The sequence below is a fragment of the Trinickia violacea genome (genome assembly GCF_005280735.1).
Taxonomy (GTDB): domain Bacteria; phylum Pseudomonadota; class Gammaproteobacteria; order Burkholderiales; family Burkholderiaceae; genus Trinickia_A; species Trinickia_A violacea.
Genome location: NZ_CP040077.1, coordinates 4,057,219 through 4,284,309 on the forward strand (window position 1 = coordinate 4,057,219; position 227,091 = coordinate 4,284,309).

Below are 227,091 nucleotides of genomic sequence, written 5' to 3' on the forward strand. Positions count from 1 at the left end.
TCGGCGACGGCAATTTCCACGTCGCGATGCTGATCGACCCGGCCAAGCCCGAGGAATTCGAGGAAGCCGAGCGGCTGAACCGCCGCATCGTCGAACGCGCGCTGCGCATGGACGGCACCTGCACGGGCGAGCATGGCGTCGGGTTGCACAAGATGGGCTTTCTGATCGACGAGCACGGCGCCGACGCGATCGACGCGATGCGCGCCATCAAGCACGCGCTCGACCCGCGCAACCTGATGAACCCGGGTAAGATTTTTTCTTATACGGCATAGTGTCGGGGCCGGCGGACGCATCTGCGAAAGCCGCCGGCCAACGACACCCTGCGACCTAGCGGGAGGAGATATGAACCACCCAGCAGAGCTGGCGGCCATCGAGCTATCACCCGAAGCGCTCGCCGAGCGCCAGCGCGAAGTCGTGCAGGCGCTGATGGCCGTGCTGCCCGCGCATTGCCTGCTGTATCGCGAAGAAGACACCACGCCCTATGAGTGCGACGGCCTCGCTGCGTACCGGCGGCTGCCGCTCGCGGTCACGCTGCCGGAAACCGAAGCGCAGGTGCAGCGCATCGTGCAGATCTGCCGGCGCCTTGGCGTGCCGATCGTGCCGCGCGGCGCGGGTACCGGGCTCTCGGGCGGCGCGATGCCGATCAAGAACGGCATCGTGCTGTCGCTCGCCCGCTTCAAGAAGATCGTCGAAGTCGATTCCTACGCGCGCACCGCGATCGTCCAGCCGGGCGTGCGCAATCTCGCGATCTCCGAAGCCGCCGCGCCCTACGGCCTGTACTACGCGCCCGATCCGTCTTCGCAAATCGCTTGCACGATCGGCGGCAACGTCGCCGAAAACTCCGGCGGCGTGCACTGCCTGAAGTACGGCCTGACCGTGCACAACGTGCTGCGCGTGCGCGCTGTCACCATGGAAGGCGACATCGTCGAATTCGGTTCGCTCGCGCCCGATTCGCCGGGGCTCGACCTGCTCGCCGTCATGATCGGCAGCGAGGGGATGTTCGCCATCGTCACCGAAGTCACGGTCAAGCTGATTCCGAAGCCGCAGACCGCGCAAGTCGTCATGGCGAGCTTCGACGACGTCGTCAAAGGCGGCGATGCGGTCGCCGGCATCATCGCGTCGGGCATCATCCCCGCCGGGCTCGAAATGATGGACAAGCCCGCGACGCGCGCCGTCGAGGAGTTCGTTGGCGCCGGCTACGATCTCGACGCCGCGGCGATCCTGCTCTGCGAATCGGACGGCACACCCGAGGAAGTGGCCGAGGAAATCGTCCGCATGACGGCCGTGCTGCGCGAGCATGGCGCGACGCGCATCCAGATCTCGCGCTCGGAAGCGGAGCGGCTCAAGTTCTGGTCGGGCCGCAAGAACGCGTTTCCGGCCGCCGGACGCATCTCGCCCGACTACTACTGCATGGACGGCACCGTGCCCCGCCGCAGCATCGGGCCGCTCCTCGCGCGCATCGAGGAGATGGAGCGCAAGTACCGCCTGCGCTGCATGAACGTGTTCCATGCGGGCGACGGCAACATGCATCCGCTCATCCTCTTCAACGGCAACGATCTCGACGAATGGCACCGCGCAGAGGCGTTCGGCTCCGATATCCTCGAGACCTGTGTCGAGCTGGGCGGGACGGTGACGGGCGAGCACGGTGTCGGCATCGAAAAGATCAATTCGATGTGCGTGCAGTTCTCGCCGGAAGAGCGGGACGCGTTCTTTGCCGTCAAGCACGCGTTCGATCCGCTCGGGCTCCTCAATCCCGACAAGGGCATTCCGACCCGCTCGCGCTGCGCCGAGTACGGGAAGATGCACGTGCGCGGCGGGCTGCTGCCGCATGCGGAGTTGCCGCGGTTTTGAGCGGCGCGGCGCCCCATTAGCCGCGCGGCGCGCTATTGCTTGCGGCTTGCGCGGCGCCGGCGGACTTTCCGTCCTCCGGCGCCATCGAGATGCGCCAACGGCCAATCCGCTTGTGGCAAGCCCAAGGCTTACGCCCCCAATAAACCGCCGCGCCACAACACGGATTTACCCGGCCCGGGAGGCTCCGGCTTGCTTGCCCCGAGTCGCCCGGTACAATCGACCCCATATCTGACCTGACTGATTAGAAAACAAGCGGAGTGCCATGGAAGAGGACGACATCGTCGCCGGCTGGTCGGAACGCATCCGCTCGGCCTCGGCCGACGGGCGGCCGCTGCGCATTCGCGGCGGCGGCACGAAAGACTGGTACGGTCAGGCACTCGAGGGCGAGATCCTCGACACCCGCGCGTACCGCGGCATCCTCTCGTACGATCCCGCCGAACTCGTGATCACGGCGCGCTGCGGCACGCCGCTTGCGGAAATCGAAGCGGCGCTCGCCGAACACAACCAGATGCTCGCGTTCGAGCCGCCCCACTTCGGCCGCGCCGCCACCTTCGGCGGCTGCATCGCGGCGGGCATCGCCGGGCCGCGGCGCGTCGCGGCTGGAGCGGCGCGCGACTTCGTGCTCGGCGTCGTGCTGATGAACGGCCAAGGCGAGACGCTGCATTTCGGCGGCCAAGTGGTGAAGAACGTCGCCGGCTATGACGTCTCGCGTCTCATGGCAGGGTCGCTCGGCACGCTCGGGCTGATCCTGGAGCTGTCGGTGAAGGTGTTGCCGCGCCCCGCGTCCGAAGCCACGATCAAATTCGACATGAACGGCACCGATGCCGTGCGCAAGCTCAACGAATGGGGCGGCAGGCCGCTGCCGATCACCGCGAGCGCCTGGCGCAACGGCACGCTCGTCGTGCGGCTCGCCGGCGCGGAAAGCGCGGTGAAGGCGGCGCGCACCTCGCTCGGCGGCGAGGTGGTCGATGCGGTCGAGGCCGAGCGCTTCTGGGAGGGCTTGCGCGAGCAAACCGATCCGTTCTTCTCGGCGATTCCGCCCAAGGCCGCGCTGTGGCGGCTCGGGCTGCCTTCGATCACCGAGCCGCTGCAACTGCCGGGTGCGCAGCTCGTCGAATGGGGCGGCGCGCAGCGCTGGTGGATCACCGATACCGATGCGCAGACCGTGCGCATGAGCGCCAAACAAGCCGGCGGCCACGCGACGATCTTCCGTACCGGCCACGGCTACGACCGCAGCGCGGGCGTCTTCACGCCGCTGCCCGCGCCGTTGATGAAAATCCATCGCGGCCTGAAGGCCGCCTTCGATCCGGCCCGCGTGTTCAATCGCGGCCGTCTCTACTCCGATTTCTGAGCGACGCGATGCAGACCAATCTCGCGGACTTCATCCGAAACACGCCCGACGGCGAAGAGGCCGACGCGATCCTGCGCAAGTGCGTGCACTGCGGTTTCTGCACGGCCACCTGCCCGACTTATCAACTGCTCGGCGACGAGCTCGACGGCCCGCGCGGGCGCATCTATCTGATCAAGCAGATGGTCGAGGGAGCGCCCGTCACGCGCAGCACGCAATTGCATCTGGACCGCTGCCTCACGTGCCGGAGCTGCGAGTCGACGTGCCCGTCGGGCGTGCAATACGGGCGCCTCGTCGAGATCGGCCGCAAGCATGTCGAAGCGCAAGTGCCGCGCCCCGCCAGTCAGCGGATACTTCGGCGGTTCCTCGCGAGCTTCGTGCCGAACAGCGCGCTCTTTTCGCCCGCCATGCGGATCGGGCAGCACGTGCGGCCGCTCCTGCCGCGCAAGCTGCGCGACAAGGTGCCGGCCCGCCAGCGTCAGCTCGAATGGCCGAGCACGACGCACAATCGCAAGATGCTGCTGTTGGCCGGCTGCGTGCAGCCGTCGATGCTCCCCAACATCAACATCGCGACGGCGCGCGTGTTCGACGCGCTCGGCATCGAACTCGTCGTCGCGCCCGACGCCGGCTGCTGCGGCGCGATCCGCCTGCACCTCGGCTACCACGACGAAGCGCTCGACGACATCCGCCGCAATATCGACGCGTGGTGGCCGTATGTCGAAGGCGGCGCCGAAGCGATCGTGATGAATGCCTCGGGCTGCGGCGCGACGGTGAAGGAGTATGGGCACCTGTTGCGGCACGATCCGAACTACGCGGAAAAGGCGGCGCGTATTTCCGAGCTGACGCTCGACGTCGCCGAGATCCTTCCGAACTTCGAAGCCGAACTTGCCGCGCTCACGCGCCGCCGCGCCGTGCACACGGTCGCGTTTCATCCGCCGTGCACGCTGCAGCACGGGCAGCAGATTCGCGGCAAGGTCGAGCACCTGCTGAACTCGCTCGGCATCGAAGTGCGGCTGCCGGCCGACAGTCATCTCTGCTGCGGCTCGGCGGGCACCTATTCGCTCACGCAGCCGGCGCTGTCCTACAAGCTGCGCGACCAGAAGCTCGATAGCTTGTACGCGCTCGAACCGCAGATGATCGTCTCGGCGAACGTCGGCTGCATTTCGCATCTGCAAAGCGGCACGTCGGTGCCGGTCGCGCACTGGATTCAGCTCGTCGAGCATTTGCTGTTCGGCTGAAACTGCAGTCGCATCGGCGCGAAGGCTAGGCCGGCGCTTTGAGGCAGCGTCCGTATAATTCGAGACATCGCCCCATCCGCCGCTTTTCGATCCGTTTTCCCATGTCCGATCTCGCTCACAACCTCGACTCGGTGCATCGGCGCATCGAGCGCGCCGCGCAGTCCGCCGGGCGCGACCCTGCAACGATTGCGCTGCTCGCCGTCTCGAAGACGTTCCCCGCCGACGCTGTCCGCGAAGCGCATGCCGCAGGCCAGCGCGCGTTCGGCGAAAACTACGTGCAAGAGTCGATCGCGAAGATCGAAACGCTCGCCGATTTGCGCGCCGAGCTCGAGTGGCATTTCATCGGCCCGCTGCAATCGAACAAGACCAAGCCCGTGGCCCAGCATTTCGACTGGGTGCATTCGGTCGATCGCCTGAAGATCGCGCAGCGGCTGGCCGAGCAGCGCCCCGACGGCCTGCCGCCGCTCAACGTGTGCCTGCAGGTGAACATCAGCGGCGAGGACACGAAGAGCGGCGTCGCGCCCGCCGAGGTGCCGTCCGTCGCGCGCGAAATTGCCGCGCTGCCGAAGCTGCGTCTGCGCGGCCTGATGTCGATTCCCGAACCGGCGGACGACGCCGAAGCGCAACGCGCGCCGCATCGGGCGCTGCGCGAATTGTTCGAGCGTCTGCGCGCCGAGGGGCTCGAGCTCGACACGCTGTCGATGGGCATGTCCAGCGATCTCGAAGCGGCGGTGCTCGAAGGCGCGACGATCGTGCGCGTCGGCACGGCGATCTTCGGCGCACGGCAGTACGCGCAATGAACACGCGTTGAGCGCGGCCGGCGCATCGCCCGGACTCCTCTATTGACTCCCTTACCTCGCACATCAATCATGAAAATTGCATTCATCGGCGGCGGCAACATGGCTGCGGCCTTGATCGGTGGTCTTATCAAGCGCGGCGTTGCGCCGCTCGACCTGTACGCGATCGACGTCAGCGAAGAAGCGCGCGCGCGAACTGCCCAGCAGTTCGGCGTCAAGACCGGCGCCGCGGCGGACGCCGCACTCGCCGGCTACGATGCGATCGTGCTGGCGGTCAAGCCACAAGTGCTGAAAAGCGTGAGCGAAACGCTCGCGCCGCATCTGTCGACACAACTCGTCATCAGCATCGCTGCCGGCATTCGCGCCGCCGACCTGTCGCGCTGGCTCGGCGGCTATACGCGCATCGTGCGGACGATGCCGAACACGCCGGCACTCGTCGGCATGGGCGTGACGGGGCTCGCGGCATTGGCCGAAGTCGACGCAGCGGGCCGCTCGCTCGCCTCGCACGTGCTTGGCGCGGTCGGCGAAACGGTCTGGTTCGACGACGAATCGAAGATCGATGCCGTCACCGCGATCTCCGGCAGCGGGCCGGCCTACGTGTTCTATTTCATCGAAGCGCTGCAAGAAGCGGCGCGGCAGCTCGGCATGGACGAGGCGCAAGGCCGCGCGCTCGCTGTCGCGACGTTCACCGGCGCGGCGCAATTGGCCGCGCAGTCGGGCGAACCGGCTAGCGTGCTGCGCGAGCGCGTGACGTCGAAAGGCGGCACGACGGCCGCGGCACTGGCGTCATTCGACGCGCAGGGCGTCAAGGATGCGATCGTGCGCGGCGTGCTGGCCGCCGACGCGCGTGCGAAAGAAATGGGAGACGAGCTCGGCAAGCAGTGATTGCCTCAGAGCCCCGCCACGGCGTAATGCGCGGCAATCCCGACGAACAACGCCCCGCCTAGCCAGTTGTTGTGCCGGAACGCCGCGAAGCAAGGCATCCGCTCGCGGCCGCGAATCAGCGTGTAGTGGTAGATCGCGCAGCCGGCCGCCGCCGCCCAGCCCAGCCAATACAGCACGCCGAAGCCGAGCGCGATGCCGATCCACACGTAGATGCCGAGCGTCACCGCGTAGCAGAGCATGATCGCGAGCACGTCGAAGCGGCCGAACGTGAGCGCCGACGTGCGGATACCGATCTTGATGTCGTCGTCGCGATCGACCATCGCGTACTCGGTGTCATACGCCACCGACCAGAACACGTTCGCGAGCAGCATCACCCACGCGAGCATCGGCACGTGGTCCTGCACGGCGGCGAACGCCATCGGAATGCCGAAGCCGAACGCGATGCCGAGATACGCCTGCGGGATCGCGAAGAACCGCTTCGTGAACGGATACGAGCCCGCGACGAACAGCGCCGCCACCGACAGCTCCTTCGTCAGCGTGTTGAGCGGAAGAATCAGCAGGAACGCGACGATCGACAGCCCCACCGCGATCGCCACCGCCTCCCACGCCCGGATCTTGCCCGACGTGATCGGACGATTCTCGGTGCGCTTCACGTGCCGGTCGAAATCGCGGTCGGCGTAATCGTTGATCGCGCAGCCCGCCGAGCGCATCAGCACCGTGCCGAGCGCGAAGATCACCAGGAGCGACAGCGACGGACGCCCGTTCGACGCAATCCACAGCGCGTTGAGCGTGGGCCAGAGCAGGAGCAGGCTGCCGATCGGCTTGTCCATGCGGACAAGGCGCAGATAGAGAGGGAGTCGGGCGAACATGGGCGGGCGAGTGAAAGCAATCCCGATATTTTAGAGCCGAAATGAAAAGGGCCTTCCGAATCCATGCGGAAGGCCCCTCTTGTACTACAGGCTAGCGACGGCGAACGCGCTTGCCGGCGACACCCCTCAAGCCAGCATCGCGCGCAGCATCCACGCGGTCTTTTCATGCGTCTGCATGCGTTGCGTCAGCAAGTCGGCGGTCGGCTCGTCGTTGGCCGCTTCGGTTGCCGGGAAGATTTCGCGCGCCGTGCGCGCCACCGCTTCCTGACCTTCCACGAGCTGGCGGATCATCTCTTCCGCAGCCGGCACACCGTCCGCCTCGGGAATCGACGACAGCTTCGCGAACTCCTTGTAGCTGCCCGGCGCCACGACGCCCAGCGCGCGGATGCGCTCCGCGATCGCGTCGACGGCGAGCGCGAGCTCGTTGTACTGCGTCTCGAACATCAGATGCAGCGTGTTGAACATCGGACCCGTCACGTTCCAATGGAAGTTGTGGGTCTTCAAATAAAGCGTGTACGTATCGGCGAGCAGACGCGAGAGGCCGTCCGCAATTTTCTTGCGATCTTTGTCGCTGATGCCGATGTTGATTTGCGGTGCTGCAGTGCTTTTCTTCGCCATGACGACTCCGTGAGCAGTGTGGTTCTACCGGCTGGAACGATGCGCCCGCAACCAATCAGGCGATCGTTCAAACGCCCGACAGTGTAGCGTAGAACGATGAGGCAACGCGTGCAGCGTGCCACGCCGCGCGCAGGTTCATTGGCCAAGCGCCAACTGCAGCCCATGCGCGACGATCACGGCGAAGCCGCTGCCGACGATCGCGAGCCCGATCGCCTTTTGAGCGAGTGCGATGCCGTTCTTGCGCGTTGCGGGTTGCGCAAACAACGCATCGCCGATATGCAACATCACCTGGGTCATGATCGTTTCTCCTTGAACTTCACCGTTTCCTGAAGGGAACACGCGACGTGATGCGCGTTCCCTTCGTCCTCTGTGCTTACTTCGCCTTCGCCGCCTTCTGCTTCTCAATCGCGGCGATCACGCCTTCCGCGTACGCCGGATCGGCTTGGCGGAAATGCTCGATCTGACGCGCGACGATGTCTTCCGGCACGCCGTCGATGTGACGCGCGATGTTCGCGAACAGACGCTCGCGCTGGCCCGCATCGAACAGCCGGAAGAGCGCGCCCGGCTGGCTGTAGTAGTCGGCGTCCTCGCGGTGGTCGTAGCGGTCGACCACGCCCGCCGCGAGCGGCGGCTCGGCCGCGTTGCGATCCTGCGTGAAGTCGCCGAAACGGTTCGGCTCGTAGTTCACCGTGCCGCCCAGGTTGCCGTCCGTGCGCATCGCGCCGTCACGATGGAACGAGTGATGGAACGGGCACTTCGGCGCATTCACCGGAATCTGGTGATGGTTCACGCCCAAGCGATAGCGATGCGCGTCGCCATACGAGAACAGACGCCCTTGCAGCAGGCGGTCCGGCGAGAAGCCGATGCCCGGCACGACGTTGGCCGGCGTGAACGCCGCCTGCTCGACGTCCGCGAAGTAGTTCTGCGCATTGCGGTTCAGCTCGATCACCCCGACGTCGATCAGCGGGTAATCCTTGTGCGGCCAGATTTTCGTGATGTCGAACGGGTTGTACGGCACCTTCGCCGCATCGGCTTCCGGCATCACCTGAATACGGAATGCCCACTTCGGGAAGTTCTGCTTGTCGATGTTCTCGATCAGGTCGCGCTGCGCGCTTTCACGGTCGCCCGCGATCACTTGGGCGGCTTCGGCGTCGCTGTAGTTCTCGATGCCGTTCAGCGACTTGAAGTGAAACTTCACCCAGAAGCGCTCGTTGTTCGCGCTGATGAACGAATACGTGTGCGAGCCGAAACCGTGCTGCTGGCGATAGTTCTTCGGAATCCCGCGATCGCTCATCAGGATCGTGACCTGGTGCAGCGACTCCGGATGACGCGCCCAGAAGTCCCACGCCGCCACGTTGCTGCGCAGGTTCGTGTACGGGTCGCGTTTCTGCGTGTGAATGAAGTCCGGGAACTTGAGCGGATCGCGGATGAAGAACACCGGCGTGTTGTTGCCGACCACGTCCCAGTTGCCTTCTTCCGTATAGAACTTGATCGAGAAGCCGCGCACGTCGCGCTCGGCGTCGGCGGCGCCGCGCTCGCCCGCGACCGTCGAGAAGCGGATGAAGAGCGGCGTTTCCTTGCCGGCTTGCGAGAACAGTTTCGCCTTCGTATAGCGCGAGATGTCGTGCGTGACTTTGAGCGTGCCGAATGCGCCCGAGCCCTTCGCATGAACACGGCGCTCGGGAATCACTTCACGGTCGAAATGCGCGAGCTTCTCGAGCAGCCACACGTCTTGCAGAGCGATCGGGCCGCGCGGACCCGCGGTGATCGAATTCTGGTTGTCGGCGACGGGTGCGCCTGCTGCAGTGGTGAGAGTACGGTCAGACATCCGGAGCTCCTAATGGGCGGTTTTATGGGGAGGGGGAGAGCAGTGGGCCGGGATGCGCGGCTTACGCCGACAGCGCGCGATCGACCAGATGCGAGAAGGCCACAGTGCGCGCTCCGCGGAACATCGAGGCAGCCTGGCTAGCGGTGCTGGCTTGCTGAGGCGTGGCCGCAGGCTGGGCCGGGTTCGTCGTGAGCGGGACAAAGGGCTGATTCATGACTTCCTCCATGGGTATGGGATGCGAGATCCATGGAGCAAAGTCTACCGACGCCTATTGAACGATGAAATTTGATTAATTATATCTATTCAATAGGCCGAAGCTAAATGCGGCTCGTCGCCGCACTTTCGAGATAGCGGCGGCCGCCTCAGTTGAGGGCGACCGGCATGTCGAGCTTGCTGACCCCCGGCAGTTCGCACGAGGTGATCGCCTCGCTGATCGCCTCGATGGCCGGCATCCGCGTAAAGCTCTTGCGCCAGGCGAGCACGACACGGCGGTCCGGCACCGGCTCTTCGAACGGCACGTAGCTCAGCAGCCCCGCGTCCACGCCCGGCGCATGCGGCTTCACCTCGAGCACCGACATGCGCGGCAGCACGGTAATGCCGACGCCGCTCGCCACCATGTGCCGGATCGTCTCCAGCGACGACCCTTCGAACGTCTTCTGAATCCCGTCGGCGTTCTGCGAAAAGCGCATCAGCTCGGGGCAGACGCCCAGCACGTGATCGCGGAAGCAATGCCCGCTGCCGAGCAGCAGCATCGTCTCCTGCTTCAGATCGCCGGCGTCGATTTTCTTGCGCGACTCCCACGCGTGCCCCGACGGCAGCGCTACGACAAACGGCTCGTCGTACAGCGGACGCACCATCAACCCGGTTTCGGGAAACGGCAGCGCCATGATCGCCACGTCGATCTCGCCCTGCTTGAGCAGCTCGATCAGCTTGAGCGTGTAGTTCTCCTGCAGCATCAGCGGCATCTGCGGGACGTTCTTGATCATCTGCTTGACCAGGGTGGGCAGCAGATAGGGCCCGATCGTGTAGATCACGCCGAGCCGCAGCGGGCCAACGAGCGGGTCCTTGCCCTGCTTGGCGATTTCCTTGATCGCGAGCGTCTGCTCGAGCACGCGCTGCGCCTGCGTGACGATCTGCTCGCCGATCGGGGTCACGCTGACTTCGCTCGTGCCGCGCTCGAAAATTTGCACGTTGAGCTCGTCTTCGAGCTTCTTGATGGCGACCGACAGCGTCGGCTGGCTGACGAAGCACGCCTCGGCCGCGCGCCCGAAGTGGCGCTCCCGGGCCACTGCGACGATGTATTTCAGTTCTGTGAGCGTCATTGAGGGACCAATCAAGGTATTGGAGTCGATAGATTTAAGTTATACACCGATGCGGGCGATTCGCCAACCTTCAAAGGTCCCTATCACGTCGTCCTGTGCCATCCGGCCGAAAAAAGCGCTCGCCGCCGGCGCTACGCCTTCAGGTACTGCTCGCGCGCGCCAAGCCAGCGGGCGAGATGCTGCGTGACGACATCGGGATACTCGGCAAGGAGCCGTGTGGCCGCCTCGCGCGCGGGTTCGATCAGCCAGCCGTCCTGCTGCAGATCGGCGAAGCGCAGCATCGCCTCGCCTGACTGCCGCGAACCCAGGAATTCGCCCGGACCGCGGATTTCGAGGTCGCGGCGCGCGATTTCGAAGCCGTCGGTGGTTTCGCGCATGGTCTGCAGGCGCGCGCGCCCCGCCAGCGAGAGCGGCCCGCTATAGAGCAGCACGCACGCCGAAGCCGTGCTCCCGCGCCCCACCCGGCCGCGCAGCTGGTGCAATTGCGCGAGGCCGAAGCGCTCTGCGTGCTCGATCACCATCAGCGAGGCGTTCGGCACGTCGACGCCGACTTCGATCACTGTCGTCGCGACGAGCAACTGCACGTCGTTGCGCGAGAAGGCGTCCATCACGGCGGCCTTCTCGGCGGGCGCGAGCCGTCCGTGCACGAGGCCGACGCGCAGCTCCGGCAGCGCGGCGGCCAAGGTCTCGAACGTTTCCACGGCGGTCTGGAGCTGCAGCGTCTCGCTTTCCTCGATCAGCGGACAGACCCAATAGACCTGCCGCCCGGTCAGCGCCGCCTCGCGCACGCGGCCGATCACCTCGTCGCGGCGCGCGTCGGAAACGAGCTTCGTCACGATCGGCGTGCGGCCGGGCGGGAGTTCGTCGATCGTCGAGACGTCGAGGTCCGCGTAGTAGGTCATCGCGAGCGTGCGCGGGATCGGCGTCGCTGACATCATCAGCTGATGCGGCTGAAAGCTGGCCGCGCCGTCGGCGGCGTTGTGCGCCTTCGCGCGCAGCGCGAGACGTTGCGCGACGCCGAAGCGGTGCTGTTCGTCGACGATCACGAAGCCGAGCCGCGCGAACTCGACCGCATCCTGGATGATCGCGTGCGTGCCGATCACGAGCTGCGCCGCGCCGGACGCCGCCGCTTCGAGCGCTGCGCGTTTTTCCTTCGCCTTCAAGCTGCCCGCGAGCCACGCGACCGTCACGCCGAGCGGTTCGAGCCAGCCGCGCAGCTTGCGCGCGTGCTGCTCGGCGAGGATTTCGGTCGGCGCCATCAACGCCGCCTGGTAGCCCGCGTCGATGGCCTGCGCGGCGGCGAGCGCCGCGACGACGGTCTTGCCGGCGCCGACGTCGCCTTGCAAGAGGCGCTGCATCGGATGCGGCTGGGTCAAATCGGCCGCGATCTCGGCGCCGACCCGCTGCTGCGCGCGCGTCAAGGCGAACGGCAGCGCACGCGAGAGACGCGCCGTCAGCGATTCGGGGTCGTGCTGCGCGCGCTGCGGCATGACGGGCGCCGAGCGCGTGCGGCGCTCTTCGTGTGCGCGCTTGAGCGAAAGCTGTTGCGCGAGCAGCTCCTCGAACTTGATTCGCGACCACGCCGGATGGGTGCCGTCGATCAGCGCGGTTTCGTCCGCATCGGCGCTCGGGTGGTGCAGCGTGCGGACCGCCTGCATCAGCGGCGGCAGATTCAGCGGGCGGAAATACGCGTCGGCGATCGGCGGCGGCACGAGCTCAGGCAACGTCGTGCGCGAGAGCGCGTTGTCGATCGCCTTGCGCAGATAGGCCTGGGAAACCCCTGCCGTGCTCGGGTACACGGGCGTGAGCGCCTGCGGCAGCGGCGTGTCCGCGTCGACGGGACGCACCGCCGGATGAACCATCTCGATGCCGAAGAACCCGCCGCGCACGTCGCCGCGCACGCGCAGACGCGTGCCCACCGCCATCTGCTTGACCTGCGAGCCGTAGAAATTCAGAAAGCGCAGCGTGAGTTCTTCGTCCGCTTCGTCGCGCAGCTTGACGACGAGCTGGCGGCGCGGACGGTAGGCGATCTCGTTGTCGACGACGACGCCTTCGGTCTGCGCCGTCTCGCCCGGCAGCAGCTCGCCGATCGGCGTGAGCGAAGTTTCGTCCTCGTAGCGCATCGGCAGATGCAGCACGAGGTCGATGTCGCGTTTCAGGCCGAGTTTGGCGAGCTTGTCGGCGGTTTTGGGGAGCTTGGCGGGGGCGTCGTCTTTTTCTTGCTGACTCTGGCCCGCCGCGGCCCGTTTGGAAGCCCCTTTGGAAGCCCCTTTAGCGCTGGCCCGAGCCGGCTTCGCGGCAGCGGCTTGCGCGAGCGGCGCCCCGGTTTCGGCCTCGCTCGCCGCCCCTGCCCGCTCCGCGCGCCGCTTCGGCTTCACGGGCGCGTCGTCGTCGGAGTCGGGCATTCGGCGTTCGGACAAGGGCATGAGTCTCTTCGCAAGTACAATAGCGGCTTTAACAGGGTTGGCGGATCGGCGGGCAAGCCGGCATGTGCATCATCGAGGCGGATGACCCGTTTTTGACGTCCAGGCGCACCGCCTGACAAACCACGCCATCATAGCGGCCGCATCGGCCGCCTGACCACCGTATGGCGCCTTCCCGCAGCAAACCAGTGCAGCAGCATGTTCACCCTTTCCGATTTCGATTTTAATCTGCCGCCCGAGCTGATCGCGCAGACGGCGCTCAAGGAGCGCAGCGCGAGCCGCCTGCTCGAAGTGGACAGCACGGGCGAGCCCGCGCGCCTCGTCGACCGCCAGTTTTCCGAATTGCCCGAGTGCGTCGCAGCGGGCGACCTGCTCGTCTTCAACGATACCAAGGTGCTGAAGGCGCGCTTCCTCGGCCAAAAGGCAAGCGGGGGCCGGATCGAGGTGCTGATCGAGCGCCTGACCGGCGAGCGCACCGCGCTCGCGCAAATCCGCGCGAGCAAGAGTCCGGCTGCGGGCACGATGCTGCGCTTGGCCGATGCGTTCGACGTGACCGTCGGCGAGCGCGTCGATCCGTTCTACACGCTGCACTTTCCCGACGACTGCCTCACGCTGATCGAGCAATACGGGCGGCTGCCGCTGCCGCCCTATATCGAGCACGACCCCGACGCAACGGACGAAACGCGCTACCAGACGGTCTTCGCGCAGAACCCCGGCGCCGTTGCCGCGCCGACCGCGGGCCTGCATTTCGACGATGCGCTGTTCGCCCGGCTCGACGCGCGCGGTGTCGAGCGCGCGACGCTCACGCTGCACGTCGGCGCGGGCACGTTCCAGCCGGTGCGCGTCGAGAACCTCGCCGAGCACAAGATGCACAGCGAGTGGTACCAGCTGCCGCAGACGCTCGTCGACAAGATCGCCGCCACGCGCGCGCGCGGCGGCCGCGTGATCGCGGTCGGCACGACGTCGATGCGCGCGCTCGAAGCCGCGGCGCGCGACGCCGAAGCGCAAGGCCGCGCGCTCGCCGCCACGTCCGCCGAGACCGATATCTTCATCACGCCGGGCTATCGTTTCCGCGTGGTCGACCGGCTCGTGACGAATTTCCATTTGCCGAAGTCGACCTTGCTGATGCTCGTTTCTGCGTTCGCGGGTGTCGAGACGATCCGCAGCGCGTATCGGCACGCGATCGAGGCGCGCTATCGCTTCTTCAGCTATGGCGACGCGATGCTGCTCACGCGGCGGGAAGATCGCGCGTAACATCCGCGCTTGATCGCCGTTTTTCCCCGTTTCAATTGCCGCCAGGCCACGCCTGGCGGCGTTCATCAATGCGCCGAACTGTGTCGATCAGAGTTAGCGCTTCAGCGCTTACTCTGATCCCATGCAGCGCATTTCGGTGGCACAGGAGCCCAAGCATGACCGACGGTCATACTCACGATAGCAACGCGTGCTGCGACGCTCACGCGTCGACCAGCACGCAAGTCCCGCACGAAGCCCCTGAAAACGGCCTCAAATTCGACCTTCTCACGACCGATGGCCAAGCGCGCCGCGGCCGCCTCACGCTGAACCACGGCGTCGTCGAGACGCCGATCTTCATGCCGGTCGGCACCTATGGCACGGTGAAAGCGATCCAGCCGCGCGAGCTCGAAGAAATCCGCGCGCAGATCATCCTCGGCAATACGTTCCACCTCTGGCTGCGCCCCGGCCTCGACACGATCGCCGCGCACGGCGGCCTGCACGGCTTCATGGGCTGGAAGCGGCCGATCCTCACCGATTCGGGCGGCTTCCAGGTCTTCTCGCTCGGCGACCTGCGCAAGATCACCGAAGACGGCGTGACGTTCGCGTCGCCGATCAACGGCGACAAGCTGTTCCTGTCGCCGGAAGTGTCGATGCAGATCCAGAAGGTGCTGAACTCGGACATCGTGATGCAATTCGACGAATGCACGCCGTACGCGGTGAACGGCGTGCCGACGACGCGCGACGAAGCGGGCGATTCGATGCGCATGTCGATGCGCTGGGCGAAGCGCTCGATCGACGAATTCAATCGCCTCGGCAACCCGAACGCGCTCTTCGGCATCGTCCAGGGCGGCATGTTCGAAGACCTGCGCGACGAATCGCTCGCCGGGCTCTCCGAAATCGGCTTCCACGGCCTCGCGGTGGGCGGTCTTTCCGTCGGCGAGCCGAAGGAAGACATGATGCGCATCTTGAACCACATCGGCCCGAAGCTCCCCGCCGACAAGCCGCACTACCTGATGGGCGTCGGCACGCCGGAAGACCTCGTCACGGGCGTGTCGGCCGGCATCGACATGTTCGACTGCGTCATGCCCACTCGCAACGCCCGCAACGGTTGGCTCTTCACGCGCTTCGGCGACATCAAGATCCGCAACGCAACGCATAAGAATTCGCTGCGTCCGCTCGACGAAACCTGCGGCTGTTACACATGCCGCAACTTCACGCGCGGGTATCTGCACCACCTGCACCGCGTCGGCGAAATTCTCGGGGCGCAGTTGAACACGATCCACAACTTGCACTATTACTTGGAATTGATGGGGGAAATCCGCGCAGCGATCGAGACCCATACGTTCGACGCGTTCAAGAAGCGCTTTGCCGAGGAGCGCGCAAGAGGCGTCGACTAGATCTCCCGGCTAGATCTCATGTCGCCGCCCGATTGCGCCCGATTGCGCGGACGAAGCCGAGTGCCACACGCCTGTATCCGCTTCGCCCCTACAATCGGCCTACACCCCGTTTGTGGGGGACGGCCATCCGGCAGTTGGCAAATCGCTCGAAATCCCCCCGGATCACGCGATAAAAGCTTGATCCCAAAGCCGATTTGCCCTACCGTCGCGAGCCGGGGCCGGTACCGGCGGTGGTAGAATACCCGGCTAACCTTTTTGATCGTCATAACGGAGAGACCAACGTGTCGTTCATTTCCAGTGCGTTCGCGCAGGGCGCAGGCGGCGGCGCCGAATCGAGCTTGATGAGCTTCTTGCCCTTGATCCTGATGTTCGCGGTGCTGTACTTCATCATGATCCGCCCGCAAATGAAGCGTCAGAAGGATCATCGCAACATGCTCGCGGCCATGGCGAAGGGCGATGAAGTCGTCACCAACGGCGGCATCGTCGGCAAGGTGACGAAGGTCGGCGAAGCGTACGTCGGCGTCGAGATCGCGGAAGGCACGGAAATCACCGTGCAGAAGGCTTCGGTCACGACGATTCTCCCGAAAGGCACGATCAAGTCGCTGTAAGGCCACTCTCTTGCGTCCGGCCCGGCCTAGCCAGGTCGAATCCCCCTCAGCCCGCGCACAGCGCCGGACGCAACGCTTTCAAGCCAACTTTCCCGTTCGGCCCATCCCATGAATCGTTACCCCCTCTGGAAATATGTCGTGATGGCCGTGGCGCTTGCCATCGGTCTTCTCTACACATTGCCCAATTTCTACGGCGAAGCGCCGGCGGTGCAGGTGCTGAGCGGCAAGGCGACCATCCGCCTCGATTCGTCGACGCTCACCGAAGTGGAAGCGGCGCTTGCCGCCGACAACATCAAGCCTGACGACATCACGTTCGACAACTCGCAGACCAACGCGAACATCCGCGTGCGCGTGAAGGACACCGACACGCAATTGCGCGTGAAGGACCTGCTGCAAAAAGCGCTGAACCCCGATCCGACCGATCCGCAGTTCATCGTCGCACTGAATCTGCAAAGCGCGTCGCCGCGCTGGCTGACCGCGATCCACGCGCTGCCGATGTACCTCGGCCTCGATTTGCGCGGCGGCGTTCACTTCCTGATGCAAGTCGACATGGCGGGCGCGCTGAACAAGCGCCTCGACTCCGACGCGTCGGATGCGCGCACCTTCCTGCGCGACAAGAACATCCGCGACGGCGGCGTCAATCGCGTCGGCCAGTCGGTGGTCATCAATTTCGCCGACCAGAACGTCGCCGATACCGCCCGCCAGCAGCTCTCCACGAACATCAGCGAGCTCCAGTGGGCAACCCAGCCCGCTCCGGGCGGCGGCTTCCAGGTCGTCGGCACGTTCACGCCGGCCGAGCAAAAGGCCGCAGAGGACGCGGCGGTCAAGCAGAACATCACGACGCTGCACAACCGGGTCAACGAACTCGGCGTGTCGGAGCCGGTGATCCAGCAGCAAGGCGCCGACCGCATCGTCGTCGAGCTGCCGGGCGTGCAAGACACCGCGAAGGCGAAGGACATCATCGGCCGCACGGCGACGCTCGAAGCGCGCCTCGCCGACCCGGTCAACACCTACCTCACGAACCCGAACGATCCGGTGCCCCCGGGCGACGAAGCGTTCAAGGAAGCCAACGGCCTGACGGTGCTGCTGCGCAAGCAAGTGATCTTCACCGGCGACAGCATCATCGACGCGTCGGCCGGCTTCGACGAGCACAACCGTCCGTCGGTCAACATCCGCCTCAACTCGGCGGGCGGCCGCGCGGTGCGCTCGGTCTCGCGCGACAACATCGGCAAGCCGATGGCGATGGTGCTGTTCGAAAAGGGCAAGGGCCAGGTGCTGACGGTCGCGACGATCCAGTCGGAGCTCGGCGACCGCTTCCAGATCACGGGCCAGCCGACGGCGCAATCGGCCGCCGACCTCGCGCTGCTGCTGCGCGCCGGTTCGCTCGCCGCGCCGATGGACATCATCGAGGAACGCACGATCGGCCCGAGCCTCGGCGCCGACAACATCCACAAGGGCTTCGATTCGGTCGTCTACGGCTTTGCCGCGATCGCCGTCTTCATGACCGCGTACTACATGCTGTTCGGCCTGGTGTCGGTGATCGGGCTGTCGGTGAACCTGCTGCTGCTGGTCGCGATCCTCTCGCTGATGCAGGCCACGCTGACGCTGCCGGGCATTGCCGCTATCGCGCTCGCGCTCGGCATGGCGATCGACGCGAACGTGCTGATCAACGAGCGCGTGCGCGAAGAACTGCGCAACGGCGCGTCGCCGCAGCTCGCGATCCAGAACGGCTACGCGCACGCCTGGGCGACGATTCTCGACTCGAACGTGACGACGCTGATCGCCGGTCTCGCGCTGCTTGCGTTCGGCTCCGGACCGGTGCGCGGCTTCGCGATCGTGCACTGCATCGGCATTCTGACGTCGATGTTCTCGGCGGTGTTCTTCTCGCGCGGTCTCGTGAACCTCTGGTACGGCGGCAAGAAGAAGCTGAAGACGCTCGCGATCGGCCAGGTGTGGAAGCCGGCCACCGTCGAAGCCGGTGCCTATCTGGGTGCGGACAGCGCAGTCGATAGCGCCACCGACACCGGCCGCGCCGTGAAGGCGGCGAGCAAGCCGTCGGCGGCCCCGGCACGCGCGGGCAAGCCGGCGTTGCGCCGCCGTTCGCAACCGGGCCAACCCAACGTTTCGCCCAAGAAGCCGGATTCGTCCCGCTGAGTTCCGGAGAAGAACATGGAATTTTTCCGCATCCATAAAGACATTCCGTTCATGCAGCGCGCGTTGATCTTCAACGCGATCTCGTTCCTGACGTTCATTGCGGCAGTGTTTTTCCTGCTGCATCGCGGGCTGCATCTTTCGGTGGAGTTCACGGGCGGCACCGTCGTCGAGGTGCAGTATCCGGAGGCCGCGAAGCTCGAGCCGGTGCGCTCGACGCTCGGTACGCTCGGCTACCCGGACGCGCTCGTGCAGAACTTCGGCACGTCGCGCGACGTGCTGATCCGCCTGCCGCTGAAAGCCGGCCTGACGTCCGCGCAGCAAAGCGATCAGGTGATGACGGGGTTGAAGGCGCAGAACGCGCAGGTGCAGCTGCAGCGCGTCGAGTTCGTCGGTCCGCAGGTCGGCAAGGAACTCGTCACCAATGGCCTGCTCGCGCTCGCGTGCGTGGTGATCGGCATCGTCATCTACCTGTCGGTCCGCTTCGAATGGAAGTACGCGGTCGCCGGCATCATCGCGAACTTGCACGACGTCGTGATCATTCTCGGCTTCTTCGCGTACTTCCAGTGGGAGTTCTCGCTGTCGGTGCTGGCGGCCGTGCTCGCGGTGCTCGGCTATTCGGTGAACGAATCGGTCGTGATCTTCGACCGGATTCGCGAGACGTTCCGCCGCGAACGCAAGATGTCGGTGACGGAAGTCATCAACCACGCGATCACGAGCACGATTTCGCGGACCATCATCACGCACGGCAGCACGCAGATGATGGTGCTGTCGATGTTCTTCTTCGGCGGCCCGACGCTGCACTACTTCGCCCTGGCGCTGACGGTCGGCATCTGCTTCGGCATCTACTCGTCGGTGTTCGTGGCGGCGGCGCTGGCGATGTGGCTCGGCGTGAAGCGCGAAGATCTGCTCAAGGAAAAGAAGACCCAGCACGATCCGAACGATCCCAACGCGGGCGCCCAAGTTTGATGCTCGGGCCCTGGCGTCGAATGCGATGCTGAAGGTGCTCGCCGTGGGCCTGAAGTAAGAGCTCTGCATGGGGCCGGAGTCAGTGCTGAAGCACTAACTCCGGTCGACAGCTAAAGCGCTAACTCCGATCGACAAAGAAAAGGCCGGTTCGAATGTGAACCGGCCTTTTTGTTTGTCCGCACTTCGGCGTGACGCTCGCCGCGAATTCCCGGCAAGGACGCCGGAAATAGCACGCCCAGCTTACTGCTTGATGCCTTCGGCCTGAATGTTCAGCTTGGTCACCATGCTGAAACCGTACTTGCTGCCGAAGTCCATGCCCCAATCCGCGCGGTTGAACTCGCCACTCGCTTCGACGCCGCAGTCTTCTTTCTTGAGCATCGGGTGCATGATGCACTTGAACGATTCGATCTTCAGATTCAGCGGCTTGGTCACGCCGTGCATCGTCAGCGAGCCGACCACTTCGGACGGCGTGTCGCCGTCGAACTTGATCGACGTGCCCTTGTAGGTCACCGCCGGGTACTTCGCGACGTCGAAGAACGCATCGGTGCGCAGGTGATCGTCGAGCTTCGTGTTGCCGGTCTGGATCGACGCCGGATCGACGGTCACGTCGACGGTGCCCGTCTTCGCTGCGCGATCGAGCGTCACGGTGCCGCTCGACTTCGTGAACTTGCCGCGCCAGATCGAGACGCCGCCCATGTGGTCGGCCTCGAAGCTCGGGAAGGTATGGTTCGGATCGAGCTGGTAGGTGTCGGCGGCAAACGCACCGAACGACATCGACGAAGCCAGCACTCCAACGGCAATCAACAGGTTCTTTTTCAAATCATTCTCCTAAAGCGCGCCGCCCGCGCGGGCGGCAGTATCAAAACGAAATCAACGTTTGGCGGTGACGAGGTGAAATTTGATCGCGACTTCGTCGGCCACGGTCGACGTATCCTTCCATTCCCCCGTGCCGATATCGAATTGCAGGCGCTTGATCGGCAGCGTGCCGTCGAAAACCTGCGTCGCGCCTTGCTGCGTGACCGTCACCGGCACGGTGAGCGTCTGCGACTTGCCCTTGATCGTCAGCTTGCCGGTCACGTTGAACTGGGTGCCGCCCACCGGCGCGATCGCGCTCGAGACGAACGTGGCGGTCGGATAGGTCTTCGCATCGAACCAATCCTTGCCGGCCACCTGATCGTTGTAGCTCGGGTCGCCGAGATCGTAGCTGCCGGTGTCGACGGTGATCTGCGCGCTGCCCGCCGCCGGCTTGGCCGGATCGAAGCTCACCTGCGCCGAGAACTTCTTGAAGGTGCCTTCCACAGGCACGTTCATCTGCTTGGACGTCGCGGTGATCGTGCTCTTGGCCAGGTCGACCTGGGCGAAGGCACTGCCCGCGGCGACCAGCGATGTCGCGGCGAACGCGGCCAGCAGGTAGCGGGAAAGATGACGAGGCAGCGAGGCTTTCATGGTTATCCTTATTTGAGGAAAGGGATCATGCGGGCGAGCAGCCCGTCGCGATCGAGCCACTGATGCTTGACGGCCCCCGCGACGTGCAGCGCGACGAGCCCGAGCAGGCTGTAGTTGAGCGCGACGTGCACCGCCTTGAGGATGACCTTGAGCTCCGGATTCGGCGCGATGATGCGCGGCAGCGGCACGATGCCGAGATAGACGACCGGGATATTGGCCGCCGAGCTGTACAGATAGCCCGACGCCGGAATCGCGATCATCAGCACGTAGAGCAGCACATGGACGAGGTTCGCGGCCACTTTTTGCCAGTGCGGCATGCGGCGCGGCATCGCGGGCCCAGCATGGGTTGCACGCCACAGGATGCGCAGCACGGCGAGCGCGAACACGGTGCAGCCGATCCACTTGTGCCACGAGAAATATTTGAGCTTGGTGGGCGTGAAGCCGGGGATGCCGGTCATCACCCAGCCGAGCGCAAAGCCGCAGACGATCAAGAGCGCGATCAGCCAGTGCAACGCGATAGCGGTGCGCGTGTAGGACTCGGACTCGGCGAACGTGGGTTGTGTCATGGAAGGCGCAGCGGGTACTTAGGCGGTAAATAAGCGGTAAACGAATCGGCCAGCGCAATTGTTCCGTACGTGCATGGCAGGCTCTACGGGCGCCATCCTAACTCAAGCAAGAAAAACCGACAGATGCGGGCGGCAAGAATTTCCGACCCGATGGGCCGCCCAGGCGATTCGGAATGACAAAGGTAATTCTAGAAAACTGACCCAAAGCAGTCTGACCGACCGCGTCGAAACGTTCCCGCGCCACACCATTTGGTACCATTGGCGCGGGTTCCAGCCAGATAGCATGTGCGTCGCCCGCCGCGCGGCTCAACAAGCGGACACTAGTGCCTATGAAACGAACCGATCTGATTGCATGCCATGAATGCGACGCACTGTTGCACAAACCGCGTTTAAGCAAAAAGATGAGCGCGCGCTGCCCACGGTGCGGCGCGACGCTTTACCGAAGCAGCTCGATCCATCTCGAGCGCATCTGCGCCGTCACCCTCGGCGCGCTGATCACGTTCCTGATCGCCCAGTCGTTTCCCATCGTCGAACTCGAGATCAACGGCATCACGTCGAAGACCACGTTGATCGGCGCGCTGGCCGCGCTGTGGAGCGAAAACATGGAGATCGTCGCGATCGTCGTGTTCTGCTCGACCATCCTCTTCCCGCTGACCGAGCTGCTCGCGCTGCTCTACGTGTTGATCCCGATCCGCGCGGGGTTCGTGCCGCCCGGCTTCAACCGGGTCCTGCGGGCGATTCAATTCGTGCGGCCCTGGGGGATGATCGAAGTGCTCATGCTCGGCATCCTGATTACCGTCGTCAAAATGCTGAGCCTCGCGCGCGTCATCCCCGAAGCCTCGCTCTTCGCGTTCGGCGCGCTCACGCTGATGTTCGCCGTCGTCGTGATGTTCGACCCGCGCACGCTGTGGGACATCGCCGATACGCTCCCCCGTCGCCGCGCACTCGAACAGAGTGCCCGCCACACTAGCTGAAATCGACCATGACCTATATCACCGCGGCCAAGGCCGGTTTTATCGCTTGCCATGCGTGCGGCAATGTCGACGAGCGCGTCACGCCTTCCGCCCACCCCGGCGGCGGCAAGCACGAGCACGCGCCGCCGCAGCGCTGCTCGCGCTGCGGCTCGCCGCTCCACCAGCGCAACTTCGACAGCATCCCGCGCACCTGGGCGTTGCTGATCGCCGCGGCGCTGCTCTATATTCCGGCGAACCTGCTGCCGATCATGCACACGTCGTCGCTCGTCGGCAGCCAGGACGACACGATCATGAGCGGCGTCGTCTTCTTCTGGACCTCGGGCGACTGGCCGCTCGCGATCATCATCTTCATCGCGAGCATCCTCGTGCCGATGCTCAAGCTCGCCGTGCTGACGCTGCTCACCATCACGGCGCAGCGCCGTTCGCCGTGGCGGCCGCTGCAGCGCACGAAGCTCTATCGGCTCGTCGAGAGCATCGGCCGCTGGTCGATGCTCGACGTGTTCGTGATCACGCTCACCGTCGCGCTCGTGCGCTTCAAATCGCTCGCCGTCATCACGGCCGGCTGGGGAGCGCTCGCCTTCGCGGCGGTGGTCGTGCTGACGATGATCGCCTCGATGCAATTCGACCCTCGGCTTATCTGGGACAACGTAGAACATTCAGGACAACACGATGAATAGCCCGCAAGGACCGACTCGCGACCCTCTTTCCGGGCCCGAATCCGGCCATTCCGGCGGCGGCTCCGGCCTGCCGCCCGATATCCCCGATCCGGTCCAAGTCCCAGGAAGCAAGTGGCTGCCGTCGCTCGTCTGGCTGATTCCGCTGATTGCGGCGCTGATCGGCGTGGCGCTCGTCGTCAAGGCGGTCGTGGACCGCGGCCCGACGATCACGATCAGCTTCTCGAGCGCCGAAGGGCTCGAGCCGGGCGGCAAGACGAAGGTCAAGTACAAGGACGTCGACATCGGCTCGGTGAGAACGATCACGCTGTCGAAGGACCGCTCGCGCGTCTTCGTCGAAGTGCAGTTGACCAAGGAGGCCGAGAACTTCGCGGTCAAGGACACGCGCTTCTGGGTCGTGCGTCCGCGCATCGGCACGAGTGGCGTGTCGGGTCTCAACACGCTGCTCTCGGGCGCGTATATCGGCGTCGACGCGGGCAAGTCGACCGAGGGTGAAACCGACTTCACCGGACTCGAAACGCCGCCCGCCGTGACCGGCGATCAGAAGGGCCACCAGTACACCCTGCGCGGCGAATCGCTCGGCTCGATCGACATCGGCTCGCCCGTGTTCTACCGGCGCGTGCAAGTCGGCCAGGTGGTGAGCTTCTCGCTCGACAAGGACGGCACCGGCGTCACCATCGGCGTCTTCGTCAACGCGCCGTACGATCAGTACGTCGGCACCAACTCGCGCTGGTGGCATGCGAGCGGCGTCGACCTGCGCCTCGACTCGAGCGGCCTGAAGCTCAACACGCAATCGCTCGCGACGGTGATCGTCGGCGGCCTCGCGTTCCAGTCACCGCCGGGGCAGGCGGTGGGAGAGCCGGCGCCTGTCAACACCGTGTTCCGGCTGTCGGCCGACGAAAGCTTCGCGATGCGCGAGCCGGACGGTCCGGCGCTCACGGTCATCATGAAGTTCAACCAGTCGCTGCGCGGGCTCTCGCCGGGCGCAACGGTCGATTTCCGCGGCATCGTGCTCGGCGAAGTGACGAGCATCGGGGTCGACTACGATCCGAAGGCGCGCGATTTCACGATGCCCGTGACGATGAACCTGTACCCCGACCGCCTGGGCCGGCGCTTCCGCGAATCGGTTCAAAGCGGCGGCACGGCGGCCGGCAAGGAGCTGCTGAAGGCGCTCGTCGCGCATGGCCTGCGCGGTCAGCTGCGCACCGGCAACTTGCTGACGAGCCAGCTTTATGTCGCGCTCGACATGTTCCCGAAGGCGCCGGCAGCGACGGTGGACTTGGAGCGCACGCCGCTCGAGCTGCCGACCGTGCCGAACACGCTCGACGAGCTGCAGCTGCAAGTCGCGGACATCGCGAAGAAACTCGATCAGGTGCCGTTCGATCAAATCGGCTCCAACCTCAACAGTGCGCTGAAGAACGCGGACAAGCTCTTCAAGCAGCTCGACGCGCAAGTCGTGCCGCAGGCACGCGACACGCTGGCGGCCGCGAAGCAGACGTTCGGCGCCGCCGAGGCCACGCTGCAGCAGGATTCGCCGCTGCAGTCGGATGTTCATCAGGCGCTCACCGAGCTCACGCGCACGCTGCAATCGCTGAATGCGCTGTCCGATTATCTGGAACGGCACCCCGAGTCGCTGCTGCGCGGCAAACCAGGAGATAAACCATGATCGTCGACCGGCTTACCTCTGCCGCACGGGCCTGCGGCCCTGACTCCACGCTGATGGCGGCGCTGCGTCTCGCCGCTTGCGCCGCGGGCGTGGCCGCGCTCGCGGCGTGCTCGTCGCCGCCCAGCCGCTTCTACACGCTCGGTGCGGGCGGCGCACCCACGGGCGCTTCGGCGAGTGCCGCTGCGTCGGCGCCGCAGGCTGCGGGGGTCCCGGCGCCGGCCAATCCCGCGCTGCTGATCGAAGTGCCGCCCGTCGACGTGCCGTCGCAGGTCGCGAGGAACCAATTGGTGGTGCGCACGAACGCGTCGCAAGTCGATTTGCTCGAGCAGGAGCGCTGGGCCTCGCTGCCGGGCGACGAAATCCGCCGCGCGCTGTCGGGCGACCTGACGCGGCGGCTCGGCACCATCGACGTCTCCGGCTCGCCCTACCCCGGTGGCGTGCCGGTCTACCGGATCAGCGTCAACGTGCAGCGCTTCGAATCGTGGCTCGGCTCGCAGGCCGTGCTCGAAGCGGTGTGGAGCGTGCGCGCGGTCGGCACGAACGCGGTGCTCACATGCCGCACGCTCGCCGCCGAGCCGGTCGGCCCCGGCATCGACGCGCTCGTCGACGGTCACCGGCGCGCAGTCGATCAGATGTCGGCCGACATCGCCGCAGGCGTGCGCTCGCTCGCGGCCGCCCGCCCGGCGCGCGCGACGCTCGGCAAGGCGGCCTCGGAGGCCGCGGCTGCTCAGCCCGCAGCCGTGCCATGTCCCGCTGCGACGTCCTCCCCGGGCCCCACGGCAGGGGCCACGGTGCCGGCCGCCGGCTGACGCCACACGGTCAAGTCCAAGTAAAAGGGTCGTGACCGGCGCATCGCGCCGGTCCGCGAACCGATCTTCGTGTTCCTATCCATCGCAGAATGGAATCTCCGCGGCGCTCTCCCCGCCGGATCTCAAAAGCAAGCTTATGTTTCGATCCCTCACCACCCTCATCAAGAAATGGCGAGCCTCGCGCAATGCCAGCCATCAGCTCGACGCGCTGCTCGCCACGGCCGATGCCGATGCGCCCTATGCGGAGCGCAGCGAATGGCTCATCGAACTCGCCCACTGGATTCGCCGGAAAGGCACCGTGCAGGCCGCCTGCAGCGATGCGAACGACGCCGGCGCCGAGCCGCGCGATCCCGAGCGCCCCAAATCCGAGCACACGCGGCTGCGGCATTTCTTCCGCGTGCTCGATCGCAATCCTGAATGGAAGGCGAACGTCGCCGGCGTCCTGAGGACGACGCTGCACGAATGCGACGCCATTTCGCTGCTGTGCGACGCGGGCATGCCGGTTCACTCGGGCTTTTTCGGAGCGATCTTCGACCGCATCCAAGCGTCGCTGATTCCGCCCGCGCCGAATCAACGCGACCTGACCGCGCTCGTCACGTTGATGTTCCCGTCGGTCGACGACGCGCAATGGATCGCATCGCTGCCCCTCGACGTGCTCGCGCAATTGCGCGCGCTGCTCGACTACGGGCTCGCGGAAAACGACAAGGACCAACCGGTCGCGCTCTCCGGCGACCTGCTGACGGCGCTGCACAGCCTGATCTGCCAAATCAGCTCGACGGGCCTGTCGCAAACGGTGCGAAGCCGTCTCGGCGACGAAGAGTCGCGCTTGCCGCTCGAGAAGCTGCCGTTCTACCGGCTGACGCGCGCGATGCTCGCCGTCGAAACGGCCAACACCGCCGTCGAGGAAGGCCGCGAGCAAGAGCGGCAACTGCTGCACGAAGTGAACTATCTGCGCGTGCTGCTCGACGACTGCCGCTCGGCCGTCGACCGCGTGTTCGCGCACCTGTACCGCAACGGTGTGAGCGTCGACATCGTGTTCCAGGTGGAACGCATGCGCATGCGCATCCTGCGCGCCGAGCACCTGCTCGACGCCTGGATGGCCGACGACGACATGCGCGAAGGCGCGCGCCTCGCCGGCGAACTCGTCGAAGCGAACCGGGCGAGCCAGAGCGTGACGCACCTCTTGCACAGCAACTTCGCGCTGCTCGCGCGCAAGGTGGTGGAGACGAGCGCGGACGTCGGCCAGCACTACATCGCGCGCGACCGCCGCGAGTATCTGACGATGATTCGGATGGCGGCGGGCGGCGGCCTCGTGACGGTCGTCACCGTGTGCGTGAAATTCTGGATCTCGGGCGCGCATCTGCAATCGATGATCGAGGGCCTCCTCGCCGGCATCAACTACGCGGCGAGCTTCACGCTGATGCACTTCCTGCACTTCACGCTCGCGACCAAGCAGCCGGCGATGACCGCGCCGACCATCGCGCGCGAACTCGACGACACCAGTACGCCGAACGGCCTCAACGCGTTCGTCGCATCGGTGATCGCGCTGGTTCGCACGCAGTCGGCGGCGATTCTCGGCAACGTGCTGCTCGTCGTGCCGTTTTGCCTGCTGGTGCAGGTGCTGTTCCGTAACGTGCTGCACACGGACCTGATCTCGGCAGAAAAAGCGCACTACACGCTGCACTCGTTTTCGCTCTTGGGGCCGACGCCGTTCTACGCCGCGCTCACCGGCGTGCTGCTGTGGTCGTCGAGCCTGATCGCGGGGTGGGCCGACAACTGGTTCGTGCTGCATCGCGTGGGCGACGCGCTCGCCTACAACCGGCGCTTGCGGATGACGCTCGGCACGGCCGGCGCGGCGCGGCTCGCGAAGTTCTGCCGCTCGAACATATCGGGCGTGGTGGGCAACGTGGGCCTCGGCCTGATGCTCGGTCTCGTGCCCGCGATCCTCACCGCGTTCGCGTTCACGTTCGAAGTGCGCCACGTGACGCTCTCCTCGGGCGCGATCGCCATCGCGGCCGGCGTGCTCGGCACGGACATCTTGCGCACGGGCGAATTCTGGTGGGCTGTGGCGGGTACGGGCAGCATGGCGATCCTGAACGTCGCGGTCAGCTTCGCGCTCGCGTTTCATATGGCGGTGCGCTCGCGAAGCTTGCGCCGCACGGCCGTGCGCTCGCTCGTGCGCGCGGTGCGCAACTCGGTGCTGCGCAATCCGCTGCAGCTGGTGTGGCCGGTGAAATCCGTAGAGGAGCGGGCGGGCGGCGAGTTGAAGACCGATTGAGGTCCGCCGTGCCGCACGCCGCGCGAGGTCGTCCTCGAACGCCGCGCGGCGTGCCGTCTTCTCGGCTCACCTCGCCATCGCAGCGGGCGGAGCGGCGGTCCCGGTGTCCGCCCCCGCGTACAATGGCGTACTTTGCATTGATCGGCGCCGCCCCATGTCCTCCCCTGCTCTCTTCGACTTTTTCCTCCCCTGCCCGCGCGGCCTCGAAGCCGCGCTCGCCGCCGAGCTTGCGGAAATCGCCGCGCGCCACGCCGGCGCGGCGCAGTTCGAAGCAGGCGCGCAAGTGCCGGGCGGCGTGCATTTTCGCGGCGGCTGGAAGGCCGGCATGGCGGCGAACCTGCATTCGCGGATCGCGAGCCGCGTGCTCCTGAAAATCGCCCATCGTCCGTATCGCAACGAGCAGGACATCTATGCACTCGCCGCCGAGCAGCGCTGGGAGCAGTGGTTCTCGGCGAACGAAACGCTGCGCGTCGACATCACCGCGATCAAATCGCCGCTGCGCAGCCTCGAATTCGCGACGCTGCGCGTGAAGGACGCCGTCTGCGACCGGCTGCGCGAAGTCAGCGGCGCGCGCCCGAGCATCGACACCGCGCAGCCCGACGTGCGCATCTTCGCGTTCCTGACGGCGACCGATTGCACGCTCTACCTCGACACCTCGGGCGAGCCGCTCTTCAAACGCGGCTGGCGGCTCGACAAGGGCGCGGCGCCGCTGCGCGAAAACCTCGCGGCAGGCATCCTGCGCCTCACCGGCTGGAGCGCGGGCACGCCGCTCTATGACCCGATGTGCGGCAGCGGCACGTTCCTCGCCGAAGCCGCGCAGGTCGCGCTCAACATCGCCCCGGGCGTCGAGCGCCGCTTCGGTTTCGAAAAGCTCAAGCAGTACGACGTCACTGCGTGGCAAGCGCTCAAGGTCGAAGCGCTGGATGCCAAGCGCGCCGCCCGCGCGTCGCGTGCGGATCTGGGGATCTTCGGCAGCGACATCTCCGGCGACATGCTCGAGAAGGCGCGCGCGAATTTCGAACGCGCCGGCTTGCCGTCGATCGTGCTCAAGCAGGTCGACGCGCGCGGCATGACGCCGCCAGTCGCGGCGCCGGGCATCCTGGTCGCGAATCCGCCCTACGGCGAGCGGATCGAAGTGCGCGGGCGCGGGCCGCGCCGCGAGGTCCGCGAGACCCGGCGCGGCGACGACAACGAAGGCTTCCGCCGCGTGCATACCGATGCTCCCGACAGCGAGTTCTTCCAATCGCTCGGCGACGCGCTCAAGCAGCGCTTCTCGGGCTGGCGCGCGTTCATCCTTACGTCCGATCGCAAGCTGCCGGGCCAGTTGCGGCTGCGCGAATCCGCGAAGACGCCGCTTTTCAACGGCGCACTCGAATGCCGCCTGTTCCGCTTCGACTTGGTAACGGGCAGCGTCAAGCAGCGACCGGCGAGCGATACGCCGGATTGATCGATCGTTCGGCGCGGGCGCCTTCGGGCCCGCGCTTCAACTCTTGCCAAGCTGCTGACAGAACGCTGTCAGCAGGGCAGTCGCAGACTCCACTCACGCGCCATCCGGCGCTTTGTCCGGCTTACCGCCACTTGTCTCGGAGACTGTCATGACTGCTGCCACACTCGCATCCACCCGCGTGCTGTCCTGGTTCGAAATTCCAGCGATGGATTTCGACCGCGCCGTGCGCTTCTACGAAGCCGCGCTCGACGTGCCGCTCCAGCGTGAGGTCTTCGGCGGCGTGCCGATCGCCGTCTTCGCGCATGAGGAAGGGGCCACCGGCGGCGCGATCGTCTTCAACCCGCAGCAGACGAAGCCGGCACCCGACGGCGTGCTCGTGTATCTCGACGCGTCGCCGACCGTCACCGATGCGCTCGCGCGCGTCGAGCGCGCCGGCGGCAAGAAGCACGGCCCGGCCATCGAGCTGCCCAACAACATCGGCTACATCGCGTTTTTCACCGATAGCGAGGGCAACCGCGTCGGCCTGCATTCGCTGAAGCTCGCGTGATGCGCGTGGTCGGCGGCGGGCGGGGGCGCGGCGTTATCATCGCTAGATCGCCGTCGGACTGACCGCCGTCCTCCAAGCCATCGACCCCTGACATGACCCGCCGCGCCGACCGCCTGTTCCAGATCGCCGAGCTGTTGCGCGGCCGGCGTCTCACGACCGCGCAGCAGCTCGCGGAATGGCTGTCTGTGTCGCCGCGCACCGTGTATCGCGACGTGCGCGATCTGCAGCTGTCCGGCGTGCCGATCGAAGGCGAAGCGGGGATCGGCTACCGGCTCTCCCGTTCCGCGAGCCTGCCGCCGCTCACGTTCACCGCCGACGAGTTGGCCGCGCTCGCCGCGGGGGCGCGGATGATCGAAACCTGGGGCGGCGCCGGGCTCGCGGGCGGCGCGCGCAGCGCGCTCGCGAAGATCGCCTCCGCGATGCCCGCCGATAAGCGCGCGACGCTCGAACGCCTCGCGGTGTTCGCGCCGTCGTTTCACATCGATCGGGAGTTTTCGGTGAAAGTGGATGCGCTGCACCGGGCCGTCGATACGAAACACGTGGTGAGCTTCGCGTACCGCGACAAGCTCGGACAGGAAACCGAGCGGCGCGTGTGGCCGCTCAGTCTGATCTATTGGGGCGGGCGCTGGACGATCGGCGCGTGGTGCGAACTGCGCTCGGACTTCCGCAACTTCGACATCGCGCGGATGACGAGCGTCGAGCCGCACGAGCCGTTTCCCGATGTCGAAGGAAGACGGCTCGCGGACTATCTGCGGCGCGTCAATGCTCCGGCGAATTGAAGCGCTGGCATACGGCTGGCGCCATGCAAGCGCGCGCGGTCAAGCCAGCAGCCTACCCATCCTCTTATACACAATTCTCTGCGCAACCGGCAGTGCGTAAAGCCTGCGACGTTTTTGCGGCGATATGAACCTCATTGAATTTGTTCCCATCGCGCTTTGCGGTACATAGCGCCTCTGCGGCCAATTCCTATCCGGACACCGAAACCGATGCGGCGTCCGCACTGTGCGCTCATGTGCCCACACCGTCGAACAATTTCTTCCCGTCTATCTTTGTGCTCCTTCTCAAATATGGGAGAGAAAATTCAGTTCCCACAGGGGCGGCCGCACCGCATTTTTGAAAATTCATAACACGCCCTAGCGCCGGCAGGAATGGTATTTACTGACGTGCAACCACAAAGGGAGCTACAGCAAAGAAATAGCGTGATATACGAATTCCATTCCTAAAAACCACCGCATCCTGAAATTGATCGCCGTCAATATTAACGATAATTTATTTTGCTATATATCGACACCTGTTATACTTCGGCATGCAAATGCACGCACCCATCAAGCATATCAAGTTGGCCAAAAATTGACGCAGTAAACATCAAAATTAAATACAGCATGCTCAAGCAAATTGTAGAAAATTATTCAATTATCACACCACTCTCGACGTCCGATTTAAATCCAAGGGGAGCCTCCGCTTGCCCTCAAAATTTGATTTTTCACATTCTCAACGATAACTCACAAAATGTGGAAATTCTTGACATTGGATTTGGCACCGGAAATCTCGGGAGTTTAATCAAGCACTACGACAAAACGGCGCACTGGCACGTTGATGGCATTGACGGTTTTCAACCAAATTGCAATAACACTCAACTCTTCGATCAAAAAATATATAGAAACGTCTGGCACGGGTTGGCGCAGCAACTCCCGTCCGATCTGTTAAGAAAATATAAGATAATCTGCCTGTTGGATGTAATCGAGCATCTTTCATCAGACACAGCCAAATGGCTGTTGAGAACGCTGCTCACCAGCATGGGGGATGAATCATTTTTATTTATCAGCACCCCATTGTGGTTCTGGCCGCAGAATCACATTCAGCATAACGATCTGGAGGAGCATCTGATAGGTATTCCTGCGACGTCGATGATGGCGCTCATGCCAACAATGTATGCCGTCAACCATCCTCTCGTGGGTGGATTTGTTTTTGGCAAACGAAGTCTCGATTTTATTGAATTTTTCCAGCCGACCTCTGACAAGAATTTTTCATATGAGCGCGGGGTAGCCATCGCCGAGGCAATCAAGTTCCAACACACGCCGGGAACGCTTATCAAGCTGTGATCGCACGATCGCGTCGCGGTTGAGCTGAGCGGCCGATGACGGATTCAATCGCACTGCGCCGTTTGGCCCGCCCGCAAGCCGCATGTGATGCCGCACCGCAAACCCGGATGGTAGGTCGTCACGCCCTCGACGGCCTCCTCACAGCCGCGATCGACCACTACGATCTCAGCCTGGACGTCTCTCGGGATTGACGCCTGCTCCAGCGCTTCGGTCACCGCACGAATTGCCAGGCATCGAGCGTGCTCCTGGCACCAACCCAACCCTTCCCTGTGCGTCGTGGTGATCTCACGGTCAGGCCTTTCAAAACAACGAAACCATACGTAGGCGCGACGCAATAACGCGCGAGCGCACCACCGCTCGCGCCCACGTTCAATCCACCGACTTCACCATGTCCTCAATGACCTTCTTCGCATCGCCGAAGACCATCATCGTCTTGTCCATGTAGAAGAGATCGTTGTCGAGCCCTGCGTAGCCCGCCGCCATCGAGCGTTTATTGACGATCACCGTGCGCGCCTTGTACGCCTCGATGATCGGCATGCCCGCGATCGGCGACTTCGGATCGTTCTTCGCGGCAGGGTTCACCACGTCGTTCGCGCCGAGCACGAGCACCACGTCGACTTGACCGAACTCGCCGTTGATGTCCTCCATTTCATGGACGATCTCGTACGGCACTTCGGCTTCCGCGAGCAGCACGTTCATGTGGCCCGGCATGCGGCCCGCGACCGGGTGAATCGCGTACCTCACGTCGATGCCCTTCTCGACGAGCTTGTCGGTCAACTCCTTCAACGCGTGCTGCGCACGCGCCACGGCCAGCCCGTAGCCGGGCACGATCACCACCGTCTCCGCGTTGCCGAGCATGAACGACGCATCTTCGGCCGAGCCCGACTTCACCGGCCGCTGCTCGGCCGCGCCGCCTGCCGCGGCCGCGCCCGGCTCGGCGCCGAAGCCGCCCAGCAGCACGTTGAAGAACGAGCGGTTCATCGCCTTGCACATGATGTACGACAGAATCGCACCCGACGACCCCACGAGCGACCCCGCAATGATCAGCATCGCGTTGTTCAGCGAGAAGCCGATGCCCGCCGCCGCCCATCCCGAGTACGAGTTGAGCATCGACACCACCACGGGCATGTCCGCCCCGCCGATCGGGATGATGATCAGCACGCCGAGCGCGAACGCGATCAGCGTCATGATGATGAACGGCAGCCACGACTGCGTGAGGAAGAAGATCACGCCGAAGCCGATCATGCCGAGCGCGAGCATCAGGTTGATCAGGTGCTGCCCCGGGTAGACCACCGGCGCACCCTGGAACAAGCGGAACTTGTACTTGCCCGAGAGCTTGCCGAACGCGATCACCGAACCGGAGAACGTGATTGCGCCGACGAACGTGCCGATGAAGAGCTCGATGCGGTTGCCGTAGGGCAGGAAACCCGGCACCGGATTGTCGGGATCGACGAGGCCGAACGCGGCCGGCTCCGACACCACCCCATACGCGATGCACACCGCCGCCAGACCGATCAGCGAGTGCATCGCCGCGACGAGCTCCGGCATCTTCGTCATCTCGACGCGCGCCGCGATAAACGCCCCCACCGCACCGCCCACCACCAGCGCCGCAAACAGCAGGCCGAGCCCGAGGCCCAGATTCGAGCCCAGCACGGCGGCCTGTCTCATGATCAGCGTGACGGTCGTGCCGATCGCGATCGCCATCCCGACCATCCCGAACACATTGCCGGCGCGTGCGCTCTTCGGATTCGACAGCCCCTTGAGCGCCTGGATGAAGCACACCGACGCCACGAGGTACAGCAGCGTAACGACGTTCGTGCTCATTTACGCGCCCTCCTTCGAACCAGCGGGACCCGCGATCTTCTTGGGCTCCTTCTTCTTGAACATCTCGAGCATTCGCCTCGTGACGAGGAACCCGCCGAACACGTTGACCGCCGCGAGCGCGACCGCAACCGTGCCGAAGAACTTGCCGGGGCCGACCGTCAAGCCGGCCGCGAGCATCGCGCCGACGATCACGATCGCCGAGATCGCGTTGGTGACCGCCATCAGCGGTGTGTGCAGCGCGGGCGTCACATTCCAGACGACGTGGTAGCCGACGTACACCGCCAGCACGAAGATGATCAGGTTGATGACCGTGTGATTGATGACTTCCATTGCCGTCCCCTCAAGCCTTGCGCGTGACTTCGCCGTCGCGGGCCAAAAGCGTGGCCGCGACGATGTCGTCTGCGAGATCGATGTTGAGCGCGCCTTCCTTTGTGACGATCAGCTTCAGGAAGTCGAGCAGGTTGCGCGCGTAGAGCGACGAGGCGTCGGCCGCGACCATCGACGCGAGGTTTGTAAAGCCGACGATCGTCACGCCGTGCCTCACCACCACCTGATCGGCCTCGGTGAGCGGGCAGTTGCCGCCGCGCCGGCCTTCGAACTCGGGGCCGCGACCGGCCGCGAGGTCGACGATCACCGAGCCGGGTTTCATCGCCTGCACGGTTTCGACGTTGATCAGCGTCGGCGCGGGGCGCCCCGGAATCAGCGCAGTCGAGATGATGATGTCGGCCTGCTTCGCACGTTCGTGGACCAACGCCGACTGCCGCGCGAGCCAGCTCGGCGGCATCGGCCGCGCATAGCCGCCGACGCCCTCCGCCGCTTCGCGCTCTTCTTGCGTTTCGTAAGGCACGTCGACGAACTTCGCGCCGAGCGATTCGATCTGCTCTTTCACCGCGGGGCGCACGTCGGACGCTTCGATCACCGCGCCCAGGCGCTTGGCCGTCGCGATCGCCTGCAAGCCCGCGACGCCCGCGCCCAGCACCAGCACGCGCGCCGCCTTCACCGTGCCCGCCGCCGTCATCAGCATCGGCAGGAAGCGCGGATAGCGTTCGGCGGCGACGAGCACGGCCTTGTAGCCGGCGATGTTCGCCTGCGACGAGAGCACGTCGAGACTTTGCGCCCGCGTCGTGCGCGGCGCGGCTTCGAGCGAGAACGCGGTCACCCCAGCGGCGGCGAGCTGCGCGGCGTTTTCAGCGTTGAACGGATCGAGCATGCCGACGAGCACGGCGCCGCGCTTCATCAGCGGCAGCTCCTCGACGGTCGGGGATTGGACTTTGAGAACGAGATCGGCATTGAACGCGGCCGCCGCATCGACAAGCTCCGCGCCCGCGTCGGCAAACGCTTCGTCGGTGAAGCTCGCCGCGGCGCCGGCGCCCTTCTGGATCGTGACGCGATGACCTTGGGCGACGTATTTCTTGACCGTCTCGGGCGTCGCGGCGACGCGCGTTTCGTTGGCACGCGTCTCGGCTGGCACTCCGATGTGCATCGTGGATTCCTCCTCTGCCTTCTTGTTGTCAAGCGAAGATGAGCCAGCGAAGCACGCCGGCCCTCATAGCAACGGCTAATACATGCGACGGATTCACCGCGTCACTTTAACCGAAACTGCGCGCGCACCGAAATTTGGTCCAACCCCGATAGACGGCACGCCGGCACCGCCTCCGGCAGCCCGGGCGGGCAAACGGTAAAATGCGCGTCTATGAAACCGGAAACCTGGGCCCCGCATGTGACGGTGGCGGCGATCGTCGAGCGCGACGGGCGTTTTCTCGTGGTCGAGGAGCACACCGCCGACGGCTTGCGCATCAACCAACCGGCCGGTCATTTGGAGGCCGGTGAAACGCTTGTCGACGCTGTCGTGCGCGAAACGCTCGAGGAAACGGCGCATCCGTTCACGCCTCACGCGCTGGTCGGCGTGTACATGACGCACTTCGGAAGGTCGGACAGCTACGGCACCACCTATTTGCGTTTCACGTTCTGCGGAACGAGCGGCGCGGTGCTGACCGATCGTGCGCTCGATGCCGACATCGTGCGCGCGCTGTGGCTGACCGCCGACGAGCTGCGCGCGGCGAGCGAGCGCCACCGCACGCCGCTCGTCATGCAATGCGTCGACGATTACCTCGCGGGCCGGCGTTTCCCGCTCGACTTCGTGCACACGCATTCGGTCGGGCCCAAGCTAGACATTCAGTGAATCCATGAGCAAGCAACGCGTGGTAGTGGGCATGTCGGGCGGCGTCGATTCGTCGGTGACCGCGTGGCTCCTCAAAGAACAGGGGTACGAAGTCGTCGGCCTCTTCATGAAGAACTGGGAAGACGACGACGACAGCGAGTACTGCTCGACACGGCAGGACTGGATCGACGTCGTCTCGGTCGCCGACTTGATCGGCATCGACGTCGAGGCGGTCAACTTCGCCGCCGAATACAAGGACCGCGTGTTCGCGGAGTTCCTGCGCGAGTACTCGGCCGGCCGCACGCCGAACCCGGACGTGCTCTGCAACGCCGAGATCAAGTTCAAGGCGTTTCTCGATCACGCGATGTCGCTTGGCGGCGAGACCATCGCCACCGGCCACTACGCGCGCGTGCGCGAAGTCGACGGCCGTTTCGAGCTCTTGAAGGCGCTCGACCATACCAAGGACCAGTCGTACTTCCTGCACCGCCTGAACCAGGCGCAGCTTTCGAAGACGCTCTTCCCGCTCGGCGAAATCCCGAAGACGAAAGTCCGCGAGATCGCCGCGCAAATCGGCCTCCCGAACGCGAAGAAGAAGGATTCGACCGGAATCTGCTTCATCGGCGAACGGCCGTTCCGCGACTTCCTGAACCGCTACCTGCCGACCCAGCCGGGGCTGATGAAGACGCCGGACGGCAAGACCGTCGGCGAGCACATCGGGCTCGCGTTCTACACGTTCGGCCAGCGCAAGGGGATCGGGCTCGGCGGCAGCAAGACGGGCAGCGGCGAACCGTGGTTCGTCGCGGGCAAGGACATTCCTTCCAACACGCTCTACGTCGTGCAGGGGCACGACCATCCGTGGCTGCTGTCGGAAACGCTGATCGCGGGCAACACGAGCTGGGTCGCGGGCGCCGCACCCGAGCCGGGCAAGCGGTGCGGCGCGAAGACCCGCTACCGGCAGGCCGATGCGGCCTGCACGTTCGCCAAGGCCGACGCGCTTAGCAGCGCCAACGAACTCGAAGGCGACCATTTCGGACTGGCGTTCGATCACGCGCAATGGGCCGTCACGCCCGGCCAATCCGCGGTGCTCTACGACGGCGACGTCTGCCTCGGCGGCGGCATCATCGAGCACGCCGCCACGGCCCAGCCGGCCGCGCGCCGCCCCGACGCGGCGCTTCTCGCAGCACGCTGAGACCTATTGCAGGTAGACTTGGCCCTCGCCCGGTGACGGCGGCACGAGAGCCGCACCGGCGAGACGCCCCACCCGCAACCGAGGCTGCCCGCGTCTGGCATGAAGACGGCCCGGTGCGGCGGTCCGCCCGTTGCGGCGATCCGTTACCGCTTTGGAGCCCTCATGTTCTCTCGACGCTATCTTGCAATGTGGTGCGCCGTGCTGCTTCTCGCGGCCGTCGCCATCCTCGCCGCGCGGCATTCGATCGCGTGGCTGTGGGTCGTGATCCCGCTTGCACTCGTCGCGCTCGGCCTGTTCGACCTCAATCAGGAACGTCACAGCATCCTGCGCAACTACCCGCTTTGGGGTCACTTGCGCTTCATGTTCGAATTCATCCGGCCGGAGATCCGTCAGTACTTCTTGGAAGATGATACCGACGAGAAACCGTTCTCGCGCGCCCAGCGCAGCCTCGTCTACCAGCGCTCGAAGAACGAAACCGACAGCCGCCCGTACGGCACCGAGCGCGACGTCAAAGCGGTCACGCACGAATGGATCAACCATTCGCTCGCGCCGACCCAGCTCGCGAGCCACGACTTCCGCATCACGGTCGGCGCCGATCGCGCGCAGCCGTATTCGATGTCGATCTTCAACATCTCGGCGATGAGCTTCGGCTCGCTGTCCGCGAACGCGATCCGCGCGCTGAACCTCGGCGCCAAGAAGGGCAACTTCGCGCACGACACCGGCGAAGGCTCGATGTCGAAATATCACCGCGAGCATGGCGGCGACATCATCTGGGAGGTCGCTTCGGGCTACTTCGGCTGCCGCAACGACGACGGCACGTTCAACGCCGAAAAGTTCGCGAAGCAGGCGCAAGAGCCGCAAGTGAAGATGATCGAGGTGAAGCTGTCGCAAGGCGCGAAACCCGGCCACGGCGGCGTGCTGCCGGCCGCCAAGATCACGCCGGAGATCGCCGAGACGCGCGGCGTGCCGATGGGCCGAGACTGCATCTCGCCCGCGTCGCACTCCGAGTTCTCGACGCCGCGCGGGCTGCTCGAATTCGTCGACCGTCTGCGCACTCTCTCGGGCGGCAAGCCGACCGGCTTCAAGCTCTGCCTCGGCCATCCGTGGGAGTTCTTCGGCATTGCGAAGGCGATGCTCGAGACCGGGATCACGCCGGACTTCATCGTCGTCGACGGCGCGGAAGGCGGCACGGGCGCGGCGCCGCTCGAATTCACCGATCACGTGGGCGTGCCGCTGCAAGAAGGGCTGCTGCTCGTGCACAACACGCTCGTCGGCATCGGCTTGCGCGACAAGATTCGGCTCGGCGCGAGCGGCAAGATGATCACCGCGTTCGACATCGCAAGAACGCTCGCGATCGGCGCCGACTGGGTGAACGCCGCGCGCGGCTTCATGTTCGCAGTCGGCTGCATCCATGCGCAGACCTGCCACACCGGCCGCTGCCCGACCGGCGTCGCGACGCAAGACCCGGTGCGCCAGCGCGCGATCGTCGTGCCGGACAAGGCCGACCGCGTCTTCAACTTCCACCACAACACACTGCACGCGCTGCAGGAGCTCGTCCAGGCGGCAGGCCTCGAGCATCCCGCCGACTTGCGCGCGCATCACATCGTGCGGCGCGTGTCGTCGCATGAGGTGAAGCTGATGTCGCAGTTGCTGGACTATCTCGAGCCGAACGATCTCTTGAACGGCAACTACCGCTTCAGGCTGTATGAGATATGGTGGCCGCTCGCGCGCAGCGATTCGTTTGCCTTGAAGGATGAGGGCGCGGTAGCCGCCTGAGCGGCGCAACACGTGTTGCATGACGCGTGAGCGTACCGCCCCGCATGAAGCAAAAAAGCGCACCGGGTATGGGTGCGCTTTTTTATTGCCCGATAGGTGCTTCATCCGACGAGGTGTGCGTTCAAGATTGCGCCCCGCGCAGCAGCAACCATCGTTGCAGCGTCGTCAGCAAATAATCGGCGATCCACGCCACGACCCCCAACGCGAGCATCGCAGCCAACACGCCGCTCGCATTGAACTCGCGCAGCGAGGCCGCGATCACGCACCCGATCCCCTGCGTCGCGCCGAGAAACTCGCCCGCGAGCGTTCCGGCGAGCGCCAGCGCGAAGGCCATGCGCAGGCTTTCGACCGTCCCGCGCAGCGCTGCGGAAACGGCCTCGGCGACGGTCGAGCGCCGCGCCGCGGATGCAGAACCATCGCCACGCGTATCGCCGTCAACCGCACACGCGCGCCGATACGCGTCCCCGAACACGATGAAGAACGCCATCACGACAGCCAGCGCGATCTTCGACGTCATCCCCGATCCCAGCGCGATCACGAAAATCGCGCCGAGCACGATCAGCGGCAACGCGTTGGCGACCTTGATGTAAAAACCGAACACCTCGGCAAGCAATGTGTTGCGCACGAGAACGACTGCGCACCCCGCGCCCGCGATCGCGCCCACGACCAGTCCCAGCAGAGCCTCTTCGAACGTGACCAGCAGCTGCGCGAGCAGCGGCCCTTGCGCAGTCCCCTCGCGAAACCAATAGAAGAGCTGCCGCGCGATCGACGAAGGCATCGAATAGAAGAACGGATCGATCCAATTGCGTCGCGCGGCGAATTCCCAACCGATCGCCACCAGCAGCGCGAGCAGGATGCGCAAGCCGATCACCAGCAGGCGCCGCGAGCGTTGCGGCTTGCGCGACGTGAGTTCGGCTCGCCCGGGTCCCGCATCCGCGATGCGAGACGGCGCGCCGTGAGACATCGGTTGGTTCATCGCCGTCCGCCTTGACTGAGCTGATGAGAACACCGTACACGTCGGCCAACACGGGTACCGTGCGGACACGAACAGTGGCTTGCCGGCGCGGCAAATGACTAGCGGGCGATCGAACGATCAGACTTTCGGCGGCTGCGCGGCAATATTTTCCGGGTCCGCGCAGCGTCCCGGCTCAAGCGGGAACGGTATCGATGAACGACTGCCGTTGCGACAGCTTCGCGTAATGCTTGTCGAGATTCGGATGCTTGTCGCGCCAATTCAATTCCGCGAAGCGGAAATCGAGGTAGCCGAGCGCGCACCCGAGCGCGATATCGGCGAGCGAGTAGTGATTGCCGGTACACCAGGCGTTGCCGCCGAGCCCCTGCGACATCGCGACGAGCCCTTCGTCGATCTTGCGCTGCTGGCGCGCGATCCACGATTCGACGCGATGCTCCTCCGGACGCTGCGTACCCTCCACGCGAATCAGAACGCCCGCGTCGAGAATGCCGTCGGCGAGCGCCTCCCAGCAGCGCACTTCGATGCGCTCGCGCCCCGCCTGCGGAATCAGCTTGCCGACCGGCGACAGCGTATCGACGTATTCACAGATCACGCGCGAATCGAACACCGCTTCCCCGTCTTCCATCACCAGGCACGGCACCTTCCCGAGCGGATTGAACTGGTGAATACCCGTGTCCGACGCCCAGACATCCTCGAGCACCAGTTGGTAGTCGATTTTCTTTTCAGCGAGCACGACCCGCGCCTTGCGGGTAAACGGGCTCGCGAGCGAACCGATTAATTTCATCATCTGCTTTTCTCAAAATTGAGAGGAAGAGTATACGTTGCCGACGATCATACCGGCGGTCGTCAGACGCCATCATATCGGCCGTTTCGGGCGTCTGTGGATGGAATGCAACAGCACGGCTCGGAGGGGCCCCCTCTGAGCACAACGCGGCACGACGCCCCCCGGATGACCGGTGCGCGCTCGACTTAAAAGTGTTTATGAATTGAGCGCTACAATCGCACGATGAAACAGCCGACCGAACTCTCCAGCGCCGCCGGCGCCCCGAACGAAGTCCCTGCCGGGGACATCTACCGCGGCCGCCGCGAACGCGTGCTCGCCGCGCTGCGCGCCGCGGGCGACGGACTCGCCATCGTCCCGACCGCGCGCGAGGTGCTGCGCAACCGCGACGCCGACTACCCCTACCGGCACGACAGCTACTTTTATTACCTGACCGGCTTTACCGAACCGGAGGCCGTGCTCGTGCTCGATTCCGGTGCAGAACCGGGCGAGCCGGCGTCGATCCTCTTCTGCCGCGAGAAAGATCCGGCGCGGGAGACCTGGGAGGGCTTCCGTTTTGGTCCCGAAGGCGCGCGCGAAGCGTTCGGCGTCGACGCCGCGTTTCCGATCGACGAGCTCGACACCCAGCTGCCGCGCCTGATCGCCGATGCCCCCGCGCTGCACTACGGATTCGGAATGTCGGCGGAACTGGATGAACAGGTGCGCCGCTGGCTCGACGCGGTGCGCGCCAAGAGCCGCAGCGGCGTGACGTCGCCCGCCGTGCTGCACGACCTGCTGCCGGTGCTCGACGAGATGCGGCTCATCAAGGACGACCACGAGCTCGCGATCATGCGCCGCGCCGCCCGGATTTCCGCCGAGGCGCACCGCCGCGCGATGCAGGCGTGCCGCCCGGGCGTCCGCGAGTACGAACTCGAAGCGGAACTGCTGTACACGTTCCGCCGCCGCGGCGCCCAGGCGCCGGCCTACGGCTCGATCGTCGCCGCCGGCGCCAACGCATGCGTGCTGCACTACCCGGCCGGCAACGCGGTCGCGCAAGACGGCGACCTGATCCTGATCGACGCCGCTTGCGAACTCGACGGCTACGCGTCCGACATCACCCGCACCTTCCCGGCCAACGGCCGTTTCTCGCCGGCGCAGCGCGAGCTGTACGACATCGTGCTCGCCGCCCAGCAAGCCGCCATCGACGCGACCCGCGCCGGCGCGCACTTCGACACGCCGCACCAAGCCGCCGTGCGCGTGCTGTCGCAAGGGCTCCTCGATACCGGCATCATCGGCCGCGAGCACTTCGCGTCCGTCGACGACGTGATCGCCGAGCGCGCCTACGCGCCGTTCTACATGCACCGCACGGGCCACTGGATCGGCATGGACGTGCACGACTGCGGCGACTACCGGGAGCGCCATGCCGCGCCCGACGAGACGGGCGCGCCGCCGTCGCGCATCCTGAAGCCGTCGATGACGCTCACCATCGAGCCCGGCCTCTACGTCCGTGCGAGCGAAAGCGTGCCGGAGCGCTATTGGAACATCGGCATTCGCATCGAAGACGACGCGATCGTCACCCCCGGCGGCTGTGAGCTGATCACGCGCGACGTGCCGGTCAAGGCCGACGAAATCGAAGCGCTGATGCGCGAATCGCAGGCTGCCGCGCCTCGCCAATGAAGCGCGAATGAACTCCGAATCCGTTTCCGTACGATGAAAGACGCCCCCGCCGCTGCCGGCGCGCAACCGGCAACCGCCGCCGCTTCCGAGCGGCCATTCGATTTCGACGTGACGATCGTCGGCGCCGGACCGGTCGGCCTCGCGCTCGCCGCCTGGCTGGCCCGGCGCAGCGCGACGCAAGCGCTGTCGATCGCGCTCATCGACGCGCGAGAACCCGAAAGCGCGACCGGCGACCCGCGCGCGATCGCGGTCTCGCAAGGCAGCCGCATGCTGCTCGAACCCCTCGCGGCGTGGCCCGCGGACGCGACCGCGATCGAACGCATTCACGTATCGCAGCGCGGCCACTTCGGACGCACGCTGATCGAGCACGACGAGCATGAGCTGCCCGCGCTCGGCTACGTCGCGCGCTATGGATCGATCGTCACGACGCTCGCGCGGGCCGTGCGTGGCACGCGCGTCCACTGGTTCACGTCGACGTCGGCCCTGCCGCCGCTTCGCGAACACGACGGCATCATGCTGCCGATCGAAAACGCGCAGGGCGCCCGCAGTCTGCGCACGCGCATTCTCGTGAACGCAGAAGGCGGTCTGTATCAGGACCAGCGCCGCGCCGGGTCGAGCCTCGATCGCGCGGGCGACGCCCCGGCAGGCAGCTCGCGCGACTACAAGCAGACCGCGCTCGTCGGCACCGTCACCGTGTCGGCGCCCCAGCCGCATGTCGCATGGGAACGCTTTACGTCCGAAGGGCCGATCGCGCTGTTGCCGATGGGCGGCCCGCGCAACGCGGACTACTCGCTCGTCTGGTGCTCGGCGCCCGACGAAGCTGCGCGCCGCGCACAGCTGCCGGACGCCGACTTCCTCGCGGAGCTCGGCACGGCGTTCGGCTCGCGCATGGGGCGCTTCGAGGCGATCGCCGGCCGGGCCTCGTTCCCGCTCGGGCTGAACGCGGTCGATACGCTCGTCAAAGGGCGCGTCGCCGCGATCGGCAATGCCGCGCAAACGCTGCATCCCGTCGCGGGCCAGGGGCTGAACCTCGGTTTGCGCGATGCGCACGCGCTCGCCGATGCGCTTTCCGAATTCGGCGCGACGCCGCTTGCGCTCGCGTCGTTCGCCGAGCGCCGCGCGCTTGATCGCCGCCTCACGATCGGCGCCACCGACACGCTCGCCCGCCTCTTCACGATCGACTTCGCCCCGCTCGCGACGCTGCGCGGGCTGGCGCTTTCGGCGCTCGAACTGATGCCCGCGGCGAAAACGGCGCTCGCGCGGCAGATGATGTTCGGCCAGCGGCGCTGACATACGGCGGCGGGCACGCGCGGTTTTTTGGCGCATGTCCGCTCGCCGGGTTCGCGACGGTCGTTGCGCTCGCGCGTTAACGCTAAAATACGCGTTTCCCGTCTCACCTCGCATCGGCGCCCCAAAGGCGCGCGCCCCCATTCAGCCATGCCAACGCTCGGTTCCCACAATCTGCGCAACAACCTGTTCGTCGCCCCGATGGCCGGCGTGACGGATCGGCCGTTCCGCCAATTGTGCAAGCGGCTCGGCGCCGGCTACGCGGTGTCCGAGATGGTCGCGTCGAACGCGCAGCTTTGGAAGAGCGAAAAGACGATGCGCCGCGCGAACCACGCCGGCGAGGTCGAACCCATCGCGGTCCAAATAGCGGGAGCAGACCCGGCGATGATGGCCGAAGCCGCGCGCTACAACGTCGCGAATGGCGCGCAGATCATCGACATCAACATGGGCTGCCCGGCCAAGAAGGTCTGCAACGTCGCGGCCGGTTCGGCCCTTTTGCAAAACGAGCCGCTCGTCGTGCGGATCGTCGAGGCCGTGGTCGCGGCAGTCGGCGTCGGGCCGGACGCCGTGCCCGTCACGCTGAAGATCCGCACCGGCTGGAACCGCGAAAACAAGAATGCCGTCAAGGTGGCGCGGCTCGCCGAAAACGCCGGCATTTCGATGCTGACCGTGCACGGCCGCACGCGCGCCGATCTCTATCACGGCGAAGCCGAGTACGAGACGATCGCCGCCGTGAAGGCCGCGGTGCGCATCCCGGTCGTCGCGAACGGCGACATCTCGTCGCCGCAAAAAGCCAAGGCCGTGCTGGCGGCCACCGGGGCCGACGCGATCATGATCGGCCGCGCGGCGCAAGGGCGTCCGTGGCTGTTCCGTGAAATCGAGCATTTCCTGCAAACCGGCGAACTGCTGCCGCCGCCGCGCATCGACGAAATCCAGCAGGTCATGAACGAGCATCTGGAAGACCACTACGCGTTCTATGGCGAATTTACCGGCGTGCGTACTGCGCGCAAGCACATCGGCTGGTACACTCGCGGCCTTTCGGGCGCCAACGCATTCCGTCACAGGATGAACACGCTCGATACGACACGCGAACAACTGCTCGCCGTCAATGCGTTCTTCGACGAGCAGAAAACGCTCTCCGATCGTCTCGTCTATGTCGACGACGAAACCGGCGAGCCGGACAATACCGACCGATTAGCAGCATGAGCAAGCACAATATCGAACAATGCGTCCGCGACAGCCTGGGCATGTACTTCCAGGACCTCGACGGCTCGAATCCGCACGACGTCTATGAAATGGTGATGTCGTGTGTCGAAAAACCGATGCTCGAGGTGGTGCTCGAGCAAGCGGGCGGCAATCAGTCGCTCGCCGCCGAGTATCTCGGCATCAACCGCAACACGTTGCGCAAGAAGCTGCAGCAGCACGGCCTGCTGTAAATTCGCGCGCCGCTCCTGTCCCTCCTCGGCCTTCTCATCATGATCAAGCAAGCGCTCATCTCCGTTTCCGACAAGTCCGGCATCGTCGAATTCGCCAAATCGCTGTCGGAGCTCGGCGTCAAGATCCTGTCGACCGGCGGCACCGCGAAACTGCTCGCGGACGCGGGCCTTTCCGTTACCGAAGTCGCCGACTACACCGGCTTTCCGGAAATGCTGGACGGGCGCGTGAAAACGCTGCATCCGAAGGTTCACGGCGGCATCCTCGCGCGCCGTGATCTGCCCGAGCACATGGCAGCGCTCGAAAAGCACGACATCCCGACGATCGATCTGCTCGTCGTGAACCTGTATCCGTTCGTCGCAACGGTGTCGAAGGACGAGTGCACGCTGGAAGATGCGATCGAGAACATCGACATCGGCGGCCCGACGATGCTGCGCTCCGCCGCGAAGAACCATCGCGACGTGACGGTGGTGGTCGACCCGGCCGACTACGCGACCGTGCTCGACGAAATGCGCGCGCACGGCAACAAGGTCGGCTACAAGACGAACTTCCGCCTCGCGACGAAGGTGTTTGCGCACACCGCGCAATACGACGGCGCGATCACGAACTACCTGACGAGCCTGACCGAAGAGCTGACGCACAAAGAGCGCAACACCTATCCGGCCACGTTCAACCTCGCATTCGAGAAAGTGCAGGATCTGCGCTACGGCGAGAACCCTCACCAGAGCGCGGCGTTCTACCGCGACATCGCCGTGCCGGCGGGCGCGCTCGCGAACTATCGCCAGTTGCAGGGCAAGGAGCTGTCGTACAACAACATCGCCGACTCGGACGCCGCGTGGGAATGCGTGAAGACCTTCGACGCGCCGGCTTGCGTGATCATCAAGCACGCCAATCCGTGCGGCGTGGCGATCGGCGCAAACGCCGGCGAAGCGTATGCGAAGGCGTTCCAGACCGATCCGACCTCGGCGTTCGGCGGCATCATCGCGTTCAACCGCGAAGTCGACGAGGCCACGGCGCAAGCTGTCGCGAAGCAGTTCGTCGAAGTGCTGATCGCGCCGTCGTTCTCGGAAGCCGCCAAGCAAGTGTTCGCCGCGAAGCAGAACGTGCGTCTGCTCGAAATCGCCTTGGGCGAAGGCCATAACGCGTTCGACTTGAAGCGCGTCGGTGGCGGTCTGCTCGTGCAATCGCTCGATGCCAAGAACGTGCAGCCGCATGAACTGCGCGTCGTCACCAAGCGCCACCCGACGCCGCAAGAAATGGACGACCTGCTGTTCGCATGGCGCGTCGCGAAGTTCGTCAAGTCGAACGCGATCGTATTCTGCGGCAAGGGCATGACGCTCGGCGTTGGCGCAGGCCAGATGAGCCGCGTCGATTCGGCGCGCATCGCGAGCATCAAAGCACAGAACGCGGGCCTCTCGCTGAACAGCTCGGCCGTGGCGTCGGACGCATTTTTCCCGTTCCGCGACGGCCTCGACGTCGTGGTGGCGGCAGGCGCGACCTGCGTGATCCAGCCGGGCGGCTCGATGCGCGACGACGAAGTGATCGCCGCCGCCGACGAGCACAACATCGCGATGGTGGTGACGGGCGTGCGGCACTTCCGCCACTAAGCCCGGCGCGATCCCGGCGCCCACCGAAAAACCCGGCGGCTTTGCGGCAGCCGGGTTTTTTGTTGCCGCGATTTTCAGTGTCTTTTCCGGCGACGCGGTCGCTGCCGCTGCCCGGCGCTCGTCAGCGGCCGCGCTATTCGTTGTAGTATCGCAAGCACTTTCCTCCCCTCGCGCTTCATGAGAATCCTCGGCATCGACCCCGGCTTGCGTGTGACCGGCTTCGGCATCATCGACCAAACCGGCCATCAGCTCACCTATGTGACGAGCGGGGTGATCAAGACCGCCGATGCCGCACTGCCCGAGCGCTTGGGCACGATTTTCGAGGGAATCTCGACGCTGATCCGCGAGCACCGGCCCGATCAGTCGGCCATCGAAAAGGTGTTCGTCAACGTCAATCCGCAGTCCACCTTGCTGCTCGGCCAGGCGCGGGGCGCCGCGATTTGCGGGCTCGTCGCGGGCGGCGTGCCGGTGGCCGAATACACCGCGCTGCAATTGAAGCAGGCGGTGGTGGGCTACGGCCGTGCAACGAAAGAGCAAATGCAGCAGATGGTCGTGCGCTTGCTGAACCTCTCCGGCGTGCCCAGCACCGATGCCGCCGATGCCCTCGGCATGGCGATCTGCCACGCCCACGGCGGCGATACGCTCAACACGCTGGGCGGTATCGCGCCCGCGCTCGCGAAAAAAGGCTTGCGAGTGCGGCGCGGACGGCTCATCGGTTGATTGCTCTAGCGCTGCGCTACACTCGCGCATTCCCCCACCGCTTCCCTCACGATTGAACTCGCCATGATCGGTCGCATTGCCGGCGTCCTGCTGGAAAAAAATCCGCCTCATCTGCTCGTCGATTGCAACGGCGTCGGCTACGAAGTCGACGTGCCGATGAGCACGTTCTACAACCTGCCCTCGGCCGGTGAAAAAGTGGTGCTGCTCACCCAGTTGATCGTGCGCGAGGACGCCCACCTTCTGTACGGTTTCGGCTCCGCGCAGGAGCGCTCGACGTTCCGCGAGCTGCTGAAGATCACCGGTATCGGCGCGCGAATGGCGCTCGCAGTGCTGTCGGGCATGAGCGTGCATGAGCTGTCCCAGGCGGTCACGCTGCAGGACGCGGCTCGCCTGACGCGCGTGCCCGGCATCGGCAAGAAAACGGCGGAACGTCTGCTCCTCGAACTGAAGGGCAAGCTGGGCGCCGACCTGGGCACGATGGCCGCCGCGGCGTCGGCATCCGACCACGCAACCGATATCCTGAACGCACTGCTCGCATTGGGTTACTCCGAAAAAGAGGCGCTGGCGGCCATCAAGAACGTGCCGGCGGGCACCGGAGTGTCCGAAGGCATCAAACTGTCGCTGAAGGCGCTGTCGAAGGCGTAAAGCGCAGCGATTGCGTTGCGGTATCCGCTTGAACCGCAGCGCACGGCAACCGCGCCAACGAACCGAGCTTCGCACGCCACGGCTTTCCGCGCGATTCGGCCGTTCGGCCTAGGGCGTATTCACACCCATCGTCCTAGGCCGTTCGGCCAGCTTTCGGAACAGGCCCTGCGCGGTACAATGCGAGCATGATCGAAACCGACAAACTCGCCGCCGAACGCATCATTTCCGCCACGCCCACGTCGTCGCACGAAGAGGCGTTCGAGCGCGCGTTGCGCCCCCGTCAGCTCGACGAATACGTCGGGCAGGAAAAGGTGCGCGGTCAACTGGAAATTTTCATCGAGGCGGCCAAACGCCGCTCCGAAGCACTCGACCACGTGCTGCTGTTTGGCCCGCCAGGGCTCGGCAAGACCACGCTCGCGCACATCATCGCGCGTGAAATGGGCGTGAATTTGCGGCAAACGTCGGGCCCCGTGCTGGAGCGCGCCGGCGACCTCGCTGCGCTTCTGACGAACCTCGAAGCGAACGACGTCCTCTTCATCGACGAAATCCATCGGCTCTCGCCGGTCGTCGAGGAAATTCTGTATCCGGCGCTCGAGGATTATCAAATCGACATCATGATCGGCGAGGGTCCGGCGGCGCGCAGCGTCAAGCTCGATCTGCAGCCGTTCACGCTGGTCGGTGCGACAACGCGCGCCGGCATGCTGACCAATCCGCTGCGCGACCGCTTCGGCATCGTCGCGCGTCTCGAGTTCTACGACGCCGAGCAGCTGTCGCGCATCGTGCGCCGCTCGGCAACGCTGCTCGGCGCGCAGATCCATCCCGACGGCGCGCTCGAAATCGCGAAACGCTCGCGCGGCACGCCGCGGATTGCAAACCGCCTGCTGCGTCGCGTGCGCGACTATGCCGAGGTCAAGGCCGACGGCAACATCACCGCCAAAGTCGCCGACGCCGCGCTCGCGATGCTGGATGTCGACCCGGTCGGCTTCGATCTGATGGACCGCAAGCTGCTCGAAGCGATCCTGCACAAGTTCGACGGCGGCCCGGTCGGCGTCGACAACCTGGCGGCTGCCATCGGCGAAGAACGCGACACGATCGAAGACGTGCTGGAGCCGTACCTGATTCAGCAAGGCTTCCTGCAGCGCACGCCGCGCGGCCGCGTGGCGACGCTCCTGACTTACCGGCACTTCGGTCTCGCCGCGCCGGATTCGTCGAGCCCGGCGCGTAATCTCTGGGACGCGGGAAACGCCTGACCGGTCCTCGGCACGGAGCGCTTCAACGATGTCCGATCACGCAGGCAGTCCCCACGAAGAACACGCGAGAGGCGGCCCTCGGCTCCTCCAGCGGCTGCGCTCGAAACTCGCGCAAGGCGTCACGCACCTGACGACCGGCAGCGGCCCGAAACTCGACTACGCTTCCCCGCCAGGAGACCCCGGCCTGTTCGGGCCGGAAGCCATCTGCTGGAAAGTCCATGCCGATTTCACGTCGATGATGGTCGGCGGCATCAGCGCCTTGATGCTCCAGGCGCTGCATCCGCTGGCGCTCGCAGGTGTCTGGGATCACTCGTCGTTTCGCACCGATATCCTCGGGCGCCTGCGCCGCACCGCGACCTTCATCTCCGGCACCACCTACGGCAGCCGCAGCGATGCACTGGCGCTGATCGAGCGCGTGAAGCAGATCCACCTCGGCGTCACCGGCACCGCACCGGACGGCAGGCCGTATCGAGCAAACGATCCAGCGCTGTTGACTTGGGTGCATGTCGCCGAGGTATCGAGTTTTCTTGCCGCCCATCTGCGATATGTGAATCCTTCGCTTCCGCTGGCGGCGCAGGATCAGTACTACGCGGAAACAGCCCGCATCGCGCGGATGCTCGGCGCAGTGCAAGTGCCAAGCTCCAAGGTCGAAATCGACGCGTACTTCAGCTCGATGCAATCCGAACTCGAAGCGGGGCCACGCACGCATGAGGTTGTGAGAATTCTAATGAACGCACCGCCGCCTAGCGCCGCAATGCGCCCTGCCGGCAGGCTCATGCTGAACGCCGGTGTGGACCTTCTGCCGGACTGGGCCCAACGGATGCTCGGCTTCGAGCGATTTGCCGGAGCGCGTCGCCTATTAGTGCGGCCAGGCGTGCACGCGATCGCCCCGCTGATGCGCTGGGCGCTCGTGAACGGTGTTTCGAAGCGCGCGCGGCGGCGCGCCGCGGCTCGCTCGTCCTAGCATTCGAGGCCACTGCGCAGCAAACGCGCCAAGGCAAACTCGAAGCAACGAGTAATCAGCGAAACAACTCCGGGTCTTTGACGAACCCGTCGTCATCGCTGCCGCTGGCGAGGTGGTCGATGTCGGCCCAGGCGAGCACCCGCGCGCGGCCGCCATCGAATTCGACGGTGTTGATGCTCGTGTTGAGTAACGCGTAGTTGCGCGGCGCGTCGAGCGGTAGGCCGTTGACCAAGCGATATACGCAGTCGAGCACGCCACCGTGCGCAACGCATGCGATACGCCCTGCCGGATGCCCGGCGACGATCGACTCTACCGCGTGCACGACGCGATGATAGAACGCGCGGGACGACTCGCCGCCCTCGGGGGCGAAACCCGGGTCGCGCGTCTGCCAGACGGCGTACTCATCGGGAAAACGTGCCTCGATCTCCGTGCTGTCGTGACCCTGAAAGACGCCGTATGCGCGCTCGCGCAAGCCGGGCTTCAATTGCAGCGGCAGGCCCAGCGCGGCGGCCGCAGGTTGCGCGGTTTGCTGCGCGCGCTGCAGGTCGCTCGAATAAATCGCATCGAGCTTGGCACCCGATTGCGCCTCGCGCGCGAGGCGCGCCGCGAGTTGCTGTGCTTGCGCGAGGCCGCTTTGCGCAAGCGGAATGTCGATATGGCCTTGAATGCGCTTGATGCGATTCCAGTCGGTCTCGCCGTGTCGGATGAAGAGGACTTGGGTAGGCATGAGGCTAGGGTGAGAGTGAGTAACAGGCCCTAGCCGCGCGTTTGCAACCAGAACGTAACGGGGCCGTCGTTGACGAGCGAGACCTGCATATCGGCGCCGAATTCTCCGGTCTCGACGACCGGATGTTTCGCCCTCGCTGCCGCGACGAAATAGTCGAACAAACGCTTGCCTTCGTCGGGCGGCGCGGCGGGCGTGAAACTGGGCCGCAAGCCGCTGTTGGTGTCGGCGGCGAGCGTGAACTGCGAGACGAGCAGCAGGCCGCCGGCGAGGCCCTCGCCGTCGATGTTCGTCACCGGCAAGTTCATCTTGCCCGCGGCATCGCTGAAGACGCGATAGCCGAGCACTTTGGCGAGGAGCTTCTCCGCGCTTGCGTCAGTGTCGCCGCGCTCGGCGCAGACGAGCGCGAGCAAGCCTGCGTCGATCGCGCCCGTCACGCGCTCGCCGACACGCACTTCGGCATGCTTCACCCGCTGAATCAGCGCGATCATGCGCGGCCCGGGCTACGACGGCGTGACAGAGCGACGGGCAAGACGTGCGCGATCATCGTCAGGCCGACAACGTCACGCGCGCAAAACGGCGCTTACCGACCTGCACGACGTATTCGCCGGCTTCGACCTTGATCCCCTTGTCGGAGACGGTCGTGCCGTCGATCTTCACCCCACCCTGTTCGATGTTGCGCAGCGCTTCGCTCGTCGACGGCACAAGACCCGCTTGCTTGAGCAGCTGCCCGATGGCGAGCGGCGCGCCGGTAAGGGTCACCGAAGGAATATCGTCCGGCACACCACCCTTCGCGCGGTGGTTGAAATCTTCGAGCGCGCGCTCGGCATCGGCTTGCGAATGGAAACGCGCGACGATCTCCTGCGCGAGCAGCACCTTGAAGTCGCGCGGATTACGCCCTTGTTCGGTTTCGCGCTGGAATTGCGTGATCTCGTCGAGCGGACGGAACGACAGCAGCTCGAAGTAGCGCCACATCAGCACGTCCGAGATGCTCATGAGCTTGCCGAACATGTCGGTGGGCTTCTCGCTGATGCCGACGTAGTTGTTCTTCGACTTCGACATCTTCTCGACGCCGTCGAGCCCTTCGAGCAGCGGCATCGTCAAGATGCACTGCTGTTCCTGCCCGTACTGCTTCTGGAGTTCGCGGCCGACCAGCAGGTTGAACTTCTGATCGGTTCCGCCGAGTTCGAGATCGGCATTGAGCGCGACCGAGTCGTAGCCCTGCATCAGCGGGTAGAGGAATTCGTGAATCGAGATCGGCACGCCGCCCTGGAAGCGCTTCGTGAAATCTTCGCGCTCGAGAATACGCGCGACCGTGTAGCGCGACGCGAGCTTGATCATGCCGTCGGCGCCGAGCGGCATCGACCATTCGCTGTTGTAGCGGATCTCGGTCTTCTCGCGATCGAGCACGAGCGCGGCTTGCTCGAAATAGGTCTTCGCGTTCGACTCGATCTGCTCGCGCGTGAGCGGCGGACGCGTCGCGTTGCGGCCCGACGGATCGCCGATCAGCGACGTGAAATCGCCGATCAGGAAGATCACCGTGTGCCCGAGGTCCTGCAGCTGGCGCATCTTGTTCAGCACGACGGTGTGGCCGATGTGAATATCGGGCGCGGTCGGATCGAGCCCGAGCTTGATACGCAGCGGCGTGCTGGTCGCCGCGCTCTTCGCGAGCTTCTGCGCGAACTCCTCTTCGATCAGCAGTTCATCGACGCCGCGCTTGGTAACGTCCAGCGCGTGACGGACCTCGTCGGTGATCGGAAATGGCGAGGCAGGCTTGGCGGAGGTGGACTCGGTGCTCATCTTTGAACAGGTAATCGGGACGTTGCAAAAACCAGGATTGTCCCATATCTGGCGGCTGCCCCCTTCGTCCACGCTTAACGATTGCCGCGCTAACCAGGATAATCTGACGCAAGCCAACGGCAGGCGGCGGCGGCGGACGGCTACGAACCGTCTGCTGCCGCCGCGGCGACAACGATAGACAGGAGCGAAACGTGGCGCACAGCACGGTCAAGAACCCCGCGGACGGCGTGTATTTCGGGCTGATGTCCGGCACCAGCATGGATGGCGTGGACGGCGTCGCGGTCCGATTCGAGGCAGACAAACCGCCAGTCGTGCTGGCGGAAGCGTTCGTCGGCTTCGCCGAGGGGCTGCGCGAGGCGCTCTTCGCGCTCCAGCAACCGGGCGAGAACGAGATCGAACGCGAGGCGCTTGCCGCCTCGGCGCTTGCTGCGCGCTACGCGGTCTGCTGCCACGAGTTGCTGCGCACAGCACGCCTCTCGCCACAGCAAGTGCGCGCGATCGGCGCGCATGGGCAGACAATTCGCCATCGGCCGGAGAAAGGCTACACACGCCAGATCAACAACCCGGCGCTGCTTGCGGAGATGACCCATATCGACGTCGTTGCCGACTTCCGCAGCCGCGACGTCGCCGCGGGTGGTCAGGGCGCACCGCTCGTGCCTGCGTTCCACGCGACGATCTTCGGCGCGGCGGATGAAACGCGGGTCGTCTGCAATCTCGGCGGTATCAGCAACATCACGATCCTCCCGGCCGGCAGCGGCCAGGGTGGCGCAGTCAACGTGCGAGGGTTCGATTGCGGTCCGGCCAATGTGCTGCTCGACGAATGGGCGCATCGGCATTTGGGCACGCCCTTCGACGAAGGCGGGCGGCTGGCGGCAAGCGGAAACGTGAACCAACCGCTCTTGAACGCGCTTCTGGACGAACCTTTCTTTGAAGCCGCACCGCCGAAAAGCACGGGCCGCGACCTGTTCAACGCGCAGTGGCTCGACGCCAAGCTAAGCAGCTTCGAGTCGGTCAGCCCGGCCGACGTGCAAGCCACGCTCGCGGCGCTCACGGCGACGACAGTCGCACGCGAAATCGAACGTCATGCGTCGGACTGTCGGGCGGTCTACGTTTGTGGAGGTGGCGCGCGCAATCCCGAACTGATGAAGGCGCTCGAAACCGCCCTCACGCAAAGCGGTGTCTGCGGCGTACCGGTAAAAACGACGGATGCGCTCGGCGTGCCGCCGCATCATGTGGAAGCGCTCGCGTTCGCGTGGCTCGCGATGCGCTGCGTGGACCGTGCGCCGGGCAACCTGCCGACGGTCACGGGCGCCTCCGGCGACCGCGTGCTCGGTGCGATCTACCCGCGCTAAACCCGCCAGCAACGAAAAAACGGGGCTTGTTGCCCCGTTTTCTTGCCCGGCTTCCGGCTCAAGCCGGCAAGCAGACGTCCCGATCTATCAGACCGAGAACGACGAGCCGCAACCGCAAGTCGTTGTCGCGTTCGGATTCTTGATCACGAACTGCGCGCCGTTGATGTCGTCCTTATAGTCGATCTCGGCGCCAACCAGGTACTGATAGCTCATCGAATCGATCAGCAACTGGACGCCGCCCTTGTTCATCACGGTGTCGTCTTCGTTGATGGCCTCATCGAACGTAAAACCGTACTGAAAGCCGGAGCAGCCGCCACCCTGCACGAACACGCGCAGTTTCAGGTCGGGATTGCCTTCCTCGTCGATCAGTTGCTTGACCTTATCGGCCGCGGCGTCGGTAAAGACGAAGGGACTCGGCATCTCGGTCACGGGGGTGTCGGTGACAGCGTTCATTCGAACTCTCCAAAAAAGCTTCTAGGCGCTATTGTAGGGCTGATCTCGATATCGTGCCGAAGTCCATGAAATCAATAGGTTCTTAGCACTGAGCTGCGCCTCGGGCCGCGTCCGGCCACCCATGAAAAAAGCCGCCAGGCGCATACGCGCTGGCGGCTTTTTCGTACAACCGTCGCACCCGTTGAACCGGTGCAACGCCAAAGCGATTAACGCTTCGAGAACTGCTTACGGCGGCGTGCCTTGTGGAAGCCGACCTTCTTACGCTCGACTTCACGTGCATCACGCGTCACGAAGCCGGCGTTCGACAGTTGCGACTTCAGCGTGGCGTCGTAGTCCATCAGCGCGCGGGTGATGCCGTGGCGAACCGCACCGGCTTGACCCGTTTCACCGCCGCCCGTCACGTTGACTTTGATGTCGAACGTCGTAGCGTGGTTCGTGAGCTCCAGCGGCTGGCGCACGATCATCAGCGACGTTTCGCGCGAGAAGTAGTCGGCGATGGGCTTGCCGTTGACGACGATGTCGCCCTTGCCTGCCTTGATGAAGACACGAGCGACTGCGCTCTTGCGGCGGCCCGTACCGTAGTTCCAATTACCGATCATGTGGGCTCCCCTTAGATCTCGAGCGCCTTCGGCTGTTGAGCCGAGTGCGGATGCGTGGCTTCGGCGTAGACCTTCAGCTTCTTGATCATCGCGTAGCCGAGCGGGCCCTTCGGCAGCATGCCCTTGACCGCCTTCTCGAGCGCGCGGCCCGGGAAGCGTTCTTGCATCTTGCCGAACGTCGTTTCATAGATGCCGCCCGGGTAGCCCGAGTGACGGTAGTACTTCTTATCCAAGGTCTTGTTGCCCGTGACCTTCAGCTTGCCGGCGTTGATAACGATGATGAAATCACCGGTGTCGACGTGCGGGGTGAACTCAGGCTTATGCTTGCCGCGAAGACGGCGTGCCACTTCGCTGGCGACACGGCCGAGAACCTTATCCGTCGCGTCAATCACGTACCATTCGCGCGTCACCTCATGGGCTTTTGCGGAAAACGTCTTCATGATCGATCCAAATAAAAATGCTGTGCCCTGTGTTTTTTTCCTGCTTGAGTTGGCGCATCGAGGCGTCGGTGCAGGCTCTCCCTGTTCTTCTTCCGCGGGCATAGATGCGGAAAAGCCTTGAATTATAAATGAAATTCCGCGCGCGAGTCAAAAATTCCCACGGCGCTCCAAGTTACCCGTGCCGCAGGCGGCAAATCGCGCTCGCCGGCGCAGTGCATCGGGGTTTCGCGTGCCCAAGCGTGGCCGTCGCGCCGATAAGCCGCAGTCTCTTTTGAGACGCCCTTCAAGCGACCTGGGTTAAAGTCGAACCTTTCAAAAAAATTTCAGAAATGCTCCCCGCGCGGCAAGACGGCTTGGCGTCAGGCCCCGCGACGCGGTATTCGTCGTGCCAAGCGAAGGAAATCGACAATGAAGAAATGCCTCACCGCTGCTGTTATGACCCTCGCACTGCTGAGCGCATCGGCCGCGTCCGCCTACAGCCAAAGGTGCACGGTCAAAATCCACGCGCTTCAGGCGCAAATCGACGCCGCCAAGCAAGCAGGCAATACCAACCGGGTCGCCGGGCTGCAACGGGCATTGAAGCAGACCAAGGCCAAATGCACGGACGAGGCCCAGTACACGCGCGCCGAACGCAAGGCGCGCAATGGCCAGAAAGACGTGATCAAAGCGCAGAACGAACTCGATAGCGCAAGGCACCAACTACAGGAGGCGACGGCCGGCGGCGACACCGAGAAGATAGGCAAGGCGCAAGACAAAGTAGCGGAGAAGGAGCACGCGCTGCGCGAGAAGATGGATGACTTGCGCGCCGCGCAGGCGAATCTCGCGGCCATCAAGGGCTGAGTCTTCTCGCCACCGCCACGCGCTGACGCCGATTCGGCCAAAGGCCGGACGCGCATCGGTAAATCAAACTGCATTGAACAGACGAAAAAAAGCCCGAACGCTCGGTTCGGGCTTAATCCACCTAAGGAGGAGGGTGGAGGAGACATGCGGAGATTGCCGAACAACGACAACCAATGAGTCGCATTATACGAACGCACTTTTTGCGACGCAAGAAGATTTATATTGCGAAATATAACTTCATAATGTGAAATAAAGAAAGAGGCACTCAAACTCGAGAAATACTGTTAAAAATCAATAGCGTAGAAGATTTCCCCGCAAGCATGGCACCGCGAAGACTAGAGCAAAACCCCTAACGAGAGCGGGGAATCCCTAAAGAATTCCGGAAGGATGCCGAGCAACATCGACCCTCACCGTCAAGACTATGGCTTTCGCTTAGATCGCGGCGGGCGTCGCGCATGGCAGCGGGCTACAATGCCTGTCTCGAATTACCGATTTGCTGGAGTGCAAGCATGGAATGCAAAGTAAGCTGGATGGGCCAGGACGGCATGTCGTTCGCCGCGGAAACCGGCAGCGGCCATCTCGTCGCGATGGACGGCGCGCCCGAGGGCGGTGGCCGCAATCTCGCGCCGCGGCCGATGGAAATGGTCCTGCTCGGCACCGGCGGCTGCACCGCTTACGACGTCGTGATGATCCTCAAGAAAAGCCGCCAGGACATCTCCGGCTGCTCGGTCACGCTCAAGGCCGAGCGCGCGAGCGAAGACCCGAAGGTCTTCACGAAGATCCACTTTCACTTCACCGTCACGGGCAAGAACCTGAATCCGTCGACTGTCGAGCGCGCGATCAACCTGTCGCACGACAAGTACTGCTCGGCGTCGATCATGATGGCAAAGACGGCCGAACTCACGCATTCGTTCGATATCGTCGCCGACTGAGCACGGCTGCGCGGGGCGTAAAAGCCGGCGTCGCAATCGACGCCGGCTTTTCTATTAGAGCGGCAAAGCAGGCCGATAAGCCGGATTCTGTGCACGCACCGCGCTACGAGAGCGCCGCGCGCGTGGCAGCCATTCCTCTAGGCGCGCCATTGCTGACGCGCTCAAGCTTCCTACCCGCAGACGAGACGGGGGCCCCGTCCTGCATCGCGAAGATGCGCGCCTGCCTACTTGGAATTGCTCCGGGTGGAGGTTACCGTGCCGGACTGCGTCGCCGCAGCCGCGGTGCGCTCTTACCGCACCGTTTCACCCTTACCTGATCCCGGCTAAGCCGGGCCATCGGCGGTTTGCTTTCTGTTGCCCTGTTCCGCGTGTCGCCACGGATGGCCGTTAGCCATCACCCTGCCCTATGGAGTCCGGACTTTCCTCGCCCTCTCCGGCATGAAGCCGGAAAAGCCGCGACTGCCTGGCCTGCTTTGCAAGCCGCGATTTTATCATGCTGGATTGGCGCGCCCCTTCGCCGCAGACCGACGGCGATGCCGGCAGCATCGCCGCTCAGCGCGCGCGGCGGCCTGAGCGGAACACTTGCTTGTCGTCGTAGAACGCGGGGTCGTCGTTGGCAGGCCACCAGCCCGGAATGCCGAGCACGGGCAGCGGCGCGAACATCCGGCTGGCCAGCGGCTCGCGCTCGATCGATGCGCTAGTCGTCTCGTCGAGTAACGCACGTTGCTGCGCGTCGGACCACGAGAAGTATTCATTCGGCACTTCGACGATCCAGGCGTGTCCGGTGCACGCCTTGTATGGCGCGATCAGCTTTTCCAGCAGCGCATGGCCGAACGAGCGAACCTCGCAGCGCTCGCCCCACGCTGAACGATTCTCGACCAGCAATGTGTGCCAATCGAAGTTGCGTAATGCTTCGGCAAGCGACGGATCGGCCGTCGCGAACAGCAGCGCGTTTTCGTCGAACAAAGTGAGGGTGTCGCGCACCCCGCCGCGCGTCGGGCCGATGCCCAGCTCGTCGATCGCCTCCGACTGCCGCGCATTCAGCGCCGCCTTGATGCGCGGAAACGTGAACCACATCAGCGCGTTGAAAAAGTCGTGCAGGTTGCGCCGGGTCGGCACGCAGCCTGTTGCGCCGATATGCGCCTCGTAGGCCGCGCCCGGCGGAAGGTCGTCCTGCGCGATAAAGGCCAGCGGCTTGCCGCGGCCAGTCGTCTGGCCGCTTGCGCAGGCGTCGCGATTGAGTTCGGCGAGATAGGCGGCTTCGCTCTCGAGCGCGGCTCGCTGCCAGCGCGCGCCGCGCTCGGCAAACGGCGCAAACCACGGCCTGGACCAATCGATGCGCTCGAAACTCGAGACGCTCAAACCAGTCGCCAGCCGATTTCCTCGCCGCCGCGCAGCGGCACCACCGGCGCGCCCCCTGCCTCGATCTCGGCGGGCAGCGTCCACGTCTCGCGGCGCAGCGTCACCCGTTCTTCGCTTCGGGGCAGCCCGTAAAAGTCCGCGCCGAAGAAGCTCGCGAAGCCTTCGAGCTTGTCGAGCGCGCCCGCCTCGTCGAACGCTTGCGCGTAAAGTTCGAGCGCATGGAGCGCCGTGTAGCAACCCGCGCAGCCGCACGCGTGCTCTTTCAGGCCCTTCGGGTGCGGCGCGCTGTCGGTGCCGAGGAAGAAGCGCGGATTGCCCGAGGTCGCCGCCTCGACGAGCGCCACACGATGCGTCTCGCGCTTCAGCACAGGCAGGCAGTAGTAATGCGGACGGATGCCGCCCTGGAAAATCGCGTTGCGATTGAAGAGCAGATGGTGCGCCGTAATCGTCGCGCCCAACAGTCCGGGCGCGACACCGGCATCGCGCACGTAGTCGGCGGCGTCCTTCGTCGTGATGTGCTCGAAGACGACCTTGAGCGCCGGGAAGTCTCGGCGCAACGGCGTCATCACGCGGTCAATGAAGACCTTCTCGCGATCGAACAAGTCGATGGCCGGGTCCGTCACCTCGCCATGAATCAAAAGCGGCATGCCGGCTTCCTGCATCGCCTCGAGCGTCTTCGCGCATTTCAGGAGGTTCGTCACGCCGGCGTCCGAATTGGTCGTGGCGCCCGCCGGGTAAAGCTTCACGCCGTGCACGAAGCCGCTTTCGCGCGCGCGCCGAATCTCGTCGGGAGGCGTGTTGTCGGTGAGATAGAGCGTCATCAGCGGCTCGAACTTTGCGCCGGCCGGCAGCGCGGCCAGAATGCGCTCGCGATACGCCTGCGCCTGCTCCGTCGTCGTCACGGGCGGCTTCAGATTCGGCATGATGATCGCGCGGCCGAACTGGCGGGCCGTGTGCGGCAGCACGGCCGCGAGCATCGCGCCGTCGCGCACGTGCAGGTGCCAGTCGTCGGGACGGGCAAAGGTGAGCGTGTCTTGCGCGGCGCCGGCAGACGCGGCGATGGAAGAAGGAATGGAAGCAGTCATGGCGAGGGAATAACGAGAGTGGCAAGCGCAGCGCCCCTAGCGCAACAAGCCTTGCGCGAATAACCCGGCCGGCAACGTGGAAAAACTGCAACGCGCGCGCCGCGACACCGGGAAATTCGCTTTTGGCCGCTTGGGGCTCGGTGATATGCTTTAAAAAACATATTGTAACGGGTTCACCTAGCGACTCAGCTGCGGGTTCGCTCGTTGGCAAGCCCGCCTCACACGCTTCGCTTTATCTGCACCATGTGCCAACTTCTCGGAATGAACTGCGCCGCGCCGACGGATGTCACGTTCTCTTTCACCGGCTTTGCGGCGCGTGGCGGCGTCACCGATCACCATGCCGACGGCTGGGGCATCGCGTTCTTCGAAGATAAAGCCTGCCGCCTCTTCATCGACCATCAATCGTCGGCCACCTCGCCGATCGCCGAGATGGTCAAGCGCTATCCGATCAAGTCGAAGAACACGATCGCGCACATCCGCAAGGCGACGCAAGGGCACATCCTGCTGGAAAACTGCCATCCGTTCATGCGCGAACTGTGGGGGCGTCATTGGATCTTCGCGCACAACGGCGACTTGAAGGACTATTGTCCGGCGATGAACGGCGTGTATCAGCCGGTCGGAACGACCGACAGCGAACTCGCGTTCTGTGCCTTGATGCACGGCTTGCGTGCGGCGTTTCCCGGCTCGCAGCCGCCGCTTCCCGAGTTGTTCGAAGCGCTCGGCACGCTCACGCGCGAGATCACGCAATACGGCGTGTTCAACTTCCTGATGTCGAACGGGCAGGCGCTCTTTGCGCACTGCTCGACGCATCTGCATTACCTCGTGCGGAGCTGGCCGTTTTCGACGGCGCATCTGATCGATGCGGACATGTCGATCGATTTCGCGAAATATACGACGCCGGAAGATCGCGTCGCCGTGATTGCCACGAAGCCGCTCACGGATAACGAAGTCTGGACCGCGTTCCAACCGGGCGATCTGCTGATGTTCCAGGATGGCGACGTCGTCGCGCGAACCCATATCCCGGTGCCGCAATTCGTGCTCGACAAAGCGCGCAATCCCGAGTGCGACGAAACGGCGTCGGCATCGATGCTGCCCGCGACGGCCGAACTCGATATCGAATCGGACGATGCCGCAGCGTGCGAGTCGTGACACCGCATTAGCGCGCCGTTAGAACGAAACGCCTCATGCAAAAGAGCCGCTTCCCAGGAAGCGGCTCTTTGGTTTTGCGGCTAGCGAATCGCTGCCGCGACGGGCAGCTCGCCACACGCCATCAATGCAGGATCTTCGCCAGAAAATCCTTCGCCCGATCCGACTTCGGATTCGCGAAGAAATCCTCCTTGCGGTCGTCTTCGACGATGAGCCCCTTGTCCATGAAGATCACGCGATGCGCGACCTTCTTCGCGAAGCCCATTTCGTGCGTCACGCACATCATCGTCATGCCTTCCTGCGCGAGCTCGACCATCACGTCGAGCACTTCGTTGATCATCTCGGGATCGAGTGCCGACGTAGGTTCGTCGAACAGCATCGCGATCGGGTCCATCGACAGCGCGCGCGCAATCGCCACCCGCTGCTGCTGGCCACCCGAAAGCTGTCCAGGAAACTTCTCGGCATGCGCCTTGAGCCCGACGCGATCGAGCAGCTTGCCCCCCTTCTCGGTGGCCTCGTCCGTCGAGCGGCCGAGCACCTTGATCTGCGCGAGCGTCAAGTTATCGATGATCGACAGATGCGGAAACAGCTCGAAGTGCTGAAACACCATGCCGACCTTCGAGCGCAGCTTCGAGAGATTGGTCTTCTTGTCGCCGACCGACTGGCCGTCGATCCGAATTTCGCCCTGCTGGAACGGCTCGAGACCGTTCACGGTCTTGATGAGCGTCGACTTGCCGGAGCCCGACGGCCCGCACACCACGACCACCTCGCCTTTTTTCACCTCCGTCGTGCAGTCGGTCAACACCTGAAAATGACCGTACCACTTCGACACGTTCTTAATGGAAATCATCTTGCGACCTTTTTCTGAAGACCTTTGACGAGGCCCGACGCGATCACGCAGATCACGAAATAACACGCACCCGCGAACAGTACCATCTCGACGGCGGACCCGTCTCGGTCGCCGATATTCGTTGCCGTGCGGAAGAAATCAGCGAGGCTGATCACATAGACGAGCGAAGTGTCCTGAAACAGCACGATCGCTTGCGTGAGCAAGAGCGGCACCATCGCGCGAAACGCTTGCGGCAGCACGACCAGGCGCATCGCCTGCGCGTAGTTCATGCCGAGCGCGAACGACGCGTTGACCTGCCCGCGCGGCACCGCCTGGATGCCGGCGCGAACGATCTCGGAGTAATACGCGGCCTCGAACAGCGAAAACGCCACCATTGCAGAGGCGAGACGAATGTCGATGTCGGGCGAGAGCCCGAGCACATTCTGCAACACCTGCGGCACGATCAAGAAAAACCACAACAGGACCATCACGAGCGGGATCGAGCGAAACACGGTCACGTAGCCGTGCGCGAACCATTGCAGCGGCTTCACGCCCGAGAGCCGCATGATCGCGAGCACCGTGCCCCACACGATGCCGACAACGATCGCGAGCACGGTGATCTTGAAGGTGACGACGGCGCCGGTCCACAGCGTGGGCAGCGCGCCCGGAATACCGCTCCAGTCGAAATGATGCATCACTTCCCTCCGATGTACCCGGGCAGCCGGGTCCGGCGTTCGAGCCAGCGCATGAGATTCATCACGACGAGGTTGATGAGCACATAGGCGAGCGTCACCGCGATGAACGACTCATAGGTCTGCGCCGTGTAGTCGACAAGCTGCCGCGCCTGTGCGGACAAATCGAGCAAACCGATCGTCGACGCCACCGCCGAGTTCTTGAAGATGTTGAGAAACTCGGACGTGAGCGGCGGCACGATGATCCGGTACGACACGGGCAAGAGCACGTAGCGATACGTCTGCCATTCGGTGAAGCCCATCGCGAGCCCGGCCGCGCGCTGCCCGCGCGGCAACGCCTCGATGCCCGAGCGCACTTGCTCGCAGACGCGCGCCGAAGTGAAAAGGCCGAGACACACGATCGACGCCGAGAAGAACTGCACGCCCGGCGGCAACTGCTTGAGCCAGTTGCCGGCCGACGCGGGCAGCAACTCCGGCACGACGAGATACCAGATGAAGAACTGCACGATCAGCGGAATGTTGCGAAAGATCGCGACATAGACGGTGCCGATCGCCGCCAGCCGCTTGTTCGGCATGGTGCGCAGCACGCCGAAGAACGAGCCGGCGACGAGCGCGATCACCCACGCGACGAGCGACACGCTGACCGTGACCCCAAGCCCGGAGATGAGCCAGCCGAGATAGGTGGTGGGCTCACCGGTGGAGACCGGGCTTAGCAGAACGCCCCAGTTCCAGTGATAAGACATGACGAGACTCCAGCGTTGCGTGGGGCCGGAGTCAGAGGTGAAACACTCACTCGGGCCGATAAAAAAGACGGGAGAGGCGTGACCCTCTGTCCGTCTCATTCAATGCGTAGTGCAGCGGGGTTTAGTCGATCGCCTTGTCGTTCGGGCTCTTGAAGAGCGCCTTCATGTCGTCGCTTTCGGGGAAGTTCAGGTTGAGGCCCTTTGGCGGAATCGGCGATTCGAACCAGCGCTTGTAGATCTTGTCGCCCTCGCCGGACGTCTGGACCTGCGCGATCGCCTCGTCGACGACCTTTTTGAACTCGGGATCGTTCTTGCGCATCATGCAGCCGTACGCTTCATGCGACTGCGGCGTGCCGATGATGGCGTACTGGTCGGGATTCTTCGACTTCGCGCGCTCGCCAGCGAGCAGTGCGTCGTCCATCATGAATGCGGAGGCGCGGCCGGTCTCGAGTGTCAGGAAGGAATCGCCGTGGTCTTTCGCGCTGATGATGTTCATCCCCATGTTCTTGTCCTGGTTCATCTTGCGCAGCAAGCGTTCTGACGTGGTGCCGGCCGTCGTCACGACGGTCTTGCCTTTCAGGTCGGGGAAGTCTTTGATGCCGGAGTCTTTCTTCGTCATCAGGCGGGTGCCAATCACGAAGATCGTGTTCGAGAACGCGGCTTGCTGCTGGCGCTCAGCGTTGTTGGTCGTGGAGCCGCACTCGATGTCGACGGTGCCGTTCTGCACGAGCGGAATCCGGTTTTGCGACGTGACAGGCGTCAGCTTCACTTTCAGGTTCGGCATGTTGAGCTTCTGTTTGACGGCGTCGACCACCTTCATCTGAAACTCGTACGAGTAGCCGGTCACGTTCTGCTTCTCGTCGTAGTAGGAAAACGGAATCGACGATTCGCGGTGGCCGAGCGAGATCACGCCCGTGTCTTTGATTTTCTTCAGCGTGCCCGCGTCTTGCGCCTGTGCGCCGCATGCGATCAGTCCCAACGCAGTCAGCACCCATGCCGCTTGTTTGGTCTTCATTTCCTCAGTCTCCTTGGCCGGAAGCGAGCAAGCGTAGCAAAGTAATGTAATTGAAAGCAAGAAATTTATAAACCGAAAGGCATGGCGCTTTTCGAGAGCGCGCCGCCGCCTCAAAAACGCAAACGGGCGGCATCTTATCGATGCCGCCCGCCTCTCAGGTGCTAGCGCGGTCTTGTGGACCGCGCCGGTAGGTTCCGATCTTTCGATCAGCAGGGGATCAGGGGTACAGGCCGCGCATTTCGCGCGCCATCAGAATCCGCTTACACGCGACGATGAACGCCGCCGTCCGCACGGACACGTTGTTCTCGCTCGCCACTTGCCACACGGCGGCGAACGCTTCGCGCATCACGCGCTCGAGACGTTGGTTGATCTCTTCTTCGGTCCAGAAGAAGCTCGAGAAGTCCTGCACCCATTCGAAGTACGACACCGTCACGCCGCCGGCATTCGCGACCACGTCCGGGATCACGAGCACGCCCTTGTCGCGCAGAATGTCGTCGGCTGCCGTCGTGGTCGGGCCGTTCGCGCCTTCCACGATGATCTTCGTCTTGATCTTCGATGCGTTCTTTTCGGTGATCTGGTTTTCGAGCGCGGCCGGGATCAGGATGTCGGTCTCGATGGTCCAGAACTCGTCGTTCGAAACCGGGTCGGCGCCAGGGAAGCCGCCCACGCCGCCCTTCGCTGCGACGTGATCGAGCAGCGCCACGGTGTCGAGACCCGACGACTTGTAGATCGCGCCGGTGTGGTCCTGAACGGCGATGACCTTCGCGCCTGCTTCCTGGAACAGGCGAGCCGCGATGCCGCCCACGTTGCCGAAGCCTTGCACCGCAATGCGCGCGCCTTCGACCTCGAGGCCGACGCGGCGCGCCGCTTCCGTGCCCACCACGAACACGCCGCGGCCGGTCGCTTCCTTGCGGCCGAGCGAACCGCCGAGCGTGATCGGCTTGCCGGTCACGACGCCCGTGGCCGTCTGGCCTTGGTTCATCGAGTACGTGTCCATCATCCACGCCATGATCTGCTCGTTCGTGTTCACGTCCGGAGCGGGGATGTCGGTGTTCGGTCCGATGATGATGCCGATTTCGCTCGTGTAGCGGCGCGTCACGCGCTCGAGCTCGCCGCGCGACAGCTTGCGCGGATCGACGCGGATACCGCCCTTCGCGCCGCCGTACGGCACGTTCACCGCAGCGTTCTTGACCGACATCCAGGCGGACAGCGCCATCACTTCGGAGAGCGTCACGTCCTGGTGGTAGCGCACGCCGCCCTTGCCCGGGCCGCGCGACACGTTGTGCTGCACGCGATAGCCCTCGAAGTGCGCGACGGTGCCGTTATCGAGTTCGATGGGCACGTCGACGACGAGAATGCGCTTCGGACGCTTCAGCGTTTCGAGCCAGCGCGACAGCGAGCCGAGGTAAGGCGCGACGCGATCGACTTGTTGCAGATAGTTGCCCCAGGGGCCGAGATCGTCGCTATGCAGATACGAGGGAATGGATTGCGCAGCGGACGAGGACTGCAATTGCGAGGACATGAAATCTCCGACGGTCAACAGGTGACCGCAATTGTCGAGAAGGCGATTTCCGAAATCCAATGCCGATTGATCATCCCATTATGCTTTTCTCGCATAACGATGTTTGGGGGCTTCTGGCGTGATATGAGCCGCCGCGAAGCGTTAAGGATGAGCAGGTTCGGGGCCCTCCCTCGCGTCGGGAGCCCCGCGCGGCACGGGATAGACCAGGCTGTGACTTTATGCGGATGGCTGCGCCAGTTCCTGCGTCACGACGTCCCAAAGGCGGCGCACGAGCGCTTGTCTCGGCTCGTCTCCGGATGCCGCGAGCTTGTCGCGGTAGAGGCGGATCTCCATCGTCAGCGTGAACGAATTCGCGCCCGCGCCGCGCGCGGTCCGATCGAGACGGATCAGCTTGCCGCTGGCCACCGCGTCTTCGACCGCGCTATGCGGCAAGAACGCGACGCCGTGACCGGCGAGCGCCATCGCCTTCAACCCTTCGGCCATGTCGGTCTCGTAGACGCGGTTGAGATAGAGCCGCGCCGGCGCGTTGGCAATGATCACTTCCGTCATGCGCCCGAGGTACGCGTTCGGGGTGTAGGAGAGATACGGCACCGGCGCGTCCGGCGTGCCGGGCAGCGTGTAGCGTGCGCGCCCGGGGCGCGACGGCGCCGAGAAAGGGCTGATCGGCTCGGTGCCGAGCGTCAGCATGTCGTAGCGCGCGGGGTCGAGCGCGACCGGGTGGCTCGGATGGTGATAGCCCATCACCAGATCGCAGCCGCCCTCGACCAGCGACAGCACCGCATCGTGCACATTCAGCGCCCGCAGGCGCGCATGCACCTGGCCCATCTGTGCCTCGATGCGCTGCAGCCAGCGCGGGAAATACGTGAGCGAGAGCGTATGCGGCACCGCGAATTCGATCGTCGCGGCCGGCGCGCCGGTGTGTCCGCGCAGCACGGTGCGCGCCTCGCGGAACTGCGAGAGCATCGTGAGCGCCTGCTCGTAGAACACTTGCCCGGCGGGCGTGAGGCGCGTCGGATACACCGAGCGATCGATGAGCTCCGTGCCGAGCCATGCCTCGAGCGCCTGGATGCGCCGCGAAAACGCCGGCTGCGTGACATGGCGCTGTTCCGCCGAGCGGCTGAAGCTGCGCGTCTCCGCAAGCGATACGAAGTCTTCGAGCCATTTCAGTTCCATGCGAGCCTTTGCGTCAAGCGAGCGATGCCGAGAGAAGTCGGCATTTTACCGGCGCCCGCGCGGGGGAAAGCGACCCGCGCCAGTGGTAAAATTCGCGGTTCTCCCCTGTTCTAACCGGCCATCGAGCCGTCCCGCCCTCATCATGTCCGACACCCGCCCCGACACCCTCTTCGCCCTCACCGCCCTGTCGCCGCTCGACGGCCGCTACGCCGCCAAGACCGAGGCGCTGCGCGACTGGCTCTCCGAAGCCGCGTTCATGCGCCATCGCGTGACGGTCGAAGTCCATTGGCTGATCGCGCTGTCGCGCGCCGGCTTCGCCGAAGTGCCGCGCTTCTCGGAAGCGTCCGAGCAGTTCCTGCTGCAGCTGGTCGAGCGCTTCACCGCGCACGACGCCGCGCGCATCAAGGATATCGAGCGCGTCACGAACCATGACGTGAAGGCCGTCGAGTACTGGCTGAAGGAATCGGTGAAGGGCCAGCCGGAGCTGGAGCGTGCGAGCGAGTTCATCCACTTCGCGTGCACGTCGGAAGACATCAACAACACGTCGCACGGCCTGATGCTCGCCGGCGCGCGCGAGCACGTGGTCCTGCCGGCGCTGCGCTCGGTGCACCAGCGCCTCGTCGCGCTCGCGCACGCGCACGCCGAGCAGCCGATGCTCTCGCGCACGCACGGCCAGCCCGCCAGCCCGACGACGCTCGGCAAGGAAATCGCGAACGTCGCTGCGCGTCTCGCGCGCGCGATCGACCGCATCGCCGCCGTGCAACTGCTCGGCAAGATGAACGGCGCGGTCGGCAACTTCAACGCGCATCTGTCTGCGTATCCCGAGTTCGACTGGGAAGCGTTCTCGCGCGAAGTCGTGGAGCAGCGCCTGAAGCTCACGTTCAATCCGTACACGATCCAGATCGAGCCGCACGACTACATGGCCGAGCTCTTCGACGCGATCGCGCGCGCCAACACGATCCTGCTCGACCTCGACCGCGACGTCTGGGGCTACATCTCGCTCGGCTACTTCAAGCAGAAGACCAAGGCCGGCGAAATCGGTTCGTCGACGATGCCGCACAAGGTCAATCCGATCGACTTCGAGAACTCCGAAGGCAACTTCGGTCTCGCGAACGCGACGCTGCGCCACCTCGCCGACAAGCTGCCGGTCTCGCGCTGGCAGCGCGACCTCACGGACTCGACCGTGCTGCGCAACATGGGCGTCGCGTTCGGCTACTCGCTGCTCGCATACGACGCGCTGAACCGCGGCCTCGACAAGCTCGAAGTGAATCCGCAGCGCCTGAACGACGACCTCGACAACTGCTGGGAAGTGCTCGCCGAGCCGGTGCAGACGGTGATGCGCCGCTTCGGCATCGAGAACCCGTACGAGCAGTTGAAGGAGCTGACGCGCGGCAAGGGCATCACGCGCGAAGCGCTGCAGCAGTTCATCGGCGGCCTGGCGATTCCGGCCGATGCGAAGGAGCGGCTGCTTGCGATGACGCCGGCTTCTTACGTCGGCAAGGCCGTCGAGCTGGCGAAGCGGATCGGCTGACGGCTTGAGCAGCCGGTCTAGACTAGTACGCGCTAGACGGCTCACCGACAAAAGGCGCTCCTCGGAGCGCCTTTTGTCGTTCTCGGCCGCGAAAGCCGTTGATTTTCAACGTCGCCTAACGTGGCTGGATTTGCGCCACCACGTTGTCGACGATCTGCTCCGGCGTGGGATCGATACTCACCTCGATCGCCTCGTCCGTCCCCGGCGCCTCGAGCGTATCGAGCTGGCTTTGCAGCAGCGACGCGTCGAAAAAGTGCTCGGTACGCGCGCCGAGCCGCGCCTTGAGCACCTCGAACGTCCCCTTCAGATAGACGAAGCGAACATCGGAATTGCCGCCGCGCAGGACGTCGCGATACGAGCGCTTGAGCGACGAGCACGTGAACACCGCCGTCTCGCCCGCGCGCTGCTTGTCTTCGATCGCGGCGCGAATCGTCTTGAGCCACGGCCAGCGGTCGTCGTCGGTCAAGGGAATGCCGCGGTGCATCTTCTCTTTGTTCGCTTCGCTGTGGAAAGCGTCGCCGTCCGTAAAGCTGCACGACAGACGCTCCGCCAACAGCTCGCCAATCCGCGTCTTGCCCGCCCCCGACACACCCATCACGATATAAATCATTTCCTGCTCCTAAATCCCAATACCCGTTACAGCACCGTCGCGAGCGCGAAGGTCAAGCCTAAACCCAACAGCGAGATGATGGTTTCGCAAAGCGACCAGGTCTTGAAGGTCTGCCCCACCGTCATCCCGAAGTACTCCTTGATCAGCCAGAAGCCGCCGTCGTTCACGTGCGAGAAGATCAGCGAGCCGGAACCCGTCGCGAGCACGAGCAGCTCCGGTTTCACGACGATGCCGCTCGCCGACGCGATAGGCGCGACGACGCCGCAAGCCGTCGTCATCGCGACGGTCGCCGAGCCGGTTGCCAGACGAATCAGCGCGGCCACCAGCCAGCCGAGCAAGAGCGGCGACAAATGGGCGTGCTTCGCCGTCTCGACGATCTGGGTCGAAATACCGCTGTCGCGCAGCACGCCGCCGAAACCGCCGCCCGCGCCGACGATCAGCGTGATGCCCGCGATCGGCGCGAGACATTCGCTGCAGAATTTCTGGATTTGGTCGCGATTGAACCCGCGTCGCACGCCGAACGTCCAGAAGCTCACGAGCACCGCGATCAAGAGCGCGACGTCCGAGTTGCCGACGAAATGCAGCAGATTGTTCGGCAGCGTTTTGGGCGTGAAGACGAGATCGGCCCAGCTGCCGACGAGCATCAGGATCACCGGCAGCAGAATCGTGAACAGCGTGATGCCGAAGCCGGGCAGCTCGCGCCCGCTCGCTTGGGCATGCGTATCGACAAACTGCGCAGCGAGCGGGTTGTTCTCCGGCAGCTTCACGTGCCGATGGATGAGCAACGCGAAGAGCGGACCGGCGACGATGGCCGTCGGCACGCCGACGATAAGGCCGTACGCGATCGTTTTGCCAATGTCGGCGCCGTACGCCTGCACCGCAAGCAGCGCGGCCGGGTGCGGCGGAATCAGCCCGTGGACAACGGACAACCCCGCCACCATCGGCAAGCCGATCAGCAGCAACGACTTGCCGGTGCGCTTGGCGACGTTGAACGCGATCGGAATCAGCAGCACGAAGCCGACTTCGAAAAACACCGGCAGGCCGACGATGATCGCGACGAACATCATCGCCCAGTGAATGTTCTTTTCGCCGAACCAACGGATCAGCGTGGTCGCGATGCGCTCGGCACCGCCCGACTCCGCCATCATCTTGCCGAGCATCGTCCCCAAGCCGACCACGATCGCGATGTGACCGAGCGTGCCGCCCGTGCCGGCTTCGAACGACTTCACGATCTTGTCCATCGGCATGCCGACCGCCAGGCCGAGCAGCAGCGACACGATGATCAGCACCAGGAACGGATAGACCTTGTAGCGGGCGATCAAGAGAATCAGCGCCGCGATGGCGATCACCGTATAGACCAGCAGCATGCTGCCTTGGACAGCTCCCATGAAGCTCCTCCTTTTTGATTATTCGGCCGGGGGCGCGAAACGGCGCGCACAACGATCGCTAGCGTACAACGCGCCGCACCTCGCCACGACGCGGCAAAGCGTTCTTGCCTTGCGAATGCAAGAACGCTGAATTCTACTTTTGATTAATCTTTGAGGATAGAACCGGTTCCATAAGCAAAAACCCTCACCAAACCGGGCAAAAAGCCCGTTTGGGAGGGTTTTGAGATGAAACCTGGCTCGCGGAAACGCTGCGAGGTCAATTGCGATGCGCGGCGAGCTCGGTGGCGGCGTGCGCGAGGCGGGTCACTTCGTCCCAGTTTTGGGCGGCGAGCGCGGACTTCGGCGTGAGCCAAGATCCACCGACGCAGACCACGTTCGGCTGCGCCAGGAAGGTCGGCGCAGATTCCGCGGTAATGCCGCCCGTCGGGCAGAACTTCAGCGTCGGGAACGGCCCGTAGAACGCTTGCAGCATCGGCACGCCGCCCGCCTGCTGCGCGGGGAAGAACTTGACGATCTCGTAGCCGAGCTCCATCGCGACGATGATGTCCGACGGCGTCATCACGCCCGGCAAAAGCGGCAGACCGGCGTCCTGCGCGGCCTGGTGCATCTCCTTGGTGAGCCCCGGCGACACGCCGAACTGCGCGCCGGCCTTCTTGGCGAGCGCGCACTGCGCGGGCTTCGTGATCGTGCCGACGCCGACGACGATATCGGGCGCCAGCTGGCTCGCGCGCTCGATCGCTTGCAGCCCGGCCTCCGTGCGCAGCGTGATTTCGAGCACCTTCACGCCGCCTGCGTGGAGCGCGCGCGACACGTGCTCGCCCTGCTCGGCCGAGTCGAATGCCAGCACCGGAATCACAGGACCCAGACGTACGATTTCGCTAACCGTCTTCATTTGCATGCCTCCTTATGGGTGTGCGTCATTGACGTACATGAGCCGCTTGTTCAGCCGTCTCGCCGACGAGCGGACCGAACACCGAAGCGCCCATTTCCGCCGGCGCCGCGGCCGAACGGAAGACGCCGAACAATTCGCGGCCGAAGCCGACTTCGTTTTCCGCCTGATGCGCGGGCGCGGCCACTTCGCGTGCGGCCCATTCGTTCGCATCGACCTCGACGTCGAGCACGCCCGCTTCGGCGTCGATCACGATCGTGTCGCCCGTGCGGACCTTGCCGAGCGGGCCGGCCAGCAGCGCCTCGGGCGAGACGTGGATCACCGCCGGGACTTTGCCCGACGCGCCGGACATGCGCCCGTCGGTGACGAGCGCAACGTGGAAACCTTGATCCTGCAACACGCCGAGCAGCGGCGTCAGCCGGTGCAGCTCCGGCATGCCGTTCGCACGCGCGCCCTGGAAGCGCACCACGGCGACGAAATCGCGCTTCAGCTCGCCGTTGTCGAACGCCTCCTGCACAGCTTCCTGCGAATCGAAGACGATCGCCGGAGCCGTCACCTTGCGATGATCGGGCGAGACTGCCGAGATCTTGATCACGCCGCGCCCGAGCTTGCCTTGCATCAGGCGCAGGCCGCCGTCCGCCTGGAACGGCTCGCCGATCGGGCGCAACACGTTGGCATCCCCGCTCTCGGCGACGCCCGGCACCCACTTCAATTGGCCGTCGATCAGCTTCGGCTCCTCGGTGTAGTGCGCAAGCCCCTTGCCGGCGACCGTCGTCACGTCGTCGTGCAGCAAGCCGCCTTCCAGCAGATTGCGGATCAGGAATGCCATGCCGCCCGCGGCGTGATAGTGGTTCACGTCGGCCTTGCCGTTCGGGTAAATCTTCGCGAGCAGCGGCACGGCTTGCGAGAGCGCGTCGAAGTCGTCCCAGTCGATCACGACGCCGGCCGCGCGTGCAATCGCGACGAGGTGCAGCGTGTGATTGGTCGAGCCGCCCGTCGCGAGCAGCGCGACGATGCCGTTGACGATCGACTTTTCATCGATGACGTGACCGATCGGCGTGTAGTTGCCGCGCTCGGCGGTGAGATCGAGCACCCGGCGCGCGGCGGCGGCCGTGAGCGCGTCGCGCAGCGGCGTGTGGGGGTGAACGAACGCCGAGCCCGGCAGATGCAGGCCCATCACCTCCATCAGCATCTGGTTGCTGTTCGCGGTGCCGTAGAACGTGCAGGTGCCGTGGCCATGGTAAGCGGCCGATTCCGCCTCGAGCAGCGCATCGCGTCCCACTTTGCCCGTCGCGAACTGCTGGCGGATCTTGGCTTTGTCATCGTTCGACAGGCCGCTCGTCATCGGACCGGCGGGCACGAAGATCGTCGGCAGATGGCCGAACTGCAGCGCGCCGATCAGGAGGCCCGGCACGATCTTGTCGCAGATGCCGAGGCACAGCGCCGCGTCGAACATGTTGTGCGTGAGCGCGACGGCCGTGCTCATCGCGATCACTTCACGCGAAAAGAGCGACAGCTCCATGCCTGCGTTGCCTTGGGTGACGCCGTCGCACATCGCCGGCACGCCGCCCGCGAATTGCGCGACGCCGCCGTTTTCGCGCGCGGCCTGCTTGATGATGTCGGGGTACGTGATGTACGGCGCGTGCGCGGACAGCATTTCGTTGTACGCCGACACGATGCCGATATTCGGCTGGCGGATCTGCTTGATGACGAGCTTGTCGTTGCCTTCGAGGCCCGCGAAACCGTGTGCGAGATTCGCGCACGACAGCGCGCCGCGTGCCGGGAAGCGGCCCTGCGCGGCGTCGATGCGCGCGAGATAGGCCGCGCGCGTCGGCTTGCTGCGTTCGACGATGCGCTTGGTGACGGTGGTCAGCGTGGAATGCGGCGAGGCCATGGACAGACGCTCCTGAGAGTCCGCGCGGCAGCGAGGCGCGCGAGTAGATGGGATCGTGAGGACGGCCGCAAGTTCGACCGGAAGTCAGGAGTTTAGTAGAAAAACTACATGCAATCAATCAGGATGTGAGGGGATTGTGGAACTGCCTTATACCGGCATTGTGGCGCTCGGCTGACCAATGTCGCTGCCTCTTCGCTTGTGCGGCGCACCATAAAAGAATCGGACCGTCATGCGGCTGCGGAAGCGGCCACACCTGAATATGTAGATTTTCTACACAAAAACGACGATACTCTATCGAACGATTTCGCCTCGCCGCGCGCCGCGGCTACGCCCACCATGCTCTCTAGAATCGAATCGATGCGTGCGCAGTTGCGCCCATCCGAACGCAAACTGGCCGACTACGTGATCGACGCCCCTCGCGAGGTGCTCGATCTCGCGATGACCGAGCTCGCGGAACGCGCGGGCGTCAGCCAGCCGACGATCGCGCGCTTTTGCCATGCGCTCGGGTGCAGCGGTTTTCGCGAGTTCAAGATCCGGCTGGCGCAAAGCATCGCGCACGGCGTGCCGTCGGTGTATCGCGACGTGCGCCCCGATGAGCCCGCGCCGGGCGTGATCGCCAAGGTCTTCGACCGGACGATCGGCGCGCTGATCGAAGTGCGCAACAGCCTGTCGACGGACAGCATCGCGGCAGCAATCGACTTGCTCGCGCATGCGTCGCGCATCGAGTTCTACGGCGCGGGTGGGTCTGGAATCGCCGCGCAGGATATCCAGCATAAGTTCTTCCGCCTGGGCATCCCCAGCGTGGCCTACGCCGATCCTCATACTTATTCGATGTCGGCGGCGCTACTGGGCGCGGGTGATGTTGTCGTGACGATCTCCAACACGGGCCGCACGCGCGACATCGTCGACGCCGCGCGCTCGGCGCTCGCGTGCGGCGCGAAGGTCGTCGCGATTACACACAGCAACTCGCCGCTCGCGCAGATCGCGACCGTGAGTCTCTCCGCGAATATCGCCGAAGAGGCGGATGTGTTTTCGCCGATGACATCGCGTATGTCGCATTTGGCGATCGGCGATATTTTGGCGGTGGGGGTGGCACTGCAGCGCGGCCCCGAGCTTGTCGACAAACTGGGGAAGGCCAAGGAGACCATTACGCGCAGGCGGATTGGCGCGGGGACATAGGCGGGTAGCGCCTGACTTTCCCACTCAGAACGGCTTCAGCACCACCAGCGCCACCGCCGCCAGCATGCCCAGCACCGGCAGCTCATTGAAGAAGCGGTACCACTTGTCCGACCGGCGGTTCTCCCCGCGCTCGAACGCAGCCAGCAAATGCCCGCAGTACGCGTGATAGATCACGAGCAGCACGACCACGCCGAGCTTCGCATGGATCCACCCCTGCCCGCGACCGATCCCGACCACGAGCCACAGCCACAGCCCGCACGCGATGGCCGGCACCGCGATGAGCGTCATGAAGCGATACAGCTTGCGCGCCATGACGAGGAGCCGCCGCACCGCGGCCGGCTCCGTTTCCATGGCGAGATTCACGAAAATGCGCGGCAGATAGAACAAGCCCGCAAACCAGGAAGCGATCAGAACAATGTGAAAGGTCTTGATCCAGAGCATCGGACGGCCTGAGTTCGTTTTTCTTATTGACGCGCTTCGCCATGCCCAAGCACGACGTACTTCAGCGAAGTGAGCCCGTCGAGGCCCACGGGCCCGCGCGCGTGCAATTTGTCATTGGAAATGCCGATCTCTGCGCCGAGGCCGTATTCGAAGCCGTCGGCGAAGCGCGTCGAGGCGTTCACCATCACGCTCGCGGAATCGACCTCGCGCAGGAAACGCATCGCGCGGTCGTGGTCTTCGGTGACGATCGCGTCCGTGTGCGCCGAGCCGTAGGTGTTGATGTGCTCGATCGCTTCATCGAGACCGTCGACAACCTTGATCGCGAGCACGGGCGCCAGATATTCGGTGCGCCAGTCCTCTTCGGTTGCATCGACGAGCGAGCCAGGCGCAATCCCCGGGGCGCCGCTCAGCACGTTGCGCGCCCCCGGATCGACACGGAGCTCGACGCCCTTCTCCGCATACATCGCACCAAGCGGCGGCAGCGCCTTTTGCGCGATGTCGCGTGCGACGAGCAGCGTTTCCATCGTGTTGCAGGTGCCGTAGCGATGCGTCTTCGCGTTGTCGCAAACCTTCAGCGCCTTCGCGAGATCCGCGCGATCGTCGACATAGACGTGGCAGATACCGTCCAGATGCTTGATCATCGGCACGCGCCCTTCTTCGATGAGGCGCGCGATCAGGCTCTTGCCGCCGCGCGGCACGATCACGTCGACGTATTCGGTCATCGTGATCAGCTTGCCGACCGCCGCGCGATCGGCCGTCTCGACCACCTGCACCGCGTCTTGCGGCAAGCCAGCCGCTTCGAGCCCTTCGCCGATCAGCTTCGCGAGCGCCGTGTTGCATTCGAGCGCCTCCGAACCGCCGCGCAAAATCGTCGCGTTGCCGGATTTCAGGCACAGCGCGGCTGCATCGATCGTCACGTTCGGGCGCGATTCGTAGATGATCCCGATCACGCCGAGCGGCACGCGCATCTGGCCGACCTGGATGCCGCTCGGGCGGTACTTCAGATTGCTGATCTCACCGATCGGGTCGGGCAACGCCGCCACTTGGCGCAAACCTTCGACCATCGTCTTCAGCGCTTTGTCCGAGAGCGTCAGGCGATCGATAAACGCGGCATCGTGGCCCTTGTCGCGGGCACGCGCGACGTCGCGGGCATTCGCGTCCTTCAGCGCCTGTGCATCGCGCTCGATTCCCCGCGCGATCGCTTCGAGAGCCGCGTTCTTCGTCGCGGTGGTGGCTCGCGCCATCGCACGCGATGCCTGGCGCGCCCGGCGGCCGAGGCCGGTCATGTATTGGTCGATATCCATGGTGATTCTCGTCGTGCCGCGCGAATGCATGAGGGCACGTGCATACAAATTGGCGGAAATACAGAAACAGGCGAGCGGTCAAACGATGCCGTGCAAACCGGCGTCGCACATCGACGCTTCCATCTGAACCCGATTAGCAGTCGATTGTAGCGTGGCGCGACGCGTTCCGCTCAGCGTCGCCGGCCGGTGATTCGTCAGGCGGCGCGTCGTGCCGGCGGTCGCGGCGGCGTGCCCGATGGCGGGCGAGGCGCGGATCGGCCTGGCGCCGCAACCGTCATCGCCAGTTCGAACAGCCCGTCCCATGGGTTTGGCGGCAGCTCGTTGCGACGGTCGGACGCGGAGCCCGACAAGCCCTTGACCTGGCGATCGAGGCGCGCGGCAAGCGACAGCGCCTTCTCCAACGCGGATTCGGTCACGCGCGACAGCGCCGGCCCGACGAGCCGCTCGCGCGGTCCCCACACACGGTTCTCGCGCAGCAGCATGGCCAGCGGCTTGCCCGCCTCGACACCGCGCTTGATGCGCAGCAACGTGCGCAGCTCTTCGACGATCGCCCACAGCACCAGGACCGCCGCCTCGCCTTCGCCTTTCAATCCGTCGAGCATGCGCGCAAGCCGGCCGACATCGCCCGCTAGCATCGCTTCGTTCAGCTTGAAAACGTCATAGCGCGCGACGTTGAGGACCGCGTCCTGCACTTGCTCGAAGCTCAGCACACCTTGCGGATAGAGCAAGCCGAGCTTTTGAATTTCCTGATGCGCGGCGAGCAGGTTGCCTTCGACGCGTTCCGCGATGAATTGCAGCGCACGCCGCCCTTCTTCGCCGGCGGCGACGCGCTGGCCCTGCTGCGCCAGGCGTTGACCCACCCAGTTCGGCAGCTGCGCGCGTTCGACGGGATCGATCTTGAGCGCCACGCCCGCGTCGGCGAGCGCAGTGAACCAAGCGGCTTTCTGCGTCGCCGCATCGAGACGCGGCAGCGTGACGAGCGTCAGCACATCGGGATTGCCGGACGACGCGAGCGTCTTCAGCGCGTCGGCGCCTTCCTTGCCGGGCTTTCCCGACGGGATGCGCAACTCGACGAGTTGCCGGTCGCCGAACAGCGACATCGACTGGCTCGCGCCGAGCAGCGAACTCCAGTCGAAACCGCGCTCGACGGTGAACACCGAGCGATCGGTGAAGCCTGCTGCGCGAGCCGTCGCGCGGATGCGGTCGCACGCCTCCTGGGCGAGCAGATGCTCGTCGCCGTACACGACGTACAGGCCCGCCAGTCCCTTCGCGAGATGCGGTTCGAGAGCGTCAAGTCGCAATTGCATGAGGGCGTGCGATTAGCGATATCGAATAAAAGAACCGATCAAAGCGGCGGCGACGGCAACGGGATGCGCGGCGCAACAGAAGGCACTTGCTGCCCCGGCGCCGGATGCAGCGAGCGCACCAGTGAAAGCCGGCGCGTGAGCTGATCGACGGCATCGTTCTGCATGTCGGCAATCAGCAAATCGACCTCCGCACCCTTTGCCGTTGCGTATTGGTTGCTATACGTCATGGCCCGATTCAACGCAATCATGCTCTGCGGGATCAGAACGGTTCCATCCTTGCCGACAAGCTGGTAGCTCAGCGAATAGCTGATTTCATACTCTTCGACGAGACCCTGCGAGTTCATCGTCAGCGTGCTGACCCCACGCCCTTCCGACATCGTCAAAATCGCATCCGCATTGGCCGTCGACTCGACGACCACCGTATCGCTGCCGCCCTGCACCATGCGCGTCAGGCGCGCCGCGACCGGCGCCGGCGCGCCGGCAATGGCGAGCCGCTTGAACGCGTAGTCCTGCTGTCCGCGCAACTGGAAGCCGCATGCGGACAGCACCATCACGCTGCACGCAAGCGTCAAAAACGATCTGCGAGTCACATGACCTCCTTGGTTCGCAGTGGCGAGGCGCGCGGCGAAACCCGCCGCGCGGCACCCGGCTCATTCTTAGGCCACGATGTTCACGAGGCGGCCCGGCACGATGATGACCTTCTTCGGCGGACGGCCTTCGGCGAACTTCTCGAACATCTCGTGCGCAAGCGCGGCTTGCTCGATCGCCTCGCGCGATGCGTCCTTTGCAACCGTCAGCGCGCCGCGTACCTTGCCGTTCACCTGCAGCACGAGTTCGATCTCGGCTTGCTCGAGCGCTTGCTCGTCGACCTTCGGCCACGCCGCATCGAGCAGACCGCCGAATTCGCCGGCGTAACCGAGCTCGCTCCACAGCTGATGCGTGACGTGCGGCACAACCGGGTACAGCACGCGCAGCAAAATGCCGTACGTCTCGCGCAGCACCGCGCCTTGCGCTTCCTTCGCGCCTTCGAGCGCGTTGAGCATCTTCATCGCCGCCGAAACGACCGTGTTGTACTGCAAGCGCTGATAGTCGAAATCGGCCTGCTTCAGCACGCTATGGATTTCACGACGCACGGCCTTGTCGGCGTCCGATTGGGTCGCCGCGTCGAACGCGCCGCGCTCGCGCAGCACCGCCTGGTTCGCGAAGCCGAACCCCCACACGCGCCGCAGGAAGCGGCTCGCGCCCTCGACGCCCGCGCCCGACCACTCGAGCTGCTGCTCGGGCGGCGCCGCGAACATCGTGAAGAGGCGCGCGGTATCCGCGCCGTGCTGGTCGATCAGCAACTGCGGATCGACGCCGTTGTTCTTCGACTTCGACATCTTCTCGATGCCGCCGAGCACGACCGGCTGGCCGTCCGCGTTCAGCGTCGCGCCGACCGGGCGGCCCTTGTCGTCGTGCGAGACGGTGACGTCGGCCGGGTTGTACCAAATTTTCTTGCCCGACGCGTCTTCTCGGTAGAACGTTTCGTTGAGCACCATGCCCTGCGTGAGCAGGTTCTTCGCCGGCTCGCCGAACTCGACGAGGCCGAGGTCGCGCGACACCTTCGCCCAGAAGCGCGAGTACAGCAGGTGCAGAATCGCGTGCTCGATGCCGCCGATGTATTGGTCCATCGGCATCCAGTAGTCGGTGCGCGCGTCGACCATCGTCGCCGCGTCGGGCGACGCGTAGCGGTAGAAGTACCACGACGAATCGACGAAGGTGTCCATCGTGTCGGTCTCGCGCTTGGCCGGTGCGCCGCACTTGGGACACGTGCAGTTCACGAACGCGGCCGATTTCGCGAGCGGGTTGCCGGTGCCGTCCGGCACGAGGTCTTCCGGCAGCACGACGGGCAGGTCCTGTTCCGGCACCGGCACGTCGCCGCAGGCCGGGCAGTGGATGATCGGGATCGGGGTGCCCCAGTAGCGCTGGCGCGAGATGCCCCAATCGCGCAGGCGCCAGGTGATCTGCTTGTCGCCGAGCTCGAGCGACTTGAGATCGGCGGCGATGGCGTCGACGGCCGCGTCATAGCCCATGCCGTCGTACTTGCCGCTCGCCACGCACACACCGCCGGCCGTCTTGTCGCCGTACCACTCTTGCCACGCGTCGGTCGAGTACTGCTGGCCTTCGAGCGCGATGACCTGCTTGATCGGCAGACCGTATTTCTTCGCGAACGCGAAATCGCGCTCGTCGTGCGCCGGCACACCCATCACCGCGCCTTCGCCATAGGTCATCAGCACGTAGTTGCCGACCCACACCTCGACCGGCTCCTGCGTCAGCGGATGCTTGACGAAAAAGCCCGTCGCCATGCCCTTCTTTTCCATCGTCATGACGTCGGCTTCCGCGACGCCGCCGCGTTTGCATTCGTCGACGAACGCTTGCAGCTCGGGCTTGCCTTTCGCAAGATGCGTGGCGAGCGGATGCTCGGCGGCCACGGCGCAGAACGTGACGCCCATGATCGTGTCCGCACGCGTCGTGAACACGCGCAACAGCTTGTGCTCGCCGTCGAGTTCGTACGGGAAGCCGAAGTTCACGCCGAAGCTCTTGCCGATCCAGTTCTGCTGCATGAGCTTCACGCGCTCGGGCCAGCCGAGGCCGTCGAGGTCGTGCAGCAATTCATCGGCGTATTGCGTGATCCGCATGTAGTACATCGGGATCTCGCGCTTTTCCACGAGTGCGCCCGAGCGCCAGCCGCGGCCGTCGATCACCTGCTCGTTCGCGAGCACGGTCTGATCGACAGGGTCCCAGTTCACGGTGCCCGTTTTCTTGTACGCGATGCCCTTTTCCAGCATCTTCAGGAACAGCCACTGGTTCCACTTGTAGTACTCGGGCTTGCAGGTGGCGATTTCGCGCGACCAGTCGATCGCCAGGCCCATCGACTGCATCTGCCCCTTCATGTACGCGATGTTGTCGTAGGTCCACTTCGCGGGCGGCACGCCGTTGGCCATCGCAGCGTTTTCGGCGGGCATGCCGAACGCGTCCCAGCCCATCGGCATCAGCACGTTGAAGCCGTTCATCCGCAGATAGCGGTACATCACGTCGTTGATCGTGTAGTTCCGCACGTGCCCCATGTGCAGCTTGCCCGACGGATACGGCAGCATCGAGACGCAATAGAACTTCTGCTTACCGGCGATTTCTGCGGACTTGTAGGCATCGGCGGCGCGCCAGTCTTGCTGGGCGGCGGCTTCGACATCGGCGGGTAAGTATCTTTCTTGCATGGTGTGGTTCGGGCTGGCTGTGCGTTCACGCCCTGTTGCGCCCGGCGGTGCGGGCGGCACCGGGCGCGTTGGGTGTGGCTGTTAAATGTCGAAATGCGGTCGAAAATGCGGCTGAAATGCGGGTTCCCTGTCGCCTGACCAGCGCGGGGAAAGGGCTGATTATACCGTTCGCGCGGGATTACCCGAAGCGCCGGCCCGCTACGGATTGGCTGCGTCCGGCGCGCTCGCGCCCGGCGGTTCGGTCACGAAGCCGATGCGCTCGAGCCCCGCCTGCTGCGCCGCGCCCATCACTTGCGCGATGATCTCGTAGCGGGTCGCGCGCGCCGCGCGTAGATGGATCTCGGGCGCCTCGGCCAGCTTGCCCGCCGCGACGAACTTCGCGCGCATGGCATCGAGCGAAATCGGCTGACCGTCCCAGTAGATCTTGCCGGCAGCGTCGATCGACAGCGAAATCGTGTTCGGGGTCTGGCGCGCCGGGGCGGAGGCGACCTTCGGCAAGTCGAGCCGGATCGCGTGCGTGAAAAGCGGCGCCGTGATGATGAAGATGACGAGCAGCACGAGCATCACGTCGATGAGCGGCGTCATGTTGATGTCCGCCATCGGCGCGGCAGTCTGCTTCTTGTCGAGTCCGCCGAATGCCATGCCGTGCTCTCCGCTTGGGTCCGCTTGGGTCCAGTTTCCGCTCAGGACGCCTCGACGCGGCGCGACGCTGCCGCCTCGTGCGGCGCGGCGTCCTGCGGCGCGCAGACGTACACGTGAAGATCGTGCGCGAAACCGTCGAGCTCTTCGGACAATTGCCGCGCCATGCGCCCGAGCACGTTGTACGCTAGCACGGCGGGAATGGCGACGACGAGGCCGAACGCCGTCATGATGAGCGCCTCGCCGACCGGCCCCGCGACGTTCTCGATCATCGCCTGACCGCTCGCCGCAATGCTGCCGAGCGCGTGATAGATACCCCAGACCGTGCCGAGCAAGCCGACGAACGGCGCCGTGCTGCCGACCGACGCAAGCAGCACCTGCCCGAACTCGAGCCGCCGCTGCGACGCGGCGAGCGCCTGACGCAGCGCGCGCAGCACCCGCTCGCTGCGCTCGACGCGCGCGAGCAGCGCGCCCGGCGTGTGCACCTCGGCCGATTCGAGTGCGGCTTCGGCGAGCGGCGCGAACACGCGCTCCTTATCGGCGAAGCGCAAGGCGAGCACGCCATCGGAGAGCGTCGACGCCTGCCAGAACAGCGTGAGCGCGCGGGGCGCCTGGCGCTTCGCGCGCGCGAGCATCCAGCTTTTCACGATCAGGAAGCACCAGCTCGCCACCGACATCGCCAGCAACAGATACGCGACACCGTGCGTGACGGCGTCGCTCGTTTGCAGGTAGTGAAGAATGCCGGTGTTTGCCATCGGGGGTTAAAACGCTGTCGGGCGCCGTCAGGAATAAACGCGGGAGCGGCTCAGCGCAGGCCGAGCACGTCCTGCATGTCGTAGAGGCCGGTCTCGCGGCCCGCGAGGAAACGCACCGCGCGCAGCGCGCCTTGCGCATACGACACGCGGCTCGACGACTTGTGCGTGATCTCGATGCGCTCGCCGATGCCGGCGAAGAGCACCGTGTGATCGCCGACGATATCGCCGCCGCGAATCGCCGAGAAGCCGATCGTCGACGGATCGCGCTCGCCCGTCACGCCCTCGCGGCCATACACGGCGCAGTCCTTGAGATCGCGGCCGAGCGCCTGGGCGACCACCTCGCCCATCATCAGCGCGGTACCCGACGGGGCATCGACTTTGTGACGATGGTGCGCTTCGATGATCTCGATGTCGTAGCCGGTCGCGAACGCACGCGCGGCGAACTCGAGCAGTTTCAGCGTGACGTTCACGCCGACGCTCATGTTCGGCGCGAACACGATGCCGATTTTCTCGGCGGCGGTGTGCAGCCGGGTTTTTTGCGCGTCGTCGAAACCGGTGGTGCCGATCACGAGCTTCACGTTGTGGCGCAGCGCTGCCTCGACGTGCGTCATCGTGCCTTCCGGCCGCGTGAAATCGATCAGGTAATCGGCAGCGGCGAAGACGCGGTCGATATCGTCGGTCAGCAAGACACCCGTCTCTTTGCCGAGCAATGCGCCGGCGTCCTGGCCGAGCTGCGGAGAGCCTGCGCGATCGAGCGCGCCGGCAAGCGTGACGTCCGGGTCGTTCAAGACCGCTTCGATGAGCATCCGGCCCATCCGGCCCGATGCGCCAGCAATGGCAATTTTCATGAGCAATACACGTAAAAACGCGCGTAAAAACGACGAGTTACGACGAATGTCGATCGGCCAAGGCACCGCCCAAAGAACGAAGGCGGGCGGCACATGACGTGCGCCCGCCTGTCACTTGACCGCGTTTTCAGCCACCCGTTCCCTGCGTGCCTTGCGACGATGACGTCACCGGCTGACTGCGCGAGGAGGAACCATCGCTGCTTTGCGGGCCCGTCGGGCCCACCGGGTTGCTGTTATCCGGCTCGTTCGGCGACGGCCGGTGGAACTGGAACTGCGGCTGGCCCTGCAGCGGTGCGGCGCCCGGCGTCATGCCCGCGGTGGACGGCGGCACAGTCACCGACGGCCGGTTGGTCGGCGTCGACGTGATCTGGCCCGTGGCGCGGTTGGCAGCCTGGGCCGCCTGCGCGTTCGCGGCGGTTGCCGGCAGCGAGCCTGCCTGCGCAGCTTCGTCCGTCGGCGAGGCGACCGTCGCGAGCGGCGCCGGAGAAGCCGACGCCGACGCCGCGCTCGCAGCGCTTGCCGCGGCGGCTTGGCTGGCCTCGAGCGCCGCTTCCACGGCCTTTTCCTTCGCAGCCTTCTTCTTGCCGAGCTTGTCGCCGTCGATGTCGGCGAGCAATTCAAGATTGGACGGCAGGTTGTCGCCACCCGACCAGCTCGCGACCCGGTCGTTCTGGAAGTTCACGACGAAGTCGCGCTGCTCGACGATCGACGTCGAGCCGCGCTTGAAATAGAACAGATAGTCCCAGCGATCGGCATGGAACATGTCCGAGAGCAGCGGCGTGCCGAGCAGCGCCTTCACCTGATCCCGCGACATGCCGACCTGCATCTTCGCCGCCATTTCCGACGACACGAAATTGCCCTGGACGATGGTAATCCGGTAGGGCGTGATGGATTGCGCGATGCGCTGCGTGACGCTGTTGTAGGTCGAGCATCCCGCGAGGGCCGCCACCGCGGCGGCTACGATCAAGGTACCCCGCACGCGGCTCCCCCGGTTCAAAAGAAAATTTGGAATCATTTCACTCACCGTGCGGGCCCGCCTGGAAAGGCTGAAGAGGCCGCGCGAGTTACACCGAAGATGACCGGAACAGCAAAAACACATTACTATTAGAACCCTGCATTGTACTCTAGGGATGCCTACCGATGACCAATCCGACCGATCTCAAGAATATCGGGCTCAAGGCGACCCTACCGCGCCTCAAGATTCTCGAGATTTTTCAGCACAGTGCGGTGCGCCACCTCACCGCTGAAGACGTTTACCGAAGCCTGCTGAATGAAGAGCTCGATATCGGGCTCGCGACGGTTTATCGCGTGCTCACGCAATTCGAGCAAGCGGGACTTTTGTCGCGCAGCAACTTCGAGTCCGGCAAGGCCGTGTTCGAACTCAACGAAGGCACGCACCACGATCACCTGGTCTGCCTCGACTGCGGGCTCGTAGAAGAATTTTTCGACCCCGAAATCGAAAGCCGCCAGCAATCGATCGCCAAGGAGCGCGGCTTCAAGCTGCAAGAGCACGCGCTCGCGTTGTACGGGGCTTGCACCAAGGAAAACTGCCCGCATCGCAAGCACTGAGCGTACGAATCAAGCGTCAAGGATGCGAAAAAGCCGCCCACGGGCGGCTTTTTCGCGCTGGCCTCGCGTGTCGGCGAGGCCAGCGGCGGTGTAACGGCTTGCACCACGCTCAATGAGCGAGGACTTCGTCGAACGCCAGCCGATACGGCTCAATCAATGTGACCTCATCGCAATTCGGCTGATTGCCGCCGCGATCGACGACGATGAAGTCCCCTTCCCGCTCGAGCACGATCAGCGGATGGTGCCAGACCCCTCGAGCGTAGTTCACGCCCTGAAAGCCTTCGCCCGCGAACGCGCGCATCCGCGCCGGATCGAACTCGCCCGCGGGCGCCACGACGACGAGGTACTTCACGTCGCCAAGCGGAATGAACGCCTGACTGCCGAGCGGGTGGCGCTCCATGAGCGCGACGTCGAGCGGCAGAGAACGCGGCTGGCCGCGAAACACGTTGATGAGCGGGCGCCCGCCCGCTTCTGTCACGTCGACCGTCGCGAGATCGTGAAAGCGCTCGGTCGTGCCGCCGTTGATCGGGAAGTGCCGCGCGCCCGCGAGCTCGATGACGTCGCCGAACGGCGCGAACGCCTCGCGCGTGAGCCGTTCCACATGGAGGGTATTCATCGCTGCCTCGTTACTCGATTTCGCCCCACAGACGCAGGCGCGACACGCCGCCGTCCGGGAAGATGTTGAAGCGCACGTGCGTCACCGGACCGAGCGCGGCCAGTTCGGCCTCGAAGGTATGCACGTTGTCCATTTTGAGCGGCTGCTCGGGCAACAGCACCGGCCAGAACATGGCCTGGGTGATCAACGACTCGTCGGTGCCGCCCGCGACGCGCGCCGCCTGCAGCGAACAGCGGTCCGGGAAGTTGCCCTTGAAGTGGGCCGTATCGACTTCGACGCGCTTGATCACCCCCGGATGCGCCAGTGCGACGATCGCCCAATCATTGCCGGGCTCGCGCCGGCGCCGCGTCTCCCAGCCGTCTCCCATGTTCACGCCGCGGCCCGGCATCAGGATCGTCGAGGCGAGACCGAAGTGCTGGTTGTTCGTGGCGACCAGATATGCGCCGTTCTCCGCCGCCGCCAGATCGACCGACACGCCGCGCTCCGCACGGCTCCAATCGACCGTCGGCTGACCGTACACGCGCAACCGGGCAATGCCGCCGTCCGGGTAGATATTCACGCGCAGATGCGTATAGGGACGCACGTCCGTCACTTCGAGGTAATGGTGCTGATTGCCTTGCAGCGTCGTCGCGGGCACGATCGCGTGCCATTGGGCGTTATCGGCCGGCGTGTCGCCGTCGGCATAGCATGCTTCGATCGAAGCGGCCGGCGGGAAGTTGCCCGTGAAGTGGCTCGTATCGACATCGACGCCGTAGATCGTGCCCGGCCGCGCGAGCTTCACGATGCAGTAGTCGTAGCCGGTGGTGCGCTTGCGGCGCGTCTCCCAGCCATCCATCCACTTGCCGTGATCGTCATATTTGCCGGGGATGAAGACCGCCGGTTGCGGGTCGAGCATGCGCTCTTTCGGCGCGAAGAATTCGTCGCTCGCGAAGATCGCTTTGGCGCCGAGGCGCGGGTCGGCGAGGTTCAGGTAGCGGCGCGTGAACGAGGGGGCGTTGGGGTCGAGAGTCGGAATGGCCATGATGCGGTTGAATCTCCGGTGAATGGCGGCGGGCAAGTTCTATGGCCTGCCCGTCTGGAAACGTAAGAAAGCGGTGGGTCGCCAGGGATGCGTGGGCGGCTCAGACAGCCGGGGCCGCCGGCGCACCGTGTACGCCTTCGGTCGCGCCGCCTTCGTCGACGCCCGCAATGAAGCGCACGTCCGGCTCCTGGTTCAGCACACGATGGGCACGCACGCGGTCGATATCTTTCTCCCACACGGCGACGACCACGGTCGCGACGCAGTTGCCGATCAGATTGGTGAGCGCACGGGCAATCCCGACGAACCAGTCAACCGGCAGGATCAGCACGAGTCCGAGCACCGGGATCGCCGGAATCGCAGACAGCGTCGCGGCCAGAATCACGATCGCCGAACCGGGGATGCCGTGCGCGCCCTTCGACGTCACGAGCGAGACGAGCACCACGACGATCAGGTCATGCATCGACAGCGGCGTATTGGTGGCTTGCGCGATGAAGATGACGGCGAGCGTGAGGTAGATCGAGAAGCCATCGAGGTTGAACGAGTAGCCGGTCGGAATCACGAGGCCCACCGTCGAATCCTTGACGCCCATCCATTCGAGCTTGCGCATGACCTGGGGCAGCACGGCATCCGACGAAGCGGTGCCGAGCACGATCGACAGCTCCTCGCGCAGGTAGCGGATCATCTTGAAGATGTTGAAGCCCGCGAGCTTCATCACGATACCGAGCACGACGAACACGAACACGAAGCAGCTCGCGTAGAAGACGAGCACCAGCACGCCGAGCTGCTTGAGCGAGCCGACGCCATAGGCGCCCGTCGTGAACGCGATCGCGCCCAGCACGCCGAGCGGCGCGAGCTTGATGATGAAACCCATGACGCGGAAGAACACGTGCGAGAGCTCCTCGATCAGCGTGTTGACCTTCTGCGCCTTCTCGCCGAGCAGCGACAGCGCCGAGCCGAACAGCACCGAGAACACGAGCACTTGCAGGATGTCGCCCTTCGCGAACGCGTCGATGGCCGTGTCGGGGATGATCTTCAGCAGAAAGCCGGCCACGTCCTTGAGGCTCTTCGCGTGCTCGGTGTAGGTCGTGAGCGCGGAGGCGTCGAGCGAGTGCAGGTCGATGTTCATGCCCACGCCCGGCTTCAGGAAGTAGGCGAGCGCCGCGCCGATCACGAGCGCGATCGAGGTCATGAACTCGAAGTAGATCACCGCCTTCGTGCCGACCCGGCCGACCTTCTTCAGATTGCCTGCGCTAGCCATGCCGCTTACGACGACACAGAACACGATCGGCCCGATCACCATCTTGATCAGCTTGAGAAAGCCGTCGCCGAGGGGCCGTAGCGATTGGGCGAAGTGCGGGAAAAACGCGCCGATCACGATGCCCGCGACCAGCGCGATCATCACCCGGCCAAACAACGAATTGAAGAACTTCGACACGGCTTTCTCCAGATGAGAAGAGAAGGGATCAGTTTAACTGTTCATACTGGTCGGACCAGAGCAGTTATGCTGAATAGTAGGAAGCCGATATAGTCGCGTCAAGCCGCGCCCCAACAGTGTTTACCCGTGCCGAATCAGGCATTTCCGTTGCAGTCCAGGCCGGTTAGACCAGTTCGATTTGCATGCAGCCAGCGGAGGACTACAATGGTGGTCAGACCAGTTGGAGTGCTTAGCAAGATGAAGAACGTCACGCATACCGTCACCGACGCCGCCACCTCGACGATCCGCGAACGCATCGAATCCGGGCTCTATCCGGTTGGCAGCCTGTTGCCGGCGCAGCGGCAATTGTCGGAGGAACTGGAGATCAGCCGCGCGTCGCTGCGAGAAGCGCTGTCGACGCTCGAGGCGCTCGGCATGCTGACGATCCGCGCGGGCAAGGGTGTCTACGTGGAAAGCGCGACGGCGATGAACGGGCACGCCTGGCGCTTCGCCGATCAATCGTCGCTGCCGGACACGTATCAGATGCGCTACGCGCTCGAAGGCTTCGCAGCGCGCATGGCCGCCCTCGCGATCAGCGATGCCGACCTCGCCTGGTTCGACGACAACATGGATGCGCTGCACGCCGCGCTCACCCATGGCGACCTCGACGAAGCCTCGCAGCTCGACTTCGAGTTCCATATGCGCATCATCGGGATCGCGGGCAATTCGGCGATCGATACGGTCTTGCGCGGCAGCGCCGAAATCATGAAGGAGAGCCAGCGCCTGCCGTTCTATCAGCGCGAGTTGCTGCTGTCGACGTATCACGAGCACCGCGCCATTCTCGATGCGCTGAGAGCACGCGACAGCGAGGGCGCGGGGCGCGCGATCGAAGCGCACATCGCGGCAGCGGCTCAGCGCGCCGGGGTGCATTTTCCGACGCCGCCGCGATCGGCCGAGACGAACGAGGCGCCGCTGCCGGTTTCCGCCTCGGCTTCGCGCTGATCGAAGCGATGCGAAGAACGCCGCGCGCATAAAAAAAACCGCTCCGAGGAGCGGTTTTTTTGCGCCGGCGCAGCGGCGTTACATGCCGTGCGCCGACGCTAAAACGACAACTGAATGCCGCTTACTGCGCGTTCGCGAGCGCGACAGCCGTATCGAGCATGCGGTTCGAGAAGCCCCACTCGTTGTCGTACCAGCTCGACACCTTCACGAGACGGCCCGATACCTTGGTCAGCGTCGCGTCGAACGTCGACGAAGCCGGGTTGTGATTGAAGTCGATCGACACCAGCGGCGCCGAGTTGTAGCCGAGAATGCCCTTCAGCGCGCCTTCCGACGCTTCCTTCATGATCGCGTTGACTTCATCGACCGTCGTGTCGCGCTTGGCGATGAACGACAGGTCGACGATCGACACGTTGATCGTCGGGACGCGGATCGCGTAGCCGTCGAGCTTGCCGTTCAGCTCCGGCAGCACGAGGCCGACCGCCGATGCGGCACCGGTCTTCGTCGGGATCTGGCTGTGCGTGGCCGAGCGCGCGCGGCGCAGGTCTTCATGGTACACGTCGGTCAACACTTGATCGTTCGTGTAGGCATGGATCGTCGTCATCAGGCCGGTTTCGAGGCCGATCTTGTCGTTCAGCGGCTTGACGAGCGGAGCCAGGCAGTTCGTCGTGCACGATGCGTTCGAGATCACCGTGTGCTCTTTCTTGAGCGTCTGGTGGTTCACGCCATAGACGATCGTCGCGTCGACATCCTTGCCGCCCGGCGCCGAGATGATGACCTTCTTCGCGCCGCCCTTGATGTGCGCGCTCGCCTTTTCCTTCGTCGTGAAGAAGCCCGTGCACTCCATCACCACGTCGACGCCCAGGTCGCCCCACGGCAGCTCGGCCGGGTTGCGGTTCGCGAGCACGCGGATCTTGTCGCCGTTCACGACGAGGTAGTCGCCGTCGACCGCCACTTCGCCCGGGAACTTGCCGTGCGCGGTGTCGTATTGCGTCAAGTGGGCGTTGGTCTTCGCATCGCCGAGATCGTTGATCGCCACGAACTCGATATCGTGCTTCTTGCCGTTTTCATAGAAGGCGCGCAGCGTGTTGCGGCCGATCCGGCCGTAGCCGTTGATTGCAACGCGAATCGTCATGTTTATCTCCTGATACCTGATGGCTGAAAAAAAACTTGTCGCTTGCCTGCTGGGCGTTTGCCGGCGCGTGGGGGAACGCGCGCGGCGAACGCCATTCGTTCTTGGTTAGGCGAGCGTGGCCTTCGCCGTCGCAACCACGTGCTCGACGGTAAAGCCGAAATGCTTGAACAGCACGCCAGCCGGGGCCGATTCGCCGAACGTGTCGATGCCGACCACGCCGCCTTCCAGACCCACGTACTTGCGCCAGTAATCGGTGACGCCCGCTTCGATCGCGACACGGCGCACGCCCGTGGGCAGCACGCGCTCGCGGTACTCGGCGTCTTGCTTGTCGAAGACGTTGGCGCACGGCATCGACACGACACGCGCCGCAATGCCTTCGCGCGCGAGCGGCTCGATCGCGTTCAACGCGAGTTCGACTTCGGAGCCCGTGGCGATCAGGATGATCTTGCGGGCCGGCACGTCGTCGTTCCAATCGCGCAGCACGTAGCCGCCCTTCGCGATGTTGGCGATCTGCGCGTCGGTGCGCGGCGCGAACGCGAGGTTCTGACGGCTGAAGATCAGGGTCGACGGACCGTGATGCTCGACCGCCTGGGTCCAGGCCACCGCCGTTTCGACGGTATCAGACGGACGCCACGTTTGCAGGTTCGGAATCAGACGCAGGCTCGCGACATGCTCGATCGACTGGTGCGTCGGGCCGTCTTCGCCGAGGCCGATCGAATCGTGCGTGTACACGAAGATCGACGGCGATTTCATCAGCGCGGCGACGCGCAGCGCGTTGCGGCTGTAGTCGGAGAACGTCAGGAACGTGCCGCCGAACACCTTGTAGCCGCCGTGCAGCGCGATGCCGTTGATCGCGGCGCTCATGCCGAATTCGCGCACGCCGTAGTTGATGTGGTTGCCCCACTGGATGCCGGTCTCGCCGTTCTTCGGCGCGCGCACCGGTTTCGAAGCCTTCCAGTTGGTGAGGTTCGAGCCGGTCAGGTCGGCCGAGCCGCCGAGCAGCTCGGGCAGCACCGCGGCCAAGCCTTCGATCGCCTGCTGCGACGCCTTGCGCGTGGCGACGGTCTCGCCGCGCTCGTTCGCGCCGGCGATGATCGCTTGTGCCTTCGCAGCCCAGTCGGCCGGCAGCTGCTTCGAGACGCGGCGCTCGAAATCGGCTGCCTCCGCCGGGTACTTCGCGCGATATTGCGCAAACGCCGTGTTCCACTCGCCTTCGAACTTTGCGCCGGCTTCCTTCGCGTCCCATGCTGCGTACACTTCTTGCGGGATCACGAACGGCTCCCACTTCCAGCCGAGCGCCTCGCGCGCCGCGGCGATTTCCGCCGCGCCGAGCGCCGCGCCGTGCACGTCATGCGTGCCGGCCTTGTTCGGCGAGCCCTTGCCGATCACCGTCTTGCAGCAGATCAGCGTCGGCTTGTCCGAGACCTTCGCGCGAGCGATAGCCGCATCGACTGCATCGACGTCATGGCCGTCGATATCCCGAATCACGTTCCAGCCGTACGCTTCGAAGCGCTTCGGGGTGTCGTCGTGGAACCAGTGGACGACGTCGCCGTCGATCGAGATGCCGTTGTCGTCGTAGAGCGCGATCAGCTTGTTCAGCTTCAGCGTGCCCGCAAACGAGCAGGCCTCGTGCGAGATGCCTTCCATCAGGCAGCCGTCGCCGAGGAACACGTAGGTGTGGTGATCGACGATCTTCGCATCGGCCTTGTTGAACTCGGCGGCGAGCAGCGCTTCGGCCAGCGCCATGCCGACCGCGTTCGCGAGACCCTGGCCGAGCGGGCCGGTGGTCGTCTCGACGCCCGGCGTGATGCCGTATTCCGGATGGCCCGGGGTCTTCGAGTGGAGCTGGCGGAAGTTCTTCAGCTCGACGAGGGGCAGATCGTAGCCGGTCAGATGCAGCAGCGAGTACAGCAGCATCGAGCCGTGGCCGTTCGACAGCACGAAGCGGTCGCGGTCGGCCCAGTGCGGATTGGCCGGGTTGTGGCGCAGATGGCGCGACCACAGCGCAACCCCGATTTCGGCCATGCCCATCGGCATGCCGGGGTGGCCGGAGTTCGCTTGTTGAACGGCATCCATTGCGAGCGCGCGGATCGCGTTGGCCATCAGGGAGGTCGGGGCGGGAGACGAGGTCGTCATGTCGAGTCCGGAAAACGAGTCCAAAAAGCGGGGGGGCGGCGGACCGGATGCTCGTTTTTCAGCGGCTTCTGCAAATTCGGGCGCGCTTTCGGCGAGCGAATGGCGGCGGAACATGCCCTAAGCGGCAGAGCAAACGGACAAGGCTGCAAAGCCTGACATTCTAACAGATGGCGACGCGTATCCCCCGCCGCGCGACGGCGCCGGGAGCCTTACGCCAAGGCGCGGCTCGTACCGCCGTTCGGCCTTTTATAATCGGGCGATCGGGACCGATTTTTCAGCGCCGCCGGCTCATCACTACCGGCACGGCGCACATTGCCGCTTATGTGCCGGTTATGCGAATCGAACGCTTCGCGCCGGCTCCAATCCAACCTCACCCATTGCATGAGGCCAGAGTCAGTGCTGAAGCACCCACTCTGGCCGACACAGGAGAAACGCATGACCGCCCCGCGACCAGCCAACGTTTCATGGTTGACGCCCTACCTGACGGTGAACAATGCGCGCACTTCCATCTCGTTCTTCGAAGCGGCGTTCGGCTTCGAGCTGCGCGACAGTGTGCAGGACGACGGCGTCATCATGCACGTCGAGATGACCTACCAAGGCCAGTTGATCGTGATGTTCGCGCCCGAAGGCGCGTTCGGCTCGACGGCGAAGACGCCGAGAAATTCCGGCGCGATCGCGCCGCAGTCGTTCTATCTGTACGTCCACGACGTCGACGAAGTGCACGCGCGCGCGCTTGCCGCGGGCGCAAAGTCGCTCTCTGAGCCGCAAGACCAGTTCTGGGGCGACCGCTTCGCTCAGGTCGAGGATCTCGACGGCTACCGTTGGGCACTCGCCCGTCACCTGTCGACCTGAGCCTCTAACCTATCGTCATGCCCCGTTTCTTTATCGATTCGATCTATGCGCCCGGCGACGTCGTGACGCTGCCCGACGAAGTCGCGCGCCACGTGCAGGTATTGCGCTTGCAAGTCGGCGACGCGCTCGTCGTCTTCAACGGCCGCGGCGGCCAGAACGCCGCGCGGCTCGTCGAGATCGGCAAGCGGCAGGCGCTCGTCGAAATCGGCGAGTTTGCCGAAGTCGAGACCGAGCCGCCCTATCGCATCACGCTCGCGCAAGGCATCGCCGGCGGCGACAAGATGGACTGGCTGATCGAAAAAGCCGTGGAACTGGGCGCATCCGGGTTCGTGCCGCTGGCCGCGGCGCGCAGTGTCGTGCGTCTCACCGGCGATCGCGCGGAACGCCGCCACGCGCATTGGCAAGGCATCGTACGCGCGTCGTGCGAGCAATGCGGCCGGAATCGGTTGCCCGAAGTCGCGGCGCCCATCGAGCTCGAAGCGTGGCTCGCGAGCCTGCCCGAGCGGCCCGGCCATGGCGACTTGCGCCTGATGCTGTCGCCGCGCGCGAGCGTCCCGTTTGCCGAGCTGCCCGCCGAGGCGCCATCGGGCAGCGTGACGTTGTTGATCGGACCAGAAGGGGGCCTCACGCCCGCGGAAGAAGACGCGGCGTCCGCACAGGGCTTTCTGCCATTGGGACTCGGCCCGCGCGTGCTGCGCACGGAAACGGCGGGCATTGCCGTTCTGGCGGCGCTGGCGGCGCGCTGGGGCGGCTGGTAACAACCAGAACGGTCCCTCCAAAAGGGCTGCACGAATACAAAAGGCCCGCGCATCCGGCGGGCCTTTCTGTCTCTTCGATTAGGACTGGGACGACGCGCGGCGGCCAGTCGAAAAACGATCACGCAAACGAATAAAACACGCGGAATGCCACCTTGCGCTCAGCCCAGAATTCCGCCGCTTCACGGAACACATCGAGCAGCGTCTCGCGGCCTTCCTTGTCGAACTTCTGCGCAATCGGCAACGCCTCGAGCACGATCACGAAGCCCGGCTGCGAACCGGCCTTTTGCACCAGATCGGTCAGGCAGTCGTACAGCGCGTCGTAGTTCTTGCCGAAGTGCTTCGGAAACAAAAACGATGTCGCAATCGTTTCCAGCACTTCCTGCTTCGTCTGCGCGTTACCGCAATGCGCATACAGAAAATGCTGCTGAAGCTGGAGCGCTTCGTCGTGCAAATCCTGCACGCGAAATGCGCGAATCGACTGCACGATATTCGACCGCACCGTCTTGAAAAGACTCATAGACTCCTCGTTCGATGAAAGCCCGGGGCTGGCTTCGTCTGGGGCAGTCTGGCCGTGCTCGGCCATGCGCATCTGCATGACGCGCTGAAAAAGATTGCCGTCGCCGGCCGCGAAAAGATCCGTCGCGACCGCGGGGTCGTGCGCGTAGATGTTGTCGCTCATGCCGTTCATCCCAATATCATTCAACAATGCGTTTAAAACTGTTGTAGTGGTCGTCGGTATAGAAACAATTGTCGACCTGCTTCGGCGGGCCCCCGCAGACAATGCGGCGGGCACCGCGATTCTTCGCGCGCGGCGTAGGAACGGTGTATTCGTGATAATAGCCACGCGCTTGCCGTGGCAGCAGCCGCTCGAAGTTGCCGAATACGACGCCATCCTTCGGATACGGATAAGGCCCGCCGGCTGCAATCAAGTTCAACGTTTTGGCGGCCTCGGGCGGCAATTGCCGTACCGCGATCGTGCCTTCGATCTGCCCGGACTGCGAATAATCGCGTGCGAATGCGCTGGGGACGAAGCCCCCGGTGACAATGCCGATACTTCCAAGACTGCCGATCGCGAGGACGGCCGCGAGCGCGCCGTTGCGGAGCCACTTGCGTGCCATGAACCAGAGTTCCCGCTGATTGGATGAAGTTGACGACCACGAAAGTCGTAAGGTTATCGCTAATGACACCCGGAAGCAACGTTTGTCATTGAAATGAAAGGTTTTGCGGGCACAGCGACGCTCGCGGGTGCGACCGTTTAACGCACCCAGCCGAGTCACAAATCAAGCTATTTTTATCTCGCACAAGATAAAATAGCCACGACGGCGCTCGCTTGTGACGACGATTTGCCTCCTCGTCTTTTTGCTTTTTGCGAAACGCGCGCCGTTGGTTTCTCTCGATTGGAGCGGCAATCCTCAACTTGCTCCACGGCGTGCCCGCAATGGGCACGCCGTTTTTTTGTCGACCGGAGTTGGCGCTTTAGCGCGCTGCGCTCACGTCGGCCACGAGCAGCGCCGTCATGTTGACGATCCGGCGCACCGTCGCGGACTCGGTCAGCACGTGCACCGGTTTGGCTGCGCCAAGCAGGATCGGACCGATCGCGATGTTGTTGCCGGCTGCCGTCTTCAGCAGGTTGTACGAAATGTTCGCTGCGTCGATGTTCGGCAGGATCAAGAGGTTCGCGTCGCCTTCGAGCGTCGAATCAGGCAGCACTTCCTTGCGCAGATTCGCGTCGAGCGCCACGTCGCCGTGCATTTCGCCGTCGATTTGCAGGTCGGGCGCACGCTCTTTCAGGAGTGCCAGCGTGTCGCGCATCTTCTGCGCGCACGGCGCATTGCTCGTGCCGAAGTTCGAATGCGACAGCAGCGCGATCTTCGGCTCGATGCCGAAGCGGCGCACTTCTTCAGCCGCCATGATCGTGATTTCCGCGAGCTCTTCCGGCGTCGGGTCGACGTTCACGTGCGTATCGGCGAGGAAAATCTGGCGGCCCGGCAACACGAGTCCGTTCATCGCCGCGAACACCTTGCAGCCTTCACGCTTGCCGATGATCTGGTTGATGAAGTGCAGGTGGCGATGCGGCGTGGAGACCGTGCCGCAAATCATGCCGTCGGCCTCGCCCTTTTCCACGAGCATCGCGCCGATCAGCGTCGTGCGGCGGCGCATTTCGACGCGCGCAAGGCGCTCGCTGATGCCCTTGCGCGCCATCATCTTCGCGTAGGTCTGCCAGAAATCCTTGTAGCGCTCGTCGTGCTCGGTGTTGACGACCGTGTAATCGACGCCCGCCGTCAAACGCAGGCCGTAACGCTCGATGCGGTGCTCGATCACCGCCGGACGGCCGATCAGGATCGGCGTCGCAAGCTTCTCGTCGACGGCGATCTGCACCGCGCGCAGCACGCGCTCTTCCTCGCCCTCCGCGAACACGACGCGCTTCTTCTCGGGCACCACATTGCGCGCCTGCTGGAAGATCGGCTTCATCGTCGTGCCGCTGTGATACACGAATTGCTGGAGGTGGACCTCGTACGCCTCCATGTCTTCGATCGGCCGCGTCGCGACGCCCGAATCCATCGCCGCCTGAGCGACGGCCGGTGCGATCTTGACGATGAGGCGCGGATCGAAGGGCTTCGGAATCAGATACTCGGGACCGAACGACAGATCCTGGATACCGTAAGCTGTCGCAACGATGTCGCTCTGCTCCTGCCGCGCGAGATCGGCGATCGCGTTGACCGCCGCAATTTCCATTTCACGCGTGATCGTGGACGCGCCTGCATCGAGCGCGCCGCGGAAGATGAACGGGAAGCACAGGACGTTGTTGACCTGGTTCGGATAGTCGGTGCGGCCGGTCGCGAGCACCGCGTCCGGCCGCACTTCGAGCGCGGCTTCCGGCAGGATTTCCGGCGTCGGGTTCGCGAGTGCGAGGATCAGCGGCTTGGGCCCCATCTCCTTGACCATCTCGGGCTTGAGCACGCCGCCCGCCGACAGGCCGAGGAAAATGTCCGCACCCGGAATCGCTTCGGCCAGCGTCCGCGCGCTCGTTTCGCGCGCGAAGCGCTCCTTGTCCGGGTCCATCAGCTCGGTGCGGCCCTTGTAGACCACGCCGGCCAAATCCGTGACGAGGATGTTCTCGAGCGGCAAGCCGAGATCGACGAGCAGGTCGAGACACGCCAGCGCCGCCGCGCCGGCGCCGGACGCGACGAGCTTCACTTCGCGGATGTCTTTGCCGACCACCTTGAGGCCGTTGGTCACCGCCGCCGCAACGACGATCGCCGTACCGTGCTGGTCGTCGTGGAAAACCGGAATCTTCATGCGCTTGCGGCACTCGCGCTCGACGATGAAGCAGTCCGGCGCCTTGATGTCTTCGAGGTTGATGCCGCCGAAGGTCGGCTCGAGCGCGGCGATCACGTCGACGAGCTTGTGCGGGTCCGACTCGTTCAGCTCGATGTCGAACACGTCGATGCCGGCGAACTTCTTGAACAGCACCGCCTTGCCTTCCATCACCGGCTTCGACGCGAGCGGCCCGATGTTGCCGAGACCGAGCACCGCGGTGCCGTTCGTCACCACGCCGACGAGATTGCTGCGCGCCGTGAAGCGTGCCGCATTCAGCGGGTTCTCGACGATTTCCTCGCAGGCGTAGGCAACGCCCGGCGAATACGCGAGCGCGAGATCGCGCTGATTGATCATCTGCTTGGTCGGCGCGATCGCGATCTTCCCCGGGGTGGGGAACTCGTGATAATCGAGAGCGGCTTCGCGGAGTTTGGATTTGGCGGGATTGGTAGACATGAGGCGGTCGGTCTTGAGGGCGGATTAGAATAGCTATTCGGTCGCATTGTAGCGCCATTCAACGGCCTAATTCCTTCAATTCGGGTACAACTGCTGCGACTGAAATATGGCCAAGGCCGGCATCGAACGATCGCCTCAAACCATTGCTGCAGCGCGCCATTCGCGGTCAACGCTTTGTTTTTTCAACGCCTTTTGCGAAAACCTTCGGTCCTCTCTCGTGAGCCAGACTTCTCTTTCCGAGTTCTCACTGATCGAACGATTTTTTGAGCGCCGTGCACTAAATCGTTCGCCCAACGACGTCGATCGCGCCGTGCTCGGCATCGGTGACGACTGCGCACTGATCGCCCCGCGCGCCGGCCAGTCGCTGGCGATATCGACGGACATGCTCGTCGAAGGCCGGCACTTCTTCCCCGGCGTCGATCCGCATGCGCTCGGCCACAAGACGCTCGCCGTGAACTTGTCGGACCTCGCCGCGATGGGCGCAAAGCCGCGCGCCTTCACGCTCGCATTCGCACTGCCGGACGCGCGCGAGGCATGGCTCGCCGCGTTCAGCGACGGTCTGTTCGAGCTGGCCGAGCGATTCGATTGCGAGCTGATCGGCGGCGACACGACGCGCGGGCCGCTCAATCTCTGCGTGACGGTGTTCGGCGACGTGCCGCCGGATCTCGCGCTGCGACGCGATGCCGCGCGTGACGGCGACGACATCTGGGTGTCGGGCACCCTCGGCGATGCGCGCGCCGGATTGGGCGTGGCGCGCGGCGAATGGTCCGTGACCGGGGACGACGCAGCGAGCGATACGGCAACTTTTCGTCGAGCGCTCGAACGCCCCGAGCCGCGCATCGCGCTCGGCATCGCCCTGCGCGGGCTCGCGCGCGCCGCGCTCGATATCTCCGATGGCCTCGCAGGCGATCTGTTGCACATTCTCGAACGCTCGCGCGTCAACGCGTCAGTCGACGCCGACGCAGTGCCGCGCTCCGCCGCGCTCTCCCGGCTATCCGCCGATGTGCAGCGCCGCTGCACGCTCACGGGCGGCGACGACTACGAGCTGTGCTTCACCGCTCCCGCCGCGACTCGTGAAGCGATCGAAGCGATCGGCGCCGAAGTGAAGGTGCCGGTCACGCGCATCGGTACAATAAGCACTTTGAAAGCTGCGGCGGACCGGCCTGCGATTACCTGGCACGACTCGACAGGCGCCCCGCTTTCCCTGACGTTGCAAGGCTTCGATCATTTCAATGCAGACTGACCCCACGCTCGGCGGCGGCGCCGGCGAGGTCCCGCGCGCGGCCAAACCGCGGCGCGCGACCGCGCGCTTCATGCTCACGCACCCGCTTCACATCATCTCGCTCGGTTTCGGCAGCGGCCTGTCGCCGATCATGCCGGGCACGGTCGGCACGCTGTTCGCGTGGGCGTCGTTCGCGGTGCTGAGCCGTCATCTGACCGTCATCGACTGGGCCGTGCTGATCGTCGTCGGCTTTATCGCGGGCTGCTGGATCACCGGCTTCACCGCGCGAAAGCTCGGCACGGACGACCCGTCGCCGGTCGTCTGGGACGAAATCGTCGCGTTCTGGCTCGTGCTCCTTTTCGTCACGCCCGAGACCTTCACTGGCCAGCTCTGGACATTCGTCGTCTTCCGCTTCTTCGACATGGTGAAGCCACCGCCAATCCGCTACTTCGACCGCCGATTGAAAGGTGGCTTTGGCATCATGTTCGACGATCTGGTCGCGGCGTTCTTCACGTTGCTCGTCGTTGCGCTGTGGCGCATGACCATCTGACCGCTCACCGTTTTACGGACTTGCAATGCCAACTGATTCCGTCGTGCATCAACTCGCCATTCGCGTGGGCAACAAGCTGCGCGACGAACGCCTGACGCTCGCGACCGCCGAATCGTGCACGGGCGGCATGGTGGCAACGGCGATCACCGACATTTCCGGCAGCAGCGGCTGGTTCGAGCGCGGCTTCGTCACGTATTCGAACCAGGCGAAGCACGAGATGATCGGCGTGCCCGCCGACATGCTCGAAAGACACGGCGCCGTCAGCGAGCCGGTCGCGCATGCGATGGCCGAAGGCGCGCTGCGCAACAGCCGGGCGCAGGTGTCGCTGGCGATCACGGGCATCGCCGGGCCGGGCGGCGGATCGAAGGAAAAGCCCGTGGGCATGGTCGTCTTTGCGTGGAGCAACCGGCTCCACACGGAAGTCGAGACGCTCGTGTTCAAGGGCGACCGCGAGCAGATTCGCGTGCAAGCGGCGGCGCACTCGTTGCGCGGGCTGCTGACGCTGCTCGACGAAAAGGAGCGGTAAGCCGCCACGCGGGCTCGCAGCCAGCGGGCTCCCACAAAGCACAAACGCCACGCAGATCCAGCGATCTGCGTGGCGTTTTGCTGTCCTGCCCGTAGGACGCGCGCTGCCGGTACGCGTTAGCGATACGCGTTGATCTTGTCGCGCGTTTCCTCTGCCGCGCGCGCGGCGGCCGCCGCGAAATCGTCGCCCTTGCCCGCGTAGAGAATCGCGCGCGACGAGTTGATCATCATCCCCGCGCCCGCCGCCGTGCGGCCGGCGCGCACCGTCGCCTCGACGTCGCCGCCCTGCGCGCCGATGCCGGGAATCAAAAGCGGCATGTCGCCGACGATCTGCCGCACGATTTCAATTTCCTTCGGAAACGTCGCGCCCACGACGAGCCCAAGCTGACCGTTCGCGTTCCACTTCTCGGCGGCGAGCTGCGCGACGACCTGATAGAGCGGACGGCCACCCGTCTCGAGGAACTGCAGGTCCGAGCCGCCGGGGTTCGACGTCCGGCACAGCACGATCACGCCTTTGCCTTCATGGGCGAGATACGGCTCGACCGAATCGAAACCCATGTACGGATTGACCGTCACCGCATCGGCGCCGTAGCGCACGAACGCTTCGCGCGCGTACTGCTCGGCGGTGCTGCCGATATCCCCGCGCTTCGCATCGAGGATCACCGGCAGCCCGGGGTGCCGCTCGTGAATGTGCGCGATCAGCGCTTCGAGCTGATCCTCGGCACGGTGCGCGGCAAAGTAGGCGATCTGCGGCTTGAACGCGCTCGCGTACGGCGCCGTCGCGTCGACGATCGCGCGGCAGAATTCGAAAATCGCATCCGGACGGTTCGCCAGTGCGCCGGGAAACTTGGCCGGCTCGGGATCGAGGCCGACGCACAGCAGCGAGTTCGTGCGTTGCCAGGCGCTCGTAAGCGTTTCGATGAAAGAAGGTGTGGAAGACATGGCGGTGCCGGTAACGGAAGAGGCGGTATTTTATCTGGCCGGCGGGTGAACCGGCGCGCCGCGCGCGAGCGACCGCCGAAGCGGCCGCCGCGCTTCGGATCAACGCCTCACGCCTCGCCCATCGGCGCTCGCGCGCACGCCCATGCGCTCGACCGTGAAGCCGAACTGCCTGACGAGCCGCTCGCCCGGCGCCAACTCGGTCATGCCGTTCGCCGCGGCGCCGCCGGGCAAGTTCATCGCATTGATCGGATGGTCGACCGGCTCGAAGCAGAAGAAGTCCTCGCCCGGCGGCGTGTAGAGCACGTAGTACTCGGTGTTCGCCGCAATCGTCAGCGACAGCCGGCGTTTCGGCCATACCACCGACGTATAGCCGCTCCAGCCCGTGAATGCGTGGTTCACCATCGCCGCCGGCAACGGATACGCGACGCCGAACTGCCACGCGGGCGGCGCCGGCACGTGGCGCACCGGCAGCCAGTCGTCGCCCGGCAGCCAGAGGCCCGCCGCGCCCGCGGACAGCTCGGTGTCGTCGTCGCGAACCAGAAACGGATGGAGGCCGAGGCCGAACGGCAGCCGCTCGCGCCCCCTGTTTTCGATGTCGAGCGTGACGGTGAGCGTCGCGCCATCTAGCGAGTACGTTTGCGCCGCGCGATACGCGTAAGGCTTGGCGCGGCTGCGATCGAGCGTGAGCCGCGCGCTCGCGTCGTCCGTTTGCTCGAGCTGCCACTGCGCAAGCCAGCCGTCGCCGTGGATCGGGCACGCTTCGGTCGCGCGATTCGCGCTCACCTGCACGTCGCGCCCCGCAAACCGGAAACGCCCCCCGCCGATCCGGTTCGAATACGGCAGGAGCGGATAGCAGGCAAGCTCGTTCGGATCGGTGTTCGCGCGCACCGTCTTGCAGCGGCGGAAGATCGGGATCAGCGCACCGTCGTCGCCGCGCCAGTCGAAGCGCGCGATCCCACCGCCGAGCCCCGGCGCGAGATCGAGCCGCAATTCCGCGTTGGCGAGCGTGACCAGCTCCGCGTTGGCCGACGCTGCCGCGCCGCGCGCAACGGCCGACGTGCTCGGCCCGGGACGCACCGGTTGGGTCAGCCCCGCCAGCTTGGCGCGGCGCGATTCGGAAGGAGAAACGGGTGTGACATCAACATTCGCAGCGGTCATGGTTCGCTCCATCGAGAGGCGTAAATCGTCGTCGTGCAGACCGGATGACTTGAGGCGATGTCGGGCGGCTATGGGCGCCGCCTCTGCAGTTGTCGTGTTGCATGTTGCAAACGGCTGGGAAAGCGCGAGATCCGGCTTCTGCTTGCGTTCGACGAATCTCGCCGGTGTTGCTCATGCAGTTGCTCAGACAGGCTCGCCGAGGAACACAGGCTCCGGCAAGCCTTGCCGCGAAACGCTTGCGGCATAGACGCCGCCCGCGTACGGATCTTGCGTCAGCGCGTGATCCGTCAGACCGATCCGCGCTGTCGTAATGTACAACGTATCGAACCCCGCGCCGCCTAGCGCGACGCAGCTTGGTTGTATCGACGACACACCCACGCGCTCGGTTTCGACGCCGTCCGCGCCGTAGCGCACGACGCGCGCGCCGCCCCACTGCGCGTTCCAGAGGCCGCCGTCGGCATCGACGGTCGAGCCGTCCGGCACGCCGTCCGCGTCGGTCAGCCGCGTGAAGACGCGGTCGCCGGCGATGCGGCCGTCCGCGAAGTACTCGCAGGCGCGGATTTCGCGGGTCGGCGAATCGCAGTAGTACATCGTCGCGCCGTCGGGGCTGAACGCAATGCTGTTCGAAATCGCGGGCGCCGGCAGCGGCAGGCGTTCGAGCGACAAATCGAGGTTCAGCCGGTAGAAGCCGCCGATCGGCCGGGTGGGCTCGGCTTCGTCTTTGGTCCCGAAGACGAAGCGCCCTTGGCGGTCGCAGCGGCCGTCGTTCACGCGCGTGTTCAGGCCGGGCTCGACGTCGACGATGTGCTGCGTCGTGCCGGTCGTCAAATCGAAGAACGCGAGATGCGTAGCAAGGCCGAGCAGCAGGCGCTTCGGATCGGCAGTCAGCGCGAACGTCGCCAGCCGCTCCGGCATCGGCCACGACCGGCTTTCGCCGGACACCGGCGAATAGCGCCATAGGCACGCGCCTTCAATGTCCGTCCAATAGAGCACCCCGTCGCGGGCGCACCAGGTCGCGCCTTCGCCGAGCACGCATTGCGAATCGATGACGAGCGCCGCTTCGTTTGTCTGCATGTTCACGCCCATCCTCCGTCGACGATGAAATCCTGGGCCGTGATCATGCGGCTGTCGTCGGCGGCAAGAAAGAGCGCCATGCGCGCGAGGTCTTCAGGCAGCAGCTCGCCGTCGAGACACTGTCCCGCTTTCAGCGCGCGCTTGCCCGCTTCGTCGAGCCACAAGCGCCTTTGCTTTTCCGTCATCACCCAGCCCGGCAACAGCGTGTTCACGCGAATCCCGAACGGACCGAGGTCGCGCGCGAGACCGCGCGTGAGCCCCGCTATCGCCGCCTTCGACGTGACGTAGACGGGCATGTTGCCGTTCTTGAGCATCCAGCTGATCGAGCCCAGGTTGATGATCGAGCCGCCGCCCAGTTGCTTCATGTCGTCGACGACCGCCTGCGCGGCGAAGAACTGATGCCTCAGATTGACGGCGATGCCCGCATCGAACGATTCGGGCGTGACTTCGGCGATCAAGTGGCGCTTGTCGTTCGCTGCATTGTTGACCAGCACGGAGATCGGGCCGAGTGCGCTCCTCACGTCGGCGATCGCTTTGCGCAGCGCATCGATATCGGCGAGGTCGCAAGTCAGAAAGAGCGGTGCGTGGCCCGAATCGCCGAGCTGGTCCGCGAGCGCCTCGCCCGCCGCCGCGTCGATATCGAAGAAGGCCACGCGCGCACCCTGCGCCGCGAAGTGCTCGACGAACGACGCGCCGATGCCCGTCGCGCCGCCGGTGATCAGCACCGTGCGGCCGGCGAGGCTCGGATAGCACGCATAAGTCCCGGCGGATTGGCGATCGGCCGCATTGGCAGGAGACGTCATCGTGTTCTTTCCCTATCGGTGAGCTATCGGTGACCGGCGCGTCAATCGCGCGCGCCGCGGTTCTTCAACTGGTCGAGCAGCACCGCCGCAAGCAGGATCGCGCCGCGCACGAGGTACTGATAGAACGCGTCGATGTTCAGGAGGTTCATCACGTTCTCGACCGTACCCATGATCAGCACGCCGATCACGACACCCGAAATCGTCGCGCGCCCGCCGAGCAGCGACACGCCGCCGAGCACGCACGCGGAAATCACGTTCAGCTCGAAGCCCTGAGCGGCGTTCGGCTGCCCCGACGTGATGCGCGACGCGAGAATCACACCCGCGAGCGCCGCCACTGCGCCTTGAATCAGGAAAATGTAGACGCGCGTGCGCTCCACGTTGATACCGGCAAGACGCGACGCTTCGGGGTTGCCGCCGATCGCGAGCGTATTGCGGCCGTACACCGTCTTGTTGAGCAGCACGCCGAACACGATGAAGCACACGAGCGTCACCCAGATCGGCAGCGACACGCCGAACATCGCGAGATTGCCGAGCGCGATGAACGTATCCGACGACACGCCGACGGCCTGCCCCTGCGACGCGATAAACCCGAGGCCGCGCACGATTTCCATCGTCGCGAGCGTGGTGATCAACGCGTTGATGCGCAGGTACGCGATGACCGCGCCGTTCACGAAGCCGATCGCGGCGCCGGCCAACACGGCGGCGCCGATCGCGATGAAGGTGTTGTTGGTTGCGTTCAGCACCATCGCGCACAGCACGCCCGCGAACGCCACGGTCGAACCGATCGACAAGTCGAAATCGCGTGACGCGAGACAGAACATCATCGTGCACGCGACCATGCCGATCTGCGAGATCGACAGTGCGAGGCCAAGCATGTTCGGGATCGAGAAGAAGTGATCGACCGTCAGCGACATCGTGATGAACATCACGACGAAGATCAGGATCAGGCTGTATTCGGTGATTTGCTGCCACCACTTCTGCTTGTCGCTGGTCTGCGGCGTCAGCGCGTCGGCGGCGCTCTTCGCGGCCGACTGCACTAGGTTTTCTCTGGCTTGCATTTGATGGCTCCTACCGTGCTGCATTAAGTGTTGTTCCGGAATCACGCCGCCTGCGCGGCCGCTTGCGGCGTCGAGCTTTCCGGCAGCGCGAGGCTCAGCACCGCATGCTCGCTCGCCTGGCTGCGCGGCAGCTCGCCGGAAATGCACCCCTGGCGCATGACGACGATGCGGTCCGACACGCCCAGCACCTCCGGCAACTCCGACGAGACGATCACGACCGCACAGCCGCGCTCGGCGAGCTGATAAATCACGTGATAGATCTCGTGCTTGGCGCCGACGTCGATGCCGCGCGTCGGCTCGTCGAGAATCACGACCTTCAGTTCCGGCTCGGCGAGCCAGCGCGACAGAATCGCCTTCTGCTGGTTGCCGCCCGAGAGGAAGCGGATCTTCTGGCGGCGGCTCGGCGTCTTGATCTTCAGCAGTTGAATGAATCGATCCGCGGTTTCGGCTTCCTTCTTGCGATCGAGGAAGAGACCCGCGCGCAGATAGTGACGCCGGCAGCTGATGTTGATGTTCTCCGCGACCGACGCAATCGCGACGATCCCTTCTTCCTTGCGGTCTTCGGGACACAGCACGATGCCGTTGCGGATCGCCTCGCCCGCGCTCTTGACGGTGATCGGCTTGCCGTCGAGCATCAAATGCCCGCCTTTCTTCTTCTCGGCGCCGTAGACGAGGTGCATCAACTCGCTGCGCCCCGCGCCGACGAGCCCAAAGAAGCCGACGATCTCGCCCGAACGGACGTCGAAGCTCGCCGGCCCGGTCAGCCCGTGGCCCTCGACGTTCCGCACCTCAAAGCGCACCGGCCCGAGTTCGCGCGGCCGGTAGTTGTAGATGTCCGAAATCTCGCGCCCCACCATCTCGGCGACGATCGTCTCGCGCTTCACGCCTTCGAGCGTCGGATGCGACGCGACCTTGCGGCCGTCGCGGAAAATCGTGCACGCATCGCAAAGCTGGTAGATCTCGTCCATGCGGTGCGAGATGTAAATCATCGCGCGATTGTCGGCGCGCAGGTCGCGCACGAGCTTGAACAGCACCTCGGTCTCGCGATGCGAGAGCGAGCTGGTCGGTTCATCGAGCGCGATCACGCGCGCATTGCGCATCAGGGCCTTGCAGATCTCGACCATCTGCCGCTGCGCGATCGAGAGCCGCCGCAGCTTCGCATTGGGATCGAGATCGACGCCCATTGCGGCAAGCCGCTCGCGCACGTAGCGCTTCGCGTCCTGCTTCTTCACCCAGCCGAGCGTATTCGGCAGGCGCCCGAGCATCAGGTTTTCGGCAACGGTGAGATCCGGCACGTACTGCAGTTCCTGGTGGATCACCGCGATGCCGGCCGCGATCGACGCCGCCGCATTCGGGAAATGCACCTCGTTGCCGTCCATCATCACGCGGCCGGAATCGGGCTGATACTCGCCGCCGAGCACTTTCAAGAGCGTCGACTTGCCCGCCCCGTTCTCGCCCATCAGGCCGTGCACCTGCCCGACGTTGACCTCGAAGGACACACCGTCAAGCGCGCGTACGCCTGGAAACACCTTGCCGATATTGTCAAAACGCAGCGTCGCTGACACATCGCCTCCAATCACGCCATAGGGATGGTTCGCCTGCTGCGCGCCTTGTGTTGCGTGGCGCGTGCGTCACTTTGCGAACCGTCTCATTCACCCCTGTTCTTTTCGTCGCCCTGCTTTTCGCCGTTCCGATCGCCGCTTCACGGTATGCACGGGCACACCGCGAAGCGGGCGGTTCAGAACGTTTCGCTTACTTCGACGCAAGGCCCATCTTCTCGCGCACTTCACCCACGTTGTCGCGCGTGGCGAGCATGCCGGTCGTCAGCGTCAGCGGCGGCGGCGCCTTGCCCTGCGTGATCCACGCATACATCAGGTCCGACGTTTCCTCGCCGTGGCGCTTCGGGCTGATGATGACCGTGCCGTAGAAGCCCGTCGGCTGCGGCTTCTTGAACTCGTTCAGCGCCGAATCCGAGCCGCCGATGCCGATGCCGATCATGTTGTCCGCCTTGAAGCCGCGGCCTTCCGCTGCGCGCACCGCGCCGAGCACGGCCTCGTCGTTCAGGCCATATGCGATCCAGTGCTTGAACTGCGGATTCTTGGTGAGCGCGATGTTGGCCGCGTTGAACGCGTTCTCGGTATCGGTCTTCGCTTGCGGCGCGGCGATCACGTTCGCCTTCGGGAAGCCCGCGGCGATGAGCGCATCGGTCGCGCCGCTCGTGCGGTCGTGGGCGGTCGGCAGTTGCTCGTAAGTGACGTCGATCGCGCCGACGTCCTTCATATCCCAGCCGCGCTTCTTGATTTCAGCGGCCAGGCCCTCACCCACTTGCTTGCCGATGTTGTACGCCGAGATGCCCATATGCGGCACCGATTCGATCGGCTTGCCCGAGCCGTCGACGAGACGGTCGTCCACGGTCATCATCTTCAAGCCGTCGGCCTTCGCCTTCGCGACGATGCCCGGCCCGAGCTTCACATCAGGCGTGCAGATGATGAAGCCTTGCGCCTTTTGCGCGGCGAGGTTGTCGATCGCGCTCATCACCTTTTCGCCCGACGGCGCCCCGATCTTCACGAGCGTGAAGCCCTTTTCCTTGGCGGCGATTTCAGCGAACTTCCACTCGTCCTGGAACCAGGGCTCTTCGGGCTGCTTCACGAGAAAACCGATCTTCACCTCGTCGGCAGCCTGTGCCACCGGCGCATTGAACAGCACCCCAGCAGCCGCGGCGGCCAACGTGAGGAAAATTCTTCGCTTCATGACGTGTCTCCTGTCTTGGATGGAAAAGTCGGCCGCGTGTTCTTCTAGCGGGATAACGCACGCGGCCGGTGCGCCATCCGATTACCCACATCAGTCGTGATAGAGCGCAGAGCGCCCGCCGTCGACCGTGATACAGCTCGCGTTGATGAACGGCGCTTCGTCGGAAGCGAGAAACACCGCTGTCATCGCGACTTCGTCGGGCCTGCCGATCCGTTTCATCGGCTGCAAATCGAGCGTCGCCTGGCGCGCGGCGGCCGGGTCAGGCTGACCGTTCCACCAGTCGAGCGTCAACGGCGTCTCGATGTAGCCGGGCGCGATCGCGTTGACGCGCACCTGACGCGCCGCGTATTCGATGCCGAGCGCGCGCGTGAGACCGAGCACGCCGTGCTTGGCAACCGGGTACGGGAAGCACCCGGGAATGATCTTGAACGCATGCGTCGACGCGATGTTCACGATGCTGCCGCGCCCGCGCTCGACCATGCCCGGCAGCACCGCGCGACAGCCGTTCCAGACGCCGTCGAGGTCGACCGCGAAGCAGCGGCGCCAATCGTCGTCGGTCATCGTGAGCGGATCGCAGAACACGTTGATGCCGGCGTTGTTGACGAGCGCGTCGAGCGGGCCGAAGGCCCGCTCCGCTTCACTCACTGCGTTCTGGACCGAGGCGGCTTGCGTCACATCCGTTTGCACCGCGAGCACGCGTGCGCCGGGCGCCGCCGCTTCGATTTCGTTCGCGGTGCGGCGCGCCGTGTCGATCTCGAGCTCGGCCAGCACGACCGACGCGCCCTCTCTGGCGAACGCGTGCGCGATCGCCGCGCCGATACCGCGGCCGGCACCGGTGATCAGCGCGACCTTGTCCGCCAGACGGTTCATGATGCTTTCGCGGCCTGCAAGCCGTCGATGAATGCCTTCGCATGCGCCGCGGTGGCCGCTGCACTCTGCCCTGGCTTGTACAGCGCCGAGCCCAGGCCGAAGCCGTTGGCTCCGGCTGCGAGGAACGGCCCCATGTTGTCCGGCGTAACACCGCCGACCGGCACGAGCGGCACCTGCGCCGCGATGACCGCGCGCCACGCCTTCACGACGTGCGGGCCCAATTGCTCGGCCGGGAACATCTTGAGTACGTCAGCGCCGTTTTTCAGCGCGGCGAACGCTTCGTTCGGCGTGGCGACACCCGGCGCGCACGCGAGCCCCTGCGCCTTGGCGGCGCGCACCACGTCGGCGTCGCTGTGCGGCATCACGATCAGCTCGCCGCCCGCGCGCTTCACCTCGTCGACGTAGCTCGGATGCAGCACCGTTCCCGCGCCGACGATCGCATCGGCCGCCAACGCTTCGCGAATCGCCGCGATGCTCTCGAATGGCTGCGGCGAATTGAGCGGCACCTCGATGATCCGGAAACCCGCCGCATACAGCGCGCGGCCGTGATCGGCGGCATCGGCCGGCGTCACGCCGCGCAGGATCGCGATCAGCGGGCACGCCGCGAACGCGGCGGCGAGTCCCGCGTGCGGCTGATACGGTGCTGGCAAGTTGATGTGCGGTTGCATGTCGTTTCCGTGAAAATTCAGGTGTTCTATGTGTGTGATTCCGGCATCGCCCGGGCTCAACCGGCGCGCCGCGCGACGGCCGGACGCGCCTCGCCGACCAGCCCGGCCAGCGTTGCGATCCTCCACAACCCGCGCTCGGTCGCGTCTTTGACTAACGTTGTCTGCAGGCAGCCAAGCTCGGCAAGCGCGAGGCGATAGCGGTCGCACAGGGCTTCGTTGCCGATCAGACGCAGCGGCTCGACGGCGAATTGCGGATGCACGGCGGCAAGTCCGCACAGCTCGTGGCCGATGAGGAGTCCAGAAAGATAATCCGACTGCTCTTCAGCGGACAGTTCTGCGGTCAACCCCAGCGTGCGCGTGCTGAAGATCGTCGCCAGCAGGCCCGCATGGTCGGTGCGCTTCGCGACCGCGACGCCGCGCAGGAATGCCGCCGTGCTCGGCGTTTGCGGCTCGGCCATCGTGCGGCCGAGAATCGTGTGATCGCGCAGCGCCGCGAAGACCTCGCCGGTCATGAACGTATAGAAGCGCTCGATGCGCCCATCGCGCACGACAGCCCACTTGGCATGCGTGCCCGGCAGGCCGATCAGCGCGCTTGCGCTGCCGTTGCCGAGCGCCGCGTTGTCGGCGAGCGCACCGACGATCTGCGTTTCCTCGCCGCGCATCACGTTCGGCAATTCACCGCGCTGGATCACGCCCGGCACGATATGGAGCGCGATGCCGCGGTCCGTGCCGACACGCACGATGCCGGCGGCGAGCGCATCCGCGTCGGCGGGCGCGTCGACGTAGGGCGCCTCCGCCCAGCCTTGCGCGCTGCCGACCATGCCTGCCGCGATCACCGGCACGCGCGGCGCGCGGTCGAGCCAGACGCCGCAGGCGTCCTCGAACGCGGCATCGAAACCGCCCGCGCTCACCGAGCGCGGCAGATTCATGATGCCGGCCGTCGACGCGCAGTGCGCGATCACGTCGCCGTTCGCATCGAACAGGTAGGCACGCAGCGACGTCGTGCCCCAATCTAGCGCGATCAGCGCGGCGTGCTCGAAGGCGGTGTCGGCGACGGTGAACGTCGTGGCGGAGTGCTGCACGGTCATCGTTTGATCCTGCGTGTGGTCTGCGGTGCGCGCCAGCCGAGTTCCTCGGAGATCGCGCGTGCTTCGCGCTGCACGACCGGCACGAGCTCGTCCATGCGCTCGAGCGGCATATAGGGAATCGTGCTCGCGACCGAAACAGCCGCGACGATCGAACCCGAGGCGTCGCGCACGGGCGCGGCCACGCAGCGGATCGACGCTTCGTTTTCCTCGAGATCGAGCGTGAAGCCGCCCGCCGAATAGGTCGCCATGCGCTGCAGGAAGGTGGGCGCATCGGGGCGGTTGTCGGGCTTGAAGCTCACCGACGCGAGCGCGCGGCGCGACGCGTCGAAGAGCGACTGCCAGGCGTCGGGCTTGAGGTCGAGCATCATTGCCTTGCCGATGCCGGTCGACGCGAGCGGCATGCGGTGCCCGACGCGCGAGCGCATCTCCAGCCCGCGCGTGCCGGGAATTTTGTCGATGTAGAGGACGTCGTCGCCGTCGCGCACGCCGAGGTGAATCGTGTCGAGCGTCGCCTCGGCGAGCCGTTCCAGGTGCGGGCGGGCGACGGCCGTGAGCGGCATTTGTTCGAGCGCGATGGTGCCGAGCTCGATCAGCTTCGGGCCGAGCAGATAGCCGCCCTGCACCTGACGCAGATAGCGCGCTTGAACGAGGCTGCTGACGAGCCGGTGCGTCGTGCTGCGCGTCGTGCCGAGCGCGGCGCCGAAGCTGCGCAGGTCGCGCGCGCCGGATGCCGCCGCTTCGAGGATCGCGAGACCGCGCAGCAGCGTTTGCGTGCCGGCTTGCTGCGGGGTGATGTCGAGCAAGGTGCTGGGAAGTGCGATGCCGTCGACGGCCGTCGGGATCGATTGCGTGTCCCGCTTGCCGATTTGCGTGGCTTGCGCGGCTTCATGCAGTGGCGCTTCAGTGTGCTCAGCCAAGGGTTTGTTCATGGCGCTCATCCGGTTCGAGTGGCCAATGGCCGATTAGTCGCGGTGCTGGGTGCGCGCTTGAGCGCGCTGCGCGGACGGATGAGGCGCGATGGGTTCGTGCGAAACGGTGCCTGCGGCTTGCCAATGGATCGATGTCATTTGACGGTGTCTCCGTTGTCGTGCGAATCGTGGTTCGCAGCGGTTGGCCGCGATTGCGGCGCTTTGTTGGTCTGGATTGTAGGGCTGGGGCTTCTGTATCTCCAACATTTGAATTGTTGATTCATATTTTGGGATTTCCGGGTTCTTCTTTTGCCTGCGGCGTGTTGTTGTCGTTTGCTTGGGTTTTCGTGAACACTTTGATTTCGCGCCGTTCCGTATGGTCCGTCCCTCCCCGGGACCGGGGTCACTTTTGTCCTTGCCAAAAGTAACCAAAAGCGCGTCCTCGCCGGACGGCCCGCCCGGAGGCACTCAACCCTGTTAGTACCGGTGTTCCGAGCGCTACCGTGGGAAACCGTTATCGTTCGACGCGCGGCCCAGTAGCACGCGGCACGGAACTTCGTCCGTTCGCGTCAAATCGGGGATGGAGGTCAGGAAAGGTCTGGAAGTGCTTGTCTTGCGGTGGGCCCAAGCGCTTGGGCTCCCTTCCGATCGTAGGCAACGTGGGGCGCGGCCAAATCGATAGCGTCGATTTATTTCGTATCGGCGCAATTCTGTGCCGCGTACTGATATGACTCCCGCTGTCAATCGGGATCGGTTTTCCAGTTTTCAACTGCATGTTGTCCGAATTTCCTGAGGGCGGCGTAGCAGTAAGTCTCGACGGTGGATCACGCTGATATCCGCGGGTTGGCTACCGCATTACAGATGTCCGCCCAATAAGCCTACCGCTATCTAACGCCGCAAGTCGGATGCAATCCGTTGCGTAGTACGCTCGCGGGTTACTCAGGTGCCGGGCTACGCCGCCCTCAGGAAACACCTTCTCAAGTGGCCAGGGTAATTCAAGCGTCGCGCAGGCGTTGCGTCACGCCATGCGCACCTCGGGCCGCGCGGCGAGCGACATCGCGAGCCGGCTGATGTCCCAGATGAAGCCGCTCAGTTCCCGGGCGAGCGCGACGACCGCAATGTTCTTTGGCTTGCCACGTGCGACAAGCTTGCGATAACGCCCACACAGGCGCACCTGCGCATCCCAGGCACGATCAACGATGGGTTTGGGGATGCCCTCGTGGCGACGCTGAATCTCCGGACTCACACGGGCCGGATGCTGGTAGCTCCAAGCGGCTTCGACAAGCAGCTTTCTCGCATAGCTGTTGCCGTTCTTGGTGATACTGCCTTGACGGCGCTTCTCGCCCGACGAATGCTCGCATGGCGTCACCCCCAGCCAAGCCATCAACTGGCGTGGCTGGGCAAAGCGCGATAGATCGCCCAGTTCGGCAAGCAGGCCCACCGCCGTAGTGAACTGCACGCCGCGCATGGCCTGCAGGCACAGCACCGCTGGATAAAGCGCCAGTCGACGGCCGCCTCGCGCAACGCGGTCTCCAACCGTTCGCATTGCGCGAGACGATCCTCGATCGTGCGCCGATGTTCCTCGAACGCCAGTTGCTGCCAGGCGCTGTCGAACGCAAATGTGCTCAGCCAGCGCCGGTGCGCAGGTCCCCAGTCGGCTCGGCCGGCATAACGCACATCGTGCGAGAGTAGAAAGCCCTTCAGGCGTTGCCGTGCACGTTTCAGATCGTCCTGGCGCTGGCCCACGCGCGGGCCAGATCGCGAAATGCTTCGTCTTCGACGCTGGGCACATAGACCGCTGACAGGTCGCCGGCACGCAGTGCCCGCACCAATTTGATCGCATCGCGCCGATCGGTCTTCACGCGCTCTCCCGGCTTCCTGGGAATCAAGGACGGAGCGCACACCATGCAGTCGAACCCCTTCTGCGCGAGCTGGCGGTAAAGCGCGTAGCCGCACGGCCCCGCTTCGTAGACGATGCCGATGCGCCGCGCCTTCGACTGCAGGCGCTTGCACAGGCGATCGATATCCGTCTTGGTCGTACCGATCTTGCTAAGCAGTTCGACCTCGCCCGCGCCAAGCGCATAGGCGACCGTGATCGAATCCTTATGGACATCAAGACCGACGTACAGAGTGCTATCGTGTTCCATGCTGGCCTCCGCGGTGGACATCGCCGGGTGTGGCCCTGTCCACACCGTGCGGCTCTGGCAGCGATGCTAACCCGCGTTTGATGCCTCGCGGCGGGCCAGCCTCTACCTCACGGGAGTCATACTGACTAACCGGACGCGCGGCGAGCAATAACGGTTTCCCACGGTTGACCTTGGAACGCCGGTACTAACAGGGTTGAGTGCCTCCGGGCAAGGCCGTCCGCCCAGGACGCGCTTTTGGTTACTTTTGGCAAGGACAAAAGTAACCCCGGTCCCGGGGAGGGACGGACTATACGGAACGCCGCGAATTCAAAGTTGCACGACAAACCCAAGCGCAAGAAACCAACCGCCGAAAGGCAAAAAAAGAAATGCTAATGGGGCAACTCGGCAGCCCCCATCCGCCGCGCTATAACAGCGGTCCGCTGCACCAAGTAAGGCGAACTACGATGCTCATCAAAATACTTGGGCCGCGGCAGCATAACCGCCAACCTGGCCGACTGCCACGCAGAGAGCTTGCTAGCCGAACTCTTGTAGTAATACTGCGCGGCAGCCTGCGCGCCATAAACGCCATTACCCCACTCGACCGAATTCAGATAGATCTCGAAGATGCGTTCCTTATCCATCAACGTCTCGAGCATCCAGGTAATGATGAGCTCCTGCCCCTTGCGGATATAACTCTTCTGCCGCGACAAAAACAAATTGCGCGCAAGCTGCTGCGTAATCGTCGAGCCGCCCGCCACGATCTTGCCGCGCGCCTTGTTCTTCTCCCACGCCTGCAGAATCGCGTCGGTCTCGTAGCCGTTGTTATTGACGAAGTTGGCATCCTCGGACGCAATGATCGCCCGCTTCAAATTCCGCGAAATCTGGTCGTACGGCACCCACGCGTGCTGAATGTCGAGATCCGGACGGTCCTGCGCCAAGCGCGACGCATCGGAACGCATGAAGGCCGTCGTGCGCGGGTTCACGAACGTCCACACGCCAATCTGCGCGAAGTAATAGACCTGCGTCGCACACCACGCGAGCGCGAACACCACCCCGACATAGACAACCCACCGCGCCAGTCCCGGCCGGCTCGTGCTTTTCGTTTTCGTCATCTCCGCCGATCCGGGCTCGCTCAATCGGAATGCCATCGCCGCCTACTCGTCCGCAAACCCGACTGCTTAATCAGAATCAGCGTTTGACGGCCGCCGAGAGCATCTCGCGCAGCGCCGCCAAGACCGGCGCGCCGTCGGGCCGCACGCCGCGCCAAACAAAGAAGGATTCGGCCGCCTGCTCGACCAGCATCCCGAGGCCGTCGGCCGCGCGCGCGCCGAGCGCCTGCGCGTGGCGCATGAAGACGGTCGGTTGCGCGCCGTACATCATGTCGTAGGCGAGCGTGCCCCCGCCGAACGCGCTGTCGTCGCACTCGGGCAGCGACGCGTCGAGGCTGCCCGCCGTCGCGTTCACGATCACGTCGTACGGGTGCGGGCCGACTGCGTGCGCACCGCCGCCGGTCAGCTCGCAGCCCGCCTGTCCGGCCGCCTCGGCAAACTGTTCGACCAGCGCTTCGGCCTTGGCCGCCGTGCGGTTCACGATCGTCAGCGCGCGCGGCGCACGGTCGAGCATCGGCAGCACGACGCCGCGCGCCGCGCCGCCTGCGCCCAGCAGCAGCACGCGCGAGTCCTTCAGGCTCACGCCGAGGTTCGCTTCGATATCGCGCACGAGGCCGACGCCGTCCGTGTTGTCGCCGTAGATGCCGTCAACGTCGAAGCGCAGCGTGTTCACCGCGCCGGCCGCCGCCGCACGCGGCGAGAGCCGATCGGCGAGCGCGTGCGCCTCGAGCTTGAATGGCACCGTCACGTTCAGGCCGCTTCCGCCTTCGGCGATGAACGCTCGCACGTGGTCGACGAAGCCGTCCAGCGGCGCGAGCAAATGGCGATAGTCGAGCGGCTCGCCCGTCTGCTCGGCAAAGCGCGCATGGATGAACGGCGACTTGCTGTGCGCAACCGGGTTGCCGATGACCGCATACAAATCGCGCGGCGCGGAAGTCGTGCTCATGGGCGTCAGTTACTCCGTGGCGTGGGCGGCGGGGTTCGGGCCGGGCTCGGTGCCCGGGGTGGAGGCATCGCCGTCCGCGGCCCCCTCCTCCGCGCCGGCGCCCGCATCGGCTTCGGCCTGCGCCTCGGCTTCGCTTTCGGCGGACTCGTCGGCGGCGTCGATCAGCTCTTCGACTTCGTCCTCGTCCTCTTCGGCCCCGGCGCCGCTCGTCACGGCCGGCGCATCGACCACGTGCAGCGGACGCACCGATGCCTCGACCGTCAGTTCATCGACCGACATCACTTCGAGCATCACCTTCGTCCCGCGCGCGTGGACACCGAGACCCGGCACGTGCAGCAACAGCGGCACTTCGTCGAGACGCACGAGGTCGCCCTTCACCACCGACGCGACCACCTGCTTCCTGCCTTCCTGTGTGATCCAGCGCAGACACCAGAAGTACTCCATGCGCCGCTGATGATCGGCGTAGGCGCTATAGGTGTCGTCGAAGCCCTGGACGACCGCGTAGAGATCGGCGTCCTTCGGCTTGAACGGCGCGACGAGCTTGGCCGCCACGCCGTGATTCACGCACGCGAGCAACTGCCATTGGTTGACGAGGTCGACGTAGCGGCGCAGCGGCGAGGTGCTCCACGCATATTGCGCGACGCCGAGACCCTCGTGCGGCGCAGCCGTCGTCTGCATCCGCGTGCGCTTCGGACCGGATGCCGCGAACGCGCGCTGCGAACGGTAGATTCCGGGTACGCCGTGGTCGTGCAGGAACGCGCCCCACGTCGAGTTCGCGAGGATCGCGAGTTCCGCGACGATCATGTCGAGCGGCGAGCCGCGGCGGCGCGGCGTGATCGTCACGTGCTCGCCGTCGACGTAGAAGTTGTAATCGGTATTGCTCTGCACTTCGCGCTTCAAGCCGTAGCCCGCGCGCGCCTGCTGACGCTTTTCGAAGAGCGCCTGCGCGAGCGGCCACAGCACGGCGATGTCGTCCTTGTGCGGATAGTCGCCGCTGCCTTCGGCCAGCGTCTCTTCGGTCACGAGGGCATCGAGCGTGTTGTGGCGCAGGTTGTTCTTCACGAACACGAGCTCGGCGCGCGTTTCGTTCGCGACGATCTCCTGCGTCGTGCGATCGACGATGATGTAGAGCGACAGCGCCGGGCGCAGGCCGCCTTCCTTCAGCGTGAATGCGTCGACGACTTCGTCGGGCAGCATCGTGATCTTGTCGCCCGGCATGTAGACGGTGGACAGCCGCCCGCGAGCGATCGCATCGACCGTATCGCCGCGCGCGATGCCGAGCGCCGGCGCCGCGATGTGAACGCCGATCCGCACGCGGCCGTCGGCCAGGTGCTCGACGGAAAACGCATCGTCGATTTCGGTCGTCGTGACGTCGTCGATCGAGAACGCTTCGACGTCGGCGGTCGGCAAGTCGTCCGGCAAGGCCCCCGGCGTGACGGACGGAAAGCCGGTGCCGTGCGGGAAGAACTCGGCCAGAAAGCGCGCCTCGTGCAGCGCGCGCGCCGACGCGACGCCGCCGCATTCGAGCATCAGGCGCGCCATGGAAATCCCGCGCGCCGCGGCGGCCGCTTCGAGCGCCTTGTATTCGATGGAATTCTTGTCCGGTTTGGTCAAGAGCGACAGCGCCTTGCCGTCGAATGCGGCAGGCAGACGTCCCGCCGTCAGCTCCGCTTCGTATTCGGCCTGCACGAGCGCCTGCTGGCGCTTGCGCTCGAGCGACGCCAACGCCATCTTCAGCTGCTCTTCAGGCGCGCGCTGATACTGGCCGCGCCCCTTGCGGCGGAAGTAGACCGGCGCGCCGTGCATGCGCAACACGAGCGCCGCACGCTCGATCGGGCCGTACGACTCGCCGTAATAGTCGCTCGCGAGCGTCGCGAACGGGAATTCGTCGGCGGGCGCGCATTCCCACAGGAAGTCGAGATCGATCTGCTGCGCGGCTTCGTCTGCCTGCTGCATCAACTCGGCGGCGCTCGGCTTCTCGAATTCGATCAGCACGTCCTTGGCGCGGACTTTCGCGCGCCGGCCGCCCGGCAACTCGACCTGAAACGCGTCGCCTTGCTTCGACAGCACGCTGCCCGCCTTGAAACTGCCCGATTCCTCAAAGAAAACGTTCACTCAATACTCTCGTTCTGACTTGCCACTGCAGCCGCTCGGCGTTTCCGTGCGCCTGCAGTGTGATAGGTGGTGTGTGCCGCTCCGGCCGCGCTATCGTCGGCGGTTTGCTCGATAGGCACTGGAGGGGCCGAACATGTCGCGCGCCGGCGGTTCCGTCAGGACCGCGCCGGAAGCTTCATCCCGCAAAAGGCGAGAACGTCGTCGACATAGTCTTCAAACTCGCTGATCGCGTGGTCGCTGCCGTCGATCAGCTTCGTGTTCACGCCCGGGTAGTGCGCGAGCATTTCGCGGTAGTCGAGCACTTCATCGCCGGTGGCCGCCATCAAATAATAGCGTTCGGGCCGCGTGATCGCGGGAACGCCCAGCGCCCGCAATTCGTCGAGATGATGCGGCTCGACGACGATGCTCCCGCCGCCATGCCACAGCGGCTGCTCGCCGAGATACGCCGATAGATCGCGCTGCGGCACCGTCGCCGGATTGAGCAGCACCGCGCGCCAGCCGTGCTTTTCGGCGAGATGCGTCGCGTAATAGCCGCCGAGCGAGCTGCCGATCACGGTCACGCCCTCTTCGCCGGAGGCGCCTGCCGCGGTCACTTGGGCTTCCGCCAGCGCGATCGCCCCGAAAGGCGACACCGGCAGCATCGGGCAGCACCACTCGGCCGTCTTGCCCAGCTCCGCGACCCGCGCGGCGAGCACGCGCGCCTTGAACGAATTCGGCGACGAACGGAACCCGTGCAGATAGAGGATCACGCGACGCCCCGTTCGCGCGCGGCAGGGCGCGCGTCGAGCGCATCCAGCAGCTTGTGGTGGACGCCGCCGAAGCCGCCGTTGCTCATCACGAGCACGTGGTCGCCGGGGCGCGCCACCGCTGTGACGGCCTTGACGAGGGCGTCGAGATCGTTGAACGCCTGCGCCTTGGCGCCGAGCGGCGCGAGCGCTTCGGCCAGGTCCCAGCCGAGCGCGTCGCGCCCGGACGGCGCGCCGTAGCCGAACACGAGGTCGGCATCCGCCAGGCTGCCCGGCAATTGCGCCTTCATCACGCCGAGCTTCATCGTGTTCGAGCGAGGCTCGAGCACGGCGAGAATCCGCGTGTTTTCACGGCCGACGCGTGCGCGAAGGCCGGCGACCGTGGTTTCGATCGCCGTCGGATGATGCGCGAAATCGTCGTAGACCGTGACGCCCTCGACGCTCCCACGCACTTCCATGCGCCGCTTCACGTTGCGGAACGCGCCGAGCGCCTTGGCCGCGTGCGCCGGCGGCACGCCGACGTGCCGCGCCGCCGCGATCGCCGCGAGCGCGTTCATGCGGTTGTGCTCCCCCTGCACCTGCCAATCGACCACGCCCGCGCGCGCGCCCTGCCAGTAGACAGCGAACTGCTCGTCGACCGGCACGCCATCGACTGCAGGCATCGCCTCCCAACCGCCCGCGACGCCGAATCGCTCGACGTCGCTCCAGCAGCCGCGCGCGAGGACGCGCTCGAGCGCGTCCTCGCGCCCGTTGACGACGAGCCGCCCGACGCCGGGCACGGTGCGCACGAGATGATGAAATTGGGTTTCGATCGCGGCGAGATCGGGGAAGATATCCGCGTGATCGAATTCGAGATTGTTCAGGATCGCGGTGCGCGGCCGGTAATGGACGAACTTCGAGCGCTTGTCGAAGAAAGCCGTGTCGTACTCGTCCGCTTCGATCACGAAAAAGCTCGAATCGGTGAGCCGCGCCGACACGCCGAAGTTGAGCGGCACGCCGCCGATCAGGAAGCCCGGGTTCAGCCCGGCGTCTTCGAGCAGCCACGCGAGCATCGAGCTCGTCGTCGTCTTGCCGTGCGTGCCGGCTACCGCGAGCACCCACTTGCCGTTGAGCACGTGCTCGCCGAGCCACTGCGGCCCGGACACATACGGCAGGCCGCGATCGAGAATCGCTTCCATCAGCGGATTGCCGCGCGTCACGACGTTGCCGATCACGAAAAGATCCGGCTTCAGATCGATCTGTTCGGCGCCGTAGCCTTCGATCAGCTCGATGCCTTGCGCCTCGAGCTGGGTGCTCATCGGCGGATAGACGCCGGCGTCGCAGCCGGTCACTTTGTGTCCTGCGCCGCGTGCGAGCACCGCCAGACCGCCCATGAAGGTGCCGCAAATGCCGAGAATATGGATATGCATAAAAGCGAGGCGAGGCGGGTACGGAAAGGCCGCTATTGTAACCGACGCCCTCGCCCGAAATGTGTTGCACACGGGCCCCGGCGGCCCCCCAAAGGCCCGTAACCATTCTCTTGTATGATTGCTGGATGGTTCGTAAATCTCATTTTGATCCGCAGCGGGTGCGGGAAGAAATCGCTATCGCCGCCGCGCGGATGATCGCCGAGGACGGTCTCGACTACTCGACCGCCAAGCGCAAGGCTGCGCGGCAAGTCGTCGGGGAGACGCGCATTGCCGGCGATTGGCTGCCCGATAACGACCAGATCGAAGAAGAAATCCGCGAATACCAGTCGCTCTTCCAAAGCGACAGCCAGCCGGCGATGCTTCGCCGCCTGCGCGAAATCGCGGTCGAGTGGATGGAGCGGCTTGCCGCCTTCAATCCCTATTTGACGGGCGCGGTGCTCAACGGCACGGCGGGCGAGCATTCCGACGTGCATCTGCAGGTGTTCTGCGACAACCCCAAGGAAGTCGCGATCTACCTGCTGAACGCGAATATCCAATATGACGTGTCGGAGACCCGGCATTTCGCCGGCCGCGGCATGATCGAGACGCTGAGCTTCCTGTGGCGTCCGTCACGCGGCGAAGATCCGGTCGGCATGCACATTGCGCTCTACGACACGGACGACTTGCGCGGCGCGGTGCGCGCCGACGCGCGCGGCCGGCTCTCGCGTGCCAACGTCCAGGCGGTCCGGGCGCTGCTCGACGAAAGCGAGAGCGGCGAAACACCAACGACTAATTGATCAAACGATGAACACGAAAGGAATTCTGGCGGTCGCGGCCGTCGCGATCGTTGCCGTCGCGGGCGGTATCGGCGCCGGGCATTGGCTGCGGCATGGCGACACGACGCCTGCCACCGCCGCCGGCGCCCCGCAGACCGGTCCGGCGCAGGCCAACGCAGTCGAAGCGCTATTGGACTCGACCATGATGCACGACGCCGACGGCAAGCCGAAGTCGCTCGCCGCCTTCAAGGGGCAGACCGTCGTCGTCAATTTCTGGGCGTCGTGGTGCGGCCCGTGCGTGGAAGAAATGCCGACGCTCGCCCAGCTCAACGACGAATATTCAAAGAAAGGCGTGAAGTTCATCGGCATCGGCGTCGACTCGGAAAAGAACGTGAAAGCGTTTTTGCAAAAGGTACCGGTCGACTACCCCGTTTACGTGAGCGGCTTCGGCGGAGCCGATCTGGCACGCAATTTCGGCAACACGGCGGGCGCCCTGCCCTTCACCGTCGTGATCGATGCAAATGGCGCCGTACGGTCGACAAAATTAGGTCAAATCCAGCCAGCCGAGCTCAAAAAGACCCTCGACTCGCTCTAATTTGATACGACGAAACTGCTTCAGATAACGTCTATTTGCGCTGAGTTGCCCGCGTTTTCTCGGAATTTAATAAGATTCATACGGCCAAAGGGGCGATTTTTACCGCGTTTTCCCCAGCCTCCCGCATGCGCTGCTAGACAAGTTTCTCTAATCAGCGCTAAAGTGCGCGCAATTCCGCGCAAAACGAAGCGACCATGACACGACTGCTGGTACTACACGGCCCCAACCTCAACCTTCTCGGCACCCGGGAACCCGAGGTCTATGGGCGCGTCACGTTGCAGCAGATCGATCAGGCGTTATCCAAACGAGCGGCGCAGGCCGGCGCCGAACTGACTTCGTTTCAGAGCAATCATGAGGGTGCGCTCGTCGACCGCATCCAGGCTGCCCGCGCAGAAAAAGTCGACTTCGTCCTGATCAATCCCGCCGCGTACACGCATACCAGCGTGGCGATACGGGACGCACTGGCCGGCGTCGGCATTCCGTTCGTCGAGATTCACCTGTCGAACGTGCATCGCCGCGAGCCGTTCAGGCACCACTCCTACTTCTCCGACCAGGCCGAAGGCGTCATCTGTGGCCTCGGCTGGAAGGGATATCTGTACGCGCTCGAATTCGCCCTCGACCGGCTCGCACCGGACACGGGCAGCGCGCGCTGATTTCCAGAACACCAATTCAGCGCCGGCCTCGGGCCGGCACTTCACGCATTGAAAGGGGAATTCCCGATGGATCTACGTAAGCTGAAAACTTTGATCGACCTCGTTTCCGAGTCCGGGATCTCGGAACTGGAAGTCACCGAAGGCGAGGGCAAGGTTCGCATCGTCAAGAATGCGCCGCCGGTTTACGTGCAACAGTCCCCCTCCTACGCACCGCAACTCACCGCGCCCGCGCCGCTCGCCGCCGCGCCGGGCGAAGCGCCGGCCGCCGCCGGCGCGGCAGCCGCCCCCGCTGCCGCCGCACTGCAAGGCCACGTCGTGACGTCACCGATGGTCGGCACGTTCTACCGCGCCCCTTCGCCGGGCGCCGACCCGTTCGTCCAAGTGGGCGACGCGGTCAAGGAAGGTCAGACGATCTGCATCATCGAAGCGATGAAGCTCCTGAACGAGATCGAGTGCGACAAGGCCGGCGTCGTCAAGGAAATCCTCGTCGAAAACGGTCAGGCGGTCGAATACGGCCAGCCGTTGTTCGTGATCGGCTAAGCGCGCGGGCCTCTCCCCTCGTGTGACGGCCAGAGTCGGCGCATCCGCACCCACTCTCGCCCCACGCAGAGCCCGCCCGGCGCGCAGCCATGAAGCGCTGTGCGCCGCCGATCCTCTGAGGCGCGCCGCCGATGTCTCTCTTAGTTAGCGAGCGCCGCGCCCATTGAAGAGTCGAATAACGCTATGTTTGAAAAAATCCTCATTGCCAATCGCGGCGAAATCGCGCTCCGTATTCAGCGCGCGTGCCGTGAGCTGGGCGTCAAGACGGTCGTCGTCTACTCCGAAGCCGACAAAGAAGCCAAGTACGTGAGGCTCGCCGACGAGGCGGTCTGCATCGGACCGGCGCCGTCGAATCTCTCCTACTTGAATATGCCGGCGCTCATCAGCGCCGCGGAAGTGACCGACGCCGAAGCGATTCACCCCGGCTACGGCTTCCTGTCGGAGAACGCCGATTTCGCCGAGCGCGTGCAGCAATCCGGCTTCACGTTCATCGGCCCGAATCCGGACACGATCCGCATGATGGGCGACAAGGTCACCGCCAAGCAGACGATGATCAAGACCGGCGTGCCGTGCGTGCCCGGTTCGGAAGGCGCCCTGCCGGACGACCCGAAGGAGATCGTGAAGATCGCGCGGGCGATCGGCTACCCCGTCATCATCAAGGCGGCAGGCGGCGGCGGCGGACGCGGCATGCGCGTCGTGCACACGGAAGCGGCGCTCGTGAACGCGGTCAACATGACCCGCGAAGAAGCCGGCCGTGCGTTCGGCAATCCGCAGGTCTATATGGAGAAGTTCCTCGAGAACCCTCGGCACATCGAAATCCAGGTGCTCTCCGATTCGTTCAAGAACGCAATCTGGCTCGGCGAGCGCGACTGCTCGATGCAGCGCCGCCACCAGAAGGTGATCGAGGAAGCGCCGGCGCCGGGCATCGCGCGCCGCCTGATCGAGCGCATCGGCGACCGCTGCGCCGACGCCTGCAAGAAGATGGGCTACCTCGGTGCGGGCACGTTCGAGTTCCTCTACGAGAACGGCGAGTTCTACTTCATCGAAATGAACACGCGCGTGCAGGTCGAGCATCCGGTGACCGAACTGATCACCGGCGTCGACATCGTGCAGGAGCAGATCCGCATCGCGGCCGGCGAGAAGCTCAACATCCGCCAGCGCGACATCGAGTTCCGCGGCCACGCGATCGAGTGCCGGATCAACGCCGAAGACGCGTTCAAGTTCACCCCGTCGCCGGGACGCATCACGTCGTGGCACACGCCGGGCGGCCCCGGTATCCGCGTCGATTCTCACGCCTACAACGGCTATTTCGTTCCGCCGAACTATGATTCGATGATCGGCAAGCTGATCGCGTACGGCGCCACGCGCGAGCAGGCCATCATGCGGATGCGCATTGCGCTCTCCGAGATGGTCGTCGAAGGCATTCAGACCAACATCCCGCTGCACCGCGAACTGATGCTCGACGGGAAGTTCGTCGAAGGCGGCACGAGCATCCACTACCTCGAGAACCGGCTTGCGGCGAAGCAGCAAGTCGCACCGGAAGAAGCGTAAGCGATGAGTTACCGGGAACTGGTCGTCGAACTCGATCGCGAGCACGCCGAGGCGCTGTCCGACGCGCTCCTCGAACTGGGCGCGCTGTCGGTGTCGGTCGAAGACGCCGACGCCGACACGCCCGACGAGCAGCCGCTCTTCGGCGAGCCCGGCCTCACGCCCGATCGCACCGCATGGCAGCGCTCGCGCGTCGTGGCGCTGCTCGCGCCCGAGCACGAACCGGGCGTGCTGGCGGCTGCCGCGGCCAACGAAGTCGGCCTCGCGTCTACGCCGCCGTTCACGGTGCGCGACGTCGAGGAACAGGACTGGGTGCGGCTCACGCAATCGCAGTTCGAGCCGATTCCGATCGGCAAGCGCATCTGGGTCGTGCCGTCGTGGCACGACGCGCCCGATCCGGACGCGCTCGTGCTCGAACTCGATCCCGGGCTCGCATTCGGCACCGGCAGTCATCCGACCACGCGCCTTTGCATGGAGTGGCTCGAAGAGCATGTGCAAGCGGGCCAGTCGGTGCTCGACTACGGATGCGGCTCCGGCATCCTCGCGATACTCGCGAAGAAGTGCGGCGCGAATCCGGTGTTCGGCATCGACATCGATCCTCAGGCGGTCGAATCCGCGCGCCACAACAGCGAGCGCAATCGCGCCGAGGTCGCTTACGGCCTGCCCGACGATTGCCCGTCCGGCGAGTTCGATATCGTCGTCGCCAATATTCTGTCGAATCCGCTCAAGCTGATGGCGTCGATGCTGTCGTCGAAGGTGAAGCCGGGCGGACGCATCGCGCTTTCGGGCATCCTCGCACGACAGGCCGAAGAGGTCGCACGCGTCTACGCGGCCTGGATCGACATCGGCGTCTGGCGCGAGCACGAGGGCTGGGTCTGTCTCGCCGGGACCCGCCGCGAAAGCCATTAGAATAGGGCGTATCGTCATCCGTATTGTCATCGTTACGCACCGGCCCGCACGCCATTAGGCTCACTATGCTTCTTGCGACGCGCTGTCCCCACTGTGAAACCGTCTTCCGCATCCAAGAGACGCAGCTCGCGCTGCGCGGAGGACTCGTGCGCTGCGGACATTGCCAGTCCGTCTTCAATGCGTCGGAAAATCTCGTCGACCCCGAAACCGGCGCGAAGCCGCTAGCCAGCGGCGCGCCGGCCGAAACGCCGAGCGCGCCGGAACCGGCCGCCGCAACCGCATCGCCCGTACCCGAAACCGCCGCGCCGCAAGCGCCTGCGCAAAACGAATCGGCGCAACCTGCGCCGAATTTCGGCTCCGGCGCGTGGGACATGTGGGCACCCGCCACCGATGCGCAGATCGACCCGGCGCTGCGCCACGACGTCGAAACGCTCGCGCGTCACGCGCAAGTCGCCGTACCGGGCTCGCTCGTGCCGGAGGCGAAACCGGAACCCGCACCCGAAGCGGCACCACCGGCGGCGGTGCATGCCGAACACGGCGCCGCGCATCCGCCCTCCGAATCCGGCGACATGCGCGAGCCGAGCTTCACCGCATGGCCGGGTCCCGAGATGCGCGCCGAGCCGCAAGAACGCGTGCCGGCGGCAACGCCCGAGCAAGCGGAAGAACCGACTTTCCCGAACAAGGTGGCCTCCTCGTGGGGCGCCGATCCGGAACCGCACTTCGGCGCGCCCGAGCCGGAAGCCTCGGCAACTCAGACGTCGACGTCCGAACCGTCCGGCGCGAATTCATTCGCAGCACAACGCCGCACCAGCTCGCCCTTCGAGGCCGAGCCCGCCGCCGCCAACACGCGCAACTTCGAAGTCATGCGCGAGAAGCGAGCTCCCGAACCGAGCCGTATCGTCTGGCGCACTATCGGCACGCTCATTGCGCTCGTGCTTGCGGTTGCGCTCGTCGCTCAGCTCGCCTGGTGGCGCCGTGAAACGGTGATGGTGTATTGGCCGAGTTCGCAAGCGCTCTTCGCCCAGGTCTGCGAGCAGCTCAGTTGCCAAATCTCGCCGCCGCGCGATATCGACGGCCTGCAAGTCGAAGCGTCGGATCTGCGCCAAGTCGACGGCCCGCATCACCTCGAATTGCGCGTGCCGCTGCGCAATCGTTACAACGTCGCGCTCGCGTACCCGGCGATGGAGCTCACGCTGCTCGACGACAAAAACAACGTCGCGATCCGACGCGTGCTGTGGCCGCAAGACTATGTGCGCCCAGGTACGCCGATCGCCGCTGGCCTGCCCGCCCGCACCACGCAGACGATGATCGTGCGGCTCGACACCGGCAATGCCGTCGCCAGCAATTTCCGCGTTCAGATCTTTTACCCGTAGCGCACGCCGAGCGCGTCTTGGTCCGACAAAGGCCACGCGCGCTCCCCTTCTCAGTCAATCTCAGACGAATCTTCGGAGCACAACATGAGTCAAGTCACGCTGGGTGGCAACCCGATCGAAGTCAGCGGCACGTTCCCGTCGGCGGGCCAGCAAGCCCCCGAGTTCTCGCTCGTCGGCAAGGATCTCAAGCCGGTCACGCTCGCCGATTTCGCCGGCAAGCGCAAAGTGCTCAACATCGTGCCGAGCCTCGACACGCCGACGTGCGCCACGTCGACCCGCAAGTTCAACGAAGCCGCCGGCAAGCTCGCGAACACGGCCGTGATCGTCGTGTCGGGCGACCTGCCGTTCGCCGCAACGCGCTTTTGCTCGACCGAAGGCATCGAAAACGTCGTAACGGCCTCGACCTTCCGCGGCCATGATTTCGCGAAAGCGTACGGCGTCGACGTCACGAGCGGCCCGCTCACCGGCCTGACGGCGCGCGCCGTGGTCGTCCTCGACGAACAGAACAAGGTGCTGCACGCCGAGCTCGTCGGCGAAATCAAGGATGAGCCGAACTACGACGCAGCGCTCGCCGCGCTGAAGTAAGCACGGCACACGTCGCAATGCGCCGCGCCGTTCGCGCGGCGTTTTTGCATCGACAGCGGCATTGTCGCCACTCACATTCATAGGAAACCTAGCTTTGGCTACGCTGATCTGCGGCTCGCTCGCCTACGACAACATCATGACCTTCCAGGGCCGCTTTCGCGACCACATCCTGCCCGAGCAAGTGCACATCCTGAATGTGAGCTTCCTCGTGCCGACGATGCGCCGCGAATTCGGCGGCTGCGCCGGCAACATCGCCTACGCGCTGAAGCTGCTCGGCGGCGACGCGCGCATCATGGCGACGCTCGGCGCCGTCGACGCGCAGCTCTACCTCGACCGCCTCGACAGCCTCGGTCTCACGAAAGCGCACGTGCGCGTGCTGCCGGACACCTATTCGGCGCAGGCGATGATCACGACCGACCTCGACAATAACCAGATCACCGCGTTCCACCCGGGCGCGATGATGGAATCGCACCTGAACCGCGCGGACGAAGCGCCCGGCGTCAAGCTCGGCATCGTCGCGCCGGACGGCTACGACGGCATGGTCCAGCACTCCGAACAGTTCGCGGCCGCCGGCATTCCGTTCATTTTCGATCCGGGCCAGGGCCTGCCGCTCTTCGACGGCGCGCAGTTACGCCGCATGATTGAACTTGCCACCTACGTGGCGGTCAACGATTACGAAGCAAAATTGGTCAGCAACAAGACCGGCTGGTCGATCGAAGAAATCGCCGGCCGTGTGCAGGCGCTGATCGTCACGCGCGGCGAGCACGGCTCGCAGATTCACCATGCGGGCCAGTGCGAAGAAATTCCCGTTGTCCACGCAGCGCGCGTGCTCGACCCGACCGGTTGCGGCGACGCCTTCCGCGGCGGCCTTCTGTACGGGATCGAAAAGGGGCTCGACTGGGCGACGACGGGCCGCCTCGCGAGCCTGATGGGCGCGCTCAAGATCGAGCAGCAAGGACCGCAAAACTACGCGCCTTCGCGCGGCGAAATCGATGAGCGATTCAAGCAGGCTTTCGGATACGGCCTGCAGTAATTCAGTGGAGCAACCAAAAAATGAGAACAACCACCCGTGTGGTTCTGGCAATGACGGTCGTCGGTTCGCTGACGATGACGGGGTGCGCGTATAACAGCAGCTCGTCGGACGTCTACACGGCCTCGCAGGCGCAGCGCGAGGCAACGGTGCGCTTCGGCACCGTCGAAAGCGTGCGCGCCGTGAAGATCAGCTCGAACAACGGCCAGCCGAGCGGGATCGGCGCGCTGGGCGGCGGCGCTCTCGGCGCGGTGGCGGGTAGCGCGGTCGGCGGCGGCAAAGGCTCGATCGCGACCGCGATCATTGGCGGCATCGCCGGCGCGGTGGCGGGCAACGCGATCGAGAACGGCGTCGCGGTGCAAAACGGCGTGGAAGTCACGGTGCGGCTCGACAACGGCGACCTGCGCGCCATCACCCAAAGCGCCAACGGCGAAATCTTCCAAGCCGGCGATCGCGTCCGTCTGCTCTCGAGCGGCGGCGTAACCCGCGTCACGCACTGACCCGCACTGACCGTTCTCGGCCCGCTCCGGGCCATTCCGTTCCCGTCCCTCTAGTCGCCTGCGCTGTGACACAACGCAGGCCGCTAGGCGCGATGGAACGCGTCGTCAGCACGTCCCGCACGTCGGCGTTCCCTGGGCATAAAAAATCCCGCCACCGGAAACCGGTGACGGGATTCGGGCTGAGTAGCATTACTCAACCGTGTGGCACGTCGCGACGTGCCGAGTTACCGCCTCGAGTTGTTACGGACGGCTGCCGGTCGGAAACGGCCATGCAGCAGCCGGGTTCAACGCGGTCTTCACCGTAGCAGCAGGAGCCGTCGACGCAGCGGGTGCCGCAGCGGGAGCAGGCGCAGCAGCGGCCTTCTTCGCAGCAGCCTTCTTCGCCGGTGCTGCCTTCTTGGCAGGCGCAGCCTTCTTCGCAGCAGGGGCAGCCTTCTTGGCGGCAGCCTTCTTCGCAGGCGCAGCTTTCTTCGCCGCAGCCTTCTTAGCAGGCGCCTTCTTCGCAGCGGCCTTCTTCGCGACAACCTTCTTCGCAGCAGCCTTCTTAGCCGGTGCGGCCTTCTTCGCAGCAACCTTCTTCACTGCGACTTTCTTGGCTGCAACCTTCTTCACCGCGACTTTCTTCACCGCGACTTTCTTGGCTGCAACCTTCTTCACCGCGACTTTCTTCGCTGCGACCTTCTTGGCAGCAACCTTCTTCACGGCGACTTTCTTCGCTGCAACCTTCTTCACAGCGGCCTTCTTAGCCGGAGCAGCCTTCTTCGCTACGGTCTTCTTCACGGCCGGTTTCGCAGCGGCTTTTTTAGCTGCGGGTTTTTTCTTGGCGAGTGCCATCATTTTCTCCTTCAGGTTTTCAGATGAGAGTTAATTCAAACTACACCCTTCGTCAAAACCCGCTTCCCGCTGCACGCTTATCAAGGCGTGCGCTGCGAAGCGGGCTATTCATCGGCGTACGCGCTTCCCGCTTGCTTACGCTAATGAATACGGTAAGGCGCGCCGTGCCAGCGGGCACCGCACGCCAAGTCCAGTCAGCTTCGAGGCGCTCTGCTGCGCGCACTTCTGCGCTCAGGCCGCTCTCGAATGCCGGCAATCGTTTGAGCAAGCCGACGGCATGGCCGCCGGCTTTTTCCGGGGGGAAGTTTGCCCATCCCACTGAAGGGTTCGCAAAGTGCCTGTCATGTTTGTGGGCCGCGGATCGCACCGCTAAGCCACTGGGCACGCTTTGCATCAGGCGTTTCTGCTCCTAAGCACGTTTGCCGGGGCTCTCGCCGCCGGCATCCCCATCAAGTTCGTTGGTCGACACGCGCCGGGTCACTCCCAGGACAGCGCACCGCCAGTCTGATATTCAATGACCCGCGTCTCGAAGAAGTTGCGCTCCTTCTTCAAATCGATCATCTCGCTCATCCACGGGAACGGGTTCTCCTCGTTCGGGAACAGCGGATCGAGGCCGATCTGCTGGCAACGGCGGTTGCAGATGAAGCGCAGATAGCTCTTGAACATCGACGCATTGAGGCCGAGCACCCCGCGCGGCATCGTGTCTTCTGCGTAGCGATATTCGAGGTCGACCGCGTGCTTGAAGATCTCGCGGATCTCTTCACGGAATTCGGCCGTCCACAGATGCGGGTTTTCGAGTTTGATCTGGTTGATGAGGTCGATGCCGAAGTTGCAGTGCATCGACTCGTCACGCAGGATGTATTGGTACTGTTCCGCTGCGCCCGTCATCTTGTTCTGCCGGCCGAGCGCAAGGATTTGCGTAAACCCGACGTAGAAGAACAGGCCCTCCATCACGCAGGCGAACACGATCAGCGACTTGAGCAGCTTCTGGTCGGCTTCGAGCGTGCCGGTCGTGAAGGCCGGATCGGTCAGCGTTTGGATGAACGGAATCAGGAATTCGTCCTTGTCACGGATCGACTTGACCTCGTGATAGGCGTTGAAGATCTCGCCCTCGTCGAGACTGAGCGACTCGACGATGTATTGGTAAGCGTGCGTATGGATCGCCTCTTCGAACGCCTGGCGCAGCAGGAACTGCCGGCACTCGGGCGCCGTGATGTGGCGGTAGGTGCCCAGCACGATGTTGTTCGCGGCGAGCGAGTCGGCGGTCACGAAGAAGCCGAGGTTGCGCTTGACGATGCGGCGCTCGTCTTCGGTGAGGCCGTTCGGGTCTTTCCACAGCGCGATGTCGCGGGACATGTTGATTTCCTGCGGCATCCAGTGGTTTGCGCAACCCGCCAGATACTTCTCCCACGCCCACTTGTACTTGAACGGCACGAGCTGATTGACGTCAGTCTTGCCGTTGATGATGCGCTTGTCGGCGACGTTCACGCGCGCTTCGGAAGCGCCGGCCGGTGCAGCAGTGGCTGCGTCGGCATACGGAGCGACTGCAAAGTCGCCTGCGAAAATGTCCTTCGCCGAGGGAGCGTGAGTGGCAGCGCGCGTCGCTACTTGCGCTCCGACAGCCGATCCCGCGGGGTTGCGCAACGCGTTGTGTTGCGAACCGCTCGAGGGAATTGCGGCAGTGATCTCGTCATCCCAGTTGAGCATAAATTCTCACCATCAATTTAGATCGGTTTGTACCATCTTTTCGTTAGCGATAAAAGGGTTCGCTCACGAAAAATCCTGTTTTCGATTCGCGTTGCAACCTACATACAACACTTTGATCTTCACGTCGTCTTCGACACATCGCGTGATGTGTTCGAAGCGTGAGTCTTAGAGGTGCTTCGCATTGTCGATCGGGTATCGAAGCGAGGTGATTTCGATACCTCTTGTGTGCGCTTCGATGACCATCCGGCAACGTCGCCTGCTGTGTCGCCGAGTCTTTATCGTTAGGGTTTCAACGGCTCGGCGAAGTTCAAAGAATCCGCACTGCGCTGCACCTTCTTCTCGGCCGGCGACAGACTTCTTCGTCGCTTCGCTTCCATCGTGTGACTACTGTTCGGGAAGAGCGGCGCGCCCTTCTGCTTCATGTTGCACGCCGCCCTCTCATCGCGTGTGCGCTACGGCACTCACGCGGTTACTGACAGGCTTCGCACTCGTCGAAACCCGGGTCGCCCGGACGCATCATGCACACGGGACCATCCACTTCCACCTCCGGTTGAGCAGCAACCGGCGCGCCTGCCGCCGCTGCCGCGTTCATGGCGCCCGACGACGAAGCGCCGCTCATCGCGCCACCGATCGAACCGCCCGCGCCGAAGCCGCCGGCAGCACCGCCCGCGCCGCCTTCCGACGAAGGCACAGCGTTCAGCGCGCCGTGCGCGACCGTCGACTTCTCAACGTGCGTCGCCGCCATCGTGCGCAGGTAGTAAGTCGTCTTCAGGCCACGCAGCCAAGCGAGCTTGTAGACCTCGTCGAGCTTCTTGCCCGATGCGCCCGCCATGTAGATGTTGAGCGACTGCGCCTGGTCGATCCACTTCTGACGACGCGCCGCCGCCTCGACGAGCCATGTCGCGTCGACTTCGAACGCCGTCGCGTAGATCGCGCGCAGATCGGCCGGAATGCGGTCGATGCGCGAGAGCGTGCCGTCGAAGTACTTGAGGTCGGCAACCATCACCTCGTCCCACAGACCGCGCGCCTTCAGGTCGCGCACCAGGTAGTCGTTGACCACCGTGAATTCGCCCGACAGATTCGACTTCACATAGAGGTTCTGGAAGGTCGGCTCGATGCACGCGGACACGCCGATGATGTTCGAGATCGTCGCCGTCGGCGCGATCGCGACGCAGTTCGAGTTGCGCATGCCGTAGTCGGCGATGCGCGAGCGCAGCGCCGGCCAGTCCATCGACTCGCTCGAATCCACTTCGACATAGCCGCCGCGCGCTTCGGCCAGCAGCTTCAGCGAGTCTTGCGGAAGGATGCCGCGATCCCACAGCGAGCCGCGGTAGCTCGAGTAGCGGCCGCGCTCTTCGGCCAGCTCGGTGGACGCGTAGTACGCGTAGTAGCAGACCGCTTCCATCGAGCGGTCGGCGAACTCGACGGCCGCCTCCGATGCGTACGGCGTGCGCAGCATGTGCAGGCAGTCCTGGAAGCCCATGATGCCGAGACCGACCGGACGGTGCTTCAGGTTCGAGTTACGCGCCTTCGCGACGGCGTAGTAGTTGATGTCGATGACGTTGTCGAGCATCCGCATCGCAACGCTGACCGTGCGCTTGAGCTTCTCGTGGTCGAGCGCATAGCTGCCGTCGGCCTGCTTCGTCAGGTGCGCGACGAGGTTCACCGAGCCCAGGTTACAAACGGCGATTTCGGCGTCGCTCGTGTTCAGCGTGATCTCGGTACACAGGTTCGACGAGTGGACGACGCCGACGTGCTGTTGCGGCGAGCGCACATTGCACGGATCCTTGAACGTGATCCACGGATGGCCGGTCTCGAACAGCATGCCGAGCATCTTGCGCCACAGCTGCGCCGCCGGAATCTTCTTGAACAGCTTGATCTCGCCGCGCGCGACCTTGTCTTCGTAAGCCGTGTAAGCCGCTTCGAACTCGGCACCGAACTTGTCGTGCAGGTCCGGGCAGGTCGACGGCGAGAACAGCGTCCAGTCGCCGCCTTCCATCACGCGCTTCATGAACAGGTCGGGAATCCAGTTCGCCGTGTTCATGTCGTGCGTACGGCGACGGTCGTCACCGGTGTTCTTGCGCAGCTCGAGGAATTCCTCGATGTCGAGGTGCCACGATTCCAGGTACGCGCAGACCGCGCCCTTGCGCTTGCCGCCCTGGTTCACGGCGACGGCCGTGTCGTTGACGACCTTCAGGAACGGCACGACGCCCTGCGACTTGCCGTTGGTGCCCTTGATGTGCGAGCCGAGCGCGCGCACGCGGGTCCAGTCGTTGCCGAGGCCGCCGGCGAACTTCGAGAGCAGCGCGTTTTCCTTCAGCGCCTCGTAGATGCCGTCGAGATCGTCCGCGACCGTCGTCAGGTAGCACGACGACAGCTGCGAGCGGCGCGTACCCGAGTTGAAGAGCGTCGGCGTCGAGCTCATGAAGTCGAAGGTCGACAGCACGTTGTAGAACTCGATCGCGCGCGCTTCGCGGTCGATCTCGTTCAGCGCGAGCCCCATCGCGACACGCATAAAGAATGCCTGCGGCATCTCGATACGGGTGCCGTCGACGTGCAGGAAGTAGCGGTCATAGAGCGTCTGCAGGCCGAGGTAGCCGAACTGCAGGTCGCGCTCGGCGTCGAGCGCGGCGCCCAGGCGCTTCAAGTCGAACTGCAGCAGCTTCTCGTCGAGCAGCTCGGCTTCGACACCGCGCTTCAAGAACTGCGGGAAGTACTCGACATAGCGCTCGCCCATTTCGCCTTGCGTGACTTCCTCTTCGAGGATTTCGCGGCGGATCGTGTGCAGCAGGATGCGTGCGGTGACCTGGCTGTACGCCGGGTCCTTCTCGATCATCGTGCGAGCAGCGAGGATGGCCGAGTCGTAGACCTGGCTCATCGGTACGCCGTCGTAGAGGTTCTTGACCGTCTCGGCGACGATCGGCTCGGCGGAAACCGCGTCGCCGAGGTTCGCGCAGGCCGACTCGATCAGCGCGGTAAGCGCCTTCATATCGAGCGGACGCGAGATGCCGTTATCGACGACGTTCAGGCCCGAGCTCGGCGCGCTTTCGTCTTCCGCGTGACGCTCCTGATTGCGCTTCTCGCGATACAGCACATAAGCGCGCGCGACGTTGTGCTCGCCGCCGCGCATGAGCGCCAGTTCGACCTGGTCCTGGATGTCTTCGATATGGAACGTGCCGCCGTTCGGACGGCTGCGCAGAAGCGCGCGCACGACGCTTTGCGTGAGCTGCTCGACGAGCTCGCGCACGCGCGCGGACGCGGCGCCCTGTCCGCCGTTGACGGCCAGAAACGCCTTCGTCACCGCAATCGCGATCTTCGACGGCTCGAACGACACCACACTGCCATTGCGGCGGATCACCTTGTAATCCGCGAAGGTAGCCTGTGGCGCGAGCGCTTGGGCGCTCTGTGCTTGCCCGCCGAGGGTGCGGCCGGTAGGCGCGCCTTCGTGCTGGCTCGTCACGTTGTCGGTCGTTTGCATGTGCAAAGCTCCTGGTCTTGTTGGATGGTGCGGAGAGACCCGCGGGTTAAAACACTCGCTGCGCATCCCCGTGCGCGAACGAATAAGTGGAAGAAAAGCGGCGGCACAGAACGGCCGCGCGGGACAACGTGGATTCGACGATGATCGCTTTCATCTTGGTTATCACCATTCCCCGACTGCGCTTTTCTTCTTTGACAGCGCTGCGCGAGATTGGATGTCCCGTCGCAGCGCTTCTTTGATTGCAACGCTGGCAATGCTTGCGGCACCGGGCCTTCGAGGCCGGGTGCCGCCGGGTCAAAGACACAAGATCTTGTGCAAGTGCGTCTGACTGGCACCAAGTATAGTGGACTTAGGCGCCAACTCAAAAACCTTTATTTGGTGTCGGACGCTTGACTTTTCACACAGCCAGACGAGACAAGGGATCGCCCGGAAAGCAAGGCGCAGCAACGTTCTTCGACTTGCCTAAGCATTGAGCAACGAACGTGCGCGGGCTTGCGACGCGACCGGGTCAGCCGTGCCGATAGGGAAAGTACCGAGCGGGCAATGCGGCGTCTTGGGCGAAGCGCTGCCAGTCGAAATGCGGACCGGGGTCGGTCTTGCGGCCCGGTGCGATGTCGGAGTGGCCGACGAGCGCATCGATCGGATAGCGAGCGACGAGCGCCTTCACGAGTGCGGCCAGCGTCTCGTATTGCGGCACTTCGAACGCCGTGTCGTCGCTGCCCTCCAGCTCGACGCCGATCGAGAAGTCGTTGCAGCGTTCACGGCCGAAGAAGTTCGAGAGGCCCGCGTGCCACGCACGCTCGTTGCACGAGACGAACTGCTCGAGGACGCCGTCGCGCCGGATCACGAAATGCGACGAGACGCGCAAGCCGCGCAGATGCGCGTCGTAGTACGGGTGCGCGTCGCAGTCGAGCCGGTTCAGGAAGAGATCGGCGATCGCGCTGCCGCCGAACTCGCCGGGCGGCAGGCTGATGTTGTGGATCACGATCAGCGTCGGCGCCGCGCCATCGGGTCGCGCTTCGAAGTTCGGCGACGGCAGTGCGCGCGCCGCGCTCACCCAGCCGTCCGCGCCAACGGTCAAGCCTATGCTCATCGAGCGGTGCGCCCGGTCGGGCGGGCCGCGTAGCGCTCGGCGTGCTCGGCGCAGCAAAAGCGCTGCCCCGCGGCAAGGATCGATTCGCTTTGCGGCGTATGCACGCCGCAAGTCGCGCAGCGGACCATCGGCTCGGCGAGCTGCCGCGATTGCGACTGCGCTTGCGCGCCGCCGGTGTTGCCGGGGTTCGCGTCAGGCCGCGCACTCGTATCGAACGGGCCGTTGCGCGGCGCGTCGGCGGCATTGCCCACGCGCCGCAACGCCTTCACGAGCCATTGGCCGGCGAAGAACAGCAGGATCAGAAGAAGAAGTTGTCGCATGGGGTCAAACAGCGTGTCAAACCACGGGACGGTGCAGCAGCACCTCAAAGACGAAGCGGCTGCCGACATAGGCCAGCAGCAGCGCAACGAACGACGCGAGCACCCAGCGCAACGCCGCGCGGCCGCGCCAGCCGGATACCTTGCGCGCCGTGAGCAACGCGCCGAACATCAGCCAGGACAAGATCGCGAAGACGGTCTTGTGATCGAGCTTGATCGCGCGGTCCACCAGCTGCTCACTAAATAGGATGCCGGACAAGAGCGTGAGCGTGAGCAGCACGAACCCCGCCGAGATCAGCCGGAACAGCAGCTTTTCGAGCGTGAGGAGCGGCGGCAGCGTATCGAGCCAGCTCGAGAGCCACCCGCCGTTCGCGCCGGTGCCGCGTTGCGCCGCGCCACGCATCGCATGCAATCGGCGCTCGGCGAACAGCATCAGCACGGCGTGCAGCGCGGCGATCGCGAAGAGCCCGTACGCGACATTCGCAATGATGAAATGCAGCTTGAACATCGGCGCCGCCGCATACGACAGCACGCGCACTCCGCCGAACGCGAGCGGCATCAGCGACGCGACGCACGCGAGCGGCAGCACGAGGAGCCGCAAGCCGTCGAGCGGGAAGAAGAAACTCTCGATCCAGTAGATGCCGGCGCCGAGCCAGAACATCGCGGAGAGTGCGAACGCGAAGCCGAACACCATCGCGTTCTGCGGAAAGATCGTCGTGTGCAGCAGTACGCCGTGCGCGAGCAGCGCGACAAAGAGCAGCCAGCGCCCCTGCACGCTCATGCCCGACGCGGCCGACACCGGCGCGCGCGCGTCCCGGCCCGCCGGTACCGGCGGCACGCTCGAGAGCATCGTTTGCGCCTCCACGTGCCGATGGGCGCGCCAGCCCGCGACGGCAAGGCCGCCGTAAAGAAGCGCAGTGAGGGCATACAGTACAATATCCATGTTCGAAGTTTACACTAGGGCCCTTCCCCGCGACGTCTCCCGTTTCGTCAGCCGCGCGCCAGGTGCCCGCACTGTCCATCGCTCCCCATGCTCGACAATCTCACCACACGGATGGCGCGCGTCGTCAAGACGCTGCGCGGCGAAGCCCGGCTCACCGAGGCGAACACACAGGAGATGCTGCGCGAAGTGCGCCTCGCGCTCCTCGAAGCCGACGTGGCGCTGCCCGTCGTGCGCGAATTCATCGCGAAGGTGAAGGAAAAGGCGCTCGGCGAAGAAGTGCTGTCGAGCCTGACGCCGGGCCAGGCGCTCGTCGGCGTCGTGCAGCGCGAGCTGACAGCCGTGATCGGCGGCGACTATGAAGGCAAGGCCGTCGAGCTCAATCTCGCCGTCACGCCGCCCGCGATCGTCCTGATGGCCGGCCTGCAAGGCGCCGGTAAAACGACCACGGTCGGCAAGCTCGCGAAACTGCTGCGCGAGAAGTACAAGAAGAAGGTGCTCACGGTTTCCTGCGACGTCTACCGCCCTGCCGCTATCGCGCAGTTGAAGACGGTGACGGAGCAAGTCGGCGCCGACTTCTTCCCGTCCGAGCCCGATCAGAAGCCGGTCGATATCGCGCGCGCCGCGGTCGATTGGGCGAAGCGCCACTATCACGACGTGCTGCTCGTCGATACGGCCGGCCGTCTCGGCATCGACGAAGCGATGATGAACGAAATCAGCGCGCTGCACGCGGAGCTGAAGCCGGCGGAAACGCTCTTCGTCGTCGACGCGATGCTCGGCCAGGACGCCGTCAACACCGCCAAGGCGTTCAACGACGCGCTGCCGCTCACCGGCGTCGTGCTCACCAAGCTCGATGGCGACTCGCGCGGCGGCGCGGCGCTGTCGGTGCGTCACGTGACCGGCAAGCCGATCAAGTTCGTCGGCGTCGCCGAAAAGCTCGACGGCCTTGAAGTGTTCTATCCGGACCGGATGGCGAACCGGATCCTCGGCATGGGCGACATTCTCGCGCTCGTCGAGGAAGCGCAGCGCGGCGTCGACGTGCAAGCCGCCCAGAAGCTCGCCGACAAGGTCAAGAAAGGCGGCGACTTCGATCTCAACGATTTCCGCGCACAGCTTTCGCAGATGAAGAACATGGGCGGCCTGTCGTCGCTGATGGATAAACTCCCCGCGCAGTTCCAGCAAGCCGCGGCCGGCGCCGACATGGGCCAGGCCGAAAAGCAGATGCGCCGCATGGAAGGCATCATCAACTCGATGACGCCGCAGGAGCGTGCGAAACCCGAACTCATCAAGGCGACCCGCAAGCGCCGCATCGCGGCCGGCGCCGGCGTGCAGGTGCAGGAAGTGAACCGCATGCTCAACCAGTACGAGCAGATGCGCACCATGATGAAGAAGCTCAAGGGCGGCAACCTGCAGAAGATGATGCGCGGCATGAAGGGCATGCTGCCGGGCATGCGCTGAGCGGTCCGTTCAAGGCGGCGGAAAGACGGCTCACGGGCTAACACAGCGCTGTCTTTTGCGCCGCTATCAAGGATGGCGGAGCGCGCGGGTTTATGCTGTAGCGTGCGCCGCCGTTCTCTCCCACACTAATGTATACAGTCACCGTCCGTCAGACGTCATGAATCGCGAAGAAGCTCTCCACATTTTCCGCCACTCCGAAGAGATCGTATCGGCCACCGAGGTCGACGCGTCGATAGCGAAAATGGCGCAGGCCATCCGCACCGAAATGAGCGAGGACTTTCCGCTCGTGCTGTCGGTGATGGGCGGCGCGGCGGTATTCACCGGCATGCTGCTGCCGCACCTCGACTTCCCGCTCGAATTCGACTACATCCACCTGACCCGCTACCGCAACACCACGAAGGGCGGCAGCGACATGCAGTGGCGCGTCGCGCCGGCCGAGTCGGTGAAGGATCGCGTCGTGCTCGTGCTCGACGACATCCTCGACGAAGGCGAAACGATGGCCGCGATCCGCGACCGTATTCTGGCGATGGGCGCGAAGCGCTTCCTGTCTGCCGTGCTGTGCGAGAAGCTGATCGATAAGGACAAGCCGCTGCGCCCCGACTTCTGCGGCTTCGAAGTGCCCGACCGCTACGTGTTCGGCTGCGGGATGGACGCGAAGGGCTACTGGCGCAACCTGCCGACGATCCGCGCGCTGACCGACGGCGCCTGACGCACCCGCCGCCGCGACCTGTTGCCCGCGGCAGCTCAGCTCAATAAAAAAAGCGGCCAAACGGCCTAATGCCGTTCAGTTAAGGTCCCGCTTCAGGTACCGGACGGTGTAACGGAAAGGTCTGGACTTGACGGCCCGAGCGCATGAGCGCCCGGGCCGTTTTTCGTTGGGAAGCTGCTTGAGGCGCTCGCGCAGGCGCGCGAGTAGCGCAGGGAGTTTGCCGTACGAGCGCGTGACGGCCGCCCACGTCATTTCGTACTGGATCGTGTGAAACGCCCTGATGAAGCTCAGCTCCTCGGGTGTGCGGCCGGCCTCCAGGGCAGCCTTCGCCATCTCCAGGCGAATCAGGTTGTAGGCGATCAAAGCGCCCCAGAACTCCTGGTAGACGCCTTCCACGGTCTGACTGCGAAGGGTCAACTCCATGCCCAGCATCGATTGCTTCAATTCACGGTAGCTGGTCTCGATTTGCCAGCGACGTTCGTAGCAGGACACGATGTCACCGGCCTTAAACCGCTGCCGATCGCTCAGGGAAGTCAGCAATACCCGCTGCCGGCCACCGGCATCGACGGCGAGCACGGCACGGGCCTGCCAGGACTCGGGCAGCTCCGGACACGCCTTTCGCGCCTGCGGCGACACGCGCATGCGCACCATCTGATCGCCGGACTCACCACTGAGCACCTCCCAGCGTGTATTGGACTTGGCCGGAATGATGAAATGCCGGTTCTCCCCGCCCGCGACCAGGCTGCACAGCAGCTGGGCGGACAGGAACCCTTTATCGAACACCGTAATGGAGTTCTCCGGCACACGCGGCATGAGTTCACGCGCCGAGATCATCTCGTTGACGTCATAAGGGCCGAATTCGACATCGCGTACCAGATGCGTGGGAATGGCGGTGAGCGTAACGGCACGCAACTGGGGATAGCTGCCCACCCGGTCATGCACGGCCGCGGATGCCCCGAAGTGCCTGCGGTTGGCGGCACTGTCGGCCGTGCGCAGCGTGGTGCCGTCCATGGCGAACAGCGAGAATCCCTTGAAGAGGTATTGCGCCTGATCCTGGCAACCCAGTTCCTGGCGGACTCGTGAAAGAGCCACGCCAGCGGCGCGGCGCCGGTGCGTTGCCGTGCCTGGGTGATGGCGCTCTTGCTGACAAACGACGCATCGGGCGCGGGAAGCGCAAGTTCCAGCCCGTCAACCACCTCGCTGATTGACTGATGCCGGTACAACGCCAGTGCGATCACCAGCCACACCACCTGCTGCGCTGGCAGACGACGACGGCGCAGGCTGGCACTGCCGCTGGCCTGAACTGCCTGCTCGATCCATTCGTACGGCAGATGCTCGCCCAGCCGGTCCCATTCGAACGGTGGGTGTGAATCGACAAGAAGAGGAAGGTCGTCAACCAGCATGGCGACGAAAGTTAACATCGCCACGCCCTGTTTACAACAGGTTTGCTCCATCAACAAAAATGCCGTTCAGTCGCTTAACTGAACGGCATTAGGCCAAACGGCCGCTTTTTTGTCTCAGCGCCAACTGCGCGCGAACTCGGCGCCTGCGTCTAGAGCTGGTGCACGAACACCCGAATCCCGCCCAGAATCATCTCGACCGAAATCGCAACCAGCACCAGCCCCATCAACCGCTCGAACGCCATCACGGTACGCTCGCCGATCCACTGCTGAATCCGCTGCGCGAGCACCAGCACGACCGCGCACACGATCATCGTCACGGTGAGCGCGCCGATCCACTCGGGCACCCGCCCCGGGGACTGCGAAGTCAGCAGCATCACCGTCGCGAGCGCAGACGGACCCGCCAGTGCGGGAATCGCGAGCGGCACGATAAACGGTTCGCCGCCCGCGCGCGGATCGTTGCCGAGCGCGCCGTCCGGATGCGGGAAGACCATCCGCAGCGCGATCAGGAACAGAACGATGCCGCCGCCGATGCGCAGCGAAATATCGGTCAGATGCATCATCCGCAGGAAGCGATCGCCGATCACCATGAAGATCAGCAGGATCACGAACGCAATCGCCACTTCCCGCAGGATCACCTTGACCCGCCGATCCTTCGGCACGTTCTTCAGCGCGGAGATGAAGAGCGGAATGTTGCCGAGCGGATCGGTGATCAGGAGCAGCAGGACCGTCGCCGATAGAAAGTTGTACTCCAACGCGCCACCCGGTTAGCCGGCGAGCGCGGCGCGCACTTTCTCCGTCACCGTCACGGCGGCTTCTTCTACCGGCAGCAGCGTCGGTTCGGCGTCGCGGCGGCCCTGGTATTCGATCTTGCCTTCCTTGAGACCGCGATCGCCGATCACGAGCCGGTGCGGCACGCCGATCAACTCCCAGTCGGCGAACATCACGCCGGGGCGCTCGCCGCGGTCGTCGAGAATCACGTCGATGCCTGCCTCGACCAGTTGCGCGTAGAGCTTGTCGGCCTGTTCGCGCACGGCATCGCTGCGGTCGTAGCCCATCGGACACAGCACGACTTCGAACGGCGCGATCGCTTCCGGCCAGATGATGCCGCGCTCGTCGAAATTCTGTTCGATCGCCGCGCCGAGAATGCGCGTGATGCCGATGCCGTAGCAGCCCATGATCATCGGCTGCGGCTTGCCGTTTTCGTCGAGGAACGTCGCGTTCATCGCCTCCGAATACTTCGCGCCGAGCTGGAACACGTGCCCGACTTCGATGCCGCGGCAGATCTCGAGCGTGCCCTTACCGTCCGGCGACGGATCGCCACGGCGCACGTTGCGGATGTCGGCCACGACCGGCTCCGGCAAATCGCGCCCCCAGTTCACGCCGGTGGTATGGAAGTCGACCTCGTTCGAGCCGACGACGAAGTCGCTCATCTTCGCGACCGTGGTGTCGGCAATCACCTTGACCGGCTTCTTCGTCTTGAGCGGCCCGAGGTAGCCCGGCGGCGTGCCGAACCACTCGACGATTTCCTCCTCCGTCGCGAAGCGATAGCCGGAGAGGCCCGGCAGCTTGCCCGCCTTGATCTCGTTCAGGTCGTGATCGCCGCGCAACATCAAGAGCCAAATGGTCGGCTCGGCGCCTTCGTTTTCGGTCGCGAGCACGATCGACTTGATCGTCCGCTCGAGCGGGATGTTCAAGTACTCGGCGACGGCCTCGCACTTCGCCTTGCCGGGCGTCGACGTCTTCTTCAGCGCTTCTTGCGGCGCGGCGCGCTCGGCAATCAACGGCAGCGCGTCGGCGGCTTCGACGTTGGCCGCAAAGTCCGACGTCGGGCAATACGCGATCGAATCCTCGCCCGTCTCGGCGATCACGTGGAACTCGTGCGAGCCGCTGCCGCCAATCGAGCCGTTATCGGCCGCCACCGCGCGGAATTCGAGGCCGATGCGCGTGAAGATGCGCACGTACGCTTCGTACATCTTGCGATACGACTCCTGCAGCCCAGCCATGTCCTTATCGAACGAGTAGGCGTCTTTCATCGTGAACTCGCGTCCGCGCATCACGCCGAAGCGCGGACGGATCTCGTCGCGAAACTTCGTCTGGATCTGGTAGAAGTTGACCGGCATCTGCCGGTAGCTCTTGATCTGGTTGCGCGCGATATCGGTGACGACTTCCTCGTGCGTCGGCCCGATCACGAAGTCGTTCTGCTTGCGGTCCTTCAAGCGCAGCAATTCGGGGCCGTACTGCACCCAGCGCCCCGACTCCTGCCACAGCTCAGCCGGCTGCACGGCCGGCATCAGGAGTTCGAGCCCGCCCGCCCGGTTCATTTCTTCGCGCACGATCGCTTCCACCTTGCGAATCGAGCGCAGGCCGATCGGCAGATAGTTGTAGATGCCACCGGCGACGCGGCGGATCATCCCCGCGCGCACCATCAGTTTGTGGCTGACGATCTCAGCGTCGGCCGGTGCTTCCTTCAGGGTGCCGATAAAGAAACGGGAGGCTTTCATTCAGAATTATCCAAAAACGGCGGCCCTGAGCGAGCCGCCCGAAAGAAGTAGAACGTATGAGTATAGGTGATAGGGTCGCAGCGGCTTTACGGGGCCGGATAAGACGAGGTGCAGCGGCACCGTGGTCGCCGGATCGCCAGACAAATCTTAAGTCACTTAGCGGCACGCACCTTGCTGCAAATCGGCCCTTCCTGGTGCATGGCGGTGCGTAAGACCCGTTATCTGTTTATAATCAAAGCAATTTTAAAGGATTCGAAGGTGGTTGTATGCTGGATCGTGAAGGCTTTCGCCCGAACGTCGGCATCATCCTCTTGAACGCGCACAACGAGGTGTTTTGGGGTAAGCGGCTGCGTGAACATTCCTGGCAATTTCCGCAAGGGGGCATCAAGTACGGTGAGACCCCCATGCAAGCGATGTATCGGGAGTTACACGAAGAAACCGGCTTGCTTCCGGAGCACGTCAAGATCATCGGTCGCACGCGCGACTGGTTGCGTTATGAGGTGCCGGACAAGTTCATCAAGCGTGAAGTACGCGGTCATTACCGCGGCCAGAAACAGATCTGGTTTCTGCTGCGGATGGTCGGACGCGATTGCGACATTTGCTTGCGCGCAACCGATCATCCGGAGTTCGACGCTTGGCGTTGGAACGAGTACTGGGTGCCGCTCGACGCGGTAATCGAGTTCAAGAGAGATGTGTATCAGTTGGCGTTGACGGAGTTGTCGCGGTTCCTGCGGCGTCCGGCGCCGCGCGCGGAAAAACCGCGCGGGCATCACGGGCAACGGTATCCGCGCGTCGCGGCGTCGGTGACGGCGTCCGCGATGGGCACGATCACCCAGGTGACGATCGAAGCGACGATCGAGACTGTGGAGTCTGCTGGCACGGTCAACACGATAGGCTCGGAAGACGGCTCGGATTGCCTGTCGGCCGAACCTTCCGACGAGCAAACGCGCATCCTGCGCGGCTAATCGACACGCGGCGGCGTTTCCCACGCCTATGCCGCAACCGCGGGCGCTGAGCCGGTCACACGGTATCGCGCCCGTTTTTTCGAGGATGTCATATTGAAAGCGATTGCTCTCGCCGCGGCATGCGCCGCCGCCGGCGCCCTACTGGCGGCCTGCTCGAGTACGCCCAGCAACAAGGACGACAGCGCCTTTACCTACCTGCTGGACCGCAAGGGGAACTGGGTCGAAAACAAGGTCGACACCTTACCGCCGCTGCCGGAAGCGGGCGATCTGCTGCCGTTTGATGTCTCGCAGAACACGCCTCTGCAATTCTCGGTCGATCAGAAGTCGCTGACGGTGGGCTCGGACGGCGTCGTGCGCTATACGGTGGTGGTGACGAGCCCGGCCGGTGCTCGCAACGTCAACTATGAGGGTATTCGCTGCGACACCTACGAGTGGCGCCAATACGCGGGACTCAACGCGGACCACGATGGCTGGGACCGCACCGTGGCGAACCCGTGGCAGCGCATCGAGAACGGCAACCTGAATGCGTACCAGGCGTCGCTCTATCAGGATTACTTCTGCGCGAACAAGATGCCGACCGGTTCGGCAAAGACGATCGTCAATAACATCCGCTTGAGGCGTACCGCCGCGAGCGCGATCCGCTGACGCGCGATACGCTCCCGCGCGGCAATAAAAAAGCCCGCTGTCGATCAGCGGGCTTTTTTGCGTCGGCCGCAGATGCTCCGTTCAAATCAGCACGAGATTGTCGCGATGAATCAGCTCGGGCTCGAGCATATAGCCGAGGATCGACTCGATCTCGGTGCTCGGCTTGCGGTGAATCAGCTTCGCCTCGGCGCTGCTGTAGTTCGTGAGTCCACGTGCGACTTCGCGACCCGCGGCGTTCAAGCACGCGATCACTTCGCCGCGCGCAAACGCACCCTGCACGTCCACGACACCGATCGGCAACAGGCTCTTGCCGCCTACCGTGAGCTTCTCGACCGCGCCGTCGTCGATCACGACGTGCCCGCGCACCTGCAGATGATCGGCCATCCATTGCTTGCGGGCGGCCATGCGCGCCGTCCGCGCGATCAATTGCGTGCCGATTGCCTCGCCGGCAGCTAGCCGAGCCAGCACCTCGGGCTCGCGGCCGCTCGCGATCACGGTGTCGGCACCGCTATGCGCCGCGCGCTTAGCGGCGAGGATCTTCGTCAGCATCCCGCCGCGGCCGATGCTCGATCCCGCGCCGCCGGCCATCGCCTCCAACTCCGGAGAGCCCGCATCCGCCTGCTCGACGAGCGTTGCGCTCGGGTCTTTACGAGGATCAGCGGTGTACAGGCCGCGCTGATCGGTCAAAATGATCAGTGCGTCGCCTTCGATCAGGTTGGCAACGAGCGCGCCGAGCGTGTCGTTGTCGCCAAACTTGATTTCATCGGTGACGACGGTGTCGTTCTCGTTGATGATCGGCACGACGCCGAGGCGCAGCAGCGTCAACAGCGTCGAGCGCGCATTCAGATAGCGTTCACGGTCGGCAAGATCCGCGTGGGTCAGCAGAATTTGCGCGGTGCGGATCGAGTGCTCGGCGAACCGGCTTTCGTACACTTGCGCGAGCCCCATCTGGCCAACGGCGGCGGCAGCTTGCAACTCGTCGATTTCACGCGGACGCTTCGTCCAGCCGAGGCGCTGCATCCCTTCGGCAATGGCCCCCGAACTGACGAGCACCACTTCCTTGCCTTGCGCGCGCAATTGCGCGATCTGCTCGGCCCAGCGGCCGATGGCTGCGTGGTCGAGCCCGCGTCCGTCGTTCGTCACGAGACTGGACCCTACTTTCACTACCAAGCGTTTCGAATCGGCGATGACAGAACGCATCGTGCGCGGTCTCCATGGATGCCTTGATGGCGCGATGGCCCGCCGCTCGACGCGGCAGGCAAATGACGGATGAGTCGAGGTTAGTCCTGCGGCGCGGCGGTATCGGCTGCAGTGCCGGGCTGAGCCTCATCGCGAAAGCGAACGTCGGCGGCAAGGTCTTCCTCGTGAGCCGCACGGTGCGCGTCCGAGTGTGCAGCGAGGTAGTCGTACACCGCGTAGCAGAGATTCTCGCAACCCTGGCCGGTCAGCGCCGAAATCTCGAACACCGGACCGTCCCACTCGAATCGCTTGAGGAAATCGGCGACGCGCGCTTCGCGCTCGTCTTCGGGCACCATGTCGAGCTTGTTCAGCACGAGCCAGCGCGGTTTTTCATACAGCGCTTCGTCGTACTTGCGCAGCTCGTTGACGATTGCCTTCGCTTCCGCCACCGGATCGACGTCCTCATCGAACGGGGCGAGGTCTACGAGATGCAGCAACACGCCGGTGCGCTGCAGATGGCGCAGGAACTGGTGGCCGAGACCGGCTCCTTCCGCGGCGCCTTCGATCAGCCCAGGAATATCCGCGATGACGAAGCTCTTGCTCGGGCCGACGCGCACGACGCCGAGATTCGGCGCGAGCGTCGTGAACGGGTAGTCGGCGATCTTCGGCTTCGCGTTCGACACCGACGAAATGAACGTCGATTTGCCCGCGTTCGGCATGCCGAGCAGACCCACATCGGCCAGCACCTTCAATTCGAGGCGCAGCATCCGACGCTCGCCGGGCTTGCCTTCGGTCTTCTGACGCGGCGCGCGATTCGTGCTCGACTTGAAATGCAGGTTGCCGAGGCCGCCCGCGCCGCCCTTCGCGACCTGAACCTGCTGATCGTGTTCGGTCAGATCGGCGATCAGCTCACCGGTGTCCATATCGGTAATCACGGTGCCGACCGGCATGCGCAGCGTGATATCGTCGCCGCCCTTGCCGTAGCAATCCGAACCGCGCCCGTTTTCACCGTTGCGCGCCTGGTGTTTCTTGGCGTACCGGTAGTCGATCAGCGTGTTGATGTTGCGGTCGGCGACCGCGTTGACGCTGCCGCCACGGCCGCCGTCGCCGCCGTCCGGACCGCCGAACGGGACGAACTTCTCGCGGCGCATCGACGCGCTGCCATCGCCTCCGTCGCCGGCGATGACTTCAATTCTCGCTTCGTCAATGAACTTCATGCGTTGCTCCGTCCCGTGCTTATTGCTCTGTAGTCGCTATTTTGCCGCGCCCCGCGAGCGTTGACCAATCGGCCAAACGGCCAATAACAGCCAATCCGCGCAGAGGCGCCAATAAAAAAGGCCCCGCTAACATCGCGGGGCCTTTATTCCGGTCAGTTCCGCCGTGTCTGATTAAGCTCAGACTGCGGCCGGAATCACGTTGACCATGTGCTTCTTGGCAGCGCCCTTCGTCGTGAACTGGACGTGGCCGTCAGTCAGCGCGAACAGCGTGTGATCCTTGCCGATACCGACATTGTCGCCCGGGTGCATGCGCGTGCCGCGTTGACGCACGATGATGCCGCCCGCGTTGATCGCTTGGCCGCCGTAGACCTTGACGCCGAGGCGCTTCGACTCGGAATCGCGGCCGTTGCGGGAAGACCCGCCTGCTTTTTTGTGTGCCATCTGATTGCTCCTTGACCGGCGCGCTTACGCGTTGATCGCGTCGATGCGCAGTTCGGTGTAGTTCTGGCGGTGGCCGCCGTGCTTTTGGTAGTGCTTCCGGCGACGCATCTTGAAGATGGTCACTTTGGCGTGACGACCGTGGGAGACAACGGTAGCCTTGACGGAAGCCCCACTCACCAGCGGCGTACCGAACTGAATCGATTCGCCTTCGCCTACTGCGAGAACCTGGTCGAGCGTGATTTCAGCGTCAATGTCTGCCGGTATCTGTTCTACTTTAAGTTTTTCGCCAACGGCAACCTTGTACTGCTTGCCGCCGGTTTTTATGACCGCGTACATTGAGAACCTCACTCTGTGTTCATTTTTCCGACGCACCGCGCGCGGAAACCCGTGATTATACATAGAGTTAGCTCCGCGGTCAAAATCTCCGCCGTTCGGCCGGCGGCAAGCGCCGACACCCGGCCAATCGGCCGAGGATACCCTCTCGCACCACCCGCCAACTCACGGCGCACCGGCGATTCGCCTTATAATCCGCGGCACTACCCATATTTTTCATCATGTCGTCGACCGCCACCTCCCCCCCCAGCGCCGCCACCCTGCTTGCTCCGATCGCCCAAGACATGGAGCAAGTGAACCGCGTGATCCGGCACCGTTTGGCCTCCGAGGTGATGCTGATCAACCAGATCTCGGAATACATCATCGGTGCCGGCGGCAAACGGCTGCGTCCTGCGCTGTTGCTGTTGGTCGCCCGCGCACTCGGCGACACGACCGGCCATCGGCATGAACTGGCCGCCGTCGTCGAGTTCATCCATACCGCGACGCTTTTGCATGACGACGTCGTCGACGAATCGGATCTGCGCCGCGGCCGTCAGACTGCCAACGCGCTGTTCGGCAATGCGGCGAGCGTGCTGGTCGGCGACTTCCTGTATTCGCGCTCGTTCCAGATGATGGTGGGCGTCGGCAAGATGCGCGTGATGGAGATCCTCGCGGAGGCGACCAACATCATTTCCGAAGGCGAAGTGCTGCAATTGCTGAACATGCACGATGCCGACGTCGACGAAGCGCGCTACATGCAGGTGATCCGCTACAAGACGGCTAAGCTGTTCGAGGCCGCCGCCCAGCTCGGCGCAGTGCTGTCGGGCGCCGACGCCACGATCGAAGCAGCGGCTGCGGAATTCGGCCGCCGGATCGGCACCGCGTTCCAGATCATGGACGACTGGCTCGACTATACGGGCACACCGGAATCGATGGGCAAGAACGCCGGCGACGATCTGCGCGAAGGCAAACCCACGCTGCCGCTCATTTACCTGATCGAGCGCGGCACGCCCGAGCAATCGGCGTTGGCGCGGGAAGCCATTGAGCAGGGCGGCACGGATCGTTTCGAGACGATTTTCGAAGCGATCACGCGTTCGGGCGCGCTCGATCACACGCTCCAGTGCGCCCGTCAGGAGGCGCAGGCAGCCGCAGCAGCAATTTCTTCGTTTCCGGATTCCATTTACAAAGAAAGCCTGCTAGAATTATGTTCTTACTCGACGACGAGGCAGTCTTAAACGAGACTAAATGGTCGCCGAAGTCCAAATCGGGGTGTAGCTTAGCCTGGTAGAGCGCTACGTTCGGGACGTAGAGGCCGGAGGTTCGAATCCTCTCACCCCGACCAGATTTAAGGCCCGGAAAGTCAAGCCAGTAAAGGGAATTGCCCTGCTGGTAAGGCTTTCCGGGCTTTGTTGTTTCCGGGGCTGTCAATCCAACATGTCAATTCGCGTGTCAAAATACGCGGATGAACGATATGAAGGCGCTTCCCCCCGGGACTCAGACCCGATCCCAAGTCCGGTATCTACCACCTCCGCATCGGCATCCCCAAAGAGATTCGGCACCTGTTCCCCCGCACCAGGGGTGGCGCACTGGCGACCGATGCTTTCCGTGACAGTCTCAGGACCGCGAACCGCGCCGAGGCCTCACCATTGCGCACCGGCTGATAGCCGAACACCGGGCCAAGTTTCAGGCGCTGGAGGACAGTACGCGCCCCGCTCCATTCGTTCCACTGCCCGCAGAGTTAGAGGCGTACATCACCCAAGCTGTCGATAACCTGATCTTGACATTCGAGCTTGTGAGTGAGTGGGCTGGTTGGAAAACGGGTGCGCATCTCGTCGAGGAAAAGCCTACACTTTGATTGCCAAATTGATGGCTTGGCCGCTGGTCGTCAACGTCAGGGGCTCATTTTTCGCCGCATTTTGATTGACCAGCGTTTTTTTCGAGTCTCTCCCACCCAGTTTTACGACCCACCTGAATTACGACCCACCTGAAGGAGACGAGATGAAAACCATGAAGACCTTCGTCGCCGCAGCGATCGCCGTCAGCGCCATTGTTGCGACCGTGCCCGTTGTTCACGCACAAGGGACGACTGCGGCAACTGCAGCTCCGTCGACTAGAGCAGCAAATAGGCAGTTGTCGAAGCAAGTTATGGCGACGTTGTACAAGCATAAGGGTATGGATTGGGCTGATGTTATAGCCGTCGCGCGTAGCGGCAAGATTACGCTTGTAGGAATGGTTCCAAATCAGGCGCAGATAGATCTCGCAGGGAAAGTTGCTGGAAGTGTTGCTGGAGTGACGTCGGTCACGAACAATCTGACAGTGGACGAAGAAGGACAACATTAATGTTTGGGTCCAACCGCATCCTTTGACTGCACTGACGCGCTTTGAGAACAGGAATGTTATGTTCTCAACGGCAAAGTCTTTGCCGAGGCACCCCGGAGGGTCTCCGCAGAATAGAGGGCTATGGATTGCCAAAAAAGGGAGACCGGGGGTGGGGCCTGGGACCATTCGGAAGTTAGAGAAGCCGAAGCGATCCGGAGAAGGGCCGCGCTGTCTGTGGTAACCTGCCGTCCAGTACTTTGTCAATTCGACGCGCGTTTGACGTTGACTGATTGCCCGGAGAGCCTTATTCCATGGTCGGAACACAGGGGTTCGAATCCTCTCACCCCGACCAGATTTTGAAAAACCGCGCACGTGTTGCGCGGTTTTTTTTCGTCCAGCCGTCTCGGCTTTGCTTGATCGAGACGGCCCTGCTGTCTGGCCGTCCGCACTAGCCGTTTGGCCGATTCGGCTCGTCGCGCCGCTCTGCTATATTCTCGCCATCCCCCTTTTCCTCGACACCGCGTGGAACAACTCCCGTTATGGGCGCAGGTTTGCGCCGTCTTCCTGCTGCTCTTTTGCTCCAGTTTCTTCTCGATCTCCGAGACGGCGATGATGGCGCTCAACCGCCATCGCCTGAAGTACCTGACGACCAAGGGCACGCTCGGCGCGAAAACGACCCAAAACCTGCTGTCGCGCACCGACCAATTGCTCGGCGTGATCCTGATCGGCAATAACTTGTTCAACACGATCATCCCGGTCCTGACAACGTCGATTGCGATACATACGTTCGGGCACGATAACCTCGTGCTGTCGATCGCGACCGGTATCGTCGCGTTCCTGATCATCGTGTTTGCAGAAATCACGCCGAAAATCGTCGGCGCGACCTACCCGGAAAAAATCGCACTGCCCGCGAGCCTGATCATCGCGCCATTGATACGCGTGCTGCGCCCGATCGTCTGGTTCGTCAATCTCTTCGCGAATGCGATCCTGAGCGTGCTGCACATCAATACGAAGGGCGGCCGCGACCAGCGTCTGTCCACCGAGGAGCTGCGCACGATCGTGCTCGAGTCCGGCAGCTTCATGCCGACCAAGCACCGCAGCATCCTGTTGAATCTGTTCGATCTCGAGAACATTTCCGTCGACGACGTCATGATTCCGCGCCGCCGGATCGAAGCGCTCGATTTCGACGCGCCGTTCGAAGACATCCTCCACCAGCTCGAAACCTGCTATCACAACAAGCTGATCGTCTATCAGGGCGATATCGACCGCGTGCTCGGCGTGCTCCACGTGCGCAAGACGCTGGCCGCGCTGCATAACCAGGAACTCGAGCGAGAAACCCTGCGCGAGCTGCTTGCCGAGCCGTATTTCGTGCCGTCCGGCACGCCCGTGTTCCAGCAGCTCCAGTATTTCCAGGAAAGCCGGCATCGTGCAGCGCTCGTCGTCAACGAGTATGGCGAACTGCAAGGGCTCGTCACGCCCGAGGACATCATCGAGGAGCTGATCGGCGAATTCACGACGTCTATTCCGCGCAGCGCGAGTTCGCGAAGCGGCTGGAACGAGGACGGTGAATGCATTGTCGCGGGCAGCATGCCGTTGCGCGAGCTGAACCGCTGGCTGCATTTGACTCTGCCGACCGACGGGCCGAAGACGCTGAACGGCTTGATACTTGAAGCGCTTGAAGAGATACCGGAGGGAGACGTCTGCTTGCAGGTCAGCGGCGTTCGGCTCGAAGTGCTGCGCAGCGACGATCAAGCGGTTCGCACCGTCAAGATCTTCAAGCCGGACGTGCCGAATTCGGCAAAGCCCGCCAGGACTGCACTCGATTAGCCGTTCGACCGACTGCCGGCCCAATCCCGCCCGCGCGATGATGGCCTCATCGTGTTCTATAGGCGGCGCATTGCCGGCATTCCATGTCATCCAGCCTCGGCACCGCGCGCTTTCGTGCGGCAGACTCCAGCAGCGCCGCTGCATCGTCGTCGCAAACACCCATCGCGGTTGCCGCCCCTCCAATACAGGGGCGTTCTGATTTCGACTCCGTTTTGCGAGCCTCGCCAGCCCCCTTCGCTACGACGGAGTCGGCAGAGTCAACCTCGCGACTAACCGAGGCCGGCGACGCGCCCGCCGTTCGGCTCCTCGCAGAGATTCTGCAAGACGCCTCTCGCCGCAATGCGTCGGACCTCCACATCGAGCCGGCCGAGCGCGGCTGGCGCATCCGCTTGCGAATCGACGGCGTGCTGCATGAAATCGCGCAGCCGCCTGCCCATTTGCGCGATGCGTTTGTTACGCGCATCAAAGTGCTTGCGAAGCTCGACATCGCCGAGCGCAGGGTGCCGCAAGACGGACGCTTGAGGCTCGCGGCGACGCCCGGCAAGGTCGAGGACTATCGCGTCAACTCGCTGCCGACACTCTTTGGCGAAAAGCTCGTGCTGCGCCGTCTCGATGGACTCCCCCCGGACCTCTCGCTTGATTCGCTCGGCCTCGATGCGCGGCAAGCCGCGATCGTCGACGCCGCAATCCGCGCGCCGCACGGCCTCATGCTCGTAACCGGTCCGACAGGCAGCGGCAAGACCTTGTCGCTGTACTGCTTCCTGCAAATGCTCAACGCCGAATCGCGCAACGTGTGTTCGGTAGAAGATCCCGCTGAGATCCAACTCGCAGGCATCAACCAGGTCAGCGTGCGCGAAAAAGCCGGGCTCACATTTGCCGTCGCGCTGAGAGCGTTTTTGCGGCAAGACCCGGACGTCATCATGGTCGGCGAGATTCGCGACGAGGAAACCGCCGACGTCGCGCTCAAGGCCGCGCAGACCGGCCACCTCGTGCTCTCGACGCTCCACACGAACGATGCGCCGGCCGCGATCACGCGGCTGATCGATATCGGCGTCGCGCCTTACAACCTCGCGGCTGCATTGCGGATCGTGACCGCGCAGCGGTTGGTGCGGCGCTTGTGCGCGCATTGCCGGATACCGGCGCCGGAATCGCCGGCAGCGCTGCGTGCGGCTGGCTTTGCCGGCGACGATCCGAGTAGCGGCTGGACGCCGTTCAGCGCCAAAGGCTGTGCCGCGTGCCACGGCATTGGGTATCGCGGGAGGGTCGGCGTGCATCAGGTGATGCCGGTATCCGACGCGATGCGCGAATTGATCGTTGCCCGCGCGAGCGCACACGAGGTTGCAAGGCAAGCACGGGACGATGGCGTACGGACGCTGCGAGAGGCAGCGCTCGCGCGTGTGCGCGATGGCACGACGAGCCTCGCCGAAGCGTTTAGCGCGACGGAGGCAACATGACCTCACCGGCTCCGCACGCAACGTCCGAGCTTCGCTTTTCCTGGCGCGGCGTCCAAACCGACGGCACTCGCAGGCGCGGGACGATCATCGCGCCCGATGCCGCAAGCGCTCGCGCGATGCTCAAGCGCGATCGAATCGTGGTGCTTGAAATCGAAGCGCGCGGCCAGGCCGCCCGGCCGAAAGCAAACGCCGGCGAAGTGACGTCGTTCACGCGGCAATTGACGAGCTTGCTTCGGGCGGGCCTGCCGCTCACGCCGTCGCTCGAGTTGATCGCACAAACACCGAGCCGCAGCGGCATGCCGCGGATCGTCGGCGGCGTCGCCCGGCAGATCGTCTCCGGCGCGAGCTTTTCCGTGGCCCTCTCCCACTACGCCAAGCAATTCGACGCCCTCTATTGCCAGCTCGTCGCGGTGGGCGAAACCTCCGGCGCACTCGCGCCGGTGCTCGCGCGCCTCGCCGACGACCGCGAACGCGCCGCCATCCAGCGCGCGAAGGTGCGCGCTGCGCTGACGTATCCCGTTGCGGTGCTGTTGCTCGCCCTCGCCATCACCGCCGCGCTTCTGGTCTGGGTCGTGCCGACGTTCAAACAGATTTTCGACGGCTTCGGTGCCCAGCTGCCCGCGCCGACCCAACTCGTGCTCGCGCTCTCCGATGCCGCAGCGCGATGGTTCGGGCCTGCGCTCGCCGCTATCGTCGCGACCGGTTTTGCCGTCGCCAGCGGGCTGCGCCGCTCCGAATCCGCCCGTACCGCGTTCGATCGCATGACGCTTCGGCTCCCGATCGTCGGTCCGGTACTCGCCACGCTGGCTGCCGCCCGCTGGAGCCGGGCCCTCGGCACGCTGCTCGCGGCCGGCACGCCGCTTACCGATGCGTTTGACTCGCTCACGCACGCCACCGGCAATACGGTATTCGATCTGGCAACCGTCGATATCGCAGCGCGGCTGCGACGCGGCGAGCGGCTCGCGGCGGCCATGCGCGCGTCGCACTGTTTTCCGCAGCAAGTCGTGCAGCCGATCGCCGTCGCCGAGGAATCTGGGGCCCTCGATGCGATGCTCCTCGACGTCGCCACGCTCGCCGACCGTCAGGTAGACGAAAAGATCGGACTGCTGGCAAGCCTGTGCGAGCCGCTCATCGTCATCGTTCTCGGCGCCCTGGTTGGGGGGCTGGTGGTCGCGCTGTATCTTCCCATCATTCAGCTCGGCAACGTGGTGTAGCATCCAGCCCAATCCAACCGTAAGTTTCGACTGGTACTCAGCCTGTGTACGATCTCTCCCTCAGCGATCCGCTCGCCCGCCATGCGGCCGGCTTGAGCGCCACGTTCGGCGCGTTGCCGACCGGCGTGCAGTTCGCCTTCGCTATCGTGCTCGGCCTCGTGATCGGCAGCTTTCTGAACGTCGTCGCGCACCGTCTGCCGATCATGCTCGAACGCGCTTGGCGCGCGGAAGTCAGCGACACGACGGGCGTTCCGCCCGCGGACGACGGCCTGCCCGCGCGTTATAACCTTTGCGTGCCGCGCAGCGCATGCCCGCATTGCGGCCACGTGTTGAGTGCGTGGGAAAACGTCCCTGTCGTCAGCTACCTGTTGCTGCGCGGACGCTGTTCGCAATGCAAGACTTCACTCAGTGTCCGCTACCCGCTGATCGAGCTCGCGAGTGCTGCGCTCGCTGCGCTTGCGCTGTGGTCGTTCGGGCCGTCGTTCGCGGCGCTCGCCGCGTTCGGCCTCTGCGCCATGCTGCTCGCGATGAGCGCGATCGACATCGACACCCGGCTGCTGCCCGATTCGATGACTCTGCCGCTCTTGTGGGCCGGACTCATCGTGAACTTCTGCGATACCTTTGCGAGCCTGCGCGCCGGGGTCGTCGGCGCAATCGCGGGCTATCTCTTTCTATGGTGCGTCTACTGGCTGTTCAGGCTCGTGCGCGGCGTGGAGGGCATGGGCTACGGAGACTTCAAGCTGCTCGCCGCGATCGGTGCGTGGCTCGGCTGGACTGCGTTGCCGCAAGTCGTATTGATCGCGGCCGTGACTGGGGCCGTCGTCGGGATCGGAGCGACCTTGACCGGCCGCATGCGCTTCGAGGAGCCGCTGCCTTTCGGTCCGTTCCTTGCTGCAGGCGGCGCCGCGACCCTCTTTCTCGGCACCCCGCTCTATCACGCGTTCGGAGGCTGAGCCATGTTTGCTGTGGGATTGACTGGCGGCATCGGCAGCGGCAAGACAACGGTCGCCGATCTGTTCGCAGCACACGGCGTGGCGATCGTCGACACGGATCTCATCGCGCACCGCATCACCGCGCCGAACGGCGCTGCGATGCCGCTGATCGCGAAGGAGTTCGGCCAAGAGTTCGTGACAGCCGACGGCGCGCTCGACCGTGCCAAAATGCGCGCGCTGATTTTCAGCGACAACACGGCGAAAGCACGTCTCGAATCGATCACCCACCCGCTGATTCGCGCTGAGACCCAGCGCGAACGCAACGCGGCAGCGGGACCGTATCTGATCATTGTCGTGCCGCTTCTCGTCGAATCGGGCACGTGGAAAGCGCGGGTCGACCGCGTGCTGACCGTCGATTGCAGCGTCGATACGCAAATCGAGCGCGTGATGCGCCGCAATGCCTTCGCGCGTGAACAGGTGCTCGCCATCATCGGCAAGCAAGCCACGCGAGAAGCGCGCCTGGCCGCCGCCGACGACGTAATCGTCAACGAAGGCGCGCCGCTCGAAGAACTCGCAGCGCGAGTGGAACGCTTGCATCGCGAATACCTCGCGCTGGCAGGAACGCCCTCCACCTAGCATCGTCTAAAGACAACGCCCGCATACGCCGATAAATGTTCTGAACAGTCGCGCCAGATTCAACATCTGCCGGCAAGATGACAAAAAAGTGTGTGATTGCGGGGGTAGTCCTGCGGCATTAGAATGTCCTGCAATTCCTTCATCGACACCACCAGGGGCGAGCGCGCTTGATCCTTTACGAGTATCCGTTCAACGAACGAATCCGCACGCTGCTGCGCCTCGAAGATTTGTTCGAGCGCTTTACGTTCTTCCTGACTCAAGACGACGCGAGGGAACATCACGTCGCGCTCACGACGCTGTTCGAAATCGCCGAAGTCACGGGCCGCGCGGATCTGAAATCGGATCTGATGAAGGAGCTCGAACGCCAGCGCCAAACGCTTGCACCCTTCCGCGGCAATCCCGGCATCGAACAAAACGCACTCGAAGCGGTGCTCGGCGAAATCGAGCAGACGCTTGCGAGCCTTGCGCAAATGCAAGGCAAGACCGGCCAGCATCTGGCCGACAACGAATGGCTCGCGAGCATCCGGAGCCGCGCGATCATTCCCGGCGGTACCTGCAAATTCGACTTGCCGTCGTACTACGCCTGGCAGCAACTGCATCCCGATCAACGCCGCGAAGACATCGCCAAGTGGATCATGCCGCTGCTGCCGCTGCGCGACGCCGCCACGATCGTACTGCGTCTCGCACGCGAGTCGGGCCAGGCATCGAAAGTGATGGCGATGCAAGGCAGCTATCAGCAAATGTTGTCCGGCCGGACTTATCAATTGATGCAGGTACGCGTGTCGCCGGAACTGCGGATGATCCCCGAAGCGAGCGCCAACAAGTACATGCTCTGGGTACGCTTCACCGTGCAGGACGGAAACTTGCGGCCGCGTGCGGTCGATGTCGACGTGCCGTTCCAACTCACGCTCTGCAGCCTGTAATCGCGACTAAACGCCTGAACGTATGACCACCGTTGTGAAATGCCCGACTTGCGGCAAACCTGTCCGCTGGGTACCTGAAAATCGCTTTCGCCCGTTCTGCTCCGAACGCTGCAAACAAATCGATCTTGGCGCCTGGGCCAACGAGAAGTACAAGATCGGCGGCACCGATGAGGAACCGCCTTCCGACGATACCTCGCGCGGCGACCTCAACTAGAAAAGAACGCGCTCTTCGTCACGCTGACGGCGTTGCGCCGTCAGTTCAAGATGTTTCACTAAGCCGGAATCAGCCGGAAGCCAGACGGTCCAGGCGCATCAATCGGCGGCCAGCCACTCCAGAACCGGAATCGTCGCCGGAAGCAGCGGTTCGACGGCGGCCGGAAGCCGTTCCCAGCTGAACGCCTGTCCTTCGCGGCCGTGCGGCTCGCCGGTCCAGCGCGTCACCTTGCAGAAATAGAGGCGGACGTAAGCATGCGGATAGTCGTGTTCGAGCGTGTGCCAACGGTGGCACTCGGTGACGACGATGCCCAGCTCCTCGTGCAATTCGCGCTCGAGCGCCGCTTCGACCGTTTCGCCCGGTTCGAGCTTGCCGCCCGGAAACTCCCAATAGCCTTCGTAGGGTTTGCCAGCCGGGCGCTGCGCGAGCAAGTAGCGGCCGTCCGGCTGCACCAGCACGCCGACGGCAACCTCGGTCACGGGACGCGACAGCGCCGCCGCGCCATCCGGAGTCTTCACGTCGCGCGTCATGCCTGTGCCTTCCGGCCCGACCAGTCGCGCGCGAACTGCCATGCGACACGGCCCGAGCGCGACCCGCGCTCCAGCGCCCAGACGAGCGCATCGCCGCGCGCGCTTTCGATCTCTGCGTCATCGCAGCCGAAATGCTGCAGCCAGTGCGCGACGATTCCCAGATAGTCGTCCTGCTTGAACGGATAGAAGCTGACCCACAGGCCGAAGCGCTCGGACAGCGAGATCTTCTCTTCGACGACTTCGCCTGGATGAATCTCGCCGTCGGGCATGTGCTTGTACGTCTCGTTGTCGCTCATGTACTCGGGGAGCAGATGGCGGCGGTTCGACGTGGCGTAGATCAGCACGTTGTCCGATTGCGCGGCAACCGAGCCGTCGAGCGCGACTTTCAGCGCCTTGTAGCCCGACTCGCCTTCCTCGAACGAGAGGTCATCGCAGAACACGACGAAGCGCTCGGGGCGCTGCGAAATCAGATCGACGATATCGCCGAGATCGTGCAAATCGTCCTTGTCGACTTCGATCAGGCGCAGGCCGTCGGCCGCATAGGCGTTCAGGCACGCCTTGATCAGCGATGACTTGCCCGTGCCGCGCGCGCCCGTCAGCAGCACGTTGTTCGACGGCTGCTTGTGCACGAACTGGCGCGTGTTCTGTTCGATCAGCGCTTTCTGGCGATCGATGTTCTGCAGGTCGTCGAGCGTGATGTCCGAAATGGCCGGCACCGGCTGCAGATAGCCGCGCCCATGACGCTTGCGCCAGCGGAAGGCGACCGCCGCCGACCAGTCGATTTGCGGCGCCGCCGGCGGCAGCATCGCTTCAAGGCGTCCGAGCAGCGCTTCGGCGCGCGTCAGGAAGTGTTCGAGTTTATCCATGGTGACATGCGTTCGAGGGCGCCGGCCCAGGCGGACCCGCGCCCTCGATCCATCAGGAACGGTAGTCGGCGTTGATGCTCACGTAGTCGTGCGACAAGTCGCAAGTCCAGATCGTCGCCTGCGCATCGCCGCGGCCCAGCAGCACGCGAATCGTGATCTCGCTTTGCTTCATGACGCGCTGGCCGTCTTCCTCGCGGTAGTCGGGATTGCGGCCGCCTTGTTTGGCGACGAGCACATCGTCGAGGTAGAGATCGATTTTCTCGACATCCAGATCCGTGACGCCGGCGTAACCGATCGCCGCGAGGATGCGGCCGAGGTTGGGGTCCGATGCGTAGAAGGCCGTCTTCACGAGTGGCGAGTGGCCGATCGCGTAGGCGATCTGGCGGCATTCGGGGACGTTCGAGCCGCCTTCGACCTGCACCGTCATGAACTTCGTCGCGCCTTCGCCGTCGCGCACGATCAGTTGGGCGAGCGTCTGCGCGACTTCCGTCACGGCATCGCGCAACGCGGCGTAAGCGGCAGACTCGGTCGACGTCACGGCCGGCAGGCTCGATTTACCCGACGCGATCAGGATGAACGAATCGTTCGTCGACGTATCGCCGTCGATCGTGATGCAGTTGAACGAGCGGTCGGCGACGTGCTTCACGAGCGCGTCGAGCACGGGCTGCGACACGGCCGCGTCGAACGCGAGAAAGCCGAGCATCGTCGCCATGTTCGGCTTGATCATGCCGGCGCCCTTGCTGATGCCGGTCAGCGTGACCGTGTGGCCGTCGATCGTCACTTGGCGCGAAGCAGCCTTCGGCAAGGTGTCGGTCGTCATGATCGATTGCGCGGCGTCGTACCAATGCGCCGCCCGGCGATTTTCGAGCGCGGCGGGCAGACCGGCCTTCAGGCGATCGATCGGCAGCGGCTCGAGAATCACGCCCGTCGAAAACGGCAGCACTTGCTCCGGCGCGATGCCGGCCAGTCGCGCGAGCTCCGCGCAGGTTTCGCGTGCGTTCGCGAGGCCGGGTTCGCCTGTGCCCGCGTTTGCGTTGCCGGTATTCACGACGAGCGCGCGAATGCCTTTGCCGCCCGCGCGCACGCGATCGAGATGCTCGCGGCACACCGTCACCGGCGCCGCGCAAAAGCGATTCGACGTGAACACGCCTGCCACAGTCGCGCCTTCATCGACGGAAATCACGAGGACATCCTTGCGATTCGGCTTGCGGATATTCGCTTCCGCCCAACCGAGCGTGACGCCGGCGACGGGATGCAGTTGCTCGGGAGCGATCGAGGGGAAATTGACAGCCATGGTCGGGACCTATCGGACGGTGAAATGCCGGCTCATGGCGCGAATGCGAAGAGAACCGGCATCGACTGGTCGAGGCTGGCGGCTCGCGGAACAGCCGAACCGCCACGGAATCACGGACGCTCGTTGCGCGCACGATCCGTGATAGAACGTTCGCGCGAAAGCAAGGAGCCGCGCACAAACGAAACGGCGCGCATTATGCGCGCCGTTTTCGCTGTTATGCAAGCTTGCCGTGGCACTGCTTGTACTTCTTGCCGCTACCGCACGGGCAGGGGTCGTTGCGGCCTACTTTCGGCATGCCGTCGGTGGACGGCGAGGCGCCGGCAGGCGCATGCGCGCCGTGGCTCATGGCCTGGCTGACCATCTCGGTGGCGGCATCGGCCGCGACCGCGCCGCCTGCTGCCGCAGCACCCGCTTCGGCGAACTCCGCGTGGCGGAATTCGACGTTCTCCAGATGGCTGCCCTGCTCTTCGAGCTGCTCGGCGGCCTGCTCGAGTTGCTCCGGCGATTGGATTTGAACGTTCATCACGATGCGCGTGACTTCCGTCTTCACCACATTGAGAAGCGCCTCAAACAGCTCGAACGCCTCGCGCTTGTATTCCTGCTTCGGATTCTTCTGCGCATAGCCGCGCAGGTGGATGCCCTGACGCAAGTGGTCGAGCGCGGCGAGGTGCTCGCGCCAGCAGCGGTCGAGCGTCTGCAGCATGATCGAGCGCTCGAACGCGCTGAACGATTCGCGGCCGACCAGGGCGACCTTCGTCTCGTAGTTCTCGTCGGCGGCGGCGACCACGGCTTCGAGAATCTCGTCCGCGCTGATCGATTGCGATTCGTTGATCATTTCCTGAATCGCGAGATCGAGCTGCCAGTCGTTGCGCAACACTTCTTCGAGCTCCGGCGCCTGCCATTGCTCTTCGATGCTGCCCGCCGGAACGAACTCGTGAACCACATCGCCGACCACGGCCTGGCGCATCGCACCGATCGTTTCGGCGATATCGTGCGCTTCGAGCAATTCGTTGCGCTGCTGATAGATCACCTTGCGCTGATCGTTCGACACATCGTCGTATTCGAGCAATTGCTTACGAATATCGAAGTTGCGCGCCTCGACCTTGCGCTGCGCCGATTCGATCGAGCGCGTGACGATGCCCGCTTCGATCGCTTCGCCTTCCGGCATCTTGAGGCGGTCCATGATCGCGCGCACGCGATCGCCCGCGAAAATGCGCAAGAGCGGATCTTCGAGCGACAAATAGAAGCGCGACGAACCCGGATCGCCCTGACGGCCAGCACGGCCGCGCAGCTGGTTGTCGATCCGGCGCGATTCGTGACGCTCGGTGCCGATGATGTGCAGGCCGCCGGCCGCCTTCACCTGGTCGTGCAGCGTCTGCCACTCGTCGTGCAGCTTCTGGATGCGGCTCGTTTTTTCCTCGGCGGGGATGGCTTCATCGGCTTCGATGAACGCGGCCTGCTTCTCGGCGTTGCCGCCGAGCACGATGTCGGTGCCGCGGCCGGCCATGTTGGTTGCAATCGTGATGCGCTGCGGACGTCCTGCTTCGGCGACGATCGCCGCTTCGCGCGCGTGCTGCTTCGCGTTCAGCACTTCGTGCGGCAGGGCCGCCTTGGTCAGCAGGTGCGACAGCACCTCGGAGTTCTCGATCGACGTCGTGCCGACCAGCACCGGCTGACCGCGCTCGAAGCATTCGCGGATATCGCGAATCACGGCGTCATAGCGCTCCTTCGCGGTCTTGTAGATCTGGTCTTGCTTGTCGAGCCGCTTGGGCGGCCGGTTGGTCGGGATGACGACCGTCTCGAGCCCGTAGATCTCGTTGAATTCGTACGCTTCGGTATCGGCCGTGCCGGTCATGCCCGAAAGCTTCGAATACATGCGGAAGTAGTTCTGGAACGTGATCGAGGCGAGCGTCTGGTTTTCGCTCTGGATCTTCACGTGCTCCTTCGCCTCGACCGCCTGGTGCAGACCATCCGACCAGCGGCGGCCCACCATCAGACGACCCGTGAATTCGTCGACGATGATGACTTCGTTGTTCTGCACGACATAGTGCTGGTCGCGGAAGAACAGGGTGTGCGCCCGCAGTGCGGCGTACACATGGTGCATCAGCGTGATGTTCTGCGGCGCGTAGAGGCTTTCGCCCTCTCCGATCAGGCCCCACTCGGAGAGCATGCGCTCCGCCTTTTCGTGACCCGACTCGGTCAGGAACACCTGACGGCCCTTTTCGTCGAGCGTGTAGTCGCCCGGCTTCTCGACGCCCGTGCCGTCCGCCTTCTCTTCGCCGATCTGACGTTCGAGCAGCGGCGGAAGCGCGTTCATGCGCACGTAGAGCTCGGTGTGATCTTCGGCCTGGCCCGAAATGATCAGCGGCGTACGCGCCTCGTCGATCAGGATCGAGTCCACTTCGTCGACGACCGCGAAGTTGAGCGGCCGCTGCACGCGCGCGTCGGTCTCGTAGACCATGTTGTCGCGCAGGTAATCGAAGCCGAATTCGTTGTTCGTGCCGTAGGTGATGTCTGACGCGTAGGCTGTCTGCTTCGACGCGTGATCCATCTGCGACAGGTTGATGCCGACCGAGAGACCCAGGAAGTTGTAAAGCTTGCCCATCCACTCCGCATCACGCTGAGCGAGGTAATCGTTGACGGTCACGACGTGCACGCCGCGGCCCGACAGCGCGTTCAGGTACGCGGCAAGCGTCGCGACGAGCGTCTTGCCTTCGCCCGTGCGCATTTCGGCGATCTTGCCGTAGTGGAGCACCATGCCGCCGATCAGCTGCACGTCGAAGTGGCGCATCTTGAGCACGCGGCGGCTCGCCTCGCGGCACACGGCGAACGCCTCCGGCAGCAGCTTGTCGAGCGATTCGCCGCTTGCGACGCGCTGGCGGAACTCACCCGTCTTCGCGCGCAATTGGTCGTCCGTCAGCTGCTCGATCTGCGTCTCGAGCGCGTTGATCGCCGCAACGGTTTTTTGATACTGCTTGACGAGGCGCTGGTTGCGGCTGCCAAAGATTTTTTGGAGAAAACCGGTGGTCATCGGATCGGGTTTGCGTCGCGGCTTCGGACGGGGTCGCACAAACGGTGCGCCCGGTTTCGGCGGGCCTCGGCGGCTTATTCCATGAGTGAATTCGAATCGGGCATTTTATCACGCGGGGATGCTTCCGCCTGCGTCCACGGCTAGACAGCAGCGTCGGCGCCGGCCTTCGCGCGCGCCCTTGCGAGCGCCGCGGCGCCGGCGATTGCGTGCCCCGCGCGCGGTACAATGCGCGCATCGTCGCACGCATACGCCGCGACTGGGTGACACGAGTGTGAAATGAGCCGTTTTTCGTCGTTTTCAAGGCCGTTTGGGCCGCCGCGGCCACAGCCGGTCGGCGAGGTTCTGACCCGCACCGATGCGTTTGCCGCCCTGCGCGCGGGCGTCGAGCAAATTGCCGCGCTCGAACGCGATCTCAAGCAACTGTTGCCCAGTTACTTGGCGACAAGTGTCGAACCAGGCTTCATCAAGGACGGCGTCTTGTCCCTCTTTGCCGCGCACAACGCGCTTGCTGCGCGTCTGCGGCATCTCGAACCGACGCTGCTCTCCGAACTTCAGCAACGCGGCTGGGCCGTCAACACGCTGAAAGTGCGCGTCCGTCCCCAGCCGGTCAAGGAGCCGCCGCCCGTCAAGCAGGCGCGTATGACGCCGGCAGGCGCCGATGCGCTGCGCGAATTGAGCGAAACGCTCGCCCCGTCCCCCTTGCAAGCGGCGCTCGCGAAGATGGCCGCGCGCCATCGGAAACCGCGCGACGAAAAAAAATGAGCGGCCCGTTGGGACCGCTCACTTCTTGATCTGCGTCAGAGGCGCCGCTCGAACCTCACGCACCCCAAATCACAACAATCAGGCAAACGCCGTCTGCGCTTCGTAACCGAAACCGCGCGGTGCGCGCTTCACGTCGTCGAACGTGACGAGTTCATACGCATCCTCATGCGCGAGCAACTCGCGCAACAACGCGTTGTTCAAGCCGTGGCCCGACTTGTACGCCGTGTACGACGCGAGCAGCGGATGGCCGACCACGTACAAATCGCCGATCGCGTCCAGCATCTTGTGCTTCACGAACTCGTCGTCGTAGCGCAGGCCGTCGTTGTTCAGGATACGGTACTCGTCGAGCACGATCGCGTTATCCATGCTGCCGCCGCGCGCCAGGCCCAGCTCGCGCATCATCTCGACTTCGTGTGCAAAGCCGAACGTGCGCGCACGCGCGATGTCGCGGACGTACGAGGTGTTGGCAAAGTCGACTTCCAGCGCCTGACCGGTCTTATCGACGGCCGGGTGGCGGAAATCGATCGTGAATTTGAGCTTGAAGCCGAAGTACGGATCGAGGCGCGCAAATTTGTCGCCATCGCGGATTTCGACCGGCTTCGTGACCTTGATGAATTTCTTCAGCGCGTTCTGCTCTTCGATGCCGGCCGACTGGATCAGGAACACGAACGATGCCGCGCTGCCGTCCATGATCGGGATTTCCTCGGCAGTCACGTCGACGTAGAGGTTGTCGATGCCGAGACCCGCGCAGGCCGACATCAGGTGCTCGACCGTCGAGACCCGCGCGCCGTCCTTCTGCAACACCGAAGCAAGACGCGTATCGCCGATCGACATCGCCGACGCCGGGATATCGACGGGCGTCGGCAGATCCACGCGCGAAAACACGATGCCCGTGTTTTCGGCGGCGGGGCGAAGCGTCAAGTCGACCTTCCGGCCGGAATGCAGGCCGATGCCGACCGTCTTGACGATCGATTTGATAGTGCGTTGCTTCAGCATGGTGATGTCTATTCGATTGAGAATCCCAATCGGGATTTTGATGCCATAGGTCGGATTATACTCCATTCGCTCCGCTGCAGCGCGCAATGGACGTTTCAAACTGTTTCGTCGAATTACCCGCTCGAGAATGCGGAGCGGGCCGACACCCGGAATGGAGGCATTTCCGGTGCCGGCCCGTATTACGGCCTGTCATAAAAGCCAGATCAAGCGTTGCTCGAGGGCAACGCCGGGAGGCTTCACGACGGGCTCAGCGTGGCAAGGAGGCTGGCCGCATCGCTGACTTCGAACTTGCCGGGTGCCTCGACGAACAGCGCCTTGACCACGCCGCCGTCGACCACCATCGCGTAGCGCTGGGAACGGATTCCCATGCCCCGCGCCGACAAATCCTGCTCCAGACCGAGCGCCCGAGTGAAAGCTGCGCTTCCGTCCGCCATCATGCGCACCTTGCCCGCGGTGTGCTGATCGCGTCCCCAAGCGCCCATCACGAATGCATCGTTGACGGACACGCACCAGATTTCGTCGATGCCGGCCGCAAAAAAGCGCTCGGCGTGCTCGACATAACCCGGCACGTGCTTGGCCGAACACGTCGGCGTGAACGCGCCCGGCAATCCGAAGATCACCACGCGCTTGCCCGCCGTCAGTGCCTGCACTTCGAAGCCGTTCGGCCCCAGGGTGCAGCCTGCGCGCTCGTCTTCGACGAACTCGAAGAGCGTTGCGCCAGGCAGCTTGTCGCCCACTTGAATCATGCTCGATCCTTCACATCGATGCTGTGCTTATCGACCTGCTCGTTGCCGCACTTGCTGCTCATAACCGCGCATTATTGCGCGTTTTCCCGCATTGCGCTCGGTGCGTTGTAAAGCTAGCGCCGACAACCCGGCCACCCGCGGTGCAATTCCGCTGCGGGCACCTGTCCCGGCCGCTCGTCCGAAGGGACGCGGCCTGTTTCGCCGTTGCCGTTCGCCGCACCTTGCTCTTTGTTCGCTTGGCGCGCCGGATCACCGCCGTGCGCCGCCGCGAACGCTAGAGCCTCGCGCGATCAGTCCGCTTGCTTGCGCAGGAACGCCGGAATGTCGTACGTATCGACGCCCTTTTCCTGCAGCGCCTGCACGTGCGACGCCGCCGTTTCGCGCGAGTTGCGCCACACGGCCGGCGTGTCGAGCGCGCCGTAATCGGCGGCGTGCGCTTGCGCCGGTGCGTAGCTGTGCTGCATCGTGCTGATCGGCTGGTTGTCGGTACCGGTGCGCAGGAGCGTCATCGGAGCCGACTGCTGCTTCTTCGCGGCACGGCCCAGGCCCGTTGCAACGACCGTCACGCGCAGCGCGTCGCCCATCGCATCGTCGTACACCGCGCCGAAAATCACCGTCGCGTCTTCCGCCGCGTAGCTCTTGATCGTGTTCATCACTTCGCGCGTTTCCGACAAGCGCAGCGAACGGCTCGACGTGATGTTCACCAGCACGCCGCGCGCGCCCGACAGATCGACGCCTTCGAGCAGCGGGCTCGCCACGGCCTGTTCCGCCGCGAGACGCGCGCGATCGACGCCGGCCACCGTCGCCGTGCCCATCATCGCCTTGCCCTGCTCGCCCATCACCGTCTTCACGTCTTCGAAGTCGACGTTCACGAGACCGTCGACATTGATGATTTCGGCGATGCCTGCGACTGCGTTGTTCAGGACGTCGTCTGCGCACTGGAAGCACTTGTCCATCTCGGCGTCATCGCCCATCACCTCGAACAGCTTGTCGTTCAGAACGACGATCAGCGAGTCGACGTGATCCTCCAGTTGCTGCGAACCAGCTTCCGCGACGCGCATGCGCTTGCCGCCTTCGAACTCGAACGGCTTGCTCACGACGCCGACGGTCAGAATGCCCATCTCTTTCGCGATCTGAGCCACGACCGGTGCCGCGCCCGTGCCCGTGCCGCCACCCATGCCTGCGGTGATGAACACCATGTGCGCGCCGCGCAGTGCGTCGGCGATGCGCTCACGTGCTTCTTCGGCTGCCGCACGGCCCATTTCCGGCTTGGCGCCAGCGCCGAGACCGGTGTTGCCGAGCTGAATCACGTGCGTAGCGCGCGAGCGCGACAGCGCCTGCGCGTCCGTGTTCATCACGATGAAGTCGACGCCTTGCACGCCTTTGTTGATCATGTGCTGCACGGCATTGCCGCCAGCGCCACCGACGCCCACCACCTTGATGATGGTGCCGCTGGTTTCCGTTTCCAGCATCTGGAATTCCATGTTGCCTCCGTCAAGAAAAAAGACTTGCTCGGCCGTTATTCGGCAAAGGAGCGGGCACTCCCTTGTCGCGCGCCAGCCGCCGGCACCGGCGCGAATTTCGAAAATCGTTTAGAAGTTGCCCAGGAACCAGTCCTTCATCCGCACGAAGACCTGGCCCATCGAACCCGACTGCACGGCGACCTTGCGGCCGCGCATCCGCTGCGAGCGCCCTTCGACGAGCAGGCCCATCGCCGTCGAATAGCGCGGATTGCGCACCACGTCCGCGAGGCCGCCCGCGTACTCCGGCACGCCGATGCGCACCGGCTTCAAAAAGATGTCTTCGCCAAGCTCGACCATGCCCGGCATCATCGAAGCGCCGCCCGTCAGCACGACGCCCGAGCTCAGCAATTCCTCGTAGCCCGACTCGCGCACCACCTGCTGCACGAGCGAGAAGAGCTCCTCGACGCGCGGCTCGACGACCGCCGCCAGCGCCTGCCGCGACAGCGTGCGCGGACCGCGCTCGCCCAAGCCCGGCACTTCGATCATTTCGTCCGGATCGGCGAGCGCCTGCTTCGCGATGCCGTAGCTCACCTTGATGTCCTCGGCGTCCGGCGTCGGCGTGCGCAGCGCCATCGCGATGTCGCTCGTGATCTGGTCGCCCGCGATCGGGATCACCGCCGTGTGCCGGATCGCGCCTTCGCTGAAAATCGCGATATCGGTCGTGCCGCCGCCGATGTCGACGAGCACGACGCCCAGTTCCTTCTCATCCTCGGTCAGCACCGCCAGCGACGACGCGAGCGGCTGCAGAATCAGATCGTTCACTTCGAGCCCGCAGCGGCGCACGCACTTGACGATGTTCTGCGCCGCCGACACCGCGCCCGTCACGATATGCACCTTCACTTCGAGCCGGATGCCGCTCATGCCGATCGGCTCGCGCACGTCTTCCTGGCCGTCGATGATGAATTCCTGCGTGAGGATGTGCAGCACCTGCTGATCGGTCGGGATGTTGATCGCCTTCGCGGTCTCGATCACGCGCGCAACATCCGTCTGCGTCACTTCCTTGTCTTTGATCGCCACCATCCCGCTCGAATTGAAGCTGCGAATGTGGCTGCCCGCGATCCCCGTGAACACGTTCGTGATCTTGCAGTCGGCCATCAGCTCGGCCTCTTCGAGCGCGCGCTGGATCGATTGCACGGTGGCTTCGATGTTGACCACCACGCCTTTCTTGAGACCCTTCGACTCGCTCTGGCCGAGGCCGATCACCTCGTAATGGCCTTCGCCCTTCAACTCGGCGACGACAGCCACCACCTTCGCCGTCCCGATGTCGAGGGCAACCAGCAGGTCTTTATAGTCTTTGCTCATAGCGTGCTCATTGCGTGTGCGTGTGATGTCATTGCTTCTTGGCCTTGTCGGTATCGCTGATGAAGCGCATGCCCGCCGCGCGAATCGCAAACCCGTTCGGATAGCGCAGGTCGGCGTATTCGATCTCCTTGCCCCAACGCTGCGTCACCGCCGCCCAGGCCTCGATCAGCCGCCGGCTGCGGTCAGCCAGCGTCTGCGGGTTGCGTTCCCGGCCATATTCGATTTCCGTGCCGTTCGAGAGCTTCACCGTCCACGCGTAGCGCGGCGACAGCGTCACCTCTTCCGGCGCCGCGCCCAGCGGCGCGTACCACTTCTTGAAGTCCTGATAACGCGCGACGACCTCTTTCGCCGTACCGTCCGGGCCATCGAACGCGGGCAGTTCCTCGTCGAGCTCGCCCTGGTTCGCCGTGAAGAGCTCGCCGTCGACGCTCACCAATTGATCGGCGCCCCACGTGCCAAGCGGTTTGTACTCCTCGAGCGTGACAGCCAGCGCATTCGGCCAGACCCGGCGCACGCTGGCGCGACGCACCCACGGCATCTGCTCGAACTGCTGGCGTGCCGAATCGAGATCGACAGTGAAGAAATTGCCCTTCAAGTGGCCGACGACGCTCGCGCGCACCGTCGGCGAATTGATGTGATCGGTATCGCCGTCGATCTGGATCTCGCGCAGCGCAAAGTTCGGACGCTGGATCAGCCAGTAACCGCCCGCCGCCAGCAGCACGAGCGCCAGCAACGCGTACAGCGCGTTGGCGGCGAAGTTGAGCTGGCGAACGTTATTCCACATGTTGCTGCGTCGATCCCTTGCGTTAGTCCTTCAAGGTCAGCGCCAACACGGCGACGACCAGTTCCTGATAGCTGATGCCGACCGCGCGCGCCGCCTTCGGCGGCAGCGAGTGGTCCGTCATGCCCGGCGCCGTGTTCACTTCGAGGAAGTACGGGTTGCCGTTCGCGTCGAGCATGAAATCGGCGCGGCCCCAATCGGTGCAGCCGATCACGTCGAACGCGCGGCGCGCCAGTGTCTTCAAGCGCGCTTCCTCTTCCGCCGGCACGCCGCACGGAATCAGGTATTGCGTGTCGTTGGCGATGTACTTCGCGTGGTAGTCGTAGAACTCGCCTGCCGGCACGATGCGGATCAGCGGCAGATCCAGATCGCCCGCGATGCACGCGGTGTACTCGCCGCCGCCCTCGATGCTTTTCTCGACGACGATGATCTTGTCGAACTTCGCGGCTTCCTCGAGCGCGGCCGGCAGCGCGTCGGCGCTCTTCACCTTGATCACCGCGACGCTCGATCCCTCGCACGCCGGCTTCACGAAGAGCGGCACGCCGAGCTTCGCGACGATCGCGCTCGCGCGCGCCGCGTAGTCGTCGCCGCGCAGCACCGTTTCGAACGGCGGCGTCGGCACGCCCGTTTGCTGCCACACGAGCTTCGTGCGGAACTTGTCGAGGCCGAGCGCCGAGCCGAGGACACCGCTGCCCGTGTACTTGATGCCGTAGAAATCGAGCGCACCCTGGATCTGGCCGTTCTCGCCATAGCCGCCGTGGAGCGCGTTGAACGCGCGCACGAAGCCTTCGTCCTTCAACGCCGACAGCGGCCGCTCGGACGGATCGAACGGATGCGCGTCGACGCCCGCGTCGCGCAGACCCTGCAGCACGAGCCGGCCGGAATTGAGCGACACCTCGCGCTCGGCGGACACGCCGCCGAGCAGCACTGCAACCTTGCCAAAGAGTTTCGGATCGATACCGCTCATGTCACACCTTCGCTTCTTGCACGAATAATTCCGCGAGTTATTGAGCGAGCCGTCCCGGCACACCGCCGATCGAGCCCGCACCCATCGTGATCACCACGTCGCCGTCGCGCACGACCGTCGACAGCGCCTCCGGCACTTCGTCCACCGTTTCGACGAACACCGGCTCGACCTTGCCCGCCACGCGGATCGCGCGCGCGAGCGCGCGGCCGTCGGCGGCGACGATCGGCGCTTCGCCGGCTGCATAGACTTCGGTCAGCACCAGCGCGTCGACCGTCGAGAGCACCTTGACGAAATCCTCGAAGCAGTCGCGCGTGCGCGTGAAGCGGTGCGGCTGGAACGCCAGCACCAGACGCTTGTCGGGGAACGCGCCGCGCGCGGCGGCGATCGTCGCCGCCATTTCGACCGGGTGATGGCCGTAGTCGTCGATCAGCGTGTACGCGCCGCCGCTCGCCACGGCGACTTCGCCGTAGCGCTGGAAACGGCGGCCCACGCCGTTGAATTCGGCGAGTGCTCGCTGGATATCGGCATCTGACACCTCAAGTTCAGTCGCAATCGCAATCGCCGCGAGCGCGTTCTGCACGTTGTGCGTGCCCGGCATGTTCAAAACGATGTCGATCGGCGCCGCGTCCTCGCGCATCGCCGTGAAATGCATGCGGCCGTCGCGCGCCATCACGTTGACCGCGCGCACCTGCGCGTCGGCCGCAAAACCGTAGCGGATGATCGGCTTCGACACGAACGGCAGGATCTCGCGCACGCTCGGATCGTCGACGCACAGCACGGCGATGCCGTAGAACGGCAGCCGGTGCGTGAACTCGATGAACGCCTGCTTGAGCCGCGCGAAATCATGGCCGTAGGTGTCCATGTGATCGGCGTCGATGTTCGTGATGACTTCGATCACCGGAAAGAGATTCAGGAACGACGCGTCCGATTCGTCCGCTTCCGCGACGATGAAGTCGCCCGTGCCCAGCCGCGCGTTCGCGCCCGCGCTGATCAGGCGCCCGCCGATCACGAAGGTCGGATCGAGCCCGCCCGCGGCGAGCACGCTCGCGACGAGCGACGTCGTCGTGGTCTTGCCGTGGGTGCCGGCGATCGCGATGCCTTGCTTCAAGCGCATCAGCTCCGCAAGCATCACCGCGCGCGGCACGATCGGAATGCGGCGGTGGCGCGCGGCGAGCACTTCGGGGTTGTCGCTGCGCACGGCCGTCGACACGACGACCGCATCCGCGCCTCCGATGTTCGCGGCGTCATGGCCGATCGCGATGCGCGCGCCGAGCGTGGTGAGGCGGTCGGTCACGCCGTTGCTCGTGAGGTCGGACCCGCTCACGCGGTACCCGAGATTGACGAGCACTTCGGCGATACCGCTCATGCCCGCGCCGCCGATCCCGACAAAATGGATGTGTTTGACGATGTGTTTCATTTCTTTCCTTCCTGGCGCGCAAGCGCCACAGCCGCGCAAACCTGCGCGACGCGATCGGTGGCATCCGGTTTTGCCAGCGCGCGCGCGCGCTCGGCCATTTCCGCGAGCGATTCGCGCGACTGTCTGCGCAACCAGTCGGCGAGCTTTTCCGCCGACAAATCGCGCTGCTGCACCAGCACCGCCCCGCCCTGCTCCGACAGGAATTGGGCGTTCGTCGTCTGGTGATCGTCGACCGCATACGGGAACGGCACAAAGAGCGCCGCCACGCCGACCGCCGCGATCTCGGCGACCGTCATCGCGCCCGAGCGGCAAATCACGAGATCGGCCGCTTCATAAGCCTTCGCCATATCGTCGATGAACGGCACGAGCTGCAGGTCGTCGCCCGGTTGCAAACCGGCGGCTTCGTAATTCGCGCGCAACGCATCGATGTGCTTCGCGCCCGCCTGATGCACGATGCGCGGACGTTCGTTCGGCGCCAGCAGCGCGACCGCGCGCGGCACGACTTCATTCAACGCCGCCGCCCCGAGACTGCCGCCGACGACCAGCACATTGAGCGGTCCGCTGCGCACTGCGTAGCGCTCTTTGGGTGCCAAAGCGCGCGCAAGTTCCTCGCGAATCGGATTACCGGTCCATTCGGCATCCGGCAGCGCGCCAGGAAACGCAACGAGCACGCGCCGCGCGAGCTTCGCGAGCACTTTGTTCGCGAGACCCGCAATCGAATTCTGTTCGTGCAGCACGAGCGGACGCCCCGAAAGCGCCGTCATCACGCCTGCCGGAAACGTGATGTAGCCGCCCATGCCGAGCACGACATCGGGCTTCACGCGCTTGAGCGCCTGGCGGCTTTCAAGGCACGCGCGCAGCAGATTCAGCGGCAGTGCGAGCTTGGTGCGCAGGCCCTTGCCGCGCAATCCGCCGAAACGCACGAACTCCATCGGAATGCCGTGTTTGGGCACCAGCGACGCTTCCATGCCCGCGGGGTTGCCGAGCCACACGACGCGCCAGCCCCATGCACGCATCCGGTTCGCGACCGCGAGCCCGGGGAACACGTGTCCTCCGGTGCCGCCGGCCATCACCATCAGTGTGCGTTGCGGGGTCGTGCTCATACTTTCCCCCCGCGCATCAACACCCGGTTCTCATAGTCGACGCGCATCAGCACCGCCAGCGCGACGCAGTTCAGCAAAATGCCCGAGCCGCCGTAGCTCACGAGCGGCAAGGTCAGGCCCTTGGTCGGCAGAAGACCGAGGTTCACGCCCATGTTGATGAAGGTCTGCGCGCCGAACCACAGGCCGATGCCCTTCGCCATCAAGCCGGCAAACGTGCGGTCGAGCGCGAGCGCCTGACGGCCGATCTCGAACGCGCGGCGCACGATCCAGTAGAACAGCAGGATCACGACCATCACGCCGACGAAACCCAGCTCCTCGCCGATCACGGCAAGAATGAAGTCGGTATGCGCTTCCGGCAGGTAGTTGAGCTTCTCGACGCTGCCGCCCAGGCCCACGCCAAACCACTCGCCGCGGCCGAACGCGATCAGCGAGTGCGTCAATTGATACGCCTTGCCTTGCGCGTAGCGGTCGTCCCACGGATCGAGGTACGCGAAGATCCGCTCGCGCCGCCATGGCGACGCCCACACGAGAATCGTGAAGGTGCCGACTGCCGTCGCGACCAGCCCGCCGAACAGCTTGCCGTTCACGCCGCCGAGGAACAGCACGCCCATCGCGATCGCGGCGATCACCATGAACGCGCCCATGTCCGGCTCGAGCAGCAGCAGCGCGCCGACCACGCCGACGGCGAACGCCATCGGCAGGAAGCCCTTCGCGAAGCTGTGCATGTATTCCTGCTTGCGCACCGTGTAGTTCGCCGCGTAGATCGTCACGGCGAGCTTCATGATTTCCGACGGCTGCATGTTCGTGATGCCGAGCGGAATCCAACGGCGCGCGCCGTTCACGCCCTTGCCGATGTGCGGAATCAGCACGATCACGAGGCCGAGCAGCGCGATCAGGAAGAGCTTCGGCGCGTACTTGTCCCAGACCGAGATCGGCACCTTGAACGCGATCACGGCCGCGATCGTCGCGACCACGAGTGACGCGAGATGGCGCACGAGGAACGCGTAGTCGCGATAGGACGCGTATTTCGGCGAATCCGGCATCGCGATCGATGCCGAGTACACCATCACCACGCCGAGCCCGAGCAGCGCGATCACGACCCACAACAGCGAGTGGTCGTAGTCGAGCATGCGCGAGCGCATCGGACGCATGCCGCTCACGGCGCTCGCGAGACCGCTTCCCGATGCGCGGCCGCCGTCTTCGGCCTTGCCGACCGAGCCCCGTTGACCTGACAAGCGCGAGCCGAAACGTTCAGACCAGCTCATAGCATCGTCCCCCGTTCCGCGGCGATGTCTTCCACGGCGCTGCGGAAGACCGCCGCGCGATGGGCATAGCCCTTGAACATGTCGAAGCTCGCGCAGGCCGGCGACAGCAGCACCGCGTCGCCCGGCTCCGCGAGCGCGGCGGCCGCGCGTGTCGCGGCTTCGAGCGTCGCATGGTCGGCGAGCGTCACGCCGCTGCCGGCGAGCGCGTCGCGGATCTGCGGGGCGTCGCGGCCGATCAGCATCACCGCGCGGCACCAGCGCGCGACCGGCGCTTCGAGCGGCGCGAAATCTTGGCCTTTGCCGTCGCCGCCCGCGATCAGGATCGCGCGCTGCGCGAGACCGTCGAGCGCGGCGACCGTCGCGCCGACGTTCGTGCCCTTGCTGTCGTCGACATAGTCGACGCCGTCGACCGACGCGATCAGCTCCACGCGATGCGGCTCGCCGCGGTACTCGCGCAAGCCGTGCAACAGCGGCGCCGCGGGCAAGCCGATCGCGCGAGCCAGCGCGAATGCGGCGAGCGCATTCGCCGCGTTGTGCAAGCCGCGAATGCGCAGCGCGTCCGCCGGCATCAGGCGCTTCAACGCGAGATCGCGTGGCGCGGCGGACTCGTTCTTGCGGCGGCGCGTCGACGTCGATTCTTCAGCGGGGTCGCGATCGTGCGCTTCGACGAGCCAGTTCATGCCGTTTTCGCGCAACAAGCCGTAGTCGCCTACGTGCACGGGCTCGTTCAGGCCGAACGTCACTGCTTGCGCGGCGCTTTCGCCAGTGTGTTTCGCAGCGTCCGCAGCGGGCGTAAGCGCCATCACGCGCGCGTCGTCGCGGTTGAGCACGCGCACCGTCTGCGGCCCGAAGATGCGGCCCTTCGCGGCGGCGTACGCATCGAGGCCGCCGTGCCAGTCGAGGTGATCCTGCGTGATGTTCAGGACGACCGCCGCATCCGGCGCGAACGTATGCGCGGTTTCGAGCTGGAAGCTCGACAGCTCGAGCACCCACACGTCGGGCAGCGCGGTGTTGTCGATCGCTTCGGTGAGCTTGTCGAGCGCGGCCGGGCTGATGTTGCCCGCCACCGCGACCTTTTTGCCCGCGCGTTCGCACAGGAGGCCGGTGAGGCTCGTCGTCGTGGTCTTGCCGTTCGTGCCGGTGATCGCGATCACCTTCGGCGCGTAACCGCTCTCGCCGAGCTTCTTGAGCGCCTGGGCGAAGAATTCGAGCTCGCCCCACACCGGAATGCCGCGTTCGCGCGCGCTCGTAATCAACGGCAGAAGGTCCTCGGCAAGCGGCGACAAGCCCGGGCTGATCGCGACGAGTTCGATTCCGCCGTCGAGCAGGGCGGGCGAAAACGCGCCGCCGATGAAGTCGGCATCGATCCGGTGCGCCTCGAGCGCGGACAGGTTCGGCGGCGCCTCGCGCGTATCGGCAATGCGCAGCCGGCACCCGTGCCGCGCGCACCAGCGCGCCATCGCGAGGCCGGATTCACCGAGCCCCAGCACGAGCACCATCGGACTTTGCCGATCGACAAACATCTCGCCAAACATCGCTTGCTTTCCTTTACCGCAGCTTGAGGGTGGACAGGCCAAACAGGCACAACATCAACGTGATGATCCAGAAACGCACGACCACCTGCGTCTCTTTCCAGCCCGACAATTCGAAATGGTGATGGAGCGGCGCCATCTTGAAGATGCGGCGCCCTTCGCCGTAGCGGCGTTTGGTGTACTTGAACCAGGTGACCTGCAGCATCACCGACAGCGTCTCCGCCACGAAGATGCCGCCCATGATGAAGAGCACGATCTCCTGGCGCACGATCACCGCGATGGTGCCGAGCGCACCGCCGAGCGCCAGCGCGCCGACATCGCCCATGAACACCTGCGCGGGGTGCGTGTTGTACCAGAGGAAGGCAAGACCCGCGCCGCCCATCGCCGAGCAGAAGATCATCAGTTCGCCCGCGCCCGCGATGTGCGGGAACAGCAGGTATTTCGAGTAAATCGAGCTGCCCATCACATAGGCGAACACGCCGAGCGAACCGCCCACGAGCACGACCGGCATGATGACGAGGCCGTCGAGACCGTCGGTGAGGTTGACCGCGTTGCTCGCGCCGACGATCACGAAATAGGTGAGCGCGATGAAGCCCCAGACGCCGAGCGGATAGCTGATCGACTTCAGGAACGGCAGCATCAGGTCGGCGTGCGGCGGCAGACCCATCGAGAAGCCGCTGCGCACCCAGTCCACGAACAGGTCGAAGACGCGCACGTTGCTAGCTTCGGACACGGAAAACGCGAGATACACCGCCGCGAACAAGCCGATCACCGACTGCCAGAAATACTTCTCGCGCGACGACATCCCGCGCGGGTCCTTGTAGACGACCTTGCGGTAGTCGTCGACCCAGCCGATCACGCCGAATCCGAACGTGACGAGCATCACGATCCAGATGAAGCGGTTCGTGAGGTCGGCCCACAAGAGTGTCGAGATGGCGATGCCGATCAGAATCAGCACGCCGCCCATCGTCGGCGTGCCGGATTTGACGAGGTGCGTCTGCGGGCCGTCCTTGCGCACGGCTTGGCCGACCTTCATCGCGGTCAGCTTGCGGATCACCCACGGGCCGAGGACGAGCCCGATCACGAGCGCGGTGATGCTCGCCGCGACCGCTCGAAACGTCAGGTAACTGAACACGCGCAAGAAGCTTGCGTCATTCTGCAGCCATTGCGCCAGTACCAATAGCATTGCCGGTCCTTCTCTTTCAGTGTGCGCCGGGCGTCGTGCCCGGTGCGGCAGGTTGCAGTTGCGAAGCGATCAGCGCTTCCACCACGCGCTCCATCTTCATGAAGCGCGATCCTTTGACGAGCAGCGTCGCGTTAGCGCCGAATCCGGCTTGCAGCAGGTACGCGGCCAACGACGGAACATCGTCGAAATGGTGCGCGCCTTGAGCCGGGCCCGCGCTCGCTCCGCCGGCGTTGAACGCGCTGCAGGCGTCGCGTGACGCGTCGCCGAGTGCAAAGAGCGCTTCGATGCCGCGCTCGCGCGCATAGGCGCCCACCTCGCGATGAAACGCGGGACCGTGGTCGCCCACTTCGCCCATGTCACCCATCACGAGCACGCGCGGCGCAGCCTGTGCGGCGAGGACGTCGATTGCGGCGCGCATCGAATCGGGGTTCGCGTTGTACGTATCGTCGATAACGGCGGCGCCCGCGAGCGAGCCGAGGTCCGCACGCTTCACTTGCAGGCGCCCCTTCACCGGCTCGAATGCCTCCAGGCCGCGCTTGATCGCGTCGAGCGGCACGCCGGCCGCGATCGCCGCCGACGTCGCCGCGAGTGCGTTGCGCGCGTTGTGCTCGCCGAGCACTTGCAGCACGGCTTCGAACGCGCCGTCGGGCGTCGAGACGCGCAAACAGTTGCCTTCGAGTTCGCCCGTTACCGCGGCAGCCGTCGTGCGGTCCGCGGCGTTCAGCGCGAAATCGACGATGCGATTGCCGGTCGCGGCGATGCGCCAAATGGCCGCGTAAGCGTCTTCGGCGGGAAACACCGCCACGCCCGTCGGCCCGAGCGCGTGGATCACGCTTGCGTGCTCGAGCGCGACCGCCTCGACCGTCGCCATGAATTCCTGATGCTCGCGCTGCGCGTTGTTGACGAGCGCGACGGTCGGCTCGGCGATCTTGCCCAGCACGTCGGTTTCGCCAGGATGGTTCATCCCGAGTTCGACGACCGCAAGCTTGTGCGCTTCGGTCAGACGAAACAGCGTGAGCGGCAGTCCGATCTCGTTGTTGAAGTTGCCGGCCGTCGCGAGTCGCGCCTCTTGGCCCACGGCCGCCGCGAAGATCGACGAGATCATTTCCTTGACCGTCGTCTTGCCGTTGCTGCCCGTGACCGCGACGAGCGGAATCGCAAAACGCCGGCGCCACGCGCGCGCGAGTGCGCCGAGCGCCTCACGCGTATCGGCAACCCTCAACGCCGGCACGCGCCATTCGCCCGGGCTGCGTGACACCAGCACCGCGCTCACACCGCGCTCGGCGACTTCCGGCAGGAAGTCGTGCGCGTCGAAACGATCTCCCTTCAGCGCGACGAACAAATCGCCAGGGCCAGCGGAGCGGCTGTCGGTGGCAATGCGCTCGAACGTGGTCGCGCCGTCGCCCAGCACCGTTGCGCCAGTGATTTCGCGAGCCGCTTCATTCAGCGAGAACATCGTCATTCGCCGCCTCCACGAGTGTGCGTCGTCCGCGCGGCAAGCGCGAGACGGGCGTGGTCCTGATCGGAGAAGACGCGCTTCTTACCCATGATTTCCTGCGTGGCTTCGTGCCCTTTGCCGGCCAGCACGACAACATCTTCGCGCGCCGCGCTGCGCACGGCCTGCAGGATCGCGCTGGCGCGGTCCTCGATGCGGCGCGCTTTGCCCGCGTCCGTCATGCCGGCAACGATTTGATCGATGATCGACTGCGGATCTTCGCTGCGCGGGTTGTCGCTCGTCACGACGACCGAATCGGCAAGCCGCTCGGCGATCGCGCCCATCAGCGGACGCTTCGTCGCATCCCGATCGCCGCCGCAGCCGAACATGCAGACGAGTTCGCCGCCACGCGCGCTCGCGATCGGGCGCAGCGCTTCTAGCGTTTTTTCGAGCGCGTCGGGCGTGTGCGCGTAGTCGATCACGACGAGCGGCTCGTCGTTCTGCAGCCGGCCGCCGAGCCGCTGCATGCGGCCGTTGACCGGCTCGAGCTTCGACAGCTCGGCAAGCGCCGTCTCGAACGGCACGTCGGCGGCGAGCAGCGCGCCGAGCACGCCGAGCAGATTGCTGACGTTGAACGCGCCGAGCGTCGCGACTTCGACATCGGCAGCGCCCCAATCCGATGCGACGTGGAACACGGTGCCGACCGGCGTCGCGCGAACGCGCGAGGCAAGCAGCAACGCATCGGCTGGCGGGGCGCCGTCGACCGCCGTGTCGATGCCGTACGCGATCGTGCGCACCTTGCCGTGCGTGTGGGCGATGAGGCGCCGCCCCGCTTCGTCGTCGCGATTGATGACGGCGCAGCGCAGGTCCGGCCAGTCGAAGAGGCGCGCCTTCGCCGTCTCATACGCGGCGAACGTGCCGTGGTAGTCGAGGTGGTCCTGCGTGAGATTCGTGAAAACGGCGATATCGAATGCGGTGCCGTTCACGCGCCCCTGATGCAAGGCGTGCGACGACACTTCCATCGCCACTGCCTGCGCGCCCGCCGCGTGAAGCTGCGCGAGGCTGCGCTGCAGTTGCGGCGCGTCGGGCGTCGTGAAGCCGGTGTGCACGAGGTGCCCCGGCATGCCGCTGCCGAGCGTGCCGATGATGGCGCACGGCTTGCCGGCGGCGGTCAGCGCCGCCGCGATCCATTGCGAGCACGATGTCTTGCCGTTCGTGCCCGTCACGCCGACCGCAAGCATCGCCTCGCTGGGCGAGCCGTACCAGCCGCTTGCGATGGCCCCGGCCAGTTCGTTCAGCGCGGGCACGGCGAACGCCAATTCCGGGTCCACCGCGCCATCGAATCCTTCGGGCTGAAACAGCACGGCAGCGGCGCCGCGCTCGATCGCGCCATCGATGAACGGACGGTTGTCGGCGCCGTCGACGGCATAAGCGAGAAACACGTCGCCGGCGGCGAGCGTACGCGTATCGGCGTGCAGGTTCGCACCGGGCGCGGCGTGGGCGCGCAACCAGTCGAGCACATCGGCGATCTGCTGGTGCGCCGGGTGGTGACGGCGAGCAGCGCTCATCGGACGACTCCTGGGCGAATCTTTGTGTTGTCGGATACGGTGATCTTCTTGACGCCGCCATGGTTGGCGATCGCCGGCTTTTCGTTGCTGCGAACCGCGGCCGTCTTCTGCGCGACGACGGGCGCCGACGCACCCGCGGCCGGCGCGGCTTGCGCCGGATCGTCGGATACGACGAGCTGCTTGACGGGCATGTCGGGCGGCACGTTCAGCGAGCGCAGCGTATCGCCGACGATCCCCGAGAACACCGGACCCGACACCTGGCCGCCGAAGTGGCTGCCGGCGGTCGGCTCGTCGACGGACACCGCGACGACGATGCGCGGGTTCGGCATCGGCGCCATGCCGACGAACGAGGCGCGGTACTTCGAATGGTCGTAGCCGTGCGGGCCGTGCTTATACGCGGTACCGCTCTTGCCGCCGACGCGGTAACCCGGCACCGCCGCATCGGGCGACGTGCCTTGCGTCGAGACCACCGATTCGAGCATCGTACGGACTTCGCGCGCCGTCGTCGGCGAGAAGATTTGGGGACCGGACACGGGCTGGTCGCCGGTCGTCTTGAAGATCGATACCGGCACGATCTGACCGTCGTGCGCAATGGCGGTGTACGCGCGCGCGAGCTGGAACAGCGACACCGACAAGCCGTAGCCATACGACATCGTCGCCTGCTCGATGCGCCGCCAGCTCTTCCACGGACGCAAGCGCCCAGGCGCCGCACCCGGGAAACCGACCTTCGGCGCCTGGCCAAGGCCGATGCTCGTATACATATTCCACATCTCTTCCGGCTTGAGCGTCATCGCGATCTTCGTCGCGCCGATGTTGCTCGACTTCTGGATCACACCGCCGACCGTCAACACGCCGAACCCGCTGTCGTCGGTGATCGGCGCTCCGTCGAGCGTGAAGTGGCCATTGCCGGTATCGACGAGCGTATTCGGTGTCACGCGGTGCAAATCGAGCGCGAGCGACACCGTAAACGGCTTCATGATCGAGCCCGGCTCGAACACGTCGGTCATGATCCGATTGCGCAACTGCTCGCCGGTCAGGTGCGAGCGGTCGTTCGGGTTGTAGGTCGGATAGTTGACGAGCGCGAGGACGTTCCCGGTCTGCACGTCGACCACCATCGCCGCGCCGGCCTTCGCCTTGAACTTCTCGACGGCCGCCTTCAGGTTGGCGTACGCAATGTATTGGATCTTGCTGTCGATCGACAATTCGACGTCCGTGCCGTTGTGCGGCACGACGGTCTCGTCGACGTCCTCGATCACGCGGCCCATCCGGTCCTTGATCACGTGACGGATGCCTGGCGTCCCCACGAGGATTTTCTGATCGCCGAGTTCAACGCCTTCCTGGCCTTCGTCCTCGACGTTCGTGAAGCCGATCAAGTGAGCCGTGATTTCGCCTTCCGGATAAAACCGCTTGTACTCGGGGCGCTGGTAGATGCCCGGGATATCGAGCGCCGTGACCTTGTCGGCGACGTCGACCGGCACCTGACGCTTGATGTAGACGAACGTCTTGTCACCCGAGAGCTTCGCGCGCAACTCGGTTTGCGTCATATCGAGCAACTTCGAGAGCTGCGCGAGCTTGTCCGCGCCGAGGTCGTCCGGCACCGATTCGGGAATCGCCCAGATCGCGCGCACCGGCAGGCTCGTCGCGAGCACGAGACCGTTGCGATCGAGAATCTTGCCGCGCGTGGCCGGCATTTCAATCGTGCGCTGATAGCGGCTTTCGCCCTGCTTCAGATAGAACGAGTTGCCCGGCCCCTGGATCCAGAATGCGCGCCCGGCGAGCGCGACGAAGGCCATGAACAGCAGAAACACGACGAGCTTCGAGCGCCACATCGGCAGGCGCACGGAGAGCACCGGGCTCGCCGAGTACGACACGCTCTTGCGGTTCTGCGCCTTTTTCATCGCGTGCTCCCACGGCGCGACGCGACCGGCGCCGAAGCGGGCGCGGCGGTCGGCACAGGCGCATCTTCCGCCGTTGCGGCGCCCGGCGCGAGCGTCAGATACTGCGTGCGGCCGGTCGTGACGGGCGTCATCTTGAGGGAATCGGTGGCGATCTGCTCGATGCGCGACGTCTTCGACATCGCGCTCTGCTGATATTGAAGCTGCGCGTAGTCCTGCTGGAGCTGCCGCTCCTGGGCTTGCGCGCGCTGCAATTCAATGAAGATCTGGCGCTGCTGGTTCGTCGCATTGACGACCGACAATGCACAGCCAAGCACGACGATCAAAAGGAAGATATTGAAGCGGCTCATGGCGCGAGGCGCTCCGCGACGCGCATCACCGCCGAGCGGGCACGCGGATTGGCCTCGACTTCGGCGTCGCTGGCAAACACGCGGCCGAGCAGCTTGAGCGGCGGGCTGGGCAGATCGACGGCACGAATCGGCAGGCGGCGGTCGACCGCAGGCGCACTCGCGTGCGCCTGCATGAATCGCTTGACGATCCGGTCCTCGAGCGAATGAAAGCTGATGACCACCAGCCGCCCCCCTTGCTCCAACAACGACAATGCAGCCTCTAGTACGACTTGCAGCTCCGCAAGCTCTTGATTGACGTGAATCCGTATAGCCTGAAAGGTGCGGGTTGCCGGGTCCTTACCCTTCTCACGTGTCTTGACGGCGTGAGCCACGATTTGGGCAAGCTCCCCCGTGGTGACGAGAGGCCCAAGACGGTCGGACTCTGCCCGGCGAGCAACAAGCGCCTTTGCAATCTGAACAGCAAACCGTTCTTCCCCATAATCTCGTATCACCTCCGTCAGTTCCTGCTGCGTTGCCCGCGCGAGCCAGTCGGCTGCGGACTCGCCGCGCGTCGGGTCCATCCGCATGTCGAGGGGGCCGTCGGCGCGAAAACTGAAGCCTCGTTCCGGATCGTCAAGTTGCGGCGACGACACGCCCAGATCCAGCAACACCCCCGACAACCGCCCTACCCCGCGCGCCGCGACCTCGCGGCCAAGCGCGGCAAAACTCTCGTGCACAATCTCGAAACGCTTGTCTGCGATCGTCTGCGCCGTGGCGATCGCCAACGGGTCCTTGTCGAACGCAATCAACCGGCCCACTTCGCTCAACCGGCCCAACACCGCACGGCTGTGCCCGCCACGCCCGAAGGTCCCGTCTACATAGACACCGTCCGGCCGCGTGATGAGCGCGTTGACCGCTTCTTCCAGCAGCACCGTGCGATGCTGCAATTCGTTTCCCATCGCAGGTGTCCTATATCTAAACCGCGATCAGAACGTGAAATTCTTCAACGCATCCGGCATGCCCTGCGCCATCGCCGCCTGCTCCTTGGCGGCGTAAGTCTGCGCATCCCACAACTCGAAGTGGCTGCCCATGCCCAACAACATGACTTCTTTCTCCAGCCCGGCGGCCAAGCGCAATTCGGGCGACACGAGGATCCGGCCAGCGCTGTCGAGATCGATATCCGACGCGTTACCGAGAAAAATCCGGCGCCACCAGTGCGCATCCATCGGCAGCGCGGCGATCTTTTGACGGAAGAGTTCCCACTCCGGGCGCGGAAACAGCAACAGGCAGCCGTCCGGGTGCTTGGTCAGCGTCACCCGTCCTTCTGCCTGTCCTTGCAGCGCTTCCCGATAGCGAGACGGAACCGACATCCGCCCTTTCGCATCGAGCGTCAGCGCCGACGCCCCTTGGAACACTTTTCCTTCCCCCGTTCAGCGCGCCGTACCGCGCTCGCGCGATCTCGAAAATCTAGCCGAAACGACCCGATAAATCACACAAAAATACACTTTCTCACACTGTCTCCCACTTTAGAGTAACGCCTAAGGCCGGTCAAGGGAGAAACCCGTTTTTTTGACGAATTTTGTTAGTTAGAACAAGGACTTACGCTCGGTCTTTCATGTCACGCGAGAATACCGAAAAACGTTATAAATGAATGAGCTACTGAATGTTGTGAAGGTGATACGTGAAAAGCTCGGGGCAAAGGCGTGGGCGAAAAGCGTTCTGAGGGGTGAAAGAGGCGGAGGCTTGGCGAATTTCGAAGGCGGGGGCGGACGATGCCGTGAGCATCGTCCAGTGCTTATTTTTTCAAACGTAGTAGGCGGTGCGCGTCATGACTTTCGACGCGGCTTTCATCAGCGCTCGAACCGGAAAAGGCAGCTCGACGCCGCCCGATTCCGCTGCAGTCTTGCCGTGCGAAACCTCGTCGATCCGCATTTGATCGACGATCGCGCGCGACTCGCGGTCAGCCTCCGGCAGCTTCTTCAGATGGCTCTCCAGATGCTTCTCGACCTGGCGCTCCGTCTCGGCCATGAAGCCGAGGCTCACCTTGTCGCCGAAGCTGCCGGCCGCGAATCCGATGGCGAGTGCACCCGTGTACCAGAACGGATTGAGCAGGCTCGGACGCGAGTCGAGCTCGGCAAGCCGCTTTGCAGTCCACGCGAGATGGTCTTCCTCTTCGCTGGCCGCATGCTCGAAGGCCGCCTTGAGCGTCGGCGAGCTGGTCGCCAGCTTTTGCGCCTGATAAAGCGCCTGCGCGCAAACCTCGCCGACATGATTGACGCGCATCAGCCCGGCCGAATGCGCGCGCTCTGCCGGTGTCAACTGAACCGGTTCGGCGGGTTCGGCTTCCGCAGCGGGGGGCGTCGGAACGGGACGGCTCATGCGACTAACGCCTGCCATCGACCGCAAACCCCGGTCAAATTCGGTGATCAACTCGTCTAGCGTCATCCATTTCTCCCTGACTCGCCTGGCCCAAACGGCGCATACATCCCATTCGCATCGGAAACGTTCACGGCTGCGATGCTTCTCGCGCACTTTCGCTCGATCGTGAAAGAGCGGTAAACCCTAAAGTTTAGACGATGTCGTATAAATGAAACAGAAAGCTTCCGAATGGCTTTCCTTTGTTTTTCATCACTATGCGCTTTGCGCGCATTACGTCCGGCCTCTCGTGAAGCTCGAGGCAATTTGCTATTTAGCATTCCAAAATAGCGAGGTTGTCTTTTGCGCCATGCCGCGTCGCGCGAAAGTGTTCGGCCCGGAAAACAAAAAAGCCCTCAGTCGAGGGCTTTTGCAAGTACGCCGCAGCTCGTTTAGCGCACCGGGCGAATCTGCGCGCCCCGCTAACCTCTCCCGTCGCGCAACGCGCGACGCAAGATCTTGCCGACATTCGTCTTCGGCAGCTCGTTGCGAAATTCGATGAGCTTCGGACGCTTGTATCCGGTCAGCTGCTCCTTGCAGAACGCGAAGACATCGGTATCGGTGAGCGCTGGGTCCTTCTTGACGATGAAAAGCTTCACGGCCTCGCCCGAATGCTGGTCCGGCACGCCAACCGCCGCGACCTCGAAGACCCCCGGATGCTTCGCGACCACATCCTCGATCTCGTTCGGATAGACATTGAAGCCCGACACCAGGATCATGTCCTTCTTTCGATCGACGATCTTCACGAAGCCGCGCTCGTCCATGACGCCGATGTCGCCCGACTTGAAGAAGCCGTCGGCCGTCATCACCTTCGCCGTTTCGTCCGGGCGGTTCCAGTAGCCCGCCATCACCTGCGGTCCGCGAATGCAGATCTCGCCCGCCTGGCCGAGCGGCAACGCGTTTCCGTCGTCATCGCGAATCGAGACCTCCGTCGAAGGCAACGGCACGCCGATCGTGCCGCTATATTCGGTCGCGGTGACCGGATTGCACGTCACGCACGGCGAAGTCTCGGAAAGACCGTAGCCTTCGACGATCGGCGCATGCGTCGCGGCATACCAGCGCTTCGCCACCGCCTCCTGGACCGCCATCCCTCCGCCGTTCGCCACCATGAGCTTCGAGACGTTCAGCTTCGAAAAGTCCGGGTGATTGAGCATCGCGTTATAGAGCGTGTTGACGGCTGGAAACGTGTTGATCGCGTAGCCCTTCAACTGCTTGATCATCCCGGCGATATCACGTGGATTCGGAATCAGGATGCCGAGCCCCCCCGTGCGGAGCGTGAGAAACCCGCAGACCGTCAACGCGAACACGTGATAAAGCGGCAGCGCGATGACGTTGATCACCTGATCGACGTCGGCTCGCAGCGCGTGCGCCGGCTCGTGCCACGCCGCGGACTGCAGCACGTTGGCGACGATGTTGCGGTGGGTGAGCGTCGCCCCCTTGGAGACGCCGGTCGTTCCACCGGTGTACTGCAGGAACGCGATATCGCTCGGTCCCACTTGCGCTGCCTTGAACGCGTGACGCCCGCCCTCCGAGACGGCATCGTTGAATTTGACGTGCCCCGGCAAACTCCACGCAGGCACCATCTTCTTGATACGCCGCACGACGAAATTGACGAGCAACCCCTTCGCGCCCATCAAGTCGCCCATCGACGCCACGATCACATGTTTGACGGCCGTATTGCGCACAACCGCCTGCAACGTCACCGCGAAATTTTCGAGAATGACGATGGCTTCGGCGCCGCTGTCCTTGAGCTGATGCTCGAGTTCGCGGGGCGTATAAAGCGGATTCACGTTCACGACCGTATATCCAGCGCGCAAGATCGCGGCGATCGCCACCGGATACTGCAATACGTTCGGCATCATGATCGCGATACGCGCGCCGCGAGCGAGCCCTTTCGACTGGAACCACGCGCCGAGCTTGCGCGATTGCTCATCGAGCTCGCCGTAGGTCATCGATTTGCCCATGCAGACGAAGGCGGGCCGTGTGCGGTATCGGCCGAAGCTCTCTTCAAGCAAATCGCCGACGGAAGCGTACTGAGCGGGATCGATCTCGGCGGGGACGCCAGGCGGATAGGACTTCAGCCAAATTTTTTCCATCGGGCGTCTCCTCTGATTTTCGAATGGTCGTGCTAAAAAACGAATCCTAGCCGCTCGCCCGAGCGGAAACAACCGGGTTAGACACTGTTCTCGAACAGCTCCTCAAATTTTGACTGGTGTCTCAGGCAACTTGTGCCCGAGTGCTTGCGCGAGGTACTGATGAATTGTCAGGCGCGCGCGACTTCGACAAGACAATCGTAGAAAGTCGCCGAACCGCCTAGATCGGTCAGCGCCTGGCTCGTAACTTGGTTGGCGTTTCGTCCGTCCGGAGCGAGCTTCTTCCACCAGATCGACAAACCGACTACGACGCCTTCCCGCGCCCGCTCAGTCACGCGAGCGCGGACTTGCATCGAACCGCGATCGTTATAGACACGCACGATGTCGCCTTCTCCGATGTTGCGCAAAGCCGCGTCGGCAGGATGGATGTCGAGATGCGGCTCGCCTTCCGTCGAGCGCAGGCTCTCGACGTTGACGAAGCTGCTGTTCAGGAAATTGCGCGCGGGCGGGGAAATCATCGCGAGCGGATAGCGGGCAGCGAGTTCGGGCGCGCCGTCCGCGGATTCGTGTGGCGGCAGATAGTCGGGCACCGGGTCGGCGCCTTCGGCCGCCAGCCTCGGGCTCGAAAATTCGCATTTCCCTGACGGCGTGCGAAAGCCACCGTTGGCGAACGGCGCATCGGGTAGCTTCAGCTTGAGCCAACCCGCCTTCTTCAACGAGTCCCAATTGGTCCCATCGACTGTCGGATCGTTCCAGCGCAACGCAGTACGCGCGACCTCCTCGTCGCTTTCGTAGAGCGCCGGCTCTTGCAAACCCATCGAGCGCGCGATGCCACGGAAGATTTCCGTGTTCGGCAATGCGTCACCAACCGGAGGAATCGCAGGCTCGTTCACCATCACATAGGTATGACCGTAAGACTTGTGGAGATCGAAATGCTCGAGTTGGGTCGTGGCCGGCAGCAAAAGATCGGCGTAATCGGCGGTATCGGTCTGGAAATGCTCGAGGACGATTGTGAACAGATCGTCGCGCGCAAATCCGGCCGCGACACGTTCCGAATCCGGCGCGACCGCGACCGGATTCGAGTTGTAAACGATGATCGCCTCGATCTTGGGCCCGAATTTGGCGTCGCCCGCGTGCAGCAAGGCGTCGCCGATCGCGTTCATGTTGACGACGCGGGGCTGGCTCGCGGGCCAACCCGGGATGAGGTCGGGACGCTGAAGCGCGTGCGTATCGACGGGCGCCCAGCCCGACGATGACAGCAGCAGCCCGCCCGCGCGATCGCGCCACGCGCCGGTCAACGACGGCAGACACGCGATCGCGCGCGTCGCATTGCCACCGCCGCGCACACGCTGCATGCCGTAGTTAAGGCGAACGGCGGACTTGCGTGTCTTGCCGTAGAGCCGCGCCAGTTCGACGATTTCGTGCGCCTCGACGCCGCATATCTGGGCGGCCCGCGACGGCGGATACGCGAGCGCACGCATCTTCAGTTCATCGAATCCCAGCGTGTGCTCGGCTATATAGGCGTGATCGAGCAGATCTTCGACGATCAGCACGTGCATCATCCCCAAAGCGAACGCGGCATCCGTGCCCGGACGCAGTGCAATGTGCTGATGACACTTCTCGGCAGTGAGTGAGCGGTAGGGATCGATGGCGACAAGCCGCGCGCCACGGCGCTTCGCCTCCTGCGCACGCGTCCAAAAATGCAGGTTCGAAGCGATCGGGTTGGCGCCCCAGATCAAAATCAGCTCGCTCTCCTCGAAGAACTCGGTGTGCATGCCGATGCTTGCGCCATACGTATATTTGAGACCAGCCGCTCCGGCCGCCGCGCAGATCGTGCGGTCCAATCGCGACGCACCCAGCTTGTGAAAGAAGCGCTGGGCGATGCTGTCACCTTGGACGAGGCCCATTGTGCCCGCGTAGCTGTACGGCAGTAGCGCTTGCGGCTCGCGCTTCGTAATTTCGGACAGCCGGGGCGCAGCGAGAGCGAATGCCTCTTCCCAACTGATCGGCTCGAACTGGCCCTCACCCTTCCGGCCGACGCGCTTGAGCGGCGTCGTCAAACGCTTCGGATGGTGGACGCGCTCGGGATACCGGCTGACTTTCGTGCACAGCACCCCTTGCGTCGGCGGATGGTCCGGGTCGCCGACCACTTTGATCGCCCGGCCGTTTTCCACCGTGACCCGCATCGCACAAGTATCCGGGCAATCGTGCGGGCAAACGGCGCGAGCGAATTCGGTGGGTGCGTTCATTGTGGGTGTCCGTAATATTCGTAGGGAACGGATTGAGTCGCTGGTTATGTCGCGACGGGGTCCTGAAATTTTATTACGCCAGTATGCGGCATGGTCCCGACCGTTATCGCCGTCGAATCGCCCAAAAAGCACTTCGGCGTAGAATGATTCAACAAGCATCCACTCCGTCTTCAAGACGCAACGCACAACGAAGTCGAACGCATCATGAAACTCATCCCTGAAATTCAAGCCGCGCGAGGCGAAATCCAATCTCTTCGACGAACGATCCACTCGCATCCCGAGTTGCGCTACGAAGAAATCAAGACCGCCGATTTGGTTGCTCAACAACTCACGGAATGGGGCATTGAAGTGCACCGCGGTCTGGGCAAAACAGGCGTTGTCGGTGTGCTGAAGCGTGGTACCGGGTCACGTTCGATCGGCCTTCGCGCCGATATGGATGCCCTGCCGATTCAAGAGCTCAACACCTTCGAGCATCGTTCGCAAAATTCGGGAAAGATGCACGCCTGCGGCCACGACGGACACACGGCGATGCTTCTCGGCGCCGCGCAATTCCTTGCAAAACATGGCGATTTTGACGGAACGATCGTCTTCATCTTCCAACCTGCCGAGGAAGGCGGTGCGGGCGCAAAGGCGATGATCGACGACGGCCTGTTTACTCGATTTCCCGTGGATGCGGTATTTGGGATGCACAACTGGCCGGACATGCCCGCAGGTCACTTTGGCGTGACCGAGGGCCCGATCATGGCGTCGAGCAATGAGTTTCGCATCGACATCAAGGGCGTCGGGGCGCATGCCGCGTTGCCGCATAATGGTCGCGACCCGGTGTTCACCGCGGTTCAAATCGCGAACGCCCTGCAGAGCATTATTACGAGGAACAAGAAGCCGATTGATACGGCGGTCCTTTCAATCACGCAAATTCACGCCGGCGACGCGGTGAATGTCGTCCCAGACGACGCGTGGCTCGCAGGAACCGTACGCACGTTCACGACCGAGACGCTCGATTTGATCGAGTCGCGCTTGCGAAAGATCGTCGAGGCGACGGCTTCGGCCTACGACTGCTCTGCCGACGTGACGTTCCTCCGGAACTACCCTCCGACGATCAATAGCCCCAAGGAAACGCAGTTCGCCGCGGAGGTCATGAGGGAAATTGCGGGCGCTGACCACGTCGATGACGCCGTCGAGCCGACGATGGGCGCCGAGGATTTTTCCTTCATGCTGCTGGCAAAACCTGGCTGCTACGCGTTTATTGGCAATGGCGATGGAGGTCATCGCGAGATGGGTCACGGCGCCGGACCGTGCATGCTGCACAACGCAAGCTACGACTTCAACGACGAATTGCTGCCCATTGGATCAACGTATTGGGTGGGACTTGCCCAGCGCTTCTTGGCTACGGCGAAGGCGTAAGGAGAGGGAGAGATGTTCGCAAAAGTGGCCCGCTGCGCCGGGCCGCTTACCGATTCGAGTTGACGCTTGAATGTTTTTCTAGCGCGTAAACGCCACAACCCCACCTTTGAGGGGTGGGGTTGTGGACGTATAGAGAAGCCTGACGATTACCTACTTTCACACGGGCATCCGCACTATCATCGGCGTGGAGTCGTTTCACGGTCCTGTTCGGGATGGGAAGGGGTGGTACCAACTCGCTATGGTCATCAGGCATGACTTGTTGCTGCATCGCTTGAGGCGGCGCAGCCAATCTGGGAAGAAGTAGGGTGTGTAATGGATTGGGTTGTGACTGTGTGCACAACGCGGTTGATCTCAACCTTGGGCGTGTTGCTCTGCATGGGACCAGAGTAAGCGCTGAAGCGCTAACACTGGTCGACAGAAACGCACTGGTTATAGGATCAAGCCGTACGGGCAATTAGTATCGGTTAGCTTAACGCATTACTGCGCTTCCACACCCGACCTATCAACGTCCTGGTCTCGAACGACCCTTCAAGGGGATCAAGTCCCCGGGGATATCTCATCTTAAGGCGAGTTTCCCGCTTAGATGCTTTCAGCGGTTATCTCTTCCGAACATAGCTACCCGGCGATGCCACTGGCGTGACAACCGGTACACCAGAGGTTCGTCCACTCCGGTCCTCTCGTACTAGGAGCAGCCCCCTTCAAATATCCAACGCCCACGGCAGATAGGGACCAAACTGTCTCACGACGTTTTAAACCCAGCTCACGTACCTCTTTAAATGGCGAACAGCCATACCCTTGGGACCGGCTACAGCCCCAGGATGAGATGAGCCGACATCGAGGTGCCAAACACCGCCGTCGATATGAACTCTTGGGCGGTATCAGCCTGTTATCCCCAGAGTACCTTTTATCCGTTGAGCGATGGCCCTTCCATACAGAACCACCGGATCACTATGACCTGCTTTCGCACCTGCTCGACTTGTCGGTCTCGCAGTTAAGCACGCTTATGCCATTGCACTATCAGCACGATTTCCGACCGTACCTAGCGTACCTTCGTACTCCTCCGTTACACTTTGGGAGGAGACCGCCCCAGTCAAACTGCCTACCATGCACTGTCCCCGACCCGGATCACGGGCCAAGGTTAGAACCTCAAACAAACCAGGGTGGTATTTCAAGGACGGCTCCACCGAAACTAGCGTTCCGGTTTCATAGCCTCCCACCTATCCTACACAGATCGGTTCAAAGTCCAATGCAAAGCTACAGTAAAGGTTCATGGGGTCTTTCCGTCTAGCCGCGGGGAGATTGCATCATCACAAACACTTCAACTTCGCTGAGTCTCGGGAGGAGACAGTGTGGCCATCGTTACGCCATTCGTGCAGGTCGGAACTTACCCGACAAGGAATTTCGCTACCTTAGGACCGTTATAGTTACGGCCGCCGTTTACCGGGACTTCAATCAAGAGCTTGCACCCCATCATTTAATCTTCCGGCACCGGGCAGGCGTCACACCCTATACGTCCACTTTCGTGTTTGCAGAGTGCTGTGTTTTTATTAAACAGTCGCAGCCACCAGTTTATTGCAACCCCTTCACCCTTCCGGCGCAGGCCAGTCAAGCTACAGGGGCGTACCTTATCCCGAAGTTACGGTACCAATTTGCCGAGTTCCTTCTCCCGAGTTCTCTCAAGCGCCTTAGAATACTCATCTCGCCCACCTGTGTCGGTTTGCGGTACGGTCATTGTTAAACTGAAGCTTAGAGGCTTTTCTTGGAACCACTTCCAATTGCTTCGCGACCGAAGTCGCTCGCGCCACACCCTTGAATCCTGTGCCCGGATTTGCCTAAGCACCTTCTCCAATGCAGCGACCGGGACGTCCAACACCCGGACAACCTTCCGCGATCCGTCCCCCCATCGCATTTAACAATGGTGCAGGAATATTGACCTGCTTCCCATCAGCTACGCATTTCTGCCTCGCCTTAGGGGCCGACTCACCCTACGCCGATGAACGTTGCGTAGGAAACCTTGGGCTTACGGCGAGGGGGCCTTTCACCCCCTTTATCGCTACTCATGTCAGCATTCGCACTTCCGATACCTCCAGCACGCTTTTCAACGCACCTTCGCAGGCTTACGGAACGCTCTCCTACCATGCACATAAATGTGCATCCGCAGCTTCGGTATATGGCTTAGCCCCGTTACATCTTCCGCGCAGGACGACTCGATCAGTGAGCTATTACGCTTTCTTTAAAGGATGGCTGCTTCTAAGCCAACCTCCTGACTGTTTTAGCCTTCCCACTTCGTTTCCCACTTAGCCATATTTGGGGACCTTAGCTGGCGGTCTGGGTTGTTTCCCTCTTGACACCGGACGTTAGCACCCGATGTCTGTCTCCCGTGATTGCACTCTTCGGTATTCGGAGTTTGCTATGGCGAAGTAATCCGCAATGGACCCTTCAACCATGACAGTGCTCTACCCCCGAAGGTGATACACGAGGCACTACCTAAATAGTTTTCGGAGAGAACCAGCTATTTCCAAGTTTGTTTAGCCTTTCACCCCTATCCACAGCTCATCCCCTAACTTTTCAACGTTAGTGGGTTCGGTCCTCCAGTACGTGTTACCGCACCTTCAACCTGGCCATGGATAGATCACTTGGTTTCGGGTCTACGCCCAGCAACTGAACGCCCTATTCGGACTCGCTTTCGCTACGCCTGCCTTAATCAGTTAAGCTTGCTACTGAACGTAAGTCGCTGACCCATTATACAAAAGGTACGCCGTCACCCCTTGCGAGGCTCCGACTGTTTGTATGCATGCGGTTTCAGGATCTATTTCACTCCCCTCCCGGGGTTCTTTTCGCCTTTCCCTCACGGTACTGGTTCACTATCGGTCGATCACGAGTATTTAGCCTTGGAGGATGGTCCCCCCATCTTCAGACAGGATTTCACGTGTCCCGCCCTACTTGTCGTACCCCTAGTTCTTCCTAACTGTTTTCGCCTACAGGGCTATCACCTGCTATGGCCGCACTTTCCAGAGCGTTCGGCTAACAACTAAGATAAAAGGTACAAGGCTGATCCCATTTCGCTCGCCACTACTTTGGGAATCTCGGTTGATTTCTGTTCCTGCGGTTACTTAGATGTTTCAGTTCACCGCGTTCGCTTCACTAGACCTATGTATTCAGTCTAGGATGACCCATACGGGCCGGGTTTCCCCATTCGGACATCTTCGGATCAAAGCTTGTTTGCCAGCTCCCGAAGCTTTTCGCAGGCTACCGCGTCCTTCATCGCCTGTGATCGCCAAGGCATCCACCACATGCACTTGTTCGCTTGACCCTATAACTAGTGCGTCTCGCTCGCTTGCGCTTTCGCGTCCGCTTCCAAGCACACCCGTCATAGGTTGAGTTTTCGCGTTGTGCCGTATTCCAATTGAGCCGAACATTAAGTTCGAATCATCTTGAGATACATCGATACAATCACAACCCAGATAGCGTCCACGCCCATCTCTAAGCGCTTTCGCTATCCATTACTACTTCTTCCTGATTGTTAAAGAACGACAGCCGATAAGCTTTCACTTACCGCTCTGACTGGCTCAATCGCCAATGACAAACACTCGATCCTCACTCGGATCAAGTCCTTATCATTAGTGATTGGTGGAGGATGACGGGATCGAACCGACGACCCCCTGCTTGCAAAGCAGGTGCTCTCCCAGCTGAGCTAATCCCCCGTACCTGACACTCCAAGGGTTCCGAGCTCCAGCCACCGCAGACAATTGGTGGGTCTGGTTGGATTCGAACCAACGACCCCGCCTTATCAAGACGGTGCTCTAACCGACTGAGCTACAGACCCCTTAAGCCTGTCTTTATCTACAGCCGATAAGCGTGAGCGCTTAACTTTGACGCGTTAAGCTCGAGAAAGGAGGTGATCCAGCCGCACCTTCCGATACGGCTACCTTGTTACGACTTCACCCCAGTCATGAATCCTACCGTGGTGACCGTCCTCCTTGCGGTTAGACTAGCCACTTCTGGTAAAACCCACTCCCATGGTGTGACGGGCGGTGTGTACAAGACCGGGAACGTATTCACCGCGGCATGCTGATCCGCGATTACTAGCGATTCCAGCTTCATGCACTCGAGTTGCAGAGTGCAATCCGGACTACGATCGGTTTTCTGGGATTGGCTCCACCTCGCGGCTTGGCGACCCTCTGTTCCGACCATTGTATGACGTGTGAAGCCCTACCCATAAGGGCCATGAGGACTTGACGTCATCCCCACCTTCCTCCGGTTTGTCACCGGCAGTCTCCTTAGAGTGCTCTTGCGTAGCAACTAAGGACAAGGGTTGCGCTCGTTGCGGGACTTAACCCAACATCTCACGACACGAGCTGACGACAGCCATGCAGCACCTGTGCGACGGTTCTCTTTCGAGCACCCCCACCTTTCAGCAGGGTTCCGTCCATGTCAAGGGTAGGTAAGGTTTTTCGCGTTGCATCGAATTAATCCACATCATCCACCGCTTGTGCGGGTCCCCGTCAATTCCTTTGAGTTTTAATCTTGCGACCGTACTCCCCAGGCGGTCAACTTCACGCGTTAGCTACGTTACTAAGGAAATGAATCCCCAACAACTAGTTGACATCGTTTAGGGCGTGGACTACCAGGGTATCTAATCCTGTTTGCTCCCCACGCTTTCGTGCATGAGCGTCAGTATTGGCCCAGGGGGCTGCCTTCGCCATCGGTATTCCTCCACATCTCTACGCATTTCACTGCTACACGTGGAATTCTACCCCCCTCTGCCATACTCTAGCCCGCCAGTCACCAATGCAGTTCCCAGGTTAAGCCCGGGGATTTCACATCGGTCTTAGCGAACCGCCTGCGCACGCTTTACGCCCAGTAATTCCGATTAACGCTCGCACCCTACGTATTACCGCGGCTGCTGGCACGTAGTTAGCCGGTGCTTATTCTTCCGGTACCGTCATCCCCTAGCCATATTAGGGCCAAGGATTTCTTTCCGGACAAAAGTGCTTTACAACCCGAAGGCCTTCTTCACACACGCGGCATTGCTGGATCAGGGTTGCCCCCATTGTCCAAAATTCCCCACTGCTGCCTCCCGTAGGAGTCTGGGCCGTGTCTCAGTCCCAGTGTGGCTGGTCGTCCTCTCAGACCAGCTACAGATCGTCGCCTTGGTAGGCCTTTACCCCACCAACTAGCTAATCTGCCATCGGCCGCCCCAATAGCGCGAGGCCTTTCGGTCCCCCGCTTTCATCCTAAAATCGTATGCGGTATTAATCCGGCTTTCGCCGGGCTATCCCCCACTACTGGACACGTTCCGATGTATTACTCACCCGTTCGCCACTCGCCACCAGGGTTGCCCCCGTGCTGCCGTTCGACTTGCATGTGTAAGGCATGCCGCCAGCGTTCAATCTGAGCCAGGATCAAACTCTTCAGTTCAATGCCTGTTACTGTTTTCGGTTCCGTAGAACCGGTCGCTCACTCAACGTACTGACGATGATTAATCCATCTTTCGACGGATAAACCTTCCTCTAATACTGTGTGAGACTTGATACTTTTGCTTGGAGCAGACCCCGAAAGATCCGCCTCGCATCGCCATCAAGCGCCCACACTTATCGGCTGTAAATTGTTAAAGATCGCATCGCGCAACAGCACCGAACTTCGCTACCGTCTTGCGTCGCTGCATCAGCAGCAGAGAAATGAGATTATGCAGACTCTTTCGTCACTCGTCAACAAGTTTTTTAACCACTCAAACTTATCAACCCCGCCGAAAGCCTTGCTACATCGGGCTTCGTCCAGCTTGCACCCGACCTGCCTCGCTTCCCCCGCGCTTCACTCCGAAGCGCGAAAGACCGAGATTCTAGCCACCCTCCGCATACCTGGCAAGCGGTATTTTGAAGTCGGGCCTACTTGTGCTTGAACACAGGTTTGCGCTTCTCGACGAACGCCGCCATTCCCTCCTTCTGATCCTCAGTTGCAAAGAGCGAGTGAAAGAGGCGCCGCTCGAAATGAACCCCTTCGGCAAGCGTCGTTTCATATGCGCGGTTGACCGACTCCTTCACCATCATGACCGCCGGCAAAGGAAACTCCGCGATCGTCGCGGCAGCCGTCACCGCTTCATCGATTACCGTCGCAGCCGGAACCACGCGCGACACCAACCCTGCACGCTCAGCCTCCGACGCATCCATGAAGCGCGCAGTCAGGCACATGTCCATCGCTTTCGCCTTGGAAACCGCGCGCGGCAAGCGCTGCGTGCCGCCGGCGCCAGGCATGATGCCGAGCTTGATCTCCGGCTGGCCGAACTTGGCCGTATCCGCCGCAATGATGATGTCGCACATCATCGCCAACTCGCAGCCACCACCGAGCGCGAAGCCCGCGACCGCAGCAATGATCGGCTTGCGGATCGAGCGCACCGTCTCCCAGTTGCGGGTGATGTAGTCGCCCTTATAGACATCCATATAGGAATAGGTCGCCATCATCCCGATGTCTGCACCCGCAGCGAACGCCTTTTCGCTGCCCGTCAGAACGATAGCGCCGATGCCGTCGTCGGCGTCGAATGCCTTGAGAGCGGCACCCAACTCGTCCATCAGCGCGTCGTTGAGCGCGTTGAGCGCCTTCGGGCGATTCAGCGTCACCAGTCCGACCCGCCCTCGGGTCTCGACCAAAATGTTCTCGTACGCCATGCATCCTCCTTATAGATCAAAGAAACGCGAAAACCCTTCCCGCGTGCGTTTGAATGATGCTACCATTCTTCGACCAACCGGTCGGTCAATTAATCGGCAGGTTTCCCCAATCGCTCAGCCACCCCCTTCTCCGCCATGACACATGCCCTATTCACGAAGCACGAAGACACGCTGAACAACGCCCTCGCCGCCATCGAATCGCGCGGCTATTGGAGCCCGTTTGCAGAAATGCCGAGTCCCAAAGTGTACGGGGAAACCGGCAACGCCGACGGCGAGGCTGCATTCAAGGCCCACCTCGATCACGCGTTTGAACTCGACCAGCCAACCAACGGTGAGACCGTCGGCGCCGAGCAGTCGCCCTATGGCTTCGCGCTGGGGGTCCGCTATCCGAAGGCGGATGTCGAAACGCTCATCGCCGCGGCGAAGACGGCCCAGCAAAGCTGGCGCGCTGCGGGCCCCAAGGCGTGGGTTGGCGTGAGCCTCGAGATTCTGGCCCGCTTGAACCGCGCCAGTTTCGAGATTGCCTACGGCGTGATGCATACGACCGGCCAGGCATTCATGATGGCGTTCCAGGCAGGCGGCCCGCACGCGCAAGACCGCGCGCTCGAAGCGATCGCCTACGCATGGGACGAATTGCGGCGCATTCCGTCGGAGGCTCACTGGGAAAAGCCGCAAGGCAAAAACCCGCCGCTCGCCATGCAAAAGCGCTACACGATTGCCCCGCGCGGCCTCGGACTTGTCCTCGGCTGCTGCACGTTTCCGACTTGGAACGGCTACCCGGGTCTTTTCGCCGACTTGGCGACGGGCAACGCGGTCATCGTCAAACCCCATCCCGGCGCCATTCTGCCGCTCGCCATTACGGTTCGTATCGCGCGCGACGTGCTGCGCGAGGCCGGCTTCGACCCGAACGTCGTCACGCTGCTTGCAACGGAACCGAACGACGGCGCCCTCGTACAAGATCTTGCGCTGCGTCCGGACGTCAAGCTGATCGACTTCACCGGCAGCACGCAAAACGGCACCTGGCTCGAACGCAACGCCCACCAAGCTCAGGTGTTCACCGAAAAGGCGGGGGTCAATCAGATCGTGATCGACTCGGCCGACGACATCAAAGCCGTCGTCCGGAACATCGCCTTCTCGCTCGCGCTCTATTCGGGCCAAATGTGCACCGCTCCGCAAAACATCTATGTGCCGCGCGACGGTATCCGCACTGCCGACGGGCATTTGAGCTTCGACGACGTCGCGCAAGCGCTCGCGGGCGCCGTACAGAAACTTGTGGCCGATCCGGCACGCGCAGTCGAACTGCTCGGCGCGATCCAGAACGACGGTGTCGCGCGCCGAATCGATGAAGCCCGCTCGCTTGGCCATATCCTCGTGGAAAGCCAGTCGCTCGAACACCCCGCCTTCCCTGGTGCACGGGTTCGTACGCCGCTCGTTCTGCAACTCGACGCCGCGAAAGACGCCAGCCAATTCACCGGCGAGTGGTTCGGCCCGATCTCGTTCGTGATCGCGACCGATTCGACCGCTCAGTCCCTCGATCTCGCGGGCTCCATCGCCGCCGAACACGGCGCGCTCACGTTCTCCGTCTACAGCACTGACGACAAGACGCTCGAAGCGGCACATGAGGCGTCGGTCCGCGGCGGCGTAGCGCTCTCGATCAACCTGACGGGCGGCGTTTTCGTCAATCAGTCGGCAGCGTTCTCCGATTTCCACGGCACCGGCGCCAATCCGGCCGCCAACGCGGCGCTGGCTGACGCAGCGTTTGTGGCAAATCGCTTTCGCGTCGTGCAAAGCCGGGTCCATGTTGCGCCGAAGTCCGTTCCCGCGGAAGCCGGCCAAACGGCATAGAGCGTTCGGCCGAATCGAACGCCACGGTCTTCGTCACTAATATGAGCTGAAGCGCCTGCTTCTTCTGTGCAGGCGCTCCATTCGCAGGGAATTCAGATGTCCGATGCCTTTATCTGCGACGCGATTCGCACTCCGTTCGGCCGCTACGGCGGCGTCCTTAAAGACGTTCGCGCCGACGATCTCGCCGCCGTGCCCATCAAGGCGCTGATCGATCGCAATCCCAATGTCGACTGGAGCGCGCTCGACGACGTCATCTACGGCTGCGCCAATCAAGCCGGCGAAGACAACCGCAACGTCGCGCGCATGGGCGCACTGCTCGCGGGCCTCCCCACCACCGCGCCCGGCTCCACGCTTAACCGCCTGTGCGGCTCCGGCATGGACGCGGTCGGCACAGCAGCGCGGGCGATCAAAGCAGGCGAAGCCCGCTTGATGATTGCGGGCGGTGTCGAAAGCATGACGCGCGCGCCGTTCGTCATGGGTAAAGCCACGGGCGCTTTTTCGCGCCAGGCGGAAATTCATGACACGACGATCGGCTGGCGCTTCATCAATGCACTGATGAAGCGCGACTACGGCGTCGATTCGATGCCGCAGACGGCGGAAAACGTCGCCGCCGATTTCTCGATCAACCGCGCCGATCAAGATGCATTCGCGATGCGAAGCCAGCAAAAAGCGGCTCGCGCGCAGCGCGACGGCACCCTTGCGCAGGAAATCGTCGAGGTTGAAATCCCGCAAAAGAAAGGCGATCCGGTTCGCGTCGCGCTCGATGAGCATCCGCGCGAAACGTCGCTTGAAGCGCTCGCCAAGCTGAAGGGCGTCGTGCGCCCCGACGGCACGGTCACGGCAGGCAACGCATCGGGCGTCAACGACGGCGCGTGCGCGCTGCTGCTCGCCAATGCCGAAGCCGCCGAGCAGTACGGGTTGCGCCGCCGCGCGCGTGTCATCGGCATGGCGACGGCCGGCGTCGAGCCTCGCATCATGGGCATCGGCCCCGCGCCCGCGACGCAGAAGCTGCTGAGCCAGCTCGGCATGTCCCTCGACCAGTTCGACGTGATCGAGCTCAATGAGGCATTCGCGGCGCAAGGGCTCGCGGTGCTGCGCATGCTCGGCCTCTCCGACGACGATGCTCGCGTGAACCCCAACGGCGGCGCAATTGCACTTGGGCATCCACTCGGCGCGTCCGGTGCGCGGCTGATCACAACCGCGCTGTACCAACTCGAACGAACCGATGGGCGCTACGCACTTTGCACGATGTGCATCGGTGTCGGTCAGGGGATCGCGCTAGCCATCGAGCGCGTTTGATCGAGCTGCCGGCGCTCGACTGCGCCGCGCAATCTGAAGTCAGAGAGCTTTGCATGGGACCCGACTAAGCGCTAAAGCGTTAACTCGGGTCGACCGCTGCAGGCCTGGAGTAAGCGCTAAAGCGCTAACTCCAGACAACCGCAGCATGGGATCAGAGTACGGCGCTAAAGCGCCAACTCTGATCGACAGGAGACATTCGATGCCCTATGAAGCGATCCGCGTCGACATCGACGCGTCAGCGCACGTCACCACGATCACGCTGAACCGCCCCGACAAGCTCAATAGTTTCACTCGAGCGATGCACCAGGAATTGAGTGCCGCGCTTGACGATGTCGAAAAAGCCGACGTTCGCGCGCTCGTGCTGACCGGCGCGGGGCGCGGCTTCTGTGCCGGCCAGGATCTTGCGGATCTCGACTTCACGCCTGGCGCGATGACGGACCCGGGCGACTTGGTCGAGCAGTACTTCAATCCGCTGATCCGCCGCCTGCAAGCGTTGCCGCTGCCAGTCATCGCGGCCGTCAACGGCACGGCGGCCGGTGCGGGCGCCAATCTCGCGCTTGCCTGCGACCTGGTGCTTGCCGCCCGCTCGAGCAGCTTCATTCAAGCGTTCGTCAAGATCGGCCTGCTGCCGGACTCGGGAGGGACTGCCTTTCTGCCCCAGCGCGTCGGCATGGCACGTGCGCTTGGGCTCGCCATTACCGGCGACAAGCTAAGCGCCGAGCAAGCGCTCAACTGGGGCCTCATCTGGCAAGTCGTCGACGACGCCGAGTTGCCGAGCACCGCCGCCCAGCTTGCCGCCCGGCTCGCGCAGCAACCCACGCGCGCGATTGCCGCCATCAAGGCCGCGATGCGCGCCAGCGTGACGCAATCGCTCGATCAGCAGCTCGATCTCGAACGCGACTTGCAGCGCGAACTCGGCGCGTCGTTCGATTACGCCGAGGGCGTGCAGGCTTTCATCGAAAAACGCGCACCGCGCTTTGAAGGACGTTGAGATGGCCTCCCAACCCGCCCACGAAAGCCTCTCGCCCGACGAACTGGCGCGCGCCACGGCAAAGGCCATGTTCGACGCCGACGCCTGCAGTCGCGCGCTCGGCTTCGAGCTGCTCGAAGTGCATCCGGGCTATGCGCGGATGCGCATGACGGTGCGTCCGGACTTCCTTAACGGTCATAACATCTGCCACGGCGGGCTCATGTTCACGCTCGCGGATTCCACTTTCGCGTTCGCGTGCAACTCGTACAACATCAATACCGTAGCGTCCGGTTGTTCGATCGAATTCCTGCGGCCGGTCCACGGCGGGGACGTGCTCACGGCCGAGGCCGTCGAGCAAGTCTTGAGCGGGCGCAACGGCATTTACGACATTCGCTTGACGAACCGCGCCGGCGAAACCGTCGCGATGTTTCGCGGCAAGTCCGCGCACATCAAGGGTCATGTGATCCCGGTCGATAGCTGACGCCGATTCGCCGTCCCCAACGCACTTTTGCGGCACCGTTCATCCGCCGGAATGAAAGCTTTTGCGAAGCGCATCGCATGCGCCGTGCTTCGCGCCCCAATCAGCAAACATGTAGGAGACACCCGATGACTACCCCGCTCCCGCTCGAGCCAATCGAAAAGGCCAGCCGCGACGAACTCGCCGCGCTCCAACTCGATCGGCTGAAATGGTCGCTCAAGCACGCGTACGAAAATTCGCCGGTCTATCGGCGCAAGTTCGACGACGCCGGCGTTCATCCGGACGACCTGAAGTCGCTAGCCGATCTTGCGCGCTTCCCTTTTACGACCAAGAGCGATCTGCGCGACAATTATCCGTTCGGCATGTTCGCCGTGCCGCAGGAACAGATCTCGCGCATTCACGCGTCGTCGGGTACGACGGGCAAGCCGACTGTCGTCGCGTACACGGCGCGCGATATCGATACCTGGGCCAACCTCGTCGCCCGCTCGATTCGCGCGGCAGGCGCACGGCGCGGCGACAAAGTCCACGTGAGCTACGGCTACGGCCTCTTTACGGGCGGTCTCGGCGCGCACTATGGCGCGGAACGCGCGGGCCTGACGGTCATTCCCTTCGGCGGCGGCCAAACGGAAAAGCAGGTTCAGCTGATCCAGGACTTCAAGCCCGACATCATCATGGTGACGCCGAGCTACATGCTGTCGATCGCCGACGAGCTCGAGCGGCAAGGCATCGATCCCGCGCATTGCTCGCTGCGCATCGGCATTTTCGGCGCCGAGCCTTGGACCAACGACATGCGCACCGCGATCGAAAAGCGCATGGGCATCGACGCAGTCGATATCTATGGGTTGTCCGAAGTAATGGGCCCTGGCGTGGCGTCGGAATGCGTGGAAACGAAGGATGGCCCGACGATCTGGGAAGACCACTTCTATCCGGAAGTCATCGATCCGGAAACCGGTGAGGTGCTGCCTGATGGGGAGCTCGGCGAGCTCGTCTTCACCTCGCTCACGAAAGAAGCGCTCCCCATCGTCCGCTATCGCACTCGCGACCTGACGCGCCTGCTGCCCGGCACCGCGCGCACGATGCGTCGTATGGAGAAAATCACGGGCCGCTCCGACGACATGATGATCGTACGCGGCGTGAACGTCTTCCCGACTCAGATCGAAGAGCTCCTGCTGAAACAGCACGCGCTGGCGCCGCACTATCAGATCGTGCTGACGAAGGAGGGACCGCTCGACGTGATGACGCTCAACGTCGAGCCCTGCCCCGAAACTGCGCCGGATGCTACGGCGCTGAACACCGCCAAGCAGGCGCTCGCTTACGACATCAAGGCGTTGATCGGCGTCACGGCCGTCGTCAACGTGTTGCCGGTGAATGGGATCGAGCGGTCGGTGGGCAAGGCCAGGCGTGTCGTCGACAAGCGCAAGCTGGGCGTTTGAGGCACGAGGACGTTGATACCGTCGATACGACGGATGCGGCGCGCGGAGGAATCACTGCGCGCCGCAAGCAAGCCAATCAGGAGTTCGGCAGCAGCAGCCACATCCTCCCCGTCTGCTTCATCTTGCCGGCCAGGTCGCCGGCATCGTCGCCGAGCCCCCAGAAGTAGTCGGCCCGCACGCCGCCCTTGATCGCACTGCCGGTGTCCTGAGCGAACACGAGGCGGTTCATCGGCGAGTTCGTCAGCGGCCGCGTCGTCTGCAAGAAAACCGGCGTGCCCAGCGGGATCGACGACGGGTCGACCGCAATCGAGCGCTCTGGCGTCAGCGGCACGCCAAGCGCGCCGATCGGACCGTCGGCACCGCCGCTCGGCGCCGATTCCGTCGACGGCATCTCCCTGAAAAAGACAAAACGCGGGTTCGTATCGAGCAAGGCATCGACACGCGTCGGATTGGCGCGCGCCCACGCTTTAATCCCTTGCATCGTCGCCTGCGCCGGCGTCAGTTCGCCACGATCGAGCAACCAGCGCCCGATCGACTTATACGGCTGGTTGTTGGTCCCGCCGAAACCGACCCGCATCACACTGCCGTCTTCCATCACGACGCGTCCGGACCCCTGCACTTGCAGAAAGAACGCTTCGATCGGATCGTCGACCCAAACCAATTCGTTCCCTTCCAGCACGCCCGCCCGCTCGAGTTGCGAACGCGCCGGCAGCGCGGCGCCGGCCCGGTACCCCGTCGGCCAGTGATACAACGCGTATTGGTAAGGACCGTGGCGCGTGCGCGCACCGCGCAACAGCGGCTCGTAGTAGCCGGTCACGAGACCATCCAGCGTGCCGTCGCTGTTGGCGAACTGATACGGCGTGAAGTAGGTTTCAAAGAAGGTGCGCGCGCTGGCGAAGTCGAGATCGTCCAGTTGCGCGGCCGCCGCGCACGCGCGCCGCCAATTCGGTTGCTGCGCGAGACGCAGGCAGTTCTGGCGAAGTGCCGCGGTCGCGCCGATCAGCGTATCGTCGTCCCAGCCCGAAACCTGTTGCCACGCGACCGCCGTCAGGCGCGACGCTGCAATTTGGCCGGGGATGATCGCGGCGCCTGTCGGCGGCGATACACCCGGCCGCACCATGGAACCGCCGCCGCACGCGGCGACGAGCACTGCAACGGAAACCGCAGCGGCCCAGCCCGCTGCACGTAGGCCCAAGCGCTTACAATGTTCGTTCTTGATGGAAACCGCCATGTCTGATTTGCTCAACGAATACCCGATGCTCATCTTCGCGCTGGAAGCATTTCTGGCGTTGGCCCTGTTGATCTTCATCGTCCTGTGGACGGCGTCGGGCAGAAAGAAGAATCCGGGCAACAAGCGCCCGCTTCGATAAGCGCGCGGCCAGGCGGAGGCATCGCGCACGCCTGGTGTGGCCCGCGCCCGTCCCGACTCAATGCAGCGTGCGCGGCATTTGCAACGCGAACTCCGGAACCGGCGCTTCGAAACGCTCGCCGTCTTCGGCCACGCAGAAGTACGCTCCGCGCATCGTGCCGACGGGCGTCGCAATCACCGCCCAGCTCGTGTATTCGAATTGCTCGCCCGGCTTCAAGAGCGGCTGGTGCCCGACCACGCCCAGCCCCTTCACCTCCTGAACCTGACTCTCGCTGTCAGTGATCACCCAGTGCCGCGCGATCAATTGCGCGGTCACCTGACCCGTATTGCGGATCGTCAACGTGTACGCGAACGCGTATTGACGGCGCTCCGGGTCCGACTGCTCGGGCAAGTAACGCGTCTGCGACGACACGCTGAATTGATACTGGCTCATCGTGATTCCGTTCTGATAGAAACCTGCTGGACCCGCGCGGCAACGGCCTCGCGCCTGCCGGCCTGGAACCGCTCTGGTTTGGCATTCTGATGGATGCGGTCCCCGCCCGCAACCGAACACGTCCGCTTTAGCCCGCTCGAAACGGTAAAATAACGGTTTTTCGGCCCACTTCGCCAACATTCAGCGCCATGACGCAATTCCGTATCGCACCCAGCATCCTTTCGGCCGACTTCGCGCGGCTTGGCGAGGAAGTCCGCAACGTCGTCGCCGCAGGCGCCGATTGGATCCACTTCGACGTGATGGACAACCATTACGTTCCGAACCTGACGATCGGCCCGCTCGTCTGCGAGGCGATCCGCCCGCACGTGCAGGTGCCGATCGACGTGCATCTGATGGTGCGCCCCGTCGACCGCATCGTGCCGGACTTCGCAAAGGCCGGCGCGAATCTGATCAGCTTCCATCCGGAAGGCTCCGATCACATCGACCGCACGCTGTCGCTGATCCGCGATCATGGCTGCAAGGCCGGCCTCGTGTTCAATCCGGCCACGCCGCTCAACTACCTCGATCACGTGATGGACCGCGTCGACCTCGTGCTGATCATGTCGGTCAATCCGGGTTTCGGTGGCCAATCGTTCATTCCCGAGGCGCTGAACAAGCTGCGTGAGGCACGTGCGCGCATCGACGCGTACCGCGAGCGCACTGGCCGCGACATCCACCTGGAAGTCGACGGCGGCGTGAAGGCCGACAACATCGCCGAAATCGCGGCCGCCGGCGCGGATACGTTCGTTGCCGGCTCGGCGATCTTCGGCAAGCCGGACTATCGCGCGGTGATCGACGACATGCGCCGCGCGCTCGCCACCGTAAAAGCGGACTGAGCATGACAAAGACGGCCCCGGCATTCGACGCCCCGCGCTTCACGGGGCCGTGCATCAAGGCGGCGATCATCGATCTCGACGGCACGATGATCGATACCGCAGACGATTTCACCGCCGGCCTGAATGGCATGCTCGCGCAACTCGACGCGGCGGAAACGTCGCGCGAGGAAGTGATCGGGTATGTGGGCAAGGGCTCGGAGCATCTGATCCGCAGCGTCCTTGCGCCACGCCTTTCGGCCGACGAAGCACAAGGCCGCTTCGAGGAAGCACTCGCGCTATATCAAGCGGAGTACGCGAAGATCAACGGCCTCGCCACGCGTCTGTATCCCGATGTCGAAGCGGGCTTGCGAGCGATGCGCGACGCGGGCCTCAAGCTCGCCTGCGTGACCAACAAGCCGCGCCGCTTCGCCGTCGAACTGCTCGAGAAGTACGCGCTGATCGGCTTCTTTGCCGTGGTCTACGGCGGCGACAGCCTGCCGCGCAAGAAGCCCGATCCGCTGCCGATGCTCGCGGCGTGCGAGACACTGGGCGTCGCGCCGCAAGAGGCCGTGGCCATCGGCGATTCGGAGAACGACGCACTCGCCGGCCGCGCCGCGGCCATGGCGACGCTCACCGTCCCTTATGGCTACAACCATGGGCAAGCTATACAAACGATAAAATCGGATGGTATAGTTGCCTCGCTGCTCGACGCCGCAAACGCCATCTCGGCTTACAATGCGGCTCGCAACGCAGCACCTCAACCCTGACCTAACCGTCGTCCATCTTCATGTTTCTGAATAAAAAACGGAGTCTGAGCAGCATCGACCGGGGAGCTTGGCCCTGGCGTCGCTGGTCGCGCTAACCTCTCTTGAGGTACGCTGGAGTTCGTCTTCAGCGCTCGTTTTTTACTTCGCTGCGCGCTCGCGCTCCTTTCGCCGCATTGCTTGAACCGAGGCCCGCATCCTAAGCAGATGCTGCATTCATGGCCGATTTTCGGTTCGCCATGCGCGCTTGTGCGAGACACCCTGCGCCGGTTGGCATCCTCTTGCCGTACACGCCCGACCGGCCGCGCAGCGCCAACGCTTTGCCTGGCGCCAGCCGCCACGCCTACGAACAGGATCGGAACATGACCGAACTCGAATTCCAATCCCTCGCGAACGAGGGCTATAACCGCATCCCGTTGATCGCCGAGGCGCTCGCCGATCTCGAAACCCCGCTTTCGCTGTACTTGAAACTCGCACAGGCCGAACGCGGCGGCGCCAACTCGTTCCTGCTCGAATCGGTGGTGGGCGGCGAGCGCTTCGGGCGCTACTCGTTCATCGGCCTGCCGGCGCGCATGTTGGTGCGCGCGAAGGCGGGCGTGTCGGAAGTGGTCAAGGACGGCAAGGTCGTCGAGACGCACGAAGGCGATCCGCTCGAATTCATCGCGCAATTCCAGGCCCGCTTCAAGGTCGCGCAGCGCCCTGGCCTGCCGCGTTTTTGCGGCGGTCTCGCCGGTTATTTCGGCTATGACGCGGTGCGCTACATCGAAAAGAAACTCGCGCACAGCACGCCGCCCGACGATCTCGGCCTGCCCGACATCCAGTTGCTGGTGACCGAGGAAGTCGCCGTCATCGACAATCTCGCGGGCAAGCTCTACCTGATCGTCTATGCGGACCCATCGACGCCCGAGGCGTACACGCGGGCGAAGCAGCGTCTGCGCGACCTGCGCCAGCGTCTGCGCACGACCGTGCAACCGCCCGTCACGTCGGCGAGCGTGCGCACCGAGATCTACCGCGAGTTCGCGAAAGACGACTACCTCGCCGCGGTTCGCCAAGCCAAGGAATACATCGCCGCCGGCGAGCTCATGCAAGTGCAGGTCGGCCAGCGTCTGATCAAACCGTATCGCGACAACCCCCTCTCCCTGTACCGCGCGCTGCGTTCGCTGAACCCGTCGCCGTACATGTACTACTACAACTTCGGCGAATTCCAGGTGGTCGGCGCGTCGCCGGAAATTCTGGTGCGCCAGGAAAAGCGTGGCGAAGACCGGATCGTCACGATCCGTCCGCTCGCGGGCACGCGTCCGCGCGGCAATACGCCGGAGCGCGATGCCGAGCTCGCCACCGAACTCCTGAACGATCCGAAGGAAATCGCCGAGCACGTGATGCTGATCGACCTCGCGCGCAACGACGTCGGCCGCATTGCGCAGATCGGCTCGGTGGCCGTCACGGACAAGATGGTCATCGAAAAGTACTCGCATGTGCAGCACATCGTGAGCTCGGTCGAAGGCAAGCTGAAGCCGGGCACGACCAACTTCGACGTGCTGCGCGCCACGTTCCCGGCCGGCACGCTCTCGGGTGCGCCGAAGGTGCGCGCGATGGAGCTGATCGACGAACTGGAGCCGGTCAAGCGCGGCCTCTATGGCGGTGCCGTCGGCTACCTGTCGTTCACGGGCGAGATGGATCTGGCGATCGCGATCCGCACGGGTCTCATCCACAACGGCAATCTGTATGTGCAAGCGGCGGCGGGAATCGTCGCGGATTCGGTGCCCGAATCCGAATGGCAAGAGACCGAGAACAAGGCGCGCGCCGTGCTGCGCGCCGCCGAGCAAGTGCAAGACGGCCTCGATAGCGACTTCTGACCGGAGACAAGACCATGCTGCTGATGATCGACAACTACGATTCGTTCACCTATAACCTGGTCCAGTACTTCGGCGAACTCGGCGAAGACGTGCGGACTTATCGCAACGACGAAATCACGATCGAGGAGATCGAGAAGCTCGACCCCGAGCGCATCTGCCTGTCGCCCGGACCGAGCAACCCGCAGCACGCGGGCATCACGCTCGAGGTCCTGAAGCACTTCGCCGGCAAGAAGCCGATGCTCGGCGTGTGCCTGGGCCATCAGGCGATTGGCGAAGCGTTCGGCGGGCGCGTCGTGCGCGCGAAGACCATCATGCACGGCAAGGTGAGCCAGATCGAAACCGACTGCAAAGGCGTATTCGCCGACCTGCCGAAGCATTTCAACATCACGCGCTATCACTCGCTTGCGATCGAGCGCGAATCGCTGCCGGACTGCCTCGAGATCTCCGCCTGGACCGACGACGGCGAGATCATGGGCGTGCGCCACAAGGAATACGCGATCGAAGGCGTGCAATTCCATCCGGAATCGATTCTGTCCGAGCACGGCCATGCGCTGCTCGAAAACTTCGTGAAAAACGCGAAAGCCACCGGCGCGCACCGCAGCGCATGAAGAGGGACGAGATCATGACCATCAGCCCGCAGGAAGCGTTGCAGCGCACGATCGAACATCGCGAGATCTTCCACGACGAAATGCTGCATTTGATGCGGCTCATCATGCGCGGGGATCTGTCGCCAGTGATGGCGGCCGCGATCATCACCGGCTTGCGCGTGAAAAAAGAGACGATTGGCGAAATCACCGCCGCCGCGACGGTGATGCGCGAATTCGCCAATCACGTCGAGGTGGCCGACAACTCGAATTTCGTCGACATCGTCGGCACGGGCGGCGATGGCTCGCATACGTTCAACATCTCGACGGCGACGATGTTCGTCACGGCCGCCGCAGGCGCGAAAGTCGCGAAGCACGGCAATCGCGGCGTGTCGAGCAAGTCGGGCAGCGCCGATGTGCTCGAAGCGCTCGGCGTCAATATCGATCTGCAGCCCGATCAAGTGGCCGCATCGATCGCCGAGACCGGCATGGGCTTCATGTTCGCGCCGAACCATCATCCGGCGATGAAGAATATCGCCGCAGTGCGACGCGAACTCGGCGTGCGGACGATCTTCAATATTCTTGGGCCGCTGACGAATCCCGCAGGCGCGCCGAATCAACTGATGGGCGTGTTCCACCCGGATCTAGTCGGTATCCAGGTCCGCGTGATGCAGCGCCTCGGCGCCAAGCACGTTCTCGTCGTGTACGGCAAGGACGGCATGGACGAGGTGTCGCTCGGCGCGGCGACGCTCGTCGGCGAATTGCGCGACGGCAAGGTGCACGAGTACGAGATCCATCCCGAAGATTTTGGCTTGCAGATGGTGTCGAACCGCACGCTGAAAGTGGAGGATGCCGCCGAATCGAAGACGATGCTGCTCGAAGCGCTCGACAACACGCCGGGCGTCGCGCGGGAAATCGTCACGCTGAATGCGGGCACCGCGCTTTATGCGGCGAACGTGTCGGCATCGATCGCGGACGGCATCCAGCTTGCGCGCGAGGCGATCGCGAGCGGCAAGGCGCGCGCGAAGGTCGACGATCTCGTGCGCTTCACGCAGCAATTCAAGCCGAAGGCCGCAAACTAAGCCGAGCCGACAGGCACTACGGAAACGGAATCAAGAACTATGAGCGACATTCTGGAACGCATCATTGCGGTCAAGCGCGAGGAAGTCCGAGTCGCGCAGCAAAGCGCACCGCTCGAAGCGCTGCGCCTCGAAGCGTCTGCGCGCGACAAACGCGATTTCGTCGGCGCACTGCGCGCCAAACACGCGGCCGGCCAGGCAGCGGTGATCGCCGAAGTCAAGAAAGCGAGCCCGTCGAAAGGCGTGCTGCGCGAGCATTTCGTCCCCGCCGACATCGCGCGATCGTACGCGAAGCACGGCGCGGCGTGCTTGTCGGTGCTGACCGACGTGCAGTTCTTCCAAGGCAGCGCCGCGTATCTCGAAGAAGCCCGCGCCGCATGCGACCTGCCGGTGCTGCGCAAGGACTTCATTGTCGATCCGTACCAAATCGTCGAAGCCCGCGCGATGGGCGCCGATGCGATCCTCTTGATCGCTGCCGCGCTCGACACCTCGGAGATGCAGGATCTCGAAGCGCTCGCGCATTCGCTCGGGCTCGCCGTGCTCGTCGAAGTGCATGACAGCGCCGAGCTCAAGGAAGCGCTCAAGCTCAAGACGCCGCTCATCGGCATCAACAACCGCAACCTGCGCACGTTCGAGACCTCGCTCCAAACAACGATCGGCATGCTCGATTCGATCCCTGAGGACCGGATCGTCGTGACCGAGTCGGGCATCCTGTCGCGCGCCGATGTCGAACGCATGCGTGAGCTGTCGGTGCATACTTTCCTTGTCGGCGAGGCGTTCATGCGCGCCGATGAGCCCGGTGCGGAACTTGCCCGGATGTTCTTCTGATTTTTGGACTGGAATCGCCAGTGCGATCATGAGCATCGAAAGTGAAATCAAGCTCGCGTTGCCGCCTGATCAAGTCGCTGCAGCAACGGAATTTTTCGTCACTCGAACGGGCAAGGCCGGTATTCACGTTCAGCTGACGAATGACTACTTCGATACGCCGGCACTCACGCTCGCCAAATCGAAGAGCGCGCTGCGCTTGCGAAAATCGCCTCACGGCTGGCTGCAAACCTACAAGACGGTGGGCAGCGCCGAGGGCGGGCTGCATCGGCGGCACGAATGGGAAATGCCGGTTGCCGGCGAGCGCCTCGACATCGATGCGCTCGTCACGGCGTGCGACGATGCGGCCTCCGCAGAAGCGCTACGCGAGGCGGCACCGGCGTTGATCAAGCTCTTCAGCACGGATTTCACGCGCACGCTTTGGCACGTCGTTCACGGCGACACCGAAATCGAGGCAGCCATCGACCAAGGCGAAATCACGGCCGAAGTCGACGGCGTCACTCGCCGGACGCCGATCAGCGAAATCGAACTCGAACTGAAACACGGGGACGAGCCGGCACTGCACGCGCTCCAGGCGGAGCTGGCGGCAAAGGTGCCGGGCCTCGCTCCGGACAATGGCAGCAAGGCGCAGCGCGGGTATCAATTGCGGGAGCGCTGATGGATTGCGGGGGCGCGGACCCTGCCCGCTTGAGCCGCCGGGCGATTGCTGCGACACTTCTTCGCCATGACCTCCGCCTCCCGCTCCCGTTCCCGCTCGTCGCAAGCCTCGCTTTTCGACGCACCGTCATCCGCGCTGTCCGCGCCGCCGATTGAATCGCTCGAAGCGCAGTTCGACGCGCTACCGGCTGCCTGGCGCGCGCATCTCCGTCCGTTCATCGCCAGCGACGCCTACGCGCCGCTATGCCGCTTTGTCGACGACGAACGCACGGAGGGCAAGACGATCTATCCCGCCGATGTGTTCCGCGCCCTTCGCCTGACGAGCCCGGACGACGTAAAAGTCGTCATCCTCGGCCAAGACCCCTATCACGGCGACGACCGCGGACACCCGCAAGCCCATGGGCTCGCGTTTTCCGTGCCGCCATCGGTACGACCGCCGCCGTCGCTGCGCAACATTTTCAAGGAAATCGCCGCGAATTTCGGCTACGAGACGCCGCGCCACGGATGTCTCGACGCGTGGGCGAAACAAGGCGTGCTGTTGCTGAACACGGTGCTGACGGTCGAGCGCGGCCTGGCGGCAAGCCACGCGAAACGCGGCTGGGAAAAATGCACCGATACGCTGATCCACGAACTCGCCATGCGCCATGACGGGCTCGTTTTCATGCTGTGGGGCGCACACGCGCAGGCAAAGCGAACGCTGCTGGAAGACAAGCCGCATTGCGTGCTCGAGGCGCCCCATCCCTCTCCGCTATCCGCACATCGTGGCTTTCTCGGTTGCCGCCATTTCGCGATGGCGAACGATTATCTGACCGCCAACGGCCGCGATCCGATCGATTGGCGCCTGCCGGAAGCAACCGAGGTACTCGCCTGACAGGCAGCGGGGGCACACCCCTGACCCAGAAAAAAAATCACGGCGCTCTCGCGCCGTGACTTTTTATGACCCACTACGAAGCGATTTACGCCGCCGCAATCGCCTCACGCGCACCGGCCAGTGCCGCGCTCGCCGAGTCCGGGCCCATGTTGAGACCTTCGGCGTAGATGAAGTTCACATCGGTCATGCCCAGAAAGCCGAGGAACGTCTTCAGATACGGCGTCTGAGTATCGTTCGGCGTGCCCGCGTACTTGCCGCCGCGCGCCGACACCACGAACACCTTCTTGCCCTTCACCAGACCTTCGGGACCGTTTTCCGTGTAGCGGAACGTGATGCCGACGCGCGCGATCCAGTCGAAGTACGTCTTCAGTTGCGATGAGATGCCGAAGTTGTACAGCGGGGCGCCGATCACGACGATGTCGGCGGCTTGGAGTTCGGCGACCAGCGCATCGCTCTTGGCCACGATCGAGGCTTGTTCAGCCGTGCGGTTTTCGGCCGGCGTGAAGAACGCGCCGAGGACGGACTCGTCGAGGTGCGGCAGTCCGTTGGCGAGCAGATCGCGGACGACAACCTTCGCGCCGGCGTTCGATTGTTGCAGCTTCGCCGTCAGTTCGTTCGCGAGCAGCGTCGATTGGGCACCTTGCGTGCGGGCCGACGAGTTCAGTTGCAGGATGGTGGTCATGTTTGGCTCCAGTGGGTTGCGCATCGTTGCGCGAGTGAAGCCATTGTATTTTTTGCCGCGCTGCGAAAAAGTAGTCTGGCGGCGACGGATTGTTGCAGCAGTGGAACAATCAGCCTTGCAGCCAGCGCTCGCGCCCCTTGCGCACCGCAGCGGGTTCGCCGCGTTTATCGCCCTTCTCCCCGACCGACAGCTTGTAGCGCGAGACCTCCGGGCCATCGAGCTTCACCTGCGCCACGCGCAGCTCATCGCGCCGGAACGCATGGATCTCGACCTTGGCGCCCGGCTGATAGCGCGCGAGCAGCGCGTCGAGGTTCGAGCCGGTGACGCGCAGGCCGTCGACGGCGACCAGCACGTCGCCCGCCGACAAGCCCGCCTTTTGCGCGGCGCTGCCGTCGTGAACCACCGTCAGCGCGCACTCGGCGCCGCCGCGCGTCTTCGCGCCGAGCGACGGCTTGCCGTTCTTGTCGGTCTCCGGTCCGAGCGTCACGCCGAAGGGCGCGAGCAACTCGGCGAGCGGCAAGTCGCGCGTGCCACGCACCGCTTCGTCGAACACTGACGAGAGATCCGCGCCGGTCGCCTCGGCAATCAGCGCTTCGATTTCGTCCTCGGCTACGCCGACCGCATTGCCGCGGTAGAAATCGCGTCCGTAGCGCTGCCACAGCAGGCGCATCACGTCGTCGAGCGACTTGCGATGGTTCGTCTGCGCGCGAATCGCCAAATCGAACGCCAGCGCGACGAGCGAGCCCTTCGCGTAGTAGCTGACGATTGCGTTCGGCGAGTTCTCGTCCTGACGGTAGTACTTGACCCACGAGTCGAACGAGCTCTCGGCGACGCTCTGCTTCAGGCGGCCGCCGCCGCGCAGCACCGCACCGATCGTCTTGCCGAGCAAGGTGAAGTACTGGTCTTGCGTGATGCTCTGGCTGCGCACGAGCATCAGGTCGTCGTAATAAGACGTGAAGCCTTCGAAGAGCCACAGCAGCGACGTGTAGTTCTCGCGCGTCAGGTCGTACGGCGCGAAGGCGGCGGGCTTGATGCGCTTCACGTTCCAGGTGTGGAAGTACTCGTGGCTGCAGAGCCCCAGATACGTCCGATAGCCTTCCGACGCCTCGGCCTGGCCCAGCACCGGCAGGTCTGTGCGATTGCAGATGAGCGCTGTCGACGCGCGATGCTCGAGGCCGCCGTAACCGTCGCTCACGGCCTGCGTCATGAACACGTAGCGATCCATCGGCGCCTTCTTCGTCTTCGGCTCGAACAGCGCGATCTGCGCTTCGCAGATGCGCTTCAAATCCGCAGTAAGGCGATCCATGTCGAGCGACACGACGCGTCCCGCGATCACGATGTCGTGCGGCACGCCGTACGCCTTGAAACTCGCGAGCGCGAACTCGCCGAGCGTCACCGGATGGTCGATGAGCTCGTCGTAATTCTCCGCGCGGTACTCGCCGAAGCCGTAGCGCTTCGTGCCGCGCGCTTCGGGCAGCGCCGTCGCAACGCGCCAGTTGCGGTACGTCTGCCCCGTCGGCTTTTGAATATCGACGATGCAAGGCGCCTGCTCATGCCCGAGCGGGGCGAGGAACACGCTGGTGCCGTTGAAGAAGCCGGTCGTGTCGTCGAGATGCGCAGCCCGCACGGACATGTCCCACGCATACACCTCGTAGCGCAGCGTCAGCGAACCGCCCTTGACCGGCGCGGCCTGCCATGTGTGCTTGTCGGTCTTCTCGATCCGCACCTTGCGGCCGGCGTCGTTGAACGCGCGCAGCGTGACGATGTTGCGCGCGAACTCGCGCACCATGTAACTGCCGGGGATCCACACCGGCAGCATGAAGCGCTGCCCGGCCGGATCGGGATCGGCGAGCGTCAAGGTCACTTCGAACAGATGCGCGGCGGGTTGCAACGGGGCGATGGTGTAGCGGATCGGCTTCATCGGCAGGCTAGTGGGTTCGCAAAACGGTGATGGACAAAATCGGGGCTTCAGAAACAACAAGAGGCGCTACTGCGCCTCTTGTTAAACGGCTCGCCGCGTCAGTGCACGGCGGATATTGCCTTGTCGAGCTGGTCGGCGGAGACGGCTCCCGGCAACCGGCGGCCATCCGCGAGGAACACGGTCGGGGTACCGGTCACGTTCATGCCGCGGCCGAGCGCGAGGTTCTTGTCGAGCGCGGTGGTATCGCAGTCGGCTGGGCCGGCCGGCGCCTTGTGGTCGAGCATCCACGCTTCCCAGGTCTTCGCACGGTCGGTCGAGCACCAAATCGCCTTCGACTTCACGAGCGAATCCGGCGACAGCACCGGGTACAGGAACGTGTAGACGGTAACGTTATCGATCGACTTCAGCGTCGTCTCCAGCTGCTTGCAGTACGGGCAGTTCGGATCGGAGAACACGGCGATCTTGCGGCTGCCGTTGCCCTTCACGACCTTGACCGCGTTCGCGAACGGCAGGCTCGCGAAATCGATCTTGTTGGTCTCGGCAAGGCGCGCTTCGGTCAGGTTGGTGCGGGTCTTTGTGTCGACGAGGTCGCCGAGCAGCACGTAGTCGCCGTTGGCGTCGCTATAGATGATCTGCGTGCCGAGGTTGACTTCGTACAGGCCCGAGATTGGCGATTTCGCGATGCTCTTGATCTCGACATCGCCGCCGAGCCTCGACTGCAGCGTCGATTTGAGCTTGTCGGTGGCCTGGTCGGCCTGGGCGGTGCAGCCCAGCGTGGCTGCCGCGACGGCCACCGCCGTCACCGCGATCCGAACGATTTTCTTCATGTCTTGCATCCTTTGATGAAACGCGCCCGCGTGGCGAGCGTGTGTGTTCGTGGCGGGCAGTCGAGGCCCCCGAGGTTGTCTAATTATTAGCCCAAGGCGGCGGAAACGAGCCAGCGCTTAATGAGCGGCTGCGCACCAACCAGCGCCATTCCGGTGTCGCGCACCGCGCGCGCGACCGTGCCCGGCAGCGAAAACAGGCGCTGCAGGCCGTCGGTGGCGATCATCAGCGCGCCGATATCTTCGCGGCGCGAGCGCTCGTAGCGGCGCAGCAGCACGGGGTCGCCCAGATCGCGGAACGGCTCCTTTTTCGCGATGACGTCGACGAGCGCGGCCGCGTCGCGCAACCCGAGGTTCATCCCCTGGCCGGCGAGCGGGTGGATCAGATGCGCGGCGTCACCGACCAGTGCGACGCGCGGCGCGACCAGCCGGTCGACCGTTTGCAGCGCGAGCGGAAAGCCCTGCGCGGGCGTCACGCATTCGAGCGCGCCGAGCTGGCCTTGGGTGACCTTTTCGACGGCGGCCGCCAGTTGCGCGGGATCGAGCGCGATCAGCTCGCTCGCGTGCTCGGTGCGCGCCGACCAGACGAGCGACACATGGCCGTCGGGCAGCGGCAGCAACGCGATGATTTCGCCGTCCTTGAACCACTGGTACGCGGTTTCGCCGTGCGGCTTGGCGGCCTTGAAGTTCGCGACGACGCCGGTCTGCCGGTAGTCGCGCCGCTCGACTTTCGAGCCGATCTGGGCCCGGACCCACGAATGGGCGCCGTCCGCGCCGACGACCAGATCGGCCTCGATGACCTGCCCGTTCGCCAGACCGAGCACCGCCGCATCGGGCTTGACGTCGAGCCCTTGAGCGCGCGTGTCGATCCAGGTCAGGTTCGGCTGGAAGCGCAGCGCGGCGTCGAGCGATTGCTCGATCAGCGACGACTCGACGATCCACGCGAGCTGCGCCACCGAAGCTTGGAACGCGGAGAAATGGAGTTCGGCGTGAGCATCGCCCCAGACGCGCATGTCGTAGACAGGCGACAGCCGGCTGTGATCGAGCGCCTGCCAGACGCGCAAGCGTTCGAGCAAAGTCTGCGAACTGGAGGACAGCGCGTAAATGCGCGCATCGAAGACGGCATCGGCCGGACGCGGCGCCGTGGGCTGAGCGAGCAGCGCGACGCGCAGACCGGCCTGCGTCAGCGCGAGCGCGGCGGTCTTGCCGACCAGCCCGCCGCCGACGACGGCCACGTGGAAGCTTTGATGGGAAGCACTCATGCCGGGCATTATAGCCGCGCCCTATGGCACGGCTTGTCCTGACGGGCGGCGCCGGTGCGCTATATCAAGAGTCGAGCGGGCGCTTTCGGGGCGGGTCCAGCCCCATATCCGGCCCCTTCACTCGCCGACTGGCCGCGGCGGGCAACACCGGGCGAGACTGCACACCCGATGCCAAAGCGCGCAGTCCGTGGCGGGACCAGCGGTACAATAGCGCTTTTGCCGGCCGCGCCCCGCGCGCCGTCCCTTTTTTCCGCGCTGCGGTCGAGCCGTCCTGCCGGCTGCGCCGAAGAGCGCCCGGCCCTAGCGCCGTTTCACCCGTTCGAAGGATTCCATGAGCCTCAAATGCGGCATCGTCGGCTTGCCTAATGTCGGCAAGTCCACCCTGTTCAACGCGCTGACCAAGGCGGGCATCGCCGCCGAAAACTATCCGTTCTGCACGATCGAGCCGAATGTCGGCGTGGTCGAAGTGCCCGATCACCGCTTGAACGCGCTCTCCGAGATCGTCAAGCCCGAGCGCGTCGTGCCGGCGGTCGTCGAGTTCGTCGATATCGCCGGGCTCGTCGCCGGCGCAAGCAAGGGCGAAGGGCTTGGCAACCAGTTCCTCGCGAACATCCGCGAAACCGACGCGATCACGCACGTCGTGCGCTGCTTCGAGGACGAGAACGTGATTCACGTCGCGGGCAAAGTCGACCCGCTCTCGGACATCGAAGTCATCAACACCGAACTGGCGCTCGCCGACCTCGCCACCGTCGAGAAGGCGCTCGCGCGCTATTCGAAGGCCGCGAAGTCGGGCAACGACAAGGAAGCGGTCAAGCTCGCCGCCGTGCTGGAAAAGGTGCGCGCGCAACTGGATCAGGCGAAGTCGGTGCGGGCCCTCGATCTGTCCGACGAAGAACAGGCACTGCTGAAGCCGTTCTGCCTGATCACCGCCAAGCCGACGATGTACGTGGCGAACGTGAAGGAAGACGGCTTCGAAAACAACCCGCATCTGGAAGCCGTGAGCAAGTACGCGGAAGCCGAGAAGTCGCCGGTCGTCGCCGTGTGCGCGGCGATCGAGGCCGAGATCGCCGATCTGGCCGACGAAGACAAGGAAGTGTTCCTCGCCGACATGGGCATGCACGAGCCGGGTCTGAACCGTGTGATTCGCGCCGGTTTCAAGCTGCTCGGCCTGCAGACGTACTTCACGGCGGGTGTGAAGGAAGTGCGCGCGTGGACGATCCACATCGGCGATACCGCGCCGCAAGCAGCCGGCGTGATCCACACCGATTTCGAGCGCGGCTTCATCCGCGCGCAAACCATTTCTTTCAACGACTACGTGACCTACAAGGGCGAACAAGGCGCGAAGGAAGCCGGGAAGATGCGCGCCGAAGGCAAGGAATACGTCGTGCACGATGGCGACGTGATGAACTTCCTGTTCAACGTGTAAGGTTTGCTTCGTTTTCCGACGCTCGAAGGGGCGTCGGTGGACCAGAGCACAGCAAGGCCCGCGTCGCTGCGGGCTTTGTCGCATCTGCGCTCCGTGTTGTCTGGCGACAATCAATTTTGTGCAGTTGCAGTTTCTTGTCGCACGGGGCATTGCAGCGGCAGCGCAATCGTCGCGCGTATCGCCGACATTTCGCGTGGCGAGTCGGCCAATACCGCGTCGATGCCCAGACATGCCGCGCTCCGATAATCGTCGGCGTTGTTCACGGCAATGGCGACGACGCGAACCTGATCGGATTGCCTCCGAAAGCACGCGACAGCCTCGGGCGTCCACATCGTCGCGTTCACTTCCGAGCGCCCTTCTCCCAGCGTGAATTTTTCGGTGACGGTGAGTTTCCGATGCAATTCGAAGCCGGTCCACGTCGGTTTGGTGGGCGCGTCCATGCAGCCCTCGTTGAGCAGCACCCGCAGCAATCGCAAGCGCGTCGCATCGCGCGACTCGAACAAGCGCGCCTGCGGGTATGCCGCGAACGCGCTTTGATACGCCGCTTCCGTCGAATAAATCACGACGCGCGGCCATGCCCCCTCATCGCTCAACACCTTTGCGACCGCCTGCGCCTGCGGCTCGGCCGGCAGTGCCTTCATATCCAGGATCACGGGCATGTCGACGGGAATAGCGCGTAACGCATCGCGCAAGGTGGGAATGCCGACGGGATTGCGGCGATACGGATACTCGCCTTCGCCGGTGGCGCCGGGCTGCTTGAACATCCAGCCCGCATTCACACGAGCCAGCTCGGCAGCCGCCTTGCTCGCCACCGGCCCCGACGCGTCGGTCAGCGCCGACAAGTCAGCCGGGCGGTACAGCACCGGCACGCCGTCCTTGCTCAACTGAACGGTGAGCCACATGACGTCGGCATGATGCGCGAGCGCCTGCCGAATCGCCTCGATCGTGTTCTCGGGCGCGTCAGCGGTGCCGCCGCGGTGGGCCACGATGAGCGGCAGCGACGAAACCGGCACAACCGGCATCGAGGGCGGCGAGGACGTGCATGCTCCCAACAAGACCGCGCAAAACAGCGCGAGCCAACCACCACGCATCGAACGCGTCACGCGAACACCTCCACCGCAAACGGTTACGGAATTACTTAGCTTGTCTAATCGAGTGAGATCGCCAGGGCGAAGCCGCGCTATTATGCGCGGCGCAGTGCGAATCGTCCGTGAAAGAACAACACACACTCGAGACCCTATCCATGCTGCATCGAAACGTTGCCCCCGGGGCCGACCGCTCGGCCTTCATCCCGGCATGCAAGCGGGCCGCCGCCGCATTCGCCGCCAGCCTTCTGCTCGCCGCCTCCCCTGCTTTCGCCTATTCGACTTCGGCCGCCACGCCCGACGAAGCCAATCTCGACAATCACAACACGTATCAGAACCGGTCCGGCGAGACGGTGCATTCGCCCGCGCATTCGAAATCGGGCCGCGTCCCCGAAGGCGCGACCGCCCGCTGCCGCGACGGCACCTACAGCTTCAGCCGCGACCGCCGCGGCACGTGCTCGGGGCACGGCGGCGTCGCCGACTGGCTCTGAGGCATCGTCCGCGTTTCCGGCAAGCGCGAAGTCCCGAAGTACAATAGCGGACGCTTCCGCGCGAACCCCTGGCGCGACGGCGCATCGAAGCGCCGCGCCGGCGCACCGCGCCACCCCATTTCACCCATCGCCGCGCGCGCCATATCGAGCGCCGCGCGGCATCAACATCCGACTTCAAGCCCATGGCCCAATACGTCTTCACCATGAACCGCGTCGGCAAGATCGTGCCGCCGAAACGCCAGATCCTAAAGGACATCTCGCTCTCGTTCTTCCCCGGCGCGAAAATCGGCGTGCTCGGCCTGAACGGCTCGGGCAAATCGACGCTCATCAAGATCATGGCCGGCGTCGACAAGGAAATCGAAGGCGAAGCCACGCCGATGCCGAACCTGAACATCGGCTATCTGCCGCAGGAGCCGAAGCTCGATCCGTCGAAGACGGTGCGCGAAGCGGTCGAAGAAGGGCTTGGCGACCTCTTCCAGGCAGGCAAGAAGCTCGAGGAGATCTACGCGGCCTACGCCGAACCCGACGCCGACTTCGACGCGCTCGCCGCCGAACAGGCGAAATACGAAGCGATCCTTGCCGCGAGCGACGGCGGCAGCCCCGAGCAGCAGTTGGAAATCGCCGCCGACGCGCTGCGCCTGCCGCCCTGGGACGCGAAGATCGAAAACCTGTCGGGCGGCGAAAAGCGCCGCGTCGCGCTGTGCAAGCTGCTGCTCGAAAAGCCCGACATGCTCCTGCTCGACGAACCGACCAACCACCTTGACGCCGAATCCGTCGATTGGCTCGAGCAGTTCCTCGTGCGCTTCCCGGGCACGGTCGTCGCCGTCACCCACGATCGCTACTTCCTCGATAACGCCGCCGAGTGGATTCTCGAACTCGACCGCGGCCACGGCATTCCGTGGAAGGGCAACTACAGCAGCTGGCTCGACCAGAAGGAAGAGCGGCTGAAACAGGAAGAAGCGTCCGAATCGGCGCGCCAGAAGGCGATCAAGAAGGAGCTGGAGTGGGTGCGCCAGAATCCGAAGGGCCGTCAGGCGAAATCGAAGGCGCGTATCGCGCGCTTCGAGGAACTCAACAGCCAGGAATACCAAAAGCGCAACGAAACGTCGGAAATCTTCATTCCGGTGGGCGAGCGCCTCGGCAACGAAGTCATCGAGTTCAAGAACGTCAGCAAGGCGTATGGCGACCGGCTCCTGATCGACGACCTGAGCTTCAAGATTCCGGCGGGCGCGATCGTCGGCATCATCGGGGCGAACGGCGCGGGCAAGTCGACGCTGTTCCGTATGCTGACCGGCAAGGAACAGCCGGATTCGGGCGAGATCGTGCAAGGCCCGACCGTCAAGCTCGCCTACGTCGACCAGAGCCGCGACGCCCTCGACGGCTCGAAAACGGTGTTCGAAGAGATTTCCGGCGGCGCCGACGTCCTGACGGTGGGCAAGTACGAAACGCCGTCGCGCGCGTACATCGGCCGCTTCAACTTCAAGGGCGGCGATCAGCAGAAGAACGTCGGCACGCTGTCGGGCGGTGAGCGCGGGCGGCTGCACTTGGCGAAGACGCTGATCGCGGGCGGCAACGTGCTGCTCCTCGACGAACCGTCGAACGACCTCGACGTCGAAACGCTGCGCGCGCTCGAAGACGCGCTGCTCGAATTCGCGGGCTCGGTGATGGTGATCTCGCACGACCGCTGGTTCCTCGATCGCATTGCGACACACATCCTGGCGTTCGAGGGCGACTCGCAAGCCGTGTTCTTCGACGGCAACTACCACGAGTACGAGGCGGACAAGGTGAAGCGCCTCGGCGAAGAAGCGGCCAAGCCGAAGCGCGTGCGCTACAAGCCGGTTACCCGCTAAGACGAACGATCGCCCAACCAGGGCACACGGCTTGCAGCAAAACAAACGCCCCGCGCACTCGACAGTACGCGGGGCGTTTGTCCAATGGCGGCGCGGCGTGAGGAGCAACGGATGGCATCGAAAGGCGTGCGGGTGGCGTGGGTGGTCGTCGGCGTGATCGTCGCGCTCGTTGTCGCGGCGATTGCTGGCGCCTATGCGCTCGAACGCGAGCTGAAAGCACGCATCGCCGGCGCGCTCGGGCCGCTCGGGAGCGCCGAGCGCATCGATATCGGTCTATCGGGTGTGCGGCTCACCAACGTCCACCTGCACGCACCGAAGAGCTGGCCCGCCGGCGATACGCTGCGCGCCGACCAGATCACGATCGAGCCGGACCTGCCCGATCTGCTCAAGAAACGCATCCACGTGCGCAGCGTCGTCGTCGACGGTTTCACGCTGACCGTCCTGCGCACCGAAAGCGGCGGACTGCAAGTCGTGCCGAATCTACGGCAATCGCTCAACGCTTCGCCCGCGAGCGAAACCGAAGCCAGCGCTTTCGAGGGTCAAGACAAGCTCATCGACCACATCGAATTCACTCACGGCACCTTCGAGTTCTACGACGAAACCGTGCGGCATCCGGCCTACAAGATCGCGGTCGAGAATGCGCACGCGACGGTCGATCATCTGCATCTGCCCGCCCTCACCGATCCGACGATGGTGGCCGTGAAAGGTGAAATCAAAGGCCCGCAGCACACCGGGACGGTGTCGTTTTCGGGCTGGATCCAGATCGCGAGCAAGGACTCGCAGACGAACACGGAATTGCGCAGCGTGGACATCGTCACGCTCGATCCCTACTTGCTGACGAAGATCAGCGCGAAGACGCCCGTGGCGGGCGGCACGCTCGACATGACCGTCAACGCGACGGTCCACAACGAGCAGTTGCACGCGCCGGGTGTAGTGACGCTCAATCACCTGCAACTCGCCGAGAGCGGCGATCCGCTCGACACCTTCCTGTCGCTGCCGACGAAAGCCGCCGTCGCGGCGCTGAAAGCGCACGGCGACAAGATCACGCTGCACTTCGTACTCGACGGCAATCTGCGCGATCCGAAGTTCTCGCTCAACGAGAGCTTCGCGACGAAGCTCAGCTCGGGCTTCGCCGATGCGCTCGGCGTGAGCGTCAAGGGCGTGGCGAAGGGGGTCGGGGAAACGGTGAAGGGGTTGAGCGGCGCCTTGCGGAACCTGATCGGGCAGTGAGCAGGCGGCGCGGCAAGCCCCCGCCCCGTTAAACGCCACGCCGCTTCAAACCTCAGACTGGCAGCCCCAGCTCGCGCAAGCGCGCTTCGGTCGCCGCGGCGCTCGTGTGATGCACGCCGTGCCAGCCAAGCGCCGCCGCGGCGTCGGCGTTCTTGCGGTTGTCGTCGATGAAGACGATTTCGTGCGGCTCGATGCCGGGCAAATGCGGTTCGATGCGGCTCGCCATCTCGTGGAAGATGGCCGGGTCCGGCTTCACCAGTTTCACGCGGCCCGAGACGACGATGTCCTTGAAGCGCCGCAGAATCGGAAAGGTCTCCCACGCGTACGGAAACGTCTCCGCCGACCAGTTCGTCAGCCCGAAGAGCGGCACGCCGGCCGCGTCGAGCTTCTCGACCGTCGCGGCGCCCTCGTCCAGCACGCCGCCGATCATCTCCTGCCAGCGCTCGTAGAACGCGCGGATCAGCACTTCGTGCTCGGGAAACTTCGCGATCAATTCCGCGGTGCCTTCCGCGATCGGCTGGCCGCCGTCCTGCCGCACGACCCAATCCATCGCGCAGACGTGTGTGAGAAACCAGCGGCGCTCGGCTTCGTCGGGAATCAGCTGGCGATAGACGTACTCGGGGCTCCAGTCGATCAGCACCCCGCCGAAATCGAAGACGACCGCTTTGATGGTCATGCGAACTCCGCTCTCAGCACGTCGGCGAGCGGGCGCACCGAGATCGGATTGCCGGTGAGCGAGCTGTGCTCCCAGACGTAGTTTTGATGCGCGACGATCTGCTGGGCGGTGAGATGCGGCTGGCCCTGCGTGGTATGCAGATCGGAGACCACCGTCGTCCGGTAGCCGAGCAATGACGCACGGCGGGCAGCCGTGGTGACGCAAAACTCGCTCGCGTAGCCGCAAATCACGACGCGATCGATGCCGTCGCGCTCGAGCTGCGACTGCAGCGGCGTCTCGTGAAACGAATCGCCGTAACGCTTGCCCACGAGCCGATCCGTATCTTCAAGCATGAGTTCGGGGTGGAGCTGCCAGCCGTCGCTGTTCGGCGCGAGCTCATCGTCGTCGGCATGCTGCACGAACCAGACCGGCGCCTTCGCCTTGCGGGCCGCGGCAGTCAGACGGTTGATTCCGTCCACCACCGCCGCCACGCGGTAGGCCGGCGTGGCGCCGGCGAGCAGGGCTTGCTGCATATCGATGACGATCACTCCGACGCCGGCCATATCGCGATTCCTTTTGTAGGTGTTGCGTTTTTCCGTTTAGCGCTTCGATCAAATGGGCTGGGTGCGCGTTTCGAGCCACGCCTTCGCGTCGCCCGATACGTGCGGCGACACGCGCGTCCACACGTTCTCGTGATACGCGTTGAGCCACGCACGCTCGTCCTCGCGCAACAGCGGCAGCTCGATGCAGCGCGTATCGATCGGACACAGCGTCAGCGTCTCGAACTTGAGGAACGAACCGAACGCCGTCTCCTGCGCGACGCTATTCAGCACGAGGTTTTCGATCCGCACGCCCCACTTGCCCGGCCGGTAAACGCCCGGCTCGACAGACGTGATCATCCCCTCTTCCATCGCCGTGAACGGCTCGGCCGGCGCGTAGTGCGAAATCACCTGCGGGCCTTCGTGGACATTCAGGAAATAGCCGACGCCATGACCGGTGCCGTGGCCGTAATCCAATCCGGCTTCCCAGATCGGCGCACGCGCGATCGCGTCGAGCATCGGCGAGCGGATGCCGCGCGGGAAATGCGCGCGCGAGAGCGCCATCATCGCCTTGAGCACGACCGTGAAGTCGCGCCTTTGCTCAGCCGTTACGGTGCCGACCGGCACGACCCGCGTGACGTCCGTCGTGCCGCTCAGGTACTGGCCGCCCGAATCGATCAGCAGCAGGCCGTTGCCTTCGATCGTCGAATGCGACGCGGCGGTCGCCTTGTAGTGCGGCATCGCGCCGTTTGCGTTGAAGCCCGCGATCGTCGAAAAGCTCAGCGACACGAAGCCCGGCCGGCGCGCCCGCGCCGCCGTCAGGCGCTCGTCGATGGTGAGCTCGGTGATCGTCTCGCCCTTGGCGAGCGCGCTTTCGAACCACGCGAAAAACTCGGCGAGCGCGGCGCCGTCCTGTTCCATCGTCGCCCGCACGTTTTCGGCTTCACGCGCCGTCTTGCGCGATTTGGCGAACGTCGACGGATTGACCGCCTCGACGACTTTCACGGACGCCGGCACTGTCTGCAGCAGGCCGTACGTGATGCGGCGCGGATCGAACAGCAACGTCGAGCCGGCCGGCAAGGTGGCGAGCGCGCCGGTGGCTTTCCGATACGGCTCGACGCGCACGCCGTCGCGGGCGAGCGCCTCGACGGTTTCTCGCGGCACCTTGCCGTCGCCGATGAAGAGCGACGCCCCATCGAGCCCGATCAAAGCATGCGCGACGAACACCGGGTTGTAGGTCACGTCGGCGCCGCGCAGATTCATGAGCCACGCGAGGTCGTCGAGCGTCGAGACGAAATGCCATTGCGCGCCGTTTTCCTGCATCGCGCGGCGCACGCGCGCGAGCTTCTCCGCGCGCGTGTCGCCGGCGTGCGGCGCGGCGTGCTCGTAGACCGCCACGTCCGGCAACGCCGGGCGGCCCGGCCAGATCTCGTCGAGCAAATCGGCCTCGGTCCGCACGGCGATGCCGCGCGCCGAGAGCTTGTCGGTCAGCACGCGCGCCGCCGCGACGCCGAGCACCGCGCCGTCGACGCCCACCGTCGCCCCAGCCGGCAGGTTCTGCGCCAGCCAATCGACATGCGCGTAGATCGGCTGGGCAGCCAGCAGCTTCATCAACTGCACGCCGCTGCCCGCCAATTGAGCCTCGGCCTGAACCCAGTAGCGGCTATCGGTCCAGAGGCCGGCGAAATCGGCGGTGACGACGAGCAGGCCCGCCGAGCCGTCGAAGCCCGATAGCCACTGACGGCTTTGCCAGCGCTCAGGCGGATATTCGGAGAGATGCGGATCGTCAGTCGGAACGATATAGGCGGCGAGCCCCGCGCGCGCCATCGCGCCGCGCAGCCGCGCCAGCCGCTCGGGAATGGTTTCGCCGAGCGCAGCGGATTCAGGAAGTCGGATATTCATTGTGTAGCCTGCAAGCGTTCATCGACGGGAGACCAAGCCGACCGTCACGGCAACGGAGAGAAGGGCGATGGCCGTGCAAATCGGCCATTCGAGCGTGTCGCCGTCATAGAAAAGGCCTGTCGCACTGCCGGCCATCTTGGCGGCGCCGGCTGCCGCGACCCCGATCAGCACGGCAACCCAAGGACGGGCGCGGCCCGCGCGGCGCAGCGGATGAAGCCACCAGCCGAGCCAGCCGACGACGGCGCCGAGTACGACGATTCCGGGCCAGCCCATTAGCGGCACCTCCGCTTTATTTTCAGACTAATCCCATAGGCACCGCCCGGACGCCTTAATAGCATTCTTATCTCATTTAACGAAAAGATCAGCACAGCATTGTTCCGTGCAGCGGTCGAGTTTAGGGGTCTGAAGAATGTTAAGCAAGCACGCGCGCCGACGCTGACGCCCATCCATGCGAATCGCCCTTATCGAACCGGATTCCCGCCACGCTGAAGTGATGGACCGCCTGCTTTTCGCCGGCGGCCATACTTGCCAGCCTTTCACCAACAGCAGCGACTTCTTCGCGTGGATCGACACGCAAACCTGCGATCTTCTCATTACTGACCAGTGGGCGGGCGATTTACCGTCCGAAGACGTCATCCTGGCCGCCCGCGCGATCCTGCCCGGCCTGCCGGCCATGGTCATGATCCACGCGCCGCGCGAAAGCGAAATCGTCGCCAGCCTTCATGCGGGCGCCGACGACTGCATCTCCAAGCCGGCGCGCGGCCCCGAGCTGCTCGCGCGCGTCGACGCGCTCTTGCGCCGCGCCGCGGTGCGCCGCCCGCCAAGCCCGTCGCGCGGGCGGTTCGGCGAGTATGCGTTCGACGTCGCGCGCGGTCTAGCACGTTTCGACGGCCAGTTCGTCGCCTTGACGCCGAAGGAATGCCGCTTCGCGCTCTTGCTGTTCGCGAACCTCGGGCGCCCGGTTTCGCGCGCCCATATTCTGGAGTCGGTTTGGGCGACGCGGCGCGATCTGAAATCGCGCACGCTCGACACCCACGCCTCGCGCTTGCGAACCAAGCTGCAGCTCCATCCGGAACGCGGCTACAGCCTGAGCCCGCTGTACGGCTTCGGCTATCAGCTCGACCGGCTCTTCGCCGAGCCCCCGGCCAAAAGGACTAAAGGGGCCAAAGGCACCAGGAGCCCCGGAGGCGCCGATCGCGACGAAAAAGAAAGCAGCATAGAAACGCTATAATATCGGCCTGAATCATAGCCTTGCCGCATCCACGGCCAGGGTCCAATGCAGCCCCGCACATGCAACTTCTGACGATCGGAATCAACCACCACACAGCGCCAGTCGCCCTGCGCGAACGCGTGGCGTTTCCGCTCGACCAGATCAAACCGGCTCTCGCGACCTTCAAGGACCTCTGGCTCGGCAGCGCGGCGCCGAACGCGCCCGAAGCCGCGATCCTGTCCACCTGCAACCGCACCGAGCTCTACTGTGCGACCGATGACCGCACCGCGCGCGAAGCCGCGATCGAATGGCTGTCGAAGTATCACGGGGTTTCGGTCGGCGAACTCGCGCCGCACGTCTACGCGCTGCCGCAATCGGAAGCGGTGCGCCACGCGTTCCGCGTCGCGTCGGGGCTCGACTCGATGGTGCTCGGCGAAACGCAAATCCTCGGACAATTGAAGGACGCCGTGCGCACGGCGTCCGAAGCGGGCGCGCTCGGCACGTATCTGAATCAGCTGTTCCAGCGCACGTTCTCGGTGGCCAAGGAAGTGCGCGGCACCACCGAGATCGGCGCGCAGTCGGTGTCGATGGCCGCCGCCTCCGTGCGGCTCGCGCAGCGGATCTTCGACAAGATCGCGAACCAGCGCGTGCTCTTCATCGGCGCCGGCGAAATGATCGAGCTGTGCGCCACGCACTTCGCGGCTCAGCAACCGCGTGAGCTGGTCATCGCGAACCG

Annotated in this window: 204 protein-coding genes, 3 tRNA genes, 3 rRNA genes, 1 other RNA gene and 5 pseudogenes (2 of these 216 cut by a window edge); 91 read left to right on the top strand and 125 right to left on the bottom strand. The window is 64.1% G+C overall.

Annotated elements, in window-relative coordinates:
- From FAZ95_RS18485 to proC, 6 genes are all read left to right on the top strand, one after another.
- Window positions 1–272: the end of an FAD-binding oxidoreductase gene (locus tag FAZ95_RS18485; protein WP_137333770.1), read on the top strand. 1,144 nt of this gene lie to the left of the window's left edge; only the last 272 of its 1,416 coding nucleotides appear in the window; its start codon lies off the left edge, out of view; the stop codon is at window positions 270–272.
- A 70-nt stretch (window positions 273–342) separates the two neighbouring features.
- Window positions 343–1,851 (top strand): FAD-linked oxidase C-terminal domain-containing protein, encoded by a 1,509-nt coding sequence (locus FAZ95_RS18490; protein ID WP_137333771.1) that lies wholly within the window; start codon window positions 343–345, stop codon window positions 1,849–1,851.
- A 262-nt stretch (window positions 1,852–2,113) separates the two neighbouring features.
- Window positions 2,114–3,202 carry a glycolate oxidase subunit GlcE gene (gene glcE, locus FAZ95_RS18495; RefSeq protein ID WP_137333772.1) on the top strand — a complete coding sequence of 363 codons (1,089 nt, stop codon included), beginning with the start codon at window positions 2,114–2,116 and terminating at the stop codon, window positions 3,200–3,202.
- Between the two features lie 8 nt (window positions 3,203–3,210).
- Window positions 3,211–4,437, top strand: a complete 1,227-nt coding sequence (gene glcF, locus FAZ95_RS18500; RefSeq protein WP_137333773.1) for a glycolate oxidase subunit GlcF — start codon at window positions 3,211–3,213, stop codon at window positions 4,435–4,437.
- Between the two features lie 101 nt (window positions 4,438–4,538).
- Window positions 4,539–5,237: a YggS family pyridoxal phosphate-dependent enzyme gene (locus FAZ95_RS18505; RefSeq protein WP_137333774.1), complete on the top strand. Its 699-nt coding sequence runs from the start codon at window positions 4,539–4,541 to the stop codon at window positions 5,235–5,237.
- 69 nt (window positions 5,238–5,306) lie between these two features.
- The gene (gene proC, locus FAZ95_RS18510; protein ID WP_137333775.1) at window positions 5,307–6,119 is read left to right on the top strand and encodes a pyrroline-5-carboxylate reductase; all 813 of its coding nucleotides are present in this window, start codon (window positions 5,307–5,309) and stop codon (window positions 6,117–6,119) included.
- Between the two features lie 5 nt (window positions 6,120–6,124).
- Here the strand turns inward: proC and ubiA are convergent, their stop codons facing one another.
- The 7 genes from ubiA to recG all read right to left on the bottom strand — a co-directional run bounded on the left by ubiA (window position 6,125) and on the right by recG (window position 13,161).
- Window positions 6,125–6,988: a 4-hydroxybenzoate octaprenyltransferase gene (ubiA, locus tag FAZ95_RS18515; protein WP_137333776.1), complete on the bottom strand. Its 864-nt coding sequence runs from the start codon at window positions 6,986–6,988 to the stop codon at window positions 6,125–6,127.
- A 126-nt stretch (window positions 6,989–7,114) separates the two neighbouring features.
- Window positions 7,115–7,606: a Dps family protein gene (locus FAZ95_RS18520; protein ID WP_137333777.1), complete on the bottom strand. Its 492-nt coding sequence runs from the start codon at window positions 7,604–7,606 to the stop codon at window positions 7,115–7,117.
- Between the two features lie 135 nt (window positions 7,607–7,741).
- Window positions 7,742–7,903 carry a hypothetical protein gene (locus FAZ95_RS39385; RefSeq protein WP_175425641.1) on the bottom strand — a complete coding sequence of 54 codons (162 nt, stop codon included), beginning with the start codon at window positions 7,901–7,903 and terminating at the stop codon, window positions 7,742–7,744.
- 76 nt (window positions 7,904–7,979) lie between these two features.
- A complete protein-coding gene (locus FAZ95_RS18525) occupies window positions 7,980–9,434 on the bottom strand; it encodes a catalase (RefSeq protein WP_137333778.1) in 1,455 nt (484 codons plus the stop codon).
- Window positions 9,435–9,495: 61 nt separating this feature from the next.
- On the bottom strand, window positions 9,496–9,648 hold the full coding sequence (locus tag FAZ95_RS39390) for a hypothetical protein (RefSeq protein ID WP_175425642.1): 153 nt from the start codon (window positions 9,646–9,648) through the stop codon (window positions 9,496–9,498).
- Between the two features lie 148 nt (window positions 9,649–9,796).
- Entirely contained in the window at window positions 9,797–10,756 is a 960-nt protein-coding gene (locus FAZ95_RS18530) for a hydrogen peroxide-inducible genes activator (protein WP_137333779.1), read from the bottom strand.
- Window positions 10,757–10,887: 131 nt separating this feature from the next.
- Window positions 10,888–13,161 carry an ATP-dependent DNA helicase RecG gene (gene recG, locus FAZ95_RS18535; protein WP_437437711.1) on the bottom strand — a complete coding sequence of 758 codons (2,274 nt, stop codon included), beginning with the start codon at window positions 13,159–13,161 and terminating at the stop codon, window positions 10,888–10,890.
- A gap of 216 nt (window positions 13,162–13,377) precedes the next feature.
- Here recG and queA point away from each other — a divergent pair, with 216 nt between their 5' ends.
- The 5 genes from queA (at window position 13,378) to secF (ending at window position 19,537) form a co-directional block, all read left to right on the top strand.
- Window positions 13,378–14,433 carry a tRNA preQ1(34) S-adenosylmethionine ribosyltransferase-isomerase QueA gene (gene queA / locus FAZ95_RS18540; protein WP_137333781.1) on the top strand — a complete coding sequence of 352 codons (1,056 nt, stop codon included), beginning with the start codon at window positions 13,378–13,380 and terminating at the stop codon, window positions 14,431–14,433.
- 155 nt (window positions 14,434–14,588) lie between these two features.
- Window positions 14,589–15,809, top strand: coding sequence for a tRNA guanosine(34) transglycosylase Tgt (gene tgt / locus FAZ95_RS18545; protein WP_137333782.1), 1,221 nt, complete (start codon window positions 14,589–14,591; stop codon window positions 15,807–15,809).
- A gap of 281 nt (window positions 15,810–16,090) precedes the next feature.
- Entirely contained in the window at window positions 16,091–16,417 is a 327-nt protein-coding gene (gene yajC, locus FAZ95_RS18550; protein WP_137333783.1) for a preprotein translocase subunit YajC, read from the top strand.
- 108 nt (window positions 16,418–16,525) lie between these two features.
- Window positions 16,526–18,571 (top strand): protein translocase subunit SecD, encoded by a 2,046-nt coding sequence (gene secD, locus FAZ95_RS18555; RefSeq protein ID WP_137333784.1) that lies wholly within the window; start codon window positions 16,526–16,528, stop codon window positions 18,569–18,571.
- 15 nt (window positions 18,572–18,586) lie between these two features.
- Complete coding sequence (secF, locus tag FAZ95_RS18560) at window positions 18,587–19,537, top strand: protein translocase subunit SecF (RefSeq protein WP_137333785.1); 951 nt, start codon at window positions 18,587–18,589, stop codon at window positions 19,535–19,537.
- Between the two features lie 240 nt (window positions 19,538–19,777).
- Here secF and FAZ95_RS18565 read toward each other — a convergent pair whose 3' ends face one another.
- The 3 genes from FAZ95_RS18565 to FAZ95_RS18575 all read right to left on the bottom strand — a co-directional run bounded on the left by FAZ95_RS18565 (window position 19,778) and on the right by FAZ95_RS18575 (window position 21,549).
- Window positions 19,778–20,344, bottom strand: a complete 567-nt coding sequence (locus FAZ95_RS18565; RefSeq protein WP_137334630.1) for a YceI family protein — start codon at window positions 20,342–20,344, stop codon at window positions 19,778–19,780.
- Window positions 20,345–20,407: 63 nt separating this feature from the next.
- Window positions 20,408–20,983, bottom strand: coding sequence for a YceI family protein (locus FAZ95_RS18570; RefSeq protein WP_137333786.1), 576 nt, complete (start codon window positions 20,981–20,983; stop codon window positions 20,408–20,410).
- An 8-nt stretch (window positions 20,984–20,991) separates the two neighbouring features.
- On the bottom strand, window positions 20,992–21,549 hold the full coding sequence (locus tag FAZ95_RS18575; RefSeq protein WP_137333787.1) for a cytochrome b: 558 nt from the start codon (window positions 21,547–21,549) through the stop codon (window positions 20,992–20,994).
- A gap of 329 nt (window positions 21,550–21,878) precedes the next feature.
- Here FAZ95_RS18575 and FAZ95_RS18580 point away from each other — a divergent pair, with 329 nt between their 5' ends.
- The 9 genes and pseudogenes from FAZ95_RS18580 to FAZ95_RS18620 all read left to right on the top strand — a co-directional run bounded on the left by FAZ95_RS18580 (window position 21,879) and on the right by FAZ95_RS18620 (window position 32,046).
- Entirely contained in the window at window positions 21,879–22,523 is a 645-nt protein-coding gene (locus FAZ95_RS18580) for a paraquat-inducible protein A (RefSeq protein WP_137333788.1), read from the top strand.
- A gap of 8 nt (window positions 22,524–22,531) precedes the next feature.
- A complete protein-coding gene (locus tag FAZ95_RS18585; RefSeq protein ID WP_137333789.1) occupies window positions 22,532–23,200 on the top strand; it encodes a paraquat-inducible protein A in 669 nt (222 codons plus the stop codon).
- On the top strand, window positions 23,193–24,863 hold the full coding sequence (locus FAZ95_RS18590) for a PqiB family protein (protein WP_137333790.1): 1,671 nt from the start codon (window positions 23,193–23,195) through the stop codon (window positions 24,861–24,863). Before FAZ95_RS18585 ends, FAZ95_RS18590 begins: the two co-directional genes overlap by 8 nt.
- A gap of 53 nt (window positions 24,864–24,916) precedes the next feature.
- Window positions 24,917–25,672, top strand: coding sequence for a PqiC family protein (locus tag FAZ95_RS18595; protein WP_137334631.1), 756 nt, complete (start codon window positions 24,917–24,919; stop codon window positions 25,670–25,672).
- Between the two features lie 136 nt (window positions 25,673–25,808).
- A complete protein-coding gene (locus FAZ95_RS18600) occupies window positions 25,809–27,950 on the top strand; it encodes a site-specific recombinase (protein ID WP_137333791.1) in 2,142 nt (713 codons plus the stop codon).
- Window positions 27,951–28,104: 154 nt separating this feature from the next.
- Window positions 28,105–29,397 carry a THUMP domain-containing class I SAM-dependent RNA methyltransferase gene (locus FAZ95_RS18605; protein ID WP_137333792.1) on the top strand — a complete coding sequence of 431 codons (1,293 nt, stop codon included), beginning with the start codon at window positions 28,105–28,107 and terminating at the stop codon, window positions 29,395–29,397.
- 148 nt (window positions 29,398–29,545) lie between these two features.
- Entirely contained in the window at window positions 29,546–29,944 is a 399-nt protein-coding gene (locus FAZ95_RS18610) for a VOC family protein (protein ID WP_137333793.1), read from the top strand.
- Window positions 29,945–29,971: 27 nt separating this feature from the next.
- Window positions 29,972–30,723: pseudogene (locus FAZ95_RS18615) on the top strand (helix-turn-helix transcriptional regulator); the annotation flags it as partial.
- 603 nt (window positions 30,724–31,326) lie between these two features.
- The gene (locus FAZ95_RS18620; protein ID WP_137333795.1) at window positions 31,327–32,046 is read left to right on the top strand and encodes a methyltransferase domain-containing protein; all 720 of its coding nucleotides are present in this window, start codon (window positions 31,327–31,329) and stop codon (window positions 32,044–32,046) included.
- Window positions 32,047–32,050: 4 nt separating this feature from the next.
- On the opposite strand, the pseudogene FAZ95_RS18625 reads toward FAZ95_RS18620, so the two are convergent.
- The 4 genes and pseudogenes from FAZ95_RS18625 to FAZ95_RS18640 all read right to left on the bottom strand — a co-directional run.
- Window positions 32,051–32,330 (bottom strand): annotated as a pseudogene (locus FAZ95_RS18625) (IS5/IS1182 family transposase); the annotation flags it as partial.
- 85 nt (window positions 32,331–32,415) lie between these two features.
- Window positions 32,416–33,870, bottom strand: a complete 1,455-nt coding sequence (locus tag FAZ95_RS18630; protein ID WP_137333796.1) for an NAD(P)(+) transhydrogenase (Re/Si-specific) subunit beta — start codon at window positions 33,868–33,870, stop codon at window positions 32,416–32,418.
- Complete coding sequence (locus tag FAZ95_RS18635) at window positions 33,871–34,200, bottom strand: NAD(P) transhydrogenase subunit alpha part 2 (protein WP_137333797.1); 330 nt, start codon at window positions 34,198–34,200, stop codon at window positions 33,871–33,873.
- Window positions 34,201–34,210: 10 nt separating this feature from the next.
- Complete coding sequence (locus FAZ95_RS18640; protein ID WP_137333798.1) at window positions 34,211–35,353, bottom strand: Re/Si-specific NAD(P)(+) transhydrogenase subunit alpha; 1,143 nt, start codon at window positions 35,351–35,353, stop codon at window positions 34,211–34,213.
- Between the two features lie 210 nt (window positions 35,354–35,563).
- Between FAZ95_RS18640 and FAZ95_RS18645 the strand changes: the two genes are divergently transcribed.
- The 3 genes from FAZ95_RS18645 to FAZ95_RS18655 all read left to right on the top strand — a co-directional run bounded on the left by FAZ95_RS18645 (window position 35,564) and on the right by FAZ95_RS18655 (window position 38,996).
- Window positions 35,564–36,052 (top strand): NUDIX hydrolase, encoded by a 489-nt coding sequence (locus FAZ95_RS18645; RefSeq protein WP_137333799.1) that lies wholly within the window; start codon window positions 35,564–35,566, stop codon window positions 36,050–36,052.
- A 4-nt stretch (window positions 36,053–36,056) separates the two neighbouring features.
- On the top strand, window positions 36,057–37,220 hold the full coding sequence (gene mnmA / locus FAZ95_RS18650; RefSeq protein ID WP_137333800.1) for a tRNA 2-thiouridine(34) synthase MnmA: 1,164 nt from the start codon (window positions 36,057–36,059) through the stop codon (window positions 37,218–37,220).
- Between the two features lie 162 nt (window positions 37,221–37,382).
- Window positions 37,383–38,996 carry an FMN-binding glutamate synthase family protein gene (locus tag FAZ95_RS18655; protein WP_137333801.1) on the top strand — a complete coding sequence of 538 codons (1,614 nt, stop codon included), beginning with the start codon at window positions 37,383–37,385 and terminating at the stop codon, window positions 38,994–38,996.
- A 121-nt stretch (window positions 38,997–39,117) separates the two neighbouring features.
- Here FAZ95_RS18655 and FAZ95_RS18660 read toward each other — a convergent pair whose 3' ends face one another.
- Complete coding sequence (locus tag FAZ95_RS18660; protein ID WP_137334632.1) at window positions 39,118–39,960, bottom strand: ABC transporter permease; 843 nt, start codon at window positions 39,958–39,960, stop codon at window positions 39,118–39,120.
- Window positions 39,961–40,144: 184 nt separating this feature from the next.
- Complete coding sequence (locus FAZ95_RS18665) at window positions 40,145–40,756, bottom strand: glutathione S-transferase C-terminal domain-containing protein (protein WP_137333802.1); 612 nt, start codon at window positions 40,754–40,756, stop codon at window positions 40,145–40,147.
- 219 nt (window positions 40,757–40,975) lie between these two features.
- Between FAZ95_RS18665 and FAZ95_RS18670 the strand changes: the two genes are divergently transcribed.
- The 9 genes from FAZ95_RS18670 to FAZ95_RS18710 all read left to right on the top strand — a co-directional run bounded on the left by FAZ95_RS18670 (window position 40,976) and on the right by FAZ95_RS18710 (window position 50,313).
- The gene (locus tag FAZ95_RS18670; RefSeq protein ID WP_137333803.1) at window positions 40,976–42,406 is read left to right on the top strand and encodes an aminopeptidase P N-terminal domain-containing protein; all 1,431 of its coding nucleotides are present in this window, start codon (window positions 40,976–40,978) and stop codon (window positions 42,404–42,406) included.
- A 33-nt stretch (window positions 42,407–42,439) separates the two neighbouring features.
- Window positions 42,440–43,696, top strand: coding sequence for a UbiH/UbiF/VisC/COQ6 family ubiquinone biosynthesis hydroxylase (locus tag FAZ95_RS18675; RefSeq protein WP_137333804.1), 1,257 nt, complete (start codon window positions 42,440–42,442; stop codon window positions 43,694–43,696).
- 147 nt (window positions 43,697–43,843) lie between these two features.
- Window positions 43,844–44,899, top strand: a complete 1,056-nt coding sequence (gene dusB, locus FAZ95_RS18680) for a tRNA dihydrouridine synthase DusB (protein WP_137333805.1) — start codon at window positions 43,844–43,846, stop codon at window positions 44,897–44,899.
- Complete coding sequence (locus FAZ95_RS18685) at window positions 44,896–45,129, top strand: Fis family transcriptional regulator (protein ID WP_137333806.1); 234 nt, start codon at window positions 44,896–44,898, stop codon at window positions 45,127–45,129. Before dusB ends, FAZ95_RS18685 begins: the two co-directional genes overlap by 4 nt.
- 39 nt (window positions 45,130–45,168) lie before the next feature.
- Complete coding sequence (gene purH, locus FAZ95_RS18690; protein WP_137333807.1) at window positions 45,169–46,734, top strand: bifunctional phosphoribosylaminoimidazolecarboxamide formyltransferase/IMP cyclohydrolase; 1,566 nt, start codon at window positions 45,169–45,171, stop codon at window positions 46,732–46,734.
- Between the two features lie 177 nt (window positions 46,735–46,911).
- Entirely contained in the window at window positions 46,912–47,454 is a 543-nt protein-coding gene (gene ruvC / locus FAZ95_RS18695) for a crossover junction endodeoxyribonuclease RuvC (protein ID WP_137333808.1), read from the top strand.
- 63 nt (window positions 47,455–47,517) lie between these two features.
- On the top strand, window positions 47,518–48,099 hold the full coding sequence (gene ruvA / locus FAZ95_RS18700; RefSeq protein ID WP_137333809.1) for a Holliday junction branch migration protein RuvA: 582 nt from the start codon (window positions 47,518–47,520) through the stop codon (window positions 48,097–48,099).
- A gap of 185 nt (window positions 48,100–48,284) precedes the next feature.
- A complete protein-coding gene (gene ruvB, locus FAZ95_RS18705; RefSeq protein WP_137333810.1) occupies window positions 48,285–49,349 on the top strand; it encodes a Holliday junction branch migration DNA helicase RuvB in 1,065 nt (354 codons plus the stop codon).
- Between the two features lie 28 nt (window positions 49,350–49,377).
- Window positions 49,378–50,313: an oxygenase MpaB family protein gene (locus FAZ95_RS18710; protein WP_137333811.1), complete on the top strand. Its 936-nt coding sequence runs from the start codon at window positions 49,378–49,380 to the stop codon at window positions 50,311–50,313.
- Between the two features lie 55 nt (window positions 50,314–50,368).
- On the opposite strand, the gene FAZ95_RS18715 is transcribed toward FAZ95_RS18710, so the two are convergent.
- Genes FAZ95_RS18715 through tyrS form a run of 3 tightly spaced genes read right to left on the bottom strand, consistent with a single transcriptional unit; the run spans window position 50,369 to window position 52,837 of the window.
- Window positions 50,369–51,040, bottom strand: a complete 672-nt coding sequence (locus FAZ95_RS18715; RefSeq protein WP_137333812.1) for a histidine phosphatase family protein — start codon at window positions 51,038–51,040, stop codon at window positions 50,369–50,371.
- 29 nt (window positions 51,041–51,069) lie between these two features.
- Window positions 51,070–51,528, bottom strand: a complete 459-nt coding sequence (gene dtd, locus FAZ95_RS18720; protein WP_137333813.1) for a D-aminoacyl-tRNA deacylase — start codon at window positions 51,526–51,528, stop codon at window positions 51,070–51,072.
- Between the two features lie 58 nt (window positions 51,529–51,586).
- Window positions 51,587–52,837: a tyrosine--tRNA ligase gene (tyrS, locus tag FAZ95_RS18725; protein WP_137333814.1), complete on the bottom strand. Its 1,251-nt coding sequence runs from the start codon at window positions 52,835–52,837 to the stop codon at window positions 51,587–51,589.
- Between the two features lie 242 nt (window positions 52,838–53,079).
- Here tyrS and FAZ95_RS18730 point away from each other — a divergent pair, with 242 nt between their 5' ends.
- Window positions 53,080–54,189 (top strand): anhydro-N-acetylmuramic acid kinase, encoded by a 1,110-nt coding sequence (locus FAZ95_RS18730; protein WP_137334633.1) that lies wholly within the window; start codon window positions 53,080–53,082, stop codon window positions 54,187–54,189.
- Between the two features lie 87 nt (window positions 54,190–54,276).
- On the opposite strand, the gene erpA is transcribed toward FAZ95_RS18730, so the two are convergent.
- The 3 genes from erpA to rplM all read right to left on the bottom strand — a co-directional run bounded on the left by erpA (window position 54,277) and on the right by rplM (window position 55,681).
- A complete protein-coding gene (erpA, locus tag FAZ95_RS18735) occupies window positions 54,277–54,642 on the bottom strand; it encodes an iron-sulfur cluster insertion protein ErpA (RefSeq protein ID WP_137333815.1) in 366 nt (121 codons plus the stop codon).
- Between the two features lie 206 nt (window positions 54,643–54,848).
- Window positions 54,849–55,241, bottom strand: a complete 393-nt coding sequence (gene rpsI / locus FAZ95_RS18740; protein ID WP_137333816.1) for a 30S ribosomal protein S9 — start codon at window positions 55,239–55,241, stop codon at window positions 54,849–54,851.
- 11 nt (window positions 55,242–55,252) lie between these two features.
- A complete protein-coding gene (gene rplM / locus FAZ95_RS18745) occupies window positions 55,253–55,681 on the bottom strand; it encodes a 50S ribosomal protein L13 (protein WP_137333817.1) in 429 nt (142 codons plus the stop codon).
- 408 nt (window positions 55,682–56,089) lie between these two features.
- On the opposite strand from rplM, the gene FAZ95_RS18750 reads away from it, so the two are divergent.
- Together FAZ95_RS18750 and FAZ95_RS18755 are read left to right on the top strand one after the other, a co-directional pair.
- Window positions 56,090–56,521, top strand: coding sequence for a DUF1090 family protein (locus FAZ95_RS18750; RefSeq protein WP_137333818.1), 432 nt, complete (start codon window positions 56,090–56,092; stop codon window positions 56,519–56,521).
- A 509-nt stretch (window positions 56,522–57,030) separates the two neighbouring features.
- On the top strand, window positions 57,031–57,453 hold the full coding sequence (locus tag FAZ95_RS18755) for an OsmC family protein (RefSeq protein WP_136893133.1): 423 nt from the start codon (window positions 57,031–57,033) through the stop codon (window positions 57,451–57,453).
- A gap of 60 nt (window positions 57,454–57,513) precedes the next feature.
- Here the strand turns inward: FAZ95_RS18755 and rnpB are convergent.
- The 3 genes from rnpB to pyrC all read right to left on the bottom strand — a co-directional run bounded on the left by rnpB (window position 57,514) and on the right by pyrC (window position 59,900).
- Window positions 57,514–57,928: RNase P RNA component class A (gene rnpB, locus FAZ95_RS18760), an RNA gene on the bottom strand.
- Window positions 57,929–58,005: 77 nt separating this feature from the next.
- Complete coding sequence (locus tag FAZ95_RS18765) at window positions 58,006–58,827, bottom strand: DUF3025 domain-containing protein (protein WP_137334635.1); 822 nt, start codon at window positions 58,825–58,827, stop codon at window positions 58,006–58,008.
- Window positions 58,812–59,900 (bottom strand): dihydroorotase, encoded by a 1,089-nt coding sequence (pyrC, locus tag FAZ95_RS18770; protein WP_254699753.1) that lies wholly within the window; start codon window positions 59,898–59,900, stop codon window positions 58,812–58,814. Before pyrC ends, FAZ95_RS18765 begins: the two co-directional genes overlap by 16 nt.
- Before the next feature lie 243 nt (window positions 59,901–60,143).
- Between pyrC and FAZ95_RS18775 the strand changes: the two genes are divergently transcribed.
- On the top strand, window positions 60,144–61,049 hold the full coding sequence (locus FAZ95_RS18775) for a class II glutamine amidotransferase (protein ID WP_137333819.1): 906 nt from the start codon (window positions 60,144–60,146) through the stop codon (window positions 61,047–61,049).
- 121 nt (window positions 61,050–61,170) lie between these two features.
- Here the strand turns inward: FAZ95_RS18775 and FAZ95_RS18780 are convergent, their stop codons facing one another.
- The 6 genes from FAZ95_RS18780 to FAZ95_RS18805 form a co-directional block, all read right to left on the bottom strand.
- Complete coding sequence (locus FAZ95_RS18780) at window positions 61,171–61,896, bottom strand: amino acid ABC transporter ATP-binding protein (protein WP_137333820.1); 726 nt, start codon at window positions 61,894–61,896, stop codon at window positions 61,171–61,173.
- A complete protein-coding gene (gene gltK / locus FAZ95_RS18785; protein ID WP_137333821.1) occupies window positions 61,893–62,570 on the bottom strand; it encodes a glutamate/aspartate ABC transporter permease GltK in 678 nt (225 codons plus the stop codon). The genes FAZ95_RS18780 and gltK overlap by 4 nt, the downstream gene beginning before the upstream one ends.
- Window positions 62,570–63,310 (bottom strand): amino acid ABC transporter permease, encoded by a 741-nt coding sequence (locus FAZ95_RS18790; protein WP_137333822.1) that lies wholly within the window; start codon window positions 63,308–63,310, stop codon window positions 62,570–62,572. Before FAZ95_RS18790 ends, gltK begins: the two co-directional genes overlap by 1 nt.
- A gap of 121 nt (window positions 63,311–63,431) precedes the next feature.
- On the bottom strand, window positions 63,432–64,325 hold the full coding sequence (locus FAZ95_RS18795) for a glutamate/aspartate ABC transporter substrate-binding protein (protein WP_137333823.1): 894 nt from the start codon (window positions 64,323–64,325) through the stop codon (window positions 63,432–63,434).
- Window positions 64,326–64,542: 217 nt separating this feature from the next.
- Window positions 64,543–65,847, bottom strand: a complete 1,305-nt coding sequence (locus tag FAZ95_RS18800) for a Glu/Leu/Phe/Val family dehydrogenase (protein WP_137333824.1) — start codon at window positions 65,845–65,847, stop codon at window positions 64,543–64,545.
- 216 nt (window positions 65,848–66,063) lie between these two features.
- A complete protein-coding gene (locus tag FAZ95_RS18805) occupies window positions 66,064–67,020 on the bottom strand; it encodes a LysR substrate-binding domain-containing protein (RefSeq protein WP_137333825.1) in 957 nt (318 codons plus the stop codon).
- A gap of 142 nt (window positions 67,021–67,162) precedes the next feature.
- On the opposite strand from FAZ95_RS18805, the gene purB reads away from it, so the two are divergent.
- The gene (gene purB / locus FAZ95_RS18810) at window positions 67,163–68,551 is read left to right on the top strand and encodes an adenylosuccinate lyase (RefSeq protein ID WP_137333826.1); all 1,389 of its coding nucleotides are present in this window, start codon (window positions 67,163–67,165) and stop codon (window positions 68,549–68,551) included.
- 115 nt (window positions 68,552–68,666) lie between these two features.
- Here the strand turns inward: purB and FAZ95_RS18815 are convergent, their stop codons facing one another.
- The 4 genes from FAZ95_RS18815 to edd all read right to left on the bottom strand — a co-directional run bounded on the left by FAZ95_RS18815 (window position 68,667) and on the right by edd (window position 73,332).
- Window positions 68,667–69,161 carry a gluconokinase gene (locus FAZ95_RS18815; protein WP_137333827.1) on the bottom strand — a complete coding sequence of 165 codons (495 nt, stop codon included), beginning with the start codon at window positions 69,159–69,161 and terminating at the stop codon, window positions 68,667–68,669.
- A gap of 26 nt (window positions 69,162–69,187) precedes the next feature.
- Entirely contained in the window at window positions 69,188–70,549 is a 1,362-nt protein-coding gene (locus FAZ95_RS18820) for a GntT/GntP/DsdX family permease (RefSeq protein WP_137333828.1), read from the bottom strand.
- 256 nt (window positions 70,550–70,805) lie between these two features.
- On the bottom strand, window positions 70,806–71,447 hold the full coding sequence (gene eda, locus FAZ95_RS18825) for a bifunctional 4-hydroxy-2-oxoglutarate aldolase/2-dehydro-3-deoxy-phosphogluconate aldolase (protein ID WP_137333829.1): 642 nt from the start codon (window positions 71,445–71,447) through the stop codon (window positions 70,806–70,808).
- A 19-nt stretch (window positions 71,448–71,466) separates the two neighbouring features.
- Window positions 71,467–73,332: a phosphogluconate dehydratase gene (gene edd, locus FAZ95_RS18830; protein WP_137333830.1), complete on the bottom strand. Its 1,866-nt coding sequence runs from the start codon at window positions 73,330–73,332 to the stop codon at window positions 71,467–71,469.
- A 336-nt stretch (window positions 73,333–73,668) separates the two neighbouring features.
- Between edd and FAZ95_RS18835 the strand changes: the two genes are divergently transcribed.
- On the top strand, window positions 73,669–74,511 hold the full coding sequence (locus tag FAZ95_RS18835) for a MurR/RpiR family transcriptional regulator (RefSeq protein WP_137333831.1): 843 nt from the start codon (window positions 73,669–73,671) through the stop codon (window positions 74,509–74,511).
- Window positions 74,512–74,535: 24 nt separating this feature from the next.
- Here FAZ95_RS18835 and FAZ95_RS18840 read toward each other — a convergent pair whose 3' ends face one another.
- The 9 genes from FAZ95_RS18840 to FAZ95_RS18880 all read right to left on the bottom strand — a co-directional run bounded on the left by FAZ95_RS18840 (window position 74,536) and on the right by FAZ95_RS18880 (window position 84,038).
- A complete protein-coding gene (locus FAZ95_RS18840; RefSeq protein WP_137333832.1) occupies window positions 74,536–74,952 on the bottom strand; it encodes a CopD family protein in 417 nt (138 codons plus the stop codon).
- A 23-nt stretch (window positions 74,953–74,975) separates the two neighbouring features.
- Entirely contained in the window at window positions 74,976–76,256 is a 1,281-nt protein-coding gene (locus FAZ95_RS18845) for a glutamate-5-semialdehyde dehydrogenase (RefSeq protein WP_137333833.1), read from the bottom strand.
- A 194-nt stretch (window positions 76,257–76,450) separates the two neighbouring features.
- A complete protein-coding gene (gene holA, locus FAZ95_RS18850; RefSeq protein ID WP_137333834.1) occupies window positions 76,451–77,563 on the bottom strand; it encodes a DNA polymerase III subunit delta in 1,113 nt (370 codons plus the stop codon).
- 38 nt (window positions 77,564–77,601) lie between these two features.
- Entirely contained in the window at window positions 77,602–78,153 is a 552-nt protein-coding gene (locus FAZ95_RS18855) for an LPS-assembly lipoprotein LptE (protein WP_137333835.1), read from the bottom strand.
- Between the two features lie 66 nt (window positions 78,154–78,219).
- Complete coding sequence (gene leuS / locus FAZ95_RS18860) at window positions 78,220–80,817, bottom strand: leucine--tRNA ligase (protein ID WP_137333836.1); 2,598 nt, start codon at window positions 80,815–80,817, stop codon at window positions 78,220–78,222.
- Window positions 80,818–81,015: 198 nt separating this feature from the next.
- The gene (locus FAZ95_RS18865; RefSeq protein ID WP_137333837.1) at window positions 81,016–81,459 is read right to left on the bottom strand and encodes an ExbD/TolR family protein; all 444 of its coding nucleotides are present in this window, start codon (window positions 81,457–81,459) and stop codon (window positions 81,016–81,018) included.
- A 41-nt stretch (window positions 81,460–81,500) separates the two neighbouring features.
- Window positions 81,501–82,211 (bottom strand): MotA/TolQ/ExbB proton channel family protein, encoded by a 711-nt coding sequence (locus FAZ95_RS18870; RefSeq protein ID WP_137333838.1) that lies wholly within the window; start codon window positions 82,209–82,211, stop codon window positions 81,501–81,503.
- A 50-nt stretch (window positions 82,212–82,261) separates the two neighbouring features.
- Complete coding sequence (gene dapB / locus FAZ95_RS18875; RefSeq protein WP_137333839.1) at window positions 82,262–83,059, bottom strand: 4-hydroxy-tetrahydrodipicolinate reductase; 798 nt, start codon at window positions 83,057–83,059, stop codon at window positions 82,262–82,264.
- Window positions 83,060–83,186: 127 nt separating this feature from the next.
- Window positions 83,187–84,038 carry an outer membrane protein assembly factor BamE gene (locus tag FAZ95_RS18880; RefSeq protein ID WP_175425703.1) on the bottom strand — a complete coding sequence of 284 codons (852 nt, stop codon included), beginning with the start codon at window positions 84,036–84,038 and terminating at the stop codon, window positions 83,187–83,189.
- Window positions 84,039–84,199: 161 nt separating this feature from the next.
- Between FAZ95_RS18880 and fur the strand changes: the two genes are divergently transcribed.
- The gene (fur, locus tag FAZ95_RS18885) at window positions 84,200–84,628 is read left to right on the top strand and encodes a ferric iron uptake transcriptional regulator (protein ID WP_137333841.1); all 429 of its coding nucleotides are present in this window, start codon (window positions 84,200–84,202) and stop codon (window positions 84,626–84,628) included.
- A 109-nt stretch (window positions 84,629–84,737) separates the two neighbouring features.
- Here the strand turns inward: fur and FAZ95_RS18890 are convergent, their stop codons facing one another.
- The 3 genes from FAZ95_RS18890 to FAZ95_RS18900 form a co-directional block, all read right to left on the bottom strand.
- Window positions 84,738–85,244: an ureidoglycolate lyase gene (locus tag FAZ95_RS18890; protein WP_137333842.1), complete on the bottom strand. Its 507-nt coding sequence runs from the start codon at window positions 85,242–85,244 to the stop codon at window positions 84,738–84,740.
- Window positions 85,245–85,254: 10 nt separating this feature from the next.
- Window positions 85,255–86,265, bottom strand: a complete 1,011-nt coding sequence (gene alc / locus FAZ95_RS18895) for an allantoicase (protein WP_137333843.1) — start codon at window positions 86,263–86,265, stop codon at window positions 85,255–85,257.
- 100 nt (window positions 86,266–86,365) lie between these two features.
- Window positions 86,366–87,700 carry a C4-dicarboxylate transporter DctA gene (locus FAZ95_RS18900; RefSeq protein WP_137333844.1) on the bottom strand — a complete coding sequence of 445 codons (1,335 nt, stop codon included), beginning with the start codon at window positions 87,698–87,700 and terminating at the stop codon, window positions 86,366–86,368.
- 204 nt (window positions 87,701–87,904) lie between these two features.
- Here FAZ95_RS18900 and FAZ95_RS18905 point away from each other — a divergent pair, with 204 nt between their 5' ends.
- Window positions 87,905–88,681, top strand: coding sequence for a FadR/GntR family transcriptional regulator (locus FAZ95_RS18905; RefSeq protein WP_175425643.1), 777 nt, complete (start codon window positions 87,905–87,907; stop codon window positions 88,679–88,681).
- A 121-nt stretch (window positions 88,682–88,802) separates the two neighbouring features.
- On the opposite strand, the gene gap is transcribed toward FAZ95_RS18905, so the two are convergent.
- Entirely contained in the window at window positions 88,803–89,813 is a 1,011-nt protein-coding gene (gap, locus tag FAZ95_RS18910) for a type I glyceraldehyde-3-phosphate dehydrogenase (RefSeq protein WP_137333846.1), read from the bottom strand.
- Between the two features lie 105 nt (window positions 89,814–89,918).
- Complete coding sequence (gene tkt, locus FAZ95_RS18915) at window positions 89,919–91,949, bottom strand: transketolase (RefSeq protein WP_137333847.1); 2,031 nt, start codon at window positions 91,947–91,949, stop codon at window positions 89,919–89,921.
- A gap of 435 nt (window positions 91,950–92,384) precedes the next feature.
- Here tkt and FAZ95_RS18920 point away from each other — a divergent pair, with 435 nt between their 5' ends.
- Together FAZ95_RS18920 and FAZ95_RS18925 are read left to right on the top strand one after the other, a co-directional pair.
- Window positions 92,385–92,801, top strand: a complete 417-nt coding sequence (locus FAZ95_RS18920) for a VOC family protein (RefSeq protein WP_137333848.1) — start codon at window positions 92,385–92,387, stop codon at window positions 92,799–92,801.
- A 17-nt stretch (window positions 92,802–92,818) separates the two neighbouring features.
- Window positions 92,819–93,559 carry a 16S rRNA (uracil(1498)-N(3))-methyltransferase gene (locus FAZ95_RS18925; RefSeq protein ID WP_137333849.1) on the top strand — a complete coding sequence of 247 codons (741 nt, stop codon included), beginning with the start codon at window positions 92,819–92,821 and terminating at the stop codon, window positions 93,557–93,559.
- A 118-nt stretch (window positions 93,560–93,677) separates the two neighbouring features.
- On the opposite strand, the gene FAZ95_RS18930 is transcribed toward FAZ95_RS18925, so the two are convergent.
- From FAZ95_RS18930 to FAZ95_RS18940, 3 genes are all read right to left on the bottom strand, one after another.
- Window positions 93,678–94,238, bottom strand: a complete 561-nt coding sequence (locus tag FAZ95_RS18930) for a barstar family protein (RefSeq protein ID WP_137333850.1) — start codon at window positions 94,236–94,238, stop codon at window positions 93,678–93,680.
- Window positions 94,239–94,254: 16 nt separating this feature from the next.
- The gene (locus FAZ95_RS18935; RefSeq protein ID WP_137334636.1) at window positions 94,255–94,677 is read right to left on the bottom strand and encodes a ribonuclease; all 423 of its coding nucleotides are present in this window, start codon (window positions 94,675–94,677) and stop codon (window positions 94,255–94,257) included.
- A 358-nt stretch (window positions 94,678–95,035) separates the two neighbouring features.
- On the bottom strand, window positions 95,036–97,333 hold the full coding sequence (locus tag FAZ95_RS18940; protein ID WP_137333851.1) for an NADP-dependent malic enzyme: 2,298 nt from the start codon (window positions 97,331–97,333) through the stop codon (window positions 95,036–95,038).
- 217 nt (window positions 97,334–97,550) lie between these two features.
- On the opposite strand from FAZ95_RS18940, the gene thiL reads away from it, so the two are divergent.
- Genes thiL through FAZ95_RS18955 form a run of 3 tightly spaced genes read left to right on the top strand, consistent with a single transcriptional unit; the run spans window position 97,551 to window position 99,631 of the window.
- The gene (gene thiL, locus FAZ95_RS18945; RefSeq protein WP_254699754.1) at window positions 97,551–98,576 is read left to right on the top strand and encodes a thiamine-phosphate kinase; all 1,026 of its coding nucleotides are present in this window, start codon (window positions 97,551–97,553) and stop codon (window positions 98,574–98,576) included.
- Complete coding sequence (locus FAZ95_RS18950; protein ID WP_175425644.1) at window positions 98,566–99,105, top strand: phosphatidylglycerophosphatase A family protein; 540 nt, start codon at window positions 98,566–98,568, stop codon at window positions 99,103–99,105. The genes thiL and FAZ95_RS18950 overlap by 11 nt, the downstream gene beginning before the upstream one ends.
- Before the next feature lie 25 nt (window positions 99,106–99,130).
- Complete coding sequence (locus tag FAZ95_RS18955) at window positions 99,131–99,631, top strand: CinA family protein (RefSeq protein ID WP_137333853.1); 501 nt, start codon at window positions 99,131–99,133, stop codon at window positions 99,629–99,631.
- 116 nt (window positions 99,632–99,747) lie between these two features.
- Here FAZ95_RS18955 and pyrF read toward each other — a convergent pair whose 3' ends face one another.
- The 17 genes and pseudogenes from pyrF to mpl form a co-directional block, all read right to left on the bottom strand.
- On the bottom strand, window positions 99,748–100,572 hold the full coding sequence (pyrF, locus tag FAZ95_RS18960) for an orotidine-5'-phosphate decarboxylase (protein ID WP_137333854.1): 825 nt from the start codon (window positions 100,570–100,572) through the stop codon (window positions 99,748–99,750).
- Between the two features lie 99 nt (window positions 100,573–100,671).
- The gene (locus FAZ95_RS18965; protein WP_137333855.1) at window positions 100,672–101,730 is read right to left on the bottom strand and encodes an aldose 1-epimerase; all 1,059 of its coding nucleotides are present in this window, start codon (window positions 101,728–101,730) and stop codon (window positions 100,672–100,674) included.
- Window positions 101,731–101,913: 183 nt separating this feature from the next.
- Window positions 101,914–102,816, bottom strand: a complete 903-nt coding sequence (locus tag FAZ95_RS18970; RefSeq protein WP_137333856.1) for an SMP-30/gluconolactonase/LRE family protein — start codon at window positions 102,814–102,816, stop codon at window positions 101,914–101,916.
- Window positions 102,807–103,607 carry an SDR family NAD(P)-dependent oxidoreductase gene (locus FAZ95_RS18975; protein WP_137333857.1) on the bottom strand — a complete coding sequence of 267 codons (801 nt, stop codon included), beginning with the start codon at window positions 103,605–103,607 and terminating at the stop codon, window positions 102,807–102,809. The genes FAZ95_RS18970 and FAZ95_RS18975 overlap by 10 nt, the downstream gene beginning before the upstream one ends.
- Before the next feature lie 41 nt (window positions 103,608–103,648).
- Complete coding sequence (araH, locus tag FAZ95_RS18980) at window positions 103,649–104,665, bottom strand: L-arabinose ABC transporter permease AraH (protein WP_137333858.1); 1,017 nt, start codon at window positions 104,663–104,665, stop codon at window positions 103,649–103,651.
- Window positions 104,666–104,706: 41 nt separating this feature from the next.
- Window positions 104,707–106,230, bottom strand: a complete 1,524-nt coding sequence (araG, locus tag FAZ95_RS18985) for an L-arabinose ABC transporter ATP-binding protein AraG (protein WP_137333859.1) — start codon at window positions 106,228–106,230, stop codon at window positions 104,707–104,709.
- Between the two features lie 187 nt (window positions 106,231–106,417).
- Window positions 106,418–107,416: an arabinose ABC transporter substrate-binding protein gene (locus FAZ95_RS18990; RefSeq protein ID WP_137333860.1), complete on the bottom strand. Its 999-nt coding sequence runs from the start codon at window positions 107,414–107,416 to the stop codon at window positions 106,418–106,420.
- A gap of 90 nt (window positions 107,417–107,506) precedes the next feature.
- Window positions 107,507–108,286: an SDR family oxidoreductase gene (locus tag FAZ95_RS18995; RefSeq protein WP_137333861.1), complete on the bottom strand. Its 780-nt coding sequence runs from the start codon at window positions 108,284–108,286 to the stop codon at window positions 107,507–107,509.
- Complete coding sequence (locus FAZ95_RS19000) at window positions 108,283–108,954, bottom strand: 2-dehydro-3-deoxy-6-phosphogalactonate aldolase (RefSeq protein ID WP_137333862.1); 672 nt, start codon at window positions 108,952–108,954, stop codon at window positions 108,283–108,285. The genes FAZ95_RS18995 and FAZ95_RS19000 overlap by 4 nt, the downstream gene beginning before the upstream one ends.
- Window positions 108,955–109,010: 56 nt before the next feature.
- Window positions 109,011–110,042 carry a 2-dehydro-3-deoxygalactonokinase gene (locus tag FAZ95_RS19005; RefSeq protein ID WP_137333863.1) on the bottom strand — a complete coding sequence of 344 codons (1,032 nt, stop codon included), beginning with the start codon at window positions 110,040–110,042 and terminating at the stop codon, window positions 109,011–109,013.
- Window positions 110,039–110,971 (bottom strand): IclR family transcriptional regulator, encoded by a 933-nt coding sequence (locus FAZ95_RS19010; protein WP_137333864.1) that lies wholly within the window; start codon window positions 110,969–110,971, stop codon window positions 110,039–110,041. Before FAZ95_RS19010 ends, FAZ95_RS19005 begins: the two co-directional genes overlap by 4 nt.
- Before the next feature lie 997 nt (window positions 110,972–111,968).
- Window positions 111,969–113,097, bottom strand: a pseudogene (locus FAZ95_RS19015) (IS110 family RNA-guided transposase).
- 368 nt (window positions 113,098–113,465) lie between these two features.
- Window positions 113,466–114,188: a monofunctional biosynthetic peptidoglycan transglycosylase gene (gene mtgA / locus FAZ95_RS19020; protein ID WP_137333865.1), complete on the bottom strand. Its 723-nt coding sequence runs from the start codon at window positions 114,186–114,188 to the stop codon at window positions 113,466–113,468.
- Between the two features lie 76 nt (window positions 114,189–114,264).
- Window positions 114,265–115,131: a shikimate dehydrogenase gene (gene aroE / locus FAZ95_RS19025; RefSeq protein WP_137333866.1), complete on the bottom strand. Its 867-nt coding sequence runs from the start codon at window positions 115,129–115,131 to the stop codon at window positions 114,265–114,267.
- A 9-nt stretch (window positions 115,132–115,140) separates the two neighbouring features.
- On the bottom strand, window positions 115,141–117,246 hold the full coding sequence (locus tag FAZ95_RS19030; protein ID WP_137333867.1) for an RNB domain-containing ribonuclease: 2,106 nt from the start codon (window positions 117,244–117,246) through the stop codon (window positions 115,141–115,143).
- Window positions 117,247–117,401: 155 nt separating this feature from the next.
- Entirely contained in the window at window positions 117,402–117,995 is a 594-nt protein-coding gene (locus FAZ95_RS19035) for a YqiA/YcfP family alpha/beta fold hydrolase (protein WP_137333868.1), read from the bottom strand.
- A complete protein-coding gene (gene mpl / locus FAZ95_RS19040) occupies window positions 117,992–119,401 on the bottom strand; it encodes a UDP-N-acetylmuramate:L-alanyl-gamma-D-glutamyl-meso-diaminopimelate ligase (RefSeq protein ID WP_137333869.1) in 1,410 nt (469 codons plus the stop codon). Before mpl ends, FAZ95_RS19035 begins: the two co-directional genes overlap by 4 nt.
- 125 nt (window positions 119,402–119,526) lie before the next feature.
- Between mpl and FAZ95_RS19045 the strand changes: the two genes are divergently transcribed.
- From FAZ95_RS19045 to FAZ95_RS19090, 10 genes are all read left to right on the top strand, one after another.
- On the top strand, window positions 119,527–120,177 hold the full coding sequence (locus FAZ95_RS19045; protein WP_137333870.1) for a UDP-N-acetylmuramate--alanine ligase: 651 nt from the start codon (window positions 119,527–119,529) through the stop codon (window positions 120,175–120,177).
- A gap of 7 nt (window positions 120,178–120,184) precedes the next feature.
- The gene (locus tag FAZ95_RS19050) at window positions 120,185–120,751 is read left to right on the top strand and encodes a TlpA family protein disulfide reductase (protein ID WP_137333871.1); all 567 of its coding nucleotides are present in this window, start codon (window positions 120,185–120,187) and stop codon (window positions 120,749–120,751) included.
- A gap of 194 nt (window positions 120,752–120,945) precedes the next feature.
- Window positions 120,946–121,404: a type II 3-dehydroquinate dehydratase gene (gene aroQ / locus FAZ95_RS19055; protein ID WP_137333872.1), complete on the top strand. Its 459-nt coding sequence runs from the start codon at window positions 120,946–120,948 to the stop codon at window positions 121,402–121,404.
- Between the two features lie 66 nt (window positions 121,405–121,470).
- Window positions 121,471–121,944, top strand: coding sequence for an acetyl-CoA carboxylase biotin carboxyl carrier protein (gene accB / locus FAZ95_RS19060; RefSeq protein ID WP_137333873.1), 474 nt, complete (start codon window positions 121,471–121,473; stop codon window positions 121,942–121,944).
- A gap of 183 nt (window positions 121,945–122,127) precedes the next feature.
- On the top strand, window positions 122,128–123,495 hold the full coding sequence (accC, locus tag FAZ95_RS19065; protein ID WP_137333874.1) for an acetyl-CoA carboxylase biotin carboxylase subunit: 1,368 nt from the start codon (window positions 122,128–122,130) through the stop codon (window positions 123,493–123,495).
- A gap of 3 nt (window positions 123,496–123,498) precedes the next feature.
- Window positions 123,499–124,401, top strand: a complete 903-nt coding sequence (prmA, locus tag FAZ95_RS19070) for a 50S ribosomal protein L11 methyltransferase (protein WP_137333875.1) — start codon at window positions 123,499–123,501, stop codon at window positions 124,399–124,401.
- A gap of 65 nt (window positions 124,402–124,466) precedes the next feature.
- Entirely contained in the window at window positions 124,467–125,774 is a 1,308-nt protein-coding gene (locus tag FAZ95_RS19075) for a DUF3426 domain-containing protein (protein WP_137333876.1), read from the top strand.
- 84 nt (window positions 125,775–125,858) lie between these two features.
- Window positions 125,859–126,359: a thiol peroxidase gene (gene tpx, locus FAZ95_RS19080; protein ID WP_137333877.1), complete on the top strand. Its 501-nt coding sequence runs from the start codon at window positions 125,859–125,861 to the stop codon at window positions 126,357–126,359.
- 94 nt (window positions 126,360–126,453) lie between these two features.
- On the top strand, window positions 126,454–127,392 hold the full coding sequence (locus FAZ95_RS19085) for a carbohydrate kinase family protein (protein WP_137333878.1): 939 nt from the start codon (window positions 126,454–126,456) through the stop codon (window positions 127,390–127,392).
- Window positions 127,393–127,412: 20 nt separating this feature from the next.
- Window positions 127,413–127,889 carry an outer membrane lipoprotein gene (locus tag FAZ95_RS19090; RefSeq protein ID WP_137333879.1) on the top strand — a complete coding sequence of 159 codons (477 nt, stop codon included), beginning with the start codon at window positions 127,413–127,415 and terminating at the stop codon, window positions 127,887–127,889.
- A 240-nt stretch (window positions 127,890–128,129) separates the two neighbouring features.
- On the opposite strand, the gene FAZ95_RS19095 is transcribed toward FAZ95_RS19090, so the two are convergent.
- The 8 genes and pseudogenes from FAZ95_RS19095 to FAZ95_RS19125 form a co-directional block, all read right to left on the bottom strand.
- Window positions 128,130–128,723, bottom strand: coding sequence for a histone H1-like DNA-binding protein (locus FAZ95_RS19095; RefSeq protein ID WP_137334638.1), 594 nt, complete (start codon window positions 128,721–128,723; stop codon window positions 128,130–128,132).
- Window positions 128,724–128,753: 30 nt separating this feature from the next.
- Window positions 128,754–129,117 (bottom strand): annotated as a pseudogene (locus tag FAZ95_RS19100) (hypothetical protein).
- 83 nt (window positions 129,118–129,200) lie between these two features.
- Complete coding sequence (locus tag FAZ95_RS19105) at window positions 129,201–130,430, bottom strand: ribonucleotide-diphosphate reductase subunit beta (protein ID WP_137333880.1); 1,230 nt, start codon at window positions 130,428–130,430, stop codon at window positions 129,201–129,203.
- Between the two features lie 281 nt (window positions 130,431–130,711).
- Window positions 130,712–130,852 carry a hypothetical protein gene (locus tag FAZ95_RS39395; RefSeq protein WP_175425645.1) on the bottom strand — a complete coding sequence of 47 codons (141 nt, stop codon included), beginning with the start codon at window positions 130,850–130,852 and terminating at the stop codon, window positions 130,712–130,714.
- Window positions 130,853–130,899: 47 nt separating this feature from the next.
- Window positions 130,900–133,908: a ribonucleoside-diphosphate reductase subunit alpha gene (locus tag FAZ95_RS19110; RefSeq protein ID WP_137333881.1), complete on the bottom strand. Its 3,009-nt coding sequence runs from the start codon at window positions 133,906–133,908 to the stop codon at window positions 130,900–130,902.
- 508 nt (window positions 133,909–134,416) lie between these two features.
- Window positions 134,417–135,001, bottom strand: a complete 585-nt coding sequence (ampD, locus tag FAZ95_RS19115) for a 1,6-anhydro-N-acetylmuramyl-L-alanine amidase AmpD (RefSeq protein WP_137333882.1) — start codon at window positions 134,999–135,001, stop codon at window positions 134,417–134,419.
- Entirely contained in the window at window positions 134,998–135,321 is a 324-nt protein-coding gene (locus tag FAZ95_RS19120) for a PP0621 family protein (RefSeq protein WP_137333883.1), read from the bottom strand. Before FAZ95_RS19120 ends, ampD begins: the two co-directional genes overlap by 4 nt.
- 16 nt (window positions 135,322–135,337) lie before the next feature.
- Window positions 135,338–136,261, bottom strand: coding sequence for a cytochrome C assembly family protein (locus FAZ95_RS19125; protein WP_137333884.1), 924 nt, complete (start codon window positions 136,259–136,261; stop codon window positions 135,338–135,340).
- A gap of 87 nt (window positions 136,262–136,348) precedes the next feature.
- On the opposite strand from FAZ95_RS19125, the gene ffh reads away from it, so the two are divergent.
- Window positions 136,349–137,716: a signal recognition particle protein gene (gene ffh, locus FAZ95_RS19130; protein ID WP_137333885.1), complete on the top strand. Its 1,368-nt coding sequence runs from the start codon at window positions 136,349–136,351 to the stop codon at window positions 137,714–137,716.
- Window positions 137,717–137,873: 157 nt separating this feature from the next.
- Window positions 137,874–138,425: a hypoxanthine-guanine phosphoribosyltransferase gene (locus FAZ95_RS19135; protein ID WP_137333886.1), complete on the top strand. Its 552-nt coding sequence runs from the start codon at window positions 137,874–137,876 to the stop codon at window positions 138,423–138,425.
- A gap of 75 nt (window positions 138,426–138,500) precedes the next feature.
- Here FAZ95_RS19135 and FAZ95_RS19140 read toward each other — a convergent pair.
- The 3 genes and pseudogenes from FAZ95_RS19140 to FAZ95_RS19150 form a co-directional block, all read right to left on the bottom strand.
- A pseudogene (locus FAZ95_RS19140) lies at window positions 138,501–139,828 on the bottom strand (IS4 family transposase).
- Window positions 139,829–139,977: 149 nt separating this feature from the next.
- Window positions 139,978–140,580, bottom strand: a complete 603-nt coding sequence (locus FAZ95_RS19145) for a MarC family protein (protein WP_137333887.1) — start codon at window positions 140,578–140,580, stop codon at window positions 139,978–139,980.
- A 12-nt stretch (window positions 140,581–140,592) separates the two neighbouring features.
- On the bottom strand, window positions 140,593–142,329 hold the full coding sequence (locus FAZ95_RS19150; RefSeq protein ID WP_137333888.1) for a proline--tRNA ligase: 1,737 nt from the start codon (window positions 142,327–142,329) through the stop codon (window positions 140,593–140,595).
- 266 nt (window positions 142,330–142,595) lie between these two features.
- Here FAZ95_RS19150 and FAZ95_RS19160 point away from each other — a divergent pair, with 266 nt between their 5' ends.
- Both FAZ95_RS19160 and FAZ95_RS19165 read left to right on the top strand, forming a co-directional pair.
- Entirely contained in the window at window positions 142,596–143,294 is a 699-nt protein-coding gene (locus FAZ95_RS19160; RefSeq protein ID WP_137333890.1) for an RNA pyrophosphohydrolase, read from the top strand.
- Window positions 143,295–143,387: 93 nt separating this feature from the next.
- Complete coding sequence (locus FAZ95_RS19165) at window positions 143,388–143,939, top strand: CNP1-like family protein (protein WP_137333891.1); 552 nt, start codon at window positions 143,388–143,390, stop codon at window positions 143,937–143,939.
- An 81-nt stretch (window positions 143,940–144,020) separates the two neighbouring features.
- Here the strand turns inward: FAZ95_RS19165 and proB are convergent, their stop codons facing one another.
- The 4 genes from proB to rplU all read right to left on the bottom strand — a co-directional run bounded on the left by proB (window position 144,021) and on the right by rplU (window position 147,112).
- Window positions 144,021–145,139, bottom strand: a complete 1,119-nt coding sequence (gene proB / locus FAZ95_RS19170; RefSeq protein WP_137333892.1) for a glutamate 5-kinase — start codon at window positions 145,137–145,139, stop codon at window positions 144,021–144,023.
- Window positions 145,140–145,219: 80 nt separating this feature from the next.
- Complete coding sequence (gene cgtA / locus FAZ95_RS19175) at window positions 145,220–146,335, bottom strand: Obg family GTPase CgtA (protein WP_137333893.1); 1,116 nt, start codon at window positions 146,333–146,335, stop codon at window positions 145,220–145,222.
- Window positions 146,336–146,512: 177 nt separating this feature from the next.
- A complete protein-coding gene (gene rpmA, locus FAZ95_RS19180; RefSeq protein ID WP_136893052.1) occupies window positions 146,513–146,776 on the bottom strand; it encodes a 50S ribosomal protein L27 in 264 nt (87 codons plus the stop codon).
- A 24-nt stretch (window positions 146,777–146,800) separates the two neighbouring features.
- Window positions 146,801–147,112: a 50S ribosomal protein L21 gene (gene rplU / locus FAZ95_RS19185; protein WP_004194344.1), complete on the bottom strand. Its 312-nt coding sequence runs from the start codon at window positions 147,110–147,112 to the stop codon at window positions 146,801–146,803.
- Window positions 147,113–147,330: 218 nt separating this feature from the next.
- Here rplU and FAZ95_RS19190 point away from each other — a divergent pair, with 218 nt between their 5' ends.
- From FAZ95_RS19190 to yacG, 10 genes are all read left to right on the top strand, one after another.
- Window positions 147,331–148,323, top strand: a complete 993-nt coding sequence (locus FAZ95_RS19190) for a polyprenyl synthetase family protein (protein ID WP_137333894.1) — start codon at window positions 147,331–147,333, stop codon at window positions 148,321–148,323.
- Window positions 148,324–148,353: 30 nt separating this feature from the next.
- Window positions 148,354–148,430 (top strand) — tRNA-Pro (locus FAZ95_RS19195).
- A gap of 656 nt (window positions 148,431–149,086) precedes the next feature.
- Window positions 149,087–149,428 carry a BON domain-containing protein gene (locus tag FAZ95_RS19200; protein WP_137333895.1) on the top strand — a complete coding sequence of 114 codons (342 nt, stop codon included), beginning with the start codon at window positions 149,087–149,089 and terminating at the stop codon, window positions 149,426–149,428.
- Window positions 149,429–149,929: 501 nt separating this feature from the next.
- The gene (locus FAZ95_RS19205) at window positions 149,930–151,234 is read left to right on the top strand and encodes an HlyC/CorC family transporter (RefSeq protein WP_137333896.1); all 1,305 of its coding nucleotides are present in this window, start codon (window positions 149,930–149,932) and stop codon (window positions 151,232–151,234) included.
- A gap of 161 nt (window positions 151,235–151,395) precedes the next feature.
- Complete coding sequence (locus FAZ95_RS19210; protein WP_254699944.1) at window positions 151,396–152,688, top strand: GspE/PulE family protein; 1,293 nt, start codon at window positions 151,396–151,398, stop codon at window positions 152,686–152,688.
- On the top strand, window positions 152,685–153,902 hold the full coding sequence (locus tag FAZ95_RS19215; RefSeq protein ID WP_137333898.1) for a type II secretion system F family protein: 1,218 nt from the start codon (window positions 152,685–152,687) through the stop codon (window positions 153,900–153,902). Before FAZ95_RS19210 ends, FAZ95_RS19215 begins: the two co-directional genes overlap by 4 nt.
- A 44-nt stretch (window positions 153,903–153,946) precedes the next feature.
- Entirely contained in the window at window positions 153,947–154,855 is a 909-nt protein-coding gene (locus tag FAZ95_RS19220) for a prepilin peptidase (protein ID WP_137333899.1), read from the top strand.
- A 3-nt stretch (window positions 154,856–154,858) separates the two neighbouring features.
- Complete coding sequence (gene coaE, locus FAZ95_RS19225; protein WP_137333900.1) at window positions 154,859–155,470, top strand: dephospho-CoA kinase; 612 nt, start codon at window positions 154,859–154,861, stop codon at window positions 155,468–155,470.
- Between the two features lie 167 nt (window positions 155,471–155,637).
- Window positions 155,638–156,393 carry a cell division protein ZapD gene (zapD, locus tag FAZ95_RS19230; protein WP_137333901.1) on the top strand — a complete coding sequence of 252 codons (756 nt, stop codon included), beginning with the start codon at window positions 155,638–155,640 and terminating at the stop codon, window positions 156,391–156,393.
- Window positions 156,394–156,415: 22 nt separating this feature from the next.
- Window positions 156,416–156,607, top strand: coding sequence for a DNA gyrase inhibitor YacG (gene yacG / locus FAZ95_RS19235; protein ID WP_137333902.1), 192 nt, complete (start codon window positions 156,416–156,418; stop codon window positions 156,605–156,607).
- Window positions 156,608–156,705: 98 nt separating this feature from the next.
- Here the strand turns inward: yacG and FAZ95_RS19240 are convergent, their stop codons facing one another.
- The 4 genes from FAZ95_RS19240 to secA form a co-directional block, all read right to left on the bottom strand.
- Window positions 156,706–157,137 (bottom strand): NUDIX domain-containing protein, encoded by a 432-nt coding sequence (locus FAZ95_RS19240; protein ID WP_137333903.1) that lies wholly within the window; start codon window positions 157,135–157,137, stop codon window positions 156,706–156,708.
- Entirely contained in the window at window positions 157,134–158,003 is an 870-nt protein-coding gene (locus tag FAZ95_RS19245; protein WP_137333904.1) for an ATP-binding protein, read from the bottom strand. The genes FAZ95_RS19240 and FAZ95_RS19245 overlap by 4 nt, the downstream gene beginning before the upstream one ends.
- 52 nt (window positions 158,004–158,055) lie before the next feature.
- Complete coding sequence (gene argJ / locus FAZ95_RS19250) at window positions 158,056–159,297, bottom strand: bifunctional glutamate N-acetyltransferase/amino-acid acetyltransferase ArgJ (protein WP_137333905.1); 1,242 nt, start codon at window positions 159,295–159,297, stop codon at window positions 158,056–158,058.
- A gap of 214 nt (window positions 159,298–159,511) precedes the next feature.
- Window positions 159,512–162,328 (bottom strand): preprotein translocase subunit SecA, encoded by a 2,817-nt coding sequence (gene secA / locus FAZ95_RS19255; RefSeq protein WP_137333906.1) that lies wholly within the window; start codon window positions 162,326–162,328, stop codon window positions 159,512–159,514.
- Between the two features lie 276 nt (window positions 162,329–162,604).
- On the opposite strand from secA, the gene FAZ95_RS19260 reads away from it, so the two are divergent.
- Entirely contained in the window at window positions 162,605–163,090 is a 486-nt protein-coding gene (locus tag FAZ95_RS19260; protein WP_137333907.1) for a DciA family protein, read from the top strand.
- Between the two features lie 78 nt (window positions 163,091–163,168).
- Here FAZ95_RS19260 and lpxC read toward each other — a convergent pair whose 3' ends face one another.
- The 20 genes from lpxC to FAZ95_RS19365 all read right to left on the bottom strand — a co-directional run bounded on the left by lpxC (window position 163,169) and on the right by FAZ95_RS19365 (window position 187,892).
- Window positions 163,169–164,086: a UDP-3-O-acyl-N-acetylglucosamine deacetylase gene (gene lpxC / locus FAZ95_RS19265; RefSeq protein ID WP_137333908.1), complete on the bottom strand. Its 918-nt coding sequence runs from the start codon at window positions 164,084–164,086 to the stop codon at window positions 163,169–163,171.
- A gap of 236 nt (window positions 164,087–164,322) precedes the next feature.
- Window positions 164,323–164,832, bottom strand: coding sequence for a peroxiredoxin (locus FAZ95_RS19270; RefSeq protein ID WP_137333909.1), 510 nt, complete (start codon window positions 164,830–164,832; stop codon window positions 164,323–164,325).
- Window positions 164,833–165,122: 290 nt separating this feature from the next.
- Window positions 165,123–166,316 carry a cell division protein FtsZ gene (ftsZ, locus tag FAZ95_RS19275; protein ID WP_137333910.1) on the bottom strand — a complete coding sequence of 398 codons (1,194 nt, stop codon included), beginning with the start codon at window positions 166,314–166,316 and terminating at the stop codon, window positions 165,123–165,125.
- Window positions 166,317–166,424: 108 nt separating this feature from the next.
- Window positions 166,425–167,657, bottom strand: coding sequence for a cell division protein FtsA (gene ftsA, locus FAZ95_RS19285; protein WP_136893035.1), 1,233 nt, complete (start codon window positions 167,655–167,657; stop codon window positions 166,425–166,427).
- A gap of 28 nt (window positions 167,658–167,685) precedes the next feature.
- Window positions 167,686–168,441: a cell division protein FtsQ/DivIB gene (locus FAZ95_RS19290; protein ID WP_137333911.1), complete on the bottom strand. Its 756-nt coding sequence runs from the start codon at window positions 168,439–168,441 to the stop codon at window positions 167,686–167,688.
- Window positions 168,442–168,463: 22 nt separating this feature from the next.
- Window positions 168,464–169,405, bottom strand: coding sequence for a D-alanine--D-alanine ligase (locus FAZ95_RS19295; protein ID WP_137333912.1), 942 nt, complete (start codon window positions 169,403–169,405; stop codon window positions 168,464–168,466).
- Between the two features lie 37 nt (window positions 169,406–169,442).
- Entirely contained in the window at window positions 169,443–170,822 is a 1,380-nt protein-coding gene (gene murC / locus FAZ95_RS19300; RefSeq protein WP_137333913.1) for a UDP-N-acetylmuramate--L-alanine ligase, read from the bottom strand.
- Complete coding sequence (gene murG / locus FAZ95_RS19305; RefSeq protein WP_137333914.1) at window positions 170,819–171,925, bottom strand: undecaprenyldiphospho-muramoylpentapeptide beta-N-acetylglucosaminyltransferase; 1,107 nt, start codon at window positions 171,923–171,925, stop codon at window positions 170,819–170,821. Before murG ends, murC begins: the two co-directional genes overlap by 4 nt.
- Entirely contained in the window at window positions 171,922–173,190 is a 1,269-nt protein-coding gene (ftsW, locus tag FAZ95_RS19310) for a putative lipid II flippase FtsW (RefSeq protein WP_137333915.1), read from the bottom strand. Before ftsW ends, murG begins: the two co-directional genes overlap by 4 nt.
- Window positions 173,187–174,725 (bottom strand): UDP-N-acetylmuramoyl-L-alanine--D-glutamate ligase, encoded by a 1,539-nt coding sequence (gene murD, locus FAZ95_RS19315; RefSeq protein ID WP_175425646.1) that lies wholly within the window; start codon window positions 174,723–174,725, stop codon window positions 173,187–173,189. The genes ftsW and murD overlap by 4 nt, the downstream gene beginning before the upstream one ends.
- A 13-nt stretch (window positions 174,726–174,738) precedes the next feature.
- Window positions 174,739–175,908 carry a phospho-N-acetylmuramoyl-pentapeptide-transferase gene (gene mraY, locus FAZ95_RS19320; RefSeq protein ID WP_137333916.1) on the bottom strand — a complete coding sequence of 390 codons (1,170 nt, stop codon included), beginning with the start codon at window positions 175,906–175,908 and terminating at the stop codon, window positions 174,739–174,741.
- Window positions 175,909–175,924: 16 nt separating this feature from the next.
- A complete protein-coding gene (locus FAZ95_RS19325) occupies window positions 175,925–177,370 on the bottom strand; it encodes a UDP-N-acetylmuramoyl-tripeptide--D-alanyl-D-alanine ligase (RefSeq protein WP_137333917.1) in 1,446 nt (481 codons plus the stop codon).
- Complete coding sequence (locus tag FAZ95_RS19330) at window positions 177,367–178,911, bottom strand: UDP-N-acetylmuramoyl-L-alanyl-D-glutamate--2,6-diaminopimelate ligase (protein WP_137333918.1); 1,545 nt, start codon at window positions 178,909–178,911, stop codon at window positions 177,367–177,369. The genes FAZ95_RS19325 and FAZ95_RS19330 overlap by 4 nt, the downstream gene beginning before the upstream one ends.
- Window positions 178,908–180,809 (bottom strand): peptidoglycan D,D-transpeptidase FtsI family protein, encoded by a 1,902-nt coding sequence (locus FAZ95_RS19335; protein ID WP_137333919.1) that lies wholly within the window; start codon window positions 180,807–180,809, stop codon window positions 178,908–178,910. The genes FAZ95_RS19330 and FAZ95_RS19335 overlap by 4 nt, the downstream gene beginning before the upstream one ends.
- Window positions 180,806–181,156, bottom strand: coding sequence for a cell division protein FtsL (ftsL, locus tag FAZ95_RS19340; RefSeq protein ID WP_137333920.1), 351 nt, complete (start codon window positions 181,154–181,156; stop codon window positions 180,806–180,808). The genes FAZ95_RS19335 and ftsL overlap by 4 nt, the downstream gene beginning before the upstream one ends.
- On the bottom strand, window positions 181,153–182,094 hold the full coding sequence (gene rsmH, locus FAZ95_RS19345; RefSeq protein WP_137333921.1) for a 16S rRNA (cytosine(1402)-N(4))-methyltransferase RsmH: 942 nt from the start codon (window positions 182,092–182,094) through the stop codon (window positions 181,153–181,155). Before rsmH ends, ftsL begins: the two co-directional genes overlap by 4 nt.
- Before the next feature lie 27 nt (window positions 182,095–182,121).
- Window positions 182,122–182,550, bottom strand: coding sequence for a division/cell wall cluster transcriptional repressor MraZ (gene mraZ, locus FAZ95_RS19350; RefSeq protein ID WP_137333922.1), 429 nt, complete (start codon window positions 182,548–182,550; stop codon window positions 182,122–182,124).
- 388 nt (window positions 182,551–182,938) lie between these two features.
- Window positions 182,939–183,580, bottom strand: a complete 642-nt coding sequence (gene coq7, locus FAZ95_RS19355; RefSeq protein ID WP_137333923.1) for a 2-polyprenyl-3-methyl-6-methoxy-1,4-benzoquinone monooxygenase — start codon at window positions 183,578–183,580, stop codon at window positions 182,939–182,941.
- A gap of 392 nt (window positions 183,581–183,972) precedes the next feature.
- Window positions 183,973–185,646, bottom strand: coding sequence for a long-chain fatty acid--CoA ligase (locus FAZ95_RS19360; RefSeq protein WP_137333924.1), 1,674 nt, complete (start codon window positions 185,644–185,646; stop codon window positions 183,973–183,975).
- A 167-nt stretch (window positions 185,647–185,813) separates the two neighbouring features.
- Entirely contained in the window at window positions 185,814–187,892 is a 2,079-nt protein-coding gene (locus FAZ95_RS19365) for a molybdopterin-containing oxidoreductase family protein (protein WP_137333925.1), read from the bottom strand.
- 204 nt (window positions 187,893–188,096) lie between these two features.
- On the opposite strand from FAZ95_RS19365, the gene FAZ95_RS19370 reads away from it, so the two are divergent.
- On the top strand, window positions 188,097–189,296 hold the full coding sequence (locus FAZ95_RS19370; RefSeq protein WP_137333926.1) for a M20 aminoacylase family protein: 1,200 nt from the start codon (window positions 188,097–188,099) through the stop codon (window positions 189,294–189,296).
- 137 nt (window positions 189,297–189,433) lie between these two features.
- On the opposite strand, the gene rrf is transcribed toward FAZ95_RS19370, so the two are convergent.
- The 6 genes from rrf to FAZ95_RS19400 form a co-directional block, all read right to left on the bottom strand.
- Window positions 189,434–189,546: ribosomal RNA gene (gene rrf, locus FAZ95_RS19375) — 5S ribosomal RNA — on the bottom strand.
- A 183-nt stretch (window positions 189,547–189,729) separates the two neighbouring features.
- Window positions 189,730–192,609: ribosomal RNA gene (locus FAZ95_RS19380) — 23S ribosomal RNA — on the bottom strand.
- A 315-nt stretch (window positions 192,610–192,924) separates the two neighbouring features.
- Window positions 192,925–193,000 (bottom strand) — tRNA-Ala (locus FAZ95_RS19385).
- A gap of 46 nt (window positions 193,001–193,046) precedes the next feature.
- Window positions 193,047–193,122: transfer RNA gene (locus FAZ95_RS19390), tRNA-Ile, on the bottom strand.
- A 65-nt stretch (window positions 193,123–193,187) separates the two neighbouring features.
- Window positions 193,188–194,717, bottom strand: a 16S ribosomal RNA gene (locus FAZ95_RS19395).
- The 16S, 23S and 5S rRNA genes sit together here with 2 tRNA genes alongside, the layout of an rRNA operon.
- 467 nt (window positions 194,718–195,184) lie before the next feature.
- Window positions 195,185–195,961 (bottom strand): enoyl-CoA hydratase, encoded by a 777-nt coding sequence (locus FAZ95_RS19400; protein WP_137333927.1) that lies wholly within the window; start codon window positions 195,959–195,961, stop codon window positions 195,185–195,187.
- A gap of 135 nt (window positions 195,962–196,096) precedes the next feature.
- Between FAZ95_RS19400 and paaN the strand changes: the two genes are divergently transcribed.
- From paaN to paaK, 5 genes are all read left to right on the top strand, one after another.
- Complete coding sequence (paaN, locus tag FAZ95_RS19405) at window positions 196,097–197,806, top strand: phenylacetic acid degradation protein PaaN (RefSeq protein WP_137333928.1); 1,710 nt, start codon at window positions 196,097–196,099, stop codon at window positions 197,804–197,806.
- A gap of 96 nt (window positions 197,807–197,902) precedes the next feature.
- A complete protein-coding gene (gene pcaF, locus FAZ95_RS19410; RefSeq protein WP_137333929.1) occupies window positions 197,903–199,105 on the top strand; it encodes a 3-oxoadipyl-CoA thiolase in 1,203 nt (400 codons plus the stop codon).
- A gap of 199 nt (window positions 199,106–199,304) precedes the next feature.
- A complete protein-coding gene (paaG, locus tag FAZ95_RS19415; protein ID WP_137333930.1) occupies window positions 199,305–200,096 on the top strand; it encodes a 2-(1,2-epoxy-1,2-dihydrophenyl)acetyl-CoA isomerase PaaG in 792 nt (263 codons plus the stop codon).
- 1 nt (window position 200,097) lies between these two features.
- A complete protein-coding gene (gene paaI / locus FAZ95_RS19420) occupies window positions 200,098–200,556 on the top strand; it encodes a hydroxyphenylacetyl-CoA thioesterase PaaI (protein WP_175425647.1) in 459 nt (152 codons plus the stop codon).
- Between the two features lie 125 nt (window positions 200,557–200,681).
- The gene (gene paaK / locus FAZ95_RS19425) at window positions 200,682–201,986 is read left to right on the top strand and encodes a phenylacetate--CoA ligase PaaK (RefSeq protein WP_137333931.1); all 1,305 of its coding nucleotides are present in this window, start codon (window positions 200,682–200,684) and stop codon (window positions 201,984–201,986) included.
- A gap of 76 nt (window positions 201,987–202,062) precedes the next feature.
- On the opposite strand, the gene mltA is transcribed toward paaK, so the two are convergent.
- The gene (gene mltA / locus FAZ95_RS19430; RefSeq protein ID WP_496543827.1) at window positions 202,063–203,250 is read right to left on the bottom strand and encodes a murein transglycosylase A; all 1,188 of its coding nucleotides are present in this window, start codon (window positions 203,248–203,250) and stop codon (window positions 202,063–202,065) included.
- On the opposite strand from mltA, the gene FAZ95_RS41005 reads away from it, so the two are divergent.
- The gene (locus FAZ95_RS41005; protein ID WP_496543828.1) at window positions 203,216–203,356 is read left to right on the top strand and encodes a hypothetical protein; all 141 of its coding nucleotides are present in this window, start codon (window positions 203,216–203,218) and stop codon (window positions 203,354–203,356) included. The two genes, mltA and FAZ95_RS41005, sit on opposite strands and share 35 nt — an antisense overlap.
- A gap of 57 nt (window positions 203,357–203,413) precedes the next feature.
- On the opposite strand, the gene apaG is transcribed toward FAZ95_RS41005, so the two are convergent.
- Window positions 203,414–203,788: a Co2+/Mg2+ efflux facilitator ApaG/CorD gene (gene apaG, locus FAZ95_RS19435; RefSeq protein WP_137333933.1), complete on the bottom strand. Its 375-nt coding sequence runs from the start codon at window positions 203,786–203,788 to the stop codon at window positions 203,414–203,416.
- A 188-nt stretch (window positions 203,789–203,976) separates the two neighbouring features.
- Here apaG and rpe point away from each other — a divergent pair, with 188 nt between their 5' ends.
- From rpe to FAZ95_RS19475, 8 genes are all read left to right on the top strand, one after another.
- Window positions 203,977–204,663 (top strand): ribulose-phosphate 3-epimerase, encoded by a 687-nt coding sequence (gene rpe, locus FAZ95_RS19440; RefSeq protein ID WP_137333934.1) that lies wholly within the window; start codon window positions 203,977–203,979, stop codon window positions 204,661–204,663.
- Window positions 204,664–204,665: 2 nt separating this feature from the next.
- Window positions 204,666–205,409, top strand: coding sequence for a phosphoglycolate phosphatase (locus tag FAZ95_RS19445; RefSeq protein WP_137333935.1), 744 nt, complete (start codon window positions 204,666–204,668; stop codon window positions 205,407–205,409).
- A 359-nt stretch (window positions 205,410–205,768) separates the two neighbouring features.
- Window positions 205,769–207,262: an anthranilate synthase component I gene (gene trpE, locus FAZ95_RS19450; protein ID WP_137333936.1), complete on the top strand. Its 1,494-nt coding sequence runs from the start codon at window positions 205,769–205,771 to the stop codon at window positions 207,260–207,262.
- A gap of 14 nt (window positions 207,263–207,276) precedes the next feature.
- Window positions 207,277–207,870 carry an aminodeoxychorismate/anthranilate synthase component II gene (locus FAZ95_RS19455; protein ID WP_137333937.1) on the top strand — a complete coding sequence of 198 codons (594 nt, stop codon included), beginning with the start codon at window positions 207,277–207,279 and terminating at the stop codon, window positions 207,868–207,870.
- A 14-nt stretch (window positions 207,871–207,884) separates the two neighbouring features.
- Entirely contained in the window at window positions 207,885–208,928 is a 1,044-nt protein-coding gene (gene trpD, locus FAZ95_RS19460; protein WP_137333938.1) for an anthranilate phosphoribosyltransferase, read from the top strand.
- Between the two features lie 39 nt (window positions 208,929–208,967).
- Window positions 208,968–209,753, top strand: coding sequence for an indole-3-glycerol phosphate synthase TrpC (trpC, locus tag FAZ95_RS19465; RefSeq protein WP_137333939.1), 786 nt, complete (start codon window positions 208,968–208,970; stop codon window positions 209,751–209,753).
- Between the two features lie 28 nt (window positions 209,754–209,781).
- Window positions 209,782–210,408, top strand: a complete 627-nt coding sequence (locus tag FAZ95_RS19470) for a CYTH domain-containing protein (RefSeq protein ID WP_137333940.1) — start codon at window positions 209,782–209,784, stop codon at window positions 210,406–210,408.
- 66 nt (window positions 210,409–210,474) lie between these two features.
- Window positions 210,475–211,278, top strand: coding sequence for a uracil-DNA glycosylase (locus tag FAZ95_RS19475; RefSeq protein WP_137333941.1), 804 nt, complete (start codon window positions 210,475–210,477; stop codon window positions 211,276–211,278).
- Window positions 211,279–211,363: 85 nt separating this feature from the next.
- Here the strand turns inward: FAZ95_RS19475 and FAZ95_RS19480 are convergent, their stop codons facing one another.
- The 4 genes from FAZ95_RS19480 to FAZ95_RS19495 all read right to left on the bottom strand — a co-directional run bounded on the left by FAZ95_RS19480 (window position 211,364) and on the right by FAZ95_RS19495 (window position 215,967).
- Window positions 211,364–211,960: an FMN-dependent NADH-azoreductase gene (locus tag FAZ95_RS19480; RefSeq protein WP_137333942.1), complete on the bottom strand. Its 597-nt coding sequence runs from the start codon at window positions 211,958–211,960 to the stop codon at window positions 211,364–211,366.
- 109 nt (window positions 211,961–212,069) lie between these two features.
- Entirely contained in the window at window positions 212,070–213,881 is a 1,812-nt protein-coding gene (locus FAZ95_RS19485) for a M61 family metallopeptidase (RefSeq protein WP_137333943.1), read from the bottom strand.
- Window positions 213,882–213,979: 98 nt separating this feature from the next.
- Entirely contained in the window at window positions 213,980–214,708 is a 729-nt protein-coding gene (locus FAZ95_RS19490) for a DsbC family protein (RefSeq protein WP_175425648.1), read from the bottom strand.
- A gap of 86 nt (window positions 214,709–214,794) precedes the next feature.
- On the bottom strand, window positions 214,795–215,967 hold the full coding sequence (locus FAZ95_RS19495) for a UbiH/UbiF family hydroxylase (protein ID WP_175425649.1): 1,173 nt from the start codon (window positions 215,965–215,967) through the stop codon (window positions 214,795–214,797).
- Between the two features lie 331 nt (window positions 215,968–216,298).
- Between FAZ95_RS19495 and ychF the strand changes: the two genes are divergently transcribed.
- Window positions 216,299–217,393 carry a redox-regulated ATPase YchF gene (gene ychF / locus FAZ95_RS19500; protein ID WP_137333946.1) on the top strand — a complete coding sequence of 365 codons (1,095 nt, stop codon included), beginning with the start codon at window positions 216,299–216,301 and terminating at the stop codon, window positions 217,391–217,393.
- A gap of 110 nt (window positions 217,394–217,503) precedes the next feature.
- Here the strand turns inward: ychF and FAZ95_RS19505 are convergent, their stop codons facing one another.
- Window positions 217,504–218,484 (bottom strand): glycerophosphodiester phosphodiesterase family protein, encoded by a 981-nt coding sequence (locus FAZ95_RS19505; RefSeq protein WP_137334640.1) that lies wholly within the window; start codon window positions 218,482–218,484, stop codon window positions 217,504–217,506.
- Window positions 218,485–218,636: 152 nt separating this feature from the next.
- On the opposite strand from FAZ95_RS19505, the gene FAZ95_RS19510 reads away from it, so the two are divergent.
- The 3 genes from FAZ95_RS19510 (at window position 218,637) to FAZ95_RS19520 (ending at window position 222,049) form a co-directional block, all read left to right on the top strand.
- Complete coding sequence (locus FAZ95_RS19510) at window positions 218,637–218,969, top strand: DUF3761 domain-containing protein (protein ID WP_137333947.1); 333 nt, start codon at window positions 218,637–218,639, stop codon at window positions 218,967–218,969.
- 182 nt (window positions 218,970–219,151) lie between these two features.
- Window positions 219,152–220,819 carry an energy-dependent translational throttle protein EttA gene (gene ettA / locus FAZ95_RS19515; RefSeq protein WP_137333948.1) on the top strand — a complete coding sequence of 556 codons (1,668 nt, stop codon included), beginning with the start codon at window positions 219,152–219,154 and terminating at the stop codon, window positions 220,817–220,819.
- A 111-nt stretch (window positions 220,820–220,930) separates the two neighbouring features.
- On the top strand, window positions 220,931–222,049 hold the full coding sequence (locus FAZ95_RS19520) for a DUF748 domain-containing protein (RefSeq protein WP_137333949.1): 1,119 nt from the start codon (window positions 220,931–220,933) through the stop codon (window positions 222,047–222,049).
- 52 nt (window positions 222,050–222,101) lie between these two features.
- Here the strand turns inward: FAZ95_RS19520 and FAZ95_RS19525 are convergent, their stop codons facing one another.
- Genes FAZ95_RS19525 through FAZ95_RS19540 form a run of 4 tightly spaced genes read right to left on the bottom strand, consistent with a single transcriptional unit; the run spans window position 222,102 to window position 225,418 of the window.
- Window positions 222,102–222,725: an HAD family hydrolase gene (locus tag FAZ95_RS19525; RefSeq protein WP_137333950.1), complete on the bottom strand. Its 624-nt coding sequence runs from the start codon at window positions 222,723–222,725 to the stop codon at window positions 222,102–222,104.
- Complete coding sequence (locus tag FAZ95_RS19530; RefSeq protein WP_137333951.1) at window positions 222,722–223,267, bottom strand: cysteine hydrolase family protein; 546 nt, start codon at window positions 223,265–223,267, stop codon at window positions 222,722–222,724. Before FAZ95_RS19530 ends, FAZ95_RS19525 begins: the two co-directional genes overlap by 4 nt.
- Before the next feature lie 48 nt (window positions 223,268–223,315).
- The gene (locus FAZ95_RS19535) at window positions 223,316–225,145 is read right to left on the bottom strand and encodes an aminopeptidase P family protein (protein ID WP_137333952.1); all 1,830 of its coding nucleotides are present in this window, start codon (window positions 225,143–225,145) and stop codon (window positions 223,316–223,318) included.
- A gap of 18 nt (window positions 225,146–225,163) precedes the next feature.
- Window positions 225,164–225,418 carry a hypothetical protein gene (locus tag FAZ95_RS19540; protein ID WP_137333953.1) on the bottom strand — a complete coding sequence of 85 codons (255 nt, stop codon included), beginning with the start codon at window positions 225,416–225,418 and terminating at the stop codon, window positions 225,164–225,166.
- 175 nt (window positions 225,419–225,593) lie between these two features.
- Between FAZ95_RS19540 and FAZ95_RS19545 the strand changes: the two genes are divergently transcribed.
- Both FAZ95_RS19545 and hemA read left to right on the top strand, forming a co-directional pair.
- On the top strand, window positions 225,594–226,376 hold the full coding sequence (locus FAZ95_RS19545) for a response regulator transcription factor (RefSeq protein WP_137333954.1): 783 nt from the start codon (window positions 225,594–225,596) through the stop codon (window positions 226,374–226,376).
- Between the two features lie 59 nt (window positions 226,377–226,435).
- Window positions 226,436–227,091 carry the 5' portion of a glutamyl-tRNA reductase gene (hemA, locus tag FAZ95_RS19550; RefSeq protein ID WP_137333955.1) on the top strand. Its footprint extends 631 nt past the window's final position, so 656 of the gene's 1,287 nt are visible here — the first part of the coding sequence; its start codon is at window positions 226,436–226,438; its stop codon lies beyond the right edge, outside the window.

Excerpts from the sequence above, each read along its gene's own strand:
- lpxC (WP_137333908.1), bottom strand. The coding sequence starts at position 164,086 with ATGCTGAAGCAACGCACTATCAAATCGATCGTCAAGACGGTCGGCATC.
- ffh (WP_137333885.1), top strand. The coding sequence starts at position 136,349 with ATGCTCGACAATCTCACCACACGGATGGCGCGCGTCGTCAAGACGCTG.
- FAZ95_RS19445 (WP_137333935.1), top strand. The coding sequence starts at position 204,666 with ATGACAAAGACGGCCCCGGCATTCGACGCCCCGCGCTTCACGGGGCCG.
- FAZ95_RS18920 (WP_137333848.1), top strand. The coding sequence starts at position 92,385 with ATGACCGCCCCGCGACCAGCCAACGTTTCATGGTTGACGCCCTACCTG.
- FAZ95_RS18715 (WP_137333812.1), bottom strand. The coding sequence starts at position 51,040 with ATGCCTACCCAAGTCCTCTTCATCCGACACGGCGAGACCGACTGGAAT.
- FAZ95_RS39390 (WP_175425642.1), bottom strand. The coding sequence starts at position 9,648 with ATGAATCAGCCCTTTGTCCCGCTCACGACGAACCCGGCCCAGCCTGCG.
- FAZ95_RS19120 (WP_137333883.1), bottom strand. The coding sequence starts at position 135,321 with ATGCGACAACTTCTTCTTCTGATCCTGCTGTTCTTCGCCGGCCAATGG.
- holA (WP_137333834.1), bottom strand. The coding sequence starts at position 77,563 with ATGCAATTGCGACTTGACGCTCTCGAACCGCATCTCGCGAAGGGACTG.
- FAZ95_RS18780 (WP_137333820.1), bottom strand. The coding sequence starts at position 61,896 with ATGATTTCCATTAAGAACGTGTCGAAGTGGTACGGTCATTTTCAGGTG.
- glcF (WP_137333773.1), top strand. The coding sequence starts at position 3,211 with ATGCAGACCAATCTCGCGGACTTCATCCGAAACACGCCCGACGGCGAA.
- FAZ95_RS19135 (WP_137333886.1), top strand. The coding sequence starts at position 137,874 with ATGAATCGCGAAGAAGCTCTCCACATTTTCCGCCACTCCGAAGAGATC.
- FAZ95_RS18940 (WP_137333851.1), bottom strand. The coding sequence starts at position 97,333 with ATGTCTACCAATCCCGCCAAATCCAAACTCCGCGAAGCCGCTCTCGAT.
- FAZ95_RS18905 (WP_175425643.1), top strand. The coding sequence starts at position 87,905 with ATGGTGGTCAGACCAGTTGGAGTGCTTAGCAAGATGAAGAACGTCACG.
- FAZ95_RS18620 (WP_137333795.1), top strand. The coding sequence starts at position 31,327 with ATGCTCAAGCAAATTGTAGAAAATTATTCAATTATCACACCACTCTCG.
- tkt (WP_137333847.1), bottom strand. The coding sequence starts at position 91,949 with ATGACGACCTCGTCTCCCGCCCCGACCTCCCTGATGGCCAACGCGATC.
- fur (WP_137333841.1), top strand. The coding sequence starts at position 84,200 with ATGACCAATCCGACCGATCTCAAGAATATCGGGCTCAAGGCGACCCTA.
- recG (WP_437437711.1), bottom strand. The coding sequence starts at position 13,161 with ATGCCCGACTCCGACGACGACGCGCCCGTGAAGCCGAAGCGGCGCGCG.
- FAZ95_RS19260 (WP_137333907.1), top strand. The coding sequence starts at position 162,605 with ATGAGCCGTTTTTCGTCGTTTTCAAGGCCGTTTGGGCCGCCGCGGCCA.
- secA (WP_137333906.1), bottom strand. The coding sequence starts at position 162,328 with ATGACCACCGGTTTTCTCCAAAAAATCTTTGGCAGCCGCAACCAGCGC.
- FAZ95_RS19485 (WP_137333943.1), bottom strand. The coding sequence starts at position 213,881 with ATGAAGCCGATCCGCTACACCATCGCCCCGTTGCAACCCGCCGCGCAT.
- FAZ95_RS18525 (WP_137333778.1), bottom strand. The coding sequence starts at position 9,434 with ATGTCTGACCGTACTCTCACCACTGCAGCAGGCGCACCCGTCGCCGAC.
- FAZ95_RS19520 (WP_137333949.1), top strand. The coding sequence starts at position 220,931 with ATGGCATCGAAAGGCGTGCGGGTGGCGTGGGTGGTCGTCGGCGTGATC.
- aroE (WP_137333866.1), bottom strand. The coding sequence starts at position 115,131 with ATGAGCACGACTTCCGCGCCGCGCGATTTGTATGCGGTCATCGGCAAC.
- ruvC (WP_137333808.1), top strand. The coding sequence starts at position 46,912 with ATGAGAATCCTCGGCATCGACCCCGGCTTGCGTGTGACCGGCTTCGGC.
- FAZ95_RS18795 (WP_137333823.1), bottom strand. The coding sequence starts at position 64,325 with ATGAAGACCAAACAAGCGGCATGGGTGCTGACTGCGTTGGGACTGATC.
- FAZ95_RS19075 (WP_137333876.1), top strand. The coding sequence starts at position 124,467 with ATGCTTCTTGCGACGCGCTGTCCCCACTGTGAAACCGTCTTCCGCATC.
- dusB (WP_137333805.1), top strand. The coding sequence starts at position 43,844 with ATGCCAACGCTCGGTTCCCACAATCTGCGCAACAACCTGTTCGTCGCC.
- FAZ95_RS18585 (WP_137333789.1), top strand. The coding sequence starts at position 22,532 with ATGACCTATATCACCGCGGCCAAGGCCGGTTTTATCGCTTGCCATGCG.
- coq7 (WP_137333923.1), bottom strand. The coding sequence starts at position 183,580 with ATGACGCTAGACGAGTTGATCACCGAATTTGACCGGGGTTTGCGGTCG.
- dtd (WP_137333813.1), bottom strand. The coding sequence starts at position 51,528 with ATGATCGCGCTGATTCAGCGGGTGAAGCATGCCGAAGTGCGTGTCGGC.
- ampD (WP_137333882.1), bottom strand. The coding sequence starts at position 135,001 with ATGAGCATAGGCTTGACCGTTGGCGCGGACGGCTGGGTGAGCGCGGCG.
- FAZ95_RS19455 (WP_137333937.1), top strand. The coding sequence starts at position 207,277 with ATGCTGCTGATGATCGACAACTACGATTCGTTCACCTATAACCTGGTC.
- FAZ95_RS18580 (WP_137333788.1), top strand. The coding sequence starts at position 21,879 with ATGAAACGAACCGATCTGATTGCATGCCATGAATGCGACGCACTGTTG.
- aroQ (WP_137333872.1), top strand. The coding sequence starts at position 120,946 with ATGACACGACTGCTGGTACTACACGGCCCCAACCTCAACCTTCTCGGC.
- pcaF (WP_137333929.1), top strand. The coding sequence starts at position 197,903 with ATGTCCGATGCCTTTATCTGCGACGCGATTCGCACTCCGTTCGGCCGC.
- FAZ95_RS39395 (WP_175425645.1), bottom strand. The coding sequence starts at position 130,852 with ATGAAGCAGAAGGGCGCGCCGCTCTTCCCGAACAGTAGTCACACGATG.
- accB (WP_137333873.1), top strand. The coding sequence starts at position 121,471 with ATGGATCTACGTAAGCTGAAAACTTTGATCGACCTCGTTTCCGAGTCC.
- FAZ95_RS18520 (WP_137333777.1), bottom strand. The coding sequence starts at position 7,606 with ATGGCGAAGAAAAGCACTGCAGCACCGCAAATCAACATCGGCATCAGC.
- FAZ95_RS18995 (WP_137333861.1), bottom strand. The coding sequence starts at position 108,286 with ATGAACCGTCTGGCGGACAAGGTCGCGCTGATCACCGGTGCCGGCCGC.
- FAZ95_RS39385 (WP_175425641.1), bottom strand. The coding sequence starts at position 7,903 with ATGACCCAGGTGATGTTGCATATCGGCGATGCGTTGTTTGCGCAACCC.
- rplM (WP_137333817.1), bottom strand. The coding sequence starts at position 55,681 with ATGAAGACGTTTTCCGCAAAAGCCCATGAGGTGACGCGCGAATGGTAC.
- FAZ95_RS18665 (WP_137333802.1), bottom strand. The coding sequence starts at position 40,756 with ATGATGAAATTAATCGGTTCGCTCGCGAGCCCGTTTACCCGCAAGGCG.
- mtgA (WP_137333865.1), bottom strand. The coding sequence starts at position 114,188 with ATGACGAAAACGAAAAGCACGAGCCGGCCGGGACTGGCGCGGTGGGTT.
- FAZ95_RS18490 (WP_137333771.1), top strand. The coding sequence starts at position 343 with ATGAACCACCCAGCAGAGCTGGCGGCCATCGAGCTATCACCCGAAGCG.
- FAZ95_RS18930 (WP_137333850.1), bottom strand. The coding sequence starts at position 94,238 with ATGAGCGACAACATCTACGCGCACGACCCCGCGGTCGCGACGGATCTT.
- FAZ95_RS19360 (WP_137333924.1), bottom strand. The coding sequence starts at position 185,646 with ATGGAAAAAATTTGGCTGAAGTCCTATCCGCCTGGCGTCCCCGCCGAG.
- mltA (WP_496543827.1), bottom strand. The coding sequence starts at position 203,250 with ATGAGCATCGGGTATTCGTTGAGCAAATCAGACATGGCGGTTTCCATC.
- tyrS (WP_137333814.1), bottom strand. The coding sequence starts at position 52,837 with ATGAGCACCGAGTCCACCTCCGCCAAGCCTGCCTCGCCATTTCCGATC.
- FAZ95_RS18950 (WP_175425644.1), top strand. The coding sequence starts at position 98,566 with ATGCAGACTGACCCCACGCTCGGCGGCGGCGCCGGCGAGGTCCCGCGC.
- FAZ95_RS18640 (WP_137333798.1), bottom strand. The coding sequence starts at position 35,353 with ATGCACATCGGAGTGCCAGCCGAGACGCGTGCCAACGAAACGCGCGTC.
- FAZ95_RS19525 (WP_137333950.1), bottom strand. The coding sequence starts at position 222,725 with ATGACCATCAAAGCGGTCGTCTTCGATTTCGGCGGGGTGCTGATCGAC.
- mraY (WP_137333916.1), bottom strand. The coding sequence starts at position 175,908 with ATGCTATTGGTACTGGCGCAATGGCTGCAGAATGACGCAAGCTTCTTG.
- paaI (WP_175425647.1), top strand. The coding sequence starts at position 200,098 with ATGGCCTCCCAACCCGCCCACGAAAGCCTCTCGCCCGACGAACTGGCG.
- mpl (WP_137333869.1), bottom strand. The coding sequence starts at position 119,401 with ATGCATATCCATATTCTCGGCATTTGCGGCACCTTCATGGGCGGTCTG.
- FAZ95_RS19400 (WP_137333927.1), bottom strand. The coding sequence starts at position 195,961 with ATGGCGTACGAGAACATTTTGGTCGAGACCCGAGGGCGGGTCGGACTG.
- queA (WP_137333781.1), top strand. The coding sequence starts at position 13,378 with ATGTTCACCCTTTCCGATTTCGATTTTAATCTGCCGCCCGAGCTGATC.
- FAZ95_RS19010 (WP_137333864.1), bottom strand. The coding sequence starts at position 110,971 with ATGAACAAACCCTTGGCTGAGCACACTGAAGCGCCACTGCATGAAGCC.
- FAZ95_RS19535 (WP_137333952.1), bottom strand. The coding sequence starts at position 225,145 with ATGAATATCCGACTTCCTGAATCCGCTGCGCTCGGCGAAACCATTCCC.
- FAZ95_RS18755 (WP_136893133.1), top strand. The coding sequence starts at position 57,031 with ATGGAATGCAAAGTAAGCTGGATGGGCCAGGACGGCATGTCGTTCGCC.
- FAZ95_RS18600 (WP_137333791.1), top strand. The coding sequence starts at position 25,809 with ATGTTTCGATCCCTCACCACCCTCATCAAGAAATGGCGAGCCTCGCGC.
- FAZ95_RS18800 (WP_137333824.1), bottom strand. The coding sequence starts at position 65,847 with ATGTCCTCGCAATTGCAGTCCTCGTCCGCTGCGCAATCCATTCCCTCG.
- prmA (WP_137333875.1), top strand. The coding sequence starts at position 123,499 with ATGAGTTACCGGGAACTGGTCGTCGAACTCGATCGCGAGCACGCCGAG.
- FAZ95_RS18675 (WP_137333804.1), top strand. The coding sequence starts at position 42,440 with ATGAAAGACGCCCCCGCCGCTGCCGGCGCGCAACCGGCAACCGCCGCC.
- secD (WP_137333784.1), top strand. The coding sequence starts at position 16,526 with ATGAATCGTTACCCCCTCTGGAAATATGTCGTGATGGCCGTGGCGCTT.
- FAZ95_RS18975 (WP_137333857.1), bottom strand. The coding sequence starts at position 103,607 with ATGACGTCTCCTGCCAATGCGGCCGATCGCCAATCCGCCGGGACTTAT.
- murG (WP_137333914.1), bottom strand. The coding sequence starts at position 171,925 with ATGAGCACGACCCCGCAACGCACACTGATGGTGATGGCCGGCGGCACC.
- ychF (WP_137333946.1), top strand. The coding sequence starts at position 216,299 with ATGAGCCTCAAATGCGGCATCGTCGGCTTGCCTAATGTCGGCAAGTCC.
- FAZ95_RS19245 (WP_137333904.1), bottom strand. The coding sequence starts at position 158,003 with ATGGATAAACTCGAACACTTCCTGACGCGCGCCGAAGCGCTGCTCGGA.
- trpC (WP_137333939.1), top strand. The coding sequence starts at position 208,968 with ATGAGCGACATTCTGGAACGCATCATTGCGGTCAAGCGCGAGGAAGTC.
- FAZ95_RS19505 (WP_137334640.1), bottom strand. The coding sequence starts at position 218,484 with ATGCGTGGTGGTTGGCTCGCGCTGTTTTGCGCGGTCTTGTTGGGAGCA.
- cgtA (WP_137333893.1), bottom strand. The coding sequence starts at position 146,335 with ATGAAGTTCATTGACGAAGCGAGAATTGAAGTCATCGCCGGCGACGGA.
- rsmH (WP_137333921.1), bottom strand. The coding sequence starts at position 182,094 with ATGGGAAACGAATTGCAGCATCGCACGGTGCTGCTGGAAGAAGCGGTC.
- proB (WP_137333892.1), bottom strand. The coding sequence starts at position 145,139 with ATGCGTTCTGTCATCGCCGATTCGAAACGCTTGGTAGTGAAAGTAGGG.
- FAZ95_RS18505 (WP_137333774.1), top strand. The coding sequence starts at position 4,539 with ATGTCCGATCTCGCTCACAACCTCGACTCGGTGCATCGGCGCATCGAG.
- FAZ95_RS18840 (WP_137333832.1), bottom strand. The coding sequence starts at position 74,952 with ATGCTCTGGATCAAGACCTTTCACATTGTTCTGATCGCTTCCTGGTTT.
- FAZ95_RS18925 (WP_137333849.1), top strand. The coding sequence starts at position 92,819 with ATGCCCCGTTTCTTTATCGATTCGATCTATGCGCCCGGCGACGTCGTG.
- FAZ95_RS18865 (WP_137333837.1), bottom strand. The coding sequence starts at position 81,459 with ATGGCATTCGGCGGACTCGACAAGAAGCAGACTGCCGCGCCGATGGCG.
- FAZ95_RS18790 (WP_137333822.1), bottom strand. The coding sequence starts at position 63,310 with ATGTCTTATCACTGGAACTGGGGCGTTCTGCTAAGCCCGGTCTCCACC.
- FAZ95_RS18630 (WP_137333796.1), bottom strand. The coding sequence starts at position 33,870 with ATGAGCACGAACGTCGTTACGCTGCTGTACCTCGTGGCGTCGGTGTGC.
- paaN (WP_137333928.1), top strand. The coding sequence starts at position 196,097 with ATGACACATGCCCTATTCACGAAGCACGAAGACACGCTGAACAACGCC.
- FAZ95_RS19365 (WP_137333925.1), bottom strand. The coding sequence starts at position 187,892 with ATGAACGCACCCACCGAATTCGCTCGCGCCGTTTGCCCGCACGATTGC.
- rplU (WP_004194344.1), bottom strand. The coding sequence starts at position 147,112 with ATGTACGCGGTCATAAAAACCGGCGGCAAGCAGTACAAGGTTGCCGTT.
- alc (WP_137333843.1), bottom strand. The coding sequence starts at position 86,265 with ATGGCCATTCCGACTCTCGACCCCAACGCCCCCTCGTTCACGCGCCGC.
- FAZ95_RS19510 (WP_137333947.1), top strand. The coding sequence starts at position 218,637 with ATGCTGCATCGAAACGTTGCCCCCGGGGCCGACCGCTCGGCCTTCATC.
- FAZ95_RS19190 (WP_137333894.1), top strand. The coding sequence starts at position 147,331 with ATGTCGTCGACCGCCACCTCCCCCCCCAGCGCCGCCACCCTGCTTGCT.
- FAZ95_RS19200 (WP_137333895.1), top strand. The coding sequence starts at position 149,087 with ATGAAAACCATGAAGACCTTCGTCGCCGCAGCGATCGCCGTCAGCGCC.
- FAZ95_RS18815 (WP_137333827.1), bottom strand. The coding sequence starts at position 69,161 with ATGATTTATATCGTGATGGGTGTGTCGGGGGCGGGCAAGACGCGGATT.
- FAZ95_RS18635 (WP_137333797.1), bottom strand. The coding sequence starts at position 34,200 with ATGGAAGTCATCAATCACACGGTCATCAACCTGATCATCTTCGTGCTG.
- edd (WP_137333830.1), bottom strand. The coding sequence starts at position 73,332 with ATGGCCTCGCCGCATTCCACGCTGACCACCGTCACCAAGCGCATCGTC.
- ruvB (WP_137333810.1), top strand. The coding sequence starts at position 48,285 with ATGATCGAAACCGACAAACTCGCCGCCGAACGCATCATTTCCGCCACG.
- FAZ95_RS19160 (WP_137333890.1), top strand. The coding sequence starts at position 142,596 with ATGCTGGATCGTGAAGGCTTTCGCCCGAACGTCGGCATCATCCTCTTG.
- rpsI (WP_137333816.1), bottom strand. The coding sequence starts at position 55,241 with ATGATCGGTAATTGGAACTACGGTACGGGCCGCCGCAAGAGCGCAGTC.
- FAZ95_RS19240 (WP_137333903.1), bottom strand. The coding sequence starts at position 157,137 with ATGACGCGCGACGTGAAGACTCCGGATGGCGCGGCGGCGCTGTCGCGT.
- FAZ95_RS19270 (WP_137333909.1), bottom strand. The coding sequence starts at position 164,832 with ATGATTCAAGTGGGCGACAAGCTGCCTGGCGCAACGCTCTTCGAGTTC.
- FAZ95_RS18805 (WP_137333825.1), bottom strand. The coding sequence starts at position 67,020 with ATGGAACTGAAATGGCTCGAAGACTTCGTATCGCTTGCGGAGACGCGC.
- tgt (WP_137333782.1), top strand. The coding sequence starts at position 14,589 with ATGACCGACGGTCATACTCACGATAGCAACGCGTGCTGCGACGCTCAC.
- eda (WP_137333829.1), bottom strand. The coding sequence starts at position 71,447 with ATGCAAATGAAGACGGTTAGCGAAATCGTACGTCTGGGTCCTGTGATT.
- FAZ95_RS19530 (WP_137333951.1), bottom strand. The coding sequence starts at position 223,267 with ATGGCCGGCGTCGGAGTGATCGTCATCGATATGCAGCAAGCCCTGCTC.
- paaK (WP_137333931.1), top strand. The coding sequence starts at position 200,682 with ATGACTACCCCGCTCCCGCTCGAGCCAATCGAAAAGGCCAGCCGCGAC.
- murD (WP_175425646.1), bottom strand. The coding sequence starts at position 174,725 with ATGTTTGGCGAGATGTTTGTCGATCGGCAAAGTCCGATGGTGCTCGTG.
- FAZ95_RS18595 (WP_137334631.1), top strand. The coding sequence starts at position 24,917 with ATGGCGGCGCTGCGTCTCGCCGCTTGCGCCGCGGGCGTGGCCGCGCTC.
- FAZ95_RS18570 (WP_137333786.1), bottom strand. The coding sequence starts at position 20,983 with ATGAAAGCCTCGCTGCCTCGTCATCTTTCCCGCTACCTGCTGGCCGCG.
- FAZ95_RS18685 (WP_137333806.1), top strand. The coding sequence starts at position 44,896 with ATGAGCAAGCACAATATCGAACAATGCGTCCGCGACAGCCTGGGCATG.
- FAZ95_RS19005 (WP_137333863.1), bottom strand. The coding sequence starts at position 110,042 with ATGACCGTGCAGCACTCCGCCACGACGTTCACCGTCGCCGACACCGCC.
- FAZ95_RS18890 (WP_137333842.1), bottom strand. The coding sequence starts at position 85,244 with ATGAATACCCTCCATGTGGAACGGCTCACGCGCGAGGCGTTCGCGCCG.
- FAZ95_RS19470 (WP_137333940.1), top strand. The coding sequence starts at position 209,782 with ATGAGCATCGAAAGTGAAATCAAGCTCGCGTTGCCGCCTGATCAAGTC.
- ftsA (WP_136893035.1), bottom strand. The coding sequence starts at position 167,657 with ATGAGCAAAGACTATAAAGACCTGCTGGTTGCCCTCGACATCGGGACG.
- purH (WP_137333807.1), top strand. The coding sequence starts at position 45,169 with ATGATCAAGCAAGCGCTCATCTCCGTTTCCGACAAGTCCGGCATCGTC.
- FAZ95_RS19050 (WP_137333871.1), top strand. The coding sequence starts at position 120,185 with ATGAACACGAAAGGAATTCTGGCGGTCGCGGCCGTCGCGATCGTTGCC.
- FAZ95_RS19325 (WP_137333917.1), bottom strand. The coding sequence starts at position 177,370 with ATGACGATGTTCTCGCTGAATGAAGCGGCTCGCGAAATCACTGGCGCA.
- FAZ95_RS18750 (WP_137333818.1), top strand. The coding sequence starts at position 56,090 with ATGAAGAAATGCCTCACCGCTGCTGTTATGACCCTCGCACTGCTGAGC.
- FAZ95_RS19150 (WP_137333888.1), bottom strand. The coding sequence starts at position 142,329 with ATGAAAGCCTCCCGTTTCTTTATCGGCACCCTGAAGGAAGCACCGGCC.
- secF (WP_137333785.1), top strand. The coding sequence starts at position 18,587 with ATGGAATTTTTCCGCATCCATAAAGACATTCCGTTCATGCAGCGCGCG.
- FAZ95_RS19495 (WP_175425649.1), bottom strand. The coding sequence starts at position 215,967 with ATGAGTGCTTCCCATCAAAGCTTCCACGTGGCCGTCGTCGGCGGCGGG.
- FAZ95_RS18655 (WP_137333801.1), top strand. The coding sequence starts at position 37,383 with ATGTTCTCTCGACGCTATCTTGCAATGTGGTGCGCCGTGCTGCTTCTC.
- FAZ95_RS19330 (WP_137333918.1), bottom strand. The coding sequence starts at position 178,911 with ATGAGCGCTGCTCGCCGTCACCACCCGGCGCACCAGCAGATCGCCGAT.
- araH (WP_137333858.1), bottom strand. The coding sequence starts at position 104,665 with ATGCAAGCCAGAGAAAACCTAGTGCAGTCGGCCGCGAAGAGCGCCGCC.
- FAZ95_RS18610 (WP_137333793.1), top strand. The coding sequence starts at position 29,546 with ATGACTGCTGCCACACTCGCATCCACCCGCGTGCTGTCCTGGTTCGAA.
- FAZ95_RS18590 (WP_137333790.1), top strand. The coding sequence starts at position 23,193 with ATGAATAGCCCGCAAGGACCGACTCGCGACCCTCTTTCCGGGCCCGAA.
- FAZ95_RS19095 (WP_137334638.1), bottom strand. The coding sequence starts at position 128,723 with ATGGCACTCGCCAAGAAAAAACCCGCAGCTAAAAAAGCCGCTGCGAAA.
- trpE (WP_137333936.1), top strand. The coding sequence starts at position 205,769 with ATGACCGAACTCGAATTCCAATCCCTCGCGAACGAGGGCTATAACCGC.
- FAZ95_RS18965 (WP_137333855.1), bottom strand. The coding sequence starts at position 101,730 with ATGACCGCTGCGAATGTTGATGTCACACCCGTTTCTCCTTCCGAATCG.
- paaG (WP_137333930.1), top strand. The coding sequence starts at position 199,305 with ATGCCCTATGAAGCGATCCGCGTCGACATCGACGCGTCAGCGCACGTC.
- FAZ95_RS19490 (WP_175425648.1), bottom strand. The coding sequence starts at position 214,708 with ATGAAGAAAATCGTTCGGATCGCGGTGACGGCGGTGGCCGTCGCGGCA.
- ubiA (WP_137333776.1), bottom strand. The coding sequence starts at position 6,988 with ATGTTCGCCCGACTCCCTCTCTATCTGCGCCTTGTCCGCATGGACAAG.
- accC (WP_137333874.1), top strand. The coding sequence starts at position 122,128 with ATGTTTGAAAAAATCCTCATTGCCAATCGCGGCGAAATCGCGCTCCGT.
- ruvA (WP_137333809.1), top strand. The coding sequence starts at position 47,518 with ATGATCGGTCGCATTGCCGGCGTCCTGCTGGAAAAAAATCCGCCTCAT.
- pyrC (WP_254699753.1), bottom strand. The coding sequence starts at position 59,900 with ATGACTGCTTCCATTCCTTCTTCCATCGCCGCGTCTGCCGGCGCCGCG.
- apaG (WP_137333933.1), bottom strand. The coding sequence starts at position 203,788 with ATGAGCCAGTATCAATTCAGCGTGTCGTCGCAGACGCGTTACTTGCCC.
- rpmA (WP_136893052.1), bottom strand. The coding sequence starts at position 146,776 with ATGGCACACAAAAAAGCAGGCGGGTCTTCCCGCAACGGCCGCGATTCC.
- FAZ95_RS18935 (WP_137334636.1), bottom strand. The coding sequence starts at position 94,677 with ATGGCACGCAAGTGGCTCCGCAACGGCGCGCTCGCGGCCGTCCTCGCG.
- argJ (WP_137333905.1), bottom strand. The coding sequence starts at position 159,297 with ATGGCTGTCAATTTCCCCTCGATCGCTCCCGAGCAACTGCATCCCGTC.
- FAZ95_RS19545 (WP_137333954.1), top strand. The coding sequence starts at position 225,594 with ATGCGAATCGCCCTTATCGAACCGGATTCCCGCCACGCTGAAGTGATG.
- gltK (WP_137333821.1), bottom strand. The coding sequence starts at position 62,570 with ATGCATCATTTCGACTGGAGCGGTATTCCGGGCGCGCTGCCCACGCTG.
- FAZ95_RS18605 (WP_137333792.1), top strand. The coding sequence starts at position 28,105 with ATGTCCTCCCCTGCTCTCTTCGACTTTTTCCTCCCCTGCCCGCGCGGC.
- FAZ95_RS19090 (WP_137333879.1), top strand. The coding sequence starts at position 127,413 with ATGAGAACAACCACCCGTGTGGTTCTGGCAATGACGGTCGTCGGTTCG.
- FAZ95_RS18955 (WP_137333853.1), top strand. The coding sequence starts at position 99,131 with ATGCCAACTGATTCCGTCGTGCATCAACTCGCCATTCGCGTGGGCAAC.
- glcE (WP_137333772.1), top strand. The coding sequence starts at position 2,114 with ATGGAAGAGGACGACATCGTCGCCGGCTGGTCGGAACGCATCCGCTCG.
- ftsW (WP_137333915.1), bottom strand. The coding sequence starts at position 173,190 with ATGAGCTGGTCTGAACGTTTCGGCTCGCGCTTGTCAGGTCAACGGGGC.
- pyrF (WP_137333854.1), bottom strand. The coding sequence starts at position 100,572 with ATGTCTTCCACACCTTCTTTCATCGAAACGCTTACGAGCGCCTGGCAA.
- FAZ95_RS19335 (WP_137333919.1), bottom strand. The coding sequence starts at position 180,809 with ATGAAAAAGGCGCAGAACCGCAAGAGCGTGTCGTACTCGGCGAGCCCG.
- dapB (WP_137333839.1), bottom strand. The coding sequence starts at position 83,059 with ATGAAAATTGCCATTGCTGGCGCATCGGGCCGGATGGGCCGGATGCTC.
- FAZ95_RS19290 (WP_137333911.1), bottom strand. The coding sequence starts at position 168,441 with ATGTGGAATAACGTTCGCCAGCTCAACTTCGCCGCCAACGCGCTGTAC.
- FAZ95_RS18710 (WP_137333811.1), top strand. The coding sequence starts at position 49,378 with ATGTCCGATCACGCAGGCAGTCCCCACGAAGAACACGCGAGAGGCGGC.
- mnmA (WP_137333800.1), top strand. The coding sequence starts at position 36,057 with ATGAGCAAGCAACGCGTGGTAGTGGGCATGTCGGGCGGCGTCGATTCG.
- FAZ95_RS18670 (WP_137333803.1), top strand. The coding sequence starts at position 40,976 with ATGAAACAGCCGACCGAACTCTCCAGCGCCGCCGGCGCCCCGAACGAA.
- ftsZ (WP_137333910.1), bottom strand. The coding sequence starts at position 166,316 with ATGGAATTCCAGATGCTGGAAACGGAAACCAGCGGCACCATCATCAAG.
- erpA (WP_137333815.1), bottom strand. The coding sequence starts at position 54,642 with ATGAACGCTGTCACCGACACCCCCGTGACCGAGATGCCGAGTCCCTTC.
- FAZ95_RS18575 (WP_137333787.1), bottom strand. The coding sequence starts at position 21,549 with ATGACACAACCCACGTTCGCCGAGTCCGAGTCCTACACGCGCACCGCT.
- FAZ95_RS19540 (WP_137333953.1), bottom strand. The coding sequence starts at position 225,418 with ATGGGCTGGCCCGGAATCGTCGTACTCGGCGCCGTCGTCGGCTGGCTC.
- FAZ95_RS18775 (WP_137333819.1), top strand. The coding sequence starts at position 60,144 with ATGTGCCAACTTCTCGGAATGAACTGCGCCGCGCCGACGGATGTCACG.
- FAZ95_RS19105 (WP_137333880.1), bottom strand. The coding sequence starts at position 130,430 with ATGCTCAACTGGGATGACGAGATCACTGCCGCAATTCCCTCGAGCGGT.
- gap (WP_137333846.1), bottom strand. The coding sequence starts at position 89,813 with ATGACGATTCGCGTTGCAATCAACGGCTACGGCCGGATCGGCCGCAAC.
- FAZ95_RS18645 (WP_137333799.1), top strand. The coding sequence starts at position 35,564 with ATGAAACCGGAAACCTGGGCCCCGCATGTGACGGTGGCGGCGATCGTC.
- FAZ95_RS18660 (WP_137334632.1), bottom strand. The coding sequence starts at position 39,960 with ATGTCTCACGGCGCGCCGTCTCGCATCGCGGATGCGGGACCCGGGCGA.
- trpD (WP_137333938.1), top strand. The coding sequence starts at position 207,885 with ATGACCATCAGCCCGCAGGAAGCGTTGCAGCGCACGATCGAACATCGC.
- rpe (WP_137333934.1), top strand. The coding sequence starts at position 203,977 with ATGACGCAATTCCGTATCGCACCCAGCATCCTTTCGGCCGACTTCGCG.
- proC (WP_137333775.1), top strand. The coding sequence starts at position 5,307 with ATGAAAATTGCATTCATCGGCGGCGGCAACATGGCTGCGGCCTTGATC.
- FAZ95_RS41005 (WP_496543828.1), top strand. The coding sequence starts at position 203,216 with ATGTCTGATTTGCTCAACGAATACCCGATGCTCATCTTCGCGCTGGAA.
- yacG (WP_137333902.1), top strand. The coding sequence starts at position 156,416 with ATGACCACCGTTGTGAAATGCCCGACTTGCGGCAAACCTGTCCGCTGG.
- FAZ95_RS19370 (WP_137333926.1), top strand. The coding sequence starts at position 188,097 with ATGAAACTCATCCCTGAAATTCAAGCCGCGCGAGGCGAAATCCAATCT.
- FAZ95_RS18845 (WP_137333833.1), bottom strand. The coding sequence starts at position 76,256 with ATGGATATCGACCAATACATGACCGGCCTCGGCCGCCGGGCGCGCCAG.
- FAZ95_RS19475 (WP_137333941.1), top strand. The coding sequence starts at position 210,475 with ATGACCTCCGCCTCCCGCTCCCGTTCCCGCTCGTCGCAAGCCTCGCTT.
- FAZ95_RS19295 (WP_137333912.1), bottom strand. The coding sequence starts at position 169,405 with ATGAGCGGTATCGATCCGAAACTCTTTGGCAAGGTTGCAGTGCTGCTC.
- tpx (WP_137333877.1), top strand. The coding sequence starts at position 125,859 with ATGAGTCAAGTCACGCTGGGTGGCAACCCGATCGAAGTCAGCGGCACG.
- FAZ95_RS19000 (WP_137333862.1), bottom strand. The coding sequence starts at position 108,954 with ATGCAACCGCACATCAACTTGCCAGCACCGTATCAGCCGCACGCGGGA.
- FAZ95_RS18530 (WP_137333779.1), bottom strand. The coding sequence starts at position 10,756 with ATGACGCTCACAGAACTGAAATACATCGTCGCAGTGGCCCGGGAGCGC.
- FAZ95_RS18820 (WP_137333828.1), bottom strand. The coding sequence starts at position 70,549 with ATGGGAGCTGTCCAAGGCAGCATGCTGCTGGTCTATACGGTGATCGCC.
- FAZ95_RS19045 (WP_137333870.1), top strand. The coding sequence starts at position 119,527 with ATGGTTCGTAAATCTCATTTTGATCCGCAGCGGGTGCGGGAAGAAATC.
- coaE (WP_137333900.1), top strand. The coding sequence starts at position 154,859 with ATGTTTGCTGTGGGATTGACTGGCGGCATCGGCAGCGGCAAGACAACG.
- ftsL (WP_137333920.1), bottom strand. The coding sequence starts at position 181,156 with ATGAGCCGCTTCAATATCTTCCTTTTGATCGTCGTGCTTGGCTGTGCA.
- FAZ95_RS19125 (WP_137333884.1), bottom strand. The coding sequence starts at position 136,261 with ATGGATATTGTACTGTATGCCCTCACTGCGCTTCTTTACGGCGGCCTT.
- FAZ95_RS18835 (WP_137333831.1), top strand. The coding sequence starts at position 73,669 with ATGCTCTCTAGAATCGAATCGATGCGTGCGCAGTTGCGCCCATCCGAA.
- FAZ95_RS18970 (WP_137333856.1), bottom strand. The coding sequence starts at position 102,816 with ATGGGCGTGAACATGCAGACAAACGAAGCGGCGCTCGTCATCGATTCG.
- FAZ95_RS18730 (WP_137334633.1), top strand. The coding sequence starts at position 53,080 with ATGTCCGGCACCAGCATGGATGGCGTGGACGGCGTCGCGGTCCGATTC.
- purB (WP_137333826.1), top strand. The coding sequence starts at position 67,163 with ATGTCCGACACCCGCCCCGACACCCTCTTCGCCCTCACCGCCCTGTCG.
- murC (WP_137333913.1), bottom strand. The coding sequence starts at position 170,822 with ATGAAACACATCGTCAAACACATCCATTTTGTCGGGATCGGCGGCGCG.
- FAZ95_RS19215 (WP_137333898.1), top strand. The coding sequence starts at position 152,685 with ATGACCTCACCGGCTCCGCACGCAACGTCCGAGCTTCGCTTTTCCTGG.
- FAZ95_RS19110 (WP_137333881.1), bottom strand. The coding sequence starts at position 133,908 with ATGCAAACGACCGACAACGTGACGAGCCAGCACGAAGGCGCGCCTACC.
- FAZ95_RS19480 (WP_137333942.1), bottom strand. The coding sequence starts at position 211,960 with ATGACCACCATCCTGCAACTGAACTCGTCGGCCCGCACGCAAGGTGCC.
- FAZ95_RS18990 (WP_137333860.1), bottom strand. The coding sequence starts at position 107,416 with ATGAAGCGAAGAATTTTCCTCACGTTGGCCGCCGCGGCTGCTGGGGTG.
- leuS (WP_137333836.1), bottom strand. The coding sequence starts at position 80,817 with ATGCAAGAAAGATACTTACCCGCCGATGTCGAAGCCGCCGCCCAGCAA.
- FAZ95_RS18870 (WP_137333838.1), bottom strand. The coding sequence starts at position 82,211 with ATGGCAAACACCGGCATTCTTCACTACCTGCAAACGAGCGACGCCGTC.
- ettA (WP_137333948.1), top strand. The coding sequence starts at position 219,152 with ATGGCCCAATACGTCTTCACCATGAACCGCGTCGGCAAGATCGTGCCG.